Source organism: Tardiphaga sp. 813_E8_N1_3, from assembly GCF_051811025.1.
Taxonomy (GTDB): Bacteria; Pseudomonadota; Alphaproteobacteria; order Rhizobiales; family Xanthobacteraceae; genus Tardiphaga.
Map to the genome: position 1 here is coordinate 1,928,293 of NZ_JBPWQE010000001.1, position 220,738 is coordinate 2,149,030.

The 220,738-nt window shown below is 61.4% G+C and carries 228 protein-coding genes, 3 tRNA genes and 4 pseudogenes (2 of these 235 running past the window's edge); 150 read left to right on the forward strand and 85 right to left on the reverse strand.

The genetic code is table 11. The features are described from left to right. Positions 1-334, forward strand: partial view of a hypothetical protein gene (locus tag AB8A33_RS09035; protein ID WP_439092432.1) — the 3' portion only. The gene continues 92 nt to the left of window position 1, outside the view; only the last 334 of its 426 coding nucleotides appear in the window; the start codon falls outside the window, past its left edge; it ends in the stop codon at positions 332-334. A gap of 50 nt (positions 335-384) precedes the next feature. Next, positions 385-1,017 (forward strand): hypothetical protein, encoded by a 633-nt coding sequence (locus AB8A33_RS09040; protein ID WP_439092433.1) that lies wholly within the window; start codon positions 385-387, stop codon positions 1,015-1,017. Between the two features lie 90 nt (positions 1,018-1,107). Here AB8A33_RS09040 and rlmB read toward each other — a convergent pair whose 3' ends face one another. Continuing rightward, entirely contained in the window at positions 1,108-1,971 is an 864-nt protein-coding gene (gene rlmB, locus AB8A33_RS09045; RefSeq protein ID WP_439092434.1) for a 23S rRNA (guanosine(2251)-2'-O)-methyltransferase RlmB, read from the reverse strand. Between the two features lie 245 nt (positions 1,972-2,216). On the opposite strand from rlmB, the gene AB8A33_RS09050 reads away from it, so the two are divergent. Beyond that, a tRNA-Tyr gene (locus tag AB8A33_RS09050) sits at positions 2,217-2,302 on the forward strand. 97 nt (positions 2,303-2,399) lie between these two features. Here the strand turns inward: AB8A33_RS09050 and AB8A33_RS09055 are convergent. From AB8A33_RS09055 to AB8A33_RS09070, 4 genes are all read right to left on the reverse strand, one after another. Continuing rightward, positions 2,400-2,594 carry a hypothetical protein gene (locus AB8A33_RS09055; RefSeq protein WP_439092435.1) on the reverse strand — a complete coding sequence of 65 codons (195 nt, stop codon included), beginning with the start codon at positions 2,592-2,594 and terminating at the stop codon, positions 2,400-2,402. A 165-nt stretch (positions 2,595-2,759) separates the two neighbouring features. Next, on the reverse strand, positions 2,760-3,695 hold the full coding sequence (locus AB8A33_RS09060) for a glycosyltransferase family 4 protein (protein ID WP_439092436.1): 936 nt from the start codon (positions 3,693-3,695) through the stop codon (positions 2,760-2,762). Positions 3,696-4,654: 959 nt separating this feature from the next. After that, positions 4,655-4,894 carry a hypothetical protein gene (locus AB8A33_RS09065; protein WP_439092437.1) on the reverse strand — a complete coding sequence of 80 codons (240 nt, stop codon included), beginning with the start codon at positions 4,892-4,894 and terminating at the stop codon, positions 4,655-4,657. Positions 4,895-5,145: 251 nt separating this feature from the next. Continuing rightward, a complete protein-coding gene (locus AB8A33_RS09070; protein ID WP_286144528.1) occupies positions 5,146-5,277 on the reverse strand; it encodes a hypothetical protein in 132 nt (43 codons plus the stop codon). 234 nt (positions 5,278-5,511) lie between these two features. Between AB8A33_RS09070 and AB8A33_RS09075 the strand changes: the two genes are divergently transcribed. The 4 genes from AB8A33_RS09075 to AB8A33_RS09090 all read left to right on the forward strand — a co-directional run bounded on the left by AB8A33_RS09075 (position 5,512) and on the right by AB8A33_RS09090 (position 8,342). Then, a complete protein-coding gene (locus AB8A33_RS09075) occupies positions 5,512-5,715 on the forward strand; it encodes a cold-shock protein (protein WP_115029484.1) in 204 nt (67 codons plus the stop codon). A gap of 531 nt (positions 5,716-6,246) precedes the next feature. Next, positions 6,247-7,296, forward strand: a complete 1,050-nt coding sequence (locus tag AB8A33_RS09080; RefSeq protein ID WP_439092438.1) for a YeeE/YedE family protein — start codon at positions 6,247-6,249, stop codon at positions 7,294-7,296. 88 nt (positions 7,297-7,384) lie between these two features. After that, a complete protein-coding gene (locus AB8A33_RS09085) occupies positions 7,385-7,858 on the forward strand; it encodes a DsrE family protein (protein ID WP_439092439.1) in 474 nt (157 codons plus the stop codon). A gap of 31 nt (positions 7,859-7,889) precedes the next feature. Next, positions 7,890-8,342: a DsrE family protein gene (locus AB8A33_RS09090; protein WP_439092440.1), complete on the forward strand. Its 453-nt coding sequence runs from the start codon at positions 7,890-7,892 to the stop codon at positions 8,340-8,342. A 105-nt stretch (positions 8,343-8,447) separates the two neighbouring features. On the opposite strand, the gene AB8A33_RS09095 is transcribed toward AB8A33_RS09090, so the two are convergent. The 3 genes from AB8A33_RS09095 to AB8A33_RS09105 form a co-directional block, all read right to left on the reverse strand. Continuing rightward, positions 8,448-9,557, reverse strand: coding sequence for a YeeE/YedE family protein (locus AB8A33_RS09095; RefSeq protein ID WP_439092441.1), 1,110 nt, complete (start codon positions 9,555-9,557; stop codon positions 8,448-8,450). A gap of 69 nt (positions 9,558-9,626) precedes the next feature. Then, complete coding sequence (locus AB8A33_RS09100) at positions 9,627-10,004, reverse strand: ArsR/SmtB family transcription factor (RefSeq protein ID WP_068731992.1); 378 nt, start codon at positions 10,002-10,004, stop codon at positions 9,627-9,629. Between the two features lie 35 nt (positions 10,005-10,039). After that, positions 10,040-10,438, reverse strand: a complete 399-nt coding sequence (locus tag AB8A33_RS09105) for a thioredoxin fold domain-containing protein (RefSeq protein ID WP_439092442.1) — start codon at positions 10,436-10,438, stop codon at positions 10,040-10,042. A 49-nt stretch (positions 10,439-10,487) separates the two neighbouring features. Between AB8A33_RS09105 and AB8A33_RS09110 the strand changes: the two genes are divergently transcribed. After that, entirely contained in the window at positions 10,488-11,231 is a 744-nt protein-coding gene (locus AB8A33_RS09110) for a cytochrome c biogenesis CcdA family protein (RefSeq protein ID WP_439092443.1), read from the forward strand. Positions 11,232-11,250: 19 nt separating this feature from the next. Continuing rightward, positions 11,251-11,838, forward strand: coding sequence for a SoxW family protein (locus tag AB8A33_RS09115; protein WP_439092444.1), 588 nt, complete (start codon positions 11,251-11,253; stop codon positions 11,836-11,838). A gap of 78 nt (positions 11,839-11,916) precedes the next feature. Here the strand turns inward: AB8A33_RS09115 and AB8A33_RS09120 are convergent, their stop codons facing one another. From AB8A33_RS09120 to soxA, 4 genes are all read right to left on the reverse strand, one after another. Then, on the reverse strand, positions 11,917-13,032 hold the full coding sequence (locus tag AB8A33_RS09120) for a serine hydrolase domain-containing protein (RefSeq protein WP_439092445.1): 1,116 nt from the start codon (positions 13,030-13,032) through the stop codon (positions 11,917-11,919). A 357-nt stretch (positions 13,033-13,389) separates the two neighbouring features. Beyond that, complete coding sequence (locus tag AB8A33_RS09125; RefSeq protein WP_439092446.1) at positions 13,390-13,890, reverse strand: GlcG/HbpS family heme-binding protein; 501 nt, start codon at positions 13,888-13,890, stop codon at positions 13,390-13,392. A gap of 22 nt (positions 13,891-13,912) precedes the next feature. Next, positions 13,913-14,536 (reverse strand): sulfur oxidation c-type cytochrome SoxX, encoded by a 624-nt coding sequence (gene soxX / locus AB8A33_RS09130; RefSeq protein ID WP_439092447.1) that lies wholly within the window; start codon positions 14,534-14,536, stop codon positions 13,913-13,915. A 10-nt stretch (positions 14,537-14,546) separates the two neighbouring features. Then, on the reverse strand, positions 14,547-15,371 hold the full coding sequence (gene soxA / locus AB8A33_RS09135) for a sulfur oxidation c-type cytochrome SoxA (RefSeq protein ID WP_439092448.1): 825 nt from the start codon (positions 15,369-15,371) through the stop codon (positions 14,547-14,549). 165 nt (positions 15,372-15,536) lie between these two features. Between soxA and soxY the strand changes: the two genes are divergently transcribed. The 6 genes from soxY to AB8A33_RS09165 all read left to right on the forward strand — a co-directional run bounded on the left by soxY (position 15,537) and on the right by AB8A33_RS09165 (position 20,646). Continuing rightward, entirely contained in the window at positions 15,537-16,001 is a 465-nt protein-coding gene (gene soxY, locus AB8A33_RS09140; RefSeq protein ID WP_115029461.1) for a thiosulfate oxidation carrier protein SoxY, read from the forward strand. A 48-nt stretch (positions 16,002-16,049) separates the two neighbouring features. Beyond that, positions 16,050-16,379 carry a thiosulfate oxidation carrier complex protein SoxZ gene (gene soxZ, locus AB8A33_RS09145; RefSeq protein ID WP_089264796.1) on the forward strand — a complete coding sequence of 110 codons (330 nt, stop codon included), beginning with the start codon at positions 16,050-16,052 and terminating at the stop codon, positions 16,377-16,379. Positions 16,380-16,482: 103 nt separating this feature from the next. Continuing rightward, positions 16,483-18,180: a thiosulfohydrolase SoxB gene (soxB, locus tag AB8A33_RS09150; RefSeq protein WP_439092449.1), complete on the forward strand. Its 1,698-nt coding sequence runs from the start codon at positions 16,483-16,485 to the stop codon at positions 18,178-18,180. Between the two features lie 38 nt (positions 18,181-18,218). Beyond that, positions 18,219-19,499, forward strand: a complete 1,281-nt coding sequence (gene soxC / locus AB8A33_RS09155) for a sulfite dehydrogenase (RefSeq protein ID WP_439092450.1) — start codon at positions 18,219-18,221, stop codon at positions 19,497-19,499. Then, positions 19,483-20,184 carry a c-type cytochrome gene (locus tag AB8A33_RS09160; RefSeq protein WP_439092451.1) on the forward strand — a complete coding sequence of 234 codons (702 nt, stop codon included), beginning with the start codon at positions 19,483-19,485 and terminating at the stop codon, positions 20,182-20,184. Before soxC ends, AB8A33_RS09160 begins: the two co-directional genes overlap by 17 nt. Positions 20,185-20,256: 72 nt before the next feature. Next, entirely contained in the window at positions 20,257-20,646 is a 390-nt protein-coding gene (locus tag AB8A33_RS09165) for a c-type cytochrome (protein WP_439092452.1), read from the forward strand. A 14-nt stretch (positions 20,647-20,660) separates the two neighbouring features. On the opposite strand, the gene AB8A33_RS09170 is transcribed toward AB8A33_RS09165, so the two are convergent. After that, positions 20,661-22,628, reverse strand: a complete 1,968-nt coding sequence (locus AB8A33_RS09170; RefSeq protein ID WP_439092453.1) for a cache domain-containing protein — start codon at positions 22,626-22,628, stop codon at positions 20,661-20,663. A gap of 871 nt (positions 22,629-23,499) precedes the next feature. Between AB8A33_RS09170 and AB8A33_RS09175 the strand changes: the two genes are divergently transcribed. Continuing rightward, entirely contained in the window at positions 23,500-23,955 is a 456-nt protein-coding gene (locus AB8A33_RS09175) for a type II 3-dehydroquinate dehydratase (RefSeq protein WP_439092454.1), read from the forward strand. Beyond that, positions 23,952-24,881: a 2-hydroxyacid dehydrogenase gene (locus AB8A33_RS09180; RefSeq protein WP_439092455.1), complete on the forward strand. Its 930-nt coding sequence runs from the start codon at positions 23,952-23,954 to the stop codon at positions 24,879-24,881. Before AB8A33_RS09175 ends, AB8A33_RS09180 begins: the two co-directional genes overlap by 4 nt. Here the strand turns inward: AB8A33_RS09180 and AB8A33_RS09185 are convergent. Next, positions 24,849-25,796: a LysR family transcriptional regulator gene (locus AB8A33_RS09185; RefSeq protein ID WP_439092456.1), complete on the reverse strand. Its 948-nt coding sequence runs from the start codon at positions 25,794-25,796 to the stop codon at positions 24,849-24,851. The genes AB8A33_RS09180 and AB8A33_RS09185 overlap by 33 nt on opposite strands. Positions 25,797-25,887: 91 nt before the next feature. On the opposite strand from AB8A33_RS09185, the gene AB8A33_RS09190 reads away from it, so the two are divergent. The 7 genes from AB8A33_RS09190 to AB8A33_RS09220 all read left to right on the forward strand — a co-directional run bounded on the left by AB8A33_RS09190 (position 25,888) and on the right by AB8A33_RS09220 (position 32,360). After that, the gene (locus AB8A33_RS09190; RefSeq protein ID WP_439092457.1) at positions 25,888-27,348 is read left to right on the forward strand and encodes a 4-hydroxyphenylacetate 3-hydroxylase family protein; all 1,461 of its coding nucleotides are present in this window, start codon (positions 25,888-25,890) and stop codon (positions 27,346-27,348) included. Then, positions 27,345-27,848: a flavin reductase family protein gene (locus tag AB8A33_RS09195; RefSeq protein WP_093762112.1), complete on the forward strand. Its 504-nt coding sequence runs from the start codon at positions 27,345-27,347 to the stop codon at positions 27,846-27,848. Before AB8A33_RS09190 ends, AB8A33_RS09195 begins: the two co-directional genes overlap by 4 nt. 11 nt (positions 27,849-27,859) lie before the next feature. After that, positions 27,860-28,270, forward strand: coding sequence for a RidA family protein (locus AB8A33_RS09200; RefSeq protein WP_439092458.1), 411 nt, complete (start codon positions 27,860-27,862; stop codon positions 28,268-28,270). A 175-nt stretch (positions 28,271-28,445) separates the two neighbouring features. Further along, complete coding sequence (locus tag AB8A33_RS09205; RefSeq protein WP_439092459.1) at positions 28,446-29,483, forward strand: ABC transporter substrate-binding protein; 1,038 nt, start codon at positions 28,446-28,448, stop codon at positions 29,481-29,483. A gap of 78 nt (positions 29,484-29,561) precedes the next feature. Further along, a complete protein-coding gene (locus tag AB8A33_RS09210; protein ID WP_439092460.1) occupies positions 29,562-30,416 on the forward strand; it encodes an ABC transporter permease in 855 nt (284 codons plus the stop codon). Continuing rightward, positions 30,413-31,228 carry an ABC transporter permease gene (locus AB8A33_RS09215; RefSeq protein ID WP_439092461.1) on the forward strand — a complete coding sequence of 272 codons (816 nt, stop codon included), beginning with the start codon at positions 30,413-30,415 and terminating at the stop codon, positions 31,226-31,228. The genes AB8A33_RS09210 and AB8A33_RS09215 overlap by 4 nt, the downstream gene beginning before the upstream one ends. After that, on the forward strand, positions 31,212-32,360 hold the full coding sequence (locus tag AB8A33_RS09220; protein ID WP_439092462.1) for an ABC transporter ATP-binding protein: 1,149 nt from the start codon (positions 31,212-31,214) through the stop codon (positions 32,358-32,360). The genes AB8A33_RS09215 and AB8A33_RS09220 overlap by 17 nt, the downstream gene beginning before the upstream one ends. 11 nt (positions 32,361-32,371) lie before the next feature. Here the strand turns inward: AB8A33_RS09220 and AB8A33_RS09225 are convergent, their stop codons facing one another. Then, the gene (locus tag AB8A33_RS09225; RefSeq protein ID WP_439092463.1) at positions 32,372-33,025 is read right to left on the reverse strand and encodes a DUF1028 domain-containing protein; all 654 of its coding nucleotides are present in this window, start codon (positions 33,023-33,025) and stop codon (positions 32,372-32,374) included. Between the two features lie 39 nt (positions 33,026-33,064). Between AB8A33_RS09225 and argE the strand changes: the two genes are divergently transcribed. Genes argE through AB8A33_RS09245 form a run of 4 tightly spaced genes read left to right on the forward strand, consistent with a single transcriptional unit; the run spans position 33,065 to position 36,341 of the window. After that, positions 33,065-34,243 carry an acetylornithine deacetylase gene (gene argE / locus AB8A33_RS09230; protein ID WP_439092464.1) on the forward strand — a complete coding sequence of 393 codons (1,179 nt, stop codon included), beginning with the start codon at positions 33,065-33,067 and terminating at the stop codon, positions 34,241-34,243. Further along, positions 34,240-35,250 (forward strand): NAD(P)H-quinone oxidoreductase, encoded by a 1,011-nt coding sequence (locus tag AB8A33_RS09235; RefSeq protein ID WP_439092465.1) that lies wholly within the window; start codon positions 34,240-34,242, stop codon positions 35,248-35,250. Before argE ends, AB8A33_RS09235 begins: the two co-directional genes overlap by 4 nt. A gap of 48 nt (positions 35,251-35,298) precedes the next feature. After that, entirely contained in the window at positions 35,299-35,724 is a 426-nt protein-coding gene (locus AB8A33_RS09240) for a GlcG/HbpS family heme-binding protein (protein WP_439092466.1), read from the forward strand. Positions 35,725-35,732: 8 nt separating this feature from the next. Next, positions 35,733-36,341 carry a glutathione S-transferase gene (locus AB8A33_RS09245; RefSeq protein WP_439095893.1) on the forward strand — a complete coding sequence of 203 codons (609 nt, stop codon included), beginning with the start codon at positions 35,733-35,735 and terminating at the stop codon, positions 36,339-36,341. A 7-nt stretch (positions 36,342-36,348) separates the two neighbouring features. On the opposite strand, the gene AB8A33_RS09250 is transcribed toward AB8A33_RS09245, so the two are convergent. Both AB8A33_RS09250 and AB8A33_RS09255 read right to left on the reverse strand, forming a co-directional pair. Further along, the gene (locus tag AB8A33_RS09250) at positions 36,349-36,621 is read right to left on the reverse strand and encodes a hypothetical protein (protein ID WP_439092467.1); all 273 of its coding nucleotides are present in this window, start codon (positions 36,619-36,621) and stop codon (positions 36,349-36,351) included. A 73-nt stretch (positions 36,622-36,694) separates the two neighbouring features. Continuing rightward, entirely contained in the window at positions 36,695-37,840 is a 1,146-nt protein-coding gene (locus tag AB8A33_RS09255) for a diguanylate cyclase (RefSeq protein ID WP_439095894.1), read from the reverse strand. 216 nt (positions 37,841-38,056) lie between these two features. Here AB8A33_RS09255 and AB8A33_RS09260 point away from each other — a divergent pair, with 216 nt between their 5' ends. Together AB8A33_RS09260 and AB8A33_RS09265 are read left to right on the forward strand one after the other, a co-directional pair. Beyond that, complete coding sequence (locus AB8A33_RS09260; protein ID WP_439092468.1) at positions 38,057-38,305, forward strand: hypothetical protein; 249 nt, start codon at positions 38,057-38,059, stop codon at positions 38,303-38,305. A 117-nt stretch (positions 38,306-38,422) separates the two neighbouring features. Next, positions 38,423-38,746: a hypothetical protein gene (locus AB8A33_RS09265; RefSeq protein WP_439092469.1), complete on the forward strand. Its 324-nt coding sequence runs from the start codon at positions 38,423-38,425 to the stop codon at positions 38,744-38,746. Positions 38,747-38,755: 9 nt separating this feature from the next. On the opposite strand, the gene AB8A33_RS09270 is transcribed toward AB8A33_RS09265, so the two are convergent. Next, on the reverse strand, positions 38,756-39,169 hold the full coding sequence (locus AB8A33_RS09270) for a hypothetical protein (RefSeq protein ID WP_439092470.1): 414 nt from the start codon (positions 39,167-39,169) through the stop codon (positions 38,756-38,758). 210 nt (positions 39,170-39,379) lie between these two features. On the opposite strand from AB8A33_RS09270, the gene AB8A33_RS09275 reads away from it, so the two are divergent. The 5 genes and pseudogenes from AB8A33_RS09275 to AB8A33_RS09295 all read left to right on the forward strand — a co-directional run bounded on the left by AB8A33_RS09275 (position 39,380) and on the right by AB8A33_RS09295 (position 43,945). Further along, positions 39,380-40,387: an ABC transporter substrate-binding protein gene (locus AB8A33_RS09275; RefSeq protein ID WP_068732120.1), complete on the forward strand. Its 1,008-nt coding sequence runs from the start codon at positions 39,380-39,382 to the stop codon at positions 40,385-40,387. Between the two features lie 42 nt (positions 40,388-40,429). Next, a complete protein-coding gene (locus AB8A33_RS09280; protein ID WP_439092471.1) occupies positions 40,430-41,245 on the forward strand; it encodes an ABC transporter permease in 816 nt (271 codons plus the stop codon). 4 nt (positions 41,246-41,249) lie between these two features. Continuing rightward, entirely contained in the window at positions 41,250-42,035 is a 786-nt protein-coding gene (locus tag AB8A33_RS09285; protein WP_439084579.1) for an ABC transporter permease, read from the forward strand. Continuing rightward, positions 42,032-43,100, forward strand: a pseudogene (locus tag AB8A33_RS09290) (ABC transporter ATP-binding protein). The gene AB8A33_RS09285 and the pseudogene AB8A33_RS09290 overlap by 4 nt, the downstream one beginning before the upstream one ends. Then, positions 43,100-43,945, forward strand: coding sequence for a phosphodiesterase (locus tag AB8A33_RS09295; protein ID WP_439092472.1), 846 nt, complete (start codon positions 43,100-43,102; stop codon positions 43,943-43,945). Before AB8A33_RS09290 ends, AB8A33_RS09295 begins: the two are co-directional and overlap by 1 nt. Before the next feature lies 1 nt (position 43,946). Here AB8A33_RS09295 and AB8A33_RS09300 read toward each other — a convergent pair whose 3' ends face one another. Continuing rightward, entirely contained in the window at positions 43,947-45,425 is a 1,479-nt protein-coding gene (locus tag AB8A33_RS09300; protein ID WP_439092473.1) for a GH1 family beta-glucosidase, read from the reverse strand. Positions 45,426-45,455: 30 nt separating this feature from the next. Beyond that, positions 45,456-46,292 carry a siderophore-interacting protein gene (locus tag AB8A33_RS09305; RefSeq protein WP_439092474.1) on the reverse strand — a complete coding sequence of 279 codons (837 nt, stop codon included), beginning with the start codon at positions 46,290-46,292 and terminating at the stop codon, positions 45,456-45,458. Between the two features lie 314 nt (positions 46,293-46,606). Here AB8A33_RS09305 and AB8A33_RS09310 point away from each other — a divergent pair, with 314 nt between their 5' ends. Beyond that, positions 46,607-47,428, forward strand: coding sequence for an aspartate dehydrogenase (locus tag AB8A33_RS09310; protein WP_439092475.1), 822 nt, complete (start codon positions 46,607-46,609; stop codon positions 47,426-47,428). A 3-nt stretch (positions 47,429-47,431) separates the two neighbouring features. Here AB8A33_RS09310 and AB8A33_RS09315 read toward each other — a convergent pair whose 3' ends face one another. The 3 genes from AB8A33_RS09315 to AB8A33_RS09325 all read right to left on the reverse strand — a co-directional run bounded on the left by AB8A33_RS09315 (position 47,432) and on the right by AB8A33_RS09325 (position 50,120). Then, entirely contained in the window at positions 47,432-48,244 is an 813-nt protein-coding gene (locus tag AB8A33_RS09315) for a peptidoglycan recognition protein family protein (protein ID WP_439092476.1), read from the reverse strand. Between the two features lie 118 nt (positions 48,245-48,362). Next, positions 48,363-49,178 (reverse strand): MetQ/NlpA family ABC transporter substrate-binding protein, encoded by an 816-nt coding sequence (locus AB8A33_RS09320; protein WP_439092477.1) that lies wholly within the window; start codon positions 49,176-49,178, stop codon positions 48,363-48,365. Positions 49,179-49,211: 33 nt separating this feature from the next. Beyond that, on the reverse strand, positions 49,212-50,120 hold the full coding sequence (locus AB8A33_RS09325) for an aliphatic sulfonate ABC transporter substrate-binding protein (RefSeq protein WP_439095895.1): 909 nt from the start codon (positions 50,118-50,120) through the stop codon (positions 49,212-49,214). 423 nt (positions 50,121-50,543) lie between these two features. Here AB8A33_RS09325 and AB8A33_RS09330 point away from each other — a divergent pair, with 423 nt between their 5' ends. The 6 genes from AB8A33_RS09330 to AB8A33_RS09355 all read left to right on the forward strand — a co-directional run bounded on the left by AB8A33_RS09330 (position 50,544) and on the right by AB8A33_RS09355 (position 58,172). Next, a complete protein-coding gene (locus AB8A33_RS09330; protein ID WP_439092478.1) occupies positions 50,544-51,506 on the forward strand; it encodes an aliphatic sulfonate ABC transporter substrate-binding protein in 963 nt (320 codons plus the stop codon). Between the two features lie 207 nt (positions 51,507-51,713). After that, positions 51,714-52,835 (forward strand): methionine ABC transporter ATP-binding protein, encoded by a 1,122-nt coding sequence (locus AB8A33_RS09335; protein ID WP_439092479.1) that lies wholly within the window; start codon positions 51,714-51,716, stop codon positions 52,833-52,835. After that, on the forward strand, positions 52,825-53,490 hold the full coding sequence (locus AB8A33_RS09340) for a methionine ABC transporter permease (protein ID WP_068732062.1): 666 nt from the start codon (positions 52,825-52,827) through the stop codon (positions 53,488-53,490). Before AB8A33_RS09335 ends, AB8A33_RS09340 begins: the two co-directional genes overlap by 11 nt. 47 nt (positions 53,491-53,537) lie before the next feature. Beyond that, complete coding sequence (locus AB8A33_RS09345) at positions 53,538-54,332, forward strand: MetQ/NlpA family ABC transporter substrate-binding protein (protein ID WP_439092480.1); 795 nt, start codon at positions 53,538-53,540, stop codon at positions 54,330-54,332. 1,136 nt (positions 54,333-55,468) lie between these two features. After that, a tRNA-Gly gene (locus AB8A33_RS09350) sits at positions 55,469-55,542 on the forward strand. A gap of 311 nt (positions 55,543-55,853) precedes the next feature. Further along, positions 55,854-58,172 (forward strand): hypothetical protein, encoded by a 2,319-nt coding sequence (locus AB8A33_RS09355; RefSeq protein ID WP_439092481.1) that lies wholly within the window; start codon positions 55,854-55,856, stop codon positions 58,170-58,172. Here the strand turns inward: AB8A33_RS09355 and AB8A33_RS09360 are convergent. After that, the gene (locus AB8A33_RS09360) at positions 58,162-58,413 is read right to left on the reverse strand and encodes a hypothetical protein (RefSeq protein ID WP_439092482.1); all 252 of its coding nucleotides are present in this window, start codon (positions 58,411-58,413) and stop codon (positions 58,162-58,164) included. The two genes, AB8A33_RS09355 and AB8A33_RS09360, sit on opposite strands and share 11 nt — an antisense overlap. An 84-nt stretch (positions 58,414-58,497) precedes the next feature. Here AB8A33_RS09360 and AB8A33_RS09365 point away from each other — a divergent pair, with 84 nt between their 5' ends. Continuing rightward, positions 58,498-59,622 carry a serine hydrolase domain-containing protein gene (locus tag AB8A33_RS09365; RefSeq protein WP_439092483.1) on the forward strand — a complete coding sequence of 375 codons (1,125 nt, stop codon included), beginning with the start codon at positions 58,498-58,500 and terminating at the stop codon, positions 59,620-59,622. Between the two features lie 6 nt (positions 59,623-59,628). Here the strand turns inward: AB8A33_RS09365 and AB8A33_RS09370 are convergent, their stop codons facing one another. Beyond that, on the reverse strand, positions 59,629-59,997 hold the full coding sequence (locus tag AB8A33_RS09370; RefSeq protein WP_439092484.1) for a hypothetical protein: 369 nt from the start codon (positions 59,995-59,997) through the stop codon (positions 59,629-59,631). 157 nt (positions 59,998-60,154) lie between these two features. On the opposite strand from AB8A33_RS09370, the gene AB8A33_RS09375 reads away from it, so the two are divergent. Continuing rightward, complete coding sequence (locus tag AB8A33_RS09375; RefSeq protein ID WP_439092485.1) at positions 60,155-60,322, forward strand: hypothetical protein; 168 nt, start codon at positions 60,155-60,157, stop codon at positions 60,320-60,322. 31 nt (positions 60,323-60,353) lie between these two features. Here the strand turns inward: AB8A33_RS09375 and AB8A33_RS09380 are convergent, their stop codons facing one another. The 3 genes from AB8A33_RS09380 to AB8A33_RS09390 all read right to left on the reverse strand — a co-directional run bounded on the left by AB8A33_RS09380 (position 60,354) and on the right by AB8A33_RS09390 (position 62,578). After that, positions 60,354-60,968, reverse strand: coding sequence for a hypothetical protein (locus tag AB8A33_RS09380; RefSeq protein ID WP_439092486.1), 615 nt, complete (start codon positions 60,966-60,968; stop codon positions 60,354-60,356). A 122-nt stretch (positions 60,969-61,090) separates the two neighbouring features. Then, on the reverse strand, positions 61,091-61,822 hold the full coding sequence (locus tag AB8A33_RS09385) for a YkgJ family cysteine cluster protein (RefSeq protein WP_439092487.1): 732 nt from the start codon (positions 61,820-61,822) through the stop codon (positions 61,091-61,093). An 84-nt stretch (positions 61,823-61,906) separates the two neighbouring features. Then, entirely contained in the window at positions 61,907-62,578 is a 672-nt protein-coding gene (locus AB8A33_RS09390) for a TetR/AcrR family transcriptional regulator (protein WP_439092488.1), read from the reverse strand. A 270-nt stretch (positions 62,579-62,848) separates the two neighbouring features. On the opposite strand from AB8A33_RS09390, the gene AB8A33_RS09395 reads away from it, so the two are divergent. From AB8A33_RS09395 to AB8A33_RS09415, 5 genes are all read left to right on the forward strand, one after another. Continuing rightward, positions 62,849-64,084 (forward strand): acyl-CoA dehydrogenase family protein, encoded by a 1,236-nt coding sequence (locus AB8A33_RS09395; protein WP_439092489.1) that lies wholly within the window; start codon positions 62,849-62,851, stop codon positions 64,082-64,084. Between the two features lie 38 nt (positions 64,085-64,122). Further along, positions 64,123-65,184 carry a phosphotransferase family protein gene (locus AB8A33_RS09400; protein WP_439092490.1) on the forward strand — a complete coding sequence of 354 codons (1,062 nt, stop codon included), beginning with the start codon at positions 64,123-64,125 and terminating at the stop codon, positions 65,182-65,184. A gap of 139 nt (positions 65,185-65,323) precedes the next feature. Beyond that, the gene (locus AB8A33_RS09405; RefSeq protein WP_439092491.1) at positions 65,324-66,241 is read left to right on the forward strand and encodes a DMT family transporter; all 918 of its coding nucleotides are present in this window, start codon (positions 65,324-65,326) and stop codon (positions 66,239-66,241) included. A gap of 17 nt (positions 66,242-66,258) precedes the next feature. Further along, on the forward strand, positions 66,259-67,176 hold the full coding sequence (locus AB8A33_RS09410) for a DMT family transporter (RefSeq protein WP_439092492.1): 918 nt from the start codon (positions 66,259-66,261) through the stop codon (positions 67,174-67,176). Positions 67,177-67,352: 176 nt separating this feature from the next. Continuing rightward, positions 67,353-68,264 (forward strand): DMT family transporter, encoded by a 912-nt coding sequence (locus AB8A33_RS09415; protein WP_439092493.1) that lies wholly within the window; start codon positions 67,353-67,355, stop codon positions 68,262-68,264. Positions 68,265-68,466: 202 nt separating this feature from the next. Here AB8A33_RS09415 and AB8A33_RS09420 read toward each other — a convergent pair whose 3' ends face one another. After that, a complete protein-coding gene (locus AB8A33_RS09420) occupies positions 68,467-69,270 on the reverse strand; it encodes an SDR family NAD(P)-dependent oxidoreductase (RefSeq protein WP_439092494.1) in 804 nt (267 codons plus the stop codon). Positions 69,271-69,405: 135 nt separating this feature from the next. Between AB8A33_RS09420 and AB8A33_RS09425 the strand changes: the two genes are divergently transcribed. The 3 genes from AB8A33_RS09425 to AB8A33_RS09435 all read left to right on the forward strand — a co-directional run bounded on the left by AB8A33_RS09425 (position 69,406) and on the right by AB8A33_RS09435 (position 71,723). Next, positions 69,406-70,143, forward strand: a complete 738-nt coding sequence (locus AB8A33_RS09425) for a histidine phosphatase family protein (protein ID WP_439092495.1) — start codon at positions 69,406-69,408, stop codon at positions 70,141-70,143. 44 nt (positions 70,144-70,187) lie between these two features. Beyond that, on the forward strand, positions 70,188-70,955 hold the full coding sequence (locus AB8A33_RS09430; RefSeq protein ID WP_439092496.1) for an SDR family NAD(P)-dependent oxidoreductase: 768 nt from the start codon (positions 70,188-70,190) through the stop codon (positions 70,953-70,955). Positions 70,956-71,144: 189 nt separating this feature from the next. Next, complete coding sequence (locus AB8A33_RS09435; protein ID WP_439092497.1) at positions 71,145-71,723, forward strand: I78 family peptidase inhibitor; 579 nt, start codon at positions 71,145-71,147, stop codon at positions 71,721-71,723. A gap of 287 nt (positions 71,724-72,010) precedes the next feature. Here the strand turns inward: AB8A33_RS09435 and AB8A33_RS09440 are convergent, their stop codons facing one another. Continuing rightward, entirely contained in the window at positions 72,011-73,234 is a 1,224-nt protein-coding gene (locus AB8A33_RS09440) for a serine hydrolase domain-containing protein (RefSeq protein WP_439092498.1), read from the reverse strand. 174 nt (positions 73,235-73,408) lie between these two features. On the opposite strand from AB8A33_RS09440, the gene tuf (AB8A33_RS09445) reads away from it, so the two are divergent. The 3 genes from tuf (AB8A33_RS09445) (at position 73,409) to AB8A33_RS09455 (ending at position 75,593) form a co-directional block, all read left to right on the forward strand. Then, positions 73,409-74,599, forward strand: a complete 1,191-nt coding sequence (gene tuf / locus AB8A33_RS09445; RefSeq protein WP_439092499.1) for an elongation factor Tu — start codon at positions 73,409-73,411, stop codon at positions 74,597-74,599. A gap of 151 nt (positions 74,600-74,750) precedes the next feature. Next, positions 74,751-74,826 (forward strand) — tRNA-Trp (locus AB8A33_RS09450). 365 nt (positions 74,827-75,191) lie between these two features. Then, positions 75,192-75,593 carry a hypothetical protein gene (locus tag AB8A33_RS09455; RefSeq protein WP_439092500.1) on the forward strand — a complete coding sequence of 134 codons (402 nt, stop codon included), beginning with the start codon at positions 75,192-75,194 and terminating at the stop codon, positions 75,591-75,593. Positions 75,594-75,700: 107 nt separating this feature from the next. On the opposite strand, the gene AB8A33_RS09460 is transcribed toward AB8A33_RS09455, so the two are convergent. Beyond that, positions 75,701-76,315, reverse strand: coding sequence for a hypothetical protein (locus AB8A33_RS09460; protein WP_439092501.1), 615 nt, complete (start codon positions 76,313-76,315; stop codon positions 75,701-75,703). Positions 76,316-76,491: 176 nt separating this feature from the next. On the opposite strand from AB8A33_RS09460, the gene AB8A33_RS09465 reads away from it, so the two are divergent. Continuing rightward, the gene (locus tag AB8A33_RS09465) at positions 76,492-76,857 is read left to right on the forward strand and encodes a recombinase family protein (RefSeq protein ID WP_439092502.1); all 366 of its coding nucleotides are present in this window, start codon (positions 76,492-76,494) and stop codon (positions 76,855-76,857) included. Continuing rightward, positions 76,854-77,339: a hypothetical protein gene (locus AB8A33_RS09470; RefSeq protein WP_439092503.1), complete on the forward strand. Its 486-nt coding sequence runs from the start codon at positions 76,854-76,856 to the stop codon at positions 77,337-77,339. The genes AB8A33_RS09465 and AB8A33_RS09470 overlap by 4 nt, the downstream gene beginning before the upstream one ends. Before the next feature lie 165 nt (positions 77,340-77,504). On the opposite strand, the gene AB8A33_RS09475 is transcribed toward AB8A33_RS09470, so the two are convergent. Further along, a complete protein-coding gene (locus tag AB8A33_RS09475) occupies positions 77,505-78,656 on the reverse strand; it encodes a GGDEF domain-containing protein (protein ID WP_439092504.1) in 1,152 nt (383 codons plus the stop codon). A 332-nt stretch (positions 78,657-78,988) separates the two neighbouring features. On the opposite strand from AB8A33_RS09475, the gene AB8A33_RS09480 reads away from it, so the two are divergent. The 7 genes from AB8A33_RS09480 (at position 78,989) to map (ending at position 85,197) form a co-directional block, all read left to right on the forward strand. Next, complete coding sequence (locus AB8A33_RS09480; RefSeq protein WP_439092505.1) at positions 78,989-81,145, forward strand: hypothetical protein; 2,157 nt, start codon at positions 78,989-78,991, stop codon at positions 81,143-81,145. 247 nt (positions 81,146-81,392) lie between these two features. Beyond that, the gene (secE, locus tag AB8A33_RS09485) at positions 81,393-81,584 is read left to right on the forward strand and encodes a preprotein translocase subunit SecE (protein ID WP_092151982.1); all 192 of its coding nucleotides are present in this window, start codon (positions 81,393-81,395) and stop codon (positions 81,582-81,584) included. 12 nt (positions 81,585-81,596) lie between these two features. Then, entirely contained in the window at positions 81,597-82,127 is a 531-nt protein-coding gene (gene nusG / locus AB8A33_RS09490; protein ID WP_092151984.1) for a transcription termination/antitermination protein NusG, read from the forward strand. 129 nt (positions 82,128-82,256) lie between these two features. Then, entirely contained in the window at positions 82,257-82,685 is a 429-nt protein-coding gene (rplK, locus tag AB8A33_RS09495) for a 50S ribosomal protein L11 (RefSeq protein WP_068731528.1), read from the forward strand. A 6-nt stretch (positions 82,686-82,691) separates the two neighbouring features. Next, positions 82,692-83,384, forward strand: coding sequence for a 50S ribosomal protein L1 (gene rplA / locus AB8A33_RS09500; protein WP_149532121.1), 693 nt, complete (start codon positions 82,692-82,694; stop codon positions 83,382-83,384). Between the two features lie 96 nt (positions 83,385-83,480). Then, positions 83,481-84,431 (forward strand): 2-hydroxyacid dehydrogenase, encoded by a 951-nt coding sequence (locus AB8A33_RS09505; protein WP_439092506.1) that lies wholly within the window; start codon positions 83,481-83,483, stop codon positions 84,429-84,431. A gap of 19 nt (positions 84,432-84,450) precedes the next feature. Further along, complete coding sequence (gene map / locus AB8A33_RS09510) at positions 84,451-85,197, forward strand: type I methionyl aminopeptidase (RefSeq protein ID WP_439092507.1); 747 nt, start codon at positions 84,451-84,453, stop codon at positions 85,195-85,197. A 51-nt stretch (positions 85,198-85,248) separates the two neighbouring features. Here the strand turns inward: map and AB8A33_RS09515 are convergent, their stop codons facing one another. Then, complete coding sequence (locus AB8A33_RS09515) at positions 85,249-86,385, reverse strand: FAD-dependent oxidoreductase (RefSeq protein WP_439092508.1); 1,137 nt, start codon at positions 86,383-86,385, stop codon at positions 85,249-85,251. A 106-nt stretch (positions 86,386-86,491) separates the two neighbouring features. On the opposite strand from AB8A33_RS09515, the gene AB8A33_RS09520 reads away from it, so the two are divergent. From AB8A33_RS09520 to AB8A33_RS09570, 11 genes are all read left to right on the forward strand, one after another. Then, positions 86,492-87,172, forward strand: coding sequence for a TetR/AcrR family transcriptional regulator (locus tag AB8A33_RS09520; protein ID WP_439092509.1), 681 nt, complete (start codon positions 86,492-86,494; stop codon positions 87,170-87,172). A gap of 159 nt (positions 87,173-87,331) precedes the next feature. Beyond that, positions 87,332-87,796 carry a (2Fe-2S)-binding protein gene (locus AB8A33_RS09525; protein WP_439084604.1) on the forward strand — a complete coding sequence of 155 codons (465 nt, stop codon included), beginning with the start codon at positions 87,332-87,334 and terminating at the stop codon, positions 87,794-87,796. Positions 87,797-87,799: 3 nt separating this feature from the next. After that, positions 87,800-89,965: a molybdopterin cofactor-binding domain-containing protein gene (locus tag AB8A33_RS09530; protein WP_439092510.1), complete on the forward strand. Its 2,166-nt coding sequence runs from the start codon at positions 87,800-87,802 to the stop codon at positions 89,963-89,965. Beyond that, positions 89,962-90,603 (forward strand): Isoquinoline 1-oxidoreductase subunit, encoded by a 642-nt coding sequence (locus AB8A33_RS09535; RefSeq protein WP_439092511.1) that lies wholly within the window; start codon positions 89,962-89,964, stop codon positions 90,601-90,603. Before AB8A33_RS09530 ends, AB8A33_RS09535 begins: the two co-directional genes overlap by 4 nt. Before the next feature lie 642 nt (positions 90,604-91,245). Beyond that, positions 91,246-91,764 (forward strand): 50S ribosomal protein L10, encoded by a 519-nt coding sequence (gene rplJ / locus AB8A33_RS09540; protein WP_439092512.1) that lies wholly within the window; start codon positions 91,246-91,248, stop codon positions 91,762-91,764. A gap of 54 nt (positions 91,765-91,818) precedes the next feature. Then, positions 91,819-92,196, forward strand: coding sequence for a 50S ribosomal protein L7/L12 (gene rplL / locus AB8A33_RS09545; protein ID WP_439092513.1), 378 nt, complete (start codon positions 91,819-91,821; stop codon positions 92,194-92,196). A 429-nt stretch (positions 92,197-92,625) separates the two neighbouring features. After that, positions 92,626-96,741 (forward strand): DNA-directed RNA polymerase subunit beta, encoded by a 4,116-nt coding sequence (gene rpoB, locus AB8A33_RS09550; protein WP_439092514.1) that lies wholly within the window; start codon positions 92,626-92,628, stop codon positions 96,739-96,741. A 125-nt stretch (positions 96,742-96,866) separates the two neighbouring features. Beyond that, on the forward strand, positions 96,867-101,066 hold the full coding sequence (rpoC, locus tag AB8A33_RS09555; RefSeq protein ID WP_439092515.1) for a DNA-directed RNA polymerase subunit beta': 4,200 nt from the start codon (positions 96,867-96,869) through the stop codon (positions 101,064-101,066). A 96-nt stretch (positions 101,067-101,162) separates the two neighbouring features. After that, on the forward strand, positions 101,163-101,627 hold the full coding sequence (locus AB8A33_RS09560) for a GNAT family N-acetyltransferase (protein ID WP_439092516.1): 465 nt from the start codon (positions 101,163-101,165) through the stop codon (positions 101,625-101,627). 268 nt (positions 101,628-101,895) lie between these two features. Then, positions 101,896-103,950 carry an FAD-dependent oxidoreductase gene (locus AB8A33_RS09565; protein ID WP_439092517.1) on the forward strand — a complete coding sequence of 685 codons (2,055 nt, stop codon included), beginning with the start codon at positions 101,896-101,898 and terminating at the stop codon, positions 103,948-103,950. A 124-nt stretch (positions 103,951-104,074) separates the two neighbouring features. Then, positions 104,075-106,108 carry an ABC transporter ATP-binding protein gene (locus AB8A33_RS09570; protein ID WP_439095896.1) on the forward strand — a complete coding sequence of 678 codons (2,034 nt, stop codon included), beginning with the start codon at positions 104,075-104,077 and terminating at the stop codon, positions 106,106-106,108. A gap of 25 nt (positions 106,109-106,133) precedes the next feature. On the opposite strand, the gene AB8A33_RS09575 is transcribed toward AB8A33_RS09570, so the two are convergent. After that, positions 106,134-106,730, reverse strand: a complete 597-nt coding sequence (locus AB8A33_RS09575) for a TetR/AcrR family transcriptional regulator (RefSeq protein ID WP_439092518.1) — start codon at positions 106,728-106,730, stop codon at positions 106,134-106,136. 110 nt (positions 106,731-106,840) lie between these two features. Between AB8A33_RS09575 and AB8A33_RS09580 the strand changes: the two genes are divergently transcribed. From AB8A33_RS09580 to AB8A33_RS09740, 33 genes are all read left to right on the forward strand, one after another. After that, positions 106,841-107,239 carry a RidA family protein gene (locus AB8A33_RS09580; protein WP_439092519.1) on the forward strand — a complete coding sequence of 133 codons (399 nt, stop codon included), beginning with the start codon at positions 106,841-106,843 and terminating at the stop codon, positions 107,237-107,239. A gap of 737 nt (positions 107,240-107,976) precedes the next feature. After that, positions 107,977-108,348: a 30S ribosomal protein S12 gene (gene rpsL / locus AB8A33_RS09585; protein WP_068731626.1), complete on the forward strand. Its 372-nt coding sequence runs from the start codon at positions 107,977-107,979 to the stop codon at positions 108,346-108,348. Positions 108,349-108,363: 15 nt separating this feature from the next. Beyond that, positions 108,364-108,834 (forward strand): 30S ribosomal protein S7, encoded by a 471-nt coding sequence (rpsG, locus tag AB8A33_RS09590; RefSeq protein ID WP_092152014.1) that lies wholly within the window; start codon positions 108,364-108,366, stop codon positions 108,832-108,834. 31 nt (positions 108,835-108,865) lie between these two features. Beyond that, positions 108,866-110,938, forward strand: a complete 2,073-nt coding sequence (gene fusA, locus AB8A33_RS09595) for an elongation factor G (RefSeq protein ID WP_439092520.1) — start codon at positions 108,866-108,868, stop codon at positions 110,936-110,938. Between the two features lie 39 nt (positions 110,939-110,977). Continuing rightward, positions 110,978-112,168 (forward strand): elongation factor Tu, encoded by a 1,191-nt coding sequence (gene tuf / locus AB8A33_RS09600; RefSeq protein ID WP_439092499.1) that lies wholly within the window; start codon positions 110,978-110,980, stop codon positions 112,166-112,168. 83 nt (positions 112,169-112,251) lie between these two features. Next, positions 112,252-112,560, forward strand: coding sequence for a 30S ribosomal protein S10 (gene rpsJ, locus AB8A33_RS09605; RefSeq protein ID WP_013166261.1), 309 nt, complete (start codon positions 112,252-112,254; stop codon positions 112,558-112,560). A gap of 51 nt (positions 112,561-112,611) precedes the next feature. Next, positions 112,612-113,334 (forward strand): 50S ribosomal protein L3, encoded by a 723-nt coding sequence (gene rplC, locus AB8A33_RS09610; protein WP_092144483.1) that lies wholly within the window; start codon positions 112,612-112,614, stop codon positions 113,332-113,334. A gap of 1 nt (position 113,335) precedes the next feature. Continuing rightward, on the forward strand, positions 113,336-113,956 hold the full coding sequence (gene rplD, locus AB8A33_RS09615) for a 50S ribosomal protein L4 (RefSeq protein WP_439092521.1): 621 nt from the start codon (positions 113,336-113,338) through the stop codon (positions 113,954-113,956). Next, positions 113,953-114,252, forward strand: coding sequence for a 50S ribosomal protein L23 (locus AB8A33_RS09620; protein WP_068731492.1), 300 nt, complete (start codon positions 113,953-113,955; stop codon positions 114,250-114,252). The genes rplD and AB8A33_RS09620 overlap by 4 nt, the downstream gene beginning before the upstream one ends. 12 nt (positions 114,253-114,264) lie before the next feature. After that, entirely contained in the window at positions 114,265-115,098 is an 834-nt protein-coding gene (rplB, locus tag AB8A33_RS09625; RefSeq protein ID WP_068731490.1) for a 50S ribosomal protein L2, read from the forward strand. 12 nt (positions 115,099-115,110) lie between these two features. Further along, on the forward strand, positions 115,111-115,389 hold the full coding sequence (rpsS, locus tag AB8A33_RS09630; protein WP_089268170.1) for a 30S ribosomal protein S19: 279 nt from the start codon (positions 115,111-115,113) through the stop codon (positions 115,387-115,389). Between the two features lie 5 nt (positions 115,390-115,394). Next, positions 115,395-115,781, forward strand: coding sequence for a 50S ribosomal protein L22 (gene rplV, locus AB8A33_RS09635; RefSeq protein WP_068731486.1), 387 nt, complete (start codon positions 115,395-115,397; stop codon positions 115,779-115,781). 19 nt (positions 115,782-115,800) lie between these two features. Next, positions 115,801-116,499 (forward strand): 30S ribosomal protein S3, encoded by a 699-nt coding sequence (gene rpsC / locus AB8A33_RS09640; RefSeq protein ID WP_068731624.1) that lies wholly within the window; start codon positions 115,801-115,803, stop codon positions 116,497-116,499. Between the two features lie 32 nt (positions 116,500-116,531). Beyond that, positions 116,532-116,945, forward strand: coding sequence for a 50S ribosomal protein L16 (gene rplP / locus AB8A33_RS09645; protein WP_089268171.1), 414 nt, complete (start codon positions 116,532-116,534; stop codon positions 116,943-116,945). Between the two features lie 4 nt (positions 116,946-116,949). Next, complete coding sequence (gene rpmC, locus AB8A33_RS09650) at positions 116,950-117,159, forward strand: 50S ribosomal protein L29 (RefSeq protein WP_068731483.1); 210 nt, start codon at positions 116,950-116,952, stop codon at positions 117,157-117,159. 10 nt (positions 117,160-117,169) lie between these two features. Next, positions 117,170-117,418, forward strand: a complete 249-nt coding sequence (gene rpsQ, locus AB8A33_RS09655) for a 30S ribosomal protein S17 (protein WP_068731481.1) — start codon at positions 117,170-117,172, stop codon at positions 117,416-117,418. A 41-nt stretch (positions 117,419-117,459) separates the two neighbouring features. Continuing rightward, complete coding sequence (gene rplN / locus AB8A33_RS09660) at positions 117,460-117,828, forward strand: 50S ribosomal protein L14 (protein ID WP_068731479.1); 369 nt, start codon at positions 117,460-117,462, stop codon at positions 117,826-117,828. Continuing rightward, the gene (gene rplX, locus AB8A33_RS09665) at positions 117,828-118,142 is read left to right on the forward strand and encodes a 50S ribosomal protein L24 (RefSeq protein ID WP_068731477.1); all 315 of its coding nucleotides are present in this window, start codon (positions 117,828-117,830) and stop codon (positions 118,140-118,142) included. Before rplN ends, rplX begins: the two co-directional genes overlap by 1 nt. Next, positions 118,135-118,695, forward strand: a complete 561-nt coding sequence (gene rplE, locus AB8A33_RS09670; protein WP_089268174.1) for a 50S ribosomal protein L5 — start codon at positions 118,135-118,137, stop codon at positions 118,693-118,695. The genes rplX and rplE overlap by 8 nt, the downstream gene beginning before the upstream one ends. Before the next feature lie 43 nt (positions 118,696-118,738). After that, a complete protein-coding gene (rpsN, locus tag AB8A33_RS09675) occupies positions 118,739-119,044 on the forward strand; it encodes a 30S ribosomal protein S14 (protein ID WP_089268175.1) in 306 nt (101 codons plus the stop codon). Positions 119,045-119,056: 12 nt separating this feature from the next. Next, a complete protein-coding gene (rpsH, locus tag AB8A33_RS09680) occupies positions 119,057-119,455 on the forward strand; it encodes a 30S ribosomal protein S8 (protein WP_089268176.1) in 399 nt (132 codons plus the stop codon). A 13-nt stretch (positions 119,456-119,468) separates the two neighbouring features. Next, positions 119,469-120,002 carry a 50S ribosomal protein L6 gene (gene rplF / locus AB8A33_RS09685; protein WP_089268177.1) on the forward strand — a complete coding sequence of 178 codons (534 nt, stop codon included), beginning with the start codon at positions 119,469-119,471 and terminating at the stop codon, positions 120,000-120,002. A gap of 11 nt (positions 120,003-120,013) precedes the next feature. Next, on the forward strand, positions 120,014-120,376 hold the full coding sequence (gene rplR / locus AB8A33_RS09690; protein ID WP_068731467.1) for a 50S ribosomal protein L18: 363 nt from the start codon (positions 120,014-120,016) through the stop codon (positions 120,374-120,376). Between the two features lie 87 nt (positions 120,377-120,463). Beyond that, entirely contained in the window at positions 120,464-121,036 is a 573-nt protein-coding gene (gene rpsE / locus AB8A33_RS09695; RefSeq protein WP_092144465.1) for a 30S ribosomal protein S5, read from the forward strand. A 23-nt stretch (positions 121,037-121,059) separates the two neighbouring features. Then, complete coding sequence (gene rpmD / locus AB8A33_RS09700) at positions 121,060-121,254, forward strand: 50S ribosomal protein L30 (RefSeq protein WP_068731463.1); 195 nt, start codon at positions 121,060-121,062, stop codon at positions 121,252-121,254. 115 nt (positions 121,255-121,369) lie between these two features. Continuing rightward, positions 121,370-121,855 (forward strand): 50S ribosomal protein L15, encoded by a 486-nt coding sequence (rplO, locus tag AB8A33_RS09705; RefSeq protein ID WP_439092522.1) that lies wholly within the window; start codon positions 121,370-121,372, stop codon positions 121,853-121,855. 149 nt (positions 121,856-122,004) lie between these two features. Then, complete coding sequence (secY, locus tag AB8A33_RS09710) at positions 122,005-123,336, forward strand: preprotein translocase subunit SecY (RefSeq protein WP_439092523.1); 1,332 nt, start codon at positions 122,005-122,007, stop codon at positions 123,334-123,336. After that, complete coding sequence (locus tag AB8A33_RS09715; protein WP_439092524.1) at positions 123,333-124,262, forward strand: adenylate kinase; 930 nt, start codon at positions 123,333-123,335, stop codon at positions 124,260-124,262. The genes secY and AB8A33_RS09715 overlap by 4 nt, the downstream gene beginning before the upstream one ends. A 179-nt stretch (positions 124,263-124,441) precedes the next feature. After that, positions 124,442-124,810, forward strand: coding sequence for a 30S ribosomal protein S13 (gene rpsM / locus AB8A33_RS09720; protein ID WP_439064214.1), 369 nt, complete (start codon positions 124,442-124,444; stop codon positions 124,808-124,810). Between the two features lie 107 nt (positions 124,811-124,917). Beyond that, positions 124,918-125,307, forward strand: a complete 390-nt coding sequence (gene rpsK / locus AB8A33_RS09725) for a 30S ribosomal protein S11 (protein WP_068731453.1) — start codon at positions 124,918-124,920, stop codon at positions 125,305-125,307. A 99-nt stretch (positions 125,308-125,406) separates the two neighbouring features. Next, positions 125,407-126,438, forward strand: a complete 1,032-nt coding sequence (locus tag AB8A33_RS09730) for a DNA-directed RNA polymerase subunit alpha (RefSeq protein ID WP_439092525.1) — start codon at positions 125,407-125,409, stop codon at positions 126,436-126,438. 122 nt (positions 126,439-126,560) lie between these two features. Then, positions 126,561-126,974 carry a 50S ribosomal protein L17 gene (gene rplQ / locus AB8A33_RS09735; RefSeq protein ID WP_089268182.1) on the forward strand — a complete coding sequence of 138 codons (414 nt, stop codon included), beginning with the start codon at positions 126,561-126,563 and terminating at the stop codon, positions 126,972-126,974. A 138-nt stretch (positions 126,975-127,112) separates the two neighbouring features. After that, the gene (locus AB8A33_RS09740; protein ID WP_439092526.1) at positions 127,113-127,907 is read left to right on the forward strand and encodes an SDR family NAD(P)-dependent oxidoreductase; all 795 of its coding nucleotides are present in this window, start codon (positions 127,113-127,115) and stop codon (positions 127,905-127,907) included. 101 nt (positions 127,908-128,008) lie between these two features. Here the strand turns inward: AB8A33_RS09740 and AB8A33_RS09745 are convergent, their stop codons facing one another. Beyond that, positions 128,009-129,454 carry a porin gene (locus AB8A33_RS09745; RefSeq protein ID WP_439092527.1) on the reverse strand — a complete coding sequence of 482 codons (1,446 nt, stop codon included), beginning with the start codon at positions 129,452-129,454 and terminating at the stop codon, positions 128,009-128,011. A gap of 366 nt (positions 129,455-129,820) precedes the next feature. Further along, complete coding sequence (locus tag AB8A33_RS09750; RefSeq protein WP_439092528.1) at positions 129,821-130,834, reverse strand: zinc-binding alcohol dehydrogenase family protein; 1,014 nt, start codon at positions 130,832-130,834, stop codon at positions 129,821-129,823. A 120-nt stretch (positions 130,835-130,954) separates the two neighbouring features. Between AB8A33_RS09750 and AB8A33_RS09755 the strand changes: the two genes are divergently transcribed. The 11 genes from AB8A33_RS09755 to AB8A33_RS09805 all read left to right on the forward strand — a co-directional run bounded on the left by AB8A33_RS09755 (position 130,955) and on the right by AB8A33_RS09805 (position 141,181). Continuing rightward, the gene (locus AB8A33_RS09755; RefSeq protein WP_439092529.1) at positions 130,955-131,359 is read left to right on the forward strand and encodes a winged helix-turn-helix transcriptional regulator; all 405 of its coding nucleotides are present in this window, start codon (positions 130,955-130,957) and stop codon (positions 131,357-131,359) included. A 65-nt stretch (positions 131,360-131,424) separates the two neighbouring features. Beyond that, the gene (locus AB8A33_RS09760; protein WP_439092530.1) at positions 131,425-132,837 is read left to right on the forward strand and encodes a DegQ family serine endoprotease; all 1,413 of its coding nucleotides are present in this window, start codon (positions 131,425-131,427) and stop codon (positions 132,835-132,837) included. Continuing rightward, the gene (locus AB8A33_RS09765; protein WP_439092531.1) at positions 132,834-134,177 is read left to right on the forward strand and encodes a replication-associated recombination protein A; all 1,344 of its coding nucleotides are present in this window, start codon (positions 132,834-132,836) and stop codon (positions 134,175-134,177) included. Before AB8A33_RS09760 ends, AB8A33_RS09765 begins: the two co-directional genes overlap by 4 nt. Before the next feature lie 110 nt (positions 134,178-134,287). Next, a complete protein-coding gene (locus tag AB8A33_RS09770; protein ID WP_439095897.1) occupies positions 134,288-134,932 on the forward strand; it encodes a tetratricopeptide repeat protein in 645 nt (214 codons plus the stop codon). Between the two features lie 88 nt (positions 134,933-135,020). Further along, a complete protein-coding gene (locus AB8A33_RS09775; protein WP_439092532.1) occupies positions 135,021-136,427 on the forward strand; it encodes an RluA family pseudouridine synthase in 1,407 nt (468 codons plus the stop codon). A gap of 4 nt (positions 136,428-136,431) precedes the next feature. Next, positions 136,432-137,112, forward strand: coding sequence for a 5,6-dimethylbenzimidazole synthase (bluB, locus tag AB8A33_RS09780; RefSeq protein WP_439092533.1), 681 nt, complete (start codon positions 136,432-136,434; stop codon positions 137,110-137,112). A gap of 29 nt (positions 137,113-137,141) precedes the next feature. After that, the gene (locus AB8A33_RS09785) at positions 137,142-137,465 is read left to right on the forward strand and encodes a hypothetical protein (protein ID WP_439092534.1); all 324 of its coding nucleotides are present in this window, start codon (positions 137,142-137,144) and stop codon (positions 137,463-137,465) included. 74 nt (positions 137,466-137,539) lie between these two features. Next, positions 137,540-138,331 (forward strand): ATP12 family chaperone protein, encoded by a 792-nt coding sequence (locus AB8A33_RS09790; protein WP_439092535.1) that lies wholly within the window; start codon positions 137,540-137,542, stop codon positions 138,329-138,331. 57 nt (positions 138,332-138,388) lie between these two features. Beyond that, positions 138,389-140,125, forward strand: coding sequence for a flagellar hook-length control protein FliK (fliK, locus tag AB8A33_RS09795; protein WP_439092536.1), 1,737 nt, complete (start codon positions 138,389-138,391; stop codon positions 140,123-140,125). Further along, entirely contained in the window at positions 140,122-140,385 is a 264-nt protein-coding gene (locus AB8A33_RS09800) for an EscU/YscU/HrcU family type III secretion system export apparatus switch protein (RefSeq protein WP_439092537.1), read from the forward strand. Before fliK ends, AB8A33_RS09800 begins: the two co-directional genes overlap by 4 nt. 127 nt (positions 140,386-140,512) lie before the next feature. Beyond that, positions 140,513-141,181, forward strand: a complete 669-nt coding sequence (locus tag AB8A33_RS09805; protein WP_439092538.1) for a carboxymuconolactone decarboxylase family protein — start codon at positions 140,513-140,515, stop codon at positions 141,179-141,181. Positions 141,182-141,190: 9 nt separating this feature from the next. Here the strand turns inward: AB8A33_RS09805 and AB8A33_RS09810 are convergent, their stop codons facing one another. Continuing rightward, positions 141,191-141,649, reverse strand: a complete 459-nt coding sequence (locus tag AB8A33_RS09810; RefSeq protein WP_439092539.1) for a DUF4260 domain-containing protein — start codon at positions 141,647-141,649, stop codon at positions 141,191-141,193. Positions 141,650-141,828: 179 nt separating this feature from the next. On the opposite strand from AB8A33_RS09810, the gene AB8A33_RS09815 reads away from it, so the two are divergent. Beyond that, positions 141,829-143,361 (forward strand): acyl-CoA carboxylase subunit beta, encoded by a 1,533-nt coding sequence (locus AB8A33_RS09815; RefSeq protein WP_439092540.1) that lies wholly within the window; start codon positions 141,829-141,831, stop codon positions 143,359-143,361. A gap of 9 nt (positions 143,362-143,370) precedes the next feature. Here the strand turns inward: AB8A33_RS09815 and AB8A33_RS09820 are convergent, their stop codons facing one another. Continuing rightward, positions 143,371-144,282, reverse strand: coding sequence for an SIR2 family protein (locus AB8A33_RS09820; protein ID WP_439092541.1), 912 nt, complete (start codon positions 144,280-144,282; stop codon positions 143,371-143,373). 482 nt (positions 144,283-144,764) lie between these two features. Between AB8A33_RS09820 and AB8A33_RS09825 the strand changes: the two genes are divergently transcribed. Both AB8A33_RS09825 and AB8A33_RS09830 read left to right on the forward strand, forming a co-directional pair. Continuing rightward, on the forward strand, positions 144,765-145,478 hold the full coding sequence (locus AB8A33_RS09825) for an alpha/beta hydrolase (RefSeq protein ID WP_439092542.1): 714 nt from the start codon (positions 144,765-144,767) through the stop codon (positions 145,476-145,478). A gap of 99 nt (positions 145,479-145,577) precedes the next feature. Beyond that, a complete protein-coding gene (locus AB8A33_RS09830) occupies positions 145,578-145,880 on the forward strand; it encodes a twin-arginine translocation (Tat) (protein WP_439092543.1) in 303 nt (100 codons plus the stop codon). A 23-nt stretch (positions 145,881-145,903) separates the two neighbouring features. Here the strand turns inward: AB8A33_RS09830 and AB8A33_RS09835 are convergent, their stop codons facing one another. Continuing rightward, positions 145,904-146,173, reverse strand: a complete 270-nt coding sequence (locus AB8A33_RS09835; RefSeq protein ID WP_139212566.1) for a hypothetical protein — start codon at positions 146,171-146,173, stop codon at positions 145,904-145,906. A gap of 122 nt (positions 146,174-146,295) precedes the next feature. On the opposite strand from AB8A33_RS09835, the gene AB8A33_RS09840 reads away from it, so the two are divergent. After that, a complete protein-coding gene (locus AB8A33_RS09840) occupies positions 146,296-146,928 on the forward strand; it encodes a trimeric intracellular cation channel family protein (protein ID WP_439092544.1) in 633 nt (210 codons plus the stop codon). A 9-nt stretch (positions 146,929-146,937) separates the two neighbouring features. Here the strand turns inward: AB8A33_RS09840 and AB8A33_RS09845 are convergent, their stop codons facing one another. The 4 genes from AB8A33_RS09845 to AB8A33_RS09860 form a co-directional block, all read right to left on the reverse strand. Continuing rightward, on the reverse strand, positions 146,938-148,182 hold the full coding sequence (locus AB8A33_RS09845; protein ID WP_439092545.1) for a glycerophosphodiester phosphodiesterase family protein: 1,245 nt from the start codon (positions 148,180-148,182) through the stop codon (positions 146,938-146,940). 120 nt (positions 148,183-148,302) lie between these two features. Continuing rightward, entirely contained in the window at positions 148,303-148,563 is a 261-nt protein-coding gene (locus AB8A33_RS09850; RefSeq protein WP_089268198.1) for a GCG_CRPN prefix-to-repeats domain-containing protein, read from the reverse strand. A 187-nt stretch (positions 148,564-148,750) separates the two neighbouring features. Continuing rightward, the gene (locus AB8A33_RS09855) at positions 148,751-149,758 is read right to left on the reverse strand and encodes an alpha/beta fold hydrolase (protein ID WP_439092546.1); all 1,008 of its coding nucleotides are present in this window, start codon (positions 149,756-149,758) and stop codon (positions 148,751-148,753) included. A gap of 72 nt (positions 149,759-149,830) precedes the next feature. Next, entirely contained in the window at positions 149,831-150,544 is a 714-nt protein-coding gene (locus AB8A33_RS09860; RefSeq protein ID WP_439092547.1) for an ArsR/SmtB family transcription factor, read from the reverse strand. Between the two features lie 70 nt (positions 150,545-150,614). Between AB8A33_RS09860 and AB8A33_RS09865 the strand changes: the two are divergent. Next, positions 150,615-150,923 (forward strand): annotated as a pseudogene (locus AB8A33_RS09865) (NIPSNAP family protein). 60 nt (positions 150,924-150,983) lie between these two features. Here AB8A33_RS09865 and AB8A33_RS09870 read toward each other — a convergent pair. Then, complete coding sequence (locus AB8A33_RS09870) at positions 150,984-151,445, reverse strand: hypothetical protein (RefSeq protein WP_439092548.1); 462 nt, start codon at positions 151,443-151,445, stop codon at positions 150,984-150,986. Between the two features lie 94 nt (positions 151,446-151,539). Here AB8A33_RS09870 and AB8A33_RS09875 point away from each other — a divergent pair, with 94 nt between their 5' ends. After that, positions 151,540-152,328 carry a formyltransferase family protein gene (locus AB8A33_RS09875; RefSeq protein WP_439092549.1) on the forward strand — a complete coding sequence of 263 codons (789 nt, stop codon included), beginning with the start codon at positions 151,540-151,542 and terminating at the stop codon, positions 152,326-152,328. On the opposite strand, the gene AB8A33_RS09880 is transcribed toward AB8A33_RS09875, so the two are convergent. Next, positions 152,325-152,576, reverse strand: coding sequence for a hypothetical protein (locus tag AB8A33_RS09880; protein ID WP_439084729.1), 252 nt, complete (start codon positions 152,574-152,576; stop codon positions 152,325-152,327). The two genes, AB8A33_RS09875 and AB8A33_RS09880, sit on opposite strands and share 4 nt — an antisense overlap. 211 nt (positions 152,577-152,787) lie before the next feature. On the opposite strand from AB8A33_RS09880, the gene AB8A33_RS09885 reads away from it, so the two are divergent. The 3 genes from AB8A33_RS09885 to AB8A33_RS09895 all read left to right on the forward strand — a co-directional run bounded on the left by AB8A33_RS09885 (position 152,788) and on the right by AB8A33_RS09895 (position 158,418). Next, positions 152,788-154,275, forward strand: a complete 1,488-nt coding sequence (locus AB8A33_RS09885; RefSeq protein WP_439092550.1) for an RAD55 family ATPase — start codon at positions 152,788-152,790, stop codon at positions 154,273-154,275. Between the two features lie 2 nt (positions 154,276-154,277). Then, complete coding sequence (locus AB8A33_RS09890; protein WP_315842677.1) at positions 154,278-154,643, forward strand: response regulator; 366 nt, start codon at positions 154,278-154,280, stop codon at positions 154,641-154,643. A 286-nt stretch (positions 154,644-154,929) separates the two neighbouring features. Then, positions 154,930-158,418 carry an indolepyruvate ferredoxin oxidoreductase family protein gene (locus tag AB8A33_RS09895; RefSeq protein WP_439092551.1) on the forward strand — a complete coding sequence of 1,163 codons (3,489 nt, stop codon included), beginning with the start codon at positions 154,930-154,932 and terminating at the stop codon, positions 158,416-158,418. A gap of 1,076 nt (positions 158,419-159,494) precedes the next feature. On the opposite strand, the gene panC is transcribed toward AB8A33_RS09895, so the two are convergent. Then, positions 159,495-160,346 (reverse strand): pantoate--beta-alanine ligase, encoded by an 852-nt coding sequence (gene panC, locus AB8A33_RS09900; RefSeq protein ID WP_439092552.1) that lies wholly within the window; start codon positions 160,344-160,346, stop codon positions 159,495-159,497. Positions 160,347-160,579: 233 nt separating this feature from the next. Between panC and AB8A33_RS09905 the strand changes: the two genes are divergently transcribed. From AB8A33_RS09905 to AB8A33_RS09920, 4 genes are all read left to right on the forward strand, one after another. Beyond that, on the forward strand, positions 160,580-161,503 hold the full coding sequence (locus tag AB8A33_RS09905) for a division plane positioning ATPase MipZ (protein WP_439092553.1): 924 nt from the start codon (positions 160,580-160,582) through the stop codon (positions 161,501-161,503). Between the two features lie 407 nt (positions 161,504-161,910). Further along, positions 161,911-162,786, forward strand: a complete 876-nt coding sequence (locus tag AB8A33_RS09910) for an alpha/beta fold hydrolase (RefSeq protein ID WP_439092554.1) — start codon at positions 161,911-161,913, stop codon at positions 162,784-162,786. A 70-nt stretch (positions 162,787-162,856) separates the two neighbouring features. Continuing rightward, positions 162,857-163,579, forward strand: a complete 723-nt coding sequence (locus tag AB8A33_RS09915) for a VWA domain-containing protein (RefSeq protein WP_439092555.1) — start codon at positions 162,857-162,859, stop codon at positions 163,577-163,579. Between the two features lie 51 nt (positions 163,580-163,630). Further along, positions 163,631-164,356, forward strand: a complete 726-nt coding sequence (locus AB8A33_RS09920) for a DnaJ domain-containing protein (protein ID WP_439092556.1) — start codon at positions 163,631-163,633, stop codon at positions 164,354-164,356. A 217-nt stretch (positions 164,357-164,573) separates the two neighbouring features. On the opposite strand, the gene AB8A33_RS09925 is transcribed toward AB8A33_RS09920, so the two are convergent. Beyond that, on the reverse strand, positions 164,574-166,397 hold the full coding sequence (locus AB8A33_RS09925) for a serine hydrolase (RefSeq protein ID WP_439092557.1): 1,824 nt from the start codon (positions 166,395-166,397) through the stop codon (positions 164,574-164,576). A 398-nt stretch (positions 166,398-166,795) separates the two neighbouring features. On the opposite strand from AB8A33_RS09925, the gene AB8A33_RS09930 reads away from it, so the two are divergent. After that, complete coding sequence (locus AB8A33_RS09930) at positions 166,796-167,131, forward strand: phasin family protein (protein ID WP_068734393.1); 336 nt, start codon at positions 166,796-166,798, stop codon at positions 167,129-167,131. A 73-nt stretch (positions 167,132-167,204) separates the two neighbouring features. Here AB8A33_RS09930 and AB8A33_RS09935 read toward each other — a convergent pair whose 3' ends face one another. After that, the gene (locus AB8A33_RS09935; protein WP_439092558.1) at positions 167,205-168,572 is read right to left on the reverse strand and encodes a pilus assembly protein; all 1,368 of its coding nucleotides are present in this window, start codon (positions 168,570-168,572) and stop codon (positions 167,205-167,207) included. 524 nt (positions 168,573-169,096) lie between these two features. Here AB8A33_RS09935 and clpS point away from each other — a divergent pair. Together clpS and clpA are read left to right on the forward strand one after the other, a co-directional pair. After that, complete coding sequence (gene clpS / locus AB8A33_RS09940; protein ID WP_068734422.1) at positions 169,097-169,429, forward strand: ATP-dependent Clp protease adapter ClpS; 333 nt, start codon at positions 169,097-169,099, stop codon at positions 169,427-169,429. Positions 169,430-169,692: 263 nt separating this feature from the next. Beyond that, positions 169,693-172,092 (forward strand): ATP-dependent Clp protease ATP-binding subunit ClpA, encoded by a 2,400-nt coding sequence (gene clpA, locus AB8A33_RS09945; protein WP_439092559.1) that lies wholly within the window; start codon positions 169,693-169,695, stop codon positions 172,090-172,092. Between the two features lie 84 nt (positions 172,093-172,176). Here clpA and AB8A33_RS09950 read toward each other — a convergent pair whose 3' ends face one another. Together AB8A33_RS09950 and AB8A33_RS09955 are read right to left on the reverse strand one after the other, a co-directional pair. Further along, the gene (locus AB8A33_RS09950) at positions 172,177-172,527 is read right to left on the reverse strand and encodes a PilZ domain-containing protein (RefSeq protein ID WP_068734400.1); all 351 of its coding nucleotides are present in this window, start codon (positions 172,525-172,527) and stop codon (positions 172,177-172,179) included. A gap of 145 nt (positions 172,528-172,672) precedes the next feature. Continuing rightward, positions 172,673-173,608: a glycine/sarcosine/betaine reductase selenoprotein B family protein gene (locus AB8A33_RS09955; protein WP_439092560.1), complete on the reverse strand. Its 936-nt coding sequence runs from the start codon at positions 173,606-173,608 to the stop codon at positions 172,673-172,675. A gap of 213 nt (positions 173,609-173,821) precedes the next feature. Here AB8A33_RS09955 and AB8A33_RS09960 point away from each other — a divergent pair, with 213 nt between their 5' ends. After that, positions 173,822-174,670, forward strand: coding sequence for a transglycosylase SLT domain-containing protein (locus tag AB8A33_RS09960; protein WP_439095898.1), 849 nt, complete (start codon positions 173,822-173,824; stop codon positions 174,668-174,670). 2 nt (positions 174,671-174,672) lie between these two features. Here the strand turns inward: AB8A33_RS09960 and AB8A33_RS09965 are convergent, their stop codons facing one another. Further along, entirely contained in the window at positions 174,673-175,032 is a 360-nt protein-coding gene (locus AB8A33_RS09965; protein ID WP_439092561.1) for a PilZ domain-containing protein, read from the reverse strand. A gap of 159 nt (positions 175,033-175,191) precedes the next feature. Between AB8A33_RS09965 and AB8A33_RS09970 the strand changes: the two genes are divergently transcribed. From AB8A33_RS09970 to tsaA, 4 genes are all read left to right on the forward strand, one after another. After that, positions 175,192-175,926, forward strand: coding sequence for an AzlC family ABC transporter permease (locus AB8A33_RS09970; RefSeq protein ID WP_439092562.1), 735 nt, complete (start codon positions 175,192-175,194; stop codon positions 175,924-175,926). Beyond that, positions 175,923-176,267, forward strand: a complete 345-nt coding sequence (locus tag AB8A33_RS09975; protein WP_439092563.1) for an AzlD domain-containing protein — start codon at positions 175,923-175,925, stop codon at positions 176,265-176,267. The genes AB8A33_RS09970 and AB8A33_RS09975 overlap by 4 nt, the downstream gene beginning before the upstream one ends. Before the next feature lie 91 nt (positions 176,268-176,358). Further along, a complete protein-coding gene (locus AB8A33_RS09980) occupies positions 176,359-177,345 on the forward strand; it encodes a Bug family tripartite tricarboxylate transporter substrate binding protein (RefSeq protein ID WP_439092564.1) in 987 nt (328 codons plus the stop codon). 26 nt (positions 177,346-177,371) lie between these two features. Continuing rightward, positions 177,372-177,863, forward strand: a complete 492-nt coding sequence (tsaA, locus tag AB8A33_RS09985) for a tRNA (N6-threonylcarbamoyladenosine(37)-N6)-methyltransferase TrmO (RefSeq protein WP_092144388.1) — start codon at positions 177,372-177,374, stop codon at positions 177,861-177,863. A 57-nt stretch (positions 177,864-177,920) separates the two neighbouring features. Here tsaA and AB8A33_RS09990 read toward each other — a convergent pair whose 3' ends face one another. The 4 genes from AB8A33_RS09990 to AB8A33_RS10005 all read right to left on the reverse strand — a co-directional run bounded on the left by AB8A33_RS09990 (position 177,921) and on the right by AB8A33_RS10005 (position 181,146). Then, on the reverse strand, positions 177,921-178,349 hold the full coding sequence (locus tag AB8A33_RS09990) for an HIT family protein (protein ID WP_439092565.1): 429 nt from the start codon (positions 178,347-178,349) through the stop codon (positions 177,921-177,923). Between the two features lie 71 nt (positions 178,350-178,420). Then, positions 178,421-179,656, reverse strand: a complete 1,236-nt coding sequence (locus AB8A33_RS09995; protein WP_439092566.1) for a GNAT family N-acetyltransferase — start codon at positions 179,654-179,656, stop codon at positions 178,421-178,423. Positions 179,657-179,853: 197 nt separating this feature from the next. After that, a complete protein-coding gene (locus tag AB8A33_RS10000; protein WP_439092567.1) occupies positions 179,854-180,600 on the reverse strand; it encodes a glycerophosphodiester phosphodiesterase in 747 nt (248 codons plus the stop codon). A 78-nt stretch (positions 180,601-180,678) separates the two neighbouring features. Continuing rightward, positions 180,679-181,146 carry a RidA family protein gene (locus AB8A33_RS10005; protein ID WP_092144382.1) on the reverse strand — a complete coding sequence of 156 codons (468 nt, stop codon included), beginning with the start codon at positions 181,144-181,146 and terminating at the stop codon, positions 180,679-180,681. A 305-nt stretch (positions 181,147-181,451) separates the two neighbouring features. Between AB8A33_RS10005 and AB8A33_RS10010 the strand changes: the two genes are divergently transcribed. Further along, positions 181,452-182,273, forward strand: coding sequence for a cell envelope integrity EipB family protein (locus AB8A33_RS10010; RefSeq protein WP_439095899.1), 822 nt, complete (start codon positions 181,452-181,454; stop codon positions 182,271-182,273). Between the two features lie 224 nt (positions 182,274-182,497). Here AB8A33_RS10010 and AB8A33_RS10015 read toward each other — a convergent pair whose 3' ends face one another. Next, the gene (locus AB8A33_RS10015) at positions 182,498-183,877 is read right to left on the reverse strand and encodes a malonyl-CoA decarboxylase (protein ID WP_439092568.1); all 1,380 of its coding nucleotides are present in this window, start codon (positions 183,875-183,877) and stop codon (positions 182,498-182,500) included. A gap of 174 nt (positions 183,878-184,051) precedes the next feature. Here AB8A33_RS10015 and AB8A33_RS10020 point away from each other — a divergent pair, with 174 nt between their 5' ends. Continuing rightward, positions 184,052-185,038, forward strand: coding sequence for an ABC transporter substrate-binding protein (locus AB8A33_RS10020; protein WP_068732554.1), 987 nt, complete (start codon positions 184,052-184,054; stop codon positions 185,036-185,038). 71 nt (positions 185,039-185,109) lie between these two features. Here the strand turns inward: AB8A33_RS10020 and AB8A33_RS10025 are convergent, their stop codons facing one another. Continuing rightward, positions 185,110-186,126 carry a flavin reductase gene (locus AB8A33_RS10025; RefSeq protein ID WP_439092569.1) on the reverse strand — a complete coding sequence of 339 codons (1,017 nt, stop codon included), beginning with the start codon at positions 186,124-186,126 and terminating at the stop codon, positions 185,110-185,112. A gap of 140 nt (positions 186,127-186,266) precedes the next feature. Here AB8A33_RS10025 and AB8A33_RS10030 point away from each other — a divergent pair, with 140 nt between their 5' ends. Continuing rightward, positions 186,267-187,313: a peptidase M29 gene (locus tag AB8A33_RS10030; protein WP_439072157.1), complete on the forward strand. Its 1,047-nt coding sequence runs from the start codon at positions 186,267-186,269 to the stop codon at positions 187,311-187,313. 28 nt (positions 187,314-187,341) lie between these two features. Here the strand turns inward: AB8A33_RS10030 and AB8A33_RS10035 are convergent, their stop codons facing one another. From AB8A33_RS10035 to AB8A33_RS10060, 6 genes are all read right to left on the reverse strand, one after another. Next, complete coding sequence (locus AB8A33_RS10035) at positions 187,342-190,497, reverse strand: efflux RND transporter permease subunit (protein WP_439092570.1); 3,156 nt, start codon at positions 190,495-190,497, stop codon at positions 187,342-187,344. Further along, on the reverse strand, positions 190,494-191,909 hold the full coding sequence (locus tag AB8A33_RS10040; protein WP_439092572.1) for an efflux RND transporter periplasmic adaptor subunit: 1,416 nt from the start codon (positions 191,907-191,909) through the stop codon (positions 190,494-190,496). The genes AB8A33_RS10035 and AB8A33_RS10040 overlap by 4 nt, the downstream gene beginning before the upstream one ends. Continuing rightward, a complete protein-coding gene (locus tag AB8A33_RS10045; RefSeq protein WP_439092573.1) occupies positions 191,906-192,313 on the reverse strand; it encodes a FixH family protein in 408 nt (135 codons plus the stop codon). The genes AB8A33_RS10040 and AB8A33_RS10045 overlap by 4 nt, the downstream gene beginning before the upstream one ends. A 94-nt stretch (positions 192,314-192,407) precedes the next feature. Continuing rightward, a complete protein-coding gene (locus tag AB8A33_RS10050; protein WP_439092574.1) occupies positions 192,408-192,761 on the reverse strand; it encodes a hypothetical protein in 354 nt (117 codons plus the stop codon). A gap of 71 nt (positions 192,762-192,832) precedes the next feature. Next, entirely contained in the window at positions 192,833-194,128 is a 1,296-nt protein-coding gene (locus tag AB8A33_RS10055; protein ID WP_439092575.1) for a DNA polymerase IV, read from the reverse strand. Further along, positions 194,125-194,418: a DUF3572 domain-containing protein gene (locus AB8A33_RS10060; protein WP_089263750.1), complete on the reverse strand. Its 294-nt coding sequence runs from the start codon at positions 194,416-194,418 to the stop codon at positions 194,125-194,127. The genes AB8A33_RS10055 and AB8A33_RS10060 overlap by 4 nt, the downstream gene beginning before the upstream one ends. A gap of 222 nt (positions 194,419-194,640) precedes the next feature. Between AB8A33_RS10060 and AB8A33_RS10065 the strand changes: the two genes are divergently transcribed. Next, entirely contained in the window at positions 194,641-195,006 is a 366-nt protein-coding gene (locus tag AB8A33_RS10065) for a response regulator (RefSeq protein WP_068732379.1), read from the forward strand. Positions 195,007-195,016: 10 nt separating this feature from the next. Continuing rightward, positions 195,017-196,390, forward strand: a complete 1,374-nt coding sequence (locus tag AB8A33_RS10070; protein ID WP_439092577.1) for a PleD family two-component system response regulator — start codon at positions 195,017-195,019, stop codon at positions 196,388-196,390. Positions 196,391-196,396: 6 nt separating this feature from the next. Here the strand turns inward: AB8A33_RS10070 and AB8A33_RS10075 are convergent, their stop codons facing one another. The 4 genes from AB8A33_RS10075 to AB8A33_RS10090 form a co-directional block, all read right to left on the reverse strand. After that, a complete protein-coding gene (locus AB8A33_RS10075) occupies positions 196,397-197,170 on the reverse strand; it encodes a hypothetical protein (RefSeq protein WP_439092578.1) in 774 nt (257 codons plus the stop codon). 261 nt (positions 197,171-197,431) lie between these two features. Then, on the reverse strand, positions 197,432-197,599 hold the full coding sequence (gene rpmG / locus AB8A33_RS10080) for a 50S ribosomal protein L33 (RefSeq protein ID WP_068732385.1): 168 nt from the start codon (positions 197,597-197,599) through the stop codon (positions 197,432-197,434). A 126-nt stretch (positions 197,600-197,725) separates the two neighbouring features. Beyond that, positions 197,726-199,051 (reverse strand): LLM class flavin-dependent oxidoreductase, encoded by a 1,326-nt coding sequence (locus tag AB8A33_RS10085; protein ID WP_439092579.1) that lies wholly within the window; start codon positions 199,049-199,051, stop codon positions 197,726-197,728. 240 nt (positions 199,052-199,291) lie between these two features. Then, positions 199,292-200,206, reverse strand: a complete 915-nt coding sequence (locus tag AB8A33_RS10090; protein WP_439092580.1) for a LysR substrate-binding domain-containing protein — start codon at positions 200,204-200,206, stop codon at positions 199,292-199,294. A gap of 117 nt (positions 200,207-200,323) precedes the next feature. Here AB8A33_RS10090 and AB8A33_RS10095 point away from each other — a divergent pair, with 117 nt between their 5' ends. Next, complete coding sequence (locus tag AB8A33_RS10095; protein WP_439077511.1) at positions 200,324-201,061, forward strand: SDR family oxidoreductase; 738 nt, start codon at positions 200,324-200,326, stop codon at positions 201,059-201,061. A gap of 51 nt (positions 201,062-201,112) precedes the next feature. Here AB8A33_RS10095 and AB8A33_RS10100 read toward each other — a convergent pair whose 3' ends face one another. The 5 genes from AB8A33_RS10100 to topA all read right to left on the reverse strand — a co-directional run bounded on the left by AB8A33_RS10100 (position 201,113) and on the right by topA (position 207,844). Then, positions 201,113-201,340, reverse strand: coding sequence for a hypothetical protein (locus AB8A33_RS10100; RefSeq protein ID WP_439092581.1), 228 nt, complete (start codon positions 201,338-201,340; stop codon positions 201,113-201,115). A gap of 117 nt (positions 201,341-201,457) precedes the next feature. After that, positions 201,458-202,195: an NUDIX hydrolase gene (locus AB8A33_RS10105; protein ID WP_089263756.1), complete on the reverse strand. Its 738-nt coding sequence runs from the start codon at positions 202,193-202,195 to the stop codon at positions 201,458-201,460. Between the two features lie 54 nt (positions 202,196-202,249). Further along, a complete protein-coding gene (locus AB8A33_RS10110; RefSeq protein WP_089263757.1) occupies positions 202,250-202,672 on the reverse strand; it encodes a DUF983 domain-containing protein in 423 nt (140 codons plus the stop codon). Between the two features lie 4 nt (positions 202,673-202,676). Continuing rightward, a complete protein-coding gene (gene rnr / locus AB8A33_RS10115; RefSeq protein WP_439092582.1) occupies positions 202,677-205,088 on the reverse strand; it encodes a ribonuclease R in 2,412 nt (803 codons plus the stop codon). 11 nt (positions 205,089-205,099) lie between these two features. Then, on the reverse strand, positions 205,100-207,844 hold the full coding sequence (gene topA, locus AB8A33_RS10120; protein WP_439092583.1) for a type I DNA topoisomerase: 2,745 nt from the start codon (positions 207,842-207,844) through the stop codon (positions 205,100-205,102). A gap of 232 nt (positions 207,845-208,076) precedes the next feature. On the opposite strand from topA, the gene AB8A33_RS10125 reads away from it, so the two are divergent. Next, the gene (locus AB8A33_RS10125; protein WP_439092584.1) at positions 208,077-208,283 is read left to right on the forward strand and encodes a hypothetical protein; all 207 of its coding nucleotides are present in this window, start codon (positions 208,077-208,079) and stop codon (positions 208,281-208,283) included. Here AB8A33_RS10125 and AB8A33_RS10130 read toward each other — a convergent pair. Next, positions 208,272-208,721 carry a winged helix-turn-helix transcriptional regulator gene (locus tag AB8A33_RS10130; protein WP_439092585.1) on the reverse strand — a complete coding sequence of 150 codons (450 nt, stop codon included), beginning with the start codon at positions 208,719-208,721 and terminating at the stop codon, positions 208,272-208,274. The genes AB8A33_RS10125 and AB8A33_RS10130 overlap by 12 nt on opposite strands. 125 nt (positions 208,722-208,846) lie before the next feature. On the opposite strand from AB8A33_RS10130, the gene AB8A33_RS10135 reads away from it, so the two are divergent. Beyond that, positions 208,847-209,620: an SDR family NAD(P)-dependent oxidoreductase gene (locus AB8A33_RS10135; protein ID WP_439092586.1), complete on the forward strand. Its 774-nt coding sequence runs from the start codon at positions 208,847-208,849 to the stop codon at positions 209,618-209,620. 174 nt (positions 209,621-209,794) lie between these two features. Here AB8A33_RS10135 and AB8A33_RS10140 read toward each other — a convergent pair whose 3' ends face one another. Beyond that, positions 209,795-210,403, reverse strand: a complete 609-nt coding sequence (locus AB8A33_RS10140; RefSeq protein ID WP_439092588.1) for an FMN-dependent NADH-azoreductase — start codon at positions 210,401-210,403, stop codon at positions 209,795-209,797. Between the two features lie 76 nt (positions 210,404-210,479). On the opposite strand from AB8A33_RS10140, the gene AB8A33_RS10145 reads away from it, so the two are divergent. Beyond that, positions 210,480-210,881, forward strand: coding sequence for a winged helix-turn-helix transcriptional regulator (locus AB8A33_RS10145; protein WP_439092590.1), 402 nt, complete (start codon positions 210,480-210,482; stop codon positions 210,879-210,881). A 4-nt stretch (positions 210,882-210,885) separates the two neighbouring features. Here AB8A33_RS10145 and dprA read toward each other — a convergent pair whose 3' ends face one another. Continuing rightward, on the reverse strand, positions 210,886-212,004 hold the full coding sequence (dprA, locus tag AB8A33_RS10150; RefSeq protein ID WP_439092591.1) for a DNA-processing protein DprA: 1,119 nt from the start codon (positions 212,002-212,004) through the stop codon (positions 210,886-210,888). A 108-nt stretch (positions 212,005-212,112) separates the two neighbouring features. On the opposite strand from dprA, the gene AB8A33_RS10155 reads away from it, so the two are divergent. After that, entirely contained in the window at positions 212,113-212,577 is a 465-nt protein-coding gene (locus AB8A33_RS10155; RefSeq protein WP_081421847.1) for a hypothetical protein, read from the forward strand. Positions 212,578-212,605: 28 nt separating this feature from the next. Here AB8A33_RS10155 and AB8A33_RS10160 read toward each other — a convergent pair whose 3' ends face one another. The 10 genes and pseudogenes from AB8A33_RS10160 to AB8A33_RS10205 form a co-directional block, all read right to left on the reverse strand. Further along, a complete protein-coding gene (locus tag AB8A33_RS10160) occupies positions 212,606-213,802 on the reverse strand; it encodes a carboxymuconolactone decarboxylase family protein (RefSeq protein WP_439095900.1) in 1,197 nt (398 codons plus the stop codon). A 33-nt stretch (positions 213,803-213,835) separates the two neighbouring features. Beyond that, positions 213,836-214,021: pseudogene (locus AB8A33_RS10165) on the reverse strand (twin-arginine translocation signal domain-containing protein); the annotation flags it as partial. Beyond that, a complete protein-coding gene (locus AB8A33_RS10170) occupies positions 213,954-214,385 on the reverse strand; it encodes a MerR family transcriptional regulator (protein WP_439092592.1) in 432 nt (143 codons plus the stop codon). The gene AB8A33_RS10170 and the pseudogene AB8A33_RS10165, both read right to left, overlap by 68 nt. A 214-nt stretch (positions 214,386-214,599) precedes the next feature. Further along, a pseudogene (locus AB8A33_RS10175) lies at positions 214,600-214,991 on the reverse strand (glycerol-3-phosphate acyltransferase); the annotation flags it as partial. A 36-nt stretch (positions 214,992-215,027) separates the two neighbouring features. Next, positions 215,028-215,762, reverse strand: coding sequence for an alpha/beta fold hydrolase (locus AB8A33_RS10180; protein ID WP_439092593.1), 735 nt, complete (start codon positions 215,760-215,762; stop codon positions 215,028-215,030). A 134-nt stretch (positions 215,763-215,896) separates the two neighbouring features. Continuing rightward, positions 215,897-216,484 (reverse strand): glycerol-3-phosphate 1-O-acyltransferase PlsY, encoded by a 588-nt coding sequence (gene plsY, locus AB8A33_RS10185; protein WP_175368473.1) that lies wholly within the window; start codon positions 216,482-216,484, stop codon positions 215,897-215,899. A gap of 86 nt (positions 216,485-216,570) precedes the next feature. Next, entirely contained in the window at positions 216,571-217,872 is a 1,302-nt protein-coding gene (locus tag AB8A33_RS10190) for a dihydroorotase (protein WP_439092594.1), read from the reverse strand. A 4-nt stretch (positions 217,873-217,876) separates the two neighbouring features. Further along, positions 217,877-218,830: an aspartate carbamoyltransferase catalytic subunit gene (locus AB8A33_RS10195; protein ID WP_089263769.1), complete on the reverse strand. Its 954-nt coding sequence runs from the start codon at positions 218,828-218,830 to the stop codon at positions 217,877-217,879. A 226-nt stretch (positions 218,831-219,056) separates the two neighbouring features. Next, positions 219,057-220,247, reverse strand: a complete 1,191-nt coding sequence (locus AB8A33_RS10200; protein WP_439092595.1) for an MFS transporter — start codon at positions 220,245-220,247, stop codon at positions 219,057-219,059. Positions 220,248-220,296: 49 nt separating this feature from the next. Beyond that, positions 220,297-220,738, reverse strand: partial view of a TetR/AcrR family transcriptional regulator gene (locus AB8A33_RS10205; protein WP_439092596.1) — the 3' portion only. 116 nt of this gene lie beyond the right edge of the window; only the last 442 of its 558 coding nucleotides appear in the window; its start codon lies beyond the right edge, outside the window; the stop codon is at positions 220,297-220,299.

Genomic DNA, 220,738 nt, shown 5'->3' on the forward strand with positions numbered 1-220,738 from the left:
GGGCGTGCCGATCATCATCAATGGCGTCGATGCGTCCTATCGCGTGATCGAAGGCGACTGGGGCTTGCAGCGTGGCATCCATATTCAGCCGACAGTCTATGGCGGACGCTATATCGATCCGGTTCCGAATGTTGGCCACTACTATCCGAGCCTTGGTCACAAACCCGGCTACGGGCGCCTGGAGATCGAGCCGCCGGCCAATCGCAAATTGCCGCAGCCGGCCGAGAGCTACCACGAGAGCTGGTCGGCGAGATCCGCGCCGATGGGGCGGCAGAACGAAGTGCCGTTCAATCCACCTGAGGTCATCGTCGCACCGCCGGAATTCCGGCGCTGACCGATCAATCGCCAACAACGAAAAAAGACACCCGACAGGAGAGAGTATTCATGCGTAACGTGATTTCGAAATGGGTTGCGGCATTTGCCGTTGTCACCGCCACTGCCGGCGCTGCGCCCGCAATGGCCTGCGGTGGCGGCTTGTTCACCTCAAACGGCTGCTCGCCTTGCGGTCAGGCCTATGTCAGCCCCTGCGGCTATGGCGCCGGTTATGAGCGGCTGCCCGATCCGACCCCGGTGACGCGTCAGTATTATTACGCCAACCAGGGTCCGACCTTCAGCGGCCCGGGCATGTTCGCGCCGGTCCCGACCTATCAGGAAACTGCGATCGGCTGGCGCGGCTATGGCCAGGGTTACGGTCAGGATTACGGTTATGGCTATCGTCGCGGCTATTATGGTGGCCCCTATGCCAATCCGGTGAACTACTCCTATGGTCCGGCGTATCGCTCGCCCGCGATCTACAGCTATCCGTCGCGCAGCCAGTATCGTGCGCGCCCGAGCTATCGCTACGGCTACAGCATGCAGCCGCGCACGCGTTACGGCTATTCGCAGCGTAGCTACGTGTCGCGCAGCGGCTATCATCAGGCGCATCGCTATGGCGCGCCGAAGGTGATGTATGCGCCGCGCGCAGCAGGACCGCGTGGCTATCACCAGCAACAGCGCCCGCAGCGCTATATGCACTGATCCGATCAGTACTGATCTGAATGCAAAGAAAAAGCCCGCTCGCAGCGATGCAAGCGGGTTTTTTTATTGTCTGCTGTGTTGCCTGCGGATCTAGCCCATCAGGCCGAGCTTGCTGGCGCCGACATAGAGCGCAAGCACGGCGGCGTTCGACACGTTGAGGCTCTTGATCTCGCCGGGCATGTCGAGCCGCGCGACGACGCTGCAGGTCTCCCGCGTCAGCCGTCGTAGTCCGCTGCCTTCGGCGCCGAGCACCAGCGCCAGCGGCTGCTGCAGCGGGATCGCGCTGATGTTCTCAGCTCCCTCGCTGTCCAGACCGACGGTCATGAAGCCGAGGTCGTTCAATTCGTTCAGCGCCCGCGCCAGATTCGGCACCGTGATCATCGGCACCAGTTCCAGCGCGCCCGAGGCGGATTTCGCGAGGACGCCGGTGGCTTCGGGGCTGTGCCGGGCCGTGGTGATGATCGCCTTGACCGCAAAGGCCGCGGCGGAACGCAGGATGGCGCCGACATTATGCGGATCGGTGATCTGGTCGAGTACCAGCACGATGCCGTCCTGGGGCAGGCTGTCCAGATCCGGCGATTCCAGCGGCTCGACCTCGGCCAGCAGGCCCTGATGGACGGCGTCAGGCCCCAACCGGCGGTCGATCTCGTCCGGACGGACCAGGATCGGCGCCACACGGGTGTCGATCTTCTCCTCGGCGAGGCGCCGGGCGGCGTTTTCGGTCAGAATCAGCTTGAGGATTTTCCGCTGCGGATTGGCCAGCGCCATGGTGACGGTATGCCATCCATAGAGGATGGCCGGGCCGTCACCGCCGGATTCCCGGCCGCGGCGCGGGGGCCGCCGGCCCTGATCGCGGGGTTTATCCCGGGTTTTATCGCGGCCTGGGCCGCCTTGGCTGTCGCGCCCCTTGTCAGGGCCGCGCTGGAATCGCTGTTTTCGCTCTCGATCGCTCATGCAGGGCTTGTCTCACGGGGGCCGAATAATGGCAATTTGGAGCCTCCGAATGAGGTTCGGAGAGGGCGGATATTCCGCCCCTGGTCGGTTGACTTTGCCCCATGGCTTCCGTCATAAACGCGCCAACCGGGAGCCCGTTTACGGGCGCGCGTTTTAACGTCATCCATGGCCGTCCAGCCACTTATTCGGTGGGACTGCCGTGTTGGGCCAAGGTCTTGTTGGGCTTGGGTCCGATGGCGTCAGGCGGGGGAGTGTCCCGAGTGGCAAAGGGAGCTGACTGTAAATCAGCCGTCTTATGACTTCGAAGGTTCGAGTCCTTCTTCCCCCACCATTTTCAAATCGCTGACGAATTAGCCCTGCGGGGCAGTGGCTTGTAAGCAATTCCATTTTCGGTGTTTGTTTTCTTCGCGGAGCGGGCCTGCACGGGCCTAGTTTGAAGCCGCGGCCGATGGCGGCTTCCGCATGTTCGCCGTCTCAGGATCGAAGCCGATCGCATAGACGTCAGAGACGCCAGCGTCGCGCAGCTTCCGAAGTTCGCTGGCTGCCTGCTCAAGGGTCTGCACAGTACCGTAGAACACCTTCTCCGGCTGCCTCTGAGGGGTCCCGTAGATGCTGTAGGCCACGACCGAAGAACGCTCCGTTATTGTTCAGAAAGTTCCGAAAACATAAAGCAGCCGCCGGCAACTTGTCTATAAAATTAGACAACTGACCGTCGTTGGCCGTAGCCAGTTCTATCTGATCATCGCGCAGTTTCTCGATCAGCGGCCGGTTGGCCTGTTTGCTGTCGGTTACCCCAGGATAGATTGGTACAGAGCCAGGTAGCGATCTGCCATTCTATCGACGGTAAAGTGCTCAGAAACAGCCGCCCGGCAGGCGCGTCTATCCAGTTCGTCAATACGCTCAACCGCTTGGGCGGCTTCGATGGCACTATTGACCAGGAAACCTGTTACGCCATCTGTGATCAATTCGGGCATCGATCCGCGGTTGCGCGCGATCACGGGTGTTCCACAGGCAAGCGCCTCGACAACCGATAACCCGAATGGTTCGTCGAAATTGATCAAGTGAAGCAATGCCCGCGCGGATCCCAGAACGCGAGTTCGCTCCAGACCTCCGACCGGACCGAGATAAGTCGCGGACCGCCCCAGTGCTGGCGCCACATGACGTCGGTGATAGTCCGCATCCTGAACTATACCGGCCATGATGAGGTGGCGGCCAGCCGCTTCGGCAGTTGCTATCGCTTCGGCTGCGCCTTTGTCGGGATGAATGCGACCGAAGAATAGAAGATCATTACTGCCACGCGGATCGAATGGAAACTCGTCGATCGGAATGCCGTGATGAATGGTTGCCGCGTAGCGCAGGTCGGGATGGCGATTGGCATCGCTGATTGCGACGTAATGGACACGATCTTCGTATTCCTTGAAAACCGGAATGATACGGGCTGATGAAAAGCCGTGAATGGTTGTGACGATTGGCGTGTCTACAAGGCGAGAGAAGCCCAGCGGTACAAAATCTGCCTGATTGTGGATGATGTCGAATTCGCCGGCCCGCTCAAAGACATTCGCAACATGCAGGAGTTCCCACGCCTTGGCATCGAGCGACGAGTCTTCAGAGTATGGTGCCGGGACGACACCGGCGAGATGTCCCGACGTCAAACTGTCCTTCGTGGCAAACAGTGTGACGTCAACGCCCCGCACGAGCAGCGCCTCCGTAAGCAAGCTCGTCACGAGCTCCCACGGGCCGTAGTGCCGGGGAGGCGTTCGCCAGGATATAGGTGCCAACATCGCGACGCGCATCGTGTTTAGCCTCACAGGATCGATAGCGGACAGTCAGCGACGTCAATCCGGGCACGGATGTATGGCCGAAGGATTGGCTGAAGACCCGCTGTAAATTGGATTGACGCGACGACTCAGGAGCGCATGGTGAATGTCGTCGATGACTGGTTCGATGGTGTCATCATCACTGCAGAACGAGAGGCGCTCGGCCCATCGTCTGTCAAGAACACCGGCCGCCGCAGAACGGCGCGCAGCACCTTCAGATAAACAGGCAGGAAGCGACTTTTTGTAGATGCTGTTTCGAAAGTGAGGCTCGACATGGTGGCTATGTATCGCCAACCAAACCTGGAAGTCATCGTCACTCCACATCCGTTGCTTTTCTGGGAATGGCAGGTGCAGGACAATGGTGACCTGTTCAACAGTGGCTTTAGCAGTACGCGATGGAAGGCTCGGTATGATGGAAACGCGGCGCTTTTCGAGGTCCTGGCAGCCGGATTTTACTCTGAGCCTCTGTTTGACTGAAATTCAAAAGTGCCGCAACGCAGTCTTGCCCCAAGGCAATCCGATCTTGCCGGGTTAGCGCGGTTCTTCAATAGGGGCCCAGTGTGTGGGGTCAATCCGGGTGACGTTGACGCATCCTGCTTCAGCCAGGGTAATAATCCAGTCGCCGTCGTTCCACCATGCGCGGCAGGCAGTTCGCATTTTTTCCGCCTCGGATTCCATGGCATGATCCGAATTGTCATCGTATCCGCCAGCCAGGAATATGGGCGTTCCGTCTATTGGTGCGGTGTCTATAGGTTGCCAATTCAACGGTTCATGTCCTGTCAGTAGTCGAAGAAATTAAGCTGATGTGATCCGACGCGATGACGACGTGCCGCGCATGCGTTTCACGTCTGCCAGCCTGACGGAGGTCATGTGGTCGTTCGAGTGACTGGCTGCGAAGCGATAATGGCATCGAGTGCCGCTCTACCGAGTTGCCGCGCTTCATCTTCGTAAAGCGGCGATGGCATGTCGGCCATCGTATCCCAAGTCTTTCTGATTGCCCTTGTCGCAATCTCGACCGCTGCATCATATTCGGACTGTTCGCGACATCCGGCATGCTGCGGCGTGTGTTGAAGGTTGTTCACGGCACTGAATTCCAGCTCTGACATCGAGAACCCCGCTCAAGTTGAGATCGCGCAAGGTTTGGCTCCGTTCAACCCAAGGCTTCGCGTCACGCAGATTATGATGCGTTCTGACCGGAGCTGATTTAGCGCGACTGAATAACGATGGCGTCAAGCATAAGAAGAGCCACGAAGAGGGGCAGTAGCACCGGACGCACAAGCTGATCCCGGATAGATACTGATCTTCCGACGCTCTGACATCACCTCCCGCAATTCTGCTAGCGAGGCGCTTTGTTGGACTATTTCTTTCTGGGCTTTTCCGCTTCAGGGTGCATCAGACCCTTCATCGTCGGAGCTGCTGCGATCGTCTTGGCCTTGTCCTTCTTGGGCTTCTTTGCTTCGCGGTTGTTTCGTTGTTCGCCTTTGGGCATGGTTTCGTCCTCCGCCCGCACCGGGCTTCGATGACAATAGCACGTCAGTTGGGCTTCCCGGAGATTATGTTGCCTAAAGCCGCTGTCGCATCGCGGCAGTGCGGACGGATGGCTGTCGACCGGTTGTCCCGATAGCGGTTCCTGTATCCCGCTGGGAAGAAGCAAGGTTTGCTCGATTGACTCGTGGCGGAATAGAGCGCTGCTGTATTTCCAGAGACAACCGGGAGAACTGAAGTGGCGACTGGCGTAGTAAAATGGTTCAACGCGACGAAGGGCTTCGGCTTTATCCAGCCGGACGATGGCAGCAAAGACGTCTTTGTTCACATCTCGGCTGTCGAGAAGGCGGGACTGAGTACTTTGAATGAGGGGGCCAAGGTCAGCTTCGAGGAGGTGGCCAACCGTGGCAAGACGTCGGCAGAAAACCTTCGGGTTGGCTGATCGGGGCCTCTTTTTGCCTGGCGCCAGCCTCGGAACATAAATCCCTACGCGACTTGTCGGGCGTGAGTAATCCCGACCAGAGAATGTGAGGCCCCTGCATCAGCGGGGGCTTTGCTGACGTCATCTGCGCGCTAACGCTGCTGCGCCGTTATATCCCTCGCTCAATGTCACGCGCTTGTTGTTCCAGCTCGTCGGTGAGCTGCAGTATCTGACGTTGGGTTTCTGCGTCAGATACCCCGCGCGCCAGAGCGCGATACTTGGACATCTTGTTCCCTAGATCCCTGACATTGTTTCGCCGGTTGTCCATTGTCGTCCTCCACGACTAAGACTCCGGCAGGCCGAAAATGCGATCTCTGTCGCTCATGGAGCGATAGTCATTCTGCATCGTGTTCTGCGATCTGATGGAATGATGTTTCCCATTTTTTAGCGCCAGTAGAATTTCCTCCTTAAATCATGGGTCAACTGGACCGCTTCTGAAGCTGGCAGTAGTAATTCGGCCATAGCACCTCAAAATCATGTTCGGATCATTCGATGTTTGCGCTCCCGGTTGTCGCGGGTTTTGCGATTGGCGCCGTTTTCGGCGCGGTCGGTTTGCTGAGCGGTTTTTGCCTCATGAGCGGCCTGCGCGACTGGTGGGCGCATGACGACGGACGAAAGATCCGAAGTTATGCGCTCGCGCTTGCCGTTGCCGTGTTCGGTACGCAGTTCGTCGCCGGCATCGGCGTGGTCGAGATCGCGAAGTCGCTTTACCTGCAGCCGTCATTCTCGGCGCCGTTGATCTTCATCGGCGGACTGTTGTTCGGCCTCGGCATGGTGCTGTCGAATGGCTGTGCGTCACGTGCACTGGTGTTGCTCGGCAAGGGAAATCTGAGATCGCTGGTCGTGATCGCGGTTATCGGCGTCACTGCGCAGATGACCTTGAAGGGCTTGCTCGCACCGATGCGGCTGTCGATGCTGCAATGGACGCAGATGACGCCGGGTGCGAATTCAGTGCCGGCGCTGCTTGGAACTCTAGGTCTGCACGAAGCGACCGCGCGTATCGCGGCAACGCTGATCGTCGGCGGCGCGCTGCTGGTCTTCGCATTGTCGCATCGCGAGCTTCGGCGTTCGCCGGGGCAGCTCGTGGCAGGATTGGTGATGGGCCTGCTGGTGGTCGCGGGCTGGCTGGCGACCGGCTGGCTTGGAGCGGATGAGTTCGATCCGATTCCGGTGGCGTCGCTCACATTCGTGTCGCCGGCGGCCGATACGCTGCAATTCATCATGCTGTCGACGGGCATGACGCTGAATTTCGGAATTGCACTTGTTGCGGGTGTGTTCGTCGGCAGTCTGCTGACCGCGCTGCTGACAGGCCGGTTTGAATTCGAGGGCTACACCTCCGCGCGTCATACCGGCCGCTCGATGGCCGGCGCGGCGCTGATGGGGATCGGCGGCGCGATGGCCTATGGCTGCTCGATCGGGCAGGGGCTGACGGGCTTGTCCACGCTCGCGCTGCCATCCTTTGTGGCCGTCGCCGGCATCTTTGCGGGCGCTGCAGTTGCGATCCGCGGTCTGGCGCTGCGTCCGGCGTTTGCGGCGCAATAAGAGGCTCCACATACGCTTTGTGAGTTTGATTGCGCCGGCGCAGGGTGATTGCTAATCAATCCTCTGATCGTCAGAGGTTTTGCGCGCGATGACTAAGCGAAGACTGTTTTTCTGTCTGTCGGTTCTTGCGCTGGTGCTATGTGCGACGCCGCCGCTCGCTGCGCAGACACGGCCCGCCAAACAGGATGCCGCTCCGGACAAGCCCTTCGCCGAGCATTTCATCGCATTGCAGCTGTCGGATTCCGATCCGAAGAAAGAACGTCTCGTTCTCAGCGTCGCCAGCAATCTCCTGAAAGCCTATGGACCGGACAAGGTGGCGGTTGAGGTGGTCACGTTCGGCCCCGGCATCGATCTGCTGCGCGACACCAACGAACATCGTGCGCTGGTCAATAGTCTGGTGACCCAGGGCGTGCGCTTCAGCGTCTGCGGCAATACGCTGGATACCATCGAGCGCGACACCGGCAAGCGACCGGCGCTCAATCCGCATGCGGTGGAAGTGCAGGTCGGTGTCGGTCATTTGCTGGATCTGACAGAGCGCGGTTTCACGATCGTGCGGCCCTGAAATTGTACGTCCCTGGAAAAGGAGTTTTGAGATGCGATCATTGTTGAGATCAATTGCCGGAGCCGTCCTATTTGCGCTGATCGCCTCAGTCGGCCATGCCGCGGATGTGAAGCAGCATCGTGTCGCCATTCAGGTCAATCAGAACGATCCGGCTCTGATGAATCTGGCGCTGAACAACGCGACCAATGTCATGGAGTTCTACAAGGCCAAGAATGAGGACGTGCAGATCGAGATCGTCACCTACGGTCCGGGCTTGCACATGCTGCGCGACGACACCTCGCCGGTGAAAGACCGCATCAAGCAGATCGTCGATGCGAGCTTCCCGTCCAGCGTCAAATTCATCGCCTGCGGAAATACCAAAGAGGGCATGGAGAAGCGTGAGGGCAAGGCGATCAGCGTCGTATCCGAGGCGACGGTGGTGCCATCGGGCGCTGTCCGGCTGATTGAGCTGCAGGAAGCCGGCTGGAGCTACCTCAAGCCCTGACGCTACAGCCCGGTTCTGATTGAATCAGAACCGGGCTCTGGCCTTTTTGTTTTGACGCGTTTTCTTGACGCGAACCGGTCTCCACTTCGCTCGAAAACACTATGACTACTTGGACGGCGGCGCTTTCCGCGCGAGCAGCAGCCAGTTGCGCTGGATGAGGTCGCGCGGCGAGCCATCGACCAGGATAGCGATGCCGATGCGCGCGCCGAGCACCATGCCGCCGACGGCAATTGGCCAGGACAGCGCCAGCATCGATCCCGCGGTAATGCCCTGACCGATGGTGCAGCCGCCGGCCAGGATGCCGCCGATACCCATCAGGCAGGCGCCGACGAGATGGCGGCGCATTTCGTGATCGTCGTCGAAGGCTTCCCAGCGCAGTTCGGCGGCGAACCACGCTGCAGCCCAGGCACCGGCAATGACGCCGAACACGCTGCCGACGCCGAAATCGGCGAAGTTCGCGACATTCAGAACCCCGGCATACAGTGCCTTTCCGATCGTCGATACGAATGTCAGGCTTTGCGGGCGCGGCGGCCCCACGAAATCGTCGTTCAATCCCACCGTAACGATCCAGCCGGCAATCGTGAGCAATCCGAGTGCGACGCCGGCAGTGAGCAGGCGCGGGGCGCGGCGCAGACGTTTGTCGCTGAGTGCCAGCCAACAGAGGCCGCTGCCGACAATGATGGCGAGCGGCACGCGCAGATCGCGGCCGGTCGCTTGCGTCAGCAGCGATGCAAAGTCCGAGCGTATGCCGTTCGGCATGCGGATCGATAGCTGCTCAAGCACGCCAATGCGAAGATCGGCGAACAGTCCGCGCAAGGTCGCATAGGCTGTCGCACCCAGCACGAGGATCACGATCAGGCTCCTGAGATCGCCGGTGCCGAGCCGGACCAGCGAGCCGAAGCCGCAGGTGCCGACCATCGCCATGCCGGTGCCGAACATGATGCTGCCGATGACGATCGCAATGAGGGGCAATGCGGTGGGAACGTAAGTGGTGTGTTCTGGCGCGAGAAAGCCGGACAGGATCAGTGCCTGGGTGCCGAGCATGGCGACGCCAAGCGCCAGACCGAAAATCTTGAGGCGACGGTTGTCACCGCCCATCAACGCGTCTTCAATCGCGCCAAACGTGCAAAGGCGCGCGCGTCGTGCGGCAAATCCCGCAGCAACGCCGATGGCAAAGCCAGCCAGCGCCGATAACCAAGCAGACATGTTCTGCATGGGTTTCCTCCCGATGTGAGGCGCGCTGGCCTTACGGGCCGCGCTCCTCCGCCTGCCGGATCGGCGGCGTTATTTTTTCTTGGTCGGCGCCGGTGTGGCGCAGAAAATATCATAGATGACCGAGATGACGCTTCGCACGTCGTCATTGGCCAGGCTGTAATAGATCGTCTTGCCGTCGCGGCGGGTCTCCACCATGCCGTCGTAGCGCAGACGCGCGAGTTGCTGGGACACCGCTGACTGCCGCAGCGACAGGATGTTTTCCAGTTCGGATACCGACCGCTCCCGCTCCGCCAGCAGACACAACAGCAGCAGGCGGTTTTCGTGCGAGATCGCTTTCAGGAAGTTGCTGGCCTTACGGGCCTTGCGCATCAACTGGTCGAGTTCGGGCGAGTATTCCGCGCCGTCGCGCAGTTCGTCTTCGAGTTCGGATGGAATGATGGAGGCCATGGCAGCGCGCGTATCCCGCGAATGTTTGAAGAGGATCAGGAACGATTGGCGTTGGGCTGTGAGGTGGTCAGTCTGGCAGCATACTTCCCGAGCAGGCTCCAGAAGGATTCGTCGTTCATGTAGCCGGTGATGCGGCCGATCTCGCGGCCGTTGTCCACGATCAGAAAGGTCGGTGTGAAACGCACCGGGGACGCCAGTGCGACGCCCGGCGATTTGTCGCGATCCATATCGATGCGGCGCAGCGGAAGAAGCTTGGCTTCATCGGTCTTGTCGTAGACAGGAGCGATTTCGCGATTCCAGCGCGCGCACCAGACGCAGCCATCGCGTTCGAACATCAGTAGCTCGGACGCATCAGCGATGCACGGCGACAGCGCCGCAGTCATCACCAACAAAGTTGCGATCAACGAGGTTTTCAGAGGCAATTTCCACGTCATGTGTTACACATACACGAATTCGAATATTTATGCCAGAACCGGATCCGCCGTGGTGTCGTCAATCTCGTTCCTTGGTGCCCTGGGCGCAGGGCTGTTGTCGTTCCTGTCGCCATGCGTTCTGCCGCTGGTGCCGCCCTATCTCTGCTTTCTGGCAGGTGTCAGCCTGGACGAACTCGACGATCGCGGTGGTCAGGCCGGCTGGCGACCGAATAGACGCGTGGTCGCATTGTCCTTTGCGTTCGTATTGGGGTTTGCGACGGTCTTCGTCGCTCTGGGCGCATCGGCATCGCTGATCGGCAAGGCGATCACGGCGCATTTCGAGACACTGGGCATCATCGCCGGTCTGCTGATCGTCATTCTCGGGCTGCACTTTCTGGGCGTCTTCAGGATCGGGCTGTTGTTTCGCGAGGCGCGCTTTCAGGCCGTGCGCAAGCCGGCGGGATTTCTCGGTGCCTATCTGGTCGGGCTTGCCTTCGCTTTCGGATGGACGCCCTGCGTCGGGCCGGTGCTGGCTGCCATTCTAATGGTCGCAGGTGCTGAAGGCGCACCGGCGCAGGGCGCGCTTCTGCTTGCGGCCTACGCGCTCGGCATCGGCATTCCCTTCATGCTGGCGTCGCTGTTTTCGGCACCTTTCATGCGGCTGATGGTGCGGCTGCGTCAGCATATGCTGGCTATCGAGAAGGTGATCGGTGCCGGTCTTGTCCTGACCGGCGTTCTGTTTTTGACTGGCGCAATGCCGCGCATTTCAGGTTGGTTGCTGGAGACCTTTCCGGCCTTTGGTACGGTCGGGTGATGCGGATCGGGAGGATCGAATGTCTGAGGTAGCTGGTGTGATCACCCGACGGCATGCGCTTGCCGCACTCGGTATCGGCATGCTCGGATTACGAACGGCGCCGGCATCTGCGAAAGCGACGCTCGGCGACGACGGGCTCTATCAGATGGACTGGTATCTGGAGAGCTTTCTCGATCTCTCCGAAGATCTGGCTGGCGCGACCGCCAAGGGCAAGCGCTTCGCGATCATGTGGGGGCTCAAGGGCTGTCCCGCCTGCAAGCGCATGCATGAGAGCTACATGACCGATCCGAAGATCGAGACCTATATCCGCGACAATTTCGAGATCCTGCATCTCAATCACATCGGCGCACGTGAGGTGACGGATTTCGATGGCCGCAAGCGCGGCGAGAAGACCTTCGGCGAATCCTACGGCATTCGCTTCACGCCGACGATCCAGTTCTTTCCGGAGACCGTCGCGGGACTGGCATCGAAAAGCGGGCAGGCGCGGGAAGTCGCGCGGATGCCCGGACTCCTGGAGCCGGTGGAGTTTCTCGCGATGTTCCGTTACGTGCGCCAGAAGGGCTACGAGACGGCAACGTTTCCGGAGTGGCTGAAAAAGCAGGCGTAGGCGAAATCAAGCTTAGAGCGTGTTTGAGAAAAGGGTCCGGCTAACAAAAGAAGGTCGAACCAGATTGCGTGCATGGCCTCAGCGAGTCTCGCCCGCCCGACAAGGGGCGGCGGCCAGTATGCGGGCGACATGCAGGAACTCGCGTGGGCCGACCCAGCTGACGTTCCAATTCCCCGCCACTGGCACTTGGCGCTTGTGTGCGACGACCATCGCCTTTTTGGGGATGACGAGGATGTATTGACCGTGGACGCCCCACGCCATGTAGGCGCCGTTCAATGGCGAGCCCGGCGGCTCTTCAAGGAGCCACCACAGATAGCCATACCCGAATCCGCGTCGCGCCGTGCGGGACGGGTGCATCAGTGCGGCGGGCGTTGTCTGCCGCGTTATCTCTGCCACCCAGTCGGCCGGAACCAGTTGCTGTCCGTGCCAGTTGCCCCGGCTCAACATCAGGTAGCCTAGGCGTGCCATGTCGCGTGTGGATAGGAAGAAGGGATAGGCTAAATGCTCTGATCGTCGGGCGTTTCCACTGTGCGCATGGCGGATGAGGTCAAAATCTTCGAGCTGCAGGGGCGTGGCGAGATCGTCAGCAAATGTTTGGTAAATGCCGCGCCCGGTCAGGCGCTCGAAGGCGGTGCCGGCCGCGTTGAAGTCCCAATTGTTATAAAGAAAGTACCTGCCCGGCGTTTGCGATCCGCGCGGCGGTGCGGCAGCTGCATCATCGCCACCGTTGGCGGCCGCGTGGTAGACACCCGAGCGTGAGGTGAGCAAGTCGCGCAGCGTTGCCTGTTGCTCCGTGGGTAGCAGGCCGCCGACATCGTCGATCCCCAAGTCAGCCAGCGTGCGATCGAGGTTGATAGTGCCGCTCGCCACGTACTTGCCGTACAACATCGACAGCACGCTCTTTCGCACCGAGAACACAATGCTGACAGTCTGGACCGGGCCTTCGCTCAACAGCACGCGACCGTCCTGCACGGCCATCAGGGCCGTCGTGTCCAGCGTGCGCACGTAGTCGCGGGCGGTCTTGAGATCGTCGCGGCAGGTGCTCCCCAATTCCGACTCGGGGATCTCCTCCCACGACACGTCCGGAAAGTTGATCGGTGCAGCGGGCGTTGTTGTCGTGAACCCGTGGATGAGTAGAAGCACAAAGGCGCAGCACATTGCCCACAGGCGCATTGAGCGAGCGATTTGATGCATAAGCCTAGTGTGTCTCAGAGCGTATTTAAAAAGCTGACTGTTTTCTAATGAAGCATGCTTCTCAACGCGCTTAAAGCCTACACTTCTCAATTCGCGTTTATCGTGATTCATCGGGCGTCGGACCAACGGCGCGAGCCGACGCGATATGCCGAAGAGAAACCAGCGCGGCGAGGCTACGATACACAGCTGACCGACGCACTCTGGCCCTGATCGCGACGGCGGCAAGCTGCCGCTCAAAGCCTCATGTAGGCGCTATCCGCTCATCGTCCGCATCTTCGCCGATGGCGACTATGCCGGTCGCCTTGTGCAATGGGTCGCGGACAAGACCTACATCCCCCGCTTCTCTCAAACACACTCTCAGAAATCAAGTTTGTCCTGGATCGCGGCAATGCCCGCCTTGGCGCAGGCCTCGTCGGCATCGCCACCGGGGGCACCCGATACGCCGATGGCGCCCAGCATTGCACCGCCGCCTTCGATCATCATGCCGCCACCAATGATCACGACATTCGGCAGGTTGCGCAGCCCGGCTTGCATCATGCCGGGCTGGCTGATCGCGTTGAGTTCGGTGGTGCTGTTGCGGAAGGTCGCGGAGGTCCATGCTTTTCCGGTCGCCGTCGGTGGCGTGTGCGGCCCGGCAAAGCGATCGCGCAGCAGGACTTGCGGCGTGCCGAAGCGATCGACCACGGCAACGGCGACCTGGTAACCGCGCTTCTGGCACTCCTTTAGCGCCGCACGCGCGGCGTCGAGCGCCACCTCAAGTCCGAGGGATTTGTAGCTGACGACGGCTTCCTCGGCCCTCACTGCAGATGATGCGAGCATCGACAGGACGACGGCAATCCATGCGTTTCGCATCGTCATGTCGATTCCCTCTCAGCTTCGGTTACTTGTTGACCGGCGATTCCGGATCGAACAGGAAAGCCACGATATCCTTGATCTGCTGCTCGCTCAGTACCTTGTTGACGCCGAAGCGCGGCATGTTGGAGCAGGCGAACACGGCTTGCGAGTCGTAGACCTTGGTGAAGGCGTTCTTGATTTCCTGCGGATCGTATTTGCGGTCCTTGCCGTAATTGGTCAGGCTCGGCCCGAGCGTGCCGTAGCTGACTTCCTTCTGCTCCATCTGATGACAGGCGTAGCAGTTGCCGCCGCTGACAGTGTCAGGTGGATCCGAGAACTGGCCGCCGCGACCGTTATTGGCGATCTTGGCGCCTTCCTTCCAGTTGCCGAGGAATTTGCCGTCGGCGGGATACACCACCCGCGCCATTTCGCGCGCGGTGATCTTTTCGGCCTCGGCGCTGGGAACTTCATTGTGATAGGAGTTGCAGGTCTTCAGCGTTTCGTCCGGCTCGATGCGCGCCTGCCATTCTGGCGGCGCCTTGCCGAAGGTGGATTTCATATAGGCATCGACGAGAGCTGGATCCGGCGCCTTGGCGGTTTGCGCTGATGCAGTCGTCGTCGAGAAGCCTGCTGCGAGAACGAGCGCGGCAAGTGTCAAAATGCGTTTCATCCCGGGCTCCTTATCGCTTGATCGATGGGACGTTGAGTTCGCCGGCCACCGCTTGTTTCTGCAGGAAAGAGGTGAGGGCGGTTATGACGTCCGAGCCGTATTCCGGCACGGGCCAGCGTTGCTGACGGAAGCAATCCCACAACCGATGCTGCATGGTGCGCAGCGCGCCCTGCGAGACGCGATAGGTCGGCCAGCCGCCCATGGTTTCCTGCGCCGGCTTGCCGGGCTTGGAGAAGTTCGGCAATCCCTGCAGCCGGATGCGCTTGCCTTCGTCGGCATGGCAGGTGGCGCAGGAGAAATCGTTGACGCCGCCGCGGCGATAGAACAGCGCTTCGCCGACCGCCACCATCTCCTGTTCCTTGGGATGGCTCAGCGGAATGTTGATCTTCATGCCGTTCGATTTGTTGGCGATGTAAGCGACGAGGTCTTCCATGTCGGATGCGCGGCCCGGGCCTGAAAAGCGCCGTGCGATGACATCCTTGGTATCAAGTCCCTGAATGTTCTGCATGCACCACAACAGGCGCTGCTCGAGGTCCATGACCTTGTCGGCATCTGCGAAGTAGCGCGGCAACTGCGCGAAGGCGCCTTCGAGCTTGCCGGCGCCGAGACCGAGATTGCAGGTTTCGAGCGAAACATTCTTGGTGCCGCGGGCTTCGCCCCACAGCGCTTCGCCGCGGTCAACGGCGAGATAGCCGGGATTGGACATCGGGTCCGAGATCATCTCGCGATAGCGTTCGATCTCTTTCTCGCTGGCGTCCTGGGCGCAAACGCCGAAGGTGCCCGCGCAGAGTACCAGAATGGCCGCTGCTGCTGACCGGATGGCGGTCTTCCTCATTTGTCCCCTCCCACATCGCCGTCTCTGCGGCAGCTGTGCATTTCAGATCTTTACATTCAAGAAAAAGAATATAATGATATGTCCCAGATAAGATAGATCAGACTTGGAATCGTCAAGCGATACTATTGTAAAGGGATCGTCCAAATCCCGCAGGAGGATACACTCATGGTTCTGAAGTCGGTCGAGAAGACCCGTCGCGAAACGCTGGCCATGGCCGCGATCGCCGGTCTCGCAGCAATCCTTGCTCCCAGACTGTCGCTGGCCGACGAGCAGGCCGTCGCCGCCGAAATCAAGAAGCTGTATGGCGACAAGAAATTCGAAAGCGGCAAGATCAAGCTCGACGTGCCCGAGATCGCCGAGAACGGCCTTGTGGTCCCGGTCAATGTCGATGTCGAAAGCCCGATGACCGACGCCGATTACGTCAAGTCGGTGCATGTGTTCGCCGAGGGCAATCCGTTGCCGGCCGTCGTCAGCTACCGGTTCACGCCGGCTTGCGGCAAGGCCTCGGCATCGACCCGCATGCGTCTTGCGGAAACCCAGAACATCGTCTGCATCGCCGAAATGTCCAACGGCAAGCTGCACATGGCCAAGGCCAATGTGAAAGTCACGATCGGCGGCTGCGGCGGCTAGTCGCGCAGCTTCGTTCACAGAACAGATTTATCAGGCGAGGACTTTCCCATGGCAACCAAACCAACCCCGCGCGTTCGCGTTCCGACCCAGGCCAAGCCGGGCGAGCTGATCGAGATCAAGACGCTGATCTCTCACGAAATGGAATCCGGCCAGCGCAAGGATGCGGCCGGCAAGGTCGTGCCGCGCAAGATCATCAACAAGTTCACCGCGGCTTTCAACGGCAAGACGGTGTTCGAGGCCGACTGGAATCCCGCCATCTCGGCCAATCCCTATCAGTCGTTTTTCTACAAGGCTGCCGAGTCCGGCGAATTCACCTTCACTTGGAAGGATGACGACGGCTCCGACTATGTCGCAACCAACAAGCTGACCGTGGCCTGACGGATTGCAGACTTTGAATCGCAGATCTTGGAATCGCAGATCCTGGATCTGACGTTCTTCTGAACATTCACCCTTCCATACCGGAAGGGATCATAGGTGGATCATGATATCGAGGCGGGATTTCCTGCAAGCGACGGCGGCTGCGTCTGCGCTGACGATCGGAAGCGGCCTTGGCCCGCTCGGCCGCGCTGCGGCGCAGCAGCGTTTGACGCAGGCCGATATTCTGCGGTTCGATCCGCTGGGTACGGTGACGATACTCTACGTCGCTGACACCCACGCGCAATTGATGCCGCTGCACTTCCGCGAACCATCGGTGAATCTCGGCGTCGGCGAAGTGAAGGGCATGCCGCCGCATCTCACGGATGCCGAGTTTCGCAACTACTTCAAGATCGCAGCCGGCTCGGCCGATGCCTTCGGGCTGACGGCCGATGACTTTGTCGCGCTTGCAAAGAACTATGGCCGCATGGGCGGCATGGACCGTATCGCCACGCTGATCGGCGCCGTGCGCGCCGAGCGCGGCGACGACAAGGTGCTGTTGCTGGATGGCGGCGATAGCTGGCAGGGCAGCTGGACGTCACTGCAGACCAAGGCGCAGGACATGGTCGATGTGATGTCGGCTCTGAAGCTCGATGCCATGGTCGGCCATTGGGAATTCACCTATGGCGCCGAACGCGTCAAGCAGATCGCCGATAGCGCCCCCTTCGCCTTCCTCGCGCAGAACATTCGCGACAACGAATGGCAGGAGCCGGTGTTCGAGGCGCGCAAGATGTTCGAGCGCGGTGGCGCCACTATTGCCGTGATCGGTCAGGCACTGCCGCGCACGGCCGTTGCCAATCCGCGCTGGATGTTCCCGAACTGGGAATTCGGTATTCGCGAGGAAGATATCCAGAAGCAGGTCGACGAAGCGCGCGCTGCCGGCGCCTCCATCGTGGTGCTGCTGTCGCATAACGGTTTCGACGTCGATCGCAAGCTGGCCGGCCGCGTGAAGGGGCTCGACGTTATCCTGACGGCGCACACCCATGACGCCATGCCCGGCCTGATCAAGGTCGGCAACACGGTATTGGTCGCAACCGGCTCGCATGGCAAGTTCGTGTCGCGCCTCGATATCGAGGTGAAGGACAAGAAGGTCTCCGATATCCGCTTCAAGCTGATGCCGGTCTTCGCCGATGCCATCAAACCTGATGCGGCGATGACTGCGCTGGTGGAGAAGGTGAGGGCACCTTTCGCCAAGGATCTGGCACGCGAGATCGGCAGGACGGATTCGCTGCTGTATCGCCGCGGCAATTTCAACGGCACCTTCGACGATCTGATCTGCAACGCCATGATGTCCGAGCGCGATGCGGAGATCGTGCTGTCGCCGGGATTCCGCTGGGGCGGCACGCTGATCCCCGGCGATGCGATCACCTGGGAGCAGATCACCAACGCCACCGCGATCACCTATCCGAATTGTTATCGCAACCAGATGACCGGCACGCAGATCAAGGAAGTGCTGGAGGATGTCGCCGATAACATCTTCCATCCCGATCCGTATTTCCAGGGCGGCGGCGACATGGTCCGCATGGGCGGCATGGGCTATGCGATCGATATTTCCAGACCGATGGGATCGCGCATTTCCGCGATGACCCACCTGAAGTCCGGCAAACCGATCGAGGCGAGCAAGACCTACACGGTCTCGGGCTGGGCCAGCATCAACGAGAACACGCAGGGACCGCCGATCTGGGACGTGGTCGCGGCGCATGTGGCGAAGGTCTCTACCGTCAGGATCGAACCCAACACCGCGGTCAAGGTGACCGGGGCCTGATTCAGACGTCGCATTGCAGAGACAGGAAAGCTTGTCGCATGACTGATCGAACATCAGCAGAAACGCTCAATCGCCGCCGCTTTCTCGGCGCGGCAAGCCTGGCCGGCGCAGGCGCCGCATTGTCGGCGATCCCCGCACTTGCAGGCGAGACGGCGAAATCCGAAGCACTCATCACCGACGTGCAGGACTGGCAGCGCTATCTCGGCGATGGCGTGGACAAGCATCCTTACGGCGTCCCCTCGAAGTTCGAGAAGAATGTGATCCGGCGCGACGTTCCCTGGCTCACCGCGTCGGCGGAGTCCTCGGTCAACTTCACGCCACTGCACGACCTCGAGGGCATCATCACGCCGTCCGGCCTGTGCTTCGAGCGTCATCACGGCGGCGTGGCCGAGATCAATCCGGCGGATCATCGCCTGATGATCAACGGGATGATCGACAAGCCGCTGGTGTTCACCATGGACGACATCAAGCGGATGCCGCGCGTTAACAAGGTGTACTTCCTCGAATGCGCGGCCAATTCCGGCATGGAATGGCGCGGCAGCCAGCTCAACGGCTGTCAGTTCACGCACGGCATGATCCATAACGTGATGTATACCGGCGTGCCTTTGAAGGTGTTGCTGGATGAGGCCGGGCTGAAGCCGAATGCCAAGTGGCTGATGCTGGAAGGCGCCGATTCCGCCGGCATGAATCGTTCGCTGCCAATCGAGAAGGCGCTGAACGATGTCATGATCGCTTTCGCCATGAATGGTGAGGCACTGCGTCCTGAGCAGGGTTATCCGCTGCGCGCGGTCATTCCCGGCTGGGAAGGCAATCTGTGGGTCAAGTGGTTGCGCCGCATCGAGGTCGGTGACCAGCCGTGGCAGACCCGCGAGGAGACGTCGAAATACACGGATCTGCTGGCCGACGGAAATTCTCGCAAGCATACATTCGTGATGGACGCGAAGTCGGTGGTGACCAATCCATCGCCGCAGGCGCCGCTGAAACACAAGGGACGCAATGTGCTGAGCGGGCTGGCCTGGTCCGGCCGCGGCACGGTGAAGCGCGTCGATGTATCCCTGGATGGCGGGCGCAACTGGCAGACCGCGCGCATCGATGGTCCGGTCTTCGACAAGTCCGTGGTGCGCTTCTATGTGGATTTCGACTGGAACGGACAGGAGCTGATGATCCAGTCTCGCGCCATCGACTCCACCGGCTATGTGCAGCCGTCGAAGGACGAGCTGCGCAAGGTGCGTGGCGTCAATTCGATCTACCACAATAACGGCATTCAGACCTGGCTGGTGCGTTCGGGCGGGGAGACTGAAAATGTCGAAATCGGCTAACGCGCTGATACTGGTGCTGGCGGCATGTCTGCTCGGCGGCACGACTGCGCCAAGCGTGGCCCAGCAGATGGCGGGCCGCGACGTAACCAAGCCTACTGCGAAGCTCGGGCTTGGCCGTGCGGCCACGGCTGAGGAAATCGCGGCCTGGGACACCGACGTGCGGCCGGACGGGCGTGGTCTTCCGGTCGGCAAGGGCACCGTGAAGCAGGGCGACGATCTGTTTCAGGAGAAGTGTGCGTCCTGTCACGGCGAATTCGGACAGGGCGTCGGTCGATGGCCGGTGCTTGCCGGCGGTGCCGGCACATTGAAGGCGGACCGGCCGGACAAGACCGTCGGCTCGTTCTGGCCCGACCTTTCCACCGTGTTCGACTACATCAAGCGCGCGATGCCCTATGGCAATGCGCAGTCGCTGACCAATGACGAGGTCTATGCGCTGACGGCCTACATTCTCAGCATGAACGATATCGTCAAGGACGAGAAATTCGAACTCAACGAGAAGAACTTCACGTCGATCAAGATGCCGAATGCTGCAGCATTTTTCGAGGATGACCGCGAGACGTCCGAGAAGCAGTTCTGGAACAAGAACCCGTGCATGAAGGATTGCCGGCCGGTGCCGAAGGTGACCGGGCGGGCCATGTCCATCGACGTCACGCCTGACGGCAAGTCCGGCCCCAAGGTCGAGTAGTGCGACGGCATTCTTGACTTGCTGCCCGCGTGGACACGCCACGACAATCACCACAATCGAGGTTTGACCAGGATGACGCTCCGCTTTTCGCTGCTCGCTTTGTCGTTCGCACTGATGACAACCAATGCCATGGCGCAGGATGTTGCAGCCGGGGAGAAGTCCTTCAACAAGTGCCGCGCCTGCCATCAGGTCGGCGAGACCGCGAAGAACACCGTGGGGCCGATCCTGAACGGTCTGTTCGGGCGCAAATCCGGCACTGTTGCTGGCTATAATTATTCCGACGCCAACAAGACTTCCGGCCTGATCTGGGATGATCAGGTGTTCACCGATTACATCAAGGACCCGAAGGGCAAGATCCCCGGCACCAAGATGAGCTTTGCCGGCATCAAGAACGAGCAGGAGATCAAGGATCTCACCGCGTTCCTGAAGCAGTTTGCGGCGGACGGCAAGAAGGGCGGCTAAAGCGCTGTCGCTTCTCAGGCGGCCCTGATGCTCGCCAGGAAGCGGTCGACCTCGTTGCGCAGCACTTCCGATTGCGACGCGAGTTTTGTCGCCGAGCCCAGCACCTCCTGCGCGGCGGAGCCGGTCGTGGAAATGCCCGACGTTACGCTGGAGATATTACGAGACACGTCGTCGGTACGCGCCGCTGCCTGATTGACATTGCGGGCAATCTCTTGCGTTGCGGCACCCTGTTCTTCAATGGCTGCAGCAATGGCCGACGAGATCTTGTCGACCTCGTCGATGGTGGCGCAGACCGCCTGGATCTCCTCCACCGCAGCGTTGGTCTCGCCCTGGATGGATGCGATCTGGGCGCGGATTTCCTCGGTCGCCTTGGCGGTCTGGGTCGCCAGCGATTTGACTTCACCCGCCACGACCGCAAATCCCTTCCCGGCCTCGCCGGCGCGCGCCGACTCAATCGTGGCATTCAGCGCCAGAAGATTGGTCTGGCTGGCGATGTGATTGATCAAGGCGACGACCTCGCCGATCTTCTGGGCCGCGGCGGCCAAACTCTGCATGCGTGCATTGGAGCGCCGTCCGCTGTCGGCAGCCTTTCCGACCGCGGCGGAAGATTGCGCCAGTTGCCGGTTGATCTCGCCGATCGAGGACGACAGCTCTTCCGACGCTGCAGCGACGGTCTGCACATTGTCGGTGGCCGACAATGATGCATCGGAGACTTCGTTGGACTGGATCCGGCACTGTTCGACCACCGACGACATCGACTGCGCCGTGTTCTGCATGTCTGCTGCGGCCGATGATACGTGGTCGACGACCTTGCGGACATTGCCCTCGAAGCTGTCGGCGAGCGAGGCGAAGATCGCGCGTTTTTCCTGCTCGGCGCGTGCAGCGCTCGCATCCTGGTCAGCCTGAAAGTGGCTGACCCGGATCGCGTTCTGCTTGAAGACCTCGACCGCCTGCGCCATCTGGCCGACTTCGTCCTTGCCGCGATGTTGCGGCAGGGCGACCGACAGATTTCCTTCGGCGAGTTCGCGCATCGCCTGCGTGATGGCAAGAATTGGCCGTGAAATGCCGCGGGCAATCAGAAGGCCGCCGGCGACAGCCAGCACCAGACAGATCGCTGCGATGCCGGCGGCCAGCAGACGCGCGTGCGCGATGGACGCCGCATATTCGCTGTTGTCCATGACGATCTCGACGGCGCCGATCGACTGGCCGGAGAAATCCTTGATCGGGCCGAGCAGCGCGACCACGGGTGTCGTCTTCATCTCGCCCTGGCGGACGATGAAGCTGCCATTGGTGGCGCTGCGATAGGCGTCGGCATCAAAAAACGTTGTGCTGCCGAGCGTGCCGCCGAATGTCTTGAAGCCCTCATTTCCCGCAAGATAGAATGCGACGTCGACGTTGCGCGCGCGCTTGAACTCGTCGAAGAAGCCCTGTCCGAACGTCAACCCGAACTCGACGGTGCCGAGATGTTTGCCTTTCTGTGCAACCGGCACGACGCCGCGAATGCCGAGGCCGGCGACGCCGCCTTCCAGGCCAACAACGGGTTTCATTGTCGCGTTGGCCACGACCACAGTCTTGCGGAAGCCGGTCAGATCGTCGCCGAACTTGGCAGGTTGATGCACCCGGAACTGGGACAATCCCGCAGGCGTATGGAATTGAAACTGGTCGACGCCATAGTCCGACTTGAGCTGGGCAAAGCCCGGTCCGAATAACTGCAACAGCGCGTCGCGATCGTTACGTGCGACCGCGTCCTGCACCGCCGGAATGGTTGCTACCACGGCGCTCATGGCCGCGGCCCGGCGGGATTCCTGCATCAATCGCGACTGCAGGGCATCGTAGTTGCTTTGCAGTTCACTACGATCGGCCCGATCGACGATGCCACCGATGATCCACATGGCCCCGAAAAGCACGGCGAGGGCGGTTGCTGCCGCAGACACTGCGAGTGCTGCTGTAATGCGGGCCTTCAGGCTCAGATTTGCAAGCATGTCTTGTTCCGTCTGGCGGCGTCGCGCCGAACTACTCAACTTCTGACGAGTCTTTGGTCAACTGTAGATTGAATAGGTTAAAATACAGTCGAGCTGTCAGATGCTTGCAGATTCGCCGAGGCGGCCCGCGCAAAGCCCGAGGGGCCGCTTACAGCGGTGGCAACGGCGATCCAACCTCGCGCAGTTGGATGACCAGCGTGATCGAAAAGGCAAAGCAGCTCGAACAGTGCCGCTCAGTACCGCGGCATGCTGGACGACGAATAGAAACGCGAGCCACTGGAGGAGGCGGGCTGCCACGTTAGTTTACACCTGCCGCCGCTTTCTTAGTATTGTTGTTGGCACAACTCTTGCTCATCACTCTAAGGAGATAGAGCGGTAGCGAGAGTGAATCTTGAGAAATGCGTTGACCCATAGAGCGAGAAGCTGGTGCGTGAGCATCTGGCGCGAAATCAGGGATTCCTTGAAACACGCGCCAATGCATTAGCCGGATGCCGACCGTGCACCGCATCTGATCCGGACCGATTTTTTCGGCCGGTTTCCTTCTTCTGTCGGTTTCCTTCAATTGGTCGCTTCGCGCATTTTGCCGGGCGGCGGACGGTGGCGCCTCCGGGCTTTTCATCTGCGGCAACAGCAACCTCTGAATCATACTGAAATCCGTCGAACCGCATAGGTTCTTTTGATTTCTGCAATGAGGCAGGTCTCTCTAAGGTTCAATTTGCGGATGCGCTGCGTCGATGCGTAGCTGCATGCGTCCTGTTGGCGAAGGGGTGAGCATCTGGGATCATCCGACGTCGCTCGTTCGTTGGTATTTTCTCCCGGTTCGGTCTTGCCACTCGAGCCGATTGCCCTCCAGACACATGAAAGCGCGGTCATGACGTCTCCAGTTGTCTATTTCCTCAATGGTCCCAATGCCAATCTTTATGGGCTGGACAAAAGCGGCACCTATGGCCGCGAGAGTTTCGTCTCGATCAAGAAGCGCTGTGAAGACCACGCGGCTCCGCTCGGCTTGACCGTTGATTTCCGCCAGTCCAATCACGAGGGCGTTCTGGTCGATTGGATTCAGGAGGCGAGGGAGAAGGCCGAGGGGATCGTCATCAATGCCGCCGGTCTCACTTACTCGTCGGTACCGATCCTCGATGCGTTGCTCGCTTTCGAGGGGCCGATCATCGAGGCGCATATGAGCAATATCTGGAAGCGCGAGCCGTTTCGCCATCACTCCTATGTGTCGCGTGCTGCAACAGGCGTCATCGCCGGGCTTGGCGCGCTCGGCTATGAACTGGCGCTGACTGCAGTGTCGCGTCTGATCGCCGAAAAGGCCGCGCAATGACGTTGGAGGTGATGGCGTTCTACAGCGCCTTCGATGACTTCGAGACGTGGCGTGCGGCGCTGGCGGTGGAGGGGATCGATCTGCGTCAGGCAGATGATATCACCGATCCCGCGCGCGTAGGGCAGGCCCTTGTCTGGAAGCCGCCGCATGGCTTCTTTGCGCGCTATCCCAATCTTGGCCTCGTCGTCAATCTCGGCGCCGGCGTCGACGCGCTGGTCGGGCGTGACGATCTGCCGGAGGTTCCGATCACGCGCCTCTCCGATCCGAAGATGGCGCGGATGATGGCTGGCTATGTGCTGTTCGCCGTGACGCGCCATGCGCGCGACATTCCGGCCCTCGAGCGCGCCCAGCGCGAGCGCCGCTGGCATTATATTCATCCGCGCGATCCCGAGACCGTCACCGTCGGCATTCTGGGCCTTGGCGAACTCGGACTGACCGCGGCGCTTGAATGCGCCCGGCAAGGCTATCGCGTGCGCGGCTGGTCCAACACGCTGAAGTCGGTGGAGGGTATCGAGACCTCGGCCGGCCTAGCCGCGTTGCCGGATATCCTGGGCGATAGCGACATTCTCGTCTGCATGTTGCCCCAGACCCCGCAAACAAGCGGGCTGCTGAATGCCGAGCGCCTGGCGCAGATGAAGCGTGGCGCGATCTTCATCAATGTTTCGCGCGGCAGCATCGTCGATGAGCCGGCTCTGATCGAGGCGCTGCGCTCCGGGCATATCGCGGAGGCCACGCTGGATGTGTTTGCGGCCGAACCGTTGTCGCCTGAGAGTCCGTTGTGGGCGATGGACAATGTGCTGATCACGCCGCATCTCGCATCGGTGGCGCTGCCGGGGTCGGCTGCGCGGCAGATCGGCGAGAATGTGCGCCGGCTGCGGTCCGGGCAGGAACTGCTAAGCGGCGTCGATCCTCGCCGGGGCTATTGAGCCCGGCGCGAACTGGCCGCCAACTGCAAAGGCGTCGCGCGCGTAGTCGGCGAATGTCTGCACCGCCGGTCGCAGCGCGTGGCGCTTCAGACGCAGCGCCGTGACATGCGTTGCCGGCAGTTTTTCGGTGATCGGCACCACGGCGACGCGGCTGCCGTCATAGCCGATGGTGGTGCGCGGCACGGCATTGTGGATCGAATATCCCTGGCCATTTCCGATCAGTCCGCGGATTAGCTCGAATGATCGGGTCCGGAAGGAAATGCGCGGCTCGATACCGGATGCCGTAAACAGGCTGGCGAAGTAGTCGCGCGAATGCGGCAGGTCCAGCAGGATGAATGGCTCGTCGCGCATTTCGGTCAGGCTGATCGACGACCGGTTTGCCAGAGGGTGATCCGCCGACAGCACGATGAAGGGCGGCAGCTCGCAGAATTTCTCACCGACGATCTCGTCTGGAACTGCGAAGGAGTAGGACAGCGCGAGTTCGGTCCGTCCGGAGACCAGACCGTCGATGATTTCCTGCTGGTCGCCTTCTTCCAGTTTCACCGAGATGCCCGGCTGGCGCGCGCGAAAGCCGGACAGCAGCCCCGGCATGAAGCGTGTGGCGAGGGTCGAAAAGCTGCCGACGACGATCTCGCCGTGCAGCGTGCTGCCCAGCGATTGGGCGCTTTGGGCAAAATCGCGCGCATGGTTGAGCAGCAACCGCGCATCATTCACCAGCCGTTGGCCGGCCGGGGACAGAGACACGCCTTTGGCGAGATGGCGAACGAAGATCTGGACGCCGAGTTCTGCCTCCAGCTGGCTGAGGGCAGCCGAGATCGAGGGCTGCGAGACGTTCAGGCGCTTGGCGGCTTCCGTCACGCTGCCCGCATCGGCCGTCTCAACCACATAACGCAGGGCCCGGAGCGAGAACCTCATCGTGTTTTCCTATGCATCTCCAAACATAAAAATATTTTCCTTATGATAGGCCCTTCGGCACCCTGTCGTCCAGTCGAACAGGAGCCGATCAATGATCCGCACGGGTGAAGAATACAAGCAGGGCATTCGCGATGGTCGCGAGGTCTGGATCGATGGCGAGCGCGTCAAGGACGTGACCACACACCCGGCGCTGAAGCCGATCATCGACGTCAAGGCCCGCATGTATGACATGGCGCGTGAAGAGCGTTACGCCGCCGACCTCACTTACGTTGAAGACAACGAGACACATTCGGTCTTCTACAAGCCGCCGACGGAACAGAAGGACTGGCACGATAAGATCAGGGCCGTCGATCACGTGATGAAGGAAATCGGCGGCGTGGTCACCCGCGTCGGTGACGAGACCATCGGCGAGATGTGGTCGCTCACCGACGGGCGCGACGTGCTGGCCGAGATCGATCCGCGCTTCGCCGCCAATATCGATCATCACATCCGTGCCGTGATCGAGAAGGACATCTTCCACGTCTCGGCCAATACCGATCCGAAGGGCGACCGTTCCCTGCCGCCGCAGCAGCAGGATCCGGATCTCATGGTTCACGTCACACGCGAAACCGATGCGGGCATCATCATTCGCGGCGCGAAATACGAGACCGCGGCGGCCTATGCGGACCAGGCCTATCTGAAGCCGACCGTCGGCGCCTGGGCCAATGAGAAGCTGTCCGACTATGCGGTGGGCTGCATCGTCAAGATGGGTGCGCCGGGCGTCAAGCATATCTGCCGCGGTGGCTTCGCCAATCGCAGCAGCGCCAACGCCAAGGACTATCCGCTCGCAAATCGCTTCGATGAAGTCGAGGCGCTGGTGGTGTTCGACGACGTGCTGATCCCATGGGAAGACGTATTCTTCTATCGCCACACCCGCGCGGCGCAGTTCGTACGCTCGACACTGCATCGCTACTCGGCATTCCCTTATGTGCTGCGTCTGCTCTACACCGCGGACATGATGATCGGCGCGGCAATGTGGAACGCCAAGCAGACCGGTCTCGACAAGCTGCAGTCGGTTCGTGAGAAGCTCGCCGATCTCGTCTGCTACCGTGAAGGCATCAACGCGCATCTCACCGCCTCCATCGCCATGGCGGAAAAGAGCCCGGGCGGCCTTCTGATGCCGCAGCAGTCGATGCTCTATGCCGGCCGCGTGTTCGCCTGTTCGCAGCTGCCGGCGATGATGCATATCGCCCGCGAGCTGTGCGGCGGTCAGATCTGCATCACCCCGAATGCCGACGCGTTCGAGGCCGAGGGATCAGGCAGGTGGCTCAACAAGTTCTATTCGCTGAACGATCAGTGGCAGGCCGACGATCGCCGCAAGCTGCTAGCCTTTGCGCGCGATCTCTTGAACTCCGATTATGCCGGTCATCGCCTGACCTTTGTGCAGTTCGCGCAAGCGCCACACTTCAATCATCTGGCGGCCGTCTATAACAGCTTCGACTTCGCGGGGCCGCTGGACTTCGTGAAGAAGTCGGCCGGGTTGTCGGACCGCATCGACGGGGTGAAGTCATGAGCGCTGCGGCGCATCCCCTGGTCGAGGTCGATATCTTCCGCGACGCCATGCGGATGACGGCCTCGGGCGTGGCAGTGGTGACAACGGATGGCGAGGCGGGCCGCGCGGGCGTTACGGTGTCGTCGCTGTGTTCGCTGTCGATGGAGCCGCCATCGGTTGTGTTCAGCGTTCACCGCGACAATCGCCATCTCGAAAAGCTGCTGGCCAATGGCGTGTTCGTCGCCAACATTCTGTCTGATACGCAGGAGCGTGTTGCCAACAGCTTCGCCGGGTTGATCCCTGAACTGCGCGACAACCGTTTTCTTGCCGGTGACTGGTCGGAGTTGCTGACCGGCGCGCCTGCGCTCGATGGCGCGTTGTGCAATTTCGATTGCCGCGTCGCCAGCGTGTTCGATTTCGGCTCGCATCGCATCGTCGCGGGCGAGGTGCTGAACGTTCGCAACCAAGCTGCGCTGCCCCTGATCTTTTCCGATCGCACATTCCGCCGTCTCGCCGCCTGAGGATCTGCTCCATGACCACCCATCAGCGTTTTCGCAAGTTCAACACCAAGGAAGCCTATCCCGAGCAGTCGCTCGACAACGATGTCTGCATGGTCGTTCGCGCCAACAACACCGTTTATGTGCGCGGCCAGACGGCCATGGATCTCGACGGCAAGATCGTCGGTATCGGCGATGCCACTGCGCAGACTGAGAATGCCATGACATGCGCCAAGGTGCTGCTTGAAGAGGCAGGCTCCAAGCTCGAGGACGTGGTGAAGATCGTCATCTACATCACCGATCGCGCCTATCGCGAGCCGGTCTATCGCGTCGTCGGCAAATGGCTGAAGGGCGTCTATCCGGTTTCGACGGGGATTATCGTTCAGGGCCTCGCCAAGCCTGAATACCTGATGGAAATCGACATCATCGCGGAAATTCCGGCGTAACGACGCGTTTTTCGCCGGCACTACAGAGATCAATCGGACGTTTGCGGCTTCATCTTTCGCATGATCGATGAACGTGGATGCGCGTGTCCGTCCGGCAGAAATTCTTGAGATAAATCAATCGTCTGGCATGATGTTTGCTTTTCTTTTTGGGTCATAATCCTTGTGAGGTTTCGAGATGAAGCGCGCCTTGAAGTTTACTGCATTGATGTTGCTGTCGACGCTCGCGATTGGCGGACAGGCATCCGCCCAAGAGAAGCTGGTGGTCAGCACCTGGGGTGGAAGTTTTCGCGATCTGATCGATGAAGCGATCGCCAAGAAGTTCACCGCCGAGACCGGCGTGAAGGTCGAATACATCACCGGCGGCACCATCGACCGTCTCAACCAGGCCAAGCTCGCTGCGGCCAAGCCCGAGAGTGATGTCACCTTCACAACGGCCCATGTCGGCTGGCTCTATGCCAACGACAATCTGTTCGAGAAGCTCGACATGGCGAAGATCCCGAATGCCAGCCATCTGGTCGAGCAGGCCAAGATCAGCCCGTATCACATCGGCTCCTGGGCCTATGTCTACACGATCGGCTATCTGCCCGATCAGCTGCCCAAGGGTGTCAGCTTCGAGAGTTGGGAAGGTCTGTGGAATCCTGCGCTCAAGGGCATGATCTCGTCGCCCGATTTCGATCCGAGCCATGTGATGGTGGTCGCAGCCAAGCTGTCCGGCGGCGATGCAGCGACTTGGGAAGTCGGCGAAGCCAAGATGAAAGCGCTGAAGCCGAACTACAAGGCGTTCTACACCAACGACGCCAACAGCCAGCAGCTCTTTGCGACTGGTGAGACGCCGGTGCAGGTCGTGCTGTCGATGAACGCCTATTACATGCAGGCCCAGGGCGTGCCGATCAAACTGGCGATTCCGAAAGAAGGCGCCGTGCTCGGTGTCGACACCATGGGCATCACCAAGGGGTCGACGAAGGCGGAGCTGGCCTACAAGTTCATCAACACCGCGCTCGATCCGGAAGTGCAGGCGAAGATCGCCGAACTGAAGAAGGGCAGCCCGGTTGTCGATAACGCCAAGGTCAAGCCCGAGATTGCAGCGCTGCCGGGCGTCTTCACGACCGCGGATCAGTGGGCGAAGCAGACGCTGGTGATCGATGCCAAGCTGCGTGCCGAGAAGACCGGCACCTGGCGCAAGTGGTTCACCGAAAACATCATGGCGCCGTAAAAGAGTTCGGGTCGCGATCCGGCTGCTACTGCCGGGTCGCGATCTCTGACGCCACGTTCGCCCACCTTGAGTTTGTCCATGAACACACGTCCATTTCTGGGATGGTTTGTCTCGCCGGCCGGCCTCGTCGCTGTGGGCCTGATCGCGGCGATGCTGGCTGTCTTTCAGTACAGCGTGCGGGCCTATATTCCCGGCACGCTCGAAGTCGGCGGCTTCACCTGGGCCAATTTCGAAGCCATGCTGCGGCCGCTTTACGCCTTGGCATTCTGGAATACGGTGCTGATCTGTTTTGAAACGGCGGTGTTCACGTTGCTTCTTGCCTATCCGCTGGCCTATGCGTTGACCCGTACCAACAGCTCCGCGCTGCGCTCCTTCATCCTGATCGTGTCGGTGACGCCGCTGTTTCTCGGCGAGGTGGTGCGGACCTATTCCTGGATGATCGTGCTCGGCAATAACGGCTTTCTGAACACGCTGCTGCTCAAGCTCGGCCTGGTGGATCGTCCGTTGCGGATGATGTTCACCTCGGGTGGTGTGATCGCGGCACTGGTGCACGTGACCATGCCGATCATGGTCATCATGCTGGCCGCGGCGCTGTCGCATATCGACCGCAATTACGAGAAAGCTGCCGAAAGTCTGGGCGCCGGCCCGGTACGTATCTTCATGACCATCACGCTGCCGCTGTCTATGCCTGGCATCGTTGCCGGCTTCTCCACCGCCTTTGCCTGGACGTTCAGCGCCTTTGCGACACCGCAACTGATCGGCGGCGGCCGGGTCGCTACCGTCTCGACGCTGATCTATCAGCTCGGTTTTTCGTCGTTCAATTTTCCCTTCGCCGCGAGCCTTTCCATCATTGGCCTTGCATTGTCGCTGGCCGTGATCGCGCTGCTGAAGAAAGCCGCGAGTCCGCTCGAACGTATGGCGGGCACGACATGAAACGCTCACCTGCAACCCTTGCGCTGCGCTGGTCGGGCCGCGTTCTCGTTGCCGCCATTCTCCTCTTCGTGTTGCTGCCCGGCGTCGTGGTCGCGATCTCGGCTTTCAACGACCGGGCGATCCTGCAGTTTCCGCCGCAGTCATGGTCACTGCGCTGGTTCTGGCGCGCCTTCTCCTATGCCGATTTCGCGAAGGGGTTCTGGAATGGCCTGACCGTGACGGTCTGGGCATCCAGCATCGCGGTCGTCGTGGGATCGGCCTTTGCCTTTGCCATTCATCGTTACAAATTCGCGCTCAGGGATTTTCTCGAAGGCATTCTGCTGTCGCCGCTGATCATCCCGCATTACACCGTCGGTCTTGGCATTCTCATTCTCGCCTCGCAGACGGGTGTTGGTCGCGGTTTTCCGCTCGTCATCTTCGCTCACGTGGTGATGGTGCTGCCTTTCGTGATGCGCAGCACTTACATCTCGCTGGAAAATCTCGACACGCGGCTGGAGCTGGCCGCGTCAAGTCTTGGCGCCACGCCGCTGCGGATTTTGTTCACGGTGACGATCCCGCTGCTGATTCCGGGCTTGCTGAGCGGCTGGCTGTTCGCCGCGATCCTGTCCTTCAACGAATTCACGGCGACGCTGTTTGTCAGCAGCCAGGCCACGCAGACGCTGCCGGTCGCCATGTATAATTACGTCCGCGAATTCGCGGATCCCACATTGGCCGCGCTCTCGGTCATCTACATCGTCGTGACTGCGACTTTGCTCACGATCGCCAATTCCTTCCTGGGCCTCGGGAAAATCCTGAATGTTGATGCGCACTGATCCAATGACGGCACACACGCCAGCCGCGGCAAGCGACAAGATCCGTCCGGCGGTGCAGCTCGACGGTGTCACCAAGCGCTTCGGCGATTCCATGGCGCTGCATGAGGCCTGGCTGAAGATCCGGCCGAGCGAGTTCATGACTCTGCTGGGCCCATCCGGCTGCGGAAAGACGACGCTGCTCAATTTGGTCGCCGGCTTCCTCGAAGCCGACAATGGCGAGATCTTCATCGACGGCGATCTGGTCACCGAAACGCCCGCGCATATGCGCGAGATCGGCATCGTGTTTCAGAATTACGCGCTGTTCCCGCATATGAGCGTCGCCAAGAATATCGCTTACGGATTGAAGACCCGCGGCGTCGACAAGAAGGAGATCGGGCGCCGCGTCGATGAGGCGCTGGCGCTGGTCAAGCTGTCAGGTTTGGCCGATCGCAAGCCCAAGCAATTGTCCGGCGGCCAGCAGCAGCGCGTCGCGCTTGCGCGGGCCCTGGTGATCAAGCCGAAGGTGCTGCTGCTCGACGAGCCGTTCTCGGCGCTCGACAAGAATCTCCGCGGCTCGATGCAGGTCGAGCTCAAGCAGATCCAGCGCGAGCTCGGCGTCACCACGATCTTCGTGACGCATGATCAGGGCGAGGCGCTGTCGATGTCGGATCGTATCGCCGTGATGTCGGCCGGGCGCATCCGCCAGATCGCGGCACCCGACGATATCTATCGCCGTCCGGCGGATCGCTTCGTCGCGTCCTTCGTGGGCGACGCCAATATCCTCAACGGGCGTCTTGTCGAGAAGCGCGGCGACGTCGCGGTGGTCTCAGTCGGCGACATCAGTGCCGAAGTTCCTGCGGCGCCGATTGCCGCGCTTTCGATTGGCGATGCCGTGGATGTCTTCGTGCGGCCGGAGCATCTCGCCGTCACGGCGCGTGGCGCTTCGGGATCACTGCCCGGCACTGTGACGACACAGGTGTTTCAGGGCGGCCATGTCGATCTCTATATCGATGCGCCCGGCAGCGCGCGCGAGCGCATACTGCTACGTTCGCCCGGCATTGCGGCACTGTCGTCCTGTCCGGTCGGAGCCGAGATCGGATTGACCATCGGCTCCGACGATATCGTGGCGTTTCCGCCAGGCGAGGCGGCGTGAGGCGGTCGCGTCTAGAACGACGGCGCCGCGCCCGGATTCATCGCGCGCGCGACATAGTCCTTCTGCTGCGGCCGATAGCGCTCCCACAGTGCGCGGAGTTCACCGATCGGCGCGTCGTGCCAGTCGACTCGCAGGTCGACCACCGGCCAATCGAACATGTGGGCGACATGCAGCCCTGCTGCATGTTCGTCGTCGGTCTCGCCGCCGGCATCGAGCCCGGCTTCCAACGCCGACATCAGGCGCTCCGCCAGCGGTTGCCCGGTGGTCACCTCGAACCGCGCGACCATCACGCTCGGGACTTTCTCATCGACCAGCAGATTGCCGAGCGCAAGGCAGCCGGCGCCTTGCGCGATGCCGACGATCGGCAAGGCCTGCGCGCCGGAATGCCAGGCCACCTGGCCGTAACGATCGATCACGCCGACCTGTCGCCATGCCGGTTGCGGCGTGCCGAGCGTGAGGTTGTTGAGGACGGCACCCGCGCCGAGGCCCTGACGCAGCAGTGCGAGGCCGGTTGGGCCGAGCGACGGATCAGTGACATTCTGCGACACCACGAGACCGAGCGGCCCCACCCAGGCGCAGCGCGCCGGCACGGCAATGCTCGACGACGTGATGGCAATGCCGAACGCACCGGTCTCCGGACAACGTGCCGAGATGGAGTAGGTCATCGTGATGCTCCCGCAATCGTAAAAGTATTGGGAGTATAGATGATCAATCGAATAGCTCAAATACTTTGCGATCTGATCAATATTGAAAGTATAAGTGCAAATTCAAATCTCGATATCATCGCATATATCGAGCGGATACTTGCGTCGTCGGGCGTGTCTTCGCGCCGCGTGCCGTCGCCAGATGGCTGCAAGGCCTCGCTGCTCGCGACTATCGGTCCTGTGGATCGTCCCGGTGTGGTCCTGTCGGCGCATACGGATGTGGTGCCGGTCGAGGGGCAGGCCTGGACCGTCCCGCCCTTCGCAGGCGTGGTCCGCGATGAGTGTGTCTATGGTCGCGGTGCGACCGACATGAAGGGTTTCCTCGCCGTCGTTCTCGCGGCCGTGCCGCGGTTGAAGGACGCGGCAACTGCCGCGCCCGTGCATCTGGCGTTTTCCTATGACGAGGAAGTCGGATGCCGCGGCGCGCCCGATCTGGTGCGCGCGCTGATGCAATCTGTTGCATCACCAGCGCTCGCCATTATCGGCGAGCCCACCACGATGCGTGTCGTGCGGGCGCACAAGGGCAAGGTCGCGCGTCGACTGACAGTAACAGGCCGCACCGGTCATTCGGCGATGCCGCATCGTGCGGCCAATGCGGTCGATGCGGGCGTTGCGATCGCGCATGCGCTGCGTGCCTTCGCTGATGAGGAAGTCGCGCGCGGCGGCGATGCGGCGTTCGATCCGCCATACACGACCATTCACGTTGGCTCGTTACATGGCGGCAGCATGGTCAATCTGGTGCCGGAACGGGCTGTGCTGGAATACGAGATCCGCACGATGCCGGGGCGTGATGCCAGCGAGATTCTTGCGCGGATCGACGAGGTGGTTGCGCGCGAGCGTGATCGGCTGCGCGCCAATGCGCCGGAGGCTGACATCGTCTCCGAGGAACTGTCGGCCTATCCCGGGCTCGATACTGCCGCCGACGCAGCCGTGACGCGTCTGGTCGCAGGAATAGCGGGCGATACGCAACCCGCAACAACTGTCGCCTTCGGCACCGAGGCCGGCCTCTATGCAGAGGCGGGCATCCCGACGCTGGTCTGCGGACCCGGCGATATGGCGCGCGGGCACAAACCCGATGAATGGATTGGTTTTGACGAACTCGCGGCTGCGAACGCGATGATGGGCAGGCTGGCAGATTTGCTGCGTCGGCCGAGTGAAGAGTGGATACGCGTATCATGAAGAACGAAGTGTCGACGATCATGTCGACCATGCAGGCGATCATCGCAACGCAAGCAGGCGGTCCTGACGTTCTGACGCAAGTCAAACGACCGGTGCCTGTGCCTGGCCCGGGCGAAGTGCTGATCGAGGTCGCCGCAGCCGGCGTCAATCGCCCTGATCTGATGCAGCGGAGCGGTGCTGTGCCGCTGCCGCCGAGTGTCACTGACGTACTCGGTCTCGAAGTCGCTGGCCACGTGGTCGGAGGCGACGCCGCGTTGTTGGGGCAGGCGGTGATGGCCCTGGTGAAGGGCGGCGGTTATGCGCGCTATTGCATTGCCAAGGCGTCTCATTGTCTTGCGGTGCCCGCGGGGCTGACGATGGCGCACGCGGCAGCATTGCCCGAAGCGCTCTTTACCGTCTGGCACAATCTGTTCGAACGCGGCCGATTGTCGAAGGGCGAGACCGTGCTGGTGCATGGCGGTGCCAGTGGCATCGGTACCATTGCGATCCGCATGGCCATCGCCCGCGGCGCGACGGCCATCGCGACTGTGGGCAGCGATGCCAAGAAGAAGGCGGTGGAAGCGCTTGGCGCCATCGCAATCAACTATCGTACCGACGACTTCGTTGTCGCAGCGCGCGACGCCACAAGCAGGCGCGGCGTCGATGTCGTGCTCGATATTGTCGGCGGTTCCTATGTGGCGCGCAATCTCGATGCGCTGGCGCCGGGCGGACGGCATGTCAGCCTGTCCTTCATGGAAGGCGGCGTGGTGCCGATCGATCTCGGTTTGGTGATGCGGAAGGGATTGTATCTGACGTCGTCGACGCTGCGGCCGAAGTCCGACGAGGAGAAGACCGCAATCGCTGCCGCGCTCCGTGCCGAGGTGCTGCCGCTGGTGGCATCTGGCGTAGTGAGGCCGTTGATCTGGCGCCAGTTGCCCCTTGGGGATGCAGCACAAGCTCACCGCATTCTCGAAGCCAATGAAAACATCGGAAAAGTGCTGTTGCTGCCGGCAGGCGCTGCCTCATGAGCGGCGTTGCCGAACGCAAACGCCACATGTCGATACTGGAGCTATCTCATGGCGACGACTAAACCCTCTCTCAAGCTGACACATGAAGGCGCGCTCAAAGCGCTGGCGGGTGCCGTCGCCAAGGCCGAAGAGCTCGGCGTGCCGCAGAACGTCACGATCGTTGACGACGGCGGCAATCTGCTGGCTTTTGTTCGGATGGACGGCGCCAAATTGCTGTCGCGGGAAACCTCGATGTCGAAGGCCATCACCGCTGCGTCGCATCGGCAGCCAACGTCGCGGCTCAATCCCGCCGACGAGATCAAGCTCGCCATCGCAGGCGGCGGCCGGCTCACCAATCTCGAAGGCGGACTGCCCATTGTGATTGCAGGCCAGTGCGTCGGCGCAGTCGGCGTCGGGTCGGGCACCGGCGCGCAGGATGTCGAAGTCGCGCGCGCCGCACTGGCGGCAATTGACGCGGAGGATCAGAAGCCATGAGCGACAGCATCGAACTGTTCTACGCGCCAACATCGCCCTACGTCCGCAAGGTCATGGCCTGTGCGATCGAGCTCGGGATCGCCGATCGTATCGTGAAGCTGCCCAGCGCCGCGCATCCGTTGAAGCGCGACGCGCGGATCGCAGGTTTCAACCCGCTCGCCAAGGTGCCGGCGGCGAAGCTGGCGGATGGCACGCTGCTGTTCGACAGCCGGGTGATTTGCGAATATCTCGACGACCTCGGACACGGTTCGCTGTTTCCGCGCGGCGCGGAGCGCTGGCAGGTGCTCACCGAACAGGCGCTCGGTGACGGTTTGCTCGATGCGGCGCTGCTCACGCGCTATGAAAATACCTGCCGTAGCGACGAGATCAGATCGGCGGAGTGGATCGATGGTCAGATGACCAAGATCGCCGCGGCGCTCGATCAGATGGAAAACTCTGTCGCATCGTTCGGCGCCCGCATCAGCATCGGCAGCCTCACTATCGCCTGCGCGCTCGGCTATCTGGATTTTCGTTTCGCATCATTCGACTGGCGCAGCTCGCGGCCGGCGCTGACCAACTGGTTCGCAACCGTGTCGGAGCGGCCATCACTGCGAGATACATTTCCGGCCGAGGGATAATTCGTCGTCAGCTTTCTGCCTCGACCCAATCCAGTGTCATCCGCATGGCATGGCTGTGCCGGGCGTCGATCAGCCATTGTTCTTCGCGATAGCAGATCGAGCGTAGCAGGCTTTCGATGGCAAAGGAGGCAAAGAACCGCGGCGTGACCTGCTCGACCTCAATGGGACCGAGCGGAAATGCGATAATCGACGCCGCCTTGAGGTGGCTGTCGTTCGGGAGCGGTTCTGAGGCGCGCAGCAGATTGAGCGTCTCTATGGCGATGGTTTTCTGACCGGGCATTGGGGCATTCTGCCGAAAAACCTTACGCTGCCAGCCAGTGCTTAATTTTTCGTGGAACCGGGTGTCGCGCGGCTCAGGCGGCCAGATGAAAATCAGAAATCTGCACGCGGTTTCGGCCTGCCGCCTTGGCTTGGTAGAGCGCCGCATCTGCCCGGCTGAGCAAGGCCTGCAGCGTTTCAGGCTCGGTCGACCGGATCGCGATTCCCACGCTGACCGTGGCGTGGATAACACCGGCGGAAGTCGGGAACGTCTTTGTTTCCAGCGTCGATCGGATGCGCTCGGCGACAGCGGCCGCTGCTTTTGGGCTCGACGCGGCTAGGACAATGCAGAATTCCTCGCCGCCCAGACGTGCGGCAACATCTTCGGCGCGAATGTTCGAGAAGATGACCTCGGCAAAGGCGCGCAGCACGCGGTCGCCCGCGGCGTGGCCGAATTGATCGTTGATCGTCTTGAAGTGATCGAGATCCATCACCAGAATGGCGGTGTTGGATGCTGTCTCCGTTACCTTTTCGCCAAACAGCGCGCGCCGATTGAGCAGGCCGGTCAGAGGATCGGTCATGGCATCCGATTTATGCCGGTTCGACGTCCGGATCTGGTTGATCGTCAGTGACAGCGCCCCGATTCCGGTCAGGCCGACAATCACCATCAGTGAATTGAACTGTTCTGCCCAATTCATCGGTCGATCGGTCAGCACGAACTGCCCGGTACGCCAGAGTTCGGCACCGCAAGCGACGAACGATGCGGCCGTGACGAGATAGAGTAGCGCATTTGCGACCATCAGCAGCGGTGCTTCGGCGCGCGCGTGCCAATATTGTGCGGCCGACAGCGCAACGAGAAGGCCCGTGCCAAAATTCGCGGCCATCGTGCCGGTGCCGGTGTAACCAAGTGCAAAGCCGATGATCATCGGAACGAGCCCTGCGGTGGTGACGAGGGCGGCGCGGATCCAGTGGGCCTCGTTCGAGCAGAATTGCGTGGTGCCCGCATAGATCACCCCGAAGCCGACAAGCAGCAATATGAATGCAGCGAGCTGTAGCCTCGAATCATACTGCTCGAAGCCTGCATAGATGATGACGGCAACCACCGTGGTCGCGAGACCGATCGACCATGTCAGCAGATAGGTCTCGGATCGCGCGACGAGCCAGGTTGCGAGCAATGTGAGTGCGAGCGCGGCGCTCGAGAGTCCGATCGCTGCGAAGATGGAGGACTGATCTAGCAACATGATGTCCGAGGCGGTGTAATTTATTTGATGCGCAATAAGCAGCACCCACTTACCACCGATCGCGGTCGGGGCCACCCATTTTGTATGGTGAGCAAAGCGTTACCAGGCCTAGGGACGGGATGTCCGGAGGTTGTAAGGCCACGTTTTGCGACGATTTGTGCCGGAACGAGACGCAGCGACCGGCGTTTTCCTGCAAGGCATCACAGAGGGTTGAACATGAAAAAGATACTGGCAACAGCGGTGGCGGCATTGATGGTCGCGAGTTTCACGGCGACGGCCGCTTCTGCGAAGAAAGTCCATCGTGGCTACAAGGCGCACCACGGATATTACGGGGCCTATGGCCAGATGCGAGGTCCGGCGATCTTTCGTGGCAATGCGGCGATGAGCGGTAATCACGGCAATTCTGCCTATGGCAGCAACTCGCTCGGCCATATCAAGGGCGGCAATATCGGGGGCGGCAAGTAGCGCGGTACTACATCAAAGAAGGCGAGATCGATCGCTTCAATGCGACCGATCTTGTTAACGTCCTTCTGATGCGTTGGTGGTATTTGGCCGTACCGCAACTTTCAGTTCAGGTTTGTCATGCTCCCGGATGGCCGTTATTCGGCATGGTTTCGTATTCCCGACAAGGAAGGCATGGGCATTATCACGCTCGCTGATGGTCGATTGTCGGGCGGCGATACGGTGATCGCCTATAGCGGTTCCTATATCCAGAACGGCGATGCTTTCACGGCGACGATTGCGACCCGCCGGCATGCCGATGGCCAGCCCGCGATCTTCGGCATCGACGAGGTCGAGATTGATCTGGTCGGGACATCCAAGACCACGACGGCGTCCTGCAGAGGTGTCGTCAAGCAACGCCCCGGCGTGCCGTTTGAGGTCGTGCTGGTGCGCATGGAAGGCTAGACCTCCGGTCTATTCGCGCAACTCGTATTGATGTCGCAACAGCTGAACCATGTCCTGGACCCGCTGGCGCCACGCGCGCGCGTCAGGCACCGGTCCTGCTGCGGGTGTGATGCGCAACATGGCGTTCCACGGTCTCGTGCCATAGACCACCACCTCGAAGCCGGCTGTCGGACAGCCATCGATACCCTTTAGCGCGCGCAGGATCACATCGGCGATTTCCGACCGGCCGAGCGTGCGGGTGCTCTCGACCGCAAGTTGCGGCTCCAGCGATGCCGCGGGATTCTCCTCTGCGACGACCGGATCGAAACCGTCTCTGGTGTCCGCGTCTGGCTCAGGCCTGATCGGTTCGGGATCGCCCGGCCTCTTCATGAGTCGTTCGACCAGACCGAGCAGGCCTCGATCGCGTTCGGGCGTTTCTTTCACGTCTGCAATCCAATACCAGCGGCGATAGGCGATCTCACATCTTCTAGGGGACGTTGTCGACGGGTCCCAGGCGAGTTGCGGTGCACAAATGCGCTGCGGGTTGGCTTTGTCGCAAAAGTTTCATGCGCGGCCTATAGTGGGGCGTCACGCATTCCCCTCAGACTTCTATGCGCCGGCCTTAAAGCCTGCGTCAGGATGGAGACGATCGCCGTGAAACCGTTCCGCTTGGTATTTGCTCTGTCCGCGCTGGCGCTCGCCGCCGTATCGCAGCCCGCCCGTGCTGCGGACGTCATCTGCTACAACTGTCCGCCGGAATGGGCCGACTGGGCGTCGATGATCAAGGCGGTGAAGACCGACCTCTCGATCGAGATGCCGCATGACAACAAGAATTCCGGTCAGGCACTGGCTCAGATCCTCGCCGAGAAGGCCAATCCGGTCGGTGACATCGGCTATTTCGGCGTCACCTTCGGTATGAAGGCCAAGGCGCAGGATGCACTTGAGCCCTACAAGCCCGCCGGCTGGGATCAGGTCGATGCCGGCCTGAAGGACTCCGAAGGCTACTGGACTACGATCCATTCCGGCACGCTCGGTTTCTTCGTCAACAAGGATGCCCTTGCTGGCAAGCCGGTGCCGAAGTGCTGGAAGGATCTCGCCAAGCCCGACTACAAGGGCATGGTCGGCTATCTCGATCCGACCTCGGCCGCCGTCGGTTATGTCGGCGCTGTTGCAGTCAATCTCGCGCTCGGCGGCACCGACCAGAATTTCGATCCGGCCATCGCGTTCTTCAAGGAGTTGAAGAAGAACGACGCGATCGTGCCGAAGCAGACGTCCTATGCCCGCGTCGTCTCCGGCGAGATGCCGATCCTGTTGGATTATGATTTCAATGCCTATCGCGCCAAGTATTCCGAGAAGGGCAGTTTCGAATTCGTCATTCCCTGCGAAGGCTCGGTCGTGTTTCCCTATGTGGTCGGTCTCGTGAAGAACGCGCCGCATAAGGACAAGGCCAAGAAGGTCATGGATTATCTGCTGTCCGACAAGGGTCAGGCGATCTGGACCAACGCCTACCTCCGCCCGGCCCGCAAGATCGAATTGCCGGAAGCCGTGAAGGCCAAATTCCTGCCGGATAGCGAATATGCCCGCGCCAAGAGCGTGGACTGGGGCAAGATGGAGCTGGCGCAGAAAGGCTTCAGCGACCGCTATCTCGCCGAAGTCCGTTGATGCACAATGGTGCCCCGGCAGGGGCAGGGGCACCATAATTTCATGTCGCATCGTAATTTCATTTGGATCTGCCTGCTGCCGCTCGTGGTGGTGACAGCAGCCTTCTTCCTCTTGCCGATGGCGCAATTGCTCGCCGTCGGCGCCGGCGGATCGCGTGGCGTGTCCGCCTATCTCGCGATCATTACAGAACCGCGCTATCGCGCCACGCTGATCAATACAGTCGTACTCGCGGCGGCGACGACCATCGCCACGCTGGTGATTGCCACCATCGCCGGCCTGTTCCTGCAGCGTCATCGCTTCCCCGGCCGCGCCGTGCTGATCGCGATGCTGACATTTCCGCTGGCATTTCCCGGGGTCGTAGTCGGCTTTCTGATCATTCTGCTGGCCGGACGTCAGGGCCTGATCGGCGCCATCACCGCCGCGGTGACGGGCGAGAAAGTCGTGTTCGCTTATTCGATTTTCGGTCTGTTTCTCGGCTATCTCTATTTCTCGATCCCGCGCGTGATCCTCACGGTGATGGCCGCGGTGCAGAAGCTTGATATCGGGCTGGAGGAGGCGGCGCGTTCGCTCGGTGCGAGCCCGTGGGCGGTTCAGCGCGATGTTGTGCTGCCGGCGCTCGGTCCGGCCTTCGTAGCCTCGGGCGCGATTGCCTTCGCGACGGCGATGGGCGCGTTCGGTACAGCCTTCACGCTTGCGACAAACATCGATGTGCTGCCTATGCTGATCTATACCGAGTTCACATTGGCGGCGAATTTTGCGATCTCGGCGGCGCTGTCGATCGGACTCGGTGTGATCGCCTGGGTGATCCTCGCGCTGGCCCGCTCAATGAGCGGCGGCGCTGTCGCGGCAGCGGGGTGAGCCGATGCGAGACCGCCTGATTTTCGCTGGCCAGCTCGGCTTCACACTGCTCGTCGCGGCGTTCCTCGTCGTGCCCGTCGTGCTGTCGATTTCGGCCGGCGTCACCGTCAATTACTTCCGCGGCATCCAGTCGGGCGTCACGCTGCAATGGGTGGTGCAGGTCTGGAACCTCTATGCTGGTGAAATAGGGCTGTCGTTTCTGATCGCCTTCGCGACCCTGGCGGTGACGCTGGTGGTCGGCGTGCCCGCGGCTTACGGATTGCACGTGAAGGGCGGGAGGTTGTCGCGGGTGATCGAGGAGATCATCACGCTGCCGCTGGCGATTCCCGGCCTCGCCATCGCGCTGGCGCTGCTGCTGACCTATGGCGGTTTCGGTGGCTTCCGGCAGTCGTGGCTGTTCATCCTCACGGGCCACGTCATCTTCACGATGCCTTTCATGGTGCGCTCGGTGATGGCGGTGTTCGCTTCGGTGGACATCAAGACGCTGGACGAGGGGGCTGCCTCGCTCGGCGCCTCGCCATGGACGCGCTTTTGCAACGTCATCGTTCCGAACGCCATGCCCGGCATTCTCGCCGGATCGCTGATGGTGGTGACGCTGTCGCTCGGCGAGTTCAATCTGACCTGGATGCTGCACACGCCGCTCACCAAGACGCTGCCGGTCGGCCTCGCCGATAGTTACGCGTCGATGCGGCTCGAAGTGGCATCGGCCTACACACTGATTTTTTTCATCATGATTGTGCCTCTTCTGGTGGCGATGCAGATGTTTGCCGAGAAGGGCGAAAAGAAATGAGCGCTATCTCAGGCCACGGCGCGGCCGTCCATATCGAGAACTGTGGCAAGACCTTTCCGGACGGCACGCAGGCGCTGGCGCCGGCTTCACTGGATATCGTGTCAGGCGAGACGCTGGTGCTGCTCGGCCCCTCTGGCTGCGGCAAGACCACCATGCTGCGGATCATCGCCGGGCTGGAGACGCCCGATGCGGGCGGCCGTGTGCTGTTCGACAAGACCGACATGACCGCGGTGCCAATCGAGCAGCGCCATGTCGGCATGGTGTTCCAGTCCTATGCGCTGTTTCCCAACATGACGGTGGCCGAGAACATTGGCTACGGGCTCAAGATCCGCGGCGTCGACAAGGCCGCGCGCGCGGCGCGTGTCGCCGAAATGGTGGCGCTGACCAATATCGGCGGGCTCGAAAACCGCCGTATCGATCAATTGTCTGGCGGCCAGCGTCAGCGCGTCGCGCTGGCGCGCGCGGTGGCCGTGCGTCCACGGGTGCTGCTGCTGGATGAGCCGTTGACGGCGCTCGATGCCTCGCTGCGCGACCGGCTGCGCAGTGAACTCAACAGCCTGCTGCGTTCGCTCGGGATCACTGCGATCTACGTGACGCACGACCAGGCCGAAGCCATGGAACTCGGCGATCGGATCGTGGTGATGCGCAAGGGCGCCATCGCGCAGATCGGCACGCCGCGCGAGATCTATTTTGCTCCCCAGAATCGTTTCGTCGCGGAATTCGTCGGTGCGGCCAATATCGTCGAGGGGCCGGTCGCCGGCGGCCGGCGGCCGGCTGACGCTGCCGGGCGGCTGGCTGGCGCTCAATGACGCCGCCGACAACGCTGCGGCAGTGGCGATGATCCGGCCGGAGACCATCGGAATTGTCGCCGAGGCAGACGCCTTCCTGCGCGGCTTGGTCGAAAGCGTCGCCTTCATCGGCGACCGCCAGCGCCTCGTGGTGACGGGTGCGGCGAACAAGCCGTTGACGGTGGACGCGCCGAACACCATCAATGTACGTGCAGGGGAGCGCGTCGGCCTGTCGGTCACGCCTCAAGCGGTTCGCGTGTTGCCGAAAGAAGACTGATGTCGAAGCCCAAGCCCACCATCATCGCGCAGATCTCCGATCTGCATATCAAGGCGCCGGGCGAGCTGGCCTATGGCAAGGTCGACACGGCCAAGGCGTTGGAGCGCTGTGTGGCCGAGCTGAATGCGCTCGAACCGCGGCCTGATCTTGTTGTCATCTCCGGCGATCTTGTTGATACGCCGACGCCCGGCGAATACGAGCATCTGTGGCGACTGCTGGCGCCGCTCAAGATCCCGTTCATCGGCGTGCCCGGCAATCACGATGCCCGCGACATGATGCGCGCTGCATTTCCCGATTGGGCCTATGCCAAGTCGTCGGGCCCGCTCGATCAGGCGCGGACGGTTGGCCCGCTCGACATCATCCTGCTGGACTCGCATGTGCCGGGCAAGCCGCACGGCACGCTGGAAGCGGCAACGCTGGAGTGGCTGGATGCCACGCTGGCATCGTCGCGTGAGCGGCCGGCATTGTTATTCCTGCATCATCCGCCGTTCCGCACTGGCATCGAACATATGGACGTACAGGACCTGTTCAACGCGGACGCGCTCGCTGCCATCATCCGCAAGCATCCGCGTGTCCGGATCGTCGCCGCCGGTCACGTCCATCGCGCGACGCTGACGACATTTGCCGGGACGGTTGCGACCATTTGCCCGGCGCCGAACCATGCAGTCGATCTCGACATCGCCGAATTGCGTCCGCCGTCGTTTCGTGTCGAGCCGCCGGCGTTCCACCTGCATGTCTGGTTTCCAGATGGCGAGGAGGGTGGACATTTGGTGACCCATCAGGTGCCGATCGGCGACTTCGACGGTCCGCATCCGTTCTTCGGAGCCGATGGGAAGCTGCTCTAAGCTAGACGAGCGCGTTGGCCGCGATCAAGCTGCGATAGAACTCCGCGCTGAGCTTCGGCGTTCGTTTCTGCGTCGCGAAATCGACGTGGTAGAGGCCGAAGCGTTTTTCATAGCCATCCGACCATTCGAAATTATCCATCAGGCTCCAGTGGAAATACCCCCTTACGGGGATGCCTTCCGACGTCGCGCGCTGCAGATGCGTGAGATAGTTCCTGAGATACATGACGCGGTCGAGATCGTGGATTTTGCCGTCACCGGCCGGCCGGTCGGCGGCCGATGTGCCGTTCTCGCTGATATAGATCTGCTTGACGTTCCAGACCTTGGCGACATTGCGCGGCGCCCAATACAGCGCTTCAGGCCCAATCCGCAGCCAGTCTGAATCCATGCGCGGGAACGAGCTCGGGAACGGCACCAATGCGAAGCCATGCTGATCACCACTCGCGACCACATAGTGTTGCGGCATGTAGACGTTGAGGCCGACGAAATCGACGGGCGAGGAGATGGTCTTCAACTCTTCTGCCGTGAAGCTCGGTGCATTCTTGCCCGCATAGGCCAGGAATGCGTCGGTATATCTGCCTTCGAGGATGACGGTCATGTAGCCGCCATTCATCTCGCGCGTTGCGATTTCAGACGCGCGGATATTGGCCGGTGTTTCGATGGCCGGGACGCAGGACGCGACATTCTCGGCGAGGCCAACCCTGGTGTCCGTACGCCCATTGGCGCGGATCGCCTGCACGGCCATTCCATGGCCCAGCGCGACGTGATGGCGGATCTGATTGAGCTGCGCTTGCGACAGCTTCAGGCCAGGTGCGAGCTCCACCGGCCCGTGGCCATAGCCGAAGTCGACGAAGGTCGCGCATTCGTTGATCGTGAAAATGTTCTTGACGCGGTCGGTGATACGTTGCGCCACATAAGCCGCATAATCGCCGAACGCCTTCGATGTATCTGATGACGCCCAGCCGCCGACGCGATCCTGCAGCGGCTGCGGCAGATCCCAGTGATACAGCGTGGCGTATGGTTCGATGCCATTGGCTAATAACTCGTCGATGAGGCGGTTGTAGAAATCGAGCCCTTGCGGATTGGGCGTTCCACCGCCGGACGGGAAGACGCGCGACCATGACATGGAGAAGCGATAGGCTTTCGCGCCCAGCGCCTTCATCAGCTGGACGTCTTCCTTGTAGCGATGGAAATGATCCACTGCGTGGTCGCCGTTGCCACCGCCACGGATCTTTTTTGGCGTGTGCGAATAGCTGTCCCAGATCGAGGGGCCGCGGCCTTCGGCCGCGACAGCACCCTCAATCTGATAGGCCGACGTTGCGGTGCCCCAGACGAAATCGGCAGGAAAACGCCGGTCGTTGGCAAGCGTTGCCGGTGTGGTCGGGACTGTTTGAGCCTCGGCCTTCGCAGTCGGGACGGCCAGGCCGGCGGCGAGCGTGCCGGCCGCTCCGGCAAAATCGCGGCGCGTGAAACGATGGGACACCAGATCTCCTGCTAGTCCGGGACGCGACGATCAGTCGTCATGCGGCTCATGATAGTTCTCTGCGCCGCCTTTCCAATAGCCTGACGCCTTGATCCATGCCTTGGGATGCTGGCGCTCGTCGACGAGAATCCTGCGGAGGCGCTTGGCCACCTCGGATTCTCCGGCGATGAAGGCATAGCCGTCTCCAACGGGAAGTTTGAGGCTGCGCAAGGCATCCTCCATCAGGGTGGTCGATCCGGCGCTGTGCCGGCCACGATGCAGCCAGTTGATCGTGACGGATGCCTTCGCTGCGAAGACCTGTTCCTCGGAAGCATCGGCGACTTCCGCGATCACGATGGCCCGTGTGGCAGGGCGCAGTTCTTCAAGTCGGCGGCCGATTGCGGGCAGGGCGGTTTCGTCGCCGATCAGCAGGTACCAGTCGAAGTCGTCCGGGACGACGAAGGAGCCGCGCGGGCCGCCGATACCGACTTTATCGCCTGGCTTCGCTTCGGTGGCCCAGGTCGTGGCAGGCCCCGCATCATGAATGGCGAAATCGAGGTCGAGCTCTTTCGCGGCTTCGTCATAGCGCCGCGGCGTGTAGTCCCGCGCGATTGGCCGCGCGCTCTCATCGACCAGCACGCGGCCTTCGCTGAAGACGGGCATCAGCGGCTCGGCTTCGCCGGGACGCGGGAAGAACACTTTGACGTGGTTGTCATAGGACGCGCTAACAAAGCCTTCGAGATCGTCACCGGTGAGGGTGATGCGCTTCATGTGCGGCGTCACCGACGTCACGCGCTTGACGGTCAGCAGACGGCGCTTCAGCTCGTGACGAACGCGGGCGATGCGATGAAGATCGTTTGAAATCGCTTCTGAAGATGTGTCGGTCATGTGGATTCCCGGGGAATCCAGATCGGCCTGTTTGACGCGGAGTCGCGCAGGTCGAGCCTGGATCAGGTTCGATCGGCGCGTTGGTTCACGTTAACGCTTACGTGCGGCCTCGCCGAGACAGCAATCACGGCAGACCTATCGAAACGTCCTTTTACGTGCAAGCCCGGGATTGTCGCACGTGCCGCACGATGGCGTGATGCCGGAAGCCTTCTAAACTGGCGGATATCACCGCATGGACATTGCGGCCTTTCCGGGGGAGAACCGTTTCCGGATGTGGCGGCGTGCCCCCGAAATCGTTGGACGAGATAGACCTGATGAGCACTGAAGCAAAGTTGGCCACGCGCGTGGCCATTGTTGGCCTCGGCCCGATCGGCCGCAAGGTGGCCGAAGCCCTGGATCGCGGTATTGACGGTCTGGTTCTGGCGGCGGTCGCCGTGCAGAATCCGGAGAAGCATCAGGCGTTCCTGTCTGGTCTCGGCAAGACGCCGCCGGTGCTGCCCATCGCCGGCCTCGCGGATGTCGCCGATATCGTGATCGAATGTGCGCCCGCAGCGTTGCTGCCCGAGATCGTCAAGCCGTTCGTCAGCAAGGGCAAGACCGCGATTGTGCTGAGCGCTGGAGCGCTGTTGTTCAACGATGATCTCTTCGCGCTGGCTAAGGCCAATGGCGGCCAGATCGTGGTGCCGACCGGCGCGTTGATCGGGCTCGACGCTGTGACCGCCGCAGCCGAGGGCAAGATCTCGTCGGTGAAGATGGTGACGCGCAAGCCGGTGAAAGGTCTCGCCGGCGCGCCCTATATCGTCGAGAACAAGATCGACATCGAGAGCATCACCGAACCGATGAAGATTTTCGAGGGCACGGCGCGCGAAGCCGCCAAGGGCTTTCCCGCCAATCTCAACGTTGCCGTAGCGCTGTCGCTTGCAGGCGCGGGCCCCGACGCTACAACGCTGGAAATCTGGGCAGACCCGGCGCTGACGCGCAACGTCCATCGCGTCGAGGTGGATTCGGATTCCGCACGGTTCTCGATGCAGATCGAGAATATCCCGTCGGAGAACCCAAAGACTGGACGCATTACAGCGCTGTCGGTGATTGCCTATCTGCGTAAGCAGCGCGCGGCGCTACGCGTCGGGACGTAAGGTCTATTTGCCGCTTTCGACTTGACGCGCAGGGCCTATCTGCTGCGCAGTCTCGATTCCCTGGGTCCGGGCGATCCTGGCAAGCTCGCAGCCCTCGCAGTAGCGGCGATCCTTGTACTCGATCCAGTTGTGCGCGAACACGCGCTCATTCGGGATGTCGTAGCGGGCCTGCAGCACGCGGACCAGCACGCGCCATGCCGCGATCTGCGCGTCGGTCGGCGGCTTGCGGACATTGGGGTAGTTGCCGACGAACTCGACCCCGATCGATGAGTCATCGTCGATCTGCTGATAGGTCCCGCTGTTGTCGATATACTTGTTGTCGTTGCGGTTGCCGCGGTTGAGATGTTTCGGTACCGCCCATTCGGGCGTCGACCAGTAAACCGTGCCGTCGGTCTCGATCCAGATGGCGACGCCACGGCGATCGGGTTTCTGCATCTGCGCGACCGCATTACGCCAGGCGGAGCCGACCGCGCCTTCTGACTGATGCACGACGATGTTGCGCCACTCACGGGCGTGGCGGAGATCGGTCCATGGCCTCAGCCAGACCATGTTGAGGCCGGGAATGTCGGGGGTGCCGCGGGAGCGGGCGACGATCTCGAAGCTTGACGGCGTTGACGATGCAGACTCCGCAGGCGCCGATGGGCGAGAGATTGCCGGCACAATAGCTGGCAGAGCAATGATCGGACCTTCGGTCGTTGAAGGATCGATCTTCCAAATTTCGTTGGGTGAAGGCGTTTCCCGGGGAGGTGTCTGGGCGACCGCGGGCGAACCGACGGTGATCAATAGCAAAATAGCCCAAACGATGCGGTGGTTCATGCCCCTCAATCCGAAAGCGCAGCCCGCGCTTTCGGAAATCGTAACTCAGGCGCTTGCGGAGTCAAACGCCTGAGTAGGTATCCTTATGCTCCGATACAACCAGTACGGGCGGGTCGGCTCAGTTGAAATAGTCCGGCAGAACGAAGCCGGCATAGAACTTGTCGCTCCGGATCGCATTCTTGAACGTGTCCGATTGATAGGCGGCAACGATGTCCTTTGCCCACGGCGCCTCGGTATTGCCCCGGCGGACGGCCACGACATTGGTGTAGGGCTTGGTCATCTTTTCCAGAGCGAAGGCCTCGGTCAGCTTCAGCCCGCTATAGATCGCGAAATTGCCCTGCACGGCCGCGAAGTCGGCATCGCCAAGGGCGCGTGGCGCCTGTGCGTTTTCCAGCGGCACGATCTTGATGCCCTTTGGATTCTTGATCACGTCGAGCTCGGTGACATCGACGGGGTTATTGTCCTTGATCTCGATCCAGCCGAGGTCGCGCAGGATCCACAGCGCGCGCTGCAGGTTCACGGGATCATTGGGCACCACCACGGTCGCGCCGGCCTTCACCGCTTCGGATGTCTTGTGCTTGGTCGAATAGAGACCCATCGGCGGCGTCGGCACCGTAATGATGCCGGTGAGATCGGTCTTCTGCCGCTGGTTATAGCTATCGAGGAACACCGTGTGCTGCATCACATTGGCGTCGATATCGTTCTTGAACACCGCGGTGTTGGCTTCCAGGCCGGTCGAGAACTCGTAATATTTGACGGTGTAGCCCTTCTTCTTCAGTTCGGGTTCGACGCCCTTCTTGAAGCCGTCGATATAGGGGCCCGGCACGAAGCCGACTTTCAGTTCGGGTTTGGTGGCGGACTGTGCATCGGCATGCTCACCAAAGGAGACGAGTGCGAGCATCGTGGCGGCGATGACGGAGAGGGCGGTCTTCATTATCGTTGTCTTTCAGGGAATGTCAGAATGGGATTACTTCGGCGCCCAGATCTTCACGTCGCTGGCATCGACCTTCACGGGGATCAGCTTTTCGTTGAAGAACGCGTCGGCGATGATCTGCTGCTCGGACAGGCCGGCTTTGGTCACGGCGCCGACCTTGTAGGAGCGGTGGCTGTTGGCTTCCTCGACGGTGGCCGCATCGATGCCCCATAGGCCAGAAAGAAGTTTCGCGGCATCCTTCGGCTGCGCCTTCACCCATTTGCCGGTTTCGTCGAGCTTCTTGAAAATGACGTTCAGCACGTCACCGCGCTTGTCCGCGTAGGCGGCCGACGACAGATAGTAGCGCTTGTAGCTGGCGAGGCCGTTGCTGCCATCTGCGAGCACGCGCGCGTTGGACTGACGCTGCGCGCTGGTGAGGAACGGATCCCATGCCACCCAGGCATCGACATTGCCGCCGACGAAAGCAATGCGGCCGTCGGCCGGCGGCAGATAGGCCGGCTGGATGTCCTTGAAGGTGAGGCCGGCTTTGCTCAATGCGGCGAGCAGCAGGAAGTGGCTGCCGGCGCCTTTGGTGACCGCAACCTTCTTGCCCTTGAGATCGGCGATCGTCTTGAGCGGCGACTCCGCGGGAACCACGATCGCCTGTGCGGCAGGCGAGGCGGCTTCCTCGGCGATGTAAGCGAGCTTGGCGCCGGCCGCCTGCGCGAACAGCGGCACGGTGTCGGCGACATCGGCGCCGAAGTCGACATTGTTGGTGTTGATGGCCTCCAGCAGCGGCAGGCCGCTGGTGAATTCATGCCACGAGATCTTCACGCCGAGCGGCGCGAGCGCCTTCTCCAATTCGCCATTTGTCTTCAGCACGGCGATCAGTGTCGACGATTTCTGATAGCCGATGCGCACCGTGTCCGGTGTCTGTGCGCAGGCAAACGATACCGACAGCATGGAGGCCACGGCGGCCAGTTGCAGCGCCCGGGTGCGCCGGAACACGAAGCGTTCGATGAAGCGGGCGATGTGGATCGGAAGCATGTTGGCACTGCTTTGCTGATGATGTTTCGTGAGCAGCAAAGGTGCGAGAGCGGCTCGTTTCCGTCAATGAAATGGCCAACTGTAGTTACGGGCGCGGCGATGCAGGCATGCTGCGATGGCCTTGTTGTGCAGCGGAAACGTTCTCTGCATGCCTTCCGGGTGGCTCCGGAAGAGCAGGTTATTTCCCTGCGGCGGAGATGAAGCTGCTCCCGGAGCTGACCTTCGGATTGCAAAACTTGCAGACTGCCCGCGACCTTTGAAAGCACAATCTTTGCAATCGCGCGTAGCGTTTGACCATCACGCCCTTGCATCGCCCGGGCGCAAATGGAGCAACAGCGCATGTCCTATTCCCGACGATCTGTGGTCGCAGGTCTCTCCGCAGCACTGTTGCTGTCAGCCGGCTTGATCGCATCGCCAGCCGCGGCCCAGGAGCTGAAGGAAATCCGCATCGGATTTCAGAAGGCCGGCATCTTCCCGGCGGTGAAGCAGCGCGCGACGCTGGAGAAGGTGTTCAAGGAAAAGGGCATCAGCGTTCGCTGGGTCGAATTCCAGTTCGGGCCGCCGATCCTCGAAGCGATCAATACCGGCAATGTTGACTTCGGCTATGCCGGCGACGCGCCGCCGATCTTCGCGCAGGCTGCGCGTGCCAATCTCGTCTATATCGCCGCCATTCCGTCGCGCGGCTACAATCAGGGCATCGTCGTTCCCGAAAACTCACCGATCAAGACGCTCGCGGATCTCAAAGGCAAGAAGGTTGGATTCGGCAAGGGATCGAGCGCGCATAACACCATCATCGCCGCACTGGAGAAGGCCGGACTGACCTATGCGGATATCACGCCGGTCTATCTCGGCCCCGCCGACGCCGTGGCTGCCTTTGCCAGCGGCAATATCGACGCGTGGTCGATCTGGGATCCGTATCTGGCGCTCGCCGAGGGCAAGCAGGCGCGGGTGGTATCCTTCTCCAAGGACGTGCAGGATTCCATTTCGTTCTTCCTCGCCAACAAGGATTTCACCACCAGGCATCCGGACATCGTCGCGCTGTTCAACAAGACCTTTGCCGATGAAGGAAAGTGGGCCGAAGCCAATCGTGCCGAAGTCGCGACGCGCCTGCAGGAGGCGACCGGTGTCGACAGGGCCGCCACCACGCGCGCCGTCGAGCGGTCGAACTACACGGTGGTGCCGATCAACGACCGGATCATCGCCACCCAGCAGGAAACGGCGGATCGCTTCCACAAGCTCGGCCTGATCCCCAAGGCGATCAATGTGAAGGACATCGTCTGGACCTGGACCCCGGGCTCCTGATCTCCCGAAAACTCGCCGGGAGACGATTAGCGCTGTCACCAGCCGTCTCCCGGCACTCTTTTACTCCCGCAGGCCATTGAAACCGCTGGATTTTCCTCATTTGTGCAGTGCGGTTGAAATGTTGCCCGAAATCAGTAGGTTGCCACCACGGCGCCCGCGATACGCAGGCCGGCCCCGTGCTTCACAACTGCGCAGAAACGTCATTCAATGAACGCTCCCCTGTCCAAGCCGACCGGAGCGCCCGTGCCAATTCTTGATCCGCAAGATTCTGGCGAACGAGGGCGTGCCATCATCTCCTTCGATGGCGTCAGCAAGATCTTCCCGTCGCGGAAGGATTCCGCCGAGGTGAAGGCAGTCGACAATATCGACCTCGTGGTGCCCGAAGGCGCCATTGTCGGCGTGATCGGCAAGAGCGGCGCCGGCAAGTCGACGCTGATCCGCCTGATCAACGGACTCGAACAGCCGACCCACGGCAAGGTCACGGTCGACGGCCTCGATATCGGATCGCTGGACGAGAAGGCGCTGCGTCAGGCGCGCCGCTCCATCGGCATGATCTTCCAGCACTTCAACCTGCTGTCGTCGCGCACCGCGTTTGACAATATCGCGCTGCCGCTGGAGATCGCCGGCACGCCGCGGAAAGACATCAAGGGCATCGTCGAGCCGTTGCTCGACATGGTCGGCCTTGCCGACAAACGCGACCGCTATCCGGCTGAACTCTCCGGAGGCCAGAAGCAGCGCGTCGGCATCGCGCGTGCGCTCGCCACCAAGCCGAAGGTGCTGCTGTCGGACGAGGCGACCTCGGCGCTCGATCCCGAAACCACCGCGCAGATCATCGCGCTGCTCAAGCAGATCAATGCCGATCTCAACCTGACCATTCTCTTCATCACCCATGAAATGTCCGTGGTGAAGAAGCTGGCGCAGCGCGTCGCTGTCATGGAAGGCGGCCAGATCATCGAGCAGGGCTCGACCTACGAGATCTTCTCCAAGCCGACCCACGCCACGACCAAGCGTTTCGTCGGCGAGGTTACCGGCGGCAATGTGCCGGAATGGTTGCAAAGCAAGTTGCTGGCGGACTATGCGCCCGGCCGTCAGGCCGTGATCCGCATCGCCTTCACCGGCGCCGATGCCGATGAGCCCGTGCTGTCGCGGCTGACGCGCGCTTACGGCGTCGATTTCAACATCATGCATGGCCAGATCGAATATGTCGCCGATCATCCGTTCGGCACGCTGATCGCCTCCGTCGCGGCCGAGCCGGAGCTGCAGGCGAGACTGATCGCCGATCTCACCGCGACCCGCAACACCGTGGAGCATCTCGGCTATGTCGCCTGAACTGATCAACATGATCCTGTGGTCGACGCTGGACACGCTCACCATGGTGGCGCTGGCCGGCATCTTCGGCACGCTGGCCGGATTGCCGCTCGGCATCTTCCTGGCGACCAGCCGCGCGGGTGAGCTGTTCCCGGCGCCGAACGTCAATCGGCTGCTCGGCCTCGTCGTCAACGCCACGCGCTCGACGCCCTTCATCATTCTCGTCGTCGCCATCGTGCCGCTGACGCGCCTGATTGCCGGCACCTCGATCGGCACCAGCGCCGCTGTCGTCCCGCTGACCATCGCCGCGACGCCGTTCATCGCGCGCGTGATCGAAGGCGCTATCCGCGAAGTCGATCAGGGCCTCGTCGAAGCCGCGCGTGCCTTTGGCGCTAGCCCGCTGCAGATCGTCTGGAAGGTCTTGTTGCCCGAAGCGATGCCGGCGGTGACGCTGGCGCTGACGCTCGCGACCGTGAGCCTGATCGGCTACTCGGCCATGGTCGGCGCCGTCGGCGGCGGCGGGCTTGGCGATCTCGGCATCCGCTACGGTTATCAGCGCTTCATGCCGGAAGTCATGGCGACGGTCGTCGCCGTGCTGATCTGTCTCGTGCAGGGCGTGCAGAGCCTTGGCGACTTCATCTCGCGCCGCCTCGACAAGCGCACGCGACACTCTTGAGCGATCTCGCTCGCGTTAGCGGGCCCGCTCACACTCGTTTACTCACAATGGAAAACACCATGTCTCTTCGTCGTACTTTTCTCTCCATCCTCGCTTTCGCCGCGCTCACCGGCGCTGCTTCCGCCGAGACCATCAAGGTCGGCGTGACCCCTGGTCCGCATGCGCAGGTGCTGGAAGCCGCCAAGGCCGTCGCCGCCAAGAAGGGCCTCGACATCCAGATCGTCGAATTCTCCGATTACGTGGTGCCGAATGCGGCGCTGGAAGCCGGCGACCTGCAGGCCAACTCGTTCCAGCATCAGCCCTATCTCGACAACCAGGTGGCTGACCGTAAATACAAGATCGTCGCTGTCGGCAACACCATCAACTTCCCGATGGGCATCTATTCGAAGAAGGTGAAGACCTGGGACGAGGTGAAGTCCGGCGCCACGCTGGCGATTCCGAACGATCCGACCAATGGCGGCCGCGTGCTGATCCTGCTGCGCGACAAGGGCATCATCAAGCTGAAGGACGGCGTTGGCTTCAAGCCGACCCTGCTCGACATCACCGACAATCCGAAGAAGCTGAAGATCACCGAAGTCGATGCCGCGCAGCTCCCGCGCACGCTGCCTGACGTCGACGTCGCCGGCATCAACACCAATTACGCCACGCAAGCTGGCCTCGATCCGGTGAAGGACGCGCTGCTCCGCGAGGACCCGAAGGGCCCTTACGCGAATCTCATCGCCGTGCGCGCCGCCGACAAGGACAAGCCCTGGGTGAAGACGCTGGTGGAAAGCTATCAGTCGCCCGAGGTGAAGGACTTCATCGAGAAGACCTTCAAGGGCTCGGTGCTCGCGACCTGGTAAAGGCACGGGGAGCGCTTCGCGCAATAGGCGAGGCGCTTCTTTCTTCTCCCTCCCTCAAGCGGCGTAGCCGCGCAGTGGGGAGGGTGGCCGGCCGTTAGGCCGGACGGGTGGGGTGTTTCAACACACTCCGTCCTGACGTGGGGAGAGACCCCACCCCGGCCTCCGCTTCGCTCGGCCGACCCTCCCCACTGCGCTTCGCTTGGGGGAGGGATATCTCTGGCGCCTGTGCGCCATCGCAGATTCAACTGTCAAACAGCCACTGCTCTTCAGACATGCGTCATCACCCCTGTTGTTTGCGGCGCGGGGGGCGCCGTCGTCTCCTGCATTCCCACCCTCTCTAAAAGAGGGCGTGCGGAACGCCGGGTGCCCGATGCACCCTTGGGCCTGATGCCGATGCGGTCTTCCGCAAGCGATAGTGCATCAGGACTTTCGGAAGCACGAGCGATTGCCCGACGTTCCGCCTGCGGTGTTTTTTCGGTTGCTTGCACTTTGCCTCAGCGAACGATCCGATCACCGAATTAAAGTCCCAAAGGCGATGGGAAGGGAGCCTCAAGCGAATAGGCCGAACGCGTTTTGACTTTGGTCGTCCGTCACCCTGTCCAGGGGTCTTTCCATCGTAAGGCCGATCGTCTCCTTGCCAGTGGCAGTGCTGGCGCAGATCCGTCCTGCCCGAAGACAGACGTCACCCATGAACCGCGTAACGCCGCATCTCCGGCGTCCACCGCATCCAGCCCCGCGAACATGACGATCGCGCTCGCCCCTCTCATCGAGGCTGGACGATGGAGATAATAGTCCTTGTAGGTATATTGTCAATGGAGGATAGGAAAAAATGTTCGGCGCCTTTCCAGCGCCACACTGTCATTCCGGGGCGCGGGCGCGCCTTCGTGCACGCGAACCCGGAATCCCGACATGTTCAGCGCAAAACACTCCGGGATTCCGGGTTCGCGCTCTGCCGGCTTCGCCGGCGACGCACGCCCCGGAATGAGGGGAGGGGCGGGCCGCCCTCCAGCCGCAAATCCCATGTCCACACGCCATCCCATTGAAATCCAACCGCAATCCGTGGGTCGCAGCGGGCAGGGGATGCGACCTCACATGAGGTTGAGACGCGCCGCGCAACGTGTTACCTGACGCGGCACGCGGGTATAGCTCAATGGTAGAGCAGCAGCCTTCCAAGCTGAATACGAGGGTTCGATTCCCTCTACCCGCTCCAGCCCGACGCGCGCTGCGCGCAGCCATTGCGGTGTAGTAGCTGTCGAGCGGCATGCTGCGCGCAGTCTCGGGCCGACGTCATTTCACGCTAAGCAATCATTCGCGGATCACGCCGTCGCCGTTCGTCATCTGACGGCTGTCCCTCGCCATGGTCATTGGATCGATGCGTCGTCGAGCGTCACGCCACAGCCAGAGCACGGGCGGTCGCGGATTTGCCGACGGTTCTATAAATCAATCTGGACAATATCAATTTTTGATCATTAAACTACAGGTAGAATTTTTATTTATGTGATTTTTGAGCGGGGGTGGATCATGCGCGGATGTCTAGGAATTGTGCTGGCCGTATTTTTGTTTCTTACGTCACACCATGCATGGGCAAAGAGCGATCATATTGATAGCGCGCTGTCCGCGATCGACTCGGCAAACGGGCAGGCCCGTCTCGATCTCAGCAAGGGATTCTACAAGGCGACTTCGGGAAGTAGCTATGTCGTGATCGAGGTTCCGGCGGACATGGGCTCGGTGCTCAAATTCGACTACCGGTTCCGCTCGCTCGCTTCGGCGTCCTGGGAATTCGACCAGACGATTTTCGTATCGCTCTATGCGGGTGGAAAATGTGTCAAGATCGGCGTGAAGAAATTCGTCTACAGCGAAGGCGGGTTCATATCCGGATCAAGCGATCAGACCATCGTGCCGGGCGGCGATTGCCGCGAATCCGAGCCTCTCGCGCGCATCAACGATTTTCTGCGTCTTGCCGCAGATCCCGGCGATTTCTTCCGGGGCGCCGCCTTTGTCGCGCTGTCCACAATGAAAAAATGCACCAGTTCGGCGTGTACCGCTCTGGTCAAGGGCCTTCCGATCCGCCGCGCTACATTTTTCGGATCGGTGTCCCCGGGCGGGCAGCCTTTGCCTGCACTGGCGGCGACCTTCAAGGAAGGCGCACGCCTCATCCTGCCGCAGAATGGCATGCTTGTCCTCGCGGCCAATTCGGGGGCGGTGTTCAACGATCTGGTGTACGACCTCGAAGCGTCGACCGGCTCAGCTCTCCTCAACAAGTTCAGCGTAAATCTCAGCGATGGGCTGATCTCCGGAGGGCAGACAATCTTTCGGATCGGACCGCAGAGCAAGTTCACAGCCGAAGAAGTCAAGTTTGAGAAGAATGACGTCGCCGTCAAAATCAGCAGGGGAGCGCTGAGCGGCGAACTGGGCGAAGGCACCTCCATTCTGCTGTCGAATGACCAGGCTAAAACCTCAACCATCAACGTGCGATATGCCAAGTTGACTCTCGCTGGTCTCAGCTACGAGGGTGCGCCTGGCCAGTCCTCGCTGAGCTTCCAGCGAGGGATTCTGTCGACCCAACTCGAGAATGCGGAATTCTGGTTCTCCGACCGAAACAGCATTCGCGTGGGGTACACAAACATCAATTTCGTGCTGGGATGCCCCGAGAATGTCGCGGTCGATACTTGTGCGCCCGTGAACTGGAGCAAGGCCGGCCTCTCGGTCTACGGAACCATCAATGCGTTCTCGACGACCCTCGTCGGCGGGCAGTTCAATATTTCGAATGTGGGAACGATTCAGCTGAAGGGCGGCCAGATCGCCGCCGACACGCTGGCGATCGACTCCAAGAACAAGACGAGTCCCATCACCGGAAAGATCAACAAATTCGAGATCTCGCTGGAAGGGCAGGATCTCCACCTCGACGGATCGACCATCGCCTCGCTCGCCCGCGCCGATATCAAGGCCAATGACCTGCTCTACAAGGTCGGCCAGTCGCTGCCGGTCGGCACGGTCAAGATATCGGGAATGGCATCGCGCGTGGAGGGCGGCAAGATTGGGAAAGTCCGCTTCGATGCCGGGGCCAAGTTCGATCTCCAGATCGACCGGCGCGACAACGAGGAGCCGGAGGTCATCGACGGCAATATCGACGGCGAAGCCAAGGTCACGATGGACGGTGGTAACTGGCTTCAGGCGAGCGTTCACGTCGAACGGCTGCGCTATTTCAGGGGGTTGGGCGATGCCATTCTGAAACTGACCGCAACCGCGGGACAGTATGTGTTCTCCACGCCGTCCGACCACCAGACCGCCGACGCGGTGCTGCTCAAATCGGAGATCGACGTGAAGTCGATCAAACTGGCGCCGACGCTGTCGCAGCCGATCGTCATCGGTCCTACGGATGTGAAAGCGTCGCAAGGAAAGTGGGTGATCGATCCCGTCGTCGGCGTGCCGTTCAAGTTCGCGGTTCCGATTGCCCAGCAGGAAATCGTCTACGCCCCGATCAAGGACAAAGTCACGCATGGTACGGTATGTGCGCCAAAGGTGATGTTGCGCGACCAGAGTCCCGAAATCACCGGTAAGATCGACGTCTTTGCATCCAGCGCAGGCGGCAAGATCAAGATCTATGACAACAAGATTTCCGCGGGTATCGATGTCCAGGCGGATGACCGTGGCTGTCAGGGCATTGCGGACCTCGTGTGCTTCCTTGTTGGCACAGCGTTCGGTGGGCCTATCGGTGGCGCTGCGCTGGCGGTCGCCTGCGATAATAATATCGAGGGCGCGAAAGCGAAGCTCACCGATCAGGTGCGCGACGAGTCGATCAAAAAGGTGGCTGAATCGAAATTCGAATTCAACTACTAGGGGCCGTGCCGGCGACCATCTGTTCGTGCAGCGGCTCCTCCAGCCGCTTTTGCACATCAGGTAGCTCGCGATCGCGCGCGGCTTGATCAAGCGCGAAGGCCGCCTCCATCTGGATGCGATCATACGCGGTGTTCTGTTCGACGCGTGAACCATCGGCCAGGTCGTCGAACGCGATGTCGTGGTCGCGCGGCACCGAGCGCGAGGGGAAGGCGCCTTGGTCAAAAACTGCGTGATCCCCCAAAGGCACTCGCGTCTCGATAGGTTGCCCCCGCTCCCCATCCGGTCAATAACCGCTGCGTGTTGTCCAGAGCGAGCCCGATCCTCCATGACCGATTCCCGTTATTTCCCCATCGCAACCGCCTGGGACAAAGTCGATCCGCAACAGGCCGGCTACGCCCCGGACAAGCTCGCCGCGGCCGTGTCCTTCGCCCAGGCCAATGAAACGCCGTGGCCGCGCGGCTTCTATTACGACGACGGCCGCTATGCGCCGAATGTGGACTGGAATGAGACCGGGCCATGGAGCGCCGTGCTCGGACCGGTGCGCGAACGCGGTGGGTCTGCGGGCATTGTGCTGCAACATGGTCGCGTGCTGGCGTCGTGGGGCGAGATCGCGCGGGCGGATATGACCTTCTCCATCGCCAAGAGCTATCTCGCCACGCTGACGGGCCTTGCAGTGGATGACGGGCTGATCGGGGATATCGACGAGCCCGTGGGCAGGCGCGTGCCGGGGCCGTTGTTTGCGGATGCGCATAATGCTGACATCACCTGGCGGCATCTGCTGCAACAGACCAGCGAATGGCGCGGCGAGCTGTTCGGCAAGCCGGACCAGATCGATCACAATCGTCTGGTCGCACCGAATGCCGACAACAGCCGCAAGGGCGAGCTGCGCGAATGGCAGGCGCCGGGCAGCTTCTACGAATATAACGATGTCCGCGTGAACCTGCTGTCGCTCTGCCTGCTGCATCTGTTCAAGCGGCCGCTGCCGGAGGTGCTGCGCGCGCGCATCATGGATCCGATCGGCGCGTCGAAGGACTGGAGCTGGGTCGGCTACGACAATTCATGGGTCGAGATCGACGGCCAGCGGATACAGTCGGTGCCGGGCGGCGGCCATTGGGGTGGCGGCATGTTCATCGGCGCGGAGGACCATGCGCGCTTCGGCCTGCTGATGGCGCGCGGCGGCGACTGGAATGGCCAGCGGCTGCTGTCGCAGAGCTGGATCGATGCGATGTGGGCGCAGTCTGCACTGCAGCCGAATTACGGCTTCCTGTGGTGGCTGAACCGCGGGCCGCATGCCAACAAAAACGCGCCGGAGACGGCGGTCTATGCGCTCGGGGCCGGCGGCAACATGATCTGGATCGATCGCGACGCTGACATGATCGCGGTGACGCGCTGGCTCCCCAGCGCGAAGGCGCCGGAATTCATCCGTCAGCTGATCGCGGCGCGGATCTAGGACGCGTCATGCCGGCGACGACGCCTGCGCCGCGGCGTCGCTGCGGCCGGACAGCCACGAACACAGGCCGGCCGGAATGGCACAGATGAGGCCGAGTGCGAGGGTCTGTTTGCTCCATCCGAGCAGCAAGGCCATCACCAGCACCGTTGCCCCGTAGGTCAGAAGCGTCGTGATGATGACAGCAGGAACGGACGATCTGGCAGCTAGCCAGTCGAGCAAAGCGACGAGCAGCCCGGGCACGATAAAGACGAGATAGATGAGAACCGGCCCTGTGCCGCTGTCCTGCGCCGCGCCCGTTAGGATGTAGGTCACGACGTAGAACGCCGTCGTGGCAATGGCGGGAAACAGCACAAGGAAGATCAGAAACCGCTTCATGACGTCGTCTCCAGGACCGTTCGGTCGGTACTGGGTCAGTCCTGGACGGGTTTTCGTTCAACGGACCCGAGCGATATCGGTCATCGTCCCAATCGGGACATGCGCTTATGCAACGGATCGCGCGCGGTGGCGTTGGCCTGCGAAGGGAGACACCGAGATGAACGGACGCAAGCCAGCAGAGCAACGGCCCGAAGGTCCGGGCGAAAAACCGGACCCGCTCACGGGTCTCGGTGACCATCCGCCGCCGGAGGATCAGTTCGGCGGCGGCGACATCTGCTCGCCGGAAGCGGAGCCTCCGACCGAAGACGACAAGCCGCTCGACTGATCCTCCTGGCGCAATGTGCGCTTCGCGCGGGCTACATCGGCGGCACGATGCCGTTGGTGCCGGCGACCACGTTGCCGGTGGAGAGCGTTCCGTCGTCCGCCTTCTGCGACGGCACGAACACTGTCGTGCCCGGCTTCAGGTCGGCCTGCGCGGCGGCTGCGAAGGTGACGACCGTGGTGTCATCCGCGACCGAGATGGTCTTTTCCTTGCCGTGGAAGGTCACTGTGATGTTGCGGCCGTCGACGTCCTTGACGGCGTTGGTGACGGTCGCGTTGGTCATGGTGCTGTTCGGTTTCAGATCCCAGGGATAGCTGCCTTCGCCGGTGCCCTTCATGCCCGCCGGAAAGATCAGGACCTCGAGGGCGCCGTCGCCGCCGCGCGACTTGGGCAGCGAGGCGATGCCGACGAAGTCGCCGGGCTTGATGTCGTTGAGCGAGGCCTTGGCCACGCCGGTGACTTTCCAGTTGTCGTTCAGCTTGATCGCGGTCGAATTGCCCTCGCGGGTTTTGACCGTCAGCTTCGCACCGTCGACGCTCTCGACGGTGCCGCGCACGCGAACCGTCTCGGCTGCGCTTGCGGCGGAAATGGTGGCTGCACTCAGCAGGGCAATGCCCAGCCCAGTGATTACAGCAGAAAACGCTCTCATATTTCGTCCTTTCACGTAACGCTCTTGGCCTGGTGCCGGTAGCGTTACGTTCGGGGATCGCGATGATTACGCTGGCCTGCATCACGACGCAGTGATCAGGCGTGCGCTGTGTTCCTGCAGTCTTACTTCTGCGCGGCGAGGTGCTGGTCGGGACAGGTCGCTGTGCCCAAGGGGGCAATCTCATCCAGCAGTGCCTGCGCGAGGCCCTTCTGCGCATCAGGCAGTCCGCGATTGCGCGCGGCCTGTTCGAGCGCGAAGGTCGCTTCCATGTGAATGCGGAAATGCGCGGCGTTCTGTTCGACGCCGGTGCCCTCAGGCACCTCGCCGAACACCACGTCATGGCAGCGCGCCACCGAGCGCGAGGTGAAGGCACGGCAGGTCAGTGGACGGACCTCGTAGACCGTGCAGCGATTGTCCGATCCGAGCAGCGCGCAGCGCATGCGAAGTTTCATGACGTCGGCGGCATCGCGTGCGGCAGCCGCGGCGATTTCGAGGCGGGTGCGCAGTGCCGCCTGTTCGTCCGGGGTGAAATGCGCGGCGATATGTTGCGCCATCACCGTCGCGGTGCCGGGCGGTACCTGGACAAAGAGGTGACAGCAGGCGGCGCAGCCGCTGGTGCAGGCATTGCCGGGCTGGTTCGGGATGTTGTCGCGAATGGCTGCGGTGGCGGCGTCCGCGATGGCGGTCGCATCGCGCGCGGCATCCGCGATGCTGTCCGCCTGTTCGAAGGCGACGCCATAGGCGGCGCGCAGATTGCCGAAGATGCCTTCATAGCGGCCGGACAGCGAGCGCATCAGCGTGCCCACTTCCGCGATATTGTCCGACACGAAGTCGATGGCGTCCTGTGCGCTCATGCTGGGGTCCCGATCCGCTCTCGGAATACGCTGCGAATCGGCGGGACGTCACCAGCAATCTGAAGCGGGAACCGGGCTTATGGTTCAGGCGCGCGCTTTCGCCTTGGCCGGTTCCTTCAGCGGGGCCTTGGCCGGTTTCCCCGTCAGCGCCATGACAGCGACTGCAACCACGCGGTCGGTGATCGCCTGCACATCGTTGAGGTCGCACAGCCCGTCGGACATGCGCGTCAGGCGTTCGCTGTCGCGGATGGTCTGGTGCGCCATGGCCAGCGCGAAATGCAGCGCCCAGAAGATATCGGCGGAGTCCTGATCGGGCAGGGACCGGCGCATCGCCGCGGCGAAACGCTTGAGGTGATCGACCTCGCGGTTCTTGATCTTGCGGATTGGCGGCACGGATTCGATCGAGGCGCGGATCATGAAGCGCGCGGCATCCGAGCGCTGCTTCTCGGGGCCGAGGCAGCCGCGCAGCGTCGGGCCGACAAGGGCGGCAAAGATCGCATTGATATCGGCGCGGCCGTCGCCGGCTTCCTCCGCCGCCTTCAATTCGCGCAGGCGCTCGCGGTTGGTGGCGAGGCTGCGCGTCACGAACAGTTCGGCGATCAATTCGTCCTTGCTGCCGAAGTGATAATTCACCGCCGCGAGATTGACGTCCGCCGCGGCCACGATGTCGCGCATGGTCACATCCGCAAAGCCGCGTTCGGCATAAAGCCGTTCGGCTGCGGTGATGATGGCGGTCCGTGTGTGGTCTGCTGCCATGCGATCGTCCTGATCAAAACCGGCCTCTTGCAACATGGCCCCATGCAAGCGGCGCGGATCGGGGTTGTTGCATTTCAAACGCGTGTATGAAACTATCGTTTGAGCGTCGAGAAATGTCAATGTGCGCCTGATGGCATATTGCATCTGCTCAACGCCATCGCCCCCGCGCGGATCTGTGCCGCATCAGCAGAGACAAATTTGCTCTTGCGGTGATCCAGCGACGGGACAACAGTGCCGCCAACAATTCTAAAAAACGCGAGGATCGCCCCCATGGATTTCAATATGTCGGACCGCCAGCGCGAATGGCTCGAGCGCGTCTCCTCCTTCATGACCAAGCATGTGCGTCCGGCCGCGCCGATCTATCGTCAGCAGGACGAAGCGGGCGAGCGCTGGAAGGTGATCCCGATCGTCGAGGAATTGAAGAAGAAGGCGAAGGCCGAAGGCCTGTGGAACATGTTCATGCCGCCGTCGTCGCATGAAGACGACGAATTCCACGGTGCGGGACTGAGCAATCTGGAATATGCGCTGCTCGCCGAACAGATGGGCCATATCGGCTGGGCCTCGGAAGTGTTCAACTGTTCCGCGCCGGACACCGGCAATATGGAAGTGTTCATGCGCTACGGCTCGAAAGAGCATAAGCAGAAGTGGCTGAAGCCGCTGATGAACGGCGAGATCCGCTCCGCCTTCCTGATGACCGAGCCGGATGTGGCGTCGTCGGACGCGACCAATATCGAGACCTCGATCAAGCGCGACGGCGACGAATACGTCATCAACGGCACCAAGTGGTGGTCGTCGGGCATGGGCGATCCGCGCTGCGCCGTGATGATCGTGATGGGCAAGACCGATCCGAGCGCGGCGAAGCATCAGCAGCAGTCGCAGATCCTGGTGCCGCGCGATGCCAAGGGTGTGACGATCGAGAAGATGCTGCCGGTGTTCGGCTTCGACGATGCACCGCACGGCCATGCGCGGGTGAAGCTGGACAATGTCCGCGTGCCCGCCAGCAATATCCTGCTCGGCGAAGGCCGCGGCTTCGAGATCGCGCAGGGCCGTCTCGGTCCGGGCCGTATCCATCACTGCATGCGCACCATCGGCAAGGCCGAGGAAGCGCTGGAGAAGATGGTGCGCCGGCTGTCGTCGCGCACCGCCTTCGGCAAGAAGATCATCGAATATTCGATCTGGGAGCAGCGCATCGCTGAAGCCCGTACCGATATCGAGATGAACCGTCTGCTCTGCCTCAAGGCCGCCGACATGATGGACAAGGTCGGCAACAAGACTGCCCAGCTCGAAATCGCGATGATCAAGGTCTCCGGCCCGAACATGGCGCTGAAGATCATCGACAACGCGATCCAGGCTTACGGCGCCGCCGGCGTGTCCGATGATGCGGGTCTTGCCCGTGACTATGCATCGATGCGCACCATGCGGCTTGCGGACGGTCCGGACGAGGTGCACAACCGTGCCATCGCCCGGCTCGAACTGCGCAAGTATGCCAATGAGGCAAAGCACTAAAGCTCGGCACCAAGAAGAAACGCTAAGCGGAGACTGATGTGACCGATGGTGTGAAGCGCGACGACGAGTATAACGGCACGAGGCCAGTCGAGGAGCGACATCGCTTCGACGAGATGAGCCTCGAAGCCTGGATGCGCGAGCATGTGGAAGGCTATGAGGGACCGCTGACCGTCCTGCAGTTCAAGGGCGGACAAAGCAACCCGACCTATCGGCTGAATACGCCGAAGCAGTCCTACGTGATGCGGCGCAAGCCGTTCGGCAAGCTTCTGCCATCGGCGCACGCCGTCGATCGCGAATACAAGGTGATCGCTGCGCTCGGGAAGCAGGGCTTCCCGGTCGCCAAGGCCTATGCGCTGTGCACCGATGATGCCGTCATCGGCTCGGCGTTCTACATCATGTCGATGGAAGATGGCCGGATCTTCTGGGATCCGGCGCTGCCATCGGTGCCGAAGGAAGACCGCCGTGCGATCTTCACGGCGAAGATCGAGACGCTGGCGCAACTGCACAGCTACGATCCGGAGAAGATCGGGCTGGGCGATTTCGGCCGTCCCGGTAATTACTTCGCCCGCCAGGTCGACCGCTGGACCAAGCAGTATCGCGCCTCCGAGACGCAGCTCATTCCGGAAATGGAACGGCTGATCGAATGGCTGCCGACCACCGTTCCGGAACAGGAGCGGGTGTCGGTGGTGCATGGCGACTACCGCATCGACAACATGGTGTTCAACGCCACGCAGCCGAAGGTGCAGGCGGTGCTCGATTGGGAGCTGTCGACATTGGGCGATCCGATGGCCGACTTCACCTATCTCTTGATGCAGTGGATCATGCCGGGTCTCGACGGGCTCGACTTCAAGGCGCTCAACATCCCGACCATGGATGAAGCCGCGAAAATCTATTGCGAGAAGGCCGGCCGAAAGACCGTGCCGGATCTGAACTGGTACTACTGCTACAACCTGTTCCGGCTCACCGGCATTCTGCAGGGCATCGCCGGCCGCGTCCGCGACGGCACGGCGTCGTCGGCCAAGGCGATGGAATCCGCCAAGCGCACCGTGCCGCTGGCGCAGGCGTCGTGGAAATACGCGCAGCTCGCCGGCGCGAAATAGCCGACAACGCAGCGCGATCCAGTCGATGGATCGCGTCTCTCTCTCGATCGCTTCAGCTTTGTGATCGCCTTCAAGACGCCCCGCCAAGAAGGGCCGGCCGCTGGGAATTGCTGCCGCTACGATCGACCTGGAAACGCACGTGGGGCTCTCTCCCAATCTTCACGGCAGCCTGTTGATGGCGGCCGCCATGGCCAGCTTCAGCGTCACCGACGCGATGTCCAAATTCCTGCTCGCACAGATGAATTTCGGGCAGTTGGTGCTGCTGCGTGGCATCGTTGCAAGCCTGCTGATCGCTGCATTGGCCGCGCATCGCGGAGCGTTGCGACCGCTGCGCGTGCTGTTCGTAGCGCCGGTGGCGCTGCGCATCATAGGCGAGGTCGGCGGCACGGTTCTGTTTCTGCAGGCCATCACGCATCTGCCGCTGGCCAATGTGGCGGCGATCATTCTGTCGCAGCCGCTGGCGATCACGCTCGGCGCGGTGCTGATCCTCGGCGAGCGGGTCGGCTGGCGCCGCTGGCTGGCGATCACCGCGGGCTTTGCCGGTGTGCTGATCATCGTGCGGCCCGGTGCGGCGGGTTTCAACCAATTCACCTTGCTGGCGCTCGGCGCAGTCGCGTTCTATGCGCTGCGCGATCTCGCGACCAAGAAAATTCCGGCGGACATTCCTGCGCTGTTCGTGACGCTGCTGACGACCGTCGTGATGACGCTGGTCGGAGGCGGGCTGATGGTCCCGCTTGGCGGCTGGGCCGAGCCGTCGGCTTCGGCGCTCCTGCTGCTGGCCGTGGCCGCGGTGCTGGTGCTGATCGGCTATCAATGTGTGATCATGGCGCTGCGCGTCGGCGACATCTCGGCGGTGGCGCCGTTTCGCTACACGCAACTGCTCTGGGCCATGCTGCTCGGCTATCTGATGTTCGGCGACAGGCCCGACGGCGCCATGATCCTCGGCGCGTCAGTCATCGTGGCGTCCGGTCTGTACGCCTTCCAGCGCGAGCGAATCCACAATCGCGAATTGCTGCTGGCCGCCAAGGTGTCGAGCGCGCCGGTGGACCGGCTGTGATGGCGAGGGCGTAAAACATGGCTCTCTCGCCCAATCTCCGCGGCAGTGTGCTGATGGCTGTGGCCATGGCCGGCTTCAGCCTGAACGACGCCGTCACGAAATTTCTCACCGCGCAGATGAATTTCGGCCAGGTGATGCTCGTGCGCGGCATCATTGCCGGCGTATTGGTGTTCGCGCTCGCTTACTATCAGCAGGCGCTGCGGCCCGTGAGCATCCTGTTCAGGCTGCCGGTGGCGCTGCGGGTGTTCGGCGAGATCGGCGGCACGGTCACGTTCCTCGCCTCCATCACCCATCTGCCGCTCGCCAATACATCGGCGATCTTCCAGTCGCTGCCGCTGGCGATCACGCTCGGCGCGGCAGTGGTTTTCGGCGAGCCCGTCGGTTGGCGCCGCTGGGCGGCGATCCTCGCCGGATTCATCGGCGTGCTGATCGTGGTGCGGCCTGGCGTCGAGGGCTTCAATCAGTTCTCGCTGCTGGCAATGATCTCCGTCGGCTTCTGCATGATCCGCGATCTCGCCACCAGCCGGATTCCGAAGGAGATCCCGTCGCTGTTCGTGACGCTGCTGACCACCTGCGTCGTTGCCGTCGTCGGCGGTGCGATCATGGTGCCGCTCGGCGGCTGGACACCGCCTTCGAACGGCGCGTTGGCGCTGCTATTGCTCGCTGCCGTGCTGGTGCTGATCGGCTATCAATGCGTGATCATGGCGCTGCGGGCCGGGGACATCTCCGCGGTGGCGCCGTTTCGCTACACGCAACTGCTGTGGGCGATGCTGCTGGGCTATCTCATCTTTGGTGATGCCCCCGATGCGGCGATGATCCTCGGCGCATCGGTGATCGTGGCGTCCGGTCTCTATGCCTTCCATCGCGAGCGCATCCGCAATCGCGACCAACTCGTGTCGGCGAAGGCGTCCGCGCTGCCGACCGAGGGGTTGTGAACTGCCCCCTGAAGAGGACGGTCAGAACGACATCAGGCCAGCGCACAGTGAATGGCAGGGACGCGTGAGCCATCTGGCTCGCTTGTCCGTTTTGGTGCAGATGACGCGCAATCATCTGGCCTGAGTCTTGCTCTGCTCAGCCTGTTTGTTCAGTTCGCACCTTACCCAGGATTGTTTTGCCTCTCTCTCCCAATCTGCGCGGCAGCCTGCTGATGGCTGTCTCCATGGCAACCTTCAGCGTCAACGACGCCATTGCCAAATTTCTGACCGTGCAGATGCATTTCAGCCAGGTAATGATGCTGCGCGGGCTTTTTGCCAGCGTCATGATCGGTGCACTGGCGGTGCATCAGGGCGCGCTACGGCCGCTACGGGTGCTGTTCGTGCCGTCAGTGGCGCTGCGTATCTCCGGGGAGATCGGCGGCTCGGCGCTGTTCCTGGTCGCGGTCAGCGCGCTGCCGCTCGCCAATGTGACCGCCATCGTTCAATCGCTGCCGCTGGTGATGACCTGCGGTGCCGTGCTGATCCTGGGCGAGCCGGTGGGGTGGCGACGATGGCTGGCGATTGCCGCGGGTTTCGCCGGCGTGCTGATCATCGTGCGGCCGGGCGCGGAGGGGTTCAGTCAGTTCACCTTGGTGGCGCTGCTGTCGGTGTTGTTCTACGCCACGCGCGATCTCGTCACCAAGCGCATCCCGGCCGAAATTCCCACGCTGTTCGTGACCTTTCTCACCGCCGTTGCGGTGACCTTGGCAGGGGCAGTGTTCACCCTGCTGCACGGGGACTGGAGCGTACTATCCGTTCATTTGCTCGCCCTCCTTGCGCTGGCGGCAGTGATGACGCTGATCGGATTCCAGTGCGTCATCCTCGCGCTGCGCGTCGGCGACGTCTCGTCGGTCGCGCCGATGCGCTATTCGCAGATGTTGTACGCGATGCTGCTGGGCTATCTGGTCTTCAGCGACGTGCCCGACGCCATGATGGTGCTCGGCGCGAGCGTCATCGTGCTGTCCGGCATCTACACATTTCACCGCGAGCGTGTCCGCGACCGTTTGCTGGCAGCGAATTCGTCGAACGCGCCGCCGGATGGCGTGTGACTTGAAGTGATGCGGTGGCGGCCATGGCATCCCTCCCCCTTGCGGGGAGGGGCGGCCGAACGAGACGATGCGTCAGCATCGCCGAAGTGGAGGCCGGGGTGGGGGTGCCACGCACTCGGAGCCTGCGGTACCCCCACCCGACCGCGCTGCGCGCGGCCACCCTCCCCGCAAGGGGGAGGGAGAAGAAGGCCTGCGTGTAATGCTAGATCGGCTTACCTGCGTAAGGCATCGACGCTGTGAGGCCGCCGTCCACCGGGATGGCCTGGCCATTCACGTAGGACGCGTCGTCGCTCGCCAGAAACAATCCCATCGCCGCGAGCTCATGCGGCTGGCCGGCGCGCTTCAGCGGATTGAGCTGGCCGATCTTGCCCTGCGTGCCGCGCTCCTTGGCATTGTCGAAGATTGGCTTGGTCATGCCGGTCTCAATCAGGCCGGGACACACCGCATTGATGCGCACGCCGGTGCCGGAGAGCGAATAGGCCGTGGTCTGCACCAGGCTGATGACACCTGCCTTGCTGGACGCATAGGGATGGCCGGAGGCGCCGGATTTCAGGCCTGCGACAGAGGCGGTGAGGACGATCGAGCCATGGCCCTGTTTCACCATATGCGGCATGGAATGCTTGATCGCGAGAAACGGCCCGATCAGATTGATGCGCAGGATCTCCTGCCATTGCTCGACAGTCTGCTCTAGCAGTGGCACGAGGCCGCCCGACACGCCGGCATTGGCCCAGATCGCGTCGAGTTTGCCGTATTTTGAAAGCGCCTTTTCGACATAGGCTTTCACGTCGCTCTCGGAACCGGCATCCGCCGTGATCGCTTCAATGGTGCCGCCGGCATCGCTCACGAGTTTCGCGGTTTCATGCACGCTCTCGCTACGGTCGACGATGATGAGCTTCGCGCCTTCCTTCGAGAACAGTTGCGCGGCGGCGCGGCCGATGCCGCTACCTGCGCCGGTGATGATGACGGATTTGCCTGCGAGGCGGCCGGAGTCTTTTTCCAGAGCCATGAGTTTCTCCCTGTATGTTTTTTGTGCGGCGTGCCGCCATATGGAATTCAATGAGACGTGCCAGGCTGCAAAGATGCTTGAGGCGCTTCGCGCTCTGACGTACGACAAATGAAACAGTATTGAAGGGTGGTCACGATGTCCAACGCCGAGAAACCGTTCGTGGCGCAGCATACAGTCCCACAGGGTGCGACGGCGACGCGGTGGTGGTGGGTGCGACACGCACCGGTGCGGGGGGACGGCGGCAACATCTACGGCCAGAAGGATATGGACTGCGACTGCAGCGACACCGTGGTGTTCAGTGCCGTCAGCAAGATCCTGCCGCGCAATGCCGTATGGTTCTCCAGCAATCTGAAACGCACGCATCAGACCGCAAGCGCCATCTGGGCTGCGGGCTTTCCGAAACCCGATGCAATGCCGCATGAAACGGATTTCGCCGAACAGCATCTCGGCGACTGGCAGGGCATGAACCGCGCGGCGTTCTTCGCCAGCCGGCCGATCAATGTCGGCAGTTACTGGTTTGCGCCCATCGACGAGCCTTCGCCGAATGGCGAAAGCTTCATGGATCTCTACAACCGCGTCCGCCGCGGCATCGAACGCATCAATGTTGAGCACGCCGGCAAGGACATTGTTGCGGTGGCGCATGGTGGCACGATCAAGGCGGCCATCGGTCTTGCGCTCAACGATCAGCCGGATCGCGGTCTTGCTTTCACCATCGACAATTGTTCGGTCACGCGGCTCGATCATCTCGCCAGCGACGGCCACTCGGGCTGGCGCATTCCGATGGTCAACCAGCAGCCCTGGATCGCCGATCCCTCGCATGCAGCGATGCATCAGCCGGCGGGGCCGGAAGTGATGCCGACGAAACTGGCCTAAATCAAAAACAACCGGCACATGCCGGATCAAGGGGAGAGAAACACATGAACCTGTTCGACATGACCGGAAAAGTCGCCGTCATCACCGGCTCGACGCGTGGCATTGGCCGCGCCATTGCCGAGCGGATGGCAGAGCACGGCGCCAAGGTGGTGATCTCGTCGCGCAAGCAGGATGTCTGCGACGAGGTGGCGAAGGAGATCAATGCGCAGTTCGGCAAGGGGACTGCGGTGGCGATTGCTGCGAACATCTCCAGCAAGGAAAACCTGCAGAACCTGGTCGACGAAAGCAAGAAGGCGTTCGGCAAGATCGATGTACTCGTATGTAACGCCGCGTCGAATCCGTATTACGGTCCGCTGGCTGATATCTCGGACGATCAGTTCAACAAGATCCTGAGCAACAACATTGTCGCCAATAACTGGCTGACCAGCATGGTGGTGCCGGACATGATCGCGCGCAAGGACGGCGCGGTGATCATCGTGTCGTCCATCGGCGGGTTGAAGGGGTCGACGACCATCGGCGCCTACTGCATTTCAAAGGCTGCCGATATGCAGCTGGCGCGCAATCTCGCTTGCGAATACGGCAAACACAATGTCCGCGTGAACTGCATCGCGCCGGGCCTGATCAAGACCGACTTCGCAAAAGCGCTGTGGGACAATCCGGATACGCTGAAGGCCTCGACCGCACGCTCGCCGTTGCTGCGCATCGGCATCCCCGATGAAATCGCAGGCGCTGCGGTGTTCCTGGGATCGGCGGCCGGGAATTTCATGACCGGGCAGACGATGGTGATCGACGGCGGTGCGACGATTAGCTGACGAACGACGCTTCACGACCTCGACGTCAGGACCGACTGGGCGCGTTGGCGGCGCCCAGTCGAATGGATCTCATGATTAGCTGCCTTGTGACGCTTAGGTGATGAAAATATAAACACAATCTAAGGTAGATTTAGCGGAGGCGCTGGGTAATACTCTGATCATTGTTGATCGCCAATCGGAGTATTGAGCATGCAGCGCGTGATGGACGTCGCATCGATCGACGTAGTCGTTTTGAAGTCGCTTCCTCCCGCCATCCTTGTCGTTGCCCACGGCCATGTTTCGACCACCGGGTGGACGGCACCGGAGTTGTCTCCGTGGTTCTATATTCGTGTGCCGGATGACGGCATCCAGGATTTTGATTTTGTCGCCGAGGAGCCGAAAGGCATTGTTGGCGATGTCGTGCTGCCGATTGTTGCGGAACTCACGATCCATCGCGATCTGGCGAATTACTGGGGCGAGGGCAATCCGCTCAAGGGGGTACGCGTCCATGCCCAGACAAACACCATCGAGTATTCTGTCGAGCCGCCGCATGTAATCAAGGAATCATTGGCGCCGATCAGCGGCGGTGTGAAGGCTCTGCTGGGCGATCCGGGCGCGCTGACTCTCGAAGCGCCGAAGATCCCTGACGACGTGAAAGCACTGCTGATCGGGAGGGCGCTGCGTGTCTACAAAACCGGCGATATGCTAACGATGGACTGGCAGCCAAACCGCTTCAACATCGAACGCGCGCCCGCAGACGGTCGCATCGTCAGCATCTGGTTCGGATGAGAAGGTTATCGGTAACAAGAGCGTGCGCGGGGGCGACTGTGTTTCCGGGATCTGCAGCCGGGAATGTCATGACCGGGCGGACGATGATGATCGACGGCGGTGCGACGATTAGCTGACGGGCAGCAGGTCCGTCATTCCGGGGCGGGACCAGCGCCGAAGGCGACGGGACTGAGCCCGGAATCTCGAAGTGATGAACACATCGGGATTCCGGGTCTGAGCTTCAGTCGGCTACGCCGACTTACGCTCATCCCGGAATGACGAGTTTTGCGTTGGCCGAGTGCTGAGCCTTACTCCACCGCCGCGTAGACCAGGCTCCGGATCTGCGTGCGGAAATACTCCCGCTGTCCCGGCCCCTGCGACATGAACACCGCGAACAGTTCTTCCTGCGGATCGATCCAGAAGAACGTGCCGGCGACGCCGCTCCAGAAGAACTGGCCTTTCGATCCCGCATAGGGCGCGTGACCATCGTCCGTGCGCACGGCGAAGCCGAGGCCGAAACTGTGGCCGGGCGGCACGAGATGCGTCTCCAGCTTCACATTGGGGCTGAGGTGATTCGACGCCATCAGATGCAGGGTGCGGCTGCCGATCACGCGGTTGCCGTCCAGCGTGCCGCCATTGAGCAGCATCTGGCAGAAGCGCGCATAGTCCATCGTCTTTGATACCAGGCCGCCGCCGCCGGATTCCATCTTCGGAATCTCCAGCGGATCGAACAGCCCGACTTTCTCGCCCGTCCATGGGTCGGTGGGGAAGGGCTGGGCGATGCGATCCTTGTTCGTGCTTGCTGTGTGGAAGCCGGTCTCGGCCATCTGCAGCGGCGCCAGAATGTTCTTGGTGAGATAGGAGCCGAGCGACTTCCCGGACACGACCTCGATGACGCGGCCGAGAATGTCGGTGGAGCGGCTGTAATTCCACTCAGAGCCGGGCTGGCAGATCAACGGCAGGCCGGCGACGATCTTCGCATGTTCTTCATTGGTGATGTCGCGATTGCGCAGGTTCGACTTCTGGTACATCCGCTGCACCATGCCGTTGCCGGTGATCTCATAGGAAATGCCCGAGGTGTGGCGCAGCAGGTCCTGGATGGTGATCGGTCGAACAGGCAGCGCCAGTTCGAGCGCGCCGTTGCGCTCGACGCCGACCTTGGTGTCGGCGAATTCGGGGATGTATTTGGCGAGCGGATCGTTGAGCAGGATATGGCCGTCCTCGACGAGCTGCATGATGCCCAATGACACGATCGGCTTGGTCATGGAGAAGATGCGGAACAGGCTGTCGCGGGTCATCGGTGAGGCGCCGTCCGGCGTCTGCTTGCCGAAGGCCTCGAAATAGCCGATCTGGCCGCGGCGGGAGACCAGCATGGTGACGCCCGGCGTAGTGCCCTTGTCGATCTCGCGCTTGAATGCGTCCGACATGATCTGAAGACGGTTTGATGACAATCCCAGCGTTTCCGGCCGGGCCTGCGGCAACTCGGGGGTCTCGGGGGAAGTGGCGTGTTTTGCGGCAGTTTGGACGTTCATGGGGGCTCCCGATAGCGCTTTGATTGATCTTGTCATTTGCCGGCTTACATAGGGGGCTCGCCGGCATGGTTGGACGAGCTTGGCCCAGAAGTTCGGGCTTGAACAGGGCCGTTTTCCCTTGTAACCAGCCGCCGGTTTGGTGCTGCGCACGGGCGTGGCTTAACAGGTGGATCTATGGCCAAAGCAAAATTTGAACGTAACAAGCCGCACTGCAATATTGGTACGATCGGTCACGTTGACCACGGCAAGACGTCGCTGACGGCGGCGATCACGAAGGTGCTGGCGGAGACGGGTGGTGCAACGTTCACCGCTTACGACCAGATCGACAAGGCGCCCGAGGAAAAGGCCCGCGGCATCACGATCTCGACCGCGCACGTCGAATACGAGACCGCCAACCGCCACTACGCCCACGTCGATTGCCCCGGCCACGCCGACTATGTGAAGAACATGATCACCGGCGCCGCGCAGATGGACGGTGGCATCCTGGTCGTGTCGGCCGCTGACGGCCCGATGCCGCAGACCCGCGAGCACATCCTGCTCGCGCGCCAGGTCGGCGTGCCCGCCCTGGTCGTGTTCCTGAACAAGTGCGACATGGTCGACGATCCGGAGCTGCTCGAACTGGTCGAGATGGAAGTGCGCGAACTGCTCTCGAAGTACGACTTCCCGGGCGATGACATTCCGATCATCAAGGGTTCGGCGCTGGCCGCTCTCGAAAACTCGGATGTGAAGCTCGGTCATGACGCTATCCTGGAGCTGATGAAGGCGGTCGACAGCTACATCCCGCAGCCGGAGCGTCCGGTTGACCAGCCGTTCCTGATGCCGGTGGAAGACGTGTTCTCGATCTCGGGTCGTGGTACGGTCGTGACAGGCCGCGTCGAGCGCGGCATCGTCAAGGTCGGCGAGGAAATCGAAATCGTCGGCATCCGCGCCACGCAGAAGACGATCTGCACCGGCGTTGAAATGTTCCGCAAGCTGCTCGATCAGGGCCAGGCCGGCGACAACATCGGCGCACTGCTGCGCGGCACCAAGCGTGAAGACGTCGAGCGCGGCCAGGTGCTGTGCAAGCCGGGTTCGGTGAAGCCGCACACCAAGTTCAAGGCTGAGGCTTACATCCTCACCAAGGAAGAGGGTGGCCGTCACACGCCGTTCTTCACCAACTACCGTCCGCAGTTCTACTTCCGCACCACCGACGTGACCGGTGTTGTGCATCTGCCGGAAGGCACCGAAATGGTGATGCCGGGCGACAATATCGCCATGGAAGTGCACCTGATCGTGCCGATCGCCATGGAAGAGAAGCTGCGCTTCGCCATCCGTGAAGGCGGCCGCACCGTCGGTGCTGGCGTGGTGGCCTCGATCATCGAGTAATCGATTAAAGACGGCGGGCAGGGGCTGGTTCCCTTGCCCGCCGTTTTGATTCCGGCGGGATTTGATTTGGGAGGGGGCGCTTCGCCTCTTGCAAATCAGGCGTCGCATATGCTTCAAACGGCGCGGAAATGACGGTGCGCCGTTTTCCTGTAGGGGTGTAGCTCAGTTGGTAGAGTACCGGTCTCCAAAACCGGTTGTCGTAGGTTCGAGCCCTACCGCCCCTGCCAATGTTTTCAATGACTTAGTGTCAATCTCCGCCGCCCGATCCGTCGCTTCCCATCGGCAAGCGGGTCCATCCGTTCTATCTGTGCTTTTGCTCAACGCCGCTTTGTCGTCGGTCTGCGGCATGAGGTGGCTATAAGTTTTCAGGGGCACTACTGGTGACACAATGCGGGCTGGGGGATCGGTGAGGACATCATCGCCCGCAAGCTCGCGCCATGGAGAATGCCATTCGCTCCATGTTGGAGCGTGCAGTGTCAGGCGGTGCTCAATGGGCAGCCGGAAGCGGAAAACGGCTATCGGAGGCCAATTTTCAGCCCGGCTAATGCCGTGATCCCCGGCATATCGGGCTTTGACTCTGCCAGGGCTCCGGGTGCTCGACCGTCTCGAAATCGAACTCGCCAGTCATGGCGGCACGATGAACGGAAGGCTGCCGGTCACCTACGGCGATTTTCAAAAGTACGGCATCGATCGTCAGGCGATCGTCCCTGCAATTCGCGAGGTCATCGCTCTCGGCGTTGTGGAGGTTACGGAGCGCGGCTGGCCAAGCGAGTTCGACTTCCGACGTCATCCGAACCTTTTCCGCATAACCTATTGCCGCTCCGAACGGTGTGATCGGACGCACGAGTGGCGTCGTCACCAGACGTTGGAGAATGCGCTGGCTGTGGCCGACCTCGCTCGCAAATCGAAGGACGAAAAGGCGGTTGCTCAAGCGAAGGCACGGTCATTGCGAAAAACAATCGCCGGGGTGGAGGAACCTCACAATCAGGTGTGAAAAAACACCCCGTCACAAGCTCTGCCTCAGGGGAAACCCGTTCCACTGCCATAGGGTGGAATTCCCCTACTACTATAGATATCTCCGGTAGGGAGGACGCAGCATGATCATGACGATGTAGCGCCTGCCTTTTTGAGCTTCTTGCGCTCAGCCAATGTGATGTCGCGCACTTTGCGCCGATTGCGCTTTCGTTCGGCTGCTCGCGCATTGGCCGCGTCACGTTTTTCTTTTTGCACAATTTTCTGTTCCAGTGCCGAACTGAACCCGTTGATGGCCTGGTCCAACAAATCTTGGCAATAATCCCATCGCTCAGAGGGCGACCGGATTTCGTTAACGAAAGCAGGCGCCACCTCGCTCCATGTTTGAGCAAGGTGCTGCAGGGAATATTGTGCGCTGCGGCTATAATAGTTGAACGTCCAATCCCGCCATTGTTTGTCCTGTGGAAAGCCGATCGCATTCTCTTCGACAACACGCGTCAAAAAAGCTCTCGCCTTCGCGAATACATCACTCCGCTTGCTGCTCTTGTCAGCTAGGAAGGCAGCTCGCCAAAGCGAGAAGGCAACGGACGATAGGTCCTGGGCGGCGCGAGAATACTTCTTTGAATTCCAACGGGCCTCGTATTTATCGAATAACTCCAGAAGTCGAATAACGCTCATCTGATTGCGCGAGCGGCTTTCTACCGCCCACTTGATTTGTTCCAAGTCTGCTTTCTTGTCGGTCACTAGGGATTCCTCAAATCACAAGCTGCTCACTTACAGGCAAACGAATGCGCCTCATTAAAAGGTCGCAAACGTGGGGCAATGTGGATCAATTGTTGTCTGGATAATAGTTGATCCTGAATAGTTTCTGTAGTTGATGCCTGATAATTGCATTTTGAAATGTAACATGAGTAGTGCAGATGGCACACAGCGGAAAATTCGTGGCTTACTATCGCGTGTCGACCACCAAGCAGGGCAAGTCTGGCCTCGGCCTGGAGGCTCAGCAGTCCCAAGTTGCCGCCTATCTCAACGGCGGCAAGTGGCAGATCGTCGAGGAATTCGTCGAGGTCGAGAGCAGGCGCAAGGTTCGTGCCAATGCCATGGAGAGGCGTACAGCGGAAAGGGCGGCCGACATCGGCCCGACCATCGCAGAACTACAGGCGGGCGGCGCGACCAGTCTGCGGGCCATTGCAGCAGCGCTGAATGAGCGAAGCATTCCGACGGCGCGTGGCAAGGGCGAGTGGTCGGCCGTTCAGGTGCAGCGAGTGATGGGACGGTTCGCATGAAATCCGAAGATTTCTTAAAAGAGGTAGTTGCACCGAACATCTTAACGATTATTCATCACATTGACGACTACCGGGCCGCGGTAAATTCCATACTGACTTTAGACGCCTACTTTGGGATCCGATTTGTTGAGCTCAAGTCTGCTTCACACCCGTTCGTCGCAGGGTTCGACCGAGATGACGCTTACCGAGATGAATTGAGTAAACGGTCAGGTGCCTATCGGGTGCTGCGGGATGCAGCTGCTGCTCTTAAACATGGAGAGTTAGAGGGGAGGAAGGCTCGGCTGCTCAAGTCAAGCGATTCTGTAGTTAGCCGCTCGGTATCTCTCCACGGAACAATCAGCGCGGTTGTGATCGAATTTGAGGAAGATGACATCCAGCGGAGACTTACCGCCGAATTTCTGCTGTCTAAAGGCCTGACCGTAGCTCGCCAAGTGCTGGTGAATCCGGACTACAAGGATCTGTTTCCCCGCCGGTGGAGTTGATTTGAGGCGAGAGCAAAATAAACTTCGTGTGCCAATGATGAGCAGTGTGCACTGATACTTAATCTATCGATACGCGGAGCGACACAGGCGGACCTGTGAAAGCTTGCTGCGAGTTGCAGGCTGTAAAAAGTCTGCCATCTTGCGCGGGAAGCCGGTGATGCCCGGTCAGCCGAACTGCCGCCTTTGCGGCGTTGCGACCACGCGGTTGCGGCCGCCGTCCTTGGCTCCATAGAGCGCGCGGTCGGCGCGCGCCAGAATGTCTTCCGGCGTATCGTTGGACCTGATGGCGCTGATCCCGGCGGATATCGTCAGAGTCAGATCCTGCGCAATCGCTGACCAGTTCAGTTCCGTGATCAGGCCGCGCAATCGATCCAGTGTCTGGATCGCACGATCGACCTCGGTGTCCGGCAAGATCAGCAGAAACTCCTCGCCGCCCTGACGGCCGAACCTGTCGATGGGGCGGATATTGGCGAAGACCGAGATGGCGAAGGCGCGCAGCACTTCATCGCCCACCGGATGTCCGAAGTGATCATTGATTGTCTTGAAGTGGTCGAGGTCGATGATCGCGATGCAGCAGGTTGCGGCGTTGCGCTCGGCCTTGGCGATCTCATCGTTCAGGCACTTCATGATGTAGCGCCGGTTCAATGCGCCGGTGAGTTCGTCGAGTTGCGCCAGTTCCTCGATCCGCGCATTGGCGGCCGCGAGGTCGTTGCTGCGACGATACAGCAGTTCGCGCATCGAGCTGCCGTAGAGGCCGGCACTGGCACAGCGGCCAAGCGCGCTGACGAAACAGGCCAGCGCCAGAGCGCGTTCGGCCGCGGTTGCCATGGGAATGCCGATCGGCTTTTCGGTCATCAGAAAAAGCAGTGCGAGGCCCAGCGTTGCAGTGGACCAGACGATGGCGGTCTGGCGCGCACTCATGCGGAGTGCGGCAAAGCCGAGCACGACGAAAATGATGGAAATGAAGTAGAAGCCGATCTGCGGCACGAGATAGATCGCACCGATCTGGACGATGATGCTGACGACGGAGAGAGGGACCGTGAGGTAGGGGTCCTTGAAACGGTCGTTGACCTGGATTTCCGACAGATAGGCGGCAAGGCCGACCACAGCGAGCCTGATGGCCAGATACACGACCCCCGTCGCCACGGTGGTCACGCCGATCGCGGCGTAGAGCAGCAGGATCGCGGCATCGATTAGATAGCTCGACGCCTGCGCGATATAGGCGGTCCGCCGCCGCGCGATCCGCAATGCCGAATCCTGGCTGAGGTCCCTCGTGCGGGCGTCCGTTCCCTCGGACAGGGTGGTGATGCTGGTCATTCGCTGATGCCCGTCGCATTGCCGATCAAACAAGCAATCTGCCGATCAAAGCATTTAGGTCTGCTAATACATCCACTTACTGGAGTATCCGGGTAGCTTCCCGCGTTTTAGTCTGGCCGCGGGGTTAATGGAATCTGACGATCCGCGGGACAATTTGCTCAATAGGCTGATGGCCATGTCCGGCATCGGCGGCCGAATTCCGCTGACAATGCGCGATCGTACTGATCCCCGCGCTTTCGTTGCGCTGCGCCCCTGCGGCGTGCGGTCGCGGCGATGAACCTGGCTTACCGCGCGCGCGACACACCCGTTGGGAATTCAGCTGGAAGTCGAGAATGAAATTACGTGTGACGTTCGTCGTGGGGGCCACGACGTTGCTGTTGTCGTCCTTTGGACTTCTGTCATTGAGCCATGGCGCTCATGCCGCCGATCTGCTCTGGCAGGTGGAAAGTCCATTTCGCTTCTTCAAAAATGCCGCGTCCTTCGCGATGTATGAGCGCGGCTATCCTGCTGCCCGCAACGAACTGGTGCTGCCGCCCGCCGATGTGGTCTGGCGCACCGAGCGGCGGCTGAACGATCCCGATTGCCGCGACATGACCAGCCCGACCAGTTGCGCCGACACCGCGCGGGCCCGCTACGATCGCTCGCGTCTCGGCTGGGCGTCGCAGACCATCGATGCCGTCTGCTACGACAGCCGGCAGGGCCGCTATCTCGCGAGTTGCGACCGGCGCTATTCGTGGGGCACAGCCAAGGAAGATTACGTGCTGCCGGATGCGCATACGGTGCTGATCCGGCTGTCGCCCGAGCGCATTGCCGAAGCCGGCGCGTATGATTGCGTCTGGAGCTGGACGCCGCGGCGGCCGGGCGGCAGGACGGAGACCGCAACGCAATCCTGCGCGACACCGCTCAAGATCACGCGTCTGCCCTATGCCGTCGATCGCAGCCTGTCCGGTGCGTCGGTCCAGGTCAAATTGCCCGACGGTCGTATGTTGAACGACCCGCAGGTGGTCGTCGAGGATCTGTTCATCGTGGCGCTCGGCGATTCCTTTGCCTCGGGCGAAAGCAATCCGGACGTCCCGGTGACGTTCAGCGCCGTCCGCGAGATGGTCTACGATCCGACGCTGATGCGCGAGGAGATGGCGACACGCAGCACCGCCAAGTCGCTGCAGAAATTGACCCCTGCTGCACCGGTGGGAAGTTTCGACTATAAAAACCTGCCGCGGCGCAAGCTCGCCGACGAGGAACAGGAACTCTATTTCCCGCTCGCATCGGCGCAGTTCGACAAGGCTTTCAACGCCGCCAATCCGCGCTGGCTCAGCCCCGATTGCCACCGCTCGCAATATGGCTATCCGTTTCGCGTCGGGCTGCAGCTCAGTTTGGAGAACCCGCACCGGTCGGTCACGCTGGTCAGTCTCGCCTGCACCGGCTCGGAGGTCACCGAAGGTCTCTTCCTCGAGAAGAAGGCGCGTGAGGGCGCCGGCAATGTGATGGTGCGTTCGCAACTCGATCAGCTCGCCGATCTGATCTGCAAAAGCCCCGCGGGCCGCACGCAGCGTGCGACTTACAATCTGCCGACCTATGCCAGCGGCAGCGTGCAGGTTGCGAACACGCCGGTGACAAAGTCCTGGTGTGCGCCGAACGAGCGCAAGCGGCCGATCGACACACTGCTGCTGTCGATCGGCGGCAACGATGTCGGCTTCTCGCCGCTGATGGTCTATGCGATGACCGAATCCGCCGGCGATCTCGCGCCGATCGCAAACCTGCTCGGCAAGCAGATCCGGTTCTCACCACAAGTGTCGCGCGCTTACATGGAGCAGCTTGACGAGCGCATGGTGGCGCTCCGCGATGCCTTGCGCGACGGCTTTGGCGTGGCGCCCGCGAAGGTGCTGCAGACGGCTTACGAGCCAATCCAGTTCGACGAGACGGGCGCCCTGTGCGGCGCGCAGCCGACGCTCGGCCTCGACGTCCACAAGAAGCTGTCGCTGTCGCGCGAACGGCTGGGCGAGACGGTGAGCTTTCTCAACGATTTCTTCACCCGGACCGCCTGTATCACCAACGGGCGGGGAGGTGGCTGCCCGGCGCTGGCCACTGGCGCCGGAACCGGCTTCCAGCTCATTACGGATCACCAGAGCGAATTCGCCAAACGCGGGCTTTGCGCGCGCGATCCGAAGCGGCCGCAGGCGGACGGCGAGGCGATGGCGATGCCGCGGCGCTGGATCGGCAAGGAGGACTTCACGCCCTATTCGCCGGCAGCCTATCTGCCCTATGCGTCCCGCTGGCGCCTGTTCCGGACCCCGAATGACGCGTTTCTGACCGCAAACGTCCATGCAGCGGGTTTTACCCAGTTCGACATCCTGCAGCCGGTCTATGCGGCCATGTATAGCGGGGCGGTGCATCCGACCGCGGAGGGCCATGCCATCGTGGCGGATCACGTGGTCCGGCATGTCCGCGCGGCGGTCGGCAAACCGTCGCCGGGGGTGGGCGGGCGCTGATCCGGGTGGTATTAGGGGCGGGGAAGGTCCCCGTCGGTCCGGCCCGGATACCTTGACCTTTGGTCCGGTCCGAAGTAGGAAGCTTCACTCGCTGTCGGCCCGGTGACCGGATATCCGACGCGGCAAATTCCCGAACGAACGAGCCCGCTTGGCGGCTCATCCTTGAATAAAGGGTTGGGCGCAAGAGGGCTGTTCGGATTCCTGAAACCAATTCAATCGTCTCACGACGGATGCGGATCACATAACGATGGCGTTCAGCCCGTTCAAATTCCTGCAGGAAGTGCGCACCGAGACCAACAAGGTCACGTGGCCTTCGCGACGCGAGACGACCATCACGACCATCATGGTGTTCGTCATGGTGGCGCTGTCGTCGATCTTCTTTTTTGCGGCGGATCAGATCATCCGCTACCTCGTCGCCTTTTTGCTCACGATGCACTGACGGAACTGAATTATGAGCATGCGCTGGTACATCGTTCACGCCTATTCGAATTTCGAAAAGAAGGTGATGGAGTCGATCAAGGAACAGGCCAAGCAGCGTGGCCTGGAAGACCTGTTCGAACAGATTTTGGTCCCGACCGAGAAGGTCACTGAAGTGCGTCGCGGTCGCAAGATGGACGCCGAGCGCAAGTTCTTCCCCGGCTATGTGCTGGTGAAGATGCAGCTCACCGACGAAGCGTTTCATCTGATCAAGAACACCCCGAAGGTCACAGGCTTCCTCGGCGCGGAAAACAAGCCGATGCCGATTTCGGAAGCCGAGGCGATGCGCATTCTGCACCAGGTGCAGGAAGGCGTGGAGCGCCCGAAGGCGTCGGTGTCGTTCGAGATCGGCGAGAACGTGAAGGTGGCCGATGGCCCGTTCGCGTCGTTCTCCGGCGTCGTCGAGGAAATCGACGAGGCACGCTCGCGCGTGAAGGTCGCAGTGTCGATCTTCGGCCGCGCCACGCCGGTCGAACTGGAATTCGGTCAGGTCGAGAAGGTCTGATCGCAATAGCGCGAGGTTCGCCTCGCGTTTCTAAGGCCGTGGGAGGAAGAGGGCGGTTGCCAACCGCTTGTCGACCGAACCACGAAACCTGAAACAGCCGGTCGACGACCGGCACAACAGGAGTGACACATGGCAAAGAAAGTGACCGGATACCTGAAGCTTCAGGTGCCGGCCGGTGCGGCGAACCCTTCGCCCCCGATCGGTCCCGCGCTTGGTCAGCGCGGTTTGAACATCATGGAATTCTGCAAAGCGTTCAACGCGCAGACGCAGAAGGAAGAAAAGAACACCCCAATCCCGGTGGTGATCACGATCTACGCCGATCGTTCGTTCACCTTCGCCCTCAAGACCCCCCCGATGTCCTTCTTCATCAAGAAGGCCGCCAAACTCACCTCCGGCTCCAAGCTGCCGGGTCGTGACAAGGCCGGCGCGGTGACCAAAGCGCAGGTGCGCGAGATCGCCGAAGCGAAGATGAAGGATCTGAATTGCGACACCATTGAATCGGCCATGAAGATGGTTGAGGGCTCTGCCCGTTCGATGGGTGTCGAGGTCGCGGGGTAAACGGTCATGGCAATTGGAAAACGTTTGAAGAACGCCCGTGAGGGCATCGACCGCGAGAAGCTCTACCCGGTCGCCGAGGCCATCAAGATGGTCAAGGAACGCGCCAAGTCGAAGTTCGATGAGACCATCGAAATTTCGCTGAACCTCGGCGTCGATCCGCGTCACGCCGACCAGATGGTCCGTGGCGTTGTCACCCTGCCGAACGGCACCGGCCGCACCCTGCGCGTCGGCGTGTTCGCCCGTGGTCCGAAGGCTGAAGAAGCCAAGGCAGCAGGCGCAGACGTCGTCGGTGCAGAAGACCTGTTCGAGAAGGTCCAGGCCGGTCAGATCGACTTCGATCGCTGTATCGCAACCCCCGACATGATGCCGCTGGTCGGTCGCCTTGGTAAGGTGCTCGGTCCGCGCGGCATGATGCCGAACCCGAAGATCGGTACCGTGACCATGGACGTCACCGGTGCGGTTAAGGGTGCCAAGGGCGGTTCGGTCGAATTCCGCGTCGAGAAGGCCGGCATCGTGCAGGCTGGTATCGGCAAGGCTTCGTTCTCGGAAGAGAAGCTGGTCGAAAACATCAAGGCTCTTGTCGACGCTGTCTCCAAGGCGAAGCCGGCTGGCGCGAAGGGCACCTATCTGCAGCGCGTTGCTGTGTCCTCGACCATGGGCCCCGGCATCAAGGTTGAGACGGGCACCGTGCTCGGCTAAGCCGGAACAAGGCTTGCAAGAAACCAGGGCGGAATCGGGCAACCGGTTCCGCCCTTTCTTTTGTCTTCAGCGTTTTGACCCAGCAGGAATGTCACGATGGCCGAGAAGGTTCTGATCTATTCGCGTTTCCCGAAGTCCCAGATGGTGCGCATCGGCGAGCACTTCAACCTTCTGGACGCGGCAGGTAAGCCACCGCTGCAGACCTTTTCCGCTGACCAACTGAAAGACGTGCGCGCGCTGATCACCGCGGGCGGTCAGGTGCTCAAGGCAGACGTGATGGACATGATGCCGGCGCTCGGCGCCATCATCTGCTACGGCACCGGCTATGACGGCGTCGACTTCAAGGCCGCGGCCGAGCGCAAGGTCGTGGTCGGCAACAGCCCTGGCGCGAATGCGGCCTCGGTCGCCGATCTCGCACTCACGCTGATGCTCGCGGTGACGCGCCGTCTGCTGCCTGCGGATCAGTATCTGCGCGAAGGCGGCTGGTCCTCCGCAAAGCCGTCGCCGCTGATGTCGCCGCAGCCCGGCAATCCCGGTCGCAAGGTGGGCGTCTATGGCATGGGCGAGATCGGCCGCAAGATCGCATCGCGCGTCGCGGCCTTCGAATGCGACGTCGCCTATCACAGCCGCAGCAAGCATGATGTGCCGTATCGCTATGAGCCCAGCCTCGAAGCGCTGGTCGAATGGTGCGACGTGCTGATGATCGCCGTGCGGGCAGGGGCCGATACCAACCGCATCATCGATGCCGCGATGCTGAAGAAGCTCGGCGCCAATGGCGTGGTCGTGAACATCTCGCGCGGCTCGGTGATCGATCAGGCTGCGCTCACAGCAGCGCTGACGGACAAGACCATCGCCGGCGCCGGCCTCGACGTGTTCGAGAAGGAGCCCCACGCGCCCGACGCACTCACGGCTTTGCCGAATGTCGTGCTGACGCCGCATATCGGCGGCCACACACTCGACTCGCACACGGCGATGCAGGACTGCGTCATTGCCAATCTCGATGCGTTCTACGCGGGGAAGGCACTGCCGTATCCGGTGGTGGTGTAGTTCGCACGGGAAAGACCGAATGACGATTGAGAACGAGGACCAGCTCGACAAGCTGCAGGCCATCGGCAGGCTGGCGGCGCGCACACTCGCGGCCATGGGCAAGGCGCTCGAGCCGGGCATGACAACCCGGGAGCTCGATGACTTCGGCCGCGCCATGCTGGAGAAGGAGGGCGCGCGCTCTGCACCCGAACTCGCTTACAACTTTCCTGGCGCGACCTGCATTTCGGTCGGTCCCGATTGCGCGCATGGCATCCCTGATGACACGGTGGTGAAGGCGGGAGATCTGGTCAATATCGACGTCTCGGCCGAGCTAGATGGCTATTTCGGCGATACTGGCGCGAGCTTCGCCGTCCCGCCGGTCAAGCCGCGCATCGAACGCCTCTGCCGCGACGGTCGTAAGGCGATGTGGGCTGGAATCAAGGCCGTGAAGCCCGGCCGTCGGTTCAACGAAGTTGGCCGCTCGATCGAGAATTTCGCCCGCACCAACGGCTACAGCCTCGTGCGCAATCTGGCGAGCCACGGCGTCGGGCTTTCACTGCACGACGAGCCTGGCGAAATTCCGACCTGGTACGAGGCGCGGGACAAGCGCATGATCACTGAGGGCCTGGTCTTCACCATCGAGCCGTTCCTGTCGCTCGGCGCGGATTGGGTGGACCAACAAGATGACGGCTGGTCACTCCGTCCGCCGCTCAATCAGCCCACGGTGCAGTACGAGCACACGCTCGTCGCGACCAGCCGGGGACCGCTGATCCTCACGCTCGCATAGACTGGGCTATGCGGGGCCGACGATCGGGCGTCTTCTGTGTCGTGGGATCGGTCACCCGACGTGCAGGTGATTGTTGAACAGGTCAACCACGCTCTGAGGCGCATTGTCGTTGAAGAACAGCTTCAGATTCCGGTCGGTCTCCGCGGCAACAGATGCGCTGCGGGGAAACAGGCCGGTTTCGTAAGTGGTGAGCGCGGCTTCGATGTCACCGGGATTGGCGATGATGGCTTTCGCGAGTTCGGCGCCGTCATACATTGCGAGATTGGCGCCTTCGCCGGCGAACGGTGACATCAGGTGCGCCGCATCGCCGAGCAGCGTCACGCCGGCTACGCGATCCCATCGGTGTTCGATCGGCAGCGCATAGATCGGGCGAAGCACAGGGGCAGCCTCACTGTTGGTGATGAGCGCTGTCAGTTCCGGAGCCCAGTCCTCGAATTCTGCGGCGATGCGGGCGAGGGCATTCGTCCGGTCGGAGAAGTCGATGCGGGCAATCCAGTCCTCCGGCCTGTTCAGGGCCACGTAGCCTTGCAGCGTCCCGTCCGCGTGACGGTGCGCAAAGATTCCCTGGCCCGGTGCAATCGCCATCAGCGTGCCCCCGCCAATGGCTTCCGCGCTGGCTTTGTGCCGGGTGTCTCCGTCGAAAAGAAACGTCTCGATAAATGACGTGCCGACATAGACAGGCTTCGCTGTTGAAAGAAGCGGACGAACGCGTGACCACGCGCCGTCGGCACCTATGAGGAGATCGGTCGTCACCGTTGGGCCATGGGAGAAAGTCAATGCGTGCCGCCCGCCGCCGAGTGGAGACAGGGAGGTTAGTTTGTGTCCCCAACGGATCGCGTCGGCGGGCAGAGAAGCAAGCAGAAGCCGACGCAGTTCTCCGCGATCCACCTCGGGTCGACTGCCGTTGCCCATGTCGGGCCTGTCAAACAGCAGCTTACCGTCCTTGTCGCGTATGCGCTTGGCATCAGCACCGACGATGACGATGTCGCGGAAAGCTTCGAACAATCCGGCAGCCTTGAGTGCGAGTTGCCCGTTGTATTCGTGAATATCGAGCAGGCCGCCTTGTGCTCGCGAGTCGGCCGAAGCTTCGGCTTCATAGATCGTCGCTGCGATACCGTGAACATGAAGCACGCGGGCAAGCGTCAGCCCGCCGAGCCCTGCGCCAACAATCGCCACATGCATACTCATCTCGCCACCTTCGCAGTAGCACGCTGTCCCGGGACATTTCCCAAGGCCTCAATGGAGCGTCATTCCATTCTATTGGAACGTCGTTCCATTTATGTCAAGATGAGCCATGGCCAAGAAAACTCGCAGCAGCCCACGACGCGAAGACTCGCTCTCCCGGGATCGCATCATCGAAGCGTCGATCGCGATACTGGACGGCGGCGGGGAAGATGGTCTGACATTCCGTGCCCTGTCGGAGCGGCTCGCTACGGGCCCCGGGGCGATCTATTGGCACGTGCCCAACAAGAGCGAGCTGCTGACGGCCGCCTGCGACGCCATCGTCGCGCGCACGCTGAATGCGCCTCTGGTTGGCGCAACGCCTCAGGCCATCATTCGCACCCTCGCGCTGGGCATGTTCGACGCGATCGACGCACATCCGTGGGTGGGCTCGGCGCTCACACGTGCTCCCGGGCAGTTACCCATGGTGCGAATACTCGAACGCATCGGCCAGCAGGTGAGTGCCCTTGGCGTGCCGGGCGAAGACCAGTGGGCGACGGTGGGCGCGCTGCTGAACTACATCCTTGGCGTCGGTGCGCAGAACGCGGCTAATGGGCAGCTCGGCCGGATGCGAGGAATCGACAGGTCTGACTTTTTGGACGCGGTCGCGACCTCCTGGTCTCAGCTCGATCCGGACGCCTATGCATTCACCCGCAGCATGGCGGCACATTTGCGGGGGCACGACGACCGCAAGGACTTTATCGCCGGAATCGATCTCATCCTGAGCGGCATCGAAGCGTCGCGGCGCCTCTGAAGCTGGCGACTGGTCTGCAAGGCCGTTTCGCAAGAGCGAATTTCGTTCCCGGCCGGTACAAAAATAATTGAATGGGTTATTCCGCAATGCGGATGTAGAGGTCGGTTGTTTAGAACAACTCGAATGTAGGCGTACATTCGACGACATAGGACATCAGCGATGGCTGCGTTCACTCTCAAGATCAACGGTCAGGCCCGTCAGGTCGACGTCGATCCCAACACTCCTCTGCTCTGGGCAATTCGAGACGGGGCCGGTCTCACCGGCACCAAATATGGCTGCGGGGTCGCGCAATGCGGCGCCTGCACGGTCTATGTGGACGGCCAGACCGTCCGCTCGTGTTCAATGCCAGTCTCGGCCATCGGCACCAGCGAAATCACCACCATCGAAGGGCTCGACTCCAAGGAAGCCAAGGCGGTGCAGGCGGCATGGGTCGCGCTCGACGTGCCGCAATGTGGCTACTGCCAATCCGGCCAGGTGATGAGCGCCACTGCGCTGCTCAGCATCAATCCGACCCCCACCGACAACGATATCGATCTGGCGATGAACGGCAACATCTGCCGCTGCGCCACCTATGTCCGCATCCGCGCCGCCATTCATGGCGCCGCCAAATCTCTGGAGGGTTGAGCCATGACCGTTCATGACACCAAACTCTCCCGTCGCACGCTGCTCAAGGGCAGCGCTGGTCTCGTGCTTGGCGCCTATGTTGCGCGCGCCGACAAGCTGTTCGCACAGGCGGCGGCAAAGCCACAGGTCAATATCGCGCCGAATACGTTCCTGATCATCAAGCCCGACAACACCGTCACGGTGCTGTGCAAGGGCATCGAGTTCGGGCAGGGGCCGTTCACCGGCATGGCGACTTTGGTCGCCGAAGAACTCGACGCGGACTGGGCTCAGATGCGTGCCGATCACGCGCCGTCGAATCCGCAGCTCTACAAGAATCTGGCGTTCGGCATGCAGGGCACCGGTGGCTCGACGGCCATCGCCAATTCCTACATCCAGATGCGCCAGGTCGGCGCCGCCGCGCGCCAGATGCTGGTCGCGGCTGCTGCCGATGCGTGGCAGGTGCCGGCAAGCGAGATCACTGTCGATAACGGCGTGATGAAGCATGCATCAGGCCATGAAGGTCGCTTCGGTGAGTTCGCCGACAAGGCGATGGCCATGCCGGTACCGACCGATCCGAAGCTGAAGGATCCGTCGCAGTTCAAGCTGATCGGCAAGGAAGGCGCGGTGAAGCGCCTCGACAGCGCCGACAAGACGAATGGCAAGGCATTCTACACGCTCGATATCAACGAGCCGGACATGCTCACGGTGGTCGTGGCGCGTTCGCCGAAATTCGGCGGCAAGGTTGCATCCTTCGATGCGACGGCTGCGAAGGCCGTGGCTGGTGTCGTCGACGTCAAGCAGATATCGAACGGCGTCGCTGTCTACGCCAAGGGCTTCTGGCCCGCGAAGATGGGCCGCGAAGCGCTGAAGATCACCTGGGATGACAGCAAGGCGGAGAAGCGTGGCAGCGCCGAACTGCTGCAGCAATTCCGCGGGTTGTCGAAGACGGCCGGCAAACTCGTAAAGGCCGAGGGCAAGTTCGAAGAGTCGATGGCCAAAGGTGGCCGCGTGATCGAGGTTGAATACGTCTTCCCGTATCTGGCCCATGCCGCGATGGAGCCGCTCAACGCCTATCTGAAATGGGACGGCGACACCGCCTATGCGCGCTACGGCTGCCAGTTTCCGACGCCTGACCATATGGCGATCTCCAAGGTGCTCGGGCTGCCGATCGAGAAGGTGAAGATCGACGTTGTTCTTGCCGGCGGCAGCTTCGGCCGCCGTGCGCAGCAGAGCACGCATCAAGCCATCGAGCTCGCCGAAGTCGCGAAGGCAATCGGACCGGGCAAGGGCGTCAAGCTGGTGTGGACGCGCGAGGACGACATGCGCGGCGGCTATTATCGGCCGTACTGCATCCACCGCATGCGCGGCGCGGTGCGCGACGGCAAGATCGAAGCCTGGAGCGACACCATCGTCTCGCAGTCGATCATGAAGGGCTCCTTCTTCGAGTCCATGATGTTCAAAGACGGCCTCGATCCGACGTCCTATGAAGGCTCGAACGAGATCCCATACGACGTCGAGAACTTCCGCTGCGACATGCATCAGGTCGATGTCGGCGTGCCCGTGTTGTGGTGGCGCTCGGTGGGCCACACCCACACTGGTTATGTCGTCGAAGCCTTTGTCGATGAACTGCTCGAGGCTGCTGGCAAGGATCCGATCGAAGGTCGGCTTGAACTCCTGAGCAAGAAGCCGCGCCACGCAGGGGCCCTCAAGGCGGTCGCTGAACTCGCCGACTGGAAGAACTACAAGGTGCCGGCAGGCCGTGCGCGCGGCGTTGCGGTGGTCGAGAGCTTCAACACCTTTGTCGCGCAGGTGGTCGAACTGTCCATGACCGACGACGGTCCGAAGGTGCACAAGGTGTGGTGCGCAGTGGATTGCGGTGTCGCCGTGAACCCCGACATCATTCGCGCGCAGATGGAAGGTGGCATCGGCTTCGGCCTCGGTCACATCCTCTATGCGGAACAGACGCTGGATGCCGGCGCGCCGGTGTCCGGCAATTTCGACACCTATCGTTCGCTGCGCATCAACGAGATGCCGGAGATCGAAGTGGTCATCGTGAAGTCGACCGAGAAGCCGACGGGCGTTGGCGAGCCCGGCGTGCCTCCGCTCGGGCCTGCCGTTGCCAATGCGATGGCCAAACTTGGTGTGGGAAGGCCGCGGCAATTGCCGGTCGTGCCGGGAGCGTCGGCATGAAGCTGTTCAGGACCTCGATGCTGGCGCTGGTCGCTGGCGGTCTCGCGGCTGGCCTGCTCGCATTCGCGGAGCCGGGCTTTCAGGAGGCCGATGCAGCGGTCAGCAATCCGACCAAGCTGCAGCCGGTCTCGGCCTTCGCCAAGATCAAGAGCAAGAATGAGCGCGCGGTGGCGCTGTTTACGGAGGCCGGCAAGGTCATCCAGTCGCCGCGCTGTATGAACTGCCATCCGGCCACCGACCGCCCGACCCAGACCGATCGCATGCGACCGCATATCCCGCTGGTCGTGCGCGGTGAGGGCGGTGTCGGCGCGACCGGTGGTCTCGCTTGCGCCACCTGTCACCACGAGAACAACTTCGATGCCGCCAACGTCCCTGGCAATCCGAAATGGGCTCTGGCGCCGGTGGAAATGGCCTGGCAGGGCAAGACGCTTGGCCAGATCTGCTCCCAGATCAAGGACAAGGAGCGCAACGGCGGCAAGGACATGGCCGCGCTGGTGAAGCACATGGCCGAAGACGAACTGGTCGGTTGGGGCTGGCATCCCGGTGGCAACCGGACCCCTGCGCCGGGCACACAGAAACAGTTCGGTGAGCTGATCAAGGCCTGGGCCGATGCGGGAGCGGCCTGTCCGAAGGGGTGATGTAACCAGAACTGGAGCCGGTTCGGCCGGTTCCACTTCTGCTCCCAAGCGGTGCCTTGTCTGCCCCCTTGCAGAAAAGATGCCAGATCGGCATTTCGCACTTGGCAACACGAAAAAGACTCGTTAAACAACCGTTTCCGGGCGTGCTGGCTGGTAGCTGGCGCGTCTGTGTTCGCATTCCGACAACCCACATCGCAGGAGACTTTTCCTTTCAGGCTATCCACTCGGATCGCTCGAAGGGGACAGGAAGCGCGACGCGGATTTGACGAAGGCGGGCAGGGGTCACCAATAGGTCAGATGATGGCTTATCGATGATCCTGAATCCTGTCCGAGACTGCTGGCGCCTGCGATGAACGCGAGTTCGATCAACGGCTTAATCGTAAAACTTAATGCAGCCAGCATAGACGGGTGAAGACTGGATTTCGCCAATGTCGTTTTGTGCGACATGACGCGTATTTGGTTCGAACCTCGACACCCCGCGCTGTGACTGGTTCGCCAGGAAGGTTCGGGAGGGCAGGCTATCATATCGTCTCGCCCGACGTGTCCAAAGGCCGTGTGTCTTGAGGTCAGGTTTAGGTGGGACGGTGGGTGTAACCCGGCGGTCCTATCTCGATAGAGGCCGCCAACCGGAGAGAGCTTGCTGTGGAAAGAGCGGCTAAAAAGGACGCGGTCGAAGCGCTGAACGGGGTCTTCAAGACCACCAGCGTGGCGGTCGTCGCCCATTATTCCGGCCTCACCGTTGCCCAGATGCAGACCCTGCGTTCGCAGATGAAGCTGGCGGGCGCCTCGGTGAAGGTCTCGAAGAACCGTCTCGCCAAAATTGCTCTTGAAGGCACGGATGTTGCCGCCATCGGTTCCTTGTTGAAGGGCCCGACTGTGATCGCCACTTCGGACGATCCGGTAGCTGCACCGAAGGTTGCCGTCGAATTTGCCAAGGCGAACGAGAAGTTCGTCATTCTTGGTGGCTCGATGGGCACAACCGTCCTGAACGTCGACAGCGTCAAGGCCTTGGCCGCGCTGCCCTCGCTCGACGAACTGCGCGCGAAGATCCTCGGCCTCCTTGTGGCGCCGGCGACCAAGATCGCTCAGCTCTCGACAGCTCCCGCGGCGAAGCTCGCGCGTGTTGTTCAGGCCTATGCCTCAAAGAGCGAAGCGGCCTGACGCCCTTCGCAATCAACCCTGGTTCGAACCAAATACGCTTAAGGATATAGATCAATGGCTGACCTCAATAAAATCGTTGACGACCTCTCGACCCTGACCGTGCTCGAAGCCGCTGAACTCGCGAAGCTTCTCGAAGAGAAGTGGGGCGTTTCGGCTGCTGCCGCTGTTGCGGTTGCTGGTCCGGCTGCTGGTGGTGGCGGTGCCGCTGCTGCTGAAGAAAAGACCGAGTTCACTGTTGTCCTGGCTTCGGCCGGCGACAAGAAGATCGAAGTCATCAAGGAAGTCCGTGCGATCACGGGTCTTGGCCTCAAGGAAGCCAAGGACCTGGTCGAAGGCGCTCCGAAGCCCGTCAAGGAAGGCGTTGCCAAGGACGAAGCCGAGAAGATCAAGGGTCAGCTCGAGAAGGCTGGCGCGAAGGTCGAGCTCAAGTAAGACCCTTTTGGGTTCCATCTGGAGGGCGGCTGTTTGGCCGCCCTCTGGGCCGGAACTCGATGGACTACACAGCAATGTGTGGGGATGCGCTGGGAACCACCCTCGAATCTCCATGATTGCCATCCCATATCGGGACGGCAGCACGAAAACGCGGTCTGACAGCAGGAGCGGCGACGCCTCTGGTTAAGCCGTTGGGAGACAGGCAGATTTCGGGCTTTTCGGTCCGTAGCTAGACGGTTTGGACGGGCGGGATGCAGTCGGGCATCGCGCACGTCGTTTTGCGTTCTGCGATTCAAATGCTCAGGAGGGGGATTTTGTTCCTCACATTGGGCGCCGAATTCGGAGCGTTCTTGGAAATTCAACCCGGAGGCGATGGCAGTCGCGCTCTGGAAGGTTCGCCCCTTTCGGGCGACGCAATGAGAGGCCACGATGGGTCAGCAGACGTTCACAGGTCGCAAGCGCGTTCGCAAGTTCTTCGGTCATATTAAAGAAGTCGCAGAGATGCCGAACCTCATCGAGGTTCAGAAGGCGTCCTACGACCAGTTCCTGATGGTCGATGAGCCGACCGGCGGTCGCCTCGACGAAGGTCTGCAGGCTGTTTTCCGTTCGGTGTTCCCGATCTCGGATTTCTCGGGCACATCGATGCTGGAATTCGTGCGCTACGAATTCGAGCCGCCGAAATATGACGTCGATGAGTGCCGTCAGCGGGGCATGACCTATGCTGCGCCGCTGAAGGTGACGCTGCGCCTGATCGTGTTCGATATCGACGAAGAAACCGGCGCCAAGTCCGTCAAGGACATCAAGGAGCAGGACGTCTACATGGGCGATATCCCGCTCATGACCATGAACGGCACCTTCGTCGTCAACGGCACCGAGCGCGTCATCGTCTCGCAGATGCATCGTTCGCCGGGCGTGTTCTTCGATCACGACAAGGGCAAGACCCATTCGTCGGGCAAGCTGCTGTTCGCTGCCCGCGTCATCCCGTATCGCGGCTCCTGGCTGGACATCGAGTTCGACGCCAAGGACATCGTGTTCGCGCGTATCGACCGTCGCCGCAAGATTCCGGTGACGTCGCTGATGTTTGCGCTGGGTCTGGACGGCGAGGAAATCCTCTCGACGTTCTACAAGAAGATCCAGTTCAAGAAGATCAAGGAAGGCTGGCGCGTTCCGTTCGACGCTACCCGTTTCCGCGGCTATTCCACCGTCAATGACCTGATCGATGCCGACAGCGGCAAGGTCGTGCTCGAAGCCGGCAAGAAGCTCACCGTGCGCGCTGCCCGCCAGCTCGCCGAGAAGGGCCTCAAGGCGCTGCGTCTGACCGACGAAGAACTGGTCGGCAACTACCTCGCCGAAGACCTCGTCAACGTGAAGACCGGCGAAATCTACGCTGAAGCTGGCGAAGAGATCACCGAGAAGTCGCTGAAGGCGCTGAACGAGGAGGGCTACAAGGAACTCCCGCTGCTCGACATCGACCACGTCAATATCGGCGCCTATATCCGCAACACGCTTTCCGCAGACAAGAACCTGACGCGTGAAGACGCGCTGTTCGACATCTATCGCGTGATGCGTCCGGGCGAGCCGCCGACGCTCGAATCCGCGCAGAACATGTTCCAGTCGTTGTTCTTCGACTCGGAGCGTTACGATCTCTCGGCCGTGGGCCGCGTGAAGATGAACATGCGCCTCGAACTCGACGCGCCGGACACTCATCGCACGCTGCGCAAGGAAGACATCCTCGCCGTCATCAAGACGCTGGTGGATCTGCGCGACGGCAAGGGCGAAATCGACGACATCGACCATCTCGGCAACCGCCGTGTGCGTTCGGTCGGCGAGCTGATGGAAAATCAGTATCGCGTCGGCCTGCTGCGCATGGAGCGCGCCATCAAGGAACGTATGTCGTCCGTCGACATCGACACCGTGATGCCGCAGGACCTGATCAACGCGAAGCCCGCGGCTGCTGCGGTGCGCGAGTTCTTCGGTTCGTCGCAGCTGTCGCAGTTCATGGACCAGACCAACCCGCTCTCGGAAATCACCCACAAGCGTCGTCTCTCGGCGCTTGGCCCCGGTGGTCTGACCCGCGAGCGCGCCGGCTTCGAAGTCCGCGACGTGCATCCGACCCATTACGGCCGTATCTGCCCGATCGAAACGCCGGAAGGCCCGAATATCGGTCTGATCAACTCGCTCGCCACCTTCGCGCGCGTCAACAAGTACGGCTTCGTCGAAACCCCTTACCGCAAGGTCAAGGACGGTCGCGTCACCGATGAAGTCGTGTACCTGTCGGCGATGGAAGAGGGCCGCTACTCGGTCGCGCAGGCGAACGTGTCGCTCGACGCCAAGGGCAAGTTCACCGAAGACATGGTGATCTGCCGTCACGCCGGCGACGTGTTGCCGCTGCCGGCCGACAAGGTCGACTACATGGACGTGTCGCCGAAGCAGCTCGTTTCGGTCGCTGCGGCGCTGATCCCGTTCCTCGAGAACGACGACGCCAACCGCGCGCTGATGGGCTCGAACATGCAGCGTCAGGCCGTGCCTTTGGTGCGCGCCGAAGCGCCGTTCGTCGGTACCGGCATGGAAGCCGTCGTGGCCCGTGACTCCGGTGCTGCGATCGCATCCCGCCGTTCGGGTGTGATCGACCAGATCGATGCGACTCGTATCGTTATCCGGGCGACCGAAGATCTCGATCCGACCAAGTCGGGCGTCGATATCTATCGCCTGATGAAGTACCAGCGTTCGAACCAGTCGACCTGCATCAACCAGCGTCCGCTGGTGAAGGTTGGCGACGTAGTGCGCAAGGGCGACATCATTGCCGACGGTCCGTCGACCGATCTCGGTGAACTCGCGCTCGGCCGCAACGTGCTCGTCGCGTTCATGCCGTGGAATGGCTACAACTTCGAAGACTCGATCCTCCTCTCGGAGCGGATCGTGAAGGAAGACGTCTTCACCTCGATCCACATCGAGGAATTCGAAGTGATGGCCCGCGACACCAAGCTCGGCCCTGAGGAAATCACCCGCGACATTCCGAACGTGTCGGAAGAAGCGCTGAAGAACCTCGACGAAGCTGGCATCGTCTACATCGGCGCCGAAGTCCGCGCTGGCGACATTCTGGTCGGCAAGATCACGCCAAAGGGCGAAAGCCCGATGACGCCGGAAGAAAAGCTGCTGCGCGCCATCTTCGGTGAAAAGGCGTCGGACGTTCGCGACACCTCGCTCCGCGTGCCTCCGGGCGTGCAGGGCACGATCGTCGAAGTCCGCGTGTTCAACCGTCACGGCGTCGACAAGGACGAACGCGCTCTGGCGATCGAGCGGGAAGAAATCGAACGTCTCGCCAAGGATCGTGACGACGAACAGGCCATCCTGGATCGTAACGTCTATGGCCGTCTGGCTGATCTTCTGGAGAACAAGGTCGGCATCGCCGGTCCGAAGGGCTTCAAGAAGGACGGCAAGATCACGCGCGCCGTGCTCGACGAGAATCCGCGGTCGCAGTGGTGGATGTTCGCCACCGCGAACGACAAGCTGATGACCGAAATCGAAGCGATGCGTAAGCAGTACGACGAGTCGAAGAAGGGCCTTGAGCAGCGCTTCCTCGATAAGGTCGAGAAGCTGCAGCGTGGCGACGAACTGCCGCCAGGCGTGATGAAGATGGTCAAGGTCTTCGTCGCGGTGAAGCGCAAGATTCAGCCCGGCGACAAGATGGCCGGACGCCACGGCAACAAGGGCGTGGTGTCGAAGATCGTTCCGATCGAAGACATGCCGTTCCTTGAAGACGGTACGCATGCGGACATCGTGCTGAACCCGCTCGGCGTGCCGTCGCGCATGAACGTCGGTCAGATCTTGGAAACGCATCTTGGCTGGGCCTGCGCAGGCATGGGCAAGAAGATCGGTCAGACCATCGACGCCTATTACCAGAAGCAGGATCTGAAGCCGCTGCGCGACACCCTGAAGAAGGTTTACGGCGAAGACGAAGTCATCAAGTCGCTGAACGACACCGAGCTGCTTGAACTGGCGCGTAACCTGAAGCCCGGCGTGCCGATTGCGACGCCGGTGTTCGACGGTGCGAAGGAAGCCGACATCGAAGAGATGTTGAAGATGGCTGGCTTCGACGCGTCCGGTCAGTCCACCGTCTATGACGGTCGGACCGGCGACCAGTTCGATCGCAAGGTGACCGTGGGCTACATCTACATGCTCAAGCTTCACCATCTCGTGGACGACAAGATCCACGCGCGTTCGATCGGCCCGTACTCGCTCGTCACGCAGCAGCCGCTGGGTGGTAAGGCGCAGTTCGGCGGTCAGCGCTTCGGTGAAATGGAAGTGTGGGCGCTCGAGGCTTATGGCGCGGCGTACACGCTCCAGGAAATGCTGACGGTGAAGTCGGACGACGTCGCAGGCCGTACCAAGGTCTACGAGGCGATCGTGCGCGGCGACGACACGTTCGAGGCCGGTATTCCGGAATCGTTCAACGTGCTGGTCAAGGAAATGCGCTCGCTCGGCCTCAACGTCGATCTGCACAATTCCAAGCTGCCGGGGCCGACATCCGAAGCTGCCGAGTAAGAACAAGCGTTGCGCCCGGCCTGATGGCCGGGCGTCCGCACCCAGCCGGGACGTGGGGCAGGGTGTGTGGCTCTAAAGAATTTCGAATTTGCTGCTGATGGCGATCGGCACGCGAGGAGAAGACGATGAACCAAGAAATTATGAATCTCTTCAATCCGACGACTCCGGCTCAGGTCTTCGACCAGATCCGGATCTCGATTGCGTCCCCGGAGAAGATTCTGTCGTGGTCCTACGGCGAGATCAAGAAGCCGGAAACCATCAACTACCGTACCTTCAAGCCCGAGCGCGACGGCCTGTTCTGCGCCCGCATCTTCGGGCCCATCAAGGATTACGAGTGCTTGTGCGGCAAGTACAAGCGCATGAAGTACAAGGGCATCATCTGCGAGAAGTGCTCGGTCGAAGTGACCCTGTCGCGCGTCAGACGCGAGCGCATGGGCCACATCGAACTGGCTGCTCCGGTTGCGCACATCTGGTTCCTGAAGTCGCTGCCGTCGCGCATCGGCCAGTTGCTGGACATGACGCTCAAGGATCTCGAGCGCATCCTGTACTTTGAATACTACGTCGTTCTCGAGCCGGGTCTCACCGCGCTCAAGGACCGTCAGCTGCTGTCTGAAGAAGAGTATCTGAAGGCGCAGGACGAATACGGCCAGGACTCGTTCACCGCGATGATCGGTGCCGAGGCGATCCGTGAATTGTTGAAGGGTCTGGAGCTCGAGAAGCTCGACGAGCAGCTGCGCGTCGAGATGAAAGAGACCGAATCCGACATCAAGCACAAGAAGCTCGCCAAGCGCCTGAAGATCGTCGAGGCCTTCCGCTATTCCGGCAACAAGCCGGAATGGATGATCCTCACGGTGGTGCCGGTGATCCCGCCGGATCTGCGTCCGCTGGTGCCGCTGGATGGCGGCCGCTTCGCGACCTCGGATCTGAACGATCTCTATCGCCGCGTCATCAACCGTAACAACCGCCTGAAGCGTCTGATGGAGCTCCGCGCGCCGGACATCATCATCCGCAACGAAAAGCGCATGCTGCAGGAGGCCGTCGACGCACTGTTCGACAACGGCCGCCGTGGCCGTGTCATCACCGGCGCCAACAAGCGTCCGCTGAAGTCGCTGGCCGACATGCTGAAGGGCAAGCAGGGTCGCTTCCGTCAGAATCTGCTCGGCAAGCGGGTCGACTATTCGGGTCGTTCGGTCATCGTCGTCGGTCCGGAACTGCGTCTGCATCAGTGCGGTCTGCCGAAGAAGATGGCGCTCGAACTGTTCAAGCCGTTCATCTATTCGCGTCTCGACGCCAAGGGTCTGTCCACCACGGTGAAGCAGGCGAAGAAGCTCGTTGAAAAAGAACGCCCCGAGGTCTGGGACATTCTCGACGAGGTCATTCGCGAACATCCCGTGCTGCTGAACCGCGCGCCGACTCTGCATCGTCTGGGCATCCAGGCGTTCGAGCCGGTGCTGATCGAAGGCAAGGCGATCCAGCTGCATCCGCTGGTCTGCTCGGCCTTCAACGCCGACTTCGACGGCGACCAGATGGCCGTGCACGTTCCGCTGTCGCTTGAAGCGCAGCTGGAAGCGCGCGTCCTGATGATGTCGACCAACAACATCCTGCATCCCGCGAACGGTCAGCCGATCATCGTGCCGTCGCAGGACATCGTGCTGGGTCTGTACTACCTGTCGACTATGCGTGCCGGTCTCCCGGGCGAAAACAAGCTGTATCGTGAGATGGCGGAGATCGAGCATGCGCTGCATGCGAAGGTCATCCACCTCCACACCAAGATCAAGTACAGCTGGACTGGCCTCGATGCGGACGGCAAGACGGTCACCCGTCTGATCGAAACCACCGCCGGCCGCGCGATGCTCGGGCAGGTGCTGCCGAAGTCACCGAAGATGCCTTACGACGTCATCAACAAGCTGATGACCAAGAAGGAAATCTCGGGCGTCATCGATCAGGTCTATCGTCACTGCGGTCAGAAAGAGACCGTGATCTTCTGCGATCGCATCATGGCGCTCGGCTTCTACAACGCGTTCAAGGCCGGCATCTCGTTCGGCAAGGACGACATGGTCGTGCCGGGCTCGAAGTGGAAGATCGTCGACGCCACCCGTGCGTTCGCGAAGGACTTCGAACAGCAGTACAATGACGGCCTGATCACCCACGGTGAGAAGTACAACAAGGTCGTCGACGCCTGGTCGAAGGCGGGTGAAGAAGTCGCCAAGGAGATGATGAAGGAAATCTCCTCGGTGAAGAAGAATGCGGCGGGTGAAGAAGCCCAGATCAACTCGATCTACATGATGGCGCATTCCGGTGCTCGTGGTTCGCCGGCCCAGATGCGTCAGCTCGGTGGTATGCGCGGCCTGATGGCCAAGCCGTCGGGCGAGATCATCGAAACGCCGATCATCTCGAACTTCAAGGAAGGTCTGTCGGTTCTCGAATACTTCAACTCGACCCACGGTGCCCGTAAGGGCCTCGCGGACACCGCGTTGAAGACCGCGAACTCGGGCTACCTGACCCGTCGTCTCGTCGACGTGGCGCAGGACTGCATCATCACGCAGACCGATTGCGGCACCAATCTCGGCATCAAGATGCGCGCCATCATCGACTCCGGTTCGGTGGTCGCATCGCTGGCGTCGCGTATTCTCGGTCGTTCGGCCTGCGAAGACATTCGCGATCCCGCGACCAACAAGGTGCTGATCAAGCGCAACACGCTGATGGAAGAGAAGGACGTCGATCTGCTCCAGCAGGCCGGCATCCAGGAAGTGAAGATCCGTTCGGCTCTCACTTGCGAACTGGTCAACGGCATCTGCGGCACCTGCTACGGTCGCGATCTGGCCCGCGGTACGCCTGTCAACCACGGTGAGGCCGTCGGCGTCATCGCGGCGCAGTCGATCGGCGAGCCCGGCACGCAGCTGACGATGCGTACCTTCCACATCGGCGGTGCGGCGCAGCTCAACGAGCAGTCGGTGATCGAGTCGAACTTCGACGGCAAGATCACGATCAAGAACGAGGCCATCGCCAAGAACGGCGAAGGCCACATGGTCGCGATGGTGCGCAACATGGTCATCGCCATCAGCGATGCCGATGGCACCGAGCGTGCGACGTATCGTATCCAGTACGGCGCCCGCGTGCACGTGGCCGAGGGCGACATGATCAAGCGCGGCCAGCGCATCGCGGAATGGGATCCGTATTCCCGTCCGCTGCTGACCGAAGTCGACGGCACGATCGGGTTTGAGGACCTGATCGACGGTCAGTCGATTACGGAAACGCTCGACGAGTCGACCGGTATCGCCAAGCGCGTCGTTACCGATTGGCGCTCGTCGCGTGGTGGTGCGGACTTGCGTCCGGCCATCGTCATCAAGGGCAAGGACGGCAAGGTCCTCAAGCTCGCACGTGGCGGCGATGCCCGTTACATGCTGTCGCCCGACGCCATTCTGTCGGTCGACGTCGATGCCAAGGTGACCTCGGGTGACATTCTCGCCCGTGTTTCGATGGAAAGCGCGAAGACGCGTGACATCACCGGCGGTCTGCCGCGGGTGGCCGAACTGTTCGAGGCCCGCAAGCCGAAGGACGCGGCGATCATCGCGGAAATCGGCGGCACCATCCGCTTCGGACGCGACTACAAGAACAAGCGTCGCATTTCGATCGAGCCGCTCGACAAGAACGAGGAGACCCGCGAGTACCTCATTCCGAAGGGCAAGCAGATCCATCTGCAGGACGGCGACATCGTCGAAAAGGGCGATTACATCGTCGAAGGCAATCCGGCGCCGCACGACATTCTGGCGATCAAGGGCATCGAGGAACTCGCTGCCTATCTGGTCAATGAAATCCAGGAAGTTTACCGGTTGCAGGGCGTGCTCATCAACGACAAGCACATCGAAGTGATTGTCCGTCAGATGCTGCAGAAGGTCGAGATTACCGATCAGGGCGAGACCGACATGATCTCGGGTGAGCAGATCGACAAGATCGAGTTCGACGCGCTGAACCTGAAGGCGAAGGAAGAAGGCAAGAAGATCGCGACCGGAAACCCTGTGCTGCTGGGCATCACCAAGGCCAGCTTGCAGACCCGTTCGTTCTTCTCGGCAGCGTCGTTCCAGGAGACCACGCGCGTGCTCACCGAAGCTGCCGTCAACGGCAAGGTGGACCCGCTCGAAGGCCTCAAGGAAAACGTCATTGTCGGCCGCCTGATCCCGGCCGGTACCGGCGCCTCGATGGCGAAGATCCGCGAAGTCGCAATGAAGCGCGACAAGATGATCCTCGACGAGCGCGAGAAGCAGGCGGCGATCGTGCCGTCGGCTCCGGCAGAAGAACCGCTGATGCTGCCGTCGGCCGAGTAATCGGACCGGGCAGACTTAAGAAACGAAAGGGCCGGCGCAAGCTGGCCCTTTCTCGTTTTGATCTGTTCATTCGGTTGGAAACGGCAAAGCGGTCAGATGACATGCGATATTCGGCCGGCCCAAGCCGGCGATGCAGCAGATATCAGCCGCGTCATCATCCGCGCGCTGCGCGAAACCAATGCAAAGGATTACACGCCCGATATCATCGCGCGGGTCGAACTCAGTTTCAGCCCCGCGGCTGTCGAACGATTGATCGAGCAGCGCGAGGTGTTCGTTGCCGAGATGGAGAATCGTGTTGTCGGCACAGCGAGCCTGGACGGGCAGGCCCTGCGGACCATGTTCGTCTTGCCGGACATGCAAGGGCGCGGCATCGACCGTTTGCTGGTGCAGCGGATCGAGATGGTTGCCCGCGAACGACAGCTTGCGGTTCTGATGGTCCCGGCGACGGTCACCGCAGAGGCTTTTTACGCGAGACTGGGCTTCACCGCCGTTCGCGAGGCCTATCACGGTGAGGAGCGGACCATCATCATGGAACGTGTCTTGTCGCCGACAGCCAGCTGACCCGCCACTGCAGATCACATCAATGCCATGGAAAAGGCCGGCGAAAGCCGGCCTTTTTTCGCGCCTGGCGTGTGTTGCGGCGCACTACATGCTTTTGTTCATCTTTCCTTCAGCTGAAAAATGTTTTCACTTGGAGTGGGTTAGTGCGAGTCGACGGGGTCGACGGGCCAGCCTTGCAGCGTCAGCGGATTCCGCTTTGGCTGGGAATACGTTACATCGACCGTTGCCGGATATTGCCGCCGGCAAATACGACGCGTGAAAGAAACCTATGCTTGATCTTGCAATTGTTGGTGGTGGTCCAGGCGGCCTGATGAGCGCCTGGTATCTCAAGAAGAAGCTCGGCGATCTCTGTCGTGTCACCATCTACGAGGCGTCTGACCGCGTCGGCGGCAAGATTCTCACGCGCAAGTTCGATACAGCGCCAGCCATGTACGAAGCTGGCGTTGCAGAAATCTACGATTACTCGATGACGGGGCCGGATCCGCTGCGTGAGCTGATCCAGCATTTCGGCCTGCAGACCATTCCGATGGATGCCGAGCAGGTGCAGCTCGACGGCGAGCTGCTCAACGACGTGCCGGGCATGCGCAAGAAATACGGCCCGAAGACCGCAGCCGCCATTGAAGCCTTCCGCAAGAAGTGCGCGAGCATGGTGTCGCCGATCGAATATTATGAAGGCGTCGGTTCGCACGACAACGAACACCCCTGGGCATGGATAAATGCCGAGGAGCTGCTTGATAAGGAAGTCAGCGATCCCACCGCCAAGCGCTTCCTGAAGGTGATGGCGCGCTCCGACATCGCGACCGAGACGCACAACACCAACGGCCTCAATGCGCTGAAGAACTTCGTGATGGATGTCGATGGCTATATCGGCCTCTATTCGATCCAGAACGGCAACGAGCAGCTGATCTCCTGCCTGCAGTCGGAAGTCGATGCCGACATCCGGCTGAATCACCGTGTGCTCAAGGTCGGCAAGACCGAGCAGGGCCGCTATCAGCTCGACATGATGAACGGCAAGGGGCCGGACACCCGCGATTTCGATCTCGTGGTGATGTGCCTGCCGCATTCGTGGCTGGCGACCATGCGCTGGGACGGCGAGCAGCTGCGCAAGTCGATGGTCAAGCATGTCTCTTACTTCGACCGCCCGGCGCATTATCTGCGCATCTCGCTGCTGTTCGACACCCCGTTCTGGGGCGAGCAGATTTCCGGCGCCTGGTTTATGTCGGAAGCCTTTGGCGGCTGCTGTGTCTATAACGAGGGCGCGCGCCACGATGTCGGCAAGCACGGCGTGCTGAACTGGCTGGTGCCAGGCTCCGACGCGTTGGCCTTTGCCAACCTCACAGACGATGAGTTGATCGATGCCGCGCTGAAGTCGTTGCCGGTCTCGTTTGGCGATGCGCGTGAGCATCTGCTGGAAGGCAAGATCCATCGCTGGCTGTCGTCGGTCAACGCGATCCCCGGTGGCATGCCGGTGCGCGACGTCATGACCAATCACCGGCCGGAGCCGAAGGATCATCCGGGCCTCGTCGTGGTTGGCGACTATCTGTTCGACTCCACGCTCAATGGTCTGCTCGACTCCTCCGATGCCGCCACCGACATTATCCTCACCGAGATGATGCGCCTGCGCCGTGCGCAGGGTCAGAATGGCACGACGATCTCCGACAAGATCGATCGCGACTATTTCCAGAACTATCGCGGCGTCGGTCCTTATAGCGAGGTCTGGAGCCAGTTCACCGATCCCGCCTATCTGACAAATCTCATCAAGATCGTCTGGGGCCGCGCCAAGGGCTACAAGTTGCTGGTCGCCGGCTCGGCATCAGGCGAACTGGTCGGCGCGCTGCGTGCCAGGGGGATCGACGCCTGGGGTGTCGAGAACAACAAGGCGATCCACGCCAGGACGCCAAAGGCGCTGCAGAAGTTCAACAAGCTCGGCTCGATCACCGATCTGCCCTTCAAGGCCGGGCAGTTCGATTTCGTGTTCGAGACCAGCCTGTGTCACGTGAGCGACAAGCAGGTGGTGACGGCCGTGCAGGAGCTCAACCGCGTCGTGAAGACCGGCCTTGTGTTCGGCTCGGTCACGTCCGATATGGCGCCGGCGGTGATCGATCGCTATGACCTGCTGCGCGGTGTCAAGAAGCTCGGCACCTGGTGGGAATGGTCGGAATTGTTCTTCGGCAACGGCTTCGACCTGTCGATGCATCGCCGCGACTGCACCGAGGCGGTGTGGGAAGCCACACTGGCCGCCGGCAAGGGGCCGGGCCATTGGTATGCCGACGCGGACAGCCTGCGTTACTCGTTCTTCGACAAGGTCGATGCCGAGGATTGATCTTTGGCATCCGCCCTCGGTTGCTTTGCCGAGGACATTCTGATCGCATAGGATCATTGCCGTGGCTGTCCGGGCCGCTTCATTGATTCTTGCGGTCGAAGACCGTGCAGCAACGGTTCGTTCCATGGCGTCGAAGCCACCTCCAAAGCCTCCATCTGACGACAAGAACGCGGCCGAGCCGGCCACGCCGCTCGATGACAAGTTTGCGCTTCCGGTTGGCGCTGCCGCCGCTGCGGTTCCCAGCACGAAACCGCCGGCTGTCGAGAAGACGGCAAAAGCCAAGCCCGCCGTCGATGATGACGACGAGGATGACGACAACGACGAGCTCGATGACGATGATGATGAGGAACTCGTCGTCTTCACCGCGCGCGAGGCCGCCGGCGCCTTCGGGACGGTCTATCGTTTCACGCGGCCGTTGCTCGGCAAGTACCGCAAGCTGCTTGGCTTCGTTGGCTTCGGCGTTCTGGTCGAGACGCTGTTCAACGTCATCATGCCGCTCAGCCTCAAATATCTGATCGACGACGCGCTCGGCGAGGAAGACTTCGACGCGCTGTTCAAGATCCTGTCGGTGCTGGCCGTCGCCGGCATTGTCACGTCGATCGTTGCGATCTGGTATGAGCGCTGGGACGCCAAACTGGCAGCCTCGATCATCACGGACGTCCGCTCGCGCCTGTTCGATCACGTGCAGGATCTGCCGTCGGCCTATTTCGCCCGCACCAAGCGTGGTGAAATTCTGTCCCGCTTTTCGATCGATCTGTCGTCTTTCGAGACGGCCATCAAGAGTTTTGCCAACAGCGCATTGCTGCCGTTCCTCGAACTGATCGCCGGCATCGGGCTGATGCTGTATCTGAACTGGCAGCTCGCCGCCGTCGCGCTGCTGATCTTCCCGATCACGCTGATCGGTCCGCGCATCCTGACGCCGAAGGCCGTGCAGGCCAATTACGACCAGAAGCTCAGCGAAGCTTCCGTGCTCGGTATGGTGCAGGAAAACATCGCGGCACAGGCGGTGATCAAGGCCTTCAGCCTGCAGCGGCGCACCATGGGCTGGTTCCGGCTACGCAACAACGAAACGCGCGACAGGATCGCGGCTGCGACCTTCCTGTCGACCATGGTCGAGCGCTCAGTCACCGTCTCGGTGTTGTTGCTGCATTTGGTGGTGCTGGCGATCGGCGCCTATCTCGCCACCAAGGGGCAGATCACCGTCGGTACCTTCGTCACCTTCGAAAGCGCGTTCTGGGAGGTGTCCTACAATATCGCCCACGTGATGCATTTCATCCCGGTGTCGATCCAGGCAGCGGCCGCCGTGCGGCACATGGAGGAGATGCTCGACGAGCCCACCCGCGGTGCCGACAAGCCCGGCTCACCGGAGCTGCCGCGCATCGTCAACGACATCACGTTCGATCGCGTCTCGTTCAAGTATGAGAACAGCCAGCAGCCAGTGCTCGACAATCTCAGCCTTAAGATCAATGTCGGCAAGACCGTCGCCATTGTCGGCCCGTCCGGCTCCGGCAAGAGTACGCTGCTCAACCTGATCCTGCGGCTCTATGTGCCGGACGAGGGCAGGGTGACCATTGACGGCGTCGATATCCGCAAGATCACGCGCGAGTCCCTGCGCGGCCATATGGCCGTGGTGTTCCAGGAGAACATGCTGTTCAACATGTCGATCCGCGAGAACATCCGGCTCGGCAAGGAAGGCGCCACCGACGAGGAAGTCGAGCAGGCGGCGCGCAAGGCTGAGATCCATCGCTACATCATGAGCCTTCCGGACAAATACGACACCCAGGTCGGCGAGCGCGGCGATACGCTATCCGGCGGCCAACGCCAGCGCATTGCGATCGCGCGGGCCGTCGTCCGCAATCCGTCGGTGCTCCTGCTGGATGAGGCGACATCCGCTCTCGACCAGACAACCGAGGCGGCGCTCAACAAGACGCTGTTCAAACTCGCCAAGGGCCGCACCTTGATTTCGTCGACGCACCGACTGGCCGCCGTGGTGGATATGGACGAAATCATCGTCATCAATGGCGGCAAGGCGATCGAGCGCGGCTCGCACAAGGAGCTGCTGGCGCTGAACGGTACCTATCGCCAGCTCTGGGACGACCAGCGGCACAGGTCATCTGCCAACGATGATGATGATGACGAGGATGACGACGACGAGTGAGCACATCTGAAGATGTGTGAGGCGGTCATCCCGCCGTTCGCAGCAAGCCTGCCGCGAGCTGGCGGAAAGCCTCGACAGCTTTCGTAAGGACCGCGTGGGGATCGTCGGCGGCAGCGATCCAGAGGGCGGCGTTGAGCGCCGCGCCATTGATCAGACGGGCCGCCGCTTCGGCATCGACAGGCTTGACCGTTCCATCGTCGATCAGCCGTTGAATCGCATGTGTTGTCGTGCGCAGACACGCCGTCTGGTTTGGCCATTGCGAGGGATCGCCGAGCACGGCGGGGCCGTCCAGCAGCATGATGCGCTGGATCTCCGGCTCGAGGGACATTTCGATATAGGCCACGCCTTCGTTGAGAAACCCGTCCCATGCGGTGTCCGCCTGACCGCGGGCAGCGCGCATGCGCGCCAACATTTCCGCGTCGATCTGATCGATGACGGCCTGCAGCAAACCCTTCTTGTCGCCGAAATTGTGATAGAGCGCACCGCGCGTCAGGCCGGCTTCCGCGGTCAGATCGTCCATCGATGCCGCCGCATAGCCTTTGGCGGCGAAAGCCGTCCGGGCCGCCTGGATGAGTTTGGCCCGGGTTTCCTCCACCATTTCCGCTCGTCGTCTCGCGACCACTTAGATCTCCTGCAAAAGATATACGCTGCGTATGCGTATTGACATACGAAACGTATGTCTGATTATATTGACATACGAGGCGTATATAATCTTTGAATAGGACTGACACCATGACCAAACGCGACGCGATTTTCCCGGCCGGGCGCCAGGCGCTTTACGAGATCAATCGGTATTCGGCGGCCATACGCTCGGGCGACCTCCTGTTTGTCTCCGGCCAGGTCGGCAGCCGGGAAGACGGCTCGCCGGAGCCGGTCTTCGAAAAGCAGGTCCAGCTTGCTTTCGATAACCTTGCGGCTGTGCTGAAGGCTGCAGGTTGCACGTTCGACGATGTGGTTGACGTGACCACCTTCCACACCGATCCGGCCACGCAGTTCGCGGCGGTCAACGTCGTCCGATTGGCCGTGATTGGTGAACCGCCTTATCCGAACTGGACCGCCGTAGGGGTTAACTGGCTGGCGGGCTTCGATTTCGAGATCAAGGTCATCGCGCGCCTCCCTGCGACCGCTTGATTGGCTGGTCGTGAGTGCCGAGTGGGGTGGGTGGTGTCCCTCTCCATTCGGCCCCCGGTAATATTTGCTGCTGATCGATGCTGGCCCGGTGTTCCGATTCGGGACGCGATACGATTTCCTTCGGATGCGAGTAGGCGGGGTAGGGCGCAAAATTCCGCAACCCAGGCGATTCTCTTTCATCAAACTGCAACGAATCCGAGTCGCGGATTCTTTCGTGGATGACATGACGGGCGTCGAAATCGCGTATGTTCTGTCATGATCCACATGCTAGAAGATGCAGTGCGAGAAGCGTTTCTTTCATCGCGCTTTGTTGTTGACTTGGGTATCCCCTGCGGATACAACCCGGCCATTCAACGACAGGCGGTGAGCTTCGCCAGTGTCGGAACGGATCACTCAATCGGCTTTTCGGAGCTAATTGGGCACCAACCTCGACCAAGAAGCTCAAACGCTGTCGCTATATCAAGGCAATGCCAAAACGACGTTTGTCTCCTGAGAGGCTTCTCTCTCTTGAGATTAAATTCGAATGCATGACCTCGGTGCAGACCTAAAGACGCAAGTCTGACGGTCATGATCGCGGTCCTCTGTGGCGTTAAGCGCTTTCCGTTCAGCAATGAATGGTTGGCGTGATTTCGTTTTGCGTGAAGCTTTTCATGCGATCCGAACCGTGGGGCAGGTTGCTCCGAGTGATTTTGAGGAAGCCGTTACGGCTTCGAGCGAACTAAAGGGTGAAGGCTGACATGCCGACGATCAACCAGCTGATCGCTACTCCGCGCGCAATTCAGAAGTCGCGCAAGAAGGTTCCTGCGCTGCAGCAGTCGCCGCAGAAGCGCGGCGTTTGCACGCGCGTCTACACGACGACTCCGAAGAAGCCGAACTCGGCGCTTCGTAAAGTTGCCAAGGTGCGTCTGACCAATGGCTTCGAAGTCATCGGTTACATTCCGGGTGAAGGTCATAACCTTCAGGAGCACTCCGTGGTCATGATCCGCGGCGGTCGCGTCAAGGATTTGCCCGGCGTGCGTTACCACATCCTCCGCGGCGTGCTGGATACCCAGGGCGTCAAGAACCGTAAGCAGCGTCGTTCGAAGTACGGCGCGAAGCGTCCGAAGTAAGCCGGGGTCTGATCGATGTCTCGTCGCCATTCAGCTGAAAAGCGTGAAGTTAACCCGGATCCGAAGTTCGGGAACATCATCGTAACCAAGTTCATGAATTCGATCATGTACGACGGCAAGAAGTCTGCCGCCGAAACCATCGTTTACGGTGCTTTCGAAATGATCGAAGCGAAGACCAAGCAGGGTCCGCTCGGCGTGTTCGAGCAGGCTCTGGAAAATGTGATGCCGACGATCGAAGTTCGTTCGCGTCGCGTCGGTGGCGCCACCTATCAGGTGCCGGTTGAAGTCCGCAGCATTCGGCGCCAGGCGCTGGGCATTCGCTGGCTGATCACCGCTGCGCGCGCCCGCAACGAGAAGACCATGACCGAGCGTCTCTCGGCTGAGTTGCTCGATGCGTCGAACAACCGTGGTAACGCCGTGAAGAAGCGGGAAGACGTGCACAAGATGGCGGAAGCCAACCGCGCATTCTCGCACTATCGCTGGTAACGGCGAAACTCCGGAATTTAAGGAACATCCCATGCCTCGCGTACATGCCATTGAGGACTACCGTAACTTCGGTATCATGGCGCATATCGATGCCGGTAAGACGACAACGACCGAGCGCATCCTCTATTATACCGGCAAGAGCCACAAAATCGGCGAAGTGCACGAAGGTGCCGCGACGATGGATTGGATGGAGCAGGAGCAGGAGCGTGGCATCACCATCACGTCCGCTGCCACCACTGCATTCTGGAACGGCCATCGCCTGAACATCATCGACACCCCCGGCCACGTCGACTTCACGATTGAAGTCGAGCGTTCGCTGCGCGTGCTCGACGGCGCTGTGTGCGTCCTCGACTCCAACCAGGGCGTCGAGCCGCAGACCGAAACCGTCTGGCGTCAGGGCGACAAGTACAAGGTTCCGCGGATCGTTTTCGCGAACAAGATGGATAAGACCGGCGCTGACTTCTACAAGTGCCTTCAGGACATCATTGACCGTCTCGGCGCGAAGCCCGTTGCGATCCAGCTGCCGATCGGCGCGGAGAACGACTTCGTGGGCATGATCGATCTCGTGATCATGAAGGCCTATATCTGGAACAACGAAGCACTCGGCGCGAAGTACGAAACCGTCGACATTCCGGCTGACCTGCTCGAGAAGGCCAAGGAATATCGCGAGAAGCTGCTCGAAGCCGCTGTCGAACTCGACGACGACGTCATGGCTGCTTACCTCGACGGCACCGAGCCGGACGAGGCGACCCTCAAGCGTCTGATCCGTAAGGCCGTGCTGACTGGCGCGTTCTATCCGGTTCTCTGCGGCTCGGCCTTCAAGAACAAGGGCGTGCAGCCTTTGCTCGACGCGGTTGTCGATTATCTGCCGTCGCCGGTTGACGTTCCTGCCATCAAGGGCACGGACGAAGACGGCAACGAGATCCTCCGCAAGGCGGACGACAAGGAGCCACTGGCTCTGCTCGCATTCAAGATCATGGACGATCCGTTCGTCGGCACCATCACGTTCTGCCGCATCTATTCGGGTGTTCTGCAGAGCGGCACCGGTGTCGTGAACTCGACCCGTGAGAAGAAAGAACGCATCGGCCGCATGCTGTTGATGCATGCGAACAACCGCGAAGACATCAAGGAAGCCTTTGCCGGCGACATCGTCGCTCTGGCTGGCCTCAAGGAAGCCCGCACCGGTGACACGCTTTGCGATCCGGACAAGCAGGTCATTCTCGAGCGCATGGAATTCCCTGAGCCGGTGATCGAAATCGCGATCGAGCCGAAGTCCAAGGCCGACCAGGAAAAGCTGGGGGTCGCTCTGGCGAAGCTCGCTGCGGAAGATCCGTCGTTCCGCGTGTCGACCGACCACGAGTCCGGCCAGACCATCCTCAAGGGCATGGGCGAACTCCATCTCGACATCAAGGTCGACATTCTGCGCCGTACCTACAAGGTCGACGCGAACATCGGCGCACCGCAGGTGGCGTTCCGTGAGAAGATCACGAAGCGCGCTGAAGTCGACTACACCCATAAGAAGCAGACCGGTGGTACCGGCCAGTTCGCCCGCGTCAAGTTCGTGGTCGAGCCGGGCGAGCCGGGTTCGGGCTTCGTGTTCGAATCCAAGGTCGTCGGTGGTTCGGTTCCGAAGGAGTACATCCCCGGCGTCGAAAAGGGTCTCAACAGCGTCATGACCTCGGGCGTGGTCGCGGGCTTCCCCGTGGTCGACGTTCATGTCCAGCTGGTTGACGGCGCCTATCACGACGTCGACTCGTCGGCACTGGCCTTCGAAATTGCTTCGCGCGCGGCACTCCGCGACGCGCTGCAGAAGGGCAAGTCCGTTCTGCTCGAGCCGATCATGAAGGTCGAATGCGTGACCCCGGAAGATTACACCGGTTCGGTCATCGGCGACTTGAACTCGCGGCGCGGTCAGATCCAGGGTCAGGACATGCGCGGCAACGCCAACGTCATCAACGCGATGGTGCCGCTCATGAACATGTTCGGTTACGTGAACACGCTGCGCTCGATGAGCCAGGGTCGTGCAACGTTCTCGATGTCATTCGATCACTACGCGGAAGCGCCGGCCAATGTGTCGGCAGAAGTCCAGAAGAAGTTTGCCTGATTGTCGTTAGCGACAGTTAACGACTAAACGGAGAGAGTCATGGCCAAAGCAAAATTTGAACGTAACAAGCCGCACTGCAATATTGGTACGATCGGTCACGTTGACCACGGCAAGACGTCGCTGACGGCGGCGATCACGAAGGTGCTGGCGGAGACGGGTGGTGCAACGTTCACCGCTTACGACCAGATCGACAAGGCGCCCGAGGAAAAGGCCCGCGGCATCACGATCTCGACCGCGCACGTCGAATACGAGACCGCCAACCGCCACTACGCCCACGTCGATTGCCCCGGCCACGCCGACTATGTGAAGAACATGATCACCGGCGCCGCGCAGATGGACGGTGGCATCCTGGTCGTGTCGGCCGCTGACGGCCCGATGCCGCAGACCCGCGAGCACATCCTGCTCGCGCGCCAGGTCGGCGTGCCCGCCCTGGTCGTGTTCCTGAACAAGTGCGACATGGTCGACGATCCGGAGCTGCTCGAACTGGTCGAGATGGAAGTGCGCGAACTGCTCTCGAAGTACGACTTCCCGGGCGATGACATTCCGATCATCAAGGGTTCGGCGCTGGCCGCTCTCGAAAACTCGGATGTGAAGCTCGGTCATGACGCTATCCTGGAGCTGATGAAGGCGGTCGACAGCTACATCCCGCAGCCGGAGCGTCCGGTTGACCAGCCGTTCCTGATGCCGGTGGAAGACGTGTTCTCGATCTCGGGTCGTGGTACGGTCGTGACAGGCCGCGTCGAGCGCGGCATCGTCAAGGTCGGCGAGGAAATCGAAATCGTCGGCATCCGCGCCACGCAGAAGACGATCTGCACCGGCGTTGAAATGTTCCGCAAGCTCTTGGATCAGGGCCAGGCCGGCGACAACATCGGCGCGCTGCTGCGCGGCACCAAGCGTGAAGACGTCGAGCGCGGCCAGGTGCTGTGCAAGCCGGGTTCGGTGAAGCCGCACACCAAGTTCAAGGCCGAGGCCTACATTCTGACCAAGGAAGAGGGTGGCCGTCACACGCCGTTCTTTACCAACTACCGTCCGCAGTTCTACTTCCGCACCACCGACGTGACCGGTGTTGTGCATCTGCCGGAAGGCACCGAAATGGTGATGCCGGGCGACAATATCGCCATGGAAGTGCACCTGATCGTGCCGATCGCCATGGAAGAGAAGCTGCGCTTCGCCATCCGTGAAGGCGGCCGCACCGTCGGTGCAGGCGTCGTCGCTAGCATCATCGAGTAAGGACGCGAACAGGAAGTCGTGAGTAGCGGGTCTCGCTACTCGCTACTCGCAACAACCATTCGCTTTCAAAGAAAGACACGGCAATGAACGGCCAGAATATCCGCATTCGTCTCAAGGCGTTCGACCATCGTATCCTCGATGCATCGACCCGTGAGATCGTGAGCACCGCGAAGCGCACGGGTGCACAGGTCCGTGGACCCATCCCGCTGCCGACGCGCATCGAGAAGTTCACGGTCAACCGTTCGCCGCACGTCGACAAGAAGAGCCGCGAGCAGTTCGAGATGCGCACCCATAAGCGTCTTCTCGATATCGTCGATCCGACCCCGCAGACAGTCGATGCTTTGATGAAGCTCGACCTGGCCGCCGGTGTCGACGTCGAGATCAAGCTCTAAGTATTTAGGTCCCGTCCGGTCAAACGGACAGAAAGAACAGGAAGCACGCCGATGCGCTCCGGAGTGATCGCACAAAAGGTCGGGATGACCCGGGTCTTCACAGACGCCGGTGAACATATCCCTGTGACCGTGCTCAAGCTGGGTAACTGCCAGGTGGTTGGCCACCTCACCAGCGAGAAGAACGGTTACGTCGCGCTGCAGCTCGGATCGGGCTCGCGCAAGACCGTGTATTTGCCCAAGGCTGAACGCGGCCAGTTCGCGGTTGCCAAGGTTGAACCCAAGCGGAAGGTCGCGGAATTCCGCGTGTCGGAAGACGCGCTGATCCCCGTCGGCGCCGAGATCCAGGCAGACCACTTCGTGGTTGGCCAGTTCGTCGATGTCACCGGCACCTCGGTCGGTAAGGGCTTCGCCGGCGGTATGAAGCGCTGGAATTTCGGCGGTCTTCGCGCCACGCACGGTGTGTCGGTTTCGCATCGTTCGATCGGTTCGACCGGTGGTCGTCAGGATCCCGGCAAGACCTTCAAGAACAAGAAGATGCCCGGTCACATGGGTGTCGATCGTATCACCACGCTCAACCTGCGCGTCGTGCAGCTTGATGTCGAGCGCGGCCTGATCCTCGTCGAAGGCGCCGTTCCCGGCTCCAAGGGCGGTTGGATTTCGGTTCGCGATGCGGTGAAGAAGGCTCTGCCGAAGGACGCGCCGAAGCCCGGCAAGTTCAAGCTGGCAGGTGAGGGTGCTGCTGAAGCACCTGCCGCCGAGCAGGAGGGCGTGTGAGATGAAATTGAACGTCACCACGCTTGAGGGCAAGGACGCCGGCTCGATCGAGCTGTCGGATGCCATCTTCGGTCTCGACCCGCGCGTCGACATCATCCAGCGTTGCGTCAACTGGCAGCTCGCAAAGCGCCAGTCGGGTAACCACAAGGCCAAGGGCCGTGCGGAAATCTGGCGTACCGGCAAGAAGATGTACAAACAGAAGGGCACCGGCGGTGCTCGTCACGGTTCGGCTCGCGTTCCGCAGTTCCGCGGCGGCGGTCGTGCCTTTGGTCCGGTCGTTCGCTCCCATGCGTTCGATCTGCCGAAGAAGGTCCGTGCACTCGCGCTGAAGCATGCTCTGTCGGCGAAGGCCAAGGACGGCGGCTTGATCGTGATCGAGAACGCCAACCTGGAAGCCGCCAAGACCAAGGCTCTGCTGGGTCACTTCTCGAGCCTCGGCCTGACCAATGCGCTGATCATCGATGGCGCCGAGGTTCATGTCGGTTTCGCTCAGGCGGCCCGCAACATTCCGAACATCGACGTTCTGCCGATCCAGGGCATCAACGTTTATGACATTCTGCGTCGTCAGAAGCTGGTTCTGACCAAGGCGGCGCTTGATGCGTTGGAGGCGCGCTTCAAATGAAGAACATCGACCCGCGCCATTACGACGTGATCGTCGCCCCTGTGGTGACGGAAAAGGCCACTGTCGCCTCTGAATTCAACAAGGTTGTTTTCAAGGTCGACGGCAAGGCCACCAAGCCGCAGATCAAGGAAGCCGTCGAAAAGCTGTTCGACGTCAAGGTAAAGAGCGTGAACACGCTGGTTCGCAAGGGCAAGACGAAGATCTTCCGTGGCAACCTCGGTTCACAGTCGAACGTCAAGCGTGCGATCGTGACCCTCGAAGAGGGCCACCGCATCGACGTTACGACCGGACTGTAAGGGCGATCAACGATGGCACTTAAGACATTCAACCCAACGACACCCGGCCAGCGTCAGCTGGTCATGGTGGATCGTTCCGCGCTGTACAAGGGCAAGCCTGTCAAGGCTCTGACCGAAGGCAAGCACTCGGCTGGCGGTCGTAACAACACCGGTCGCATCACGGTGCGCTTCCGTGGCGGTGGCCACAAGAAGTCCTATCGTATCGTCGACTTCAAGCGTTCCAAGGTCGACGTTCCGGCCGTGGTCGAGCGTCTGGAATACGATCCGAACCGCACCGCGTTCATCGCGCTGATCAAGTACACCGATGGCGAGCAGGCTTATATCCTGGCGCCGCAGCGTCTGGCCGTTGGCGATACCGTCATCGCCGGCAGCTATGTCGACGTGAAGCCGGGCAATGTCATGCCGCTCGGCAACATGCCGATCGGCACGATCATCCACAACGTCGAGATGAAGATCGGGAAGGGCGGCCAGATCGCTCGTTCCGCGGGCACCTATGCCCAGCTCGTCGGTCGTGACCATGATTACGTGATCATCCGTCTGAACTCGGGCGAACAGCGTCTGGTTCACGGTCGTTGCACCGCCACCATCGGCGCTGTGTCGAACCCGGATCACATGAACATCTCGATCGGCAAGGCCGGTCGTACCCGCTGGCTCGGCTGGCGTCCGCATAATCGCGGCGTCGTCATGAACCCGATCGACCATCCGCACGGTGGTGGTGAAGGTCGTACCTCGGGTGGTCGTCATCCGGTTACGCCCTGGGGCAAGCCGACCAAGGGTAAGAAGACCCGGTCGAACAAGTCGACCAACAAGTTCATTCTCATCAGCCGCCACAAGCGGAAGAAGTAAGGATCGCCGGACATGGTTCGTTCAGTCTGGAAAGGCCCGTTCGTCGAGGGTTCGCTGCTCAAGAAGGCAGATGCCGCTCGTTCGTCTGGTCGTCATGATGTGATCAAGATCTGGAGCCGTCGCTCGACGATCTTGCCGCAGTTCGTGGGTCTCACCTTCGGCGTTTACAACGGCCAGAAGCATGTACCTGTCGCTGTGAACGAGGAAATGGTCGGTCACAAGTTCGGCGAGTTCTCGCCGACCCGTACCTTCCATGGCCACGCCGGCGACAAGAAAGCCAAGAAGGGCTAAGGACTATGAGCAAGCCAAAGCGCGAACGGAGCCTCCCGGATAACGAGGCCAAGGCGATCGCCCGCATGCTGCGCGTGAGCCCGCAGAAGCTCAATCTCGTTGCGCAGATGATCCGCGGCCGGAAAGCTTCGGCTGCGCTCGCCGACCTGCAGTTTTCGCGCAAGCGGATCGCAGTCGACGTGAAGAAGTGCCTGGAATCGGCGATCGCGAATGCCGAGAACAACCATGACCTCGATGTTGACGCGCTGATCGTCTCCGAGGCGCATGTCGGCAAGGGCATCGTGATGAAGCGTTTCAGTCCGCGCGGCCGTGGCCGTTCGGGCCGTATCTTTAAACCGTTTGCGCAGCTGACGATCGTCGTTCGTCAGGTCGAAGCAGAAGCAGCAGCGTAAGCAGGCGCAGGAGAATAAGATGGGTCAGAAGATCAATCCAATCGGTCTGCGTCTTGGCATCAACCGTACGTGGGATTCACGTTGGTATGCCGGCAAGAACGAATACGGCAAGTTGTTGCACGAAGACGTCAAGATCCGCGAGATCCTGCACAAGGAGCTCAAGCAGGCTGCCGTCGCCAAGATCATCATCGAGCGCCCGCACAAGAAGTGCCGCGTGACCATTCAGTCGGCTCGTCCGGGTGTTGTGATCGGCAAGAAGGGCGCTGACATCGACAAGCTTCGCAAGAAGGTTGCCGACATCACTTCTTCGGACGTGGTGATCAACATCGTCGAAATCCGCAAGCCGGAGCTCGATGCGACCCTGGTCGCCGAGTCGATCGCACAGCAGCTCGAGCGCCGCGTTGCGTTCCGCCGTGCGATGAAGCGGGCAGTGCAGTCGGCTATGCGTCTCGGCGCCGAAGGCATTCGTATCAACTGCTCGGGTCGTCTGGGCGGTGCGGAAATCGCGCGTATGGAATGGTATCGCGAAGGTCGCGTGCCGCTGCACACGCTGCGTGCGGATATCGATTACGGCGTAGCCACCGCGTTCACGACGTTCGGCACCTGCGGCGTCAAGGTCTGGATCTTCAAGGGCGAAATCCTCGAGCACGATCCGATGGCTCAGGACAAGCGCATGGCCGAGGGTGACAATTCCCGGCCGCGTCGCGACGCTGCTTGAGCGTTTAATTAGAAGGTTTGAGGGCGTAAGCCATGATGCAACCAAAGAAGACCAAGTTCCGGAAGGCGCATAAAGGCCGGATTCACGGCGTTGCGACTTCGGGCGCCACGCTGGCTTTCGGTCAGTTCGGCCTGAAGGCGATGGCACCGGAACGTCTGACCGCGCGTCAGATCGAAGCTGCTCGCCGCGCGCTGACCCGTCACATGAAGCGTGCCGGCCGCGTCTGGATCCGCGTGTTCCCGGATCTCCCGGTTTCGAAGAAGCCTGCTGAAGTCCGAATGGGCTCCGGCAAGGGCACCCCGGAATTGTGGGTTGCGCGCGTCAAGCCAGGCCGTGTGATCTTCGAGATCGACGGTGTCACCACGCAGATTGCCAAGGAAGCGATGACCCTCGCTGCCGCCAAGCTGCCGATCAAGACGCGTTTCGTTACGCGCATTGCGGAGTAGAGCCATGGCCGATATGAAATCCAGCGATATCCGCGCAATGAGCCCCGATCAGATGGACGACGCCGTCCTCAATCTGAAAAAGGAGCGCTTCAACCTGCGCTTCCAGCGCGCCACCGGGCAGCTGGAAAATACCACGCGACTCCGTGAGGCTCGCCGTGATATTGCACGAATCAAGACCATCGCCGCGCAAAAGCGCGACGGTAAGTCGAAGTAAGGGGCCGAACATGCCAAAACGTACTTTGCAGGGCGTGGTCGTCAGCGACAAGCAGACCAAAACGGTTGTTGTTCGCGTTGACCGTCGCTTTACGCACCCGATCTACAAGAAGACCATCCGCCGTTCGAAAAACTACCATGCCCACGACGAGAACAGTGAGTTCAAGCCGGGCGACATGGTGTGGATCGAAGAGAGCAAGCCGATGTCGAAGCTGAAGCACTGGACGGTTGTCCGGGGTGAACAGAAGAAGACTGCCTAAAAATCGCGCAATAGCGCATAAACAGAGGACGAGGTGCATCAATGATTCAGATGCAGACCAACCTCGACGTGGCCGATAATTCAGGCGCACGCCGTGTCATGTGCATTAAGGTGATTGGTGGATCCAAGCGCCGTTATGCATCCGTTGGCGACGTAATTGTCGTATCGATCAAGGAAGCCATCCCACGCGGGAAGGTGAAGAAGGGCGACGTCATGAAGGCGGTCGTCGTGCGCGTCCGCAAGGACATTCGCCGCCCGGATGGCTCTGTCATCCGCTTCGATCGCAACGCAGCAGTGCTGATCAACAATCAGTCCGAGCCGATCGGTACCCGTATTTTCGGGCCCGTGCCGCGTGAGCTGCGCGCCAAGAACCACATGAAGATCATCTCGCTTGCGCCGGAGGTGCTGTAATGGCTGCCAAAATTCGCAAGGGTGACAAGGTCATCGTGCTGAACGGTCGCGACAAGGGGCGCACCGGTGAAGTGTTCGAAGTGCGCCCGACCGAGGGCAAGGCGCTGGTTCGTGGCGTCAACCTGGTCAAGCGTCACCAGAAGCAGACCCAGGCACAGGAAGGCGGCATCATCTCGAAAGAGGCGCCGATCCAACTGTCCAACATCGCGATCGTCGGCAAGGACGGCAAGCCGACTCGCGTTGGTTTCAAGATCCAGGCTGACGGCACCAAGGTGCGCATCGCCAAGCGTTCGGGAGCAGAGATCGATGTCTGAGACCGTCTACATTCCGCGCCTGCGCGTCGAATACGACAAGTCCATTCGTGCCAAGCTGACTGAACAGTTCGGCTACGAAAATGTCATGCAGGTTCCGCGCCTCGACAAGATCGTCCTGAACATGGGCGTTGGCGAAGCTGTGAACGATCGCAAGAAGGCCGAAACCGCTGCCGGCGACCTGTCGCTGATCGCCGGTCAGAAGGCCATCGTGACTTATTCGCGCGTTGCTATCGCGACCTTTAAGCTGCGTGAAAACCAGCCGATCGGCGCCAAAGTGACTCTCCGCAAGACGAAGATGTACGAGTTCATCGATCGTCTGGTGAACGTCGCTCTGCCGCGCGTGCGAGATTTCCGTGGCCTGAACGCCAAGAGCTTCGACGGCCGTGGCAACTACTCGCTCGGTCTCAAAGAGCACATCATTTTCCCGGAAATCGATTTCGACAAGGCCGGGGATACGCCGCTGGGCATGGACATCACGGTGTGCACCACTGCGCGCACCGACGACGAGGCCCGCGCTTTGTTGACCGCTTTCAATTTCCCGTTCCGGCAGTGAGTAGCTGAAAAGCTTCTCAAACGCGGTAACCCAGGAGCCAAGCATGGCAAAGAAGAGTTCGATCGAGAAGAACAACCGTCGGAAGAAGATGTCCGCGAACGCTGCGCCGAAGCGCGCGCGTCTCAAGGCCATCATCGCCGACAAGACCAAGCCGATGGAAGAGCGGTTCGCCGCAACGCTGAAGCTCGCCGAGCTTCCGCGCAATTCATCGCCCGTTCGGATCATGAACCGTTGCGAAATCACCGGTCGTCCGCATTCGGTCTATCGTATCAACAAGCTCAGCCGTATCGCGCTGCGTGAATTAGGCTCGAAGGGCCTGGTTCCCGGGCTCGTGAAGTCAAGCTGGTAAGGGGGGCGGAACATGTCGACCCACGATCCAATCAGCGATCTCATCACCCGTATCCGCAATGCGCAGATGCGTACCAAGTCCAAGGTTTCGACCCCGGGCTCCAAGATGCGCGCCAACGTGCTCGAAGTGCTGAAGAACGAAGGCTACATCCGTGGCTTCGCCAGCGTTGAGCATTCGTCGGGCCGCTCCGAGCTCGAGATCGAACTGAAGTATTTCGATGGCGAACCGGTCATCCGCGAAATCGAGCGTGTTTCGAAGCCAGGACGTCGCGTTTACGTCTCGGTGAAGAACCTGCCGCGCGTGAAGAACGGCCTCGGTATCTCCGTTTTGTCGACGCCCAAGGGAATTATGGCCGACCACGACGCGCGCGACGCGAATGTGGGCGGTGAAGTTCTCTTCACGGTGTTCTGAGGAAGGATCAGTCATGTCACGAGTTGGCAAGAAGCCAGTGGCGGTGACCGCGGGAGTTACCGCGTCCGTCGAAGGCCAGACCGTCAAGATGAAGGGCCCCAAGGGCGCTCTTCAGTTCGTCGTGCACGACGACGTGGTGGTGAAGATGGAAGAGGGCGCAATCAAGGTTGCTCCCCGCGTCGAAACCAATCGCGCCCGTGCACTGTACGGTACCGCTCGCGCGCAGATCGCGAATCTGCTCGAAGGGGTTACCAAGGGTTTCGAGAAGAAGCTTGAGATCACCGGCGTCGGTTATCGTGCGGCCCTGCAGGGCAAGAACCTGCAGCTGGCGCTCGGTTACAGCCACGATGTCGTCTACGCGATCCCGGAAGGCATCACCATCACGGTGCCGAAGCCGACCGAGATCAACGTCGCCGGCAACGACTCGCAGCGCGTCGGTCAGGTAGCCGCGGAGATCCGCAGCTATCGTCCGCCAGAGCCTTATAAGGGCAAGGGCGTACGTTATTCCGACGAGTTTATCTTCCGCAAGGAAGGCAAGAAGAAGTAACGGAGCCGGTCATGTCGAAACTCAAGATTACGAATGCCCGGCGCAAGCAACGCGTGCGGCTCTCGCTCCGCCGGACTGCCAATGGCCGTCCGCGCCTGTCGATCTTCCGCTCGTCGAAGCACATCTACGCGCAGGTCATCGACGACCTGAAGGGCGAAACGCTCGCTTCCGCGTCGTCGCTGGAGAAGGCGATGCGCGAAACCGGCAAGACCGGTGCGGACGTCGATGCGGCGCAGGCTGTCGGCAAGCTGCTGGCAGAGCGCGCGGTCAAGAATGGCGTCAAGGAAGTGGTGTTCGACCGTGGTCAGTATCTGTACCACGGCCGCGTCAAGGCGCTGGCAGATGCAGCTCGCGAAGGCGGGCTGAGCTTCTAAGCGATTTCACTTTCGTTGATTTGCAAGTTGCAGATTTGAACGGACACAGGGTTAGAAGCGAAAGCTTCGCAAGGATTGGAAAACACCATGGCAGGTGAACGCGAACGCGGCGGACGCGACCGGGGCCCCCGGGAAGAGCGTGATAGTGAGTTCGTCGACAAGCTCGTCCACATCAATCGTGTGGCGAAGGTCGTCAAGGGCGGTAAGCGCTTCGGCTTTGCAGCTCTGGTCGTCATTGGCGATCAGAAGGGCAGGGTCGGGTTCGGTCACGGTAAGGCCCGTGAAGTTCCGGAAGCAATCCGCAAGGCAACCGAGTCGGCCAAGCGCAACCTGACGCGCGTCGCTCTGCGCGAAGGTCGCACGCTGCATCACGACATCGCTGGCCGTCATGGCGCGGGTCGCGTGTATCTGCGTGCTGCTCCGGCTGGTACCGGCATCATCGCCGGTGGTCCGATGCGCGCTGTGTTCGAAACGCTGGGTATCCAGGACGTGGTGGCCAAGTCGATCGGTTCGTCGAATCCCTACAACATGGTTCGCGCCACTTTCGACGCGCTGAAGCATCAGGATTCGCCGCGTTCGGTTGCTGCTCGCCGCAATCTCAAGGTTTCCACTCTGCAGTCGCGCCGCGTTGGCGGTGACGCCGAGCTGGTTGCCGAATAACGACGACGTTTGGAGTTATCACGATGGCCAAGGCCGCAAAGATGATCAAGGTCGAGCAGGTCGCCAGCGCAATTCGCCGGCACCACTCGCAGCGCTCCACGCTGATCGGCCTCAAGCTCAACAAGATCGGTCGCGTCAGCGAATTGCAGGACACTCCTGAAGTTCGCGGCATGATCACCAAAGTGCAGCACCTCGTCCGCGTGGTCGAGGATAAGTAAGTTCACGTCGTCTCACTGCGGCCGCCAGGTTGCCGCAGGGATGACACTGTTGACCTTCGAGGTCCGGATCTGCCGGTAAGCCTCGGGAAGACAGGGCGAAACAGGGAAAAGAACGATGAAGCTCAGCGATATCGCCGATAACGCCGGCTCCCGTAAGAAGCGTATGCGCGTCGGCCGTGGCATCGGCTCCGGCAAGGGCAAGACCTCGGGCCGCGGCGGCAAGGGCCAGACCGCACGTTCGGGTGTGCGCATCAAGGGCTTCGAAGGCGGCCAGATGCCGTTGCATCGTCGTCTGCCGAAGCGTGGCTTCAACAACATCTTCCGCGTCGACTACGCCGAGATCAACCTGGACCGTCTCCAGGACGCGATCGATGCGAAGACCGTCGACATCAAGGCCGTGATCAACGCTGAATCGCTGGTGAAGGCTGGCGTTCTGCGCCGCTCGAAGGCTGGTGTGCGCGTTCTCGGCCGTGGCGAGATCAAGGCCAAGATCAACATCGAAGTGCACGGCGCCACCAAGACGGCGATCGAAGCCATCGAGAAGGCCGGCGGTTCGGTGAAGATCATTGCGCCGAAGAAGGCCGACGGCGAAGCTGCGTAACATCTGCGGCATCGCCTGCGTCTGCGGGCGGCCTTGCGTGATGTGGCAGTAGATTTTATCAATGCCGAGCACCAAATAATGTCCGGCCTCCGCTGCATGCCCCGCTCTTCGGGGCATGATGGCGAAAGGGGCGCGGGAGAAAGCCAAACATGGTCTCTGCAGCAGAGCAATTAGCAGCAAACCTCAACTTTTCGGCCCTCGGCAAGGCCGATGAACTGAAGAAGCGCATCTGGTTCACACTGGGTGCGCTGCTTGTTTATCGGCTCGGTACCTATATCCCGCTGCCCGGCATCGATCCGGCCGCGTGGGAACAGGTGTTCAAGCAGCAGGCCGGCGGCATCCTCGGCATGTTTAACATGTTCGCGGGCGGCGGCATCAATCGCATGGCGATTTTTGCGCTGAACATCATGCCGTATATCTCGGCATCGATCATCATTCAGCTGCTGACCACCGTTTCGCCCCAGCTCGAAGCTCTCAAGAAAGAGGGCGAAGCGGGCCGAAAGACGCTGAACCAGTACACCCGTTATCTGACTGTCATCCTGGCTGCGTTCCAGTCCTATGCCATTGCGGCGGGCCTGCAGGGCGCCGGCAATGTCGTCAGCGAACCCGGCATGTTCTTCCTGATCTCGACCTCGGTCACGCTGACCGGCGGCACGATGTTCCTGATGTGGCTGGGTGAGCAGATCACCTCGCGGGGCATCGGCAACGGCATCTCGCTGATCATTCTGGCCGGCATCGTGGCGGAGCTTCCGTCGGCGATCGCCAACATGCTCGAGCTCGGACGTCAGGGCGCTTTGTCGACCGGTCTGATCCTGGTCGTGATCGTGATGGCCGTCGTCGTGATCGCGTTCATCGTGTTCGTGGAGCGAGCCCAGCGCCGCCTGCTGATCCAGTATCCGAAGCGCCAGGTCGGCAACAAGATGTTCGAGGGGCAGTCCTCGCATCTGCCGCTGAAGCTCAACACCTCGGGCGTCATCCCGCCGATCTTCGCGTCATCGCTGCTGCTGCTGCCGGCCACCATCGCCAGCTTCAATGCGGGCAGGGGGCCGGAGTGGTTCCAGTGGATCACCACGCAGCTCGGCCATGGCCGTCCGCTGTTCCTGATCATGTATGTATCGCTGATCGTGTTCTTCGCGTTCTTCTACACGGCGATCGTGTTCAACCCGACCGAGACCGCCGACAATCTGAAGAAGCACGGCGGCTTCATCCCGGGCATTCGCCCGGGTGAGCGGACCGCAGAATACATCGACTATGTGCTCTCGCGTATCACTGTGCTCGGCGCTGCCTATCTCGCCGTAGTCTGCTTGATCCCCGAGATCCTGATCTCCTATGCGTCAGTGCCGTTCTACTTCGGCGGCACGTCGCTGCTGATCGTGGTCAGTGTCACCATGGATACTGTGGCGCAGGTGCAGGGCTATCTGCTGGCGCACCAGTATGAAGGTTTGATCCGCAAGTCGAAGCTGAGGGGCCGGCGCAAATGAGGTTGATTCTTCTCGGGCCGCCGGGGGCGGGCAAGGGAACTCAGGCACATCGTCTTGTCGAGCGTCACAAAATCGTTCAGCTGTCCACCGGCGACATGCTGCGTGCTGCTGTGGCCGCCGAGACCGAAGTTGGCCTCAAGGCCAAGGACATCATGGCCGCCGGCGGTCTTGTGCCGGATGACGTGGTGATCGGGATCATCTCGGATCGCATCGAGCTGCCGGATGCCGCCAATGGCTTCATCCTCGACGGCTTCCCGCGCACCGTGCCGCAGGCTGAAGCGCTGGATGCACTGCTGAAGTCCAAGGGGCTTCATCTCGATGCTGCCGTTGAACTCCGCGTCAATGAGAGCGCGCTGTTGCAGCGTGTCGAAGCCCGTGTCGCGCAGATGATGGAGCGCGGCGAGACGGTGCGCATCGATGATACGCCGGAAGTGCTGTCGAAGCGCCTGGCGAGCTACCGCACTTCGACCGAGCCGCTGGTCCATTACTATTCGGAAAAGCGGAAGCTGGTGACCATCGATGGCATGATGACCATTGAAGAGGTGACGGCTGAGATTAACCGCGTGCTGGCAGCGATTCTCGCCGCCGATGAGTCGGCGAAGAAGCCGGCCCGCAAGCCCGCCAAGAAGGCCGCTGCCGCCAAGCGCGGATCTGCTCCGGCCAAGAAGGCAGCTAAATCGGCCAAAAAAGCCGCGAAGGCCGTCAAGAAGGTCAAGAAGGCGCCGGTAAAGGCCGCCAAGAAGGCAAAGGCGGCCAAGAAGGCCGTGAAGAAGACTGTCAAGAAAACGGTCAAAAAGACGGTAAAAGCGGCCAAAAAGGCTGCAAAATCGGCTTCGAAGGCCAAAACTGGGAAGTCGGCCAAAAAGCCAGCCAGGAAGGCCGGTAAAGTGGCCAAGAAAACCGGCAAAAAGCGCGCCAAACGCTAGAGCAGGTTGACGAAACGAAGTCGAATACTTTAATAAGGCCCTCATCCAGTCGGAAGATTCCAACGATGCCGGGCCCCACTGAAATCCAGGGGACGGGCGTCGTGTTCGCGTTTGTGAATACCCGCCCGACAAATGATGATAATGCCGGTTCGTGATGGACTGGTGACAGGAGAGAAGTTGTGGCCCGTATCGCCGGTGTAAACATCCCGACCAACAAGCGCGTGCTGATCGCGCTGCAGTACATTCATGGTATCGGCCAGAAGAACGCCGCTGATATCATCGAGAAGGTGAAGATCGCTCCGGAACGCCGCGTCAATCAGCTCAGCGACGCGGAAGTTCTGCAGATCCGCGAAGTCATCGACCGCGACTATCTGGTCGAGGGCGATCTTCGTCGTGAGACGGGCATGAACATCAAGCGTCTGATGGACCTCGGCTGCTATCGCGGCCTGCGTCATCGTCGCGGTCTGCCGGTTCGTGGCCAGCGCACGCATACCAATGCGCGCACCCGCAAGGGCCCGGCCAAGTCGATCGCCGGCAAGAAGAAGTAAGCTTTCGAATACGAGTTTGCGGAAGCGGATAACCTCCGCTTCTGCAATTATTTTTTGGTGTAGCCGCTGGCATTACGGCGGCGTTGAGATCCTCAGAAAGGTTAGAGATGGCAAAGGAAGCCGGACGTATTCGTCGCCGCGAGCGCAAGAACATTGCATCGGGCATTGCGCACGTGAATTCGTCGTTCAACAACACGACCATCACCATCACCGACGCGCAGGGCAACACGATTGCCTGGTCGTCGGCTGGCACGATGGGCTTCAAGGGCTCGCGCAAGTCGACTCCGTATGCAGCGCAGGTTGCTGCTGAAGACGTGTCGAAGAAGGCACAGGAACACGGCATGCGCACGCTGGAAGTCGAAGTCGGCGGTCCGGGTTCGGGTCGTGAATCGGCTCTTCGCGCTCTGCAGGCCGCGGGCTTCACGGTCACCTCGATCCGCGACGTGACCTCGATCCCGCACAATGGTTGCCGCCCGCGCAAGCGTCGGCGCGTTTAATACTTTTCGATCGCGGGTAGCTCAGCTGCCCGCGATCGCTTTTGCGATGCGACTTACGCGGACTGATCCGCGATCTCCAACGCCAGTGAGTTTGATGGCATGGGTGACACAGTGACGATCCAGAAAAATTGGCAAGAACTTATCCGGCCGAACAAGCTGCAGGTAACCCCTGGCAGCGATCCTTCCCGTTTTGCGACCCTGGTTGCCGAGCCGCTCGAGCGTGGTTTCGGTCAGACCCTCGGTAACGCACTCCGCCGCATCCTGCTGTCCTCGCTGCAGGGTGCTGCCGTGCAGTCGGTGCACATCGATGGCGTGCTGCATGAATTCTCCTCGATTGCCGGCGTGCGTGAAGACGTCACCGACATCGTGCTGAACGTGAAGGACATCGCGATCAAGATGCTGGGCGAAGGCCCGAAGCGTATGGTCGTGAAGAAGCAGGGCCCGGGCGTCGTGACCGCCGGCGACATTCAGACTGTCGGCGACGTGACCGTGCTCAATCCCGACATGCAGATCTGCACCCTCGACGATGGCGCTGAAATCCGCATGGAATTCACCGTTGCCGGCGGCAAGGGCTATGTCGCTGCCGAGCACAACCGTCCGGAAGATGCGCCGATCGGCCTGATTCCGATCGACAGCCTGTACTCGCCGGTTCGCAAGGTGTCGTACAAGGTCGAGAACACCCGTGAGGGCCAGATCCTCGACTATGACAAGCTGACGATGACCATCGAGACCAACGGCGCGCTGACGCCGGATGACGCGGTCGCTTATGCCGCGCGCATCCTGCAGGACCAGCTCAACGTGTTTGTGAACTTCGAAGAGCCCCGCAAGGAAGTTGCTCAGGAAGTCATCCCGGATCTCGCGTTCAACCCGGCTTTCCTCAAGAAGGTCGACGAGCTCGAGCTGTCGGTGCGTTCGGCAAACTGCCTGAAGAACGACAACATCGTTTACATCGGCGACCTCGTTCAGAAGTCGGAAGCAGAAATGCTCCGCACTCCGAACTTTGGCCGCAAGTCGCTGAACGAAATCAAGGAAGTGCTCGCCCAGATGGGTCTGCACCTCGGCATGGAAGTGCCCGGTTGGCCGCCGGAGAATATCGACGAATTGGCCAAGCGCTTCGAGGATCACTACTAAGCAGTCGATTGGCGATGGCCGGGTAACAACCCGGCCGACGCTATGGGCGAACGTGGGCAGCCCACCCGCAACATGATGTCCGACGAACCGTCGCGGCAAACTGAAATATAAGGAATATTCCAATGCGTCACGGCAAGGTTCATCGCAAGCTCAACCGCACCGCAGAACATCGCAAGGCGATGTTCGCCAACATGTGCGCGTCGCTGATCAAGCACGAGCAGATTATCACCACGCTTCCGAAGGCCAAGGAGCTCCGCCCGATCGTGGAGAAGCTCGTCACCCTCGGCAAGAAGGGCGGCCTCCACATGCGTCGCCAGGCCATCAGCGAAATGAAGGACCAGGATCAGGTCCGCAAGCTGTTCGACGTGCTGGCCAAGCGCTACGCTGATCGTCAGGGTGGCTACACCCGCATCATCAAGGCCGGCTTCCGCTACGGCGACAATGCCCCGATGGCGCTGATCGAATTCGTCGATCGCGACGAAGATGCCAAGGGTAAGGATTCGGGTCCGGTGCAGGGCGCGTCCGAAGCGGCATAAGCCACTTCACATCAGAATTTTGGAAAAGCGGCGCCTTGTGCGCCGCTTTTTTTTGTTGTGCTTTCGGCTTTTGGATGCAGTTGCATCTTTCAATCCGCGTTCCGATATCAGATCCGTCATTCAAACGGGAGTACGGATATGAAAATCGATCTGACGGGTAAGACGGCGCTGGTGACAGGCTCGACCTCGGGCATCGGCCACGCCATCGCCAAAGGGCTAGCAGCGACTGGCGCAGAGGTCGTCGTCAACGGCCGCGGCCAAGCCAAGGTAGACGCTGCGATTGCCGCAATTACCAAGGCCGTGCCCGGCGCGAAAGTGAAGGGCGTCGCAGCGGACGTTTCGACGGCAGAGGGCTGCAAGGCATTGGCCTCCGCGCTGCCAGACGTCGATATCCTCATCAACAATGCCGGTATCTTCGAGCCCAAGGGCTTCTTCGACATTCCCGATGAGGACTGGACGCGCTTCTTCGAGGTCAATGTGATGTCAGGCATCCGTCTGTCGCGCGCCTACATGCAGGGCATGCTGAAGCGCAACTGGGGTCGCATCGTCTTCATCTCATCGGAGTCCGGACTGAATATTCCCGGCGAGATGATTCACTACGGCATGACAAAGACAGCGCAGCTCGCAATCTCGCGCGGCCTGGCCGAACTGACCAAGGGCACCGCGGTGACGGTCAACTCGGTGCTTCCCGGACCGACCATGTCGGAAGGCGTCGAAACCTTCGTCAAGGATCTCGCCAAGCAGAACGGACAATCCGTCGAGGAGGCTGCGACCAACTTCGTCAAGCAGCATCGCTCGACATCGCTGATCCAGCGCTTTGCCACTGTCGATGAGATCGCCAATATGGTCGTCTATGTCTCGTCGAAGGAAGCATCGGTCACCAACGGCGCAGCGCTGCGTGCCGAAGGCGGAATCGTGCAGACCATTGCGTAAGCATACCCTTCGCAAAGAGGAAGGCGGCGCCGAAGCGCCGCCTTTGTTCTTGAGGGCCGCGGGCACGTAGCCCGAACCTGGAGGTTCGAAGCGCCTGGCGCTTAGAAAGCCACTTGGGTGCGCATCGCGAACACGTCGTAATCGGCGCCGGTGTTCACAGTGCTGCCGGCGGCGAGCTTGTCGACGGTGCCGTGGATCCAGTTGAACATGAAGCGCATGTTCTGGTTCACGTACCAGTTCACGCCGACCGTGGTGTTCTTCAGCTCGCCGCCGCGGATGACGCCGTCGTTCAGGCTGGCATAGCTGTAGCGCACCGCGAGTTCCCACGCGCCGAGATCGCCGGTCGCGAAGTTGACCGGGCGGGCCGGGTTGATGCCGCCGAACGCACCAGCCGAGGTGCTGTATTTGTGTTGTTCGCCGGTGATGACATAGCTGGCCTGACCGTAGCCGCCGTTGAAGCTCAGGTCAGAAAGACCGTTGCTGCGCTGGATGTTGTAGTCGAAGTATTCGCCCGATGCCATGAAGCTGCCGAACTTGACGGCGGCTTCACCGCTCAGCACGCGGGCATTGTTCACGAAGTTCATGGTGCCGGTGTTGAGCAATGCGTTGGTCGCTGGATCGACGCGGACTTCGATGCGATCGGACATGCCGAGCGTGTTGTTGGTCACACCGCCGGTCTGGGCGAGATACAGCGCGTCGAAGCCGACGAGGACGGTGCCGACTTCGTTGTTCATCGGCAGGCCGACAGCGCGGAAGGTGGCGCCGAGCGGCTGTGGCTGGCTGTGATTGACGTTGAGGCCCGTGGTCGGACCAGTCACATAGGCGCCGACCCAGTAGTGATCGCCAAATACCTGACCACCGAACGCAGCGCGGTTGTCGCCTGCGGCAAGGTTTGTCGCGAGAACCTGCGAAGCTGCGCGTTCCATGAACATGATGTTGTTCGAGCTGGTCGCTTCGTCCAGCGTATAGGGGACGTCGATGTAACCACCCTGGATCAACAGGCCCTTGACGCCCTTGTAGGCGACATACGCATTGTTGAGGACGACGTCGCCATCGGTGGTGCCGCCGGCGTCGACAATCACGCCGTATTCCCAGTCCTTGTTGAAGGTGCCGATCAGGCCGAGACGGGCGCGGCGAGCATTGATGCCGTCATTCACGCTCTGCGGGCTGGTGCCGGCCGACTTCGGCGAGAACGAATAAGCGGCGGTGTCGAGCTGCAGACGGCCGGTGATGGCGATGCAGTTCAGACCGTCGCTGGTGCAGAAGGTCGGACGATTGCCGGGCATCGTCAGGGTCGCGTCGATGAACGGCACAGCCTTCTTGTGCATGGCGGCGTTGGCATTCGCGAAGTTCTGCTTGACCGATTCCGTCTGCTTTTGTGTGGTGTTCGCTTGCTTCTGAACGTTGTCGAGCTTCTTTTCCAGCGCGCGCAGCTGCGCCTTCAGTGCTGCGATCTCGTCATTCGATGACTGCGCATGCGCCGGGCCTGCGGCCAGCGCGCCGATCACGCCGAGCGTGCCCAGGATTTTGTGTGTCGTGAAAGACATGGAGTACCCCTGTAGAAGACAAAATCCGACACGCCCCGCGGATTGCTCCGCAGGTGATGGTGCGTAAGGATCTGTGTTTTGTGACCTTGTGAGAGAGAGCGTCCGAAGACTCTCGCCCGAGGCCGCTCTCATTTTTACAAGCGAGCTACTGTTGAGCTCGGGGGCAACCTAGGCAAGCTTTGCGACAGTTCTGTAAAAACTCGCATCGCATTGTAGTGAACGACAGTGCGGTGTCGTTTTTCAATCACAGACGATTTATATAATTAGCTATCAAAATTATCTATTATGCGAGAAGAGCGCATCCAAGGATGCGCTCTGTTGTCGTGGGCGTCTTCAGGCGAGAACTTCGTGGTGACAGTTTCGTGATCACCAGCCTTCGAGCACGACTTTGCCGTGCGACTTGCCGGATTCGAGCAGTGCATGTGCACGCTTGAGATTCGCGGCGTTGATGGTGCCGAAGGTCTTGTCGAGCGTCGTGCGCAGCACGCCCTTGTCGATGAGATCCGCGACGTCGTTAAGGAGGTCATGTTGCGCGATCATGTCGGGCGTCTGGAATGACGATCGCGTGAACATCGACTCCCAGTGCACCGAGACGGCCTTGCCTTTGAACGCGGACATGTTGAATTCAACGGGATCGTCGATCAGTCCGAGTTTGCCCTGCGGTGCGATCAAATCGGCAAGCGCTTTGTAGTGCAGCTCCGTCCCCGTGAGGCTCGCGACGAGTGAGACCGGAGGCAGCTTCAATGCGTCGATCTGCTCCTTCAGCGGCTTGCTGTGATCGATCACCTCATGTGCGCCGAGATCCAGGCACCACTTGATCGTCTCAGGCCGCGATGCCGTTGCAACGACGGTGAGGCCGGTGAGGCGGCGTGCAAGCTGGATGAGGATCGAGCCGACGCCGCCGGCGCCGCCGATGATGAGCAGCGTGCGGGGATCGAGGCTCTTGCCAGGTGCGACGCCGAGCCGATCGAACAGCAGCTCCCAGGCTGTGATCGCGGTGAGCGGCAACGCCGCAGACTGTGCAAAGGAGAGCGAGGAGGGCTTGCGGCCGACAATGCGCTCATCGACCAGATGGAACTCGGCGTTGGTGCCCTGGCGCTGGATCGAGCCGGCATAGAACACCTTATCGCCCGGCTTGAACATCGTCACATCGGGGCCGACAGCATCGACGACACCGGCGGCGTCATAACCGAGGATCTTGGTTTCGCCGGCCGGCGGCGCCGCGCGCTTGCGCACCTTGAAATCGACGGGATTGGCCGAGATCGCCTTCACCGACACGCGGATGTCGCGACCGGTCGGTTCGGGCTTCGGAGCCTCAAAATCGACCAGCGCGTCAACTGCGTCGATCGGGAGGGATTTGGTATAGCCGACTGCCTTCATTGGGTGCGCTCCATGCTTCTGGCGGGAATGTCGCAAAGGAGGTGTCCCGAGGCGACAATAATTGCAAGTACTGTCATTTCAGGGATATAGTCACCGAATGGATACTATTGGATATTTGCAGTGAAACGGCGTGATTTCGGCAACGGGCCGGGCTGTCCGGTCGAGGTGACGCTCGATCTGATCGATGGCAAATGGAAGGGCGTGATCCTGTATCATTTGCAGCAGGGGCGGCTGCGGTTCGGCGAGCTGCGCAAGCTGATGCCACGGATCACCCAGCGGATGCTGACCAAGCAGCTGCGCGCGCTCGAGGAGGACGGGCTGATCATCCGGACGGTCTATGCCGAGGTGCCGCCACGGGTCGAATATGCATTGTCGGAAACCGGGCTCGGATTGCGCCCGGTGATCGATGCGCTCAAAAAGTGGGGCGACGCGCACAAGATGCGCCAGAAATCGGTCGCGGCCGCAGCGCCCCCGCCGCGCAAAAAAGCGCCGGTGGAGAAGGATGTGCCGGCGGACGCAAGCTAGTTCCCGCCCTTCTATTGCCCCGCTCCGCAGCCTATATTCGCCGCGATTTCCTCAAAGAGGCCCCGATGATCCCATTTTTCCGCAACGCTGTGACCGTTTCCGCTCTGTGCGCCATTGTCCTGTCGTCCGCACTCGCGCCGGCTGTTGCACAAGATCGCCGGGTCCCGACATCGCCCACAGAAATGAAGCTGTCCTACGCGCCGATCGTGCAGCGGGTGCAGCCGGCTGTGGTGAACGTCTATGCCGCCAAGACTGTGCAGAACCGTAATCCGCTGCTGGACGATCCGGTGTTCCGACGCTTTTTCGGCGGGCAGGGTATGCAGCCGGAGCAGATGCAGCGCTCGCTCGGTTCGGGCGTGATGGTCGATGCGTCGGGCCTTGTCGTTACGAACAACCACGTCATCGAAGGCGCGGACCAGGTGAAGGTGTCGCTGGCGGACAAGCGCGAGTTCGAGGCCGAGATCGTGCTGAAGGACAGCCGCACCGATCTGGCGGTGCTGCGCATCAAGGACACGAAGGAGAAATTCCCGACGCTGGATTTCTCGAACTCCGATGATCTGCTGGTCGGCGATGTCGTGCTCGCGATCGGCAATCCGTTCGGCGTTGGCCAGACCGTGACCCACGGTATCGTCTCCGCGCTGGCGCGCACGCAGGTCGGTATCACCGACTATCAATTCTTCATCCAGACCGATGCTGCGATCAATCCCGGCAATTCTGGTGGCGCGCTGGTCGACATGACCGGCAAGCTGGTCGGCGTGAACACCGCGATCTTCTCGCGCTCCGGCGGCTCGCAGGGCATCGGCTTCGCGATCCCGGCCAACATGGTCCGCGTCGTCGTTGCCTCTGCCAAGAGCGGCGGCAAGGCCGTGAAGCGTCCGTGGCTCGGCGCGCGGCTGCAGAACATCACGCCTGAAATTGCCGAGACGCTCGGCCTCAAGACGCCATCCGGTGCTCTGGTCGTCAATGTCACGGCGAACAGCCCGGCGGCAAAGGCGGGCCTCAAGGTCTCCGATCTCGTAACCGCCATCGACGGCCAGGCCATCGAGGATCCGAATGCGTTCGAGTATCGCTTCGCGACGCGGCCGCTCGGCGGCACTGCGCAGCTCGATGCGCAACGCGGCGGCAAGCCTGTGAAGCTCACCGTTGCGCTCGAGGCGGCCCCTGACACGGGCCGTGACGAGATCACGCTGACGGCGCGTTCGCCATTCCAGGGCGCGAAGGTCGCCAATATCTCGCCGGCCGTCGCCGACGAGCTGCGGCTGGATTCCAGCACCGAAGGCGTTGTCATTACAGAGCTGACCGACTCGGCCACCGCGGCTGGCGTCGGCTTCCAGAAGGGCGACCTTATCGTTGCGGTCAACGGCACCAAGATCGGCAAGACCAGCGATCTCGACAAGGTGACGCGCGAGGGCGCGCGGTTGTGGCGCATCGTGGTGGTGCGCGGCGGCCAGCAGATCAACGTTACACTCGGCGGATGAGCCCGAAACAACCCACGCCTTCTGCAAACCTGTTTGCCGCAGCCGGGCTGGAGCAGGACGCACCGCGTCCGCTGCCTGAGCGGCTGCGGCCGCGTGTGCTGTCCGATGTCGCCGGGCAGGATCACATCCTCGGGCCCGATGGCGCGCTGACGCGGATGCTGGAGACCCGCACATTGGGCTCGCTGGTGTTCTGGGGACCGCCCGGCACCGGCAAGACCACCGTCGCGCGGCTGCTTGCAGATGCGACGGAACTTCAATTCGAGCAGATATCTGCGGTGTTCTCTGGCGTTGCCGATCTGAAGAAAGTGTTCGAAGCGGCTCGTGCCCGCCGCGAGATGGGCAAGGGCACGCTCTTGTTCGTCGACGAGGTGCACCGCTTCAACAAGGCGCAGCAGGATTCGTTCTTGCCTGTGATGGAGGACGGCACCGTGGTGCTCGTCGGCGCCACCACCGAGAATCCATCCTTCGAACTCAACGCCGCTCTGCTGTCGCGTTCGCGCGTGCTGGTGTTCCAGTCGCTGGATGCGGCGGCGATCGAGAAGCTGTTCGCCAACGCGGAGAAGATCGAGGGCCGGCCGCTGCCGCTCGATGCCGAGGCGCGCGCCGTGCTGGTGCGGATGGCCGATGGCGATGGCCGCGCCGCACTGACACTGGTCGAGGAAGTCTGGCGCGCTGCGCGGACCAATGAAGTATTCAACGCCGCGCAATTGCAGGACATCCTGCAGCGCCGCGCGCCGATCTACGACAAGTCGGCCGACGGCCACTACAATCTGATCTCGGCACTGCATAAATCGGTGCGTGGCAGCGATCCCGATGCGGCGCTGTATTACCTGTGCCGGATGTTAGACGCCGGCGAGGATCCGCTGTTCCTGGCGCGCCGCGTGGTACGGATGGCGGTGGAGGATATCGGTCTCGCCGATCCGCAGGCGCTGGTGATCTGCAACTCAGCCAAGGATGCCTATGATTTCCTCGGCCATCCCGAAGGTGAACTCGCCATCGCCCAGGCCGTGATCTATATCGCCACCGCGCCGAAATCGAACGCAGCCTATATGGCCTACAAGGCCGCGATGCGGGCCGCAAAAGAGGGCGGCTCACTGCTGCCGCCGAAACACATCCTGAATTCGCCGACCAAGCTGATGAAGTCCGAAGGCTATGGCGACGGGTATCAATACGACCACGACACGCCAGAAGGTTTCTCCGGGCAAGACTATTTCCCGGAAGCCTTGGGGCGGCAGACCTTCTATGATCCGCCTGAGCGTGGGTTCGAACGCGAGATTCGCAAACGGCTGGATTATTGGACGAAGTTGCGCCGCGAACGGACGGGGGATCGCAGCAGATGATCTGTGTTATCACCGGTCGCGGTAGGCACACTTCGCGTAGATCGACTTTTTTGGTCGGGCGATCTGCCCGCGCGATCGCCACAGCAATGGTGGCGGTACTGTTGTCGGTAGTGTCGGCATCTGCGCAGACCGTTGAGGTCGCCAAAGGTGTTCAGGTCACGAAGAAGACGTATGATGCACCGGTCAATGAGAAGCCCTTCTTTGGCTTTGCCGACAAGTCGCCCGCACAGCGGGAGGCTGACGAGAAGTTTGTCGCTGCCGTATTGCAGGCGACCGGCAGCAGGCAGAAGGCGTTCGATGAGACCACGCTGCGCGGCTGGCGGGCAATTACGGGCGGCAATGCTGCGGAAGCCGCTCGGCGTTTCAATCAGGCCTATCTGATCGCGCCGGAGCAGAGCGAACTGTATCACGGATTGGCCGTGGTCACGTTGATGCGGTTCAACGATCCCGTGTTCGCTGATGAACTGTTCAGGATCGCGCTTCGGCAGCCCAATCCGTTGAAAACATTGAAGGCTGATTACGGTCGCTTCATGCTGATATCGAAGCGGCCCAAGGATGCATTACCTTTGCTCGAGCAGGCGGTGCTCGATACGCCCGATTTCGGTGACGCATGGTCAAACCTCGCTCATGCGCGGCTGCAGAATGGCGATCGCGACGCTGCCTGCCGGGCCGCAGACGAGGCGCTCAAGCAGCGCCTCTCGGCCAATGCAGGCAGTGACCTTGCTGCTCTGAAGAGTCAGGCATCATGCAAGTAATAGCGGTAGATTTGCCGTATACAGAAATTAGGTCGTCGCGCGCATCATGCATGCTGTCTGCGAATGACGTCAAAAGGAACAGACAATCATGAGCCGTCGCGACAAGAAGCCTCTCGCCAAGCGTGGCCCCGGTGGTGAGCGCAGCAAGGCGCCGCGTGGCAAGGGTGCCGCTCCGAAGCGCGCTGCCGCCAAGGCCGCCCCGTCGAAGGGCGAGCGGCCGTCATTCGGCAAGGCCGGCCGTGTGAGCAGCGATCGTCCGATGAGCGCGCGTCCGCCGCGCGCCCGGGCCGGTGAGCGGCCGGAACGCTCGGAGTGGTCCGAGCGGCCAGAACGGCCCGAGCGACCGGGCAGCAAGCGTCCACCAAGCGCGCGTCCTTCCGGTTCGCGTCCGGGCGGCAAGCCCGCGCCGCGTTACGGCAATGCGCCGCTGCGCGAGCCGCGACCTCCTGTGGCTTATCTCGATGAAGAGCCGGCGAAGCCGGAAGTCGCGCCAGCGCCTTTGCCCACCGCCGTGCAGAACGTCATCGTCACGCCTGACGAGAACGGCATGCGCGTCGATCGCTTTCTCGAAGCGCATTTCCCCGGCCTGTCATTCTCCCATATCCAGCGTATCGTCCGTAAAGGCGAGTTGCGCGTGAACGGCAAGCGCGCCGACAGCAAGGATCGGCTGGAAGAGGGACAGACTGTCCGCATCCCGCCGCTGAAGCTCGATGCGCCGAAGGTCGTCGGTGAACTCTCCGAAGCTGCCAACAAGACTCTGCAGGCGCTCAAGGAGATGACGATCTACGAGGACGACGACGTCATGGTGCTGAACAAGCCCGCCGGTCTTGCCGTGCAGGGCGGCTCGGGCATGACGCGTCACGTCGATATGATGCTGGAGGTGATGCGCGACGCCAAGGGACAGAAGCCGCGCCTGGTGCATCGTCTCGATCGCGAGACGTCAGGCTGCCTCTTGATCGCCAAGACGCGTTTTGCCGCGACCAAGCTCACCGGCGCGTTCCGCGAACGCTCCGCGCGAAAGATCTATTGGGCGCTGGTTGCCGGCGTACCGAAGCCGAAGCAGGGCCGCATCTCGACCTATCTCGCCAAGGAAGAGAACGAGGAAGACACAATCATGCGCGTCGCCAAACATGGTGATGAAGGCGCCAGCCATGCGGTGACGTACTACGCGGTGGTGGAGACCTCGGCGCAGAAGCTTGCCTGGGTATCGCTGAAGCCGGTGACCGGGCGGACGCATCAGTTGCGCGCGCATATGGCGCATATCGGCCACGCCATCGTCGGCGATCCGAAATATTTCAACATCGAGAACTGGCAGTTGCCGGGCGGCATTCAGAAGCGCCTGCATCTTTTGGCACGCCGTATCGTGATTCCGCATCCGCGCGGTGGCGTGATCGACGCGACGGCGCCCCTGCCGCCACATATGCTGCAGTCGTGGAATCTGCTCGGTCTCGAACACGACCGGTTCGACCCGATCGAGAACGCTCCGGAAGAGTAGGGCGTTGTCGGGCTCCGACAACATCCCGCGCGTGACGCCGGCAACAATCGGGGCGCCGGAGTTCGACGCCGCGTTTCGCGCGCGTCTGCATGATCTGTTCGTGTGGCGCCGCGATATCAGGCGCTTCAAGTCCGATCCACTGCCTGCAGGCTTTCTCGATCGCCTGATCGATACCGCATGCCTCGCGCCTTCGGTGGGCCTGAGCCAGCCATGGCGCTTCGTCATTGTCGATGATGCGTCACGCCGTCAGGCGGTGCTGGAGAATTTCAGCGCCTGCAATGCCGAGGCATTGAGCGCCTATACCGGCGAACGCGCGCAGAACTATGCGACGCTCAAGCTCGCCGGCCTGCGCGAAGCGCCATGCCACCTCGCGGTGTTCGCAGATCACGCGACGGATGTCGGTCACGGCCTCGGTCGCCGCACCATGCCGGAGATGGCGGATTATTCGGTGGTGACGGCGATTGCGACCATGTGGCTCGCCGCGCGCGCAGAGGGCATTGGCATGGGCTGGGTCTCGATCCTCGATCCTGCAGCCATCGCAGTAACACTCGATATACCCCGTGATTGGCGGCTGATCGGCTATTTCTGTATCGGCTATCCCGAGATCAATGATGACCGGCCGGAACTCGAGCGCGCCGGATGGGAATGCCGTCACACGGCGGCAGATCACATTGTCCGGCGCTGACACTTGATGTGATGCGGGATCGTGACGACATGAGGCAGATGAGATATCGCCCCATCCCATTCGCTGTGGCGGCCGCCGTTGTGGTGGTGTTGTTTGCTGTGCCGGTATCGGCGCAATATATTGGAGTGCCCGGCAACCCGGCGCTGATCACGCCACTGCCGCCCGCACCGCCACCGCCACGGATAGAAGTACCTGTCGTGCCTCAGCTCGGCGATCTGCCGCGGCAACAGAATGTGCCACAGGCGCGTGGTTCATTCAGCGACCGTATCACCAACTGCCTTCAGGATGGCGCCGCTGCCGGTCTCGGCCCCAATGATCGTGCGACCTATTCGCGAGCCTGCGCCAATCGCTGACGTGAGCGATTTGATCTCGCGTGGCGCCTGTCTGTCGCGTAAAGTATGGCGGGACAACAGGATCAAGATCATCGATGCGTGAATTGTTTGACGACGTGTTCGGCCAGTCGCAGCTCGATCCGCAAGAGGCGGTGCGACGGTCGACGCGTGGCCCGCAGCGCAAGCGTTTCTACAAGATCGTCGGGATGAGCGAGACGCCGGACGGCTTTGCCATCACGCTCGACGACAAGACCGTGCGCACGCCATCGCGCCATCCGCTGGTCATTCCCAAGCGCGCCATTGCCGAGGTCATGGTTGCGGAATGGAACGCGCAGCAGGATGTCATCGACCCCACGAGCATGCCGGTGACGCGGCTGGCCAATAGCGTGATCGATGCGATCCGCGATGAGGCACAGACCCGGGCGGTGGCTGACGATATCGCAAAATACTTCAGCACGGATCTCTTGTTCTACCGCGCGAGCTATCCCGAGGCGCTTATCGCGCGCGAGGCTGCGGCATGGGATCCCGTCTTGTTCTGGGCCGCCGATGATCTCGGCGCGCATTTCATCCTGGCCGAGGGCATCGTGCATGTTAGCCAGCCCGAACAGGCCATCGCATCTGCCCGCGCGGCGCTGCCGAGCGATCCATGGGCGGTCGCCGCGCTGCATCTGGTGACCACGATCACCGGCTCGGCGCTGCTCGCGCTGTCGCTACTCCATGGTCATCTGAATGCCGATCAGGTCTGGACCGCCGCCTTTGTCGACGAAGACTGGAATATCGAGAAATGGGGCCTCGACGAGGAAGTCGCTGCGCGGCGCGCGGCGCGACAGGTGGATTTCAAAGCTGCCGTGCTTGTGTTGAAGGCGGTTGTTCCGTCAGCGGGTTAATCCGAAGTTAACGACCGTTAACTAGCTTGGCTGCACCATTGTCCGGTGCCGCACACCATGCCGACTCCCGTCAACTCGATCTTACCGGTTGTCTCCGCGCAGGGCGTGGCGAGCGAAGTCGCGTTTCAGCCCGGCAGCGTGATTGCCGGCCGCGTGCTGTCGGTCTCGCCAGACAATCAGGTTCGTATCGCCATCGGGCACAGCACGATCGACGTGCAATCGCAGGTGCCGTTGCAGGCCGGGCAGGTGCTGCAATTCACAGTGTCGAAGACGGACAACGGCAATGTCCAGCTTGCCGTCGTCACGCCGCAAAACACAGGTGCAGGGCAGGCGGGTGGCGCGTCCTCCGGCAATGTGACGCTTGCGCCAGACCTGCCAATCAATCTCGCCAATGCCATCGCGACCTCCAAGATCCAGCTGACGTCGCTGGAAGCACAGGCGGTCTCTACCGCCAAGCAAAGTGCCGTGACGCAGCAGGCGAGTCTGGCGACGTTGTTTGCCAATCTCGGCGCTGCGACCTCGCTGCAGGGGCTGCCGCCGCAATTGCAGCAAGCGGTCGCACAGGTGCTGGCGCAACGTCCGCCGCTCGATGCCCAGCTCACCGGCGAGGAAGTCAAATCGGCGTTCCAGAATTCCGGCCTGTTTCTGGAATCGTCGCTGGCCAAGGGATCGCTGCCGCAAGGCGGGCTGCCCGACATGAAAGCGGCGTTGATCGTGTTGCGCCAGGCATTGGCGACGACGCTCGCCACAGCGAGTCCGACCCAGAGCACAACGCCAGCGCAGGCGAATCCAGCGACACCGGTGGCTACGCCGGAGCAGCCGGCATCGGCATTGGCAAACGCGCTCCCCAATGTCGTGGCGCAGGTCACCGCACAGCAGGCGCAAGCCGCTGCGGTGACCGCGGCCATGTTGCCCAAGGCCAGCATCAAGAACGATCCGCTGCAGCAGGCTGGACTTCTCGCCGCAGATGAGCCCGTGCTCGATGTTGCGCCTCAAAGCGCGCCGGTTATGGCAAAGGCCCCCGAAGCGGCTGCACAACTGACGGCCAACCGGGCCGTGTTCAACTTGCTCCGTGACGCGCTGCAGACGGCGCCGAAGGGCATGGGAAGCGCAGCATCGCTGGTGTTCGACGACAGCATGATGATGGATCTGCTGCCCGCCGCGAAGGCGCCCACGGGCCAGACAGGTGCCGACACCAACATCGCACGCAACACCCTGCCGCCGCCGCCGTTGCGCGGTGGGCTGCCAACGGCGCAGGCGATGGCCTTGCCGACACTCCCGCCCAATGCGCCGCTGACTGCCACCGTCCATCATCTGCTCGCGGATACCGATGCTGCACTGGCGCGCCAGACCCTGCTGCAGGTGGCATCCTTGCCGGATCGTGCGGACGGTCTTGCAGCGCCGCGGCTCGATCAGGCTTCGCCGCGTTGGAGTTTCGAAATTCCATTTGCGGTGCCGGCTGGTACGGCCATGGCGCAATTCGAAATTTCGCGCGATGGCGGCAATGGCAGCGAGGCTGAAGCGGCCAAGCAAGTCTGGCGTGCGCGCTTTTCGCTCGACGTCGAGCCCGCTGGCCCGGTCCATGCGCTGGTCTCGCTGACCGGCGACAAAACCTCGGTGCGGATGTGGGCGGAGCGGCCGGCGACGGCGCTGCAATTGCAGGCCGGAACGGCGCAGCTCAATCAGGCGCTGATCCGCGCCAATCTGCAGCCCGGCGATATCGTGGTCCGCGAGGGCGCACCGGTACAACCCGCGCCCGCTTCGGCGGGACACTTCCTGGATCGCGCGCTATGATCGTGCAGCCCAAAAGATCGCTCGCCGTCGCGCTGCATTACGACAAGACCGGCGCGCCTGTTGTCACCGCGAAAGGCAAGGGCGCGATCGGTGAGAAAATCATCGAGGTCGCCAAGGCCCACGACATTCCGATCGAGGAAAACGAAGTTCTGGCCGGTGCACTCTCCAATGTCGAAATCGGCGACGAGATTCCAGCCGAGCTCTACAAGGCCGTTGCCGAAGTGCTCGTCTTCGTGCTGCGGCTGTCGGGCCGCGCCTAGGACCGCAGCATTTTGCCGTCCTGATATCTGCCCTTCGTAGGTTCCAGTCATCTTCGTTTGCCGATGGTATCTTACGGTGCGCTGAACTAGCCTCCGTGAACAACAAAAAATGCTCACGGAGGAAATCATGAAATCCACGCTCTGGACGTCGTCTGTTGGTCTGTCGTCGCTCGCGCTTGCAGCGGCCGGCGGCTGGTTTGCCGCAACGATCTTTGCGCAGCCTGCCACCAGCAAGGAGCCGCGCTTTCCGCAGCTCACCATGGATCAACTCGACGCGAAGCAGAAGCCGCTCGGTGAGCAGGTGATGAAGGTCTCGAGCGTGGGGCTCGCCGGTCCCTACAATCCGATGATGCGCAGCCCGGTGCTCGGGCAAAAGCTGTTCGATCTGTTCGCCTATCTGCGCTGGGACACGTCCGTTCCGGTCAAGCTCAACGAGTTCGCGATCATCATCATCGGTCGGCAATGGCGCTCGCAGGTCGAGTGGTTCGCGCATGCGCCGCTGGCACAGAAGGCGGGGCTGTCGCCCGATATCATCGCCGATCTCAAGGCCAACAAGCGGCCGGCGAACATGGCTGAGGACGAGGCGACGGTGTACGACTTCGTCACTGAGCTGACGAGCACGCACAAGGTCTCCGACGCGACCTATGCCCGCGCCAAGAAAATCTTCAACGATCAGCAGATCGTCGATCTTACGGCGGTGGCCGGCAATTACGTGATGGTGGCCATGCTACTGGCGATGGCCGAGGAAAGCACACCGCCCGGCAAGGAAGCGCCGTTCAAGCCGGGCGAGCCGTAAGTCCTTCGCTCAGGCGGCCTTGATCTGGTTGCCCGTGGTCGGGTTTTCCGCCGTCGCTGGCACTGTCGCATCCTTGCCGATGCGGCCGAGATGCGTGAAGCGGAAACCGGCGTCGTATTTGAGCCCGTAGCCGAGTGCGCGGTCGAAGCCGATATGGGCGAACCAGACCAGCGCGATCGAGCCGGCGATCGGCTCCGCGGTGGCGATACCGGCGAGGGCGAGCAGCAGCGGCGCGATGGTCGCATGCACCAGATTATAGACGCCGGCGCCGATCCGTGGGCCGGCCAGATAGGCCAGCATGCTCAGGTCCGGGGCGAAGAAAAACAGCGCGTAGATCTGCCAGGGCCCACCCGATATCCAGTAGAACAGCGTCATTCCGACAAACAGTGCCATGCCTTCCCAGCGCAGCAGATCGCGTACGCCACCCGTGGCCGCGCCGCTGCTTTCATTGATCACGATATTGGCCATCCGGCGCTCTCCCTTGTCTGATCCGGATATAGGCAGGATTGCCGCCAGCGCCATGCGATTTTGGGGGATTCAACCCTTCCTGATGGGCGTTTCCACCGCCGAAAACCCCATGCTAGAACCTCGCCCAAACCCCGCGGTCGCCGCGGGCGATAACACGTGACATTGACGGGCTGGAGCACATGAAAGACATCCTGGACACCCTCGAACAGCGTCGTGCAGGCGCCAAACTGGGCGGCGGCGAGAAGCGCATCGAGTCGCAGCACAGCAAGGGCAAGCTGACCGCCCGCGAGCGCATCGAGCTGCTGCTGGACAAGGGGTCTTTCGAGGAATTCGATATGTTCGTCGAACACCGCTCCGTGGAATTTGGCATGGAGAAGTCCAGGATTCCCGGCGACGGCGTTGTCACCGGCTGGGGCACCGTCAACGGCCGCAAGACCTTCGTCTTCGCCAAGGACTTTACGGTTTTCGGCGGCTCGCTGTCCGAGACCCACGCGCTCAAGATCACCAAGCTGCAGGATATGGCGATGAAGGCGCGGGCGCCGATCATCGGCCTCTATGACGCCGGCGGCGCGCGTATCCAGGAGGGTGTCGCGGCGCTCGCGGGTTATTCCTATGTGTTCCGCCGCAACGTGCAGGCGTCGGGCGTGATCCCGCAGATCTCCGTCATCATGGGACCCTGTGCCGGCGGCGACGTCTATTCGCCGGCCATGACCGACTTCATCTTCATGGTGAAGAACACCAGCTACATGTTCGTCACCGGCCCCGACGTGGTGAAGACGGTGACCAATGAGGTGGTCACCGCCGAAGAACTCGGCGGCGCCAGCGTGCATGCGACGAAATCCTCGATCGCCGACGGTGCCTTCGAGAATGATGTCGAGACGCTGCTGCAGATGCGCCGGCTGATCGACTTCCTGCCGGCCAACAACACCGAAGGCGTGCCGGAATGGCCGAGCTTCGACGACATCGAGCGTCAGGATCTGTCGCTCGACACCCTGATCCCCGACAATCCGAATAAGCCCTATGACATGAAGGAGCTGATCCTGAAGGTCGTGGACGAGGGCGACTTCTTCGAGATCGCCGAGACCTTCGCCAAGAACATTGTCACAGGTTTTGGCCGTATCGCCGGCAAGACCGTGGGCTTCGTCGCCAACCAGCCGATGGTGCTGGCCGGCGTGCTCGACTCTGACGCGTCGCGCAAGGCTGCGCGCTTCGTGCGCTTCTGCGATGCCTTCAACATTCCGATCGTCACCTTCGTGGACGTGCCGGGCTTCCTGCCGGGCACCGCGCAGGAATATGGTGGCCTGATCAAGCACGGCGCCAAGCTGTTGTTCGCCTATAGCCAGTGCACCGTCCCCTTGGTGACCGTGATCACCCGCAAGGCCTATGGCGGCGCCTTCGACGTGATGGCCTCGAAGGAAATCGGCGCCGACATGAACTATGCCTGGCCGACGGCGCAGATCGCGGTCATGGGCGCCAAGGGCGCGGTGGAAATCATCTTCCGTCAGGACATCGGCGACGCCGACAAGATCGCCGCGCGCACCAAGGAATATGAAGACCGCTTCCTGTCGCCGTTTGTGGCCGCCGAGCGCGGCTATATCGACGACGTGATCATGCCGCACTCCACCCGCAAGCGCATCGCCCGCGCGCTGGCGATGCTGAAGGACAAGCATCTGGAAGTGCCGATGAAGAAGCACGACAATATGCCGTTGTAGTTTCGCAGATCATTTTTGGACCAAGCTTAGGTCAAGCTGGTCCTTGTGATGCAAGACGTGATTGGACAGATAGGGGTGTCGTTTAACGACGCCTTCGGCGTACTTGAATGCTGTCTTGTGCAGGTCGGGAAGATGCTTCAGGGCTCCCCGGTATTGAGATGAATTTTGTAGTTCTGCATCGAAATAGAAGAATAGGGGAGCGTCCATACTGGCTCTCTCTTCAGCGGTAAGGCCCGCGTAAAGGTATGCGTTTGCATATCCGTAGCAATAAGAGGCGTCATCAAAGCGTCTTATTTTTCGATAGCGTTCGGCATACCCGTGATACGCTCTGAATGAATGTGAAATCTGATGGAGATCTGAGTATCTGCCTGTAGCTCTCAGTCTCAATATTCGTTCAAGCGCATGCTTTAAGCCATCTTGGTACCATGAGCAGAAAAGTATCTGTGGGTATTTTTGCGCGTTGTAACGGTCGTGAAGCCACGAATGCGCCTCTTCAACTGAAACGAGCAGCTTGATTACGTCGTCATACATGTCGTCGGGGGCGATGCATCTGTGCTTCGTTGAGTGCCCTTTTAACTGAGATAGAAAGAAAGTGCCGTCTGTCTCGATAAGGAAAAGGTTCATCGCCATCAGTCGTGAGCGGTCATCTGCACTAATGTCAGGTGATATGAAATAGGCCTGTCGATGGAAGTCGCTCAGTGATTCTCTGACGGAATCGTATACTTGTAAGAAATCGTCGTCTTTTAAAGAGTACCCTACAAAAACGGTCGAGCGCGTTGCTAGTAGCGATTTTAGGTGCGCTCCCAATAGTCCTTTCTTGAGTCTCTCATTACAGGCTTCATAATCTGCAGTGGTTGCGACTATGGAGCCAAAGTTTGAGATTGATCCGCGTGGCGTCCTTGTAAATTGATAAATGCGCATAGGCGTAGTCGAAATGATCCTTTATCCTTTGTATCAATCCGACTTTGCCTGAGGGCGAAGAGCAAAACTGCTGCATTACCTCTGGAAACGTCGCGTTTTCGTCGGATACTCCGACTATGTGCTTTATCTCGTTATAGAAGCTGTTCGGCATTACGCCTTTTGCTTCGGTGCTTATGCCCGCGCCTGCAAATAGGACGACTTTTCCGTCCATAAACAGATCTATCAATTCGGAAGGTGCCTCAAAGCTCTTGTTTCTTTTGCAAAACTCGCACTGGCAGTTCTGCGAAGTTATCTCGGCCGAGAATGCTACATTCTTTCTGGGCTGCGCGTTCGTCTTCATTCAAGCCTCTCTATGCGCGTGCGACCGAAGATGTTCAGTAATAACTATAAATAGGTGATGTCATCTCGCGAGAGGCGAGGAGAGTTACTGATACATCTTTTAGTGGGATTCTCAACATTCAGCTCGAACTGATAATTTTTCCATGGAGAAGCATGTGATCAATGTCCATACGATCTCAATCGTCGGTGCCCTGTCGCTGCTCTGCTTCGCAAGCAGCGCCGCCCTCGCTGATGAAACCGTCACCATCGGTGGCTCGCGCGCTGTGCTCATCAAGCCCGCATCACCGCGTGCCAGCGTGATCCTGATGCCCGGCGGCAGCGGTGCCATCAGCCCCGGCGAACATGGCGAGATCAACGGGCTGAAGGGCAATCAGCTCGTGCGTACCCGCAGCGCCTATGCGGCGCGCGGTCTGGCGGTGCTGGTGGTCGATGCTGGGACCGATCTGTCCAGCGCGGTGCAATATATGGCGGCGATCAAGCGCCCGGTGACGGTGGTGGCGACCAGCCGTGGGACGCAACGTGCCGCCGAAGGCATTGCGCGCGGTGCGCGGCCGGATGCGCTGGTGCTGACCTCGGGCTTTCTCAGTGCGGAGTCGGGCAGTGGCAGCAATGTCATGTCGATCATCGGATCGCCTTCGGCGCTGCCGCGCACGCTTGTCATCCATCATCGCAATGACGGCTGCAAAGTCACCGCGCCGGCGGGCGTCGATCCGTTCGTGAAATGGTCGGCCGGGCGCGCCCGCGTGGCGTGGCTGAGCGGCGGGCGCAATGACGGCGATCCCTGTGAGGCGCGGGGATATCATGGCTTCAACGGGCTCGATGGCCAGGTGGTCGGGCTCGCTGCCGCCTTTCGATAGTCCCGACGTCTGAAGATGTGAGTTCCCGCGCGCATTCAGTTTCCATTCATGCCGCCGGTCCGATCCTGATCTCCTCACGGATATCAGGGAGAGATTGCGATGGAACGCCGTCATTTTCTGAAGATCGCCTTCGGCTTTGTCGCGGGCGTCGGGTTGGTCGCCCAGACCGTCGTCCAGGCCCAGGCCGCGCCGCTGCTGCCGACCAATCCGCTCGACAACCACAAACCGGACAGTGAACCGCAGCCTGCGGTGGCCTCGCAGGACGATGTCGATCGCCTGCAGCCGGAACAGGTGCGCTGGCATCGCGGCTGGCGGGGACGGCATTGGGGTTGGCGCCGTCGCCGCTGGGGCGTCCGACGCCGTTACTGGCGTCGTCGCTACTGGCGCCGCCGGTATTGGTAGGGCAAGCCCGTTTGTGCTGACGCTCAGTCTCTCCAGGGCGTCAGCGGTTTGGTCTGGCCGGGTTCAATGCCGCTCAGGTGGCGACGCACGTTGTCATAGCTGCGATCGCCGGGGGCAAAGGTCTGCGAGCCGTCAGCCGGCTTGCCGTCCACCGTGCGGGTGAAATGCAGCACCAGGCTGTCATCGGCATTCATGGTGGCGCTGCCGTAATAGGGCATCGACAGCCGCGCGTCCTCCGCCATGGCCGCGCCAGCCATGAGTAGAATGGGGAGGGTGAGAAACAGACGGGTCATGACACCTCCTGCTGTGAGGTTGTGATGGAGGCTCAGGAAGATGGCGGGGATTTGTCCGCCGCCGGTCACCGCATGCACGGATTTGTGTTACAGGTCGCCGTCATCCGCTGCCGACGAGTCCCATGCCCCATACCGAAGCCCTGCTGTTTCCGCTTGCCATGATCGCGCTCGTTGCCGAGGCGATGACGGCTGCGCTCGCGGCCGGACGGCGCAAGATGGATTGGCTTGGCGTCGCCATGCTCGGCTGCATCACTGCGCTTGGCGGTGGTTCGATGCGCGACATGCTGCTCGGGCACTATCCGCTGTGGTGGGTGAAAAGCCCTTATCTGCTGCTGCTGACCGGCGGTGCGGCGCTGGTGACCATCGGGCTTGCGCGCGTGGTGCATCGCTTCCACGCGCTGTTTCTGGTGCTCGATGCCATCGGCCTCGTGGTCTTTACCATTATGGGCTGCAACATCGCGCTCGCCATGGATCAGCCGCTGCTGATCGTGGTCGTGGCCGGGATGATCACCGGCTGCGTCGGCGGCGTCATTCGCGACGTGCTGTGCAACGACGTGCCGCTGCTGTTTCGCGCCGAACTTTATGCCAGCGTGTCGATCGTCACGGGGCTTCTCTATATCGGCGGCATCAAATACGGATTCAGTCCCGATCTGGTGACGCTGGTTGCCGCCGTGACCGGACTGGTGTTCCGCCTGCTGGCAATCCGGCTGAAGCTGGAAATGCCGAAATTTATCTATGACAGCGACGCCAAATAGCGTGCTGCGTCAGCGCAGCCCCATGCAGCTCGCATAGAACGTCGTCGTCGCCGGCCAGTCGGAAAACACACCGCGCACGCCGACGTCCTTCGCCAGTACATCGAGCACGGTGAGCGTATCGCCGTCGCGATCGATGGCGGGTTTGACCGAGCGATGGAAGAAGCCGCCGCCGTTTGCGAGCGGCCCCTCGCGCTCCAGCGACCATGTGATCAGTTCGAGCCCGGCATCGCGTGCTGCCTTGGCATAAGGAGAGGGCACGATCTGGCCGCTGCCGTCGAGCGTCAGCAGCATATAGATCGGCGGCGCGAGAATCTTGACGCCGGCAGCCTTGAGCTCCGCCATCGACGGTTTCCACGTTTCCGCGCGCATGTGATCGAAACCCGGTGTTTCATAGCGGCCATCGAGATAGACCGCCTGTGCGCCGAATTCCGGCGCGGTGCGGATCCAGAACTTGATGTCGTTGAGATCGAAGCTCTGGGCAAATACGTCGCCAGGCGGAATGCCAGCGGCGCGATACTCGTCGAGCATCTGGGTCGCGTATTTCTCCTGGCTGTAATCGCCGTCGAACGGCATCGGCACTTCCGGCGCTTTCAGCTCGGGCGTGAATTTGGCGCCGAGGCTCTTGATCAGCGCGATGCTCTCCGCATGGGTCATCAGCGTGCCCGAGCTGGCATAAAGGTCGGTGCGCCAGCGCGGCGTGCCGTTCTGATAATCAGCGACGGTCGTGGCAGAGGTGTTGGCGGCATCCATCTTCGCCGTCAGCGTCCTGAATTCCGCCAGCGTGATGTCGCTGGTACAGCATTTCGCCGACGCCTTCCTGCCGGTGGCGGGATCGGCAGGGCTGAAGGGCTGCGTGCATTTGTTCGCCAGCGCCGGCACCGAGAGAATATTGGTTGTCGTGTGCAGGTCGCATTGCGAATGCCGGCAGACCAGCTGGCGATCTTTGGTGAAGGTCACGTCGCATTCGATCACGCCAGCGCCCATCCGCGCTGCGGCGAGATAGGACTCCCTCGTATGCTCGGGAAATTGCAGCGGCGCGCCGCGATGGGCGATGGAGAAGTCGCTCTTGCGGAATGGCCCAGTGCAGGTGCTGAGCTTCGTCTTCAGCGGACCGTCCTTCATCTTGTCGACAAGATAGAACGGCCGCGGACCCAGCTGCGGCTCGGGCAGGGGAATGGTCTCGGCGCTGGCGGTCGTCAGCGATGAGAGGCCGAGCAGCCCGGCCAGAATGAGACGACGCAAGGCGCGCGACATGACGATCTCCAGAATAGCGAAGCGCTATTCTGTCATCTTCGTGTGACGGCCGTAACCGCCGCGTGGGCAACAAAAAACCCCGCCAGTGGCGGGGTCTTCGTCGTCAGGATTGTGCAGCGATCACCAGCGGCGGATACAGCGGCCGTAGGGATTGCGGAAGAAGCCGGGTGGGCAGTAACCCGGGCCGCGCGGCGGTGGACCACGAAACATCGGGCGGCAACCGCCATAGGGGCCGCGGGCATAGCCGGGGCCGCAACCCTGAGCCACCTGGATCACGCCTGCTGTGTCTGCAGCGCTCAGCGGAGCCAGAGGCATTGCGCTGGCGGCACCGATGCCCCCGACGCTAACGGCAAACAAGGCTGCCGCAAAGATCGTCTTCATTCGTGTTCTCCCTCGATGGTGCCGCGATGCGGCGCAGAGAATAATGATGGCATCGCATCACCCGCTGCAGAACTCTTACGGGCAAGAAAATTGCTAGGGATCAACGCTGCGCAGCACGATTAAGCCGATTCGATCTGAATACAGCATGAATGTTTCGAGATATTTGCGTAGCAGGGTGCGGTGATTGCTACTTCGCCGCGAGAAATGCGAGCATCAGCTCGTTGAATTTGGCCGGTGCATCGAGAAACACGATATGGCCCGCGTTCGGCAACACCTCGGCCTTCGCGTTCGGCATCTTCGCCGCCAGCGCCTTGGCGAGATCGGCGTTCTGACCCATCTTCGGCCGTAGCGCCTCCGGCGCATTCGGCTTGCCCGGTGCGTTGTGATCGTCGGCCCCCATGATGAACAGGGTCGGCAGCGCGATCAGGGGAATCTCGTGGACCACGGGCTCGCGATAAATGAGCTGCGCCGAGCTGACGAAGGCGCGCAGCCAGCGCGGATATTCCGGCGATCCCTTGATGTTGAAACGCGCATCGATGAAGGGCGTTACCTGGTCGGGCTGCATCTTCAGCGAATAGTTCACCTCGAGCTGTTTGCGGTAGCCCTCCGCCGTCAGCTTGTCTTCGTTCTCCAGAATCTTCTCGGTCGGCGTCGGCGGCACATACAGGCGATAGTCCTCAAGTCCGATCGGCGCCGCGAGCAGCAGGTGATCGATGCGATCGGGATAAGCGCGGGCAACGCGCACGCTCAACATGCCGCCGAGGGAATGCGCGACGATGTCGAATTTCGCGATCCCGAGGTGATCCATCAGCGCTACGGTGTTGCGGGCGAGGTTGTCGAAATGCAGATCGCCTGATGGCTTCGACGATTTGCCGAAGCCGATCTGATCGGGGACCACGACGCGGTAACCTGCATCGTTCAACGTGCCGATCACCGGAGCCCAGTAGCTCGACGGGAAATTGCGGCCATGCAGCAGCACCACAGTCCGACCATTGGGCTTGGTCGATGGCACGTCCATATAGGCCATGCGCAGCTGCTCGCCGTCATTGACCAGCGGCAGCATATTGACGGGGTAGGGATAGGGGAAACCTTCGAGGCCGATGCCATAGGGCTCGCGTGCCGCAAGAGGCTCGGCCGCCTGCGATGAGGTGAACGGTAAGGTTGCAATCAGCGCAGCGAGCAGCAGGCGGTTCATCGAGAAAGCTCCGGGAGAAGGAAGGTCCGGCGCGGTTTCAGGCTGCATTGCGGCGAAGGTAAGCCGGCGTCTTCACGTTTTCCGGATGGCGTCGCCGGTGGTGCCGAACAATGCCTCGAAGCGCTTCTCGCCGCTGCGGGTGAAATGCACTACGCGGCTGCCGGGCGAGGGGTCTCTAGCCGCCCATTTCATGGCAGTAAATGAGATCATGATGGCAGCGCCAAGTGTCCCGGCCAGATGGTGGCGACGCTCGCTCCAGTCGAGGCAGGCCTTGCAGACCGGCCGGCGCGGATGAGCCAGCGTTGTCAGATCTATCCTCAATTCCTCAGCAACGAACCGGTTGCCCTGGGTCGTGAGTTCGATGATCTGCTCGGTCTGCCGGATCAGTCTCTGTGCCCGCATACTGTCGAGCATCTGCACGCCGAGATCGCCGGCGAGATGGTCGTAGCAAATCCGCGCGCGGCGTAATGCGGGTTCTTTCGGCCCGGTGCGGAGACGGAGGTGGCCCGCGCGGGCTGCCAGGCCGGCCAGACCTTCCAGCACACCGGCGACATCGGGGCCGGTGAGGCGATAATAGCGATGGCGCCCTTGTTTTTCCGGCTCGATCAAGCCGCCTGCTTCGAGCTTGGAGAGGTGTGAACTCGCCGTTGGTGCAGTAATCCCGGCTTCCTGGGCGAGTTCGCTCGCGGTCAGCGCACGGCCTGTCATCAGCGCCGTCAGCATATTGGCGCGCGCAGGGTCGCCAACAAGTGCAGCGACCATGGCGATGTCCGGACCCGCTTTCATACTTCGATGCTAATCGAAGTGTCACGGTCCCTCAAGCGGCTATATCGAGGTATCTGCAGAGGGAGCCGTTATGACGATCACTGTCTTCATTCGCTATCAGATCGATCCGTTCAAACGCGGATTGTTTGAAGCCTACGCCAAGCGCTGGCTGACGATTATTCCCAAATGCGGTGGTGACCTGTAGGGCTATTGGATGCCCCATGAAGGAACGAACAACGTCGCATTCGGCCTGATCTCGTTTCCAAGTCTCGCGGCCTATGAAGCCTATCGCGCCAGACTGCGGAGCGATGCGGAAGGCGTTGCGAATTTCGCGTCGGCCGAGGAGCACCGGTTCATCCTCGCGGAGGAACGCACGTTCCTGCGTCAGGTGACCGCATAATCCATGCGCAACAAAGCCGCGGGCATCGATGCCCGCAGCCTTGTCTGCCCGGTCGCGCCGTTACTTCGGCGCGCCGCCCTTCGAGCTGTCGATCTCGGTGCCGGTCGGAGCCGATTGCGGAGCCTGCGGTCGCGCAGGTGCCGCACCGGTGGTGACGCCGGACTGCTTGTTGGTGGGCGTCACGTCACGTACGCCGGGTGCCACTGGCGGCTTCGAATAGGAGTCCGCGATGTTGTTGGTTGGCGCCGGCGCCTTTGGCGTGCTGTCCTGCGTCGCTGGCGCGGACTGGGACGCGGTCTTCGTCGCGTCGCCCGGAGTCGTGGATGTATTGTTCAAGCCGTAGAATACGGCGCCGAGCAAGACAACAACGCCAAGTGCATAAATAGCCATGCGGCTACCGCTCGCTGGCCCTTCCGCGAGTTCAGGATCGGCCTGCAGCTCATTGTCGAGCCGCGCAGGATTGCGGATGTCATCAGCGGGATTTGGACGATACGGATCATTGGGATTGGGAATGTTCGCCATGTCGTGTCCTCCTGTGCAGAGGACAACCGTCAGATGAGGTGCATGTTCCCGCGATTGCGCCATTCCAGAGCCAGGTCCTATGTGGCAATGCAGCGTGATCGGGCCTGCTCATCAGATGTTAAGGCCTGGCTGCGACGCTGAGGCGATTATTGATTCGCAGAAGCGCGTGGCAGCCCGAATGTTCGATACGATTATCCTCCTGACGGGTCCTGCTGAGCACTCGGTCTTTACAACTTTGCTCCGTGGTCACAATCCGGCCCTTACGGTCCTTCCTGTTTTCACAGCTGAAGATCTGGCGGCGATCGAGCCCGACTGGCTGGGCCGGGCGCGGATGATTTCGTTCACCACTGGTGTGATAGTCCCCGGCGCGGTGCTCGATCAGCTTGGCTTTGGCGCCTACAATTTCCATCCCGGCCCGCCGCAATATCCCGGCTGGGCCCCGGCGCATTTTGCGCTCCACGATCACGCGACCGACTTCGGCTGCACGGTCCATCGCATGATTGCACGTGTCGATGCCGGACCGATCGTGGATGTCGAGGCGTTCCCAATTCCGGCTGATATCAGTGTCGCGGGTCTGGAAGAGATTGCCTATACGAAGCTGGTGCAGACTTTCTGGCGGATGGCACGCGTCCTGGCCACACAGCCGGACCCGCTGATCGAGCGGGCGCTGCGCTGGGGCAACACGCGTCACACGCGTAAGGCCTATGAGCAGATCTGCGATATCCCGGTAAGCATCGAGAAAGATGAACTGCAGCATCGGGTCAAAGTCTTCGGCACCGACCATTTCGGCATCGTGCCGACCATCGGTCTGCACGGCTTCCAGTTTCGGGTCGTCGTGCCCGACACTGAAAGTGCTATTGCGGATGAAGCTGTCGAAGCCTAGTGGTTCGCCGCGAAGCTTTGGTGCTGCGCGGGCGGGGTCGCTGACGTGTGCGTCTTGGACACCTTGCCGTTGAATTCATAGAGCAGGAAACTCAGCACCACGAGTAGTCCCACGCCGATGATGGCCTTGGTCGGCTTGTGATCATGCTCTTCGCCACAATCCGGATGATAAGAACCGTCATTCGTCGACACCATATCGCTGCCGGCGAGTTCAGGCTGCGACGTCCAGGTATTCAGCTTCTGATTCATTTCCGGTCCTCCATGCCTGATGTTGTCAGGGTGACCGGACAGCAATGGCCCGTAAAGGCCGATGTTCCGTTTCGGGGGCGCTATTAGCGGGATGCTGCCTTGCTGAGAGGCAGTGTTTCGAAATATTTCTGAAAAAGCTTTGGAACCCATCGCTCCCCGACGCGTTTCAACATCTCACCGGCATAGGTGACACGTTAGGGGCAGTTTCGGAATGAGTGGCGATAACGGCCGGTTTGCAACCGGCGTACCGGGTCTCGATGCGATCCTGGGCGGGGGCGTTTTCGACGGCGGCATCTACATCATTCAGGGCGCCCCGGGCGCCGGAAAGACGATTCTGGGCAACCAGATCTGCTTCGCGCAGGCCGCGCAGGGGCGTAACGCGCTTTACATCACGCTGCTTGCAGAGAGCCACGCCCGCATGATCGGGCATATGCGGCGGATGACCTTCTTCGATGAAGCGGCAATTCCCGACCGCATGTCCTATGTCGGCGCCTTCAAGACGCTGGAAGACGACGGGCTGCGCGGGCTGCTCGATGTGGTTCGCCGCGAGGTGCGTACCCGGAATGCCAGCATTCTGGTGCTCGATGGCCTCATCACCGTCCATGAGAAGGCGCGTTCCGAGCTTGAGCTGAAGAAGTTCATCCACGAATTGCAGACCCAGGCGGCGTTCAGCAACTGCACCATGTTCCTGCTGACCAGCGCCTTCGACGCCGATGCGCATCCGCCTGAGCATACGATGGTGGACGGTCTCATCGAGCTGCAGTCGGCACTGCATGGCCGGCGCGCCGAGCGGTCACTTCAGGTCCACAAGCTGCGTGGCAGCTGGTTCATGGGCGGCAAGCACTCCTATCGCATCACCGAGAACGGCCACGCCATCTATCCGCGTATCGAGGCGCTGCTGGAGACGCCCAGCGTCTGGGACAGCGCCGACGGTCCGATGGTGTCCGTCGGCATTGGCGGCGTCGACAAGATGCTCGGCGGCGGCGTCGATACGCATTCGGTGACCGTGGTGCTCGGGCCTTCGGGGTCGGGCAAAACCACGGCCGGTCTTCAGTTCCTGACCGGCGGTCCCGCCAATGAACCGGCGATGCTGTTCGGGTTTCACGAGAATCCGATGGCGCTGCGGATCAAGGCCGACAGCCTCAAGCTGCCGCTGAAATCGCGGGGCGACAAGGTCACGCTGATGTGGCGTCCGCAGACAGAAGCGGTGCTCGACGAGGTCGCAACCGAGCTGCTCGCGACCATCAGGCAGAACGGCGTGCGCCGTCTGGTGATCGATGGCATCGAAGGCTTCTCGAAGCTCACCGACGAAAAGGAGCGCATCGGCTCTTTTTTGTCGGCGCTGTGCAACGAGTTGCGCGCACTCGGTGTTACCACGCTGGCGACGGCAGAAACCGATCACGCTGGCATGACACCCGGGCAGCCGCTCAAGGGCGTCAACCAGACGGGTCTCTCCGCGGTTGCCGAGAACATCATCGCGCTGCATCTCGCAGCCCTGCGCTCGGAAAACCATCGTCTGATGACCATTCTGAAATCGCGTGACCGCCGGACCGATATGCGCATGCGTCGATTTGAAATTCTCGACGGCGGCATCGTTCTTGATGTCGATTTCCAGAGCGCGGAGCGCATCCTCAGGGACATTTCTAGTCAGGGACCTGCACCAACTCCATCGACGGATCTTAAGTTGACTGGAGAATAGCGGTGCGAACTGTCCTGATTGTCGAGGACGAATGGGCGATCGCGGACTGGCTCGAAGTCCTGTTGAGCGAATATGCCTTCAATGTCCTCGTAGCCGGCAACGGCCGTGAGGCGCTCGACATTCTGCATCGGGACACGCCCGATCTCGTGCTGACCGATTTTATGATGCCGTTCCTCGACGGCGCCGGCCTGATCGCAGCGATGGGGCAGGACGAGCGGCTGAGCGGAATTCCGGTGGTCGTCATGACCTCGTTGCTGGAGCATGTGGTGCGCGACCGGGCAGGGCGTTTTCGCGCTTATCTGCGCAAGCCGTTTCGCGAGGCCGATCTGATGAAGATCATCGGTGAGATATTCCCGGGCGAGGCCTGAGCCTCCTTTGGCGGATCGTGCTGCATCGCACTGCAACGTGAAGCCGTTACGTCCTTGCGCCAAAGGCCTTTGCGGCGACACAACGTGACAAGTCTACCGGCCGCATTCATCACGAAATTGCGTTCTTTGGACGCGGGGCTCCATTGCCCAGAATTGTGGTGCGTCCCGTTCAAAATCCAACATAGACTGTTTCTAAGGGAGTCGAACGACCCCAGATAATAGGCGCGAGCAGGCCGGACGACACAGTCCGGGGCGATAGCCCGAGGCCGCAGTGACGAGGGTGGGAATGGGAATTAATCAAGGCGCGATCAGTCTCGATCAGAAATACACCCAAGGCTCGGGCCACATTTTCCTTACCGGCATTCAGGCGCTGGTGCGCCTGCCGATGGCACAGGTCCGCAGGGACCGCGCGGCGGGTCTGAACACTGCGGCCTTCGTTACCGGCTATCGCGGCTCGCCGCTCGGCGGCTATGACCAGCAATTGACGGCGGCGCGCAAACACCTCGATCAATACGGCGTCAAATTCCTGCCCGGCGTCAATGAAGATCTCGCAGCCACCGCGATCTGGGGCACCCAGCAACTCAATCTTTCGCCCGGCGCCGAATATGATGGCGTCGTCGGCATCTGGTACGGCAAGGGTCCCGGCGTCGATCGCTGCGGTGACGTCTTCCGCCACGGCAATGCTGCCGGCTCCGCGAAATTCGGCGGCGTGCTCTGTCTCGCCGGCGACGACCACGGCGCCAAGTCCTCGACCGTGCCGCATCAGTCCGACCATGCCTTCATATCGGCGCTGATGCCCTATCTTTATCCGTCGAGCATCCACGAGATGATCGAGATGGGTCTGCTCGGCATTGCCATGTCACGCTATTCCGGCTGCTGGGTCGGCATGAAGGTGATCACCGAAACCGTGGAGACCACGGCGGAGATCAACCTCAACGACGAAATGACGCCGTTCAATATTCCCACCGATTTCGAACTACCGCCCGATGGTCTGAACCTGCGCTGGCCGGACGATCGCTATGTGCAGGATCGCCGGCTGCAGGATTACAAGGGCTTTGCCGCGATCGCCTTCGCCCGCGCCAACAACATCAACCGCGTCACCATGGACTCGCCGAATGCACGTTTCGGCATCATGGCCTCCGGCAAGAGCTATGAAGACGTGCGCCAGGCCTTGCGCGAGCTGGGGATCACCGAAGAGGTCGCCGCCAAGATTGGTCTTCGGTTGTACAAGATCGGCATGCCGTGGCCGCTGGAGCCGGAAGGCGTACGCAAGTTTGCCGTCGGCCTCGAAGAGATTTTCATCGTCGAAGAGCGCCGCGAGATTGTCGAGAACCAGGTCAAGCAGGAGCTGTTCAACTGGCGCGACGATGTGCGGCCACGCATCGTCGGCAAGATGGATTCCCACGATCATCGCTTCCTGCCATTCGCCGAAGAGCTGAGCGTCGCCAAGGTCGCGACCTCGTTGGTGGATCGCCTGCTGGCGATGGAGATCGATCCCGAGATCGCCGCACTGCTGCGTGCCAAGGCCGACTGGTTTCATGGACGCGAGGCCTCGCAGGTGCAGAACGTCGTGCCGATCACGCGCACGCCGTATTTCTGCTCGGGCTGTCCGCACAATACCTCGACCAAGGTGCCGGAGGGCTCGCGCGCGCTGGCGGGCATTGGCTGTCATTTCATGACACTGTGGATGGATCGCTCCACCGAGACCTTCACCCATATGGGCGGCGAGGGCGTGACATGGACCGGCATTGCGCCGTTCACCAAGGAAAAGCACATTTTCGCCAATCTCGGCGACGGCACTTACTTCCATTCCGGCTCGCTCGCGATCCGTCAGTCGATCGCCTCCAAGGCCAACATCACCTACAAGATCCTCTACAACGATGCCGTGGCGATGACCGGTGGTCAGCACCATGACGGTGACCTGTCGCCGCAGAAGATCACGTTCCAGCTCCACAGCGAGGGCATCCGCGAGATCTATCTCGTGTCGGAGAATCCCGATGCCTATCCCGCCAACACCATTGCGCCAGGCGTGAAGCTGGCGCATCGCGACGAACTCGACAAGGTTATGAAGGCCTGCCGCGAAGTGCCGGGCTGCTCGGCCATTGTCTTCGTGCAGACCTGCGCCGCCGAGAAGCGTCGCCGCCGCAAGAAGGGCATTCTGGAAGACCCGCAGCGCCGCGTGCTCATCAACCCAGCAGTCTGCGAAGGCTGCGGCGATTGCTCGGTGCAGTCGAACTGCATTTCGGTGGAGCCGCTGGAGACCCCATTGGGTCGCAAGCGCACCATCAATCAGTCGTCCTGCAACAAGGACTATTCGTGCCTCAAGGGCTTCTGCCCGTCCTTCGTCACGGTCGATGGCGGCAAGCTGAAGCGCAAGGCACCCGTCGAACTCGGTGCCATCGGCGCATTGCCGGAGCCCACCACGCGGCCGACACTCGACAAGCCCTATAACGTCGCCGTCGGCGGCGTCGGTGGCACCGGCGTGCTGACCATCGGTGCGCTGCTCGGCATGGCCGCGCATATCGAGGGCAAGGCCAGCATGATCCTCGACATGTCGGGGCTTGCGCAGAAGGGCGGTGCGGTGCTCAGCCATGTGCGTCTCGCCAACGACACCGGTGACGTCACCTGTTCGCGCATCGTCACCGGCACGGCGGATGTCCTGATCGCAGCCGATGAAGTCGTGGCCATCGCCAAGGACACGATCTCGCTCTGCGAGAGCTCGCGCACCACTGGCATCGTCAACACCCATCTCATTCCGATCGCGGATTTCGTGCGTAACCGCGACTTCAATTTCCAGTCCCGCAAGGTCAACAACGTGCTGGAAATGTCGCTGCGCAAGGAATCGACGTTCCTCGATTTCACCAAGGCGGCCGAAGCGCTGCTCGGCGATTCCATCGCCACCAACATGATGATGATGGGCTTCGCCTATCAGCAGGGGCTGTTGCCGCTGCAGGCCGCATCGATCGAGCAGGCCATCGAGCTCAATGGTGTCTCGATCAAGATGAACATGCTGGCGTTCCAGCTTGGCCGTCTTGCCGCCGCCGATCCGGCACGGCTCGCGGGCATGCTCAAGGGTGCCGATGAGACCATCGCGCCAAAGACGCTGGATGAGATGAGCCTCGACGAGATCGTCGCTCATCGCAGCGGATTGCTAGCGGACTATCAGAACAGCAAGCTCGCCGAGCGCTATCAGGCGATGGTCGATCGGGTCCGCGAAGCCGCCATGCGCGGCGGCTATGACGATGAGCTGCCGCGTGCGGTGGCGATCAACTACGCTAAGCTGCTTGCCTACAAGGACGAATACGAGGTCGCGCGGCTCTATACCGACGGCAAGTTCGAGAAGCAGCTGCGCGATCAGTTCGAGGGTGACGTCAAGATCAACTTCAATCTCGCACCGCCGATGCTGCCGGGTACCGACGCCTCGGGTCGCCCGAAGAAGCGCGCCTTCGGCGCCTGGATGCTGCCGCTGTTTCGCATTCTGGCGAAGCTGCGCACCTTGCGCGGCACGCCGTTCGACGTGTTCGGCTACAGCGCTGACCGCAAGCTGGAGCGCGATCTGATCGCCGGCTACGAAAAGGACGTTGCCACGGTGTTGAACCTGCTGTCGCCGCTCACCGTGGATACGGCCGTGCAGCTTCTCTCGTTGCCCGACAGCATTCGCGGTTACGGCCCGGTGAAGGAAGCCTCGGTAAAGGCCGCCAAGGCGCGCTATGCCGAACTCGCCAAGGACCTCGCCAATCCGCCGCCGGCGCCGCGGCAGATCGCGGCGGAGTAGGGCTCTTGCTTTTCCCTCCTCCCAGCGGCGTAGCCGCGCAGTGGGGAGGGTGGCACGTTGCGAGCACTTGCGAGCGACGTGACGGGTGGGGTGGTGCCACAAGCGGCGCTCTCACGTGGGGCACCCCACCCCGGCCTCCGCTTCGTCGATGCTTCGCATCGCCTCGCTCGGCCGACCATGGCGGACGAATTCGTCCGCCAGACCCCACTGCGCGGCTTCGCCGCTTGAGGGAGGGATATCGCGACCGCCTGCGCGTCTCAGCTTCTTCGAATTTCAAACAGCCACTGCTCTTCAGACATGCGTCATCGGCCCCATTGTTTGCGGTGCGGGGGCGCCGTCGTCTCTTGCATTCCCGCCCCCTGTGAGAGGGCGTGCGGAACGCCAGGTGCCCGTTGCACCCTTGGGCCTGATGCGAATGCGGTCTTCCGCAAATGAGTGCATCAGGACTTTCGGACGCGCTGGGCGAAGTGCCCGGCGTTCCGCATACGGTGTTTTTTCGGTTGCTTGCGCTTCGCCATGGCGAACGATCCGATCACCAAAATTACAGTCCCAAGGCGAAGGGACAGGGTGCCTCAAGCGAGTAAGCCGAACGCGTTTTGACTTGGTCGTCCGTCACTTGATCTGCAGGTTTCTTCCATCCGAAGCCAAACCGTGCCGCCTGTCCCAGTGGTATCCTGACCACAGACGATCCGGCCTGCCCAAGGGCAGCCGTCCCCCACATCTCCCGTGACGCCGCATCTCCGGCGTCCACCGCATCCTGCCCCGCGAACGTGACGATCGCGACCGCCCCTCTCGGTGGGGCAGGATGAATGTGAATATAAACCTTATGGGGATGTTGTCAACGGGAGATAGGAAAAAGTGTTCGGGTGCCCCAAGCTGTCATTCCGGGGCGCGGCCGGCACTTGCCGGACGCGAACCTCAGCCACTCCAATTGGAGTGGCTGAGAATCCCAGCATGGGAATCTCCAGACAGCGCAAGACACTCTGAGATTCCGGGTTCGCGCTCTGCCGGCTTCGCCGGCGACGCGCACCCCGGAATGACGAGCAAGGACAAAGGCTCCGGAATGACGAGGTGGACTACACCCCGATATTGTCGATCAGCCGCGTCTTGCCGATCCTCGCGGCCACCAGCAGACGCACCGGGCCGTCTTTCATCGAGGTAATTGGCGCCAGTGACTCCGCATGGCGTGCTTCGAAGTAGTCGAGTGCGAAGCCGGCTGCCGTAATCATCGCGGCGCCACCGGCCATGGCGGCTTCAAGGTCATCGCCCGCCTTCAGGCGCTTCGCGGTTTCCTTCATCGCCTTGTAAAGCACCGGCGCCGTGGCGCGGTCTTCCGGCGAGAGATAGACGTTGCGCGACGACATCGCGAGACCGTCGCGTTCGCGCACCGTGGTGGCGCCGGTCACCTTGACACCGAGATCGAGATCCCTGGCCATGCGCGTCACGACCTTGAGCTGCTGGTAGTCCTTCTCGCCGAAAAACGCCATGTCCGGTCGCACCTGCGTGAACAGCTTGCCGACGACTGTCGCGACGCCGCCGAAAAAATGTGGACGGAAGCGATCTTCGAGATCGGCGGTGGCTGGGCCTCCGGTCGTGATCTTCGTTGCGAAACCTTCTGGATACATCACCTTGGCGTCGGGATTCCAGATCAGGTCGACGCCGGCTTCGGTGAGTTTGGCGACGTCGCTCTTCCAGGTTCGCGGATAGGAGCCGAAGTCCTCGGTTGGCGCGAACTGCGTTGGATTGACGAAGATCGACACCACGACCTTGCTGGTGCGGCGCTGGGCGAGGCGGACGAGCGAGACGTGGCCGTCATGCAGCGCTCCCATGGTCGGTACCAGGCCGATGGTCGCCTTGCGTGCGCGCAGGCCTTCGAGCGCCTTGCGGAGGGCGGGCAGGGTACGGGCGACGATCGGAGTGCGGGGCATTGCGGCTCGTTCTTGTTGTTGGCTGCGGCGGATGAGGGCGTGCGCGCCCTGCTTATCAAAGCTGGCGGGATCACCCAAGCCTCACGATACCAGGCTGGCGGGTGTCCTGATGCCGCAACCGGTCGTCGGATTCATGATTAAGCGCGGCTGATTGCCGGCAAAGCAGGATGCCTCTGCATTTCGCTTGACCCTTGTCTTACCTCGCGATTTGAAGATGATCGAAGGATCGCGCGATGTTGATGCAAACCACCCAGGGACAGTCCGGCACGGCGCATGTGATCGTGCTCGGCAATGAGAAGGGCGGGTCGGGTAAATCGACCACCGCGCTTCATATTGCCGTGGCGCTGCTGAAGGCCGGTCAGCGTGTCGCCACCATCGATCTCGACAGCCGTCAGCAGAGCTTCACACGCTATATCGCCAACCGCGCAGCCTGGGCGCAGAGCGCCGGACTTGCGCTGGAAGTGCCGACCCATAGCTGCATCAAGCTCGGCGAGACGATGCAGATCGCGGATAATGAAGCCTTCGAACTCGAGCAGTTCATGACTGCGGTGAGCGCGGTGGAGCGTACCCACCATTTCATCGTCATCGACACGCCCGGCAGCGACACCTATCTGATGCGTCTGGCGCATTCGATGGCCGATACGTTGGTGACGCCGATCAATGACAGCTTCCTCGATTTCGATGTGCTCGGCGCAGTCGATGCCGCAAGCTACAAGGTGACCGGCGAAAGCCACTATTCGAAGATGGCGCGCGAAGCCCGTCGCAAGCGCCGCCAGCATGATGGCTCGACCACCGACTGGATCGTGGTGCGCAACCGGCTCTCGATGCTCGGCTCGCGCAACAAGATGCTTGTCGCCGGCGTCCTCGATCAACTCTCGCTGCAGCTCAGTTTCCGCGCCATCGACGGTCTCGCCGAGCGCGTGATGTATCGTGAGTTCTTCCCGCGTGGCCTGACGGCGCTTGACGATCTCAACGAAGCTACACTCGGGCGTCGCCCGAGCATGGGCCATGTCACGGCGCGCGAGGAAGTCATCGAACTGCTGCGCAAGTTGAAGCTGCCGCTCGATGAGCGTGGCCGTCGCCGCGCCGCCAACCGCGCCGAGTGGTTTGCCCAGGTCGACAAACCGCTGGATGTTCACGACATCCTTGGCAACTGAGTCGCGTCCACTGTGTAAAGTCAGCGCTGCCCGTTCGGCAGGCTATGAACGATTCCGCACTCAACTTCGCGCTAATAGTACAGGTATCATTGTCTTTTACCGTCTTTTACCGGGGAACGAGTAGCCCGTACGACAGTTGATTTGTCGTTGAAATCAGGGCGTTTTTGAAATTCCGATCTCTTGCGAAAGTAGTTCAAAATCGCTCAATTCGACCATGGCTTTCTTTAGCAGGTGCACAAGAAACGGGTGCGACGCACAATAACATGGCTCGGAATTCACAATATTTAGCCTTTCTGTCACCGGGCTGTGACATATATGCTGTTGAAGCAGCCGCTTGAGGGTCATCCGACCCCATAAGTGCTGTAGCCGGCTGAGACTTATCTCTAGCTGGCCGATCAGGGACGAACATGAAACGCGGACTACTCATTCTGCTTTCGGTTTGCGTGCTGGCCACCGCCGCGTATTTCACCGCGTCGAAGTGGGCCATTCGGCATGAAACGCTGACGCTCTTCGACGCGTCGCGTAATCGTCCTGTGCAGGTCGACATTGCCGTTCGCCGCGACAAGGAAATGCAGGCCAATGCCGGCATGATCACTTTGCCGGTCGCGATCCTCAATCACGGTAACACCGTCAAGTTCACCGAATACTCGTTCCTCGCAAACGTGTTTGCGGCGCGTGGCTATATGGCCGTCAGCATTCAGCACGATCTCGATACCGACGCTCCGCTCGTGACCAAGGTCGGCGAGCTCTATGTTGGCCGTCTGCCGGTCTATGAGCGCGGCGTGCAGAACATCAAATACGCGGTGAAGGAGCTGAAGAAGATTCAGCCGAATTCCGACTACGATCATCTGACGCTGGTTGGCCATTCCAACGGCGGCGACATTTCGATGTTCTACGCCAAGGAATTCCCGGATGACGTCAAGAAGGTCGTGACGCTGGATAACCTGCGCGTGCCGTTCATGACCGATGGCAAATTCAAGATCCTGTCGTTCCGTTCGCACGATACGGTGTTCAAGCCGGATCCTGGCGTCGTGCCGGATGACGAGATCTGCGAGAAGGCCGGTATCACGGTCGTCAACACCGGCGCGCAGCACACCGACATGAGTGACCGCGGTCCGGAAACCCTGAAGACCAAGATTCAGGGCCTGCTCGACAAGTTCCTCGACGACGACAGCAAGCTGTCACCGGTCACCGGCAAGCCGAAGATCATCGAGCAGCCCGCTCAGCAGAGCAATGCGGCTGACGCGAGCAAGATCTCGCAGTATACGCCGAGCGTGAACTGAGTTCTGTGCAGCGCGGTTGACCGCGCGGCCTATGCTCGCCACATGAAGCTTGCAGCAAACGCGAGTTGTCATGGCCAGCGATCCCACGATTCCCACGTCCAAGACCGATACGCTGACCCAGCCGTCGGCATCGGCCGACATCGCAGCATTTGTAGCAAAAGCGAAAGCGATGGCGCCGCATGCAGCGGGCGGGCGGGGGCGGCTGGTGTTTGCGCTCGATGCCACCATGAGCCGGCAGCCGACCTGGGACATGGCCTGCGCGCTGCAGGCCGACATGTTTCGCGAGGCGGCATCAATCGGCAGTCTCGATATCCGTCTCGTCTATTTCCGTGGTCTCAGCGAGTGCCGCGCGACCGGCTGGATTTCGGACACCGCGCAACTGGCGCGGCTGATGGGCAAGATCGCTTGCCAGGGCGGTCAGACCCAGATCGGCAAGGTGCTGTCGGAGACGCGGCGCGAGGCGGTGGCCTCCGGCGTGCGTGCACTGGTGTTCGTGGGCGACGCCATGGAGGAGTCCGTCGACGAACTCTGTGCGCGGGCCGGTGAACTCGGCCTGCTGAAAGTGCCTGTCTTCATGTTCCAGGAAGGGCAAGACCCGGCCGCCGAACAGGCGTTTCGCGAGATTGCCCGGCTGACGGGTGGCGCCTGGTGTCGGTTCGATCCGGGAGCCGCTGCGCAGCTCCGCGAATTGCTGCGCGCGGTAGCCGCCTATGCCGCTGGTGGACGGGAGGCGCTGACGCGGCTGGCGTCGTCGGCGCCGGGTGCGGCAAAGCTGCTCGGCCAGATGCGATAAACGGTCTGCAAAACCGTTTCGCGGATCGCGGCAACCGACTATCTAAAGCTCATGCCTACTTTGATCGCCGGCGCGCTCGCCGTCTTCGTACTTTACATGTTGCTGCAGATGCTCCGCTCGGCCAACCCGGCGCTGCTGGCGCGCGGCATCAAGCTGGCCGGCGGTGTGCTGGCGCTGGCTGTGGCGGCCTTCACCGGGATCAAGGGCGAACTGGCGGTGGCGATCCCGCTCGGAATCTTCGGGGCGGGTCTCTTGGGCTGGGCGCCGTTCGGCACGGCGGGCTTCAGCAATATCGGCGGCATGTTCGGGGGCGGGACCAAATCGTCCGGCCAGACCTCGCGGGTCCGCTCGGCGTTTCTCGATATGACCCTCGATCACGATAGCGGCCAGCTCAGCGGACAGATCGTGGCCGGCCCCTATGCCGGGCAGTCGCTCGATGCATTCGACCTGCCGCAACTGGCGGCGATGATGGCCGGTTTCGACGCGGAGAGCGTGGCGCTACTTGAAAGTTATCTTGACCGCCGGTTTCCCGCATGGCGTCAGAACGCGCAGGGCGATACGGCAGGGCGGCACGACCGCGCGCCGTCTGGCAGTAAAATGACGGAAGAGGAGGCTTATCAGATCCTTGGCGTGAAGCCGGGTGCGACCCGCGACGAGATCAGCCGCGCGCACCGATCCCTCATGAAGAAACTGCATCCCGACCAGGGGGGCTCTACGTACCTGGCGGCCCGGGTCAACGAGGCCAAGGACACTCTGCTTCGCACGCATCGCAGCTAACTCCAGCACGCTTTTACGCTACAACTGCGAGCAGCTTCCGTTTCTCTGAGAACGCCCCGTCGCCCGCCGTTGTCCGGCATGGTCGATCAATCCCCGTCTGTATTTTGTAGCGGCTAAGTCTTGACGAGAAGTTGTCGCCACGGGGATTTATGGTGACCAAAAGCAAAATGGCCGGGACAATGTCCCGGCCATTTGCGTATCCGACAGTGTACGTCGATCAGTTCTTGATGGTGATGCAGGAGATTTCCGAGCGCTTCAGCGTCTTGCAGACGGCTTCGGCTTTCTCGCGATCGAGGCCGGCGAAGCGGGCGCGGTAGAGTTTCTTGTCGCCCTTGCCGACGACGGTCTCGGTGAACGGATCGGCCTTGCCGAGGAGGCCACGGGCCTGTTCACGGGCGGCGTCGAGGCGGGTCCGTGCTTCGCTCTCGCTCTCCAGTGCGCCGACCTGAATGATCCAGCCGGTGTGGATCGCGGCAGGTTTGATGGCGCCGCCCTGTTGTACCGTCTGCGGAGCGGGAGCCTGAGGGGCCGGCACGTTACGCGGGGCAGGGTCGGCATAGGCCATCTGGGTGCCGCCCTGAGCGCTTCCCTGGGCCGGCAGAACGCCGAGGATACCATTGCCGGTCCCGAAGCCTGTCGGCTGACGCGGCATCTCGGAGCGGGCATAGAGCGAGTTGGTGGTCTCGGGCGAGCGGGCGGTAGTTTCCGGACGCGCCACGATGGCGTTGGTGGTGGCGGGAGGGGCGGGCTGCTCGCCGCCGGCGGAGGCCAGCTTGTACTGACCGGACTTGACCTGAACGGTGCGGACCCGAACCGGCTTCATCGGCTCTGACGAGCCCGGAATGGCCGAGATGGCCTCGGACTGGATGACGCCTGAATTCAGCGGGCCGGGCTCCGGCTTGCGGGGCTGCGGCATCGGCGCTGCCGGGGGCAGCGCTGCGGTGGCGGCGGCGAAGACCGACGGGCGTGCCGCTGGTGCGGTGGGACGAGCCGGAGACTCGGAGACCGGTTCAGCGGCGACCGGCGTTGCAGCAGCCACCTGAATGGCGCCGTTGACCTGTTTGGTTTCGGTCGGACGCGCCTGGGCCTCGGCTTCGGCGACCTCGGTCGCGGCTTCGGACGGATTGCGCTCGGTGATCGCGGCCACGGTGCGGCGGGTGGCACCCTTTTCCAGGTTCTCGGCAAGCAGGTTGCGCATGGCGGCGTCACGGGCGCCGCCGCTGCGGCCGCCGAGTACAACGCCGACCAGATGGCGGTTGCCGCGCTTCATCGACGAGACGAGGTTGAAGCCGGAGGCGCGGGTGTAACCGGTCTTGATGCCGTCGACGCCTTCGACTGATCCGATCAGGCGGTTGTGGTTGCGGATGTTGCGGCCGCGATAGTTGAAGGAGGCGGTGGCAAAGTAGCGGTAGTAGCGCGGGAAGCGATCCTGGATGGCGCGGCCGAGCACCGACTGGTCGCGCGCGGTGGTCACCTGCGCATCGTCAGGGAGGCCGGAGGCATTGCGATACACCGTGCGGCTCATGCCGAGTGCGCGGGCCTTCTTGGTCATCAGCTTGGCGAAATCGTCTTCGTCTCCGCCAATGGCTTCGGCGATCACCACGGCAGCGTCGTTGGCCGAGCGCGTCACCAGGGCCTTGATGGCATCTTCGACGCGCAATGTCTGACCGGGGCGCAGGCCCAGTTTGGTCGGAGCCTGCACGGAGGCGTGCTGCGAGACGTCCATTTCGCTGTCCAGCGTGAGCTTGCCGGATTCCAGCTTCTCGAACAGCATGTACAGCGTCATGATCTTGGTCAGCGACGCCGGATGACGCGAGCCATCGGGATTGTTGGACGAGAGGACCGCGCCGGAATTGCCATCGACGATGATCGAGGAGAACGCGGGATTGTAACTGGAGACGCGCGCGACGTGGCTTCGCGATTTATGTCGCCGGCGGGCATCCGCACTGTCAGTCGTAAAGATGACCGCGATGCTGAGAGTCGCCAGCCCAAGAGCGCACACCCGCAAGGTGCGCGACGAAGCAAACGTTGTGCGAAGCATGGACTTCCCCGTCAGATCAGTCTCATTCCCCGGATCGTGAGGCTAAATTATGCCCAACAACCGGAGATGAGTCTCAGTTTTAAGCGTCAGCCTGAGCGGTTCTCTCGGCGGGATGGCAGAAGCATACGCGGCCATTCTGGCTAAGAGTATGTACTCATGCAGTTTTTGGGCTTTTTGGCCCCAACGCACCAATGCAAGAAATCAGGGTAGGTCCGGCGAGTTTCCAAAAGGTTAAGCAACCCTTGCCAATCACCCCTGCATTTATCGCCAATGGTAAAATTTGTGCATTGCACGGGATTCTTGACGTCATTGTGCACTGCACGATAGATGGGCGGGTCAGATCAGACCGGGGCCCACCCGGCCGCGGCTGACCCGTCCAATCCGGGAAAGGATTTGCAGTGATCAAGGTCGAAGACATCCAGCAGTACGGCAAGGAGCAGTTCGAGAGTGCAGTCGCATCGGCGGCCACGCTTCAGAACGGTGCACAGGCGATCGCTGTCGCGGTTGGCGACTACACCAAGAAGTCGTTCGAGGACGGCAACGCCTTCGTGACCAAGCTGTCCGGCGTGCAGTCGCTCGACAAGGTGCTCGAAGTGCAGACCGAATACGCCAAGTCTGCCTATGAATCCTTCGTCGCAGAATCGCACAAGATCAGCGAACTCTATGTCGATCTCGCCAAGCAGGCCTACAAGCCGTTCGAAGGCTTCGTCGCCAAAATGACCCCGGCGCGCTAAGCAATACGGTCTTCAAATCAAAACGCCCGGCCATGATGGCCGGGCGTTTTTGTTTGAAGGTGTCGCCGCCGCTTTACTTTGACACGCGCAATGCGTTGAGCGAGCTGCCGATTGCCTTGAAGGCGTCGGCGATGCCGGCGTTGGTGCTTGTAGGAAAGAAGTTACCGGGATCGGCACAGGATTTCAGAACTGCGGATTCCGGATCACCCGTGGTATTGACCTGGATCGTATAGATAAAAGTCTCCTGTTTGTTGGTCGCCGGGTTCGGCTTCTTGATGTTGGCGCACAGTAACTTCTGCCGATCGTCAACCAGTGTCGACCAATTGGCGCCGTCACCGTACCATCGGTCCTTGGTATTCATGCCGTCCGACAAGATGATAAGTGCATCTGTGTATTTGTAGTTCGAATCCTTGGCCGGTGCGGGGAATGGATCGCTACCGATCTGTAAGGTGCGCCAGGCCCAGGCCATGCCGATCGGCTGGTTGGTGCCGCCATTCGCCGACAGGGCATCGATCTTGTCTGTCAGCGTCTTAACGTTCTCAGCACCATAAGCCGATGTCATCCCAAGAATGGCTGAGGGGCATGCATTGTACTGGTAGGCCGGATAACGTGCTGTGCCCGACGGGGCTTCGTTGGTGGTGTCGTAAGGCTGATCACGGTCAGTGACGCAGCCATTCCAGGCGTTCTTGTTGGAGCTCGCGTTCCAGGTTTGGCTAGCCGCTTGGCACTCGGCTTTGGTGTCGTAGTACGGATAGCTGCAGGATCCATATTCGTCCCACTTTATCCAGGTCGCGTTCTTGTTCGACGCGCCCACATTGACCATCTGCGCAAACGGAATGATCGAGACATAGGTGTCCTCGGTCATGCGCGAGTTGGCGCTCAGCGTCTTGATGAGACCCGTTGCTGCGTCCTGCATCGCCTTCAATTTGCCGGTCCCCATACCCATCGACCCGGTGACGTCGAGCGCTATGGCGACGCGCATGCGCGTCGAGCCCCAGGTCGTGGTCGAGCCGCTGCCGATCCCTAGTTGCGGGAGGCCGACCATCTTCATGAAATCGGTTGCGACGGCACCGGAGCCGTTGACCGTGACCGTGGAGCCGTCCTTGGTGTTGGTCGTGTAGCTCGCCGTCACCGTGATCTGGCCGGCATTCGTGTTGGTGTACAGCGCGTTGAAATAGGCCTTCGCCTTGTTGGTGACATCGGTCGCCGACATGGTCGGATTGGCGGACAGGTCCTTCGAAACCATCAGGGCTGCAGAGTCGAGCGCCGCTTGCATCGCCGAGCGGGCCGCGTTGGCACGAGAGTAGTCGACGGCGGCGCCCACGAAGCCGAGCAGGGGCACCAGAGCGACGGCGAAGGTCATCGCGATATTGCCGCCGTCGTGGCGTGCAAATCGGGATGCGATGCTCTTCGCCTGGCTTGAAATCGATTGAATAAACATCGTGACCGCCAATGGTGAGTTTCTGGCGGTCATTTCGGCGGCTGCGGCTAAACAGGTGGTAAAGGTGTCCTCAGAAAATAGGTAAAAGGCCGACTATTGGTGTGCCGTGCGGCCAGCGCCCGGTATTATCGTGAACGACGGTTAAATGGCTGGTTTGCGGATCCGGTCAAATCAAGCACGATCGGTTAACCCTGACCCGGACCGGGGGCCATCAGGCGGGGTTCGCGGCGGGCCATTCCAGGTGCTTGCAGTGTGCTTGCGAGAACGGCCACAGGAACCCATATTGGCTTCATCGGTCCTGTAACGGACAGCGTCGCACCGATGCGGCGACCCGGGGCGCCTCTGTGCCCGAGGCGTCCGGCAGCACATCGTGGCTGGGGACGCTGTCAATTCGGGGCTGGCCAATATCGGCTAGGGACTTTTATACAGGCGCTATGTTCCAGAAACCTTCGAAATTTATGCCTGACGGCATCCTGATGCCTGTCGCCGGCGCCTCCGACGATCGCCGCCGGCAGCCGCGTAGCATGGCAGAGGACGACAACCGGTCCAATGCGCCCGGTGGGCCGGCCACCTCGGTCATCACCAAGGTCAAACCCAAGACCAAGCGTCCCAACCTGTATCGCGTGCTGATCCTCAATGACGATTACACGCCGATGGAATTCGTCGTCCATGTGCTGGAAAAGTTCTTCCAGAAGGACGCCGAGGCGGCGACGCAGATCATGCTCCACGTTCATCATCACGGGATCGGGGAATGCGGCGTTTTCACCTATGAGATCGCCGAAACCAAAGTGACGCAGGTGATGGATTTTGCGCGCAAGCACCAGCACCCTTTGCAATGCGTGATGGAAAAGAAGTAGCCTCGCGTGAATTCCCGGAAACTGGGAACGGGTCTTGCATTGATCCCGCATTGAACTGATGTGAGTCGAACGCGGTCGTTCGGCTGCGTCAACAGCGCATGTGACAATGCGCTGGAATGAACAGACGTGCTCTGCGGACACGTCACAACAAGCAGCGGGAACCAGCCTTTCACCACGATCAGACATCACTATATGTGAGAAAGGTTCTTGTTGCCTGACCCGGCAACGACGATCATGATGGTGGGGGCCAACGAGGACGCGGAATGCCAACTTTTTCTCAAAGCCTTGAACAATCGCTGCATCGGGCGCTCTCGATTGCGAACGAGCGACACCACCAATATGCGACGCTGGAACATCTCCTGCTGTCGCTGGTGGATGACAGCGACGCCGCGGCGGTGATGCGGGCGTGCAGCGTCGATCTCGACAAGCTGCGCGGCAGTCTGGTCAATTATCTCGAAACCGAATTCGAAAACCTGGTGACGGATGGCGCAGACGATGCCAAGCCGACCGCCGGTTTCCAGCGCGTGATCCAGCGCGCCGTTATTCACGTGCAGTCGTCGGGTCGCGAAGAAGTGACCGGCGCCAATGTGCTGATCGCGATCTTCGCCGAGCGCGAAAGCCATGCCGCGTATTTCCTGCAGGAGCAGGACATGACGCGCTATGACGCGGTGAATTACATCAGCCACGGCATTGCCAAGCGGCCGGGCGTTTCCGAGGCGCGGCCGGTGCGCGGCGTCGATGAGGAGACCGAGACCAAGAACGGCGACGACGCCAAGAAGAAGGGCGAGGCGCTCGACACCTATTGCGTCAACCTCAACAAGAAGGCGCGTGACGGCAAAATCGATCCGGTGATCGGGCGTACGGCCGAGATCAATCGCGCGATCCAGGTCCTGTGCCGTCGGCAGAAGAACAATCCGCTGTTCGTCGGCGAAGCCGGCGTCGGCAAGACGGCGATTGCCGAAGGTCTGGCCAAGCGCATCGTCGACAGCGACGTGCCGGAAGTGCTGTCGGCGGCCACCGTGTTCTCGCTGGACATGGGCACGCTGCTGGCCGGTACGCGCTATCGCGGTGACTTCGAGGAACGCCTGAAGCAGGTGCTCAAGGAACTCGAAGCGCATCCGAATGCGATCCTGTTCATCGACGAGATCCACACGGTGATCGGCGCCGGCGCCACCTCGGGCGGCGCGATGGATGCCTCGAATCTGCTCAAGCCCGCTCTGGCTTCGGGTGCGATCCGCTGCATGGGCTCGACCACCTACAAGGAATATCGCCAGCACTTCGAGAAGGACCGCGCATTGGTGCGCCGGTTCCAGAAGATCGACGTCAACGAACCGACCGTTGAAGACGCGATCTCGATCCTGAAGGGCCTCAAGCCGTATTTCGAGGACTATCACAAGCTCAAGTACACCAATGAGGCCATCGAGGCTGCGGTGCAGCTCTCGTCGCGCTACATCCACGACCGCAAGCTGCCGGACAAGGCGATCGACGTGATCGACGAGTCGGGTGCGGCGCAGATGCTGGTGGCCGAGAGCAAGCGCAAGAAGACAATCGGCATCAAAGAAATCGAGACCACGATCGCGACCATGGCGCGGATCCCGCCCAAGAGCGTGTCGAAGGACGATGCCGAGGTGCTGCGGCATCTCGAAACCACTCTGAAGCGCGTGGTGTTCGGTCAGGACAAGGCGATCGAAGCCTTGGCGGCATCGATCAAGCTGGCGCGTGCCGGCTTGCGCGAGCCGGAGAAGCCGATTGGCTCGTATCTGTTCTCGGGCCCCACCGGTGTCGGCAAGACCGAAGTGGCGAAGCAGCTGGCGTCGTCGCTGGGTGTCGAGCTTATTCGGTTCGACATGTCTGAATATATGGAGCGCCACACCGTGTCGCGCCTGATCGGCGCGCCTCCCGGCTATGTCGGCTTCGATCAGGGTGGTCTGTTGACCGATGGCGTCGATCAGCATCCGCATTGCGTGGTGCTGCTCGACGAAATCGAGAAGGCGCATCCGGATCTGTACAACGTGCTGCTGCAGGTGATGGATCACGGCCGTCTGACCGACCATAACGGCAAGCAGGTCTCGTTCCGCAACGTGATCCTGATCATGACGACCAATGCCGGCGCCGCCGACATGGCGCGTGCGGCCTTCGGCTTCACTCGCGGCAAGCGGGAAGGCGAGGATCAGGAGGCGATCAACCGGCAGTTCGCTCCGGAATTCCGCAACCGCCTTGATGCGGTCGTGTCCTTCGCACATCTGAATTCGGATGTGATCGGCATGGTGGTGGAGAAGTTCGTGCTGCAGCTGGAAGCCCAGCTTGCAGACCGCGACGTCACCATCGAATTGTCCGATCCCGCCAAGGCATGGCTGATCCAGCACGGCTATGACGAGCAGATGGGCGCACGCCCGATGGGCCGCGTGATCCAGGAGCACATCAAGAAGCCGCTGGCCGACGAGCTCTTGTTCGGCAAGCTCAAGAATGGCGGCCATGTTCGCGTCATCCTGAAAAAGGACGAAGCGGTGCTCGGTGTCGAGCAGGAAAGCATCGGCTTCGAATTCGTCGACGGTCCCGTGACGCCGAAGCCGGAGAAGCTGCCGGCGAAGCGTGGCGCGGCGAAGAAGCCGAAGTCGGGCAAGGGCTCGGGTTCAGCCAAGGGGCCGCTGGAAAAGGCGTAAGCCACCAGCCGATTGAACAAATGAAAACGGCCGGTGAGAAATCACCGGCCGTTTTTGCTTTGGGCTACTGGATCGTGCCGAGCTTTACTGTCCCAGCAGTTTCTGAATCTGCTTTTGCAATTCGCGCTTTTTCTTCTCGCTCTTGCGCAACCGTTCTTCGATGTCGGAGCTTTCCTTGCTCTCCACCGGCGGATCGGTGAAGGCGACGCCGACGATGTTGTCGCGCCACCAGACGATCCTGGCGAGGAACGAACGGCCCTTTCGCGCGATGTTGAGCGTCAGCTCATCCTTCGGCAGCCGCGCGCCGCTTCCAAATTCGATGCGGGCACCATCCTCGGAAATGTCGCGCACGACACATTCCTTGGCCTTCTGGTCCTTGGACGCGACGGCACCGTAGATCACCTTGTCCCTGACGTTCTTGCGCCGCTCGTCCATGTCCTGAGATCCCCTGAGGTTACAGGCGGGGACTGTACGCAGTTCCATCCGCCGGGGAAGGCTCTCGCGTGGATTGAGCGGATTTAACGTAAACCAAAGTTAAGGGCGATCGCCGAAAGACGGGGTGATCGGCCTCAGGACGGGCTCAGGCCGCCGTCTCGCGCAATCCGCGGGCAACGTCCTTCTGCTTGTCGAATTCGGCTCGCCGGCGCGCCAGTTCCTCGGCGCTAAGCAGGGCGACATTGTTGTAGTCGCGCTTCCAGACCGCGTCCCTGGCCCAGCGCTGCGGCGATTGCAGGGTGGTTTGTGGCCCGACAGCGGATTCCAGCAGGCGCAGCGCCAATTCCAGGGTTTGGGCCTGCGAGGCCTTGTCATGCGGCTTGCCGGCGGAGTTCCCGAGCGGGAAGTCGCTGAACAGAAAACGGGGTACGGCAGCGTGTTCGACAATGTCCCTGGCGCAGCCCGCTACCACAGTGGAAATGCCATTGGCCTCCAGCTCGCGGGCGACGAGGCTGATGGTCTGATGGCAGACCGGGCAATTCGGCACCAGCACGGCAACATCGACACCATCGGCCTTCGCGCGCGTCACGATCTCCGGCGCATCGGTCTCAAGGGTCACGCGATGGCTGCGATTTGTCGGCGCGCCATAGAAGCGCGGCGCGACACTGCCGATGCGGCCGGATGCCGCGAGATCACGCAGCGCGGGCAGGGGAAACCAGGTGCCGCTGTCGTCCGCCCTCGTGTGCACGCGATCATAGGCGATGTGCGAGATGCGCAAGTCATGATCGACCGACGTATCGCCGTCATAGACCTGATAGAACTTGGCGCCGCCGTTATAGAGCGCGCCCGGACCCTGATCGCCCTTGGCGGGATCGAAGGGCGCTGCGGTGGTGACGATGGCGACGCGCGACTGCGCCAGCGGTTTCCTGAGCGGCTGGAACGGCGCGTCGATGTGATGGGCCCAGCGATAGGGAACGTCATAGCCGATCGCCTGATAATAGGCGCGGGTGCGGGCCATATACTGGATCGGAACATCGTCGTCGCTGGCAAAGCCGGATGTGTCGTCGCGCGCCTCGGCCATTGTTTGCACTCCCGCTTTTGCCCTCTTTCATTCATAGCTAGCTGCTGGGGTCCCGCTGTCAAGGCGCGGGGAATCCGCGCGGGATCAGGCATGGCGTTCGGAAGCATCATTGGCCGGATAAGTTGCCTCGCGGCGCTGTTGCTTGCGCCGGTCGCGGGCGTGCGCGCCGAGGAGCTCCCGGTCAGCGAATTGGCGAAGCCTGGCGCGGACCGAATGTTGCCAATGACGGCCCCGGAGAAGCCCAATCTGGCGCGGGACAGCGGCGCCCGCGAGTCGATGTGTCTGATGATCGAGTCTGCAGCGCGGGCCAATGATCTGCCGCTGGAATTCTTCGCCCGCGTGATCTGGCAGGAAAGCCGGTTTCAGCCCGATGCCGTCGGTCCCGTGACGCGCAATGGCCAGCGCGCACAGGGCATCGCGCAATTCATGCCGGGCACGGCCAATGAGCGCCGTCTGCTCGATCCGTTCGATCCGGTGCAGGCGCTGCCGAAATCGGCGGAGTTTCTCAGCGAGCTGCGCAACCAGTTCGGCAATCTCGGCCTTGCGGCTGCGGCCTATAATGCAGGACCGCGCCGCGTGCAGGACTGGCTCGACGGCAAGGGATACATGCCCGGCGAGACCCGCAACTATGTCTCCGCGATCACCGGCGCGACGGTCGAGGACTGGCAGGCCGCCGGGCGCAACGGCAAGATGCCGCCGCGTGCCGCGACGTCGAGCTGCCGTGAATTGATGGCACTGCTGCAACGCGCGCCCAATCCCTTCGTCACGCAACTGGAAGCGCGCGTGACGCTCGGCGAAAGCAGGCCGTGGGGCGTGCAACTGGCGGCAGGCTTCAATCGTGATCGTGCTTTGATGTCTTACGCGCGCGTGATGTTGCGCTTGCGCACCGTGGTCGGCGAACGCGATCCCAACCTGCTGAGTTCGCTGTTCAGAAGCCGCGGCACGCGCACTTTCTACCAGGTGAGGATCGGGACCGACACGCGCGACGAGGCCAACGATCTCTGCGGCAAGATCCGCCGGGCCGGGCAAGGCTGTCTGGTGCTGCGCAACGGCAGAGCGTGACGTCAGAATTCACTGCTGAGTTGTTCGACGCGTTGCAGCAGCGCCTTGTTGGCGCGCTCGGCGGCGCGCAGGCGCAGTGCCCAGTCGAGTGTCATGGGCACCGGCACCTGTCGTGGATCGCGAAAGGCAAAGCCCGCGCGGCGGCCGCGCTGCCATATCATACGGGCGCGGAAGGCGATGCCCTTGCGATCGATGGTCACGTCGCACTCCTCGAATAGCCTGGGAAGATTCTCGACGTCGACCTGCGCACCGGCATCGGAGAAATTGCGCAAGATACAGTTCATCGTTGCGCGGCGATTGCTGAAAACGATGCGCCCGCCGTAATAAACCCGGCCACGAAAATTCTTTCGTCGATCCAGCATGGCTGCTATCTCCAGTTGATTGATGAAATGCTATCTTAGGTAGTGGCGGGCAGATAGAGGCCCTTGCATAAAGACCTTGTTAAGGTAAACGGCGACCGCGACCGTCAGGACTCTCATCGGACGGTAAGACCCCTCAAGACCCCGAAGGCAAAGGGCAACGTGTCGCTTCCTGCACTGGATTCACCGAGATGGCAGGGCAGTGCGGCGGCCTTCCTTTACGGCATGCGGTCGATCACCACGACCATCCTGACGCTGGTACTGTTCGCGACCTATATCGGCATCGGCGCGCTGGCCCATGACACGCATTTCAGCCTGTTCTGGGCGCTGGCCAGCACATTGTTCGTCTGGGCCGGTCCCGCACAGATTATTCTTCTCGTCGCGCTCGGCTCTGGCGCCACGGTCATTCAGGCAGCGCTCGCAGTCACCGTAAGCGCGATCCGTCTGTTTCCCATGGTGGTGTCGGTGCTGCCGATGCTGCGCATGCCGGATACGAAGAAGCGGCAGCTGATCCTGCCATCGCATTTCATCGCAGTGACGCTATGGGTGGAATGCTTCCGGTTGATGCCGCTGGTCCCGCGTGAGCGACGCATCGCCTTCGTCAATGGTCTCGGCCTCGGACTTGTGCTGTCGTCGCTGACCGCGACGTTTATCGGCTATCATCTCGCGGCCAATCTGCCGCCGCTGTTCGGCGCGGCGATCCTGTTGCTGACGCCGCTGGCGTTTCTGCTGTCGACGGCGCGCAACTGCAAGCAGCTCGCCGATGTCGTGGCGCTCGTGCTCGGTCTTGCGCTGTTTCCTGTCGTGTCGCTCTTCAACACCGGCGTCGATATCCTGATATCAGGCGTCTCGGCCGGGACCATCGCCTATGGTGTGCATCGCTGGAGGCGGCGATGACCGAATTCATCGGCGACTGGCATGCGCTCCTTGTGCTGCTGCTGGCGGGTTTCCTGCCCAATGAAGTCTGGCGCATGCTTGGCCTGTGGCTTGGCGGCGGTGTCGATGAAGAGTCCGAGATCCTGATCTGGGTGAGGGCGGTGGCCACCGCGATCCTCGCCGGCGTCATCGCGCAAATCTTGGTCGTGCCGCCCGGCGCACTCGCGAGCGTTCCGCCGCCGTTGCGCTATGGTGCGGTCGCTGTCGGTCTCGTCGTCTTTGTCGCTTTCCGGCGCTCCATCTTTCTCGGCGTCGCATGCGGCGAGCTGGTGATGGTCACCGGCAAATACATCCTCGGTTGATAGACGACAGCGTCAGGCTGTATCGGCCTTGTATGACTGCGTGAACGCGATAGTCTTCGCCCAACTTAAAAACAATGCGTTGGGAGACGATATGAGATTTCGCGTGCATTCCGCCTTGGTATCCGGCCTCGTTATCGCGGCGATGGCCGTCACTGCGCCGCTTGCCCGCGCGGCGGAATATCCGACGCGCGTGATCAAACTCGTGGTGCCCTATGCGGCGGGCGGTCCGACCGATGTGCTTGCGCGTCTGGTGGCGGATTATCTCGGGCGCGATCTCAAGCAAACGACGATCGTCGAGAACAAGCCGGGCGCACAAGGCGCCATTGCCGCCGAAGCGGTCGCGCGTGCAGAACCCGATGGGTACACGCTGTTTGTCACGGCTGCATCCATCATGGTGCTCAACCCGCTGCTCTACAAAAAGCTGTCCTACGATCCGCAGAAGGATCTGCGGATGCTGACAGTGGTCACCGACCTGCCTGTAGTGATGGAAGTGCATCCATCCGTACCGGCCAAGACGGTGAAGGAATTCGTGGCTTACGCAAAGGCCAATCCGGGCAAGCTGAACTTCGGCTCGGCCGGCACCGGCGGCACCATTCATCTGGCGGGCGAGATGTTCAAGCAGATCGCCGGCGTCGAGATGACCCATGTGCCGTACAAGGGTGCGGGACCGGCGCTGACCGATCTGCTCTCCGGCAATATTCAGGTGATGTTCGATACGCTCTCCACGGCGCTGCCGCCGGTGAAGGCCGGGTTGCTGCGGCCGCTTGGCGTCAGTTCGAAAGAGCGCAGTCCCGATCTGCCCGATGTGCCGACCGTCATCGAGAGCGGTTATCCCGACTATCAGGTCGGCGTCTGGTTCGGTCTGGCGGGATCGTCGAAACTGCCGGACGATGTCGTGAAGACGGTGATGGCCAGCATGGACCGCGCCTTGAACGACAATACGTTCCGCGCCTCGCTGGAGAAGATCGGCTTCCCGGTGCTGCGACCGAAGACGGTCAAGGAGATCAACGAATTCGTTGACGAAGACCGGGCGCGGTGGTCGAAGGTGATCAAGGCGCAGGGTATCTCGCTGGATTGATCGACAGGATGCAAGAACGGTGACCAATGGTTCGTGAGAGTGAAATCCGCGCCGGTGAACTCGCCGTCGATGCACCGAAGCCGAACCATGCGGGCCTCGTCTATATCGGGCGCATCCGCACGCCTTGGACGTCGCGGCTGGAAACGCCGCGGCAGGGCCGCCATGATGGCCCGGTGTGCCGGCTCGAGATCTTCGAGCCGTGGGTGCCAGGGCTGAAGGACCTCGATCTCTACAAACATCTCGAAGTGATCTACTGGCTGCATCTGTCACGCCGCGATCTGGTGCTGCAGAGCCCCAAGAATGACGGCAATGCGCGCGGCATCTTCTCACTGCGCACGCCGGTGCGGCCCAATCCGCTGGGCACGTCGATGGTGAAGCTGGTGGGGATCGAAGGATCGACCGTGCTGGTGCGCGGGCTCGATTGCCTCGACGAGACGCCGTTGCTGGATGTGAAGCCCGACCGCTGCGAATTCACGCCGCTGGCGCCGCCGCAGCCGGGCGATTTCCAGACGGAGTAGAAGACTTACCTCTCCCCGCGCAGAGCGGGGAGAGGTAGCGCACGGCCGGTGCGTAGCCTACAGCGCCGCCAGTGCCGCGATCAGTTTCGTCGCGTTGTCTTCCAGCACCTTCGGGTCTTCTTTGCGCGATGCCGGCGGCAGCAGGCCGATATTGTCGTGGCGCGGCATCACGTGCATGTGCAGGTGAAACACCACCTGGCCGCCGGCGGCTTCCGAATATTGCGCGACGGTCATCCCGTCGGCCTTGAAGGCCTGTTTGCACGCAGCGGCGATCTTGTGGGCGGCACGGATCACATGGGCGTAGTCGTCAGGCGTGATGTCGAAGATATTGCGCGCAGGCGCCTTGGGGATCACCAGCGTGTGGCCAGGGGAGCGCGGCATGATGTCGAGGAACGCCAGCACGTGGTCGTTCTCGTAGACCTTGTAGCAGGGGAATTCGCCGCGCAAGATTTTGGCGAAGATGTTGTTCGGGTCATACGCGGTCATGGAATCCTCCGGAAAATTTCGGCGTAAATTTTGGCGACTGTCGCTGCCAGAGAGGAGCCGGTCAAGACGGCTTAATCCTGCTCGTCGCCCTTCCTGAACGGGCCGGCTTCGGTCAATTCGCGAACGGCCTCCGCGACATATTCGCGCTCGCGCTGAAGATATTCGCCGACGGCCTGACGCAGTCCGCGATCGGCGATGTAATGCGCCGAATAGGTGGTCTGCGGCAGATAGCCCCGTGCGATCTTGTGTTCGCCCTGGGCGCCGGCCTCGACGGTCTTCAACCCGCGGCGGATGGCGAAGTCGATGGCCTGATAGTAGCAGACCTCGAAATGCAGGAACGGATGATGCTCGATAGCGCCCCAGTGGCGGCCGAACAGCGTGTCCGAGCCGATGAAGTTGATGGCGCCGGCGATCCACTTGCCGTCGCGCCTGGCCATGATCAGCGCGACATCATTGCTCATGCTCTCGGCGATCAGCGCATAAAACTCACGCGTGAGATAGGGGCGTCCCCATTTGCGCGAGCCGGTCTCCATATAGAATGCGAAGAATGCATCCCACGCATCCTCGGTGATCTCGCTGCCGGTGAGGGGGTGAATGGTGATGCCGTTAGCCAGCGCATCGCGGCGCTCGCGCTTGATCGCCTTGCGGTGGCGCGAATTCAGCGTTGCCAGGAAATCGTCGAAGGTGCTGTAGCCGTCATTGCGGAAATGAAACTGCTGGTCGGTGCGCTGCAGGAAGCCGCGCGCGGCGAGAAATTGCCATTCGCTCTCGCGCGCGAAAGTGACATGGACAGATGACGCATCGGTGGCCTCACAGAGACCGACGAGGCCTCCGGCCAGCGCCGCGCCGACGCGTTCGACATCGACGCCGTCGCGGATCAGCAGGCGCGGACCGGTGGCGGGCGTGAACGGAACCGAGGCCTGCAGCTTCGGATAATATTGCCCGCCGGCACGCTCATAGGCATCGGCCCAACCGCGGTCGAACACGTATTCGCCCTGCGAGTGGGATTTCAGATAACAGGGCACGACACCGAGGATGCGGCCATCACTTTTGGCGATCAGATGCCGCGGACCCCAGCCGGTGCGCGCACAGGCCGAATTCGATTTCTCGACTGCCGTGAAAAAGGCGTGGGACACGAACGGGTTGTAATTAGCTTTTGAGGCGCAACCGTTGGCCGCCGGGGCCAGCGTATCGAGGCTCTCAATGCTGCCGAGATCGGCATGACCGGTGGCACAGGCGTCCCAGTCCGTGGCCGGGATCTGGCTGATGGACGCCACTGCTTCGAGCGTAATTTCCGATGACGTCATCAATCACTTGAACCGGTCATGTGCGATCAACCGTCGCGGCGACCGCTCCTAAGATTGTGCGTCGCGCCGGACACTTCAAGTCCCACTCCGTCATGCCCGGGCTTGTCCCGGGCACCCACGTCTTGGTCTTAAGCGCCGTCAGCAAGAGAGGCGTGGATGGCTGGGACAAGCCCGGCCATGACGGCGTTCTTTTCAGTTTACGGCACAAAGCCCTCGAAGGTCATCTGGTCGGCATAGCGGGCGGTGACGGCACGCTGTTCCGGCGTGCGCACGGTCCAGGTCAGGAGCGCGCAGCCGAACAGGTTGCGGGCGATCCAGGGCGCCGGGGCCGGCAGTTCCTTGATCCAGTAGGAGACGAAATGCGGCCGTGTGCGGAAGGCATGGCGGAGATGGCGCATGCCGTCGCGCTGGGCCTGCGTCAGTGTCAGCCACTCGCCGTCGTCATAGGTGCGCTGGGCGGTGATGCCGCGCGGGATCTCGGGCGCGATCTCGCGCATAGCGAGAACCTGATCGGGATCGAACGACATCCAGGCGACAGGTCCGCGATAGGTTTTCAGAATCTCGGCGACGCGGGCGACCAGTTTGCGGTCGCCATCGAAGTGGCTCTTGAGCTCGATGACGAGCCCGACACGGCCATCGATCAGTGCAAGCAGATCGCCGAGCGACATCATGCGCTCCGGCGTGTCCTTGAAATTGATCTGCTTGAGTTCGGTGGAAGTCTTCGCGAGCAGGGGGCCGGAGCCCTCGGTCAGGCGTCCCAATTCATCGTCATGATGCACCATCGCCTCGCCGTCGGCGGTGAGTTGCACATCGGTCTCGATGCTGAAATTGCCTGATATGGCGGCGCGCATGGCGCCGGGCATGTTCTCGATAATGCCGCGGGTGCGATCGTGCAGGCCACGATGCGCGACCGGCCGGGCAATGAGCCAGTCAGGTGCGCGCATCGGGATTGTCCTGCATCAGAGCGTTTTCAAGCGAAGTGGATACCGGTTCGCGTGAAGAAAACGCGTCAAAACGAAAAGCTAGATGACTTCGAACACCGCGTCGACCTCGACCGCGCAATCGGCGGGGAGCGAGGCAACGCCGACAGCGGCGCGGGAGTGCCGGCCCTTGTCGCCGAAGGCGGCGACCATCAGATCCGATGCGCCATTGATGATCTTCGGCGCGTCGATGAAATCCGGCGTCGAATTGACGAAGCCGCCGAGACGGACAACGCGGGCTACCTTGTCGAGATCACCGAGCGCAGCCTTGACCTGCGCCAGGATGTTGATGGCGCAGCCGCGCGCCGCATTGACGCCCTGCTCGAGGGTGACGCCGGCGCCGAGCTTGCCCTTGGCGATCAGCTGGCCGTCGGCGCCCATGCAGATCTGACCGGAGACGAACAGCAGATTGCCCGTGCGGACGAAGCCGACATAGTTCGCTACCGGGCTCACCGGCTCGTGAAGCTTGACCCCCAGATCCGCAAGTTTCTGCTCGACCGTTCCTGCCATCGTGATTCCCCAAATGATTGATGATGTGCCCGAACAAAAGTCCCCAAAGGGTTCAGGCGCTCTCTGTTTCACCCATACCGCCCCGCCGCGCAAGTGACGATCCGGCGACACCGGGCCGCCCCGCAATAGTGCGGTTCTGGCAAGATTCGCTGCAGAATATGGCATTTCCGCAGTGCGAATCCGGCATGGCCGTAGTTGCGACGCAATAGGGCGCTCTCTATTGTTGTAGTTCCAGAATCCAGGGAAACCCCATGCGCCGCATATCCTCCGTTTCGCGCCTCCAGGCTGCTTCGCTGGCACTGACCATGGCGGCTTTCGTGGCGCCGGTGTCGGCATTCGCGGCTCCGCCCGCTGCCGGCACGCCGTTCGTCGCGCATCAGGCGCTGTATGAGCTGAAGCTGCTGAAGTCGCGCGGCAATGCCAGCGTCAACAGCGCCAGCGGCCGCATTCTCTATAATTTTACCGGCAGTGCCTGCGAAGGCTACACATCGGATTTCCGGCAGGTTTCGGAGCTGAACAGCGGCGAGGACAAGACCACGCTGAGCGATCTGCGCTCCACCAGCTGGGAGGCCGGCGACGGCAAGAGTTATCGGTTCAAGATCGATACCCGCATGAATGATGGCGATGCCAGCGCCGTCGACGGCATGGCGGAACGCGAGGGCGATCACGTCACCGTCAAGCTGAAGCAGCCGGTGGCGAAGACCTTCACGCTGGAGGGCTCCACGGTGTTTCCGACCGAGCAGATCCACCGCATCATTGCCGCCGCACGCGAAGGCAAGTCGGTGCTGGAACTAAATGTCTATGACGGGTCGGATACGGGCGAGAAAGTCTACAGCACGCTCACGGTGATCGGGCAGGCGATCCCCGGGGATCGCAAGGTCAACGAGCCCGATCCCTCGACCGGCGATAACGGCATGAAGAAGCTGACGCGCTGGCCGGTCACCGTCAGCTATTACGACAAGTCAGCCAAATCCTCCGACGGCGGTGAGCAGACGCCGGTCTATGCGATGTCGTTCGAACTCTACGAGAACGGCGTCTCGCGGTCCCTGGTGCTGGACTACAATGACTTCGTCATCGGCGGCGCCATGAGCAAGTTCAATGTGAAGGACAGCAAGCCTTGTAAGTGAGGGGGCGATGAGGAGGAGCTGTTAGCTCCGTCCCCTCAACTGTCATCCCCGCCTAGTGCGCCTTCGGCGCACGCGGGGCAGGGATCCATAACCACATTCAGCAAAAGTGAAGCTGAGCCGCATCCACAGCGTTTCGATTTTCAGCTTGGAGTCTATGGGTCCCCGCCCCGCGTGCGCCGAAGGCGCACTAGGCGGGGACGACAGTCATTAGCGTTGGAACTTCATCACTCAGCCCGCGACAGCCGCATGCTGTCCAGCAAACGCAGTCCACCGCCGCTTTCACTCTTCAGCAGCTTCTTCACTGCGCTCGATGCCGCGATCTCGTAATGATCGGCATAGGCTTCGTGGTTCTTCTCGATATCGTCGAGACGATACAGATAGTTCACCATCAGACTGGCGGACTCGCGCAGGCCCTTGGCTGAGGTGTCGCCGAGCCAGTCGATGCGCTCCAGCCGTGCGCCATTGCCGAGATGGAAGCGGGCAACGGAATCGATCGGGCCGCCGCGCGGGCTCTTGGCTTTCAGGAAGTAGTGTGCGGCGAGGTGCTCCATCACCGGCTTGAGCTGCGCCGTCAGCGCTGCGTCGTTGACCCATAGCGGATCGGCGAGCATGTCGACCAGCGCCTGGTCTTCATTGGTCAGGTTGAGGTCGTCGGCCTTCTTGAGCCACTTCATGAAACCTGGCACCGGCGACAGCGTCACGAACGTGTCGAGCTTCGGCAATTCGCGCCGCAGTTCCTCGACGACCTGCTTGATCAGGAAGTTGCCGAACGAAATGCCGCCAAGACCGCGCTGGCAGTTGGAGATCGAATAGAACACGGCGGTACGCGCGCGCTCGATCGGCACGGGCTGGCGATCGACCGCGAGCAGCGGCGCGATGGCGCCCGGAATGGTTTCGGTGAGTGCGACCTCGACGAAGATCAGCGGTTCATCGACCAAAGCAGGGTGGAAGAACGCATAGCAGCGGCGATCCACGGGATCGATGCGGCGGCGCAGATCGTCCCAGTCGTGGATCTCGTGGACTGCCTCGTACTTGATGACTTTTTCGAGCACGTTGGCAGGCGTGGACCAGTCGATCTTGCGCAGCACCAGAAATCCCCTGTTGAACCACGATGCCAAGAGATGAACGACGTCGCGATCGACGGCGTTGAGATCCTTGTTGCCATTCTTCAGATCGAGAAGATCTTCACGCATCTTCACGAGTTCGCTGGTCGCGTTCGGCGCGCGGTTCAGCCGGCGAAACAGTTCCTGCCGCTGCGGCTCGGATGCGAAATGCAATTCGCCGGAGACGTCGCCGGTCGGCTTGGCGCGCCATGCCGCGATGGCCTTCTCAAGCTTGTCACGATCGGGACCGTAATTCTGTGCGAGGTTCTCGAAGAAGGTGAGGCGACCGGCCTCGTCGAGACTCTTGTAGCGATCGAGCACGCCGCGCGCGAGGACCGTGCCGGACGCTTCGCCGCGTCCTGACAACAGCTCCGCACAGAGTTCGATCAAGTCCGATGCGTTCTGTTTGGGATCGACAGATGCGGGACCGAGCCGCAGCAGAGTGCGTCCGCGTTCCGAGATGGATGCGAGGAGATCGGAGAAGAAGGAGTCATTGCTCATGGTGAATCAATTCCCGGGCTGGCAGTCCAACCAGTCTGCTTCAATATAGCCCATAGCGAGGCATATTGCGCGATCATTTGAAGCATGAAACAATTGTGAGTGGGGAGCGCTTCGGCAAGAGAATTGCATTCGTTTCTGACTGCGGCCGGATCGCTGAAAACAGAGGAATTCAGGATGAAGCGGATCGCATCGAAGCGTGGCGTTGTGGCGGCTCTGGCACTCGGAGCGTTGCTGAGCAGTGGCTCGGCATTTGCCCAACAAACCATCAAGGTTGGCTGGACCATCCCGGCCGAAGAATCCAAATACTGGATGATGAAGCGTCCGCAGGAATTCGCGGATCTCGGCAAGAAATACAATATCGAGTGGGTGCAGTTTCAGGGCACCGCGCCGATGACGCAGGCACTCGCGGCTGGCGCGCTGGATTGCGCGACGCAATCGGTGCTGGCACTGGCGCAGGGCGTGCAGAGCGGCAACCTCAAGGCTTCGATCGTCGCGCAGCACGTGTTCGAGAAGCCGGGCAGCTTTTCGGTCTATTGGGCCGTGAAAGACGACTCGCCGATCAAGACCATCGCCGACCTCAAGGGGAAGACGATGTCGATCAACACGCTCGGCTCCGGCATCTATGGCCCGATGGCGATCCTGCTGAAGCAGGCCGGTCTCGATCCGGCCAAGGACGTCAAGCTGGTTGAAGTCGGCTTCGCGCTCTCGGAAGAAGCGCTGCGTTCGGGCCGCGTCGATTCCGCCGTGATGAACCAGCCGTTCGCCGCGCGCATGGAAGCCAAGGGCGGCACGCGCAAGCTGTTCTCGCTGTCGCAACAGCAGGACGGCATCGTGCACATCCTCGAAGCCTGCCGTGCCGATTTCATCGAGAAGAATCCAGAACTGGCCAGAATGTATGTGCGCGACCTGACGCTGGGCATGCAGAAGGCGCTGGCCAATCGCGATGAAACGCTGAAGGTCGTCAACGAAGTGATGAAGGCGCCGATCCCGGTGCTGGAAACCTATCTGCTCAAGGATAACGACTTCGCCAGGGATCCAGGTGCTGCGCCGAATTTCGATGCGATCCAGAAGATGCTCGACACCTATGTCGAATCCGGAATGCTGCCGAAGAAGCTCGACGTCTCCGAGCTGAAGGGCAAGGTCGTCGCGCCGATCAAGTAACGGCGAGCGACATCAGTGACGACGTCATGGCCGGGCATGTCCCGGCCATTTTCGTTTGGCCAGCGGAAAGGCTACTCGCTCGTCGCCTCCGACATGCCGCTGTCGATCAGGAGATCCAGCGTGTATTTGATCGTCGCGCGTTCATCGTCGCTGAAGCGGCTCAGCAGCTCTGTCTCATGTTCGAGGGCCGCCTTCTGCACGGGCTTGACGCGCGTACGGCCTTTAGCGGTCAGGTAGAGCGTGACGCGGCGCCGATCGTTCGAGGTGCTCTTGCGCTTCAACAACTCGTCGCGCTCCATGCGGTCGAGCACTTTCGTCAGGCCGGGTTGCTTCATCAAAGCCATTGCGGCGAGTTCGCCGACCGATAGGCCTTCGACATCGGCGAGGCAGGCCAGCACGCGCCATTCCGGCACGGTGAGGTCCCATTCCTTCAACCGCGCATGAAACGAGCTGGAGACGTTGAAGCTGGCGCGCGCCAGCAGATAGGACAGGTAGCTGCGTGCAAAACTGTTGCTGGCCAGGGCCGGCGCACGTGGCTGTGCCTTGTCGATGCGGCGGAGTTGTCCGGAGTGGAAGACGAGGGGGTCGTGATTGCGCTCGACGAAGTGCACGACTTCACCGACCAGGATCGTGTGGTCGCCACCGGGATAGCGCGCCCAGGTATTGCATTCGAAGATCGGTGCGAGGCCCTCGATCAGCGGTGCACCGCTGATGCCCGGCGCATGGGCGATATCGGCAAACTTGTCGGAGCCGCGACGGCCGAAACGCATCGCGAGTTCGCCATGATCGGCGCCGAGAAAGTGAATGGCGAAGGCATCAGCCTCGACGAAGGGATCGTGGCTCGGCGAGGATTTGGCGACGCTCCACAACACCAGCGGCGGATCGAGCGAGACCGACGAGAAGGAGTTCGCGGTCATGCCGACGGGATGGTCGCCATTGGTGGCGGTGACCACGGTGACACCGGTCGGAAACTGGCCCAGCGCCTGACGAAACGTCGCGGGGTTGACCGCCTGCGCCTTGTCCACGAGCTTGTCGTCCGCGACCTTGTCCTGCGCCGTCTTGTCAAACGCCGTTTTGTCAAAGGCCATGGAATTCGCCGCTCCGCGACACCCGCGACTGCCCAAAATACAGCGCCGGATTGTCCTTCAAGATTAAAAATATTCCTTTTCATATAACATGACCGCGCCTATCATCCAACCATAATCGCTTTAAAACACGGAGAAACGGCATGCTGGCGGATCGCATCGAGGCGAAATGGATCGACGCATTCTGCGAGATCTTCGAACGCTGCGCGGTCAAGCCCGGTGACACTGCCGCCATCCTCTCCGAGACGCAATCGCGCGCACTGAATGTGCACATTGCCGAGCTTGCATTGCTCCGCATGGGCGCGCGGCCGTTCCATGTCGTGGTGCCGACGCCGCGCAACAAGCAGGTCGTGCCGATCCGCTCCACCGGCGCGTCCGAAGCGATCCAGCAACTCGGGCCGGTGGTGTCAGCACTGCAGCAGGCCGGCTTCGTGGTGGACTGCACCATCGAAGGCCTGATGCATGCGAAGGAAACACCGGAGATCCTGAAGGCCGGCGCGCGCATTCTCGTGATTTCCAACGAGCATCCGGAAGCGCTCGAGCGCATGGTGCCGGATTCCGCGCTCGAGAAGCGCGTGCGCGCGGCGGCCAAGATGCTGCGCGGCACGAAGCACATGAAGGTGACGTCGAAGGCGGGCACCGATCTGGACGTCAACATGGAAGGCGCGGCCACCGTTGGCGTCTGGGGCTGGACGGACAAGCCGGGCACGCTGGCGCATTGGCCGGGTGGCATCGTGGTCTCGTTCCCGAAGAGCAAGACCATCAATGGCACGGTGGTGATGGATGCCGGCGATATCAACCTGACCTTCAAGCGCTATCTGACGTCGCCGGTGAAGATGCTGTTCAAGGACGACTATCTCACCGAACTCACGGGCGAGGGCGCCGACGCCGAGATGATGAAGCGCTATCTCGCCGCTTGGGGCGACCGCGAGGCCTATGCCGTGTCGCACGTCGGTTGGGGCATGAACCCCAATGCGCGCTACGAGGCGCTGCAGATGTATGACCAGCGCGATACCAACGGCACCGAGATCCGTGCGGTGGCCGGCAACTTCCTGTTCTCCACAGGCGCCAATGAATTCGCGGGCCGTTACACCGCCGGCCATTTCGATCTGCCGATCTTCAAGACCACCATCACGCTCGACGGCGTGGATGTGATCAAGGACGGCGAGTTGCAGGACGTGTTCGGCTGAGTCTGAACACGTCGCTCTAAGCTCCGGGCTATCGGGTCACGGGCACTATCCCTTCTGCCGGGATCAAGCCGGCCTGAGGCAGCCGATAGCCCTTAACAATTGCATAGATTGCCGGGATCACAATCAACGTCAGCAGCGTCGACGAGATCATGCCGCCGATCATCGGCACCGCGATGCGCTGCATGATCTCCGAGCCCGTGCCGGTACTCCACATGATCGGCAGCAGGCCCGCCATGATGGCGACCACCGTCATCATCTTGGGACGGACGCGTTCGACCGCTCCTTCCATGATGGCGTCGTAGAGGTCGCTGCGCGTCAGAGGTCGTCCTTCAATGTCCCGTCGGGCCTGGATCGTGGTCAATGCCTGATTCAGATAGATCAGCATCACCACGCCGGTCTCGGCGGCAACGCCAGCCAGCGCAATGAAGCCGACGACGACCGCAACCGACAGGTTGAAACCGAGCCACCACATCAGCCAGAGGCCGCCGACCAGCGCGAACGGCAGCGATAGCATGACGATCATCGTTTCGGTGATCGACCGGAAGTTCAGGTACAGCAGCAGGAAGATGATCAGCAGCGTCACCGGCACGACGATCTTCAGGCGCGCCGTCGCACGTTCGAGATATTCGTACTGGCCACTCCACATCACGTAGTAGCCGGGCGGGAATTGAATGCTCGCCTGGACCGCGCGCTGCGCGTCGGCCACGTAGCCGCCGAGGTCGCGGTCGCGGATGTCGACATAGATGTAGGTGGCCAACTGTCCGTTCTCCGTCCGGATCGACGTCGGCCCTCTCGCCAGCGCAATCCTGGCTACTTCGCCGAGCGGGACCGCGCCACCGCCGGGCATTGGCACCAGCACGTCACTGGCGATGGCCTGCGGGCTGTCTCTGAGGTCGCGGGGGTACCGCATGTTGACGGTGAAGCGTTGCCGGCCTTCCACGGTCGTTGTCACCGTCTGGCCGCCGAGCGCGATTCCGATCACGTCCTGGACGTCCTGGATCATGATGCCGTAGCGCGCCAATGCCTCGCGATCTGGCGTCACGTCCAGATAGTAGCCGCCGATGCCGCGCTCGGCATAGGCCGACGACGTGCCCGGCACCGCCTTGAGTACCTGCTCGATTTGCTTGGCAAGCCGGTCGATCTCGACTAGGTCGGTGCCGATCACCTTCACGCCGATGGGCGTGCGGATGCCAGTCGACAGCATGTCGATACGGGCCTTGATCGGCATGGTCCAGGCATTCGACACGCCCGGAAACTGCAGCGCCTTGTCCATCTCGGCGATCAGTCCATCGACCGTGAGACCGGTTCGCCACTCTTCCTTCGGTTTGAGGTTGATGATCGTCTCGAACATTTCGGAGGGGGCGGGATCGGTCGCCGTGGCAGCGCGCCCCGCCTTGCCGTAGACCGAAACCACCTCCGGAAACGACCGAATGATCCTGTCCTGCATCTGCAGCAGTTCTCCCGCCTTGGTGACGGAGATGCCCGGCAGCGTCGTCGGCATATACATGAGCGTGCCCTCGTTGAGACTGGGCATGAACTCGGTCCCGAGCTGACGGGCCGGCCAGATACTCGCCGCGAGAACGGCGAGTGCGAGCACCACAACCAGCGTCTTCGCGCGCATCACAGCGGTGATGACAGGCCGGTAGACCCAGATCAGAAAGCGGTTGATCGGATTCTTGTGTTCCGGAACGATCCGGCCGCGAACGAAGATGATCATCAGGGCCGGGACCAGCGTCACCGACAGGATGGCGGCGGCTGCCATCGAAAACGTCTTGGTGAACGCCAGAGGGCTGAACAGACGTCCTTCCTGAGATTCCAGCGTGAAGATCGGCATGAACGACACGGTGATGATCAACAGGCTGAAGAACAACGCCGGGCCCACCTCGGAGGCTGCCTCGATCAGGACTTCCACACGTGATTTGCCGGGGTCTGCGCGTTCAAGATGCTTGTGGGCGTTCTCGATCATGACGATGGCGGCATCGACCATGGCACCGATGGCGATCGCGATACCGCCGAGACTCATGATGTTGGAGCCAAGACCGAGCAGTTTCATGGCGCTGAACGCCATCAGCACGCCGACCGGCAGCATGAGGATCGCGACCAGCGCGCTGCGGACATGCAGCAAGAACAAAATGCAGACGAGGGCGACGACCACGCTTTCTTCGAACAACGTGTGCTTGAGCGTCGCGATGGCGGCGTTGATCAGGTTCGAGCGATCGTAAACCGGAACGATCTCGACGGAGTTCGGCAGACTGCTGGCGATCTCCTTGAAGCGCTTCTTGACGTTCTCGATGACGTCGAGGGCGTTGACGCCGAAACGCTGCAGCACGATGCCGCTGGCGACTTCGCCTTCACCATTCAGTTCGGTGATGCCGCGCCGCTCGTCGGGGCCGAGTTCGACGCGCGCCACGTCGCGCAGCAGGACCGGCGTGCCGTTGTTCGTCTTGAGCACGACATTGCCGAGATCATTGATCGACTTCAGATAGCCCTTGCCGCGGATGACATATTCGAATTCGGACAGCTCCACCGTGCGACCGCCGACATCGGCGTTGCTGGCGCGGATGGCATCCCGCATCTTCTGCATGGTGATGCCGAGGTCGCGCATCCGAAGCGGATCGAGCACGACGTTATATTGCTTGACGAAGCCACCGACGCTGGCGACTTCGGCGACGCCTTCGGCTTTGGCGAGCGCAAACTTCAGATTCCAGTCCTGGATCGCCCGCGTGTCAGCAAGGTTCAATTCCTTGGACATCACCGCGTACTGGTAGACCCAGCCGACGCCGGTGGCGTCGGGGCCCATCGTCGGCGTGACGCCGGCGGGCAGGCGGGACGTGGCTCCGTTCAGGAATTCGAGAACGCGCGACCGGGCCCAGTAGATGTCGGTCCCGTCTTCGAAGATGACATAGACGAACGACACGCCGAAGAACGAGAACCCGCGCACAACTTTCGACTTCGGCACTGTGAGCATTGCCGTCGTCAACGGATAGGTGACCTGATCCTCGATCACCTGCGGCGCCTGGCCGGGGTACTCGGTATAGACGATGACCTGCGTGTCGGAGAGATCCGGGATAGCGTCGAGCGGCAGATGCGCCAGCGCATAGATGCCCGCGGCTGCGGCGAACCCTGTGCCGAACAACACCAGCAGCAGATTGCGCGCCGACCATGCGATGATGCGGGCGATCATTGTGGGCTCCTCGCGTCGGAAAAGCCCTTCAGTGCGGCCTTCAGATTGCTTTCTGCATCGATCAGGAAATTGGCCGAAATGACGACTGGTTCGCCGTCTGCGACTCCCTCGCGGATTTCGACGTAGCCGCCGCCGCGACGGCCCAGCTCGACGCCGCGCGGTTCGAAGCGGCCCTGTCCTTTGTCAATGAACACCGATTGCCGGGTGCCGGTGTCGATCACAGCGCTCTCCGGGATGGACACCGCCGGATCCGCACTTCCGGTCTCGATCGAAGCGTCGATATACATGTCCGGTAGCAGAGCGAGATCGGCGTTCGCGAGTTCGATACGGACGCGTGTTGTCCGGGTCTCGCGATTGACCTGCGGGTAGATCACGTTGACCTTGCCTGCAAACTGCCTGCCGGAAGGGCTGCGCGTCCTGACGTTCACCGGCTGTCCGACGGCGACGGCTCCAAGATCGCGTTCCGCGACATCGACCATCGCCCAGACGAGCGAGGTGTCGGCGATACGAAAGAGGATGTCTCCGGGTTGCGCGCGCATTCCTTCGATGGCGTTGCGCTCGAGAACGATGCCGTCCCGCGGCGCGGCCCATGCGATGGAGATCGGGACGATGCGGCTCTTCTCGATTTCGGCAATCACCGTGTCCGGAACGTCGAGATTCATGATCCGCTGACGCGACCCGCGCCCATACAGTCCGTCGCCGCCCGTCGTCTTCGACGTGATGGTGGCGACGTATTCCGCCGCAGCGGACGAGATCGCGGGGCTGTAGATATCCATCAAAGGCTGCCCGCTGCGGACCTTTGTGCCGGTGGTGACGTCGGCAACCTTCTGCACCCAGCTTTCCGCGCGCATCGAGATCACGGAGATGCGCCGCTCGTCGAGCTGGATCGTGCCGGGTGCACGGATCGTCGTCCGGATCACGCGCCTGGCGGCTGGCTCGGACTTCACGCCCGTGCGCTGTATCTTGCCCGGAGAAAGCTTGACTGATCCATCGTCGGAATCGTCGCCGTCGAACACCGGGATGTAATCCATCCCCATGGAATCCTTCTTCGGCGTTGGTGACGTGTCCGGCAGTCCCATCGGATTGCGGTAATACTTGATCTTGCGGCTCGCGTCGGTGCCAGTCGACACTGGCTCCGAAATCGGCATGGTCTCCGTGAGGTCTTCGAAGCTGACGTCGGCTCCGGCGGGCACGGCGCGGTAGTCGCGACCTGATGCCGTTTTCTTCGGCGTCAGCGAATAAGCCGGCTTTCCATCCGGATCCTGATAGTAGATAGGCGCGCGGGCTTCCTGCGCATCGGCGGGGGTGACTAAGGCGAGGGTATGCGTCAACGGTCGCTGCGCGACGATGAATCCACCTACCGCCGCCGTGATGAACGCGGCGGCGGTGCCAGCTAAAACGGCGCGGTTCATTTCTGCGCCGTGATGACGAGCTTGTTCTCGACGGAGCCGGTTTCTCCTTGCACTTTGGCGCCGAGAGAAAGCTGCCAGCGACCGGCCATCCCGAAAGTGGCCTTGAACTTGTAGGTGCCGGGCTCGGCCCCCGATACTGGCGTGACCTTGGTGGCCATCTCCTGCATGCCGTCAGGAGCCATGTCGAGACGGGTTGCGAAAATGACAGCATCCGGCACGGGCTTGCCGGTCCTGATGTTCATCAGGCGGACGGTGATAGTCTTGTCGGGGCCGGCCTGAACGGACTGATCGACGAGCTCGAACGTGTAGTCCTTGATGTCAGCCAGTGCAGCCGTGCTTGCGCCGCCCAAAGCGACAGCGATCAACGCAGCCCGTAAGGCGCGCGGGGAGTGAGACGTCTTCATGGTTTGGTATCCTCGATTGAATCTGATGTGCCGCGAACGGCATGCGTCATCCACGCGCCAGGAGGCACGCGGCAGCGACGGCGCTCAGCGCCGCTCAGATCGAAATGCGAGGAGGGTGGTCTGGAGGCGGGCGGTTGACGCCATCGGTCAGCGCGTCATTCAGCACCGAGTGGTAGGTTCGGACGGCGTGGCGAACCGTCATGGGTGGCGCCAGGGTGGGCCCCGCCTGGGCAGTCTTCAACGCACAAATCGCGAGAAGTGGACAGTCCTGGCAATCCTTACTCTTCTGTTCGGATGGGCAGCAGGGCATGTCTCCAGACATCGCCGACATGTCGGTCATCGTCGCCGACGGCCCGTTGGCAGCCGCCGGAGTCACCACCGGCGCCATCGAGAGGCCGATGGTCACGACAATCGCTAGAAAGAATTTCAGGAGTCGACGAAGATCCATATTCGACCATCTCACGGCCACCACAGCGTGGGAAGCCCGGGCACATCACAAGTTCGCAATCCCTATGGGGATTATGTCCTTGGCTTCTGCGGCCCGTTATAGGCGATGCCGCGGATCACCGCGGCGCTGCCGAACTTCTTCCTGAGGTCGTCCATCGCGCGTTCGGCATGGGACGAGCGGCGGTCGAGCATGTTGTCGTCGCCGGCTTCCGCGCCGGGCTTCAGCGCGCTGACGCCGGTGCCGATCAGGCGGAAGGCGGTGCCGTCGATTTCCTTTGCCAGCATCTCGCGGCTGATATCGAAGATCCGCGCCGCCATCTGCGTCGGCGATTGGATCGACTGCGAGCGGGTGCGCTGGCGAAAATCCGCGGTCTTGAGTTTCAGCGTCACCGTTGTGCCGGACAATTCGCTGCTCTTCAGTCGTGAGGAGACCTTCTCCGACAATCGCCACAGGATCTTTTCCAGCGTGGCGTAGTCGCGGATGTCCTCATTGAACGTCGTCTCGTTGGAAATCGTTTTGGCGCCGCGATCGGCGACGACGAGGCGATCGTCGATGCCGCGCGCCAGGCGCCACAGCCTGCGGCCTTCGCCGCCGAACTGTTTCATCAGGTCGATCTCATCGGCGCGCTGTAGATCGCTGATCTTGCGAAAGCCGCGCTGCGAGAGTTTCTCCGCGGTCGCCGGGCCGACGCCGTAGATGAAGCTGACGGGTCTGTCGGCGAGCATGGCGACGGCGTCTTCCTGATCGAGCGTGGCGAAGCCGCGGGGCTTGTCGAGATCGCTGGCAATCTTGGCGAGGAACTTGTTCACCGACAGGCCAACCGAAACCGTGATGCCGACGGTGCGCTCGATATCGGCGGCGAATTTCGCCAGCACCTTGGCCGGGATCATGCCGTGGACGCGCTGCGTGCCCGACAGGTCGAGAAAGGCTTCGTCGATCGACAATGGTTCGACCAGCGGCGTCAGCGCCTGCATGGCATGGCGGACCTCGCGGCCGACGCGGACATATTTCGCCATGTCGGGCCGTACCACGACGGCGTCGGGGCAGAGATCGAGCGCCTTGAACATCGGCATAGCCGAGCGTACGCCGTAGGTGCGTGCGATGTAGCAGGCCGCGGACACCACGCCACGCTTGCCGCCGCCGATGATGACGGGCCGATCGACGATGTCGGGATTGTCGCGCTTCTCGACGGTGGCGTAGAACGCATCGCAGTCGATATGTGCCAGCGTCAGCGACGGCAGCGCGTGGTGTCGCACCAGGCGCGGCGACCCGCATGACGTGCAGCGCTTGACGCGTGCATCCAGATCGACAAGGCAATCCCGGCAGAAGCAGCGCGGTCCGCTCAGCTCTGCCGGAGAGGGACTCACGTAAAGTCCTGCCCGCGAGGATCGAGCGCCTGCCGCGCGGCGGCGATCGTAGTCGGGTCCAGTTGCGATGACGCCGAAAACGCCTTCACGGTCTCGTCGTCGCGCAGCACGAAATCGAGCACGCTGACGAGGAACTGTGGATCCTTTGCAGCCGAGCGGAGAGTCTCCGGACCGATTCCACTCTCGGACAGGAACAGGCCCAGCCGCTCGGGTTCCCCGGCAACGAAGGATAGCGCCTGAATCGCAACGATTTCAGCGACTTCGCTGGGGTGGCGCTGGGGTTTTTTCATCACGCGTGTTTGCCTTTCCGTAACTTATCGTCTCTATTTTAAGTCATCATGCCCGAGTCACCGGGGCGATTCCAGTTGCAGGGATACGCGCGGTACACGGGCACTTCGGCGGGGTGGCCGAAGTGAATTTGGAAGTTCGCTTCGAACATCACATTGGCCGGTGACGCAGGGCAATCATGCTCCGCGAAACAAGAACGCTCGGGTTCTGGATTGGAGGGCGGGATGGCAAAAACCGTCCTGATCGTGGAGGACAACGAGCTCAACATGAAGCTCTTCCGTGACCTGCTGGAAGCCCATGGCTATCAGACAGTCGGCACGAGTAATGGCTATGAAGCGCTCGATCTTGTCCGCTCGCTCCGCCCCGATCTCATCCTCATGGATATTCAGCTACCGCAGGTCTCCGGTCTCGAAGTGACCGGCTGGATCAAGAAGGATCCTGCGATCAGCATGATCCCCGTCGTCGCCGTCACAGCCTTCGCCATGAAGGGCGACGAAGAACGTATCCGCGAAGGCGGCTGCGAAGCCTATTTGTCAAAGCCCATTTCGGTCGGAAAATTTATCGAAACCGTGCGTCGGTTCATCGGTTAGGGAGTTCCCTATGTCAGCGCGTATTCTTGTCGTCGATGACATCCCCGCCAACGTGAAGCTTCTGGAAGCCCGTCTCTCGGCGGAATACTTCGACGTCATCACCGCGTCCAACGGTGCACAGGCGCTGGAAGTCTGCGCGCGTTCCGAATGCGACCTGATCCTGCTCGACGTCATGATGCCCGACATGGACGGCTTCGAAGTCTGCCGTCGCCTGAAGGCCAATCCAAAGACGCATTTTATTCCCGTGGTCATGGTCACCGCGCTGGATTCGCCGTCCGATCGCGTGCGCGGTCTGGAAGCCGGCGCCGATGACTTTCTCACCAAGCCCGTCGCTGATGCCGTGTTGGTGGCGCGCGTGCGCTCGCTGACGCGTCTGAAGATGATGACCGATGAGCTGCGCATGCGCGCCATCACCTCGCTGGAAATCGGCGTGCAGGCGCCCGAGCGCAGCGCCGTGTCTGATCTGGGTGTGGGCGGACGCATCCTGCTGGTCGACGATCGTCCATCGTCCTATGAGCGGCTGGCGCCGGTCCTGTCGGCCGAACACACCGTCGATGTCGAACCCAATCCGGCCGAGGCGCTGTTTCATGCCGCCGAGGGCAATTACGATCTGCTCATCGTGTCGCTAAGCCTCGAGAATTACGATGGATTGCGGCTGTGCAGCCAGGCGCGCTCGCTGGAGCGCACGCGGCAGATTCCGATTCTCGCGATTGCCGATGCCGACAACAATCCGCGGCTGCTGCGCGGTCTCGAGATCGGCGTCAACGACTACCTGATGCGGCCGGTGGACAAGAACGAGCTGCTGGCCCGCGCCCGCACGCAGGTGCGCCGTCGCCGTTACACCGACCATCTGCGCGACAACGTTCAGCACTCCATCGAAGCCGCGATCACCGACGGTCTGACCGGGCTGCATAACCGCCGCTACATGGAAAGCCATCTGGAAACGCTGGCAGAGCAGGCGGCGACCCGCGGTAAGCCGCTGGCGCTGATGATGCTCGACATCGACTTCTTCAAGTCGATCAATGACAATCATGGTCATGATTGCGGTGACGACGTGCTGCGCGAATTCGCCGTGCGCATTCGCAAGTCGATCCGCGGCATCGATCTGGCCTGTCGCTACGGCGGCGAGGAATTCGTCATCGTCATGCCCGAGACCGACATGCACGTCGCCAGCATGGTGGCCGAGCGTCTGCGTCGTTCGATCGCCGGCGAACCGTTCTCCATCGACAAGGGCAACAAGCGCATCGAGGTCACGATCTCGATCGGATTGTCGACGCTGGAGAAGAAGGGCGAGCCCGTCGCCGACGTGCTCAAGCGTGCCGATGTGGCGCTGTATCGCGCCAAGCACGACGGCCGCAACCGCGTGGTTGCTGCGGCCGCTTAAATTATATCAGAGACGCGTTCTGGCCGATGGCTGCGACCATCGCGACGGCGGCGAGATTGGGCGTGATCCCGTATCGAAGGTCTGTGTGACCTGCCGGGCCGCACAGTAAGCGGGGCGCGTCATGCGTGCGCGCAGATACGCGTCGGCTTCTTTTGTCGGCAATTCCTTGTCGATCACAAGTTTGTCGAGTGCGCAGGCGAGGGCGTCTGCGCCCGGCTTGGTGCCGGTGGCGTCGCAGGTCCAGCCACTCAGGAATACGGCTCTGGTATCGAAGCGCGAGCTGAAGGCGAGGCACTGTTTCCAGCGGCCATCGGTCTCGACGCGCGTTTCGACGGCATGCACAGGGCCGTAGCGTGTTTCCAGATCGAAGTGAGTGTAGAGCGTCTGGAAGCGCATGTTACGCAAAAGCTTTGTGTCGCGCGGCTCGAAAGTCGGCCGGGTCTGGACGCCGCCCGGAGGCGGGAATGCGACCGCCACTGTGAGATCGATTCCGCGATGATCCAGTGCACCGTATTGCATGATCTCGACACGGCCAACCAAACCGCTGGTGATGACATCGGAGCTGACGGGTAGGCGGCCGAAGCTGCCGTCGGTGATCCTGAAGCCCGGCTTGGTCTCCACCACCTGGACGCGATTGCTCCAGAGCCAGATCATTCCGAAGGCGATGAGGCCGAATACAATCATTCCGAAAAAATAGAATGCGTAGCGGACGAAAACGCCCGCTAGAGACACCGCAGACGTGAACTGGCCAGCCGTCGTGTCTGTGTCGCGGAAAGACAAGGGGCGCTCCCGATGCAAATCAATTGCGTCGAATGATACCGACTTGTCGCACGAAATGACGTGAATACCGTTTCAATCGCAGGCTTCATGCCCGCCATAGTTGTGGCAGGGTAAACGTGGCGCTGCGCGGATCGCTAAAATTGAAACGATTGAGCTGGGCTTCTTACTTAACCTCGCCCCGCAAAAGAGCGAGGAGAGGTTAAAAGAAAACGGGGCCCGAAAGGGCCCCGTTCAAAATCCGTCAGCGGCTGTATTCAGCGCTTACTTGATCTTGGCTTCCTTGAATTCGACGTGCTTGCGCGCGACCGGGTCGTACTTCTTCTTGACCATCTTGTCGGTCATGGTGCGCGAGTTCTTCTTGGCGGTGTAGTAGAAGCCGGTGTCCGCGGTGGAAACGAGCTTGACCTTGATGGTGACCGCTTTGGCCATGGTAGAACCTCTGAATGTCGGGAATCGGGTGACAGCCAGAGAACTGGCCGTGTTGGGGCGCAACCTAGCCCCGAACGCCCCAAAGTCAAGGTTTTCCGGGGTGGTAAATCCGGGGATTTGCGGGTCTTAACCCGGAAAGAAGCGGTTTTCGGGCCGTGGTAGCCCCAAATTCTCGCGGAGCGTCCGGCCTTCATACTCCCTGCGGAAAATCCCGCGCTTTTGGAGTTCCGGGATCACCCGGTCGACGAAGTCGTTCAGCCCCTCCGGCAGATAGGGGAACATGATGTTGAAGCCGTCGGAGGCCTCGGTTTCCAGCCATTCCTGCATCTCGTCGGCGATGGTCTGGGGCGTGCCCACGAAGGCGGAGCCGCCATAGCCGCCGAGGCGCTGCGCAAGCTGGCGCACGGTCAGGTTCTCGCGCCGGGCGAGGGCGATGACGCGCTCCCGGCCACTTTTGCTGGCATTGGTTTCGGGAATCTCGGGCAGCGGGCCATCGGGGTCGAAGACAGAGGCATCGGTGCCGAGGTTGATCGAGAGCGAGGCGATGGCGTTGGCGTAATGCACCTTGCTGTCGAGCAGCGCGCGTTTCTCCTTGGCTTCATCCACGCTGTCGCCGACCACCACGAAGGCGCCGGGCAGGATCTTGAGATGGTCGCGGTCGCGGCCGAGCGCGGCCATGCGGCCCTTGATATCGGCATAGAGCTTTTGCGCTTCGCCGATCGGACCGCCGCCGGTGAACACGGCTTCTGCTGTTTCGGCGGCGAGCTGCTTGCCGTCTTCCGATGCGCCCGCCTGCACGATCACCGGCCAGCCCTGCACGGGCCGGGCGATATTCAGCGGGCCGCGGACCGAGAGATACGGGCCCTTGTGATCGAGCACATGCATCTTCTCGGGATCCATGAAGATGCCGGTCTCGACATTACGGATGAAGGCATCGTCGGCGAAGGAATCCCACAGGCCGGTGACGACGTCGTAGAATTCGCGTGCGCGCTTGTAGCGCTCGGCATGCTCCATGTGATCGTCCAGGCCGAAGTTGAGCGCGGCATCGGGATTCGATGTGGTGACGATATTCCAGCCGGCGCGGCCGCCCGAGATGTGATCCAGCGACGCAAAGCGGCGGGCGACGTGATAGGGCGCGTCAAAGGTGGTGGAGCCGGTGGCGACGAGGCCGATATTGTCGGTGACGGCAGCCAGCGCCGATAGCAGCGTGAAGGGCTCGAACGATGTCACCGTGTGGCTGCGCTTCAGCGCCTCGACGGGCATGTTCAGCACTGCAAGATGATCGGCCATGAAGAAGGCGTCGAACTTGCCGGCCTCGAGCTTCCGGATCATCTGTTTGAGGAAGGGAAAGTTGAAGTTGGCGTCAGGCTGAGCGCCGGGATAGCGCCATGCGCCGGTATGGATGCTGATCGGGCGCATGAAGGCCCCGAGCTTCAACTGACGCTTCGCCATCTGGAATTCCCCGTGATGCTGGTCGGGAACAGATAGGGACATGCGCAGGGAAAGCCATCATATCCTGCGAGAAGATTTTTGCGATTTGCTGAACGCTCGGAGCACATTTCCGCTCGTCATTCCGGGGCGTCCACGTCTTCGTGGGCGAACCCGGAATCCCGGAGTGATGAACATGTCGGGATTCCGGGGTCGCGCAAGGGCGCGCCCCGGAACGACGAGCTTGGGGCTGGGTGTGACCGGCTACACCCGCTTCGGATTGACCGTCGGGTCCATCGCGAATTGCGTTTCCAGGTAGTCGATCATGGCGCGGGTCTTCTGCGGCACGAAGCGGCGCGAGGGATAGACCGCGCTGATTGGCACCGGTTTCGGTTCGAAGGCTTCGAGCAGCACAATGAGACGACCGGTCTCGATCTCATCGGTGAAATGCCAGATCGGCACAAACCCGATGCCGAGGCCGGACATCACGGCTTCGCGAATGCCTTCCGAACTCTGGGTGCGCACCGGTCCCGTGGCTTCGATGGCGATCGGGCCGTCCGGACTTTCGAAGCGCCAGGTCACGCCGCCGGTGAAGCGCGTATAGGGGATGCAATCATGCCCGATGAGATCGTTCGGATGCGCAGGCAGCGTCTTGCCGCGCAGATAGGACGGCGAGGCCACCAGGATGCGGCGTGTCACGCCGATCTTCCGGGCGATCAGGTTCGGGTCGGTTACGACGCCGGAGCGGATCGCGAGATCGATGCCGTCCTCGACCAGATCGCTGAAGCCGTCACTCATTACGAGGTCGACACTGACGTCGGGGTAGCGCGCCAGAAACCCCTTCAGATGCGGGATCACCCGCAGCCGTCCGAACACCACGGGGAGGGCCAGTTGCAACGTGCCTGATGGTCTGGCCCGGCGGCGTCCCACCGCGCCCTCGGCCTCGGCAACGGCTTCCAGCGCCAGTTTGGCTCGCTCGTAGAAACTGCGGCCGTCATCGGTGAGCGTCAGCTTGCGCGTGGTACGGGTGAACAATCGAGTGCCGAGATGGTCTTCCAGCGTTGCCACCTGGCGGCTGACGGTCGGCTGGCTGGAATTCTGCTCCTCAGCCACACGGGTGAATGAGCCCGCTTCGACGACGCGGATGAAAGCCTGGAAAAGGGCAACTGTATCGGTCATTCATCCAAAATACGGATAAATAATATCCGAACAAGCCCATAACCGCTAATGAGCGAATGGAGGATGTTCTCCATGTCGGACGGCGATGGCGCCGCCCCAAATCAGACGGAGAGCATCATGACCCGCAAACTCGAAGGTAAAATCGCAGTCGTCACCGGTGGCAGCGCCGGCATCGGTCTGGCCGCCGCGCAGCGCTTTATCGACGAAGGCGCCACCGTGTTCATCACCGGCCGCCGCCAGGCCGAGCTCGATGCCGCCGTGAAGCAGCTCGGTCCGAAGGCCGTCGGTGTGCGTGCGGACGCAGCCAAGCTCGCCGATCTCGCGCATCTGTTCGATACGGTGAAGGCTGCCAAGGGCAAGATCGATGTGCTGTTCGCCAATGCCGGCGGCTATGAATTGAGCGCGTTCGGCCAGATCACCGAGGACGTCTATGACAAGATGTTCGACATCAATGTGAAGGGTGTTTTGTTCACGGTGCAGCAGGCACTGCCGCTGCTCTCCGACGGTGCCTCGGTGGTTCTCACCGGCTCGGTGTCGGGATCGAAGGGCATGGAGTCCTTCAGCGTCTACAATGCGACCAAAGCTGCGATCCGTTCCTTTGCGCGCAGCTGGACCGCCGATCTCAAGGCACGCCGGATCCGCGTCAATGTCGTCAGCCCCGGACCAATCCAGACGCCTGGCCTGGACGTATTCGCGAATGATGACGTGAAGGGCTTCCTCAAGACGCTGGTGCCACTGGGTCGCCTCGGCACCGCGGACGAAGTCGCGAAGGCGGTTCTGTTCCTGGCATCGGACGATTCCAGCTTCGTCGCCGGCGCAGAATTGTTCGTCGACGGTGGCCTCGCTCAGATCTGACGATGGGCCTAGCAGATCAGGAAGGCGCCGCATATGCGGCGTCTTCTCATGTCAGAAACTGTGCATGTGCGCGCTGGCGCGATACTCGCTCGCCATCAGCTCTTCGTTTTTAGCAACCTGAATCCACGAGATGGCGAGTTGCAGCAATGCGCGAACTTTGCGCGGGTCACCTTCCACGCTCGCGCGCTGGCTGAGGGCCGACGCCTTGCGACGATATTCCAGTGACGCGCGCGTAAATGTCGAAGACTCGACCTGCGGCGTCCAATTCATCTGTCCCATAACTGGGAATTCCTGTGAGCAAGACAACGGTAGCCTACCGCGCCACACCAGTTATCCCACTAAGGAAACAGTTAGAATTAGAATAGGTCGAAAAGCGAGCCCTCTTATTTGATTAACTCAGCTTTCGCCGGGCAGCATGTCGAGTTGCATCTTGCCGCTGTACCAATGAAAGAAGGGCAGTGGCGCGTCGTGACGCAACGGGCCTGTGGCGAGACGCTGCTGCAATTGATTAAGCACGTTCTTGGTCATTGCGTGCGCGTCGGCGAGGTGCGCGGAGCCGAGTTCGACCCAGACCAGTTCCACCAGTTCGGCATCGGCATGCACGACGCCCTCGACGCGATGCGCGATCGATGATGCGTCAGCTGTGAAGAAACGCGTATCGAAGCGCTTGATACGGCCGGGTGGTGTGATGGCGCGCGCAATCAGGAACAGGCCGGAGGGATCGGGCAGGAGACCTGCATCGCTGAAGGCTTCCCATACGCCGGGGAGCTTCCTGGTCGCGCCATCGACCTTGCGGCCGAGGCAGAGGCCGGTTTCTTCGCAGGCTTCGCGGATGGCGGCGACAGCGAGCGAACGCGCGCGCGATGGCGGCGTCTTCGGGCTGCCCTTCATGAGGTTGGCTTCAAGCTCCGGCGGCAAAGGTGCAGCCACCGGAATCTTGTTGTCGGTCGTGTCGACACTGCCGCCGGGGAAGACGAACTTGCCGGGCATGAACACAACCTTGTCGTGACGCTTGCCGACAAGCACTTTCGGAATCGGGCCGGAGCGATCGACCAGCATCAGGGTCGCAGCGTCGCGCGGACGCTTATAGGGATGGTGGTCGGCTTCCTTGCCGATCTCGACTGCGTCGCTCATTCCGTCTCCTGAAATTCTTCTTATTACGTGCTGTTCAAGGGGACGGAGAACGTATCAGTCAGCCGGGCCGTCGCCAAATCCGTGCATGCGGAATGCCCACTGCAATCCGACCACGGCGCCCTTGACCGGCTGCAGCAGCAACAGCGACGCGATCAGCGTGATCGGCAGGTAGATCGCAAGTTGCAGCGCGACCGATGGCGAGTAGTTGGTCTCGATCCACAATGCGATCGGCACGACGATGTGACCGACGATGACGATCACGAGATAGGCGGGAAGATCATCGGCGCGGTGTGCAGAGAAATCCTGTCCGCACTTGTCGCAGTGATCTGCGGTTTTCAGGAAGGCGCGAAACATCTTGCCTTCGCCGCAGTTCGGGCAGCGGCAGGCGAAGCCGCGCTTCATCGCGGTCCACACATTGCGTTTGGCGGAGGAATCCAGCGTCGCGCTCCAGATCTTCGGTGTGGTCAAAGTCATCATGACATTACCCCTTTTTCGGCTTGCCGGGGTTGCCACCGGCGCGAGCCTTGTCAGCTTTGGCCGCCTGCCGCGCATTGCGACCGGGCTTGGCCTTCTTGGGCGCCTTGAGCTTCTTCGACGATTTGAACTTCGTCGCACCAGAAGGCCTGGCTTTAGAAGTATCGGCACCCGGATGACGCGGCCGGTCTGCAGCGTCATTGCTGCGGGCATGTTCGCGTCGGCGGTTCCGTGGGGCGGTACTGCCCTCGGAAAGCATTTCGAACCGCAAGGCACCTGCAACGGGCGCTGCCTCGACCAGACGGACATCGACGACGTCGCCCAACCGGTGCATGGCACCACTGCGTGTACCGACGAGGGCGTGGCGAGCTTCGTCATAGTTGAAGTATTCGGTGCCCAACGTGCGGATCGGGATCAGGCCATCGGCGCCGGTCTCGGTCAATCGGACAAAGAGTCCAGCCCTGGTGACGCCGGAGATCCGGCCCCGGAAGGTGGCGCCGATCTTGTCGGCCAAAAAGTGCGCGATCAGCCGGTCGGAGGTCTCGCGCTCGGCCTTCATGGCCCGGCGTTCGGTGGCCGAAATCTGCGCCGAGATTTCGCTCAGCGTTTCCACGGTTTCGGTCTCGGGCAGTTCGCCTTCGCCGAGCCCGAGCGCACGGATCAGTGCGCGATGCACGATCAGATCTGCGTATCGCCTGATAGGTGAGGTAAAATGTGCGTAGCGCCGCAGGTTCAGACCGAAATGTCCGTAATTCTCAGCGGCATATTCCGCCTGGGCTTGCGAGCGCAAAACCACTTCATTCACCAGCGGTTCGGAATCCTGACCTTTGACCTGTGACAGTACCCGGTTGAATATCGCGGGCCGCAGCGCGCCCGCTTTGGCGAACGGCATGTCGAGGGTCTTGAGGAATTCCTGCAGGTTGTGAACCTTCTCCACCGAAGGCTCATCATGTACCCGATAGATAAGCGGCAGAGCCTTCTTTTCAAGCGTTTCGGCTGCGGCGACGTTGGCCAGGATCATGAACTCTTCGATGAGCTTATGGGCGTCGAGCCGCTCCGGTACGACGACGCGATCGACGGTACCGTCCTTCTTCAGCAGGATCTTGCGCTCGGGGATATCGAGGTCGAGCGGATCGCGTTCGTCGCGCGCGAGCTTGACCTGCGCATAGGCCGCATAGAGCGGCTTCAGGATCGGTTCGAGCAGCGGGCCGGTGGTATCGTCGGGATGGCCATCGATGGCGGCTTGCGCCTGTGCGTAATTCAGCTTGGCCGCCGAACGCATCAGGATGCGGTGGAAGCTGTGTGACTTCTTGCGGCCATCGACGCCGATCACCATGCGTACGGCGAGCGCGCCGCGCGGCTCGCCCGGCACCAGCGAACACAGGTCGTTGGAGATGCGCTCCGGCAGCATCGGTACGACGCGGTCGGGGAAATAGACGGAGTTGCCGCGGATCAGCGCGTCGCGATCGAGCGCAGAGCCGGGACGCACATAGAAAGCGACATCGGCGATGGCGACGCTGACAATGTATCCGCCTGCATTGTTCGGATCGGAATCGAGCTCCGCGTAAACGGCGTCGTCGTGATCTTTCGCATCCGGCGGATCGATGGTGACCAGCGGCACGTCGCGCCAGTCTTCACGGCCCTGCAATGTCGCAGGTTTCGCGTCCTCAGCTTCCTTCAACGCGTCGCGCGCGAATGCCTGCGGGATATCGTGGGAATGGATCGCGATCAGGCTGACCGCTTTCTCGGAGGAGAGCGAACCGAGCCGTTCCTTCACCTTGCCGGAACCGAGGCCGTAGCCACGGGTGCGAATGAGATCGACACTGACGAGATCGCCGTCCTCGGCGCCGTTGGCATCGGATGCCGCGATGTTGAGTTCGCGCCCGGCCTGCTTCTTGTCGACCGGGATCAATCGTCCGCCACCATTCGGCAGCGCGCGATAGATGCCGAGCAGGCGCGTGCGGGCACCTTCGAGCACCCGCACGACGCGGCCCTGATAACTGGGTAACTCACCGTCGTTTTCGATCTTCTCGATGCGCAGCAGCGCACGGTCGCCGACGCCGGCCGCGGTGCCGGGTAGGGGGCGGCGCGGTGTATGAATGCGGATTTTTGGCGTGACGCCGTCGGCCTCGTCCCATTCGACCGGCGTGGCGATCAACTCGCCATCGGCATCCCTGGAGGTGATGTCGACCAGCACGGTTGGCGGCAGCGCCGCGGGCTCGCGCACGCTGCGGCCCTTTTTGGCGATGGCGCCCTCGTCGGCGAGTTCGCGCAGCATGCGCTTCAGCTCGACGCGGGCGGCGTTCTTCAGCCCGAATTCACGCGCGATTTCGCGGGTGCCGATCTTGCCGGGATACGCGCGAACAAACGCGACGATGGCATCCCTGGTTGGAAAGCTGCTGTCGCGTTTCTTGTTCACAATTATCCGTTCTAGCCAGCGCTCTTCTTCGCGACCGTTTTCGCGGCCTTCTTCTTGGCAGGCGATGTCTTCGCCTTCACCGGCGCGCGCGCCTTGCTGGCGGCAGCCGTTTCAGCCTTTGGCTTTGCCGCGGCTTTCTTCGCAACAGCCTTCTTGGCCGCCGGCTTCTTCTCGGCTGCGTCGGCCTTCTTGGCGACAGCCTTCTTCGCCGGTGCTTTCTTGGCGCCGCGCTTCGGCTTGATGCCACCCTTGGCCACGCGCTCGTCGATCAGTGCGATGGCTTCGGCGAGCGTGATGGTCTCCTGCGTCTTGTCGCTCGGGATCGTCGCATTGACGCCGCCAGCGGTGACATAGGCGCCGTAACGCCCGCCCTTCACGGCGACGCCGCCGAGGGTCGGATGGTCGCCGAGCGGCTTGCCGGGATCGGCGCCGAAGCGACGGCCTGATGGTCCCTTGGCGATCTTCTCGGCAATCAGCGTCACCGCGCGGTTGAGGCCGATGTCGAACACCTCGTCGCCGGCCTCGAGGCTGGCATAGGTCTTCTCATGCTTCACGAACGGTCCGAAGCGGCCGAGGCCGGCCGTGATCGGCTCGCCGGTTTCTGGGTGCTTGCCGATCTCGCGTGGCAGCGACAGCAGCTTGAGCGCCATATCGAGTTCGACATCGCTGGGCGATGTGTTCTTCGGAATGCCGGCACGCTTCGGCTTCTCGCCTTCCTCGTAGTCCTTGGCATCGCCGAGCTGGATGTAGGGCCCGAAACGTCCGGCCTTCACCGCGACTTCGAGACCCGACACCGGATCGGGGCCGAGCACGCGGTCAGCATTCGCACCGGAGTCCGCAGCGAGCGGACGCGTGTAGCGGCATTCTGGATAGTTGGTGCAGCCGACGAAGGCGCCGAACTTTCCGGCCTTGAGATTGAGGCGGCCGGTGCCGCAGGTCGGGCACTGGCGCGGGTCGCCGCCATCTTCGCGCGGCGCGTAGATGTGTGGGCCAAGCATCTCGTCAAGCGCATCGAGCACCTGCGCCACGCGCAGATCCTTGATCTCGTTCACTGCGCCGATGAAGTCGACCCAGAAGTCCTTCAGCACCTGCTGCCAGGAAATCTCGTTATTCGAGATCCTGTCGAGGTTCTCTTCGAGCGCAGCCGTGAAGTCGTACTCGACGTATTTGGCGAAGAAGTTCTCGAGGAACGCGACGACGACGCGGCCCTTGTCCTCGCCATAGAGGCGCTTCTTCTCGAGGCGCACATAGCCGCGAGCCTTCAGCACATCCAGGATCGACGCATAGGTCGAGGGACGGCCGATGCCGAGCTCTTCCATGCGCTTCACCAGTGACGCTTCCGAGAAGCGCGGCGGCGGTTCGGTGAAGTGCTGGGTGACGGCGAGGTTCTCTTTCTTTAGCGCTTCGCCTTCGCTCATGGCGGGCAGGCGGCGTGAATCCTCGTCGTCGGCGTCGTCGTCCTTGCCTTCCTGATAGACCGCTAGGAAGCCGTCGAACTTCACCACCTGGCCGGTGGCGCGTAGCTCCAGCACGCGCGCGCCAGCCCTGGCCGTGATGTCCACCGTGGTGCGCTCCATCTCGGCGGACTCCATCTGGCTCGCAACAGTGCGCATCCAGACGAGTTCATAGAGACGATACTGATCGCTATCGAGCCGGGCCTTCAGGCTGGCCGGGCGACGCGCCATATCAGTCGGGCGGATCGCTTCATGCGCTTCCTGCGCATTCTTCGCCTTGCTCGTATACTGGCGCGGGGCATCCGGCACATATTGCTTGCCGTAATCCTCGCCGATGACCGAGCGGGCCTGCGTGATCGCCGACGGATCGATCGTCACGCCGTCGGTTCGCATATAGGTGATGAGACCGGTGGTCTCGCCGCCGATGTCGATGCCTTCATACAGCCGCTGCGCAATGCGCATGGTGTGCGCAGGCGCAAAACCGAGCTTGCGGCTGGCTTCCTGCTGCAGCGTCGAGGTGGTGAAGGGCGCCTGCGGATTGCGGCGCGCGGGCTTGGCATCGACGGTGGAGACCGTAAAGTTGGCGGCTTCGATGGCCTTCTTGAAATCTTCGGCTTCGGCACCGGTGCCGATATCCAGACGCTGGATTTTCTTGCCATCGGCGCCGACGAGGCGCGCGTCAAAGCTTTCACCGCGTGGCGTCGCCAGTGTGGTCACCAGCGACCAGTATTCGCGCGGGATGAACTTCTCGATTTCCTGCTCGCGATCGCAGACGAGGCGCAGCGCCACCGACTGCACGCGGCCGGCGGATCGCGCGCCGGGCAGCTTGCGCCACAGCACAGGAGAGAGCGTAAAGCCCACCAGATAATCGAGTGCACGGCGCGCCATATAGGCGTCGACCAGCGCACCGTCGATCTCGCGCGGGTTCTTCATCGCATCGGTCACGGCCTGCTTGGTGATCGCGTTGAACACCACGCGCTCGATCTTTTGATCCTTGAGCGCACGCTTCTGCTTGAGAACTTCGAGCACGTGCCACGAAATCGCTTCGCCTTCGCGATCAGGGTCGGTCGCCAGAATGAGCTTGTCGGCGCCTTTGACGGCCTTGGCGATGTCGTTCAGTCGGCTGGCGGCCTTGGGGTCGATCTCCCAGATCATCTGGAAATTGGCGTCGGGATCGACCGATCCGTTCTTGGCGGGAAGGTCGCGGACATGGCCGAACGACGCCAGGACCTCATAGTCCTTGCCCAGATACTTGTTGATCGTCTTGGCCTTTGAAGGCGACTCGACAATGACGAGATTCATGTGATTCCAATAACTTAAAGGGGGAATCCGGCTTGGGTCTGCGAGAGTCGCGCCAGCCGTTTCGCGGCGAACATGGGTGCGAAGGGGTCCCGTGTCAAATCGTGAGTTGTTGATGGCTGCGGGTGCGGGTTCCTGATTAATTACCAAGGGTTGTGAAATGCAACTTTTAAGGGTAAGATTTGATGCTTCGTTGGTGCTGACGTCGCCCGGAATGTCCGGCCAGGGAATACCCATGACACTGCCAATTCCGGATGACCCTGCGCAGGGCGATGGCGGGCCGGAGGAGGCGGCACTTTATATAAAGGGTGCGGTTCGGGATCTGTCGCGGATGGCGCGCCAGCATCGCCACGACATGCTCGCTTACCTCCTCGACATGGCGCATCTGGAGACCGAGGAGATCCTGCGGCTGCGGGGCTTACGCAAGCCGTCAGGCTGTTGAGGGCACGATCGTCGTGTCGCTATAGCCGAGCAGCCTGCCGTCGGCCGCATGGAGCTCCAACTTCTTGATTTGCTTGCCGTTCTTGCGATCGACCATGATGGTTGTCGGTTCGCCCGGCTTGAACGCATAGTCCTCGCCCCATTGGCGTAGCGCCACCATGATCGGGAACACGGCGCGGCCTTTCTCGGTCAGCACGTAGTCCTGATAGGCGCTGCCGTCGGCTGCCGGCTCCAGTTTCAGGATGCCGTCCTCCACCAAGGTTTTCAGTCTGATGGCGAGGATGTTCTTCGCCAGTCCGAGACTCTTCTGGAATTCGCCAAAGCGGCGCGCGCCCAGCATGGCGTCACGGATGATCATCATCGTCCAGCAGTCCCCGATCAGCTCCATGGATCGGGCCACGGGACAGGTGGAGTCCTTTAGACTGGTGCGTTTGGCCATGCGACTTTCCAGCGGCGAAAAAGAAAATCCGTGATCGACGGACAGGGTGGTTGCATTATGAAACCATCCGCTCTAAATGGCAATCTGGTTTTAAAAAGCAACCACTTGATCATCAGGAGATCATCATGCGTTTAGCGAACAAGACGGCGCTCATCACAGGCGGCAATAGCGGTATTGGCCTAACCACGGCAAAGCTCTTCGTGGCGGAGGGTGCCAAGGTGGCCATTACGGGCCGCGACAAGGCCAAGCTGGACGCGGTAGTGGCCGAACTCGGCCCGAATGCGATCGGCATCGTCGCTGATGCGACTGACATCGCTGCCACCGAGAATGCCGTGGCCAAAGCTGTCGAGAAATTCGGCAAGCTCGACATCGTGTTCGCGAATGCAGGGATCAGCGCACACACGCCGGTGGGCGGCACCGCGCTCGATGTTTTCGAGTCCGTGCTGAAGACCAACATCACCGCCGTGTTCTTCACCGTGCAGGCGGCTTCAGCCCATCTCAATGACGGCGCGTCGATCATTCTCAACGGCTCGGTGATCTCCGTGCTCGGCAATCCCGGTTACGCCGCCTATGCCGCCAGCAAGGCCGGCGTGCGCGCGATGGCGCGCGTGATGGCGTCCGAACTCTCACCACGCAGCATCCGCGTCAATGTCGTCTCGCCCGGCGCCACCGCGACACCGATCTGGGATCGCGTTGCGCCGGCCGGCGATGCATTTGACGCGTTCGAGAAGCGCCTGTCGCAAACCATTCCGCTAGGTCGTTTCGGCAAGCCGGAGGAAGTTGCGAAGACGGTGCTGTTCCTGGCATCCGACGATTCATCGAACGTGCAGGGTGCGGAGATCTTCGTCGATGGCGGTGCGACGGCATCGCCGGCTGGTGCACCGGCGTATCGTAGCTGAATGATCGCAACGCGTATCGTCATCCCGGGGCAGGCCGAACGCTTAGCGGACGGCATGAACCCGGGATCTCGATATGTGAATCTCATTTCGAGGTCCCCCGCCGCTCCAATTGGAGTGGCTGAGGTTCGCGCATTCAGCTGCGCTGAAAACGCGCCCCGGAACGACGCGTATTAGTTAAGCCGCGTGTAGATCCGTCGCTGCCTGCAAGGCACCGGCAACGGCTTTCTCGCGTAGCTCCGGCCCCATCATGATGCCGTCGGCGGCGATGAATTCAAGATTGGTGACGCCGATGAAGCCGAACACCCAGCGCAGATAGGTTTCGAGATGTTCGCCGGCAGCCGTCGGCATGTCCGCGCCGTAGAAGCCGCCGCGTGAAATGGCAACGATGACGCGCTTGCCGCCCGCAAGGCCTTCGGGTCCCTTGTCGCCGTATTTGAATGTCTTGCCGGCGACCAGGATGCGATCAATCCACGCCTTGAGCTGGCTCGGAATGGTGAAGTTGTACATCGGTGCGCCGATCACCACGACATCGGCAGCAAGAAACTCTTCAAGCACGGCATTACCGGCGGCGAGATCGGGCTGAAGTGCGGCGTCGGGCGCTGCGCCCTGCGCGACGGCGAGATGGGAGCCGGACAGATGCGCCAGTGGCGTGGTGGTGAGATCGCGATAGGTGGTTTCAAGGCCGGGATTGGCCTTCGCGAGTCGGTCGACGACGGCGGCGGATACCTGCCGGCTGACGGAGTGGGGGCCGAGCACGCTGGAATCGATATGGAGCAGTTTCATCTGGGTCATCCCTGGTATAGGTTTGTAACTGACGCTAGATGAGTGACTGTCAAAAACTGCGCAAGAAGGCACAATTTTGAAACCCGAGCACAAAAAGGTGCCTGCTTTGCCGGCGATTCCGCATCAGGAGAGCGACTGTCGCGGCGTCGCCTCGGTGCTGGCGCGGGTCGGCGACAAATGGAGCGTGCTGGTGATCATGCTGCTCGGAGATGGGCCGCGGCGCTTCAACGAGTTGAAGCGGATGGTCGGCGGCATCTCGCAGCGGATGCTGACCCTGACTTTGCGCGGGCTTGAACGCGACGGCTTGGTCACGCGCACGGTATTTCCGACGGTGCCGCCCCGTGTGGACTATGAACTGACAGAGCTCGGCCGTGGGTTAAGCGATCCCGTCATGAAACTCGGCGCATGGGCGCAGCAGCATCTCCCCGATATCGACACGGCGCGGAAAAACTTCGACGGGCGCAATTCGGAGGACTGAGTCCTCAGATCATCGACACCAGTCCGCCGCCATGACGCTCCAGCCGTCCGGCAAGCTCGAGCTCCAGCAGCACGATGCGGACGGTGGCGGCCGACGTGCCGGCGAGGCGGATGAGGTCGTCGATGCCGACCGGGCTTGGACCGAGCAATGCGATCACGCGTGCGCGGTCGCTGCTGTCTGGTTCATCGAATGACGTGACGTCATCAGGTTCACGGCTCGGCAATTCGATCGGCCGCTCCATGATCGGCATGACGGCATTGATCACGTCGGAGGCTTCGGTCACCAGCGCAGCGCCTTGCTTGATGAGGTCGTTGGTGCCGGCGGCGCGGGGATCGAGCGGTGAGCCCGGCACGGCAAACACTTCGCGGCCCTGTTCGGCAGCCATTCGTGCGGTGATCAGCGAACCCGAGCGATGGGCGGCTTCGATGACCACGACGCCGAGTGCTGCACCCGAGATCAGACGATTGCGGCGGGGAAAATCGCGGGCGCGCGGGACATGGCCGAGCGGCATCTCCGAAATCGCGCCGCCGTTGTCCAGCAGGGCGAACAGCAGGTCCTCGTGTTCGGGCGGATAGATTTTGTCATGACCGCCAGCCAGCACCGCGACGGTGCCTGCATTCAGGCTGGCGCGATGCGCGGCCTGATCGATGCCGCGTGCGAGGCCCGACACGATCACGAAGCCTGCGTCGCCGAGATCGCGCGCCAGTCTCTCCGCGAATTTCAGTCCCGCGCCGGACGCATTGCGCGAGCCGACGATGGCGATCATCGGCCGCATCAGCGCGTCCACTTTGCCGCGGATGCCAAGCAGCGGCGGTGCATCGTCGATCCCCGCCAATCGCGGCGGGTAGCCGGGCTCACCGGGCGCGACAAGCGTGGTGCCAATCTTGCGTCCGAGGTCGAGTTCTCGCTGTGCATCGTCGGCGCTGCAGATCCGGCCGGCGCGGGTCGCACCGCCGCGGCGCGCCAGATCGGGCAGTCGCTCCAGCGCGACGCGTGCGCTGCCGAAATGGTTGATCAGCGATCGAAAAGTACGAGGCCCCACATTGTCGCTGCGGATCAGCCGCAGCCAGTCGAGCCGCTGGGCGTCCGTGAGCTGTCTGCTGCCCTGTGAGATGCTGTCCAAACCATGCTCCCCCGGTGGAGAGCATCTATCAACTTAAGGATGCATTCAATTGACATTCGCACTTAAGGTGCGAGAGTAGGGGTGAGCCCTGATGGCTTGTGTTCAGTGATGGCAATGCTTTGGGACGTGAACAACTTCCAGCGGATCGGCGCATCGAGCAACGCCGCCGTTGGGCGTGAGTTCGAGGAAGCGGCGCAGATCTTCTTTCATTCCGAGGGCGTGCAGCTTGCGCGCAATTTCGTCGTACCCGTCGGCCACCGGCTGCAGAAGAACAAGCGCTTTGACCTTGGCAGCGCCAGCCCGCGCATCCTGGTCGAATGCAAGTCCTACACCTGGACAGTGTCCGGCAATCGGCCGAGCGCCAAGATCCGCGGCATGAACGAAGCCATGCTACTGTTCGGTGCGGCGCCGCGCGACTATCGGAAGATTCTGTTCGTACTCAAACATCTTCACCCGCATTCGAAGGTGAGTCTGATCTCGCACTATATCAAGAACAACGGCCACCTGATCAGCCGCGGCGTCGAGATCTGGGAATTCGATCTCGACGCGAAGCAGGGCGCGCGGGTGTTTTAAACTGACACCGACGCCGGGTTGGTCGCGGCTAGCCTCGTTTGCCGAATTCCTCAGCCGCGATCCGGACCGCCTGCTGAACGGCGGGATAGCCGCTATAGGGGGCTAGGTTTAGCAATGTCTCCAGAATTTCGTCTCGGCTGGCTCCCACATTCAGGGCGGCATTGATGTGCACGCGAAGCGGTGTCTCGGCGGTCTTCGATCCAACGGCGGCGAGGGCGGCGCAGGCGGTTAGTTCTCGCGTCTTGGCGTCTATCCCCGTACGCGAAAAGATCTCGCCATAGGAGTGTTCGACAATCATTCGCCCGAGGTCAGGGGCGATATCGTCAAAGCTTCGGACTACGGCATCTCCGGATGCGCCCGAGGTCTTTCCGAGCGCCGCGCGTCCGCGCTCCAATCGCATCTGCCGGGTTTCGGCATTAGCCGGGCGGAACGATATCGGCTGGCTTGCGGCGGTGTCGCCAAAGGCTTCCTTGGCAACCGCAAAGGCATTCAAGGCGCACGGAAAGCCACGATAGACGCTGACTTGCATCAAAAGTTCGACCACTTCGTCTCGCGTTATGCCTTGGGCTAGCGCGCCTTGGATGTGCCGGCGGAGGGCAGCGGCACGATTGCCGCCTGCAGCCAACATAGCAATGATCACAAGCGCCTTGGCCTTCGAATCCAGCCCCTGTCGGGAAAGTGCTTCGCCGAAAGCGAATTCGACCGAGAGCCGCGCCAGATCGGGCGAAGCTTTTTCAAACTCACCGAAATATGCCTGCATGTCGCCGCCGGTGAGGCGGCTTGCAGCTTCGCTGCCGTTCTGCGCGCGTCCGGTGCCATCGTCCGTGGCGGGCTCGACCGGCACGAAAGCGAGCTTTCGTTCGGCGAAAATGCTGCGCAACAGCCCGACCGCATTGATGGTCGGAGGAAAACCGAGCAAGGCGACGGAAACGAACATCAGTTCGACGAGGACGCGCGGCTCGCCGCCGACATTGAGATAGCCCGCCATATGATACTTCAGTTGCGGCTGGGCACTCCCATCGGCGAGCAGCATTGCCGCCGTACAAAGTTGTCGCAGCGGAAGCGCGAGCCCGGGCCGAGACAGCACATCGCCATACGGATACTCCACAGTGAAGCGCGCGAGATCCGCAGATACTTCCGCCAGGCTGTTGACGGGGCCGTCGAAATTCTCGCCGCCGACCTTGCGCAGTATGTCGAAGCCGCGTGCGAATCGCTCATTGCCCATTGCTGTTGTTCCTGCATCGGCTTCTTGCGCGGGAATGGCCAACGAAGCCCCCGCTGCGCCGAGCGCTGTGAGAAAATTGCGGCGGGAGGCAATTTTGTCCGCCGGACTGTCTTCGCTGGCGGGAGCGTCCGCGTTCTCCTGCGGGGTGATCTCAACCTTTAAGGGGGCGCGCGAGCGTTTTGCGGATGTGCCGTGTCTGGTGATCCGTGGCAGCGTCATTGTCCTTCTCCACCGTGTTCAGGCCGGAATAGCCGGCGATTTTGGTGTCGAGGACGGCAAGGCAGTCATGAAGTTCGGCCAGACGAGCACGGACATTGGTCCGATGCTGCTCGAGGATGAGCCGGCGGTCTTCCGTAGTTTGCGAACCTCGCTCGCGCAGCTGAGCGTATCGCAGCATGTCGCGGATCGGCATCCCGGTCGTCCTGAGGCGTCCGAGAAAGGCAATCCACACCAAGATGGAAGCGTCATATTCGCGTTGACGGGAGGCATTGCGCGGTGCGCCAGGAAGCAGCCCGATCCGCTCGTAATAGCGGATCGTGTGTGCTGACAAGCCGGCGCGCTTTGCGAGTTCTCCGATTTTCATGTTCTGTCTTCTCGTCACGACGCTGACCTTGCTACAGGTTAGAGTGCGCTCTAAGTCAACAGCAAATACTTCTTCGCTCGGAGCTGACGAAGCGGCATTCGCATCCAGTTATCGGCATCAAAAGCGGTGATGCCGGATCGGGATCAGGCCGTGCAGGCAGCACGGCGGCGAAGGACGTCAACTGTTCACGATCACGAAGCCCAAGCGGCCTGACTCAATTTTGCGCACCGATCTTGCCTTCGGTGCCATTCAGCAATCGCTTGATGTTCTCGCGGTGCATGAACCACAGCAGCAGCGTCAGCACGCCAGCACGGCGAGTTGCAGGGCCTTGGCCCACCACAGCAAGATCGGCGTGATGGCGCTGGCGGTCAGGGCCGAGAATGACGAGTAGCGCGAGGAGAAGGCGCAGGCGAGCCAGGCAAGGCAGAACACGATGGCGGCAGGCCAGTACAGGCCGAACATGATGCCGATATAGACGGCGACGCCCTTGCCACCCTTGAAGCCCAGCCAGACCGGGAAGAGGTGCCCCAGGAAAGCGAAGAGACCGGCGATCATGGCCGGGACGGGACCGCCGACACTGCCGGCGATGATGACGGCCACGGTGCCCGTGTGGCTCGATCAGAATGCCGCTTATTTCTTCGGCTACTGCATCGTCAAATTCATTAGTTCGTCGGGAAGTTCGCTTTGTGCGCACCATGCCTTGACGGTGGCGGCGAACAGGTCAGGTCGTTCGCCATTCCAGGCATGGCCGACGCCCTTGGCCAGCCGCGCCTGCGAATTCGGCAGCACCTGGCGCAGCCGCGCCATTGAAGCGAGGATCAAGGGGTGTTCGTGTTCGCCCGCGACGAGCAGCGTCGGCGTTTGGATTTCTGCCGCGTTCGCGGGAAGTGAAAACGCGCTGGCGTCGTGGCTTGCTACGATGAAGTCTCGGATCGACAACGGCTGAAGCGATTGGCGATAGGCCTCGAACCGATCCGCTGGAATGTTCAGTGCCCGCGCATTGAGGCGCGCAGACAGCCGGGTCTTGATCAACGGCGCAATCGCATAGGCGGCGGCGTCGATCAGCCATCTGTTGGGGAGCGGCAACACGTTGATCCCGCTCAACAGGGCCCGCTCGACCACACTGGGATGTCGCGCCAGAAGCGTGAGCCCGACATAGGCACCGAGCGAGAGACCGACTACATGCGCGTGCCCCGACGGTACATTTTTACGGATGATCTCCGCGACGAGATCGGCGGCTTGCTCGAACGAGCGCCACCTGACGTCATGGCTGTGCCCGTGGCCCGGCAGATCGGGGATGAGACAATCGAAATCCGTCAACTGCTCGATCTGCTCCTGCCACATCCAGCCGCTGGTTCCGATTGCATGCAGGAACACGACGGGAGGTAGGTTCGGCCCGCTTGACCTGTGCAGATGAAGCACGCGTGGAGCCTTTGCAGACTTGTTTGGTGGGATTGTCGTCGTGCAGGGAGATCTTGGTCGTGGATTCTGATGTCTTAATGCCGCAACTACTACTTCGCGCCGATCTTGCCTTCGGTGCCATTCAGCAATCGCTTGATGTTCTCGCGGTGCATGAACCACAGCAGCAGTGTCAGCGCGGTGGCCAGCACGGCGAGCTGCGGGGCCTTGGCCCACCACAGGAAGATCGGCGTGATGGCACTGGCAGTCAGAGCGGAGAATGACGAGTAGCGCGAGGTGAAGGCGCAGGCGAGCCAGGCAAGGCAGAACACGATGGCGGCCGGCCAGTACAGGCCGAACATGATGCCGATATAGACAGCGACACCCTTGCCGCCCTTGAAGCCGAGCCAGACCGGGAACAGGTGCCCCAAGAAAGCGAAGAGACCGGCGATCATGGCCGGGACGGGACCGCCGACACTGCCGGCGATGATCACGGCGACGGTGCCCTTGAGGGCATCGAGCAGCAGCGTCGCCGCGGCAAGGCCCTTGCGGCCGGTGCGCAGCACGTTGGTGGCGCCGATATTGCCGGACCCGATGGTACGGATGTCCTGTGTGCCGGCGAGCTTGGTCAGCACCAGTCCGAACGGGACGGAGCCCAGGAAATAACCTAGCGCGGCGGCGAATATGTAGAGAACGATCATTGGACCTCTATTCTAAGACGCGCTTCGCACTTTCGTGCTTGCAGACGCGCTTCGCGCTTTCGGTGCCCTGAGACGCACTTATCGCGTCAGACGTGCTCGTAAACGGTGCGTCCGCCGACAATAGTGCGTGCGACGCGCCCCGTGAAGCGGGCTTCGTCGAACGGTGTATTCTTGCATTGCGACTTCAGGTCTGCGGGATCCAGCACCCACGGCACATCGGCGTCAATGACAATGATGTCGGCGACAGCACCGGGGCGCAGCGTGCCGCCCGGCAGGCCGAGCAGCTCGGCCGGGCGTGTCGACATCGCACGGATCAACTGGGTGAAGGTGAGCTCGCCATTGTGGATCAGCCGCAATCCCGCCGACAGCATTGTTTCGAGGCCGATGGCACCCGGCGCGGCTTCTGCAAATGGCAGCCGCTTGGTCTCGACGTCCTGCGGATTGTGGTCGGACATGATGACGTCGATCAATCCTGACGCGACGGCCTCGACCAGCGCGCGGCGGTTCTCTTCGGTGCGGAGCGGCGGCGACAATTTGAGATAGGAGCGATAGGGCCCGATATCGTTTTCGTTCAGCGTCAGGTGATTGATCGACGCCGAGGCGCTGACACGCAAGCCGGCGTCGCGGGCACGCTTCAGGATCTCGATGGATTCGATGCAGGTCAACGATGCCGCATGGTAGCGCCCGCCGGTGAGGGCGACGAGGCGCATGTCGCGCTCCAGCATGATGGCTTCGGCAGCATTGGGAATTCCCATCAGGCCGAGCCGTGAGGCGCGCTCGCCTTCATTCATCACGCCTTCGCCGACGAGGTCGGGATCTTCGGTGTAATGCACGATCAGCGCGTCGAAATCGCGCGCATAGGTCAGCGCGCGGCGCATGATCTGCGCGTTGGTGATGCTCTTGTCGGCGTCCGTGAAAGCAACGGCGCCAGCCGCTTTCAATAGCCCGATCTCGGTCATCTCGTGGCCTTCGAGGCCCTTGGTCAGGGCGGCCATCGGATGGATGTTGACGATCGCGGTGTCGCGGGCGCGGCGCAGGACGAAGTCGACGGTGGCCGAGTTGTCGATGGTCGGCGAGGTATCCGGCTGGCAGATAATGGTGGTGATGCCGCCAGCTGCGGCTGCACGGCTGGCGGAGGCGAAAGTCTCGCGGTGGCTGGCGCCGGGCTCGCCGACGAAAGCGCGCATGTCGACGAGGCCGGGCGCCACGACCTTGCCGGCGCAATTGATGATGTCGGTGCCTTCAGGCACGCCAGCCGCGCCGATGCCGCGGCGGGCGTCGCGGATTATGCCGTCGGCGATCAGCACATCCCCGGGACCGTCGAGGTCGCTTGACGGATCGATCAGGTGCGCGTTGGCGAGGAGGATAGGGCGGCGATCTGTCAGCATGGCGTCACGCGTTCGGGAGGTTGCGCGCGAGCGCTTCGAGCACGGCCATGCGGACCGCTACGCCCATCTCGACCTGTTCGCGGATCAGCGACTGCGCGCCGTCCGCGACGAGGGAGTCGATCTCGACGCCGCGATTCATCGGCCCGGGATGCATCACCAGCGCATCGGGCTTGGCGTAAGCGAGCTTCTTCTGATCGAGGCCGAAATACTGGAAATATTCGGCTGAAGACGGCACAAAGGAGCCGTTCATGCGCTCGCGCTGCAGCCGCAGCATCATCACGATGTCGGCGCCGTTGAGGCCCTCGCGCATATCGCGCGCGACCTCGACGCCCATGCGCTCGATGCCCGGCGGCAGCAGCGTGGAGGGCGCGACCACGCGGACGCGTGCGCCCATCGTGTTGAGCAGGAGAATGTTGGAACGCGCGACCCGCGAATGCAGCACGTCGCCGCAGATCGCGATCACGAGACCTTCGAGGCGGCCCTTGTTGCGACGGATGGTCAATGCGTCGAGCAGGGCTTGCGTCGGATGTTCATGGGCGCCGTCGCCGGCGTTGATGACGGAGCCATCGACCTTGCGCGCCAGGAGTTCGACCGCGCCAGAGGCATGATGGCGCATCACGAGAATGTCCGGATGCATCGCGTTCAACGTCATCGCGGTGTCGATCAGCGTCTCGCCCTTTTTGATCGAGGACGATGACACCGACATGTTCATGACGTCGGCGCCGAGCCGCTTGCCGGCCAGTTCGAACGACGACTGGGTGCGTGTCGAATTCTCAAAAAACAGATTGATCTGGGTGCGACCGCGCAGGCTGGAGCGCTTCTTGTCGACCTGGCGGTTCAGCTCGACATATTCCTCGGACAGGTCGAGGAGGCCGGTGATGTCCGCGGCGGAAAGGCCCTCGATGCCCAGCAAATGCCGGTGTCCGAGGACGAAAGAGGATTTCGTGGCTTGGGTCATTAAAACGAAAGCTATAGGCAGAGTTGAAAAGCGGAGCAAGCGCGATTCGCCGGCTTTTCGGTTATCCCCCGGTCAGTCCGACCATATTCTTGCCGTCATGCCCGACGAATGCCGGGTATCCTCTCCACGGCGTACCGTTTTGGGACCACCTTCAGCGAGGGGCGACGCCGAGGCCGACAAGCCGCGTCCAAAGAGCTGACAGCGGCTGGGCAGTCTCGGCATCGTTCTATTCCGTTACGAAGTACACGACCGCCACGGCGGGGAACGCGAATCCGACCCATGAGGCGAGTGTCCATCCTCCTTGCGCGTAGGCCCATCCGCCTGCCGCCGAGCCAACCGCCCCGCCGACAAAAAACGTCGCCATGTAGAGCCCGTTGAGACGGCAGCGGAATTCCGCACCAAGTGAGAAGATCGCGCGCTGCCCGAGGGTCATATTCGCCGCGACCCCGAAATCGAGGAGGATCGCTGCTGCGACGAGGAGACCGAGGGCAAGCATCGAACCTTCAGGCGCGATGTGCGTCATCAGGAAAGCACCAGCCACCGCAAGCATGGCGACAGCGGTCGCAGGACGACTCCATCCGCGATCGGCAATCCGGCCCGCGATCGGGGCGGCGACGGCACCGGCAACACCCGCCAGCGCGAAAAGCGCGATCCCGCCTTGCGATAGGTGGAATTCCGGCCCCGCGAGCAACAGCGGCGTCGTGGTCCAGAACAGACTGAACGCGCCGAACAGGCAGGCGTGATAGAGCGCACGTCTTTGCAGGATCGGCGTCGTCACCGCCAGATGCCCCATCGAGGCCAGCAGTTCTCCGTAACGAAGTTTCGACGTCGGCATACGCCGTGGCAGTGCGCGGCTGAGAACCAATGCGAGGACAATCATCGCACTCGCCGACAGGAAGAACACGACGTGCCATGACGACAATTCAGCGATGAAACTGGATATTGGGCGGGCCAGCATGATGCCAAGCATCAACCCGCTCATGACGTTGCCGACAACGCGGCCCCGGCTCGCTTCAGGAGCCATATGAGCTGCATAGGGAACAAGAACCTGCACCGCGACCGACCCGAGGCCGATGAAGAAGGCTGCGATCAGGAACGGAAGTGCGTGAGGTGACAGTGCCGCGCCCAGCAGCCCTAGCGTGGCGACGCCAAGCATAATGAGGGTGAGACGACGGTTCTCGATGAGATCGCCGAGCGGCACGATCAGCAGCAGACCAGCCCCGTATCCGATCTGCGTCAAGGTGACGATAAGTCCCGTCGCCTGCGGCGAGAGGCCGAGCGCGGCACTGATCGGCCCGGCCAGTGGCTGGGCATAATAAACATTGGCCGCGATAAGCCCGCAGGCGGCGGCGAGGAGGAAAGTCATTCCAGTAGACACAATCCGCCTCTCGGGCAGGTGGTCGGTGATGGTGGTCATGGTTGTTCTCACAATAGAAAATGATCGTTCTCTAATTTGGCAAAAAAAATTAGGTGAGCGTGCGCATGGCAACCTCCACTACGGCCGCCATTTCCGCGCGGGTTCGCCCGGTCTTCCCGATGACCCTCATGCCTTGAAGCAGGCAGAGCATCAGCCGGGCGGTCGCCTTGCTGTCGATCCCGGTGGGAATGGAGCCGTCAATCTGCCCTTGTTGAATCAACTCGGCCATCAAGGCCTCATTCCACTTGAAGGATGCCGTGACACGCTGGGCGACCTCCTTGTCGAAGATCGCAAGTTCCGTTGCGCTCCCGACGACAAGGCAGCCCTGCAGCCCCTCCGCGCCGTGTGACGATTCGACATAGAAGGTCAGGGCACTACGAATACGCTCCAGTCCCGTTGCGCCATTCTTGATGGCGCGAGCTAGTTTTTCATTGCGAACCGCCTTGTTCCGATCGAAGGCGGCAATAAAAACCGCGCGCTTGTCTTTGAAC

Excerpts from the sequence above, each read along its gene's own strand:
- rpsK (WP_068731453.1), top strand. The coding sequence starts at position 124,918 with ATGGCAAAGGAAGCCGGACGTATTCGTCGCCGCGAGCGCAAGAACATT.
- AB8A33_RS09505 (WP_439092506.1), top strand. The coding sequence starts at position 83,481 with ATGGCCGAGAAGGTTCTGATCTATTCGCGTTTCCCGAAGTCCCAGATG.
- soxB (WP_439092449.1), top strand. The coding sequence starts at position 16,483 with ATGATATCGAGGCGGGATTTCCTGCAAGCGACGGCGGCTGCGTCTGCG.
- AB8A33_RS10045 (WP_439092573.1), bottom strand. The coding sequence starts at position 192,313 with ATGAAGACGTCTCACTCCCCGCGCGCCTTACGGGCTGCGTTGATCGCT.
- AB8A33_RS09515 (WP_439092508.1), bottom strand. The coding sequence starts at position 86,385 with ATGAGTATGCATGTGGCGATTGTTGGCGCAGGGCTCGGCGGGCTGACG.
- AB8A33_RS09225 (WP_439092463.1), bottom strand. The coding sequence starts at position 33,025 with ATGACCTACTCCATCTCGGCACGTTGTCCGGAGACCGGTGCGTTCGGC.
- AB8A33_RS09340 (WP_068732062.1), top strand. The coding sequence starts at position 52,825 with ATGTCGCCTGAACTGATCAACATGATCCTGTGGTCGACGCTGGACACG.
- AB8A33_RS10105 (WP_089263756.1), bottom strand. The coding sequence starts at position 202,195 with ATGAGCGACGCAGTCGAGATCGGCAAGGAAGCCGACCACCATCCCTAT.
- AB8A33_RS09990 (WP_439092565.1), bottom strand. The coding sequence starts at position 178,349 with ATGACCGCGTATGACCCGAACAACATCTTCGCCAAAATCTTGCGCGGC.
- AB8A33_RS09215 (WP_439092461.1), top strand. The coding sequence starts at position 30,413 with ATGAAACGCTCACCTGCAACCCTTGCGCTGCGCTGGTCGGGCCGCGTT.
- AB8A33_RS09885 (WP_439092550.1), top strand. The coding sequence starts at position 152,788 with ATGAGTGGCGATAACGGCCGGTTTGCAACCGGCGTACCGGGTCTCGAT.
- AB8A33_RS09410 (WP_439092492.1), top strand. The coding sequence starts at position 66,259 with ATGGCTCTCTCGCCCAATCTCCGCGGCAGTGTGCTGATGGCTGTGGCC.
- AB8A33_RS09185 (WP_439092456.1), bottom strand. The coding sequence starts at position 25,796 with ATGAGGTTCTCGCTCCGGGCCCTGCGTTATGTGGTTGAGACGGCCGAT.
- AB8A33_RS09925 (WP_439092557.1), bottom strand. The coding sequence starts at position 166,397 with ATGCTTCGCACAACGTTTGCTTCGTCGCGCACCTTGCGGGTGTGCGCT.
- AB8A33_RS09160 (WP_439092451.1), top strand. The coding sequence starts at position 19,483 with ATGTCGAAATCGGCTAACGCGCTGATACTGGTGCTGGCGGCATGTCTG.
- rplQ (WP_089268182.1), top strand. The coding sequence starts at position 126,561 with ATGCGTCACGGCAAGGTTCATCGCAAGCTCAACCGCACCGCAGAACAT.
- topA (WP_439092583.1), bottom strand. The coding sequence starts at position 207,844 with ATGAATCTCGTCATTGTCGAGTCGCCTTCAAAGGCCAAGACGATCAAC.
- AB8A33_RS10065 (WP_068732379.1), top strand. The coding sequence starts at position 194,641 with ATGGCAAAAACCGTCCTGATCGTGGAGGACAACGAGCTCAACATGAAG.
- AB8A33_RS09915 (WP_439092555.1), top strand. The coding sequence starts at position 162,857 with ATGGCCAGCGATCCCACGATTCCCACGTCCAAGACCGATACGCTGACC.
- AB8A33_RS10030 (WP_439072157.1), top strand. The coding sequence starts at position 186,267 with ATGCTGGCGGATCGCATCGAGGCGAAATGGATCGACGCATTCTGCGAG.
- AB8A33_RS09955 (WP_439092560.1), bottom strand. The coding sequence starts at position 173,608 with ATGGCCGAGGCGCGCGACGACACATCCGGCTTTGCCAGCGACGACGAT.
- AB8A33_RS09790 (WP_439092535.1), top strand. The coding sequence starts at position 137,540 with ATGCGTGAATTGTTTGACGACGTGTTCGGCCAGTCGCAGCTCGATCCG.
- AB8A33_RS10010 (WP_439095899.1), top strand. The coding sequence starts at position 181,452 with ATGGCGGCTTTCGTGGCGCCGGTGTCGGCATTCGCGGCTCCGCCCGCT.
- rplF (WP_089268177.1), top strand. The coding sequence starts at position 119,469 with ATGTCACGAGTTGGCAAGAAGCCAGTGGCGGTGACCGCGGGAGTTACC.
- AB8A33_RS10040 (WP_439092572.1), bottom strand. The coding sequence starts at position 191,909 with ATGAACCGCGCCGTTTTAGCTGGCACCGCCGCCGCGTTCATCACGGCG.
- AB8A33_RS09715 (WP_439092524.1), top strand. The coding sequence starts at position 123,333 with ATGAGGTTGATTCTTCTCGGGCCGCCGGGGGCGGGCAAGGGAACTCAG.
- rpsJ (WP_013166261.1), top strand. The coding sequence starts at position 112,252 with ATGAACGGCCAGAATATCCGCATTCGTCTCAAGGCGTTCGACCATCGT.
- AB8A33_RS09165 (WP_439092452.1), top strand. The coding sequence starts at position 20,257 with ATGACGCTCCGCTTTTCGCTGCTCGCTTTGTCGTTCGCACTGATGACA.
- AB8A33_RS09095 (WP_439092441.1), bottom strand. The coding sequence starts at position 9,557 with ATGCAGAACATGTCTGCTTGGTTATCGGCGCTGGCTGGCTTTGCCATC.
- rplD (WP_439092521.1), top strand. The coding sequence starts at position 113,336 with ATGAAATTGAACGTCACCACGCTTGAGGGCAAGGACGCCGGCTCGATC.
- rpoC (WP_439092515.1), top strand. The coding sequence starts at position 96,867 with ATGAACCAAGAAATTATGAATCTCTTCAATCCGACGACTCCGGCTCAG.
- AB8A33_RS09560 (WP_439092516.1), top strand. The coding sequence starts at position 101,163 with ATGACATGCGATATTCGGCCGGCCCAAGCCGGCGATGCAGCAGATATC.
- AB8A33_RS09960 (WP_439095898.1), top strand. The coding sequence starts at position 173,822 with ATGTTGCCAATGACGGCCCCGGAGAAGCCCAATCTGGCGCGGGACAGC.
- AB8A33_RS09850 (WP_089268198.1), bottom strand. The coding sequence starts at position 148,563 with ATGAAGACGATCTTTGCGGCAGCCTTGTTTGCCGTTAGCGTCGGGGGC.
- secE (WP_092151982.1), top strand. The coding sequence starts at position 81,393 with ATGGCGTTCAGCCCGTTCAAATTCCTGCAGGAAGTGCGCACCGAGACC.
- AB8A33_RS09440 (WP_439092498.1), bottom strand. The coding sequence starts at position 73,234 with ATGAACGTCCAAACTGCCGCAAAACACGCCACTTCCCCCGAGACCCCC.
- AB8A33_RS10050 (WP_439092574.1), bottom strand. The coding sequence starts at position 192,761 with ATGGATCTTCGTCGACTCCTGAAATTCTTTCTAGCGATTGTCGTGACC.
- rpmD (WP_068731463.1), top strand. The coding sequence starts at position 121,060 with ATGGCCAAGGCCGCAAAGATGATCAAGGTCGAGCAGGTCGCCAGCGCA.
- AB8A33_RS09345 (WP_439092480.1), top strand. The coding sequence starts at position 53,538 with ATGGAAAACACCATGTCTCTTCGTCGTACTTTTCTCTCCATCCTCGCT.
- AB8A33_RS09235 (WP_439092465.1), top strand. The coding sequence starts at position 34,240 with ATGAAGAACGAAGTGTCGACGATCATGTCGACCATGCAGGCGATCATC.
- rplK (WP_068731528.1), top strand. The coding sequence starts at position 82,257 with ATGGCAAAGAAAGTGACCGGATACCTGAAGCTTCAGGTGCCGGCCGGT.
- AB8A33_RS10200 (WP_439092595.1), bottom strand. The coding sequence starts at position 220,247 with ATGACCACCATCACCGACCACCTGCCCGAGAGGCGGATTGTGTCTACT.
- AB8A33_RS09760 (WP_439092530.1), top strand. The coding sequence starts at position 131,425 with ATGATCCCATTTTTCCGCAACGCTGTGACCGTTTCCGCTCTGTGCGCC.
- AB8A33_RS09860 (WP_439092547.1), bottom strand. The coding sequence starts at position 150,544 with ATGAAAGCGGGTCCGGACATCGCCATGGTCGCTGCACTTGTTGGCGAC.
- AB8A33_RS09975 (WP_439092563.1), top strand. The coding sequence starts at position 175,923 with ATGACCGAATTCATCGGCGACTGGCATGCGCTCCTTGTGCTGCTGCTG.
- AB8A33_RS09580 (WP_439092519.1), top strand. The coding sequence starts at position 106,841 with ATGACCAAACGCGACGCGATTTTCCCGGCCGGGCGCCAGGCGCTTTAC.
- AB8A33_RS09435 (WP_439092497.1), top strand. The coding sequence starts at position 71,145 with ATGCAGCGCGTGATGGACGTCGCATCGATCGACGTAGTCGTTTTGAAG.
- rpsG (WP_092152014.1), top strand. The coding sequence starts at position 108,364 with ATGTCTCGTCGCCATTCAGCTGAAAAGCGTGAAGTTAACCCGGATCCG.
- AB8A33_RS09530 (WP_439092510.1), top strand. The coding sequence starts at position 87,800 with ATGACCGTTCATGACACCAAACTCTCCCGTCGCACGCTGCTCAAGGGC.
- soxZ (WP_089264796.1), top strand. The coding sequence starts at position 16,050 with ATGGCAACCAAACCAACCCCGCGCGTTCGCGTTCCGACCCAGGCCAAG.
- AB8A33_RS09855 (WP_439092546.1), bottom strand. The coding sequence starts at position 149,758 with ATGAACCGCCTGCTGCTCGCTGCGCTGATTGCAACCTTACCGTTCACC.
- AB8A33_RS09200 (WP_439092458.1), top strand. The coding sequence starts at position 27,860 with ATGACCACCCATCAGCGTTTTCGCAAGTTCAACACCAAGGAAGCCTAT.
- AB8A33_RS09835 (WP_139212566.1), bottom strand. The coding sequence starts at position 146,173 with ATGACCCGTCTGTTTCTCACCCTCCCCATTCTACTCATGGCTGGCGCG.
- rplC (WP_092144483.1), top strand. The coding sequence starts at position 112,612 with ATGCGCTCCGGAGTGATCGCACAAAAGGTCGGGATGACCCGGGTCTTC.
- AB8A33_RS10020 (WP_068732554.1), top strand. The coding sequence starts at position 184,052 with ATGAAGCGGATCGCATCGAAGCGTGGCGTTGTGGCGGCTCTGGCACTC.
- AB8A33_RS10085 (WP_439092579.1), bottom strand. The coding sequence starts at position 199,051 with ATGGCGAAGCGTCAGTTGAAGCTCGGGGCCTTCATGCGCCCGATCAGC.
- AB8A33_RS10195 (WP_089263769.1), bottom strand. The coding sequence starts at position 218,830 with ATGACCCAAGCCACGAAATCCTCTTTCGTCCTCGGACACCGGCATTTG.
- AB8A33_RS10005 (WP_092144382.1), bottom strand. The coding sequence starts at position 181,146 with ATGGCAGGAACGGTCGAGCAGAAACTTGCGGATCTGGGGGTCAAGCTT.
- AB8A33_RS09255 (WP_439095894.1), bottom strand. The coding sequence starts at position 37,840 with ATGTTGCTAGATCAGTCCTCCATCTTCGCAGCGATCGGACTCTCGAGC.
- AB8A33_RS10090 (WP_439092580.1), bottom strand. The coding sequence starts at position 200,206 with ATGACCGATACAGTTGCCCTTTTCCAGGCTTTCATCCGCGTCGTCGAA.
- fliK (WP_439092536.1), top strand. The coding sequence starts at position 138,389 with ATGCCGACTCCCGTCAACTCGATCTTACCGGTTGTCTCCGCGCAGGGC.
- AB8A33_RS10095 (WP_439077511.1), top strand. The coding sequence starts at position 200,324 with ATGACCCGCAAACTCGAAGGTAAAATCGCAGTCGTCACCGGTGGCAGC.
- AB8A33_RS09265 (WP_439092469.1), top strand. The coding sequence starts at position 38,423 with ATGCTCCCGGATGGCCGTTATTCGGCATGGTTTCGTATTCCCGACAAG.
- AB8A33_RS09175 (WP_439092454.1), top strand. The coding sequence starts at position 23,500 with ATGACGTCTCCAGTTGTCTATTTCCTCAATGGTCCCAATGCCAATCTT.
- AB8A33_RS10130 (WP_439092585.1), bottom strand. The coding sequence starts at position 208,721 with ATGGCCAAACGCACCAGTCTAAAGGACTCCACCTGTCCCGTGGCCCGA.
- AB8A33_RS09935 (WP_439092558.1), bottom strand. The coding sequence starts at position 168,572 with ATGTTTATTCAATCGATTTCAAGCCAGGCGAAGAGCATCGCATCCCGA.
- rplA (WP_149532121.1), top strand. The coding sequence starts at position 82,692 with ATGGCAATTGGAAAACGTTTGAAGAACGCCCGTGAGGGCATCGACCGC.
- rpsC (WP_068731624.1), top strand. The coding sequence starts at position 115,801 with ATGGGTCAGAAGATCAATCCAATCGGTCTGCGTCTTGGCATCAACCGT.
- AB8A33_RS09910 (WP_439092554.1), top strand. The coding sequence starts at position 161,911 with ATGAAACGCGGACTACTCATTCTGCTTTCGGTTTGCGTGCTGGCCACC.
- AB8A33_RS09310 (WP_439092475.1), top strand. The coding sequence starts at position 46,607 with ATGAGCACTGAAGCAAAGTTGGCCACGCGCGTGGCCATTGTTGGCCTC.
- nusG (WP_092151984.1), top strand. The coding sequence starts at position 81,597 with ATGAGCATGCGCTGGTACATCGTTCACGCCTATTCGAATTTCGAAAAG.
- AB8A33_RS09740 (WP_439092526.1), top strand. The coding sequence starts at position 127,113 with ATGAAAATCGATCTGACGGGTAAGACGGCGCTGGTGACAGGCTCGACC.
- AB8A33_RS10135 (WP_439092586.1), top strand. The coding sequence starts at position 208,847 with ATGCGTTTAGCGAACAAGACGGCGCTCATCACAGGCGGCAATAGCGGT.
- AB8A33_RS10140 (WP_439092588.1), bottom strand. The coding sequence starts at position 210,403 with ATGAAACTGCTCCATATCGATTCCAGCGTGCTCGGCCCCCACTCCGTC.
- AB8A33_RS09320 (WP_439092477.1), bottom strand. The coding sequence starts at position 49,178 with ATGAAGACCGCCCTCTCCGTCATCGCCGCCACGATGCTCGCACTCGTC.
- rpmC (WP_068731483.1), top strand. The coding sequence starts at position 116,950 with ATGGCCGATATGAAATCCAGCGATATCCGCGCAATGAGCCCCGATCAG.
- AB8A33_RS09920 (WP_439092556.1), top strand. The coding sequence starts at position 163,631 with ATGCCTACTTTGATCGCCGGCGCGCTCGCCGTCTTCGTACTTTACATG.
- AB8A33_RS09565 (WP_439092517.1), top strand. The coding sequence starts at position 101,896 with ATGCTTGATCTTGCAATTGTTGGTGGTGGTCCAGGCGGCCTGATGAGC.
- AB8A33_RS09115 (WP_439092444.1), top strand. The coding sequence starts at position 11,251 with ATGTCTGAGGTAGCTGGTGTGATCACCCGACGGCATGCGCTTGCCGCA.
- AB8A33_RS09170 (WP_439092453.1), bottom strand. The coding sequence starts at position 22,628 with ATGCTTGCAAATCTGAGCCTGAAGGCCCGCATTACAGCAGCACTCGCA.
- AB8A33_RS10035 (WP_439092570.1), bottom strand. The coding sequence starts at position 190,497 with ATGATCGCCCGCATCATCGCATGGTCGGCGCGCAATCTGCTGCTGGTG.
- rplP (WP_089268171.1), top strand. The coding sequence starts at position 116,532 with ATGATGCAACCAAAGAAGACCAAGTTCCGGAAGGCGCATAAAGGCCGG.
- AB8A33_RS09840 (WP_439092544.1), top strand. The coding sequence starts at position 146,296 with ATGCCCCATACCGAAGCCCTGCTGTTTCCGCTTGCCATGATCGCGCTC.
- AB8A33_RS09830 (WP_439092543.1), top strand. The coding sequence starts at position 145,578 with ATGGAACGCCGTCATTTTCTGAAGATCGCCTTCGGCTTTGTCGCGGGC.
- soxX (WP_439092447.1), bottom strand. The coding sequence starts at position 14,536 with ATGAAACGCATTTTGACACTTGCCGCGCTCGTTCTCGCAGCAGGCTTC.
- AB8A33_RS09210 (WP_439092460.1), top strand. The coding sequence starts at position 29,562 with ATGAACACACGTCCATTTCTGGGATGGTTTGTCTCGCCGGCCGGCCTC.
- fusA (WP_439092520.1), top strand. The coding sequence starts at position 108,866 with ATGCCTCGCGTACATGCCATTGAGGACTACCGTAACTTCGGTATCATG.
- AB8A33_RS10190 (WP_439092594.1), bottom strand. The coding sequence starts at position 217,872 with ATGCTGACAGATCGCCGCCCTATCCTCCTCGCCAACGCGCACCTGATC.
- rpoB (WP_439092514.1), top strand. The coding sequence starts at position 92,626 with ATGGGTCAGCAGACGTTCACAGGTCGCAAGCGCGTTCGCAAGTTCTTC.
- AB8A33_RS09820 (WP_439092541.1), bottom strand. The coding sequence starts at position 144,282 with ATGCGCATTTATCAATTTACAAGGACGCCACGCGGATCAATCTCAAAC.
- map (WP_439092507.1), top strand. The coding sequence starts at position 84,451 with ATGACGATTGAGAACGAGGACCAGCTCGACAAGCTGCAGGCCATCGGC.
- AB8A33_RS09950 (WP_068734400.1), bottom strand. The coding sequence starts at position 172,527 with ATGGACGAGCGGCGCAAGAACGTCAGGGACAAGGTGATCTACGGTGCC.
- AB8A33_RS09040 (WP_439092433.1), top strand. The coding sequence starts at position 385 with ATGCGTAACGTGATTTCGAAATGGGTTGCGGCATTTGCCGTTGTCACC.
- AB8A33_RS10060 (WP_089263750.1), bottom strand. The coding sequence starts at position 194,418 with ATGAAAAAACCCCAGCGCCACCCCAGCGAAGTCGCTGAAATCGTTGCG.
- rplO (WP_439092522.1), top strand. The coding sequence starts at position 121,370 with ATGAAGCTCAGCGATATCGCCGATAACGCCGGCTCCCGTAAGAAGCGT.
- AB8A33_RS09980 (WP_439092564.1), top strand. The coding sequence starts at position 176,359 with ATGAGATTTCGCGTGCATTCCGCCTTGGTATCCGGCCTCGTTATCGCG.
- AB8A33_RS10110 (WP_089263757.1), bottom strand. The coding sequence starts at position 202,672 with ATGATGACTTTGACCACACCGAAGATCTGGAGCGCGACGCTGGATTCC.
- AB8A33_RS09475 (WP_439092504.1), bottom strand. The coding sequence starts at position 78,656 with ATGACCAGCATCACCACCCTGTCCGAGGGAACGGACGCCCGCACGAGG.
- AB8A33_RS09085 (WP_439092439.1), top strand. The coding sequence starts at position 7,385 with ATGACTAAGCGAAGACTGTTTTTCTGTCTGTCGGTTCTTGCGCTGGTG.
- AB8A33_RS09785 (WP_439092534.1), top strand. The coding sequence starts at position 137,142 with ATGAGGCAGATGAGATATCGCCCCATCCCATTCGCTGTGGCGGCCGCC.
- tsaA (WP_092144388.1), top strand. The coding sequence starts at position 177,372 with ATGGTTCGTGAGAGTGAAATCCGCGCCGGTGAACTCGCCGTCGATGCA.
- AB8A33_RS09620 (WP_068731492.1), top strand. The coding sequence starts at position 113,953 with ATGAAGAACATCGACCCGCGCCATTACGACGTGATCGTCGCCCCTGTG.
- AB8A33_RS09480 (WP_439092505.1), top strand. The coding sequence starts at position 78,989 with ATGAAATTACGTGTGACGTTCGTCGTGGGGGCCACGACGTTGCTGTTG.
- AB8A33_RS09520 (WP_439092509.1), top strand. The coding sequence starts at position 86,492 with ATGGCCAAGAAAACTCGCAGCAGCCCACGACGCGAAGACTCGCTCTCC.
- AB8A33_RS09180 (WP_439092455.1), top strand. The coding sequence starts at position 23,952 with ATGACGTTGGAGGTGATGGCGTTCTACAGCGCCTTCGATGACTTCGAG.
- AB8A33_RS09315 (WP_439092476.1), bottom strand. The coding sequence starts at position 48,244 with ATGAACCACCGCATCGTTTGGGCTATTTTGCTATTGATCACCGTCGGT.
- AB8A33_RS09250 (WP_439092467.1), bottom strand. The coding sequence starts at position 36,621 with ATGCCCGGTCAGAAAACCATCGCCATAGAGACGCTCAATCTGCTGCGC.
- AB8A33_RS09425 (WP_439092495.1), top strand. The coding sequence starts at position 69,406 with ATGTCCAACGCCGAGAAACCGTTCGTGGCGCAGCATACAGTCCCACAG.
- AB8A33_RS10015 (WP_439092568.1), bottom strand. The coding sequence starts at position 183,877 with ATGAGCAATGACTCCTTCTTCTCCGATCTCCTCGCATCCATCTCGGAA.
- AB8A33_RS09750 (WP_439092528.1), bottom strand. The coding sequence starts at position 130,834 with ATGAAGGCAGTCGGCTATACCAAATCCCTCCCGATCGACGCAGTTGAC.
- AB8A33_RS09535 (WP_439092511.1), top strand. The coding sequence starts at position 89,962 with ATGAAGCTGTTCAGGACCTCGATGCTGGCGCTGGTCGCTGGCGGTCTC.
- rplN (WP_068731479.1), top strand. The coding sequence starts at position 117,460 with ATGATTCAGATGCAGACCAACCTCGACGTGGCCGATAATTCAGGCGCA.
- AB8A33_RS10025 (WP_439092569.1), bottom strand. The coding sequence starts at position 186,126 with ATGGCCTTTGACAAAACGGCGTTTGACAAGACGGCGCAGGACAAGGTC.
- AB8A33_RS09355 (WP_439092481.1), top strand. The coding sequence starts at position 55,854 with ATGCGCGGATGTCTAGGAATTGTGCTGGCCGTATTTTTGTTTCTTACG.
- plsY (WP_175368473.1), bottom strand. The coding sequence starts at position 216,484 with ATGATCGTTCTCTACATATTCGCCGCCGCGCTAGGTTATTTCCTGGGC.
- AB8A33_RS09375 (WP_439092485.1), top strand. The coding sequence starts at position 60,155 with ATGAACGGACGCAAGCCAGCAGAGCAACGGCCCGAAGGTCCGGGCGAA.
- AB8A33_RS09810 (WP_439092539.1), bottom strand. The coding sequence starts at position 141,649 with ATGGCCAATATCGTGATCAATGAAAGCAGCGGCGCGGCCACGGGTGGC.
- AB8A33_RS09880 (WP_439084729.1), bottom strand. The coding sequence starts at position 152,576 with ATGAATCAGAAGCTGAATACCTGGACGTCGCAGCCTGAACTCGCCGGC.
- AB8A33_RS09385 (WP_439092487.1), bottom strand. The coding sequence starts at position 61,822 with ATGAGCGCACAGGACGCCATCGACTTCGTGTCGGACAATATCGCGGAA.
- AB8A33_RS09100 (WP_068731992.1), bottom strand. The coding sequence starts at position 10,004 with ATGGCCTCCATCATTCCATCCGAACTCGAAGACGAACTGCGCGACGGC.
- secY (WP_439092523.1), top strand. The coding sequence starts at position 122,005 with ATGGTCTCTGCAGCAGAGCAATTAGCAGCAAACCTCAACTTTTCGGCC.
- AB8A33_RS09805 (WP_439092538.1), top strand. The coding sequence starts at position 140,513 with ATGAAATCCACGCTCTGGACGTCGTCTGTTGGTCTGTCGTCGCTCGCG.
- AB8A33_RS09570 (WP_439095896.1), top strand. The coding sequence starts at position 104,075 with ATGGCGTCGAAGCCACCTCCAAAGCCTCCATCTGACGACAAGAACGCG.
- AB8A33_RS09105 (WP_439092442.1), bottom strand. The coding sequence starts at position 10,438 with ATGACGTGGAAATTGCCTCTGAAAACCTCGTTGATCGCAACTTTGTTG.
- AB8A33_RS09295 (WP_439092472.1), top strand. The coding sequence starts at position 43,100 with ATGTCGAAGCCCAAGCCCACCATCATCGCGCAGATCTCCGATCTGCAT.
- AB8A33_RS09775 (WP_439092532.1), top strand. The coding sequence starts at position 135,021 with ATGAGCCGTCGCGACAAGAAGCCTCTCGCCAAGCGTGGCCCCGGTGGT.
- rpsL (WP_068731626.1), top strand. The coding sequence starts at position 107,977 with ATGCCGACGATCAACCAGCTGATCGCTACTCCGCGCGCAATTCAGAAG.
- AB8A33_RS09420 (WP_439092494.1), bottom strand. The coding sequence starts at position 69,270 with ATGGCTCTGGAAAAAGACTCCGGCCGCCTCGCAGGCAAATCCGTCATC.
- rplV (WP_068731486.1), top strand. The coding sequence starts at position 115,395 with ATGAGCAAGCCAAAGCGCGAACGGAGCCTCCCGGATAACGAGGCCAAG.
- AB8A33_RS09395 (WP_439092489.1), top strand. The coding sequence starts at position 62,849 with ATGGATTTCAATATGTCGGACCGCCAGCGCGAATGGCTCGAGCGCGTC.
- rplL (WP_439092513.1), top strand. The coding sequence starts at position 91,819 with ATGGCTGACCTCAATAAAATCGTTGACGACCTCTCGACCCTGACCGTG.
- rpsE (WP_092144465.1), top strand. The coding sequence starts at position 120,464 with ATGGCAGGTGAACGCGAACGCGGCGGACGCGACCGGGGCCCCCGGGAA.
- AB8A33_RS09325 (WP_439095895.1), bottom strand. The coding sequence starts at position 50,120 with ATGCTGTCGGTATCGTTTGCCTGCGCACAGACACCGGACACGGTGCGC.
- rpmG (WP_068732385.1), bottom strand. The coding sequence starts at position 197,599 with ATGGCCAAAGCGGTCACCATCAAGGTCAAGCTCGTTTCCACCGCGGAC.
- AB8A33_RS09120 (WP_439092445.1), bottom strand. The coding sequence starts at position 13,032 with ATGCATCAAATCGCTCGCTCAATGCGCCTGTGGGCAATGTGCTGCGCC.
- AB8A33_RS09260 (WP_439092468.1), top strand. The coding sequence starts at position 38,057 with ATGAAAAAGATACTGGCAACAGCGGTGGCGGCATTGATGGTCGCGAGT.
- AB8A33_RS09870 (WP_439092548.1), bottom strand. The coding sequence starts at position 151,445 with ATGGCGAACATTCCCAATCCCAATGATCCGTATCGTCCAAATCCCGCT.
- AB8A33_RS09070 (WP_286144528.1), bottom strand. The coding sequence starts at position 5,277 with ATGCCCAAAGGCGAACAACGAAACAACCGCGAAGCAAAGAAGCCCAAG.
- AB8A33_RS09220 (WP_439092462.1), top strand. The coding sequence starts at position 31,212 with ATGTTGATGCGCACTGATCCAATGACGGCACACACGCCAGCCGCGGCA.
- rpsQ (WP_068731481.1), top strand. The coding sequence starts at position 117,170 with ATGCCAAAACGTACTTTGCAGGGCGTGGTCGTCAGCGACAAGCAGACC.
- AB8A33_RS09825 (WP_439092542.1), top strand. The coding sequence starts at position 144,765 with ATGGAGAAGCATGTGATCAATGTCCATACGATCTCAATCGTCGGTGCC.
- argE (WP_439092464.1), top strand. The coding sequence starts at position 33,065 with ATGATCAATCGAATAGCTCAAATACTTTGCGATCTGATCAATATTGAA.
- AB8A33_RS10170 (WP_439092592.1), bottom strand. The coding sequence starts at position 214,385 with ATGAAAATCGGAGAACTCGCAAAGCGCGCCGGCTTGTCAGCACACACG.
- AB8A33_RS09285 (WP_439084579.1), top strand. The coding sequence starts at position 41,250 with ATGCGAGACCGCCTGATTTTCGCTGGCCAGCTCGGCTTCACACTGCTC.
- clpS (WP_068734422.1), top strand. The coding sequence starts at position 169,097 with ATGGCAGAGGACGACAACCGGTCCAATGCGCCCGGTGGGCCGGCCACC.
- AB8A33_RS10125 (WP_439092584.1), top strand. The coding sequence starts at position 208,077 with ATGACACTGCCAATTCCGGATGACCCTGCGCAGGGCGATGGCGGGCCG.
- AB8A33_RS10160 (WP_439095900.1), bottom strand. The coding sequence starts at position 213,802 with ATGGGCAATGAGCGATTCGCACGCGGCTTCGACATACTGCGCAAGGTC.
- rpsH (WP_089268176.1), top strand. The coding sequence starts at position 119,057 with ATGTCGACCCACGATCCAATCAGCGATCTCATCACCCGTATCCGCAAT.
- AB8A33_RS09370 (WP_439092484.1), bottom strand. The coding sequence starts at position 59,997 with ATGAAGCGGTTTCTGATCTTCCTTGTGCTGTTTCCCGCCATTGCCACG.
- clpA (WP_439092559.1), top strand. The coding sequence starts at position 169,693 with ATGCCAACTTTTTCTCAAAGCCTTGAACAATCGCTGCATCGGGCGCTC.
- AB8A33_RS09800 (WP_439092537.1), top strand. The coding sequence starts at position 140,122 with ATGATCGTGCAGCCCAAAAGATCGCTCGCCGTCGCGCTGCATTACGAC.
- AB8A33_RS09125 (WP_439092446.1), bottom strand. The coding sequence starts at position 13,890 with ATGACGATGCGAAACGCATGGATTGCCGTCGTCCTGTCGATGCTCGCA.
- soxA (WP_439092448.1), bottom strand. The coding sequence starts at position 15,371 with ATGAGGAAGACCGCCATCCGGTCAGCAGCAGCGGCCATTCTGGTACTC.
- AB8A33_RS09090 (WP_439092440.1), top strand. The coding sequence starts at position 7,890 with ATGCGATCATTGTTGAGATCAATTGCCGGAGCCGTCCTATTTGCGCTG.
- AB8A33_RS09995 (WP_439092566.1), bottom strand. The coding sequence starts at position 179,656 with ATGACGTCATCGGAAATTACGCTCGAAGCAGTGGCGTCCATCAGCCAG.
- AB8A33_RS09815 (WP_439092540.1), top strand. The coding sequence starts at position 141,829 with ATGAAAGACATCCTGGACACCCTCGAACAGCGTCGTGCAGGCGCCAAA.
- AB8A33_RS09765 (WP_439092531.1), top strand. The coding sequence starts at position 132,834 with ATGAGCCCGAAACAACCCACGCCTTCTGCAAACCTGTTTGCCGCAGCC.
- AB8A33_RS09470 (WP_439092503.1), top strand. The coding sequence starts at position 76,854 with ATGAAATCCGAAGATTTCTTAAAAGAGGTAGTTGCACCGAACATCTTA.
- AB8A33_RS10000 (WP_439092567.1), bottom strand. The coding sequence starts at position 180,600 with ATGCGCGCACCTGACTGGCTCATTGCCCGGCCGGTCGCGCATCGTGGC.
- AB8A33_RS09905 (WP_439092553.1), top strand. The coding sequence starts at position 160,580 with ATGTTGATGCAAACCACCCAGGGACAGTCCGGCACGGCGCATGTGATC.
- soxC (WP_439092450.1), top strand. The coding sequence starts at position 18,219 with ATGACTGATCGAACATCAGCAGAAACGCTCAATCGCCGCCGCTTTCTC.
- rplR (WP_068731467.1), top strand. The coding sequence starts at position 120,014 with ATGTCGAAACTCAAGATTACGAATGCCCGGCGCAAGCAACGCGTGCGG.
- AB8A33_RS09525 (WP_439084604.1), top strand. The coding sequence starts at position 87,332 with ATGGCTGCGTTCACTCTCAAGATCAACGGTCAGGCCCGTCAGGTCGAC.
- AB8A33_RS09280 (WP_439092471.1), top strand. The coding sequence starts at position 40,430 with ATGTCGCATCGTAATTTCATTTGGATCTGCCTGCTGCCGCTCGTGGTG.
- AB8A33_RS09065 (WP_439092437.1), bottom strand. The coding sequence starts at position 4,894 with ATGTCAGAGCTGGAATTCAGTGCCGTGAACAACCTTCAACACACGCCG.
- rplE (WP_089268174.1), top strand. The coding sequence starts at position 118,135 with ATGTCTGAGACCGTCTACATTCCGCGCCTGCGCGTCGAATACGACAAG.
- rplX (WP_068731477.1), top strand. The coding sequence starts at position 117,828 with ATGGCTGCCAAAATTCGCAAGGGTGACAAGGTCATCGTGCTGAACGGT.
- AB8A33_RS09380 (WP_439092486.1), bottom strand. The coding sequence starts at position 60,968 with ATGAGAGCGTTTTCTGCTGTAATCACTGGGCTGGGCATTGCCCTGCTG.
- rpsN (WP_089268175.1), top strand. The coding sequence starts at position 118,739 with ATGGCAAAGAAGAGTTCGATCGAGAAGAACAACCGTCGGAAGAAGATG.
- AB8A33_RS09845 (WP_439092545.1), bottom strand. The coding sequence starts at position 148,182 with ATGTCGCGCGCCTTGCGTCGTCTCATTCTGGCCGGGCTGCTCGGCCTC.
- AB8A33_RS09240 (WP_439092466.1), top strand. The coding sequence starts at position 35,299 with ATGGCGACGACTAAACCCTCTCTCAAGCTGACACATGAAGGCGCGCTC.
- AB8A33_RS09190 (WP_439092457.1), top strand. The coding sequence starts at position 25,888 with ATGATCCGCACGGGTGAAGAATACAAGCAGGGCATTCGCGATGGTCGC.
- AB8A33_RS09305 (WP_439092474.1), bottom strand. The coding sequence starts at position 46,292 with ATGACCGACACATCTTCAGAAGCGATTTCAAACGATCTTCATCGCATC.
- AB8A33_RS09205 (WP_439092459.1), top strand. The coding sequence starts at position 28,446 with ATGAAGCGCGCCTTGAAGTTTACTGCATTGATGTTGCTGTCGACGCTC.
- soxY (WP_115029461.1), top strand. The coding sequence starts at position 15,537 with ATGGTTCTGAAGTCGGTCGAGAAGACCCGTCGCGAAACGCTGGCCATG.
- AB8A33_RS09895 (WP_439092551.1), top strand. The coding sequence starts at position 154,930 with ATGGGAATTAATCAAGGCGCGATCAGTCTCGATCAGAAATACACCCAA.
- tuf (WP_439092499.1), top strand. The coding sequence starts at position 73,409 with ATGGCCAAAGCAAAATTTGAACGTAACAAGCCGCACTGCAATATTGGT.
- AB8A33_RS09430 (WP_439092496.1), top strand. The coding sequence starts at position 70,188 with ATGAACCTGTTCGACATGACCGGAAAAGTCGCCGTCATCACCGGCTCG.
- rlmB (WP_439092434.1), bottom strand. The coding sequence starts at position 1,971 with ATGAGCGATCGAGAGCGAAAACAGCGATTCCAGCGCGGCCCTGACAAG.
- AB8A33_RS09365 (WP_439092483.1), top strand. The coding sequence starts at position 58,498 with ATGACCGATTCCCGTTATTTCCCCATCGCAACCGCCTGGGACAAAGTC.
- AB8A33_RS09965 (WP_439092561.1), bottom strand. The coding sequence starts at position 175,032 with ATGCTGGATCGACGAAAGAATTTTCGTGGCCGGGTTTATTACGGCGGG.
- AB8A33_RS10070 (WP_439092577.1), top strand. The coding sequence starts at position 195,017 with ATGTCAGCGCGTATTCTTGTCGTCGATGACATCCCCGCCAACGTGAAG.
- AB8A33_RS09195 (WP_093762112.1), top strand. The coding sequence starts at position 27,345 with ATGAGCGCTGCGGCGCATCCCCTGGTCGAGGTCGATATCTTCCGCGAC.
- AB8A33_RS09330 (WP_439092478.1), top strand. The coding sequence starts at position 50,544 with ATGTCCTATTCCCGACGATCTGTGGTCGCAGGTCTCTCCGCAGCACTG.
- panC (WP_439092552.1), bottom strand. The coding sequence starts at position 160,346 with ATGCCCCGCACTCCGATCGTCGCCCGTACCCTGCCCGCCCTCCGCAAG.
- AB8A33_RS10100 (WP_439092581.1), bottom strand. The coding sequence starts at position 201,340 with ATGGGACAGATGAATTGGACGCCGCAGGTCGAGTCTTCGACATTTACG.
- AB8A33_RS09080 (WP_439092438.1), top strand. The coding sequence starts at position 6,247 with ATGTTTGCGCTCCCGGTTGTCGCGGGTTTTGCGATTGGCGCCGTTTTC.
- rplB (WP_068731490.1), top strand. The coding sequence starts at position 114,265 with ATGGCACTTAAGACATTCAACCCAACGACACCCGGCCAGCGTCAGCTG.
- rpsS (WP_089268170.1), top strand. The coding sequence starts at position 115,111 with ATGGTTCGTTCAGTCTGGAAAGGCCCGTTCGTCGAGGGTTCGCTGCTC.
- AB8A33_RS09390 (WP_439092488.1), bottom strand. The coding sequence starts at position 62,578 with ATGGCAGCAGACCACACACGGACCGCCATCATCACCGCAGCCGAACGG.
- AB8A33_RS09730 (WP_439092525.1), top strand. The coding sequence starts at position 125,407 with ATGGGTGACACAGTGACGATCCAGAAAAATTGGCAAGAACTTATCCGG.
- AB8A33_RS10155 (WP_081421847.1), top strand. The coding sequence starts at position 212,113 with ATGGCAATGCTTTGGGACGTGAACAACTTCCAGCGGATCGGCGCATCG.
- AB8A33_RS09745 (WP_439092527.1), bottom strand. The coding sequence starts at position 129,454 with ATGTCTTTCACGACACACAAAATCCTGGGCACGCTCGGCGTGATCGGC.
- AB8A33_RS09335 (WP_439092479.1), top strand. The coding sequence starts at position 51,714 with ATGAACGCTCCCCTGTCCAAGCCGACCGGAGCGCCCGTGCCAATTCTT.
- AB8A33_RS09465 (WP_439092502.1), top strand. The coding sequence starts at position 76,492 with ATGGCACACAGCGGAAAATTCGTGGCTTACTATCGCGTGTCGACCACC.
- tuf (WP_439092499.1), top strand. The coding sequence starts at position 110,978 with ATGGCCAAAGCAAAATTTGAACGTAACAAGCCGCACTGCAATATTGGT.